General features: G+C 35.9%; 201 protein-coding genes and 2 tRNA genes (2 of these 203 running past the window's edge). 119 read left to right on the top strand and 84 right to left on the bottom strand.

The genetic code is table 11. From position 1 onward, the window contains the following. The 8 genes from msrB to IV494_RS02795 all read left to right on the top strand — a co-directional run. A protein-coding gene (gene msrB, locus IV494_RS02760; protein WP_196078634.1) for a peptide-methionine (R)-S-oxide reductase MsrB crosses the window boundary here: on the top strand, positions 1-183 show its 3' portion. The gene continues 348 nt to the left of window position 1, outside the view; 183 of the gene's 531 nt are visible here — the last part of the coding sequence; the start codon falls outside the window, past its left edge; it ends in the stop codon at positions 181-183. 76 nt (positions 184-259) lie between these two features. Beyond that, the gene (locus IV494_RS02765; RefSeq protein WP_196078635.1) at positions 260-835 is read left to right on the top strand and encodes a fasciclin domain-containing protein; all 576 of its coding nucleotides are present in this window, start codon (positions 260-262) and stop codon (positions 833-835) included. 118 nt (positions 836-953) lie between these two features. Beyond that, positions 954-1,553 carry a DUF2911 domain-containing protein gene (locus tag IV494_RS02770; RefSeq protein WP_196078636.1) on the top strand — a complete coding sequence of 200 codons (600 nt, stop codon included), beginning with the start codon at positions 954-956 and terminating at the stop codon, positions 1,551-1,553. A gap of 275 nt (positions 1,554-1,828) precedes the next feature. Then, entirely contained in the window at positions 1,829-2,872 is a 1,044-nt protein-coding gene (locus IV494_RS14835) for a bifunctional transcriptional activator/DNA repair enzyme AdaA (RefSeq protein ID WP_196078637.1), read from the top strand. Between the two features lie 38 nt (positions 2,873-2,910). Further along, positions 2,911-3,273: a nuclear transport factor 2 family protein gene (locus IV494_RS02780; RefSeq protein WP_196078638.1), complete on the top strand. Its 363-nt coding sequence runs from the start codon at positions 2,911-2,913 to the stop codon at positions 3,271-3,273. 61 nt (positions 3,274-3,334) lie between these two features. Next, complete coding sequence (locus IV494_RS02785) at positions 3,335-3,880, top strand: GNAT family N-acetyltransferase (RefSeq protein ID WP_196078639.1); 546 nt, start codon at positions 3,335-3,337, stop codon at positions 3,878-3,880. 25 nt (positions 3,881-3,905) lie between these two features. Beyond that, positions 3,906-4,115, top strand: a complete 210-nt coding sequence (locus IV494_RS02790) for a hypervirulence associated TUDOR domain-containing protein (RefSeq protein WP_196078640.1) — start codon at positions 3,906-3,908, stop codon at positions 4,113-4,115. A 3-nt stretch (positions 4,116-4,118) separates the two neighbouring features. After that, the gene (locus IV494_RS02795; protein ID WP_196078641.1) at positions 4,119-4,373 is read left to right on the top strand and encodes a DUF3253 domain-containing protein; all 255 of its coding nucleotides are present in this window, start codon (positions 4,119-4,121) and stop codon (positions 4,371-4,373) included. Between the two features lie 15 nt (positions 4,374-4,388). On the opposite strand, the gene IV494_RS02800 is transcribed toward IV494_RS02795, so the two are convergent. Continuing rightward, positions 4,389-5,777, bottom strand: a complete 1,389-nt coding sequence (locus IV494_RS02800) for a DASH family cryptochrome (RefSeq protein WP_196078642.1) — start codon at positions 5,775-5,777, stop codon at positions 4,389-4,391. A gap of 168 nt (positions 5,778-5,945) precedes the next feature. Between IV494_RS02800 and IV494_RS02805 the strand changes: the two genes are divergently transcribed. Together IV494_RS02805 and IV494_RS02810 are read left to right on the top strand one after the other, a co-directional pair. Further along, the gene (locus tag IV494_RS02805; protein ID WP_196078643.1) at positions 5,946-8,519 is read left to right on the top strand and encodes a DUF2339 domain-containing protein; all 2,574 of its coding nucleotides are present in this window, start codon (positions 5,946-5,948) and stop codon (positions 8,517-8,519) included. Further along, entirely contained in the window at positions 8,473-9,729 is a 1,257-nt protein-coding gene (locus tag IV494_RS02810) for a hypothetical protein (RefSeq protein ID WP_196078644.1), read from the top strand. Before IV494_RS02805 ends, IV494_RS02810 begins: the two co-directional genes overlap by 47 nt. Position 9,730: 1 nt before the next feature. On the opposite strand, the gene IV494_RS02815 is transcribed toward IV494_RS02810, so the two are convergent. Next, positions 9,731-9,889, bottom strand: coding sequence for a hypothetical protein (locus IV494_RS02815; protein ID WP_196078645.1), 159 nt, complete (start codon positions 9,887-9,889; stop codon positions 9,731-9,733). 217 nt (positions 9,890-10,106) lie between these two features. Between IV494_RS02815 and amaB the strand changes: the two genes are divergently transcribed. From amaB to IV494_RS02830, 3 genes are all read left to right on the top strand, one after another. Further along, on the top strand, positions 10,107-11,657 hold the full coding sequence (gene amaB, locus IV494_RS02820; RefSeq protein ID WP_196078646.1) for an L-piperidine-6-carboxylate dehydrogenase: 1,551 nt from the start codon (positions 10,107-10,109) through the stop codon (positions 11,655-11,657). A 182-nt stretch (positions 11,658-11,839) separates the two neighbouring features. Further along, positions 11,840-13,174: an L-lysine 6-transaminase gene (gene lat / locus IV494_RS02825; protein ID WP_196078647.1), complete on the top strand. Its 1,335-nt coding sequence runs from the start codon at positions 11,840-11,842 to the stop codon at positions 13,172-13,174. 121 nt (positions 13,175-13,295) lie between these two features. Beyond that, positions 13,296-13,547: a DUF2007 domain-containing protein gene (locus IV494_RS02830; RefSeq protein ID WP_196078648.1), complete on the top strand. Its 252-nt coding sequence runs from the start codon at positions 13,296-13,298 to the stop codon at positions 13,545-13,547. 134 nt (positions 13,548-13,681) lie between these two features. Here IV494_RS02830 and IV494_RS02835 read toward each other — a convergent pair whose 3' ends face one another. After that, entirely contained in the window at positions 13,682-15,325 is a 1,644-nt protein-coding gene (locus IV494_RS02835; RefSeq protein ID WP_196078649.1) for a helix-turn-helix domain-containing protein, read from the bottom strand. Positions 15,326-15,588: 263 nt separating this feature from the next. Here IV494_RS02835 and IV494_RS02840 point away from each other — a divergent pair, with 263 nt between their 5' ends. The 12 genes from IV494_RS02840 to IV494_RS02895 all read left to right on the top strand — a co-directional run bounded on the left by IV494_RS02840 (position 15,589) and on the right by IV494_RS02895 (position 27,160). Further along, positions 15,589-15,819: a hypothetical protein gene (locus IV494_RS02840; RefSeq protein WP_196078650.1), complete on the top strand. Its 231-nt coding sequence runs from the start codon at positions 15,589-15,591 to the stop codon at positions 15,817-15,819. A gap of 162 nt (positions 15,820-15,981) precedes the next feature. Continuing rightward, positions 15,982-18,411 carry a thiamine pyrophosphate-dependent enzyme gene (locus IV494_RS02845; protein ID WP_196078651.1) on the top strand — a complete coding sequence of 810 codons (2,430 nt, stop codon included), beginning with the start codon at positions 15,982-15,984 and terminating at the stop codon, positions 18,409-18,411. 311 nt (positions 18,412-18,722) lie between these two features. Then, a complete protein-coding gene (locus IV494_RS02850; RefSeq protein ID WP_196078652.1) occupies positions 18,723-19,229 on the top strand; it encodes a GbsR/MarR family transcriptional regulator in 507 nt (168 codons plus the stop codon). A 167-nt stretch (positions 19,230-19,396) separates the two neighbouring features. Continuing rightward, positions 19,397-20,209, top strand: coding sequence for a DCC1-like thiol-disulfide oxidoreductase family protein (locus tag IV494_RS02855; protein WP_196078653.1), 813 nt, complete (start codon positions 19,397-19,399; stop codon positions 20,207-20,209). A 46-nt stretch (positions 20,210-20,255) separates the two neighbouring features. Further along, positions 20,256-21,149, top strand: a complete 894-nt coding sequence (locus IV494_RS02860) for a TIGR01777 family oxidoreductase (RefSeq protein WP_196078654.1) — start codon at positions 20,256-20,258, stop codon at positions 21,147-21,149. A gap of 42 nt (positions 21,150-21,191) precedes the next feature. Next, complete coding sequence (gene lpdA / locus IV494_RS02865) at positions 21,192-22,583, top strand: dihydrolipoyl dehydrogenase (protein ID WP_196078655.1); 1,392 nt, start codon at positions 21,192-21,194, stop codon at positions 22,581-22,583. A 271-nt stretch (positions 22,584-22,854) separates the two neighbouring features. Further along, a complete protein-coding gene (locus tag IV494_RS02870) occupies positions 22,855-23,445 on the top strand; it encodes a DUF6624 domain-containing protein (RefSeq protein ID WP_196078656.1) in 591 nt (196 codons plus the stop codon). 183 nt (positions 23,446-23,628) lie between these two features. Beyond that, positions 23,629-24,189, top strand: a complete 561-nt coding sequence (locus IV494_RS02875; RefSeq protein WP_196078657.1) for a hypothetical protein — start codon at positions 23,629-23,631, stop codon at positions 24,187-24,189. A 174-nt stretch (positions 24,190-24,363) separates the two neighbouring features. Continuing rightward, positions 24,364-24,843, top strand: a complete 480-nt coding sequence (locus IV494_RS02880) for an SgcJ/EcaC family oxidoreductase (RefSeq protein WP_196078658.1) — start codon at positions 24,364-24,366, stop codon at positions 24,841-24,843. A 237-nt stretch (positions 24,844-25,080) separates the two neighbouring features. Then, a complete protein-coding gene (locus IV494_RS02885) occupies positions 25,081-25,677 on the top strand; it encodes a fasciclin domain-containing protein (protein ID WP_196078659.1) in 597 nt (198 codons plus the stop codon). Positions 25,678-26,053: 376 nt separating this feature from the next. Beyond that, entirely contained in the window at positions 26,054-26,245 is a 192-nt protein-coding gene (locus IV494_RS02890) for a hypothetical protein (RefSeq protein ID WP_196078660.1), read from the top strand. 141 nt (positions 26,246-26,386) lie between these two features. After that, positions 26,387-27,160, top strand: coding sequence for a patatin-like phospholipase family protein (locus IV494_RS02895; protein ID WP_196078661.1), 774 nt, complete (start codon positions 26,387-26,389; stop codon positions 27,158-27,160). Here the strand turns inward: IV494_RS02895 and IV494_RS02900 are convergent. The 6 genes from IV494_RS02900 to IV494_RS02925 all read right to left on the bottom strand — a co-directional run bounded on the left by IV494_RS02900 (position 27,157) and on the right by IV494_RS02925 (position 32,695). After that, a complete protein-coding gene (locus tag IV494_RS02900; RefSeq protein ID WP_196078662.1) occupies positions 27,157-27,510 on the bottom strand; it encodes a diacylglycerol kinase family protein in 354 nt (117 codons plus the stop codon). The genes IV494_RS02895 and IV494_RS02900 overlap by 4 nt on opposite strands. Beyond that, positions 27,510-28,874 carry a M20/M25/M40 family metallo-hydrolase gene (locus IV494_RS02905; protein WP_196078663.1) on the bottom strand — a complete coding sequence of 455 codons (1,365 nt, stop codon included), beginning with the start codon at positions 28,872-28,874 and terminating at the stop codon, positions 27,510-27,512. The genes IV494_RS02900 and IV494_RS02905 overlap by 1 nt, the downstream gene beginning before the upstream one ends. A 58-nt stretch (positions 28,875-28,932) precedes the next feature. After that, the gene (locus tag IV494_RS02910) at positions 28,933-30,174 is read right to left on the bottom strand and encodes a DUF1015 domain-containing protein (protein ID WP_196078664.1); all 1,242 of its coding nucleotides are present in this window, start codon (positions 30,172-30,174) and stop codon (positions 28,933-28,935) included. A gap of 8 nt (positions 30,175-30,182) precedes the next feature. Beyond that, positions 30,183-31,142, bottom strand: a complete 960-nt coding sequence (locus IV494_RS02915) for a D-2-hydroxyacid dehydrogenase (protein WP_196078665.1) — start codon at positions 31,140-31,142, stop codon at positions 30,183-30,185. 40 nt (positions 31,143-31,182) lie between these two features. Beyond that, positions 31,183-32,247, bottom strand: a complete 1,065-nt coding sequence (gene serC, locus IV494_RS02920; protein WP_196078666.1) for a 3-phosphoserine/phosphohydroxythreonine transaminase — start codon at positions 32,245-32,247, stop codon at positions 31,183-31,185. A gap of 97 nt (positions 32,248-32,344) precedes the next feature. Further along, positions 32,345-32,695, bottom strand: coding sequence for a 4Fe-4S dicluster domain-containing protein (locus tag IV494_RS02925; RefSeq protein ID WP_039347551.1), 351 nt, complete (start codon positions 32,693-32,695; stop codon positions 32,345-32,347). A 59-nt stretch (positions 32,696-32,754) separates the two neighbouring features. Here IV494_RS02925 and IV494_RS02930 point away from each other — a divergent pair, with 59 nt between their 5' ends. Both IV494_RS02930 and IV494_RS02935 read left to right on the top strand, forming a co-directional pair. Then, positions 32,755-33,789, top strand: coding sequence for an acyl-CoA reductase (locus tag IV494_RS02930; protein WP_196078667.1), 1,035 nt, complete (start codon positions 32,755-32,757; stop codon positions 33,787-33,789). Positions 33,790-33,824: 35 nt separating this feature from the next. Further along, positions 33,825-34,511 (top strand): Bax inhibitor-1/YccA family protein, encoded by a 687-nt coding sequence (locus IV494_RS02935; RefSeq protein ID WP_196078668.1) that lies wholly within the window; start codon positions 33,825-33,827, stop codon positions 34,509-34,511. Between the two features lie 125 nt (positions 34,512-34,636). Here IV494_RS02935 and IV494_RS02940 read toward each other — a convergent pair whose 3' ends face one another. Beyond that, on the bottom strand, positions 34,637-34,951 hold the full coding sequence (locus tag IV494_RS02940; protein ID WP_196078669.1) for a DUF4286 family protein: 315 nt from the start codon (positions 34,949-34,951) through the stop codon (positions 34,637-34,639). A gap of 150 nt (positions 34,952-35,101) precedes the next feature. Between IV494_RS02940 and gyrA the strand changes: the two genes are divergently transcribed. Beyond that, a complete protein-coding gene (gene gyrA, locus IV494_RS02945) occupies positions 35,102-37,750 on the top strand; it encodes a DNA gyrase subunit A (RefSeq protein ID WP_196078670.1) in 2,649 nt (882 codons plus the stop codon). Positions 37,751-37,780: 30 nt separating this feature from the next. After that, complete coding sequence (locus IV494_RS02950; RefSeq protein WP_196078671.1) at positions 37,781-39,169, top strand: tetratricopeptide repeat protein; 1,389 nt, start codon at positions 37,781-37,783, stop codon at positions 39,167-39,169. A 276-nt stretch (positions 39,170-39,445) separates the two neighbouring features. Here the strand turns inward: IV494_RS02950 and IV494_RS02955 are convergent, their stop codons facing one another. Further along, entirely contained in the window at positions 39,446-40,678 is a 1,233-nt protein-coding gene (locus IV494_RS02955; RefSeq protein ID WP_196078672.1) for a porin family protein, read from the bottom strand. Positions 40,679-40,928: 250 nt separating this feature from the next. Between IV494_RS02955 and IV494_RS02960 the strand changes: the two genes are divergently transcribed. Beyond that, complete coding sequence (locus IV494_RS02960; RefSeq protein WP_196078673.1) at positions 40,929-42,701, top strand: aminopeptidase P family protein; 1,773 nt, start codon at positions 40,929-40,931, stop codon at positions 42,699-42,701. Between the two features lie 57 nt (positions 42,702-42,758). Here IV494_RS02960 and IV494_RS02965 read toward each other — a convergent pair whose 3' ends face one another. The 7 genes from IV494_RS02965 to IV494_RS02995 all read right to left on the bottom strand — a co-directional run bounded on the left by IV494_RS02965 (position 42,759) and on the right by IV494_RS02995 (position 48,219). After that, positions 42,759-43,052 carry a hypothetical protein gene (locus IV494_RS02965; protein ID WP_039347526.1) on the bottom strand — a complete coding sequence of 98 codons (294 nt, stop codon included), beginning with the start codon at positions 43,050-43,052 and terminating at the stop codon, positions 42,759-42,761. Positions 43,053-43,515: 463 nt separating this feature from the next. After that, positions 43,516-43,953: a phage tail protein gene (locus IV494_RS02970; protein WP_196078674.1), complete on the bottom strand. Its 438-nt coding sequence runs from the start codon at positions 43,951-43,953 to the stop codon at positions 43,516-43,518. A gap of 119 nt (positions 43,954-44,072) precedes the next feature. Next, entirely contained in the window at positions 44,073-44,873 is an 801-nt protein-coding gene (locus IV494_RS02975; protein WP_196078675.1) for a hypothetical protein, read from the bottom strand. 73 nt (positions 44,874-44,946) lie between these two features. Next, positions 44,947-45,627 (bottom strand): hypothetical protein, encoded by a 681-nt coding sequence (locus IV494_RS02980; RefSeq protein WP_196078676.1) that lies wholly within the window; start codon positions 45,625-45,627, stop codon positions 44,947-44,949. A 126-nt stretch (positions 45,628-45,753) separates the two neighbouring features. Then, complete coding sequence (locus IV494_RS02985; RefSeq protein ID WP_196078677.1) at positions 45,754-46,245, bottom strand: nucleoside deaminase; 492 nt, start codon at positions 46,243-46,245, stop codon at positions 45,754-45,756. Positions 46,246-46,290: 45 nt separating this feature from the next. Beyond that, positions 46,291-47,193 carry a histone deacetylase family protein gene (locus IV494_RS02990; RefSeq protein ID WP_196078678.1) on the bottom strand — a complete coding sequence of 301 codons (903 nt, stop codon included), beginning with the start codon at positions 47,191-47,193 and terminating at the stop codon, positions 46,291-46,293. A gap of 45 nt (positions 47,194-47,238) precedes the next feature. Then, the gene (locus IV494_RS02995; RefSeq protein ID WP_196078679.1) at positions 47,239-48,219 is read right to left on the bottom strand and encodes a dipeptidase; all 981 of its coding nucleotides are present in this window, start codon (positions 48,217-48,219) and stop codon (positions 47,239-47,241) included. A gap of 625 nt (positions 48,220-48,844) precedes the next feature. On the opposite strand from IV494_RS02995, the gene IV494_RS03000 reads away from it, so the two are divergent. Both IV494_RS03000 and IV494_RS03005 read left to right on the top strand, forming a co-directional pair. Then, on the top strand, positions 48,845-49,786 hold the full coding sequence (locus tag IV494_RS03000) for an alpha/beta hydrolase (protein WP_196078680.1): 942 nt from the start codon (positions 48,845-48,847) through the stop codon (positions 49,784-49,786). Positions 49,787-50,032: 246 nt separating this feature from the next. Beyond that, positions 50,033-50,350 carry a hypothetical protein gene (locus IV494_RS03005; protein ID WP_196078681.1) on the top strand — a complete coding sequence of 106 codons (318 nt, stop codon included), beginning with the start codon at positions 50,033-50,035 and terminating at the stop codon, positions 50,348-50,350. A gap of 270 nt (positions 50,351-50,620) precedes the next feature. Here IV494_RS03005 and IV494_RS03010 read toward each other — a convergent pair whose 3' ends face one another. From IV494_RS03010 to IV494_RS03025, 4 genes are all read right to left on the bottom strand, one after another. Further along, the gene (locus tag IV494_RS03010) at positions 50,621-51,595 is read right to left on the bottom strand and encodes an NAD(P)H-quinone oxidoreductase (RefSeq protein WP_196078682.1); all 975 of its coding nucleotides are present in this window, start codon (positions 51,593-51,595) and stop codon (positions 50,621-50,623) included. Between the two features lie 261 nt (positions 51,596-51,856). Then, positions 51,857-52,303: a hypothetical protein gene (locus IV494_RS03015; protein ID WP_196078683.1), complete on the bottom strand. Its 447-nt coding sequence runs from the start codon at positions 52,301-52,303 to the stop codon at positions 51,857-51,859. 28 nt (positions 52,304-52,331) lie between these two features. After that, positions 52,332-52,880 carry a hypothetical protein gene (locus IV494_RS03020; protein ID WP_196078684.1) on the bottom strand — a complete coding sequence of 183 codons (549 nt, stop codon included), beginning with the start codon at positions 52,878-52,880 and terminating at the stop codon, positions 52,332-52,334. 105 nt (positions 52,881-52,985) lie between these two features. Then, positions 52,986-54,200 carry an SIR2 family protein gene (locus tag IV494_RS03025; protein WP_196078685.1) on the bottom strand — a complete coding sequence of 405 codons (1,215 nt, stop codon included), beginning with the start codon at positions 54,198-54,200 and terminating at the stop codon, positions 52,986-52,988. A 250-nt stretch (positions 54,201-54,450) separates the two neighbouring features. Here IV494_RS03025 and mnmE point away from each other — a divergent pair, with 250 nt between their 5' ends. Both mnmE and IV494_RS03035 read left to right on the top strand, forming a co-directional pair. Further along, a complete protein-coding gene (gene mnmE, locus IV494_RS03030; RefSeq protein ID WP_196078686.1) occupies positions 54,451-55,962 on the top strand; it encodes a tRNA uridine-5-carboxymethylaminomethyl(34) synthesis GTPase MnmE in 1,512 nt (503 codons plus the stop codon). 118 nt (positions 55,963-56,080) lie between these two features. Then, entirely contained in the window at positions 56,081-57,238 is a 1,158-nt protein-coding gene (locus IV494_RS03035; protein WP_196078687.1) for a lycopene cyclase family protein, read from the top strand. Positions 57,239-57,281: 43 nt separating this feature from the next. Here the strand turns inward: IV494_RS03035 and IV494_RS03040 are convergent, their stop codons facing one another. Both IV494_RS03040 and IV494_RS03045 read right to left on the bottom strand, forming a co-directional pair. Then, positions 57,282-58,403, bottom strand: coding sequence for a sensor histidine kinase (locus tag IV494_RS03040; RefSeq protein WP_196078688.1), 1,122 nt, complete (start codon positions 58,401-58,403; stop codon positions 57,282-57,284). Further along, positions 58,403-59,194: an alpha/beta fold hydrolase gene (locus IV494_RS03045; protein ID WP_196078689.1), complete on the bottom strand. Its 792-nt coding sequence runs from the start codon at positions 59,192-59,194 to the stop codon at positions 58,403-58,405. The genes IV494_RS03040 and IV494_RS03045 overlap by 1 nt, the downstream gene beginning before the upstream one ends. 253 nt (positions 59,195-59,447) lie before the next feature. Here IV494_RS03045 and IV494_RS03050 point away from each other — a divergent pair, with 253 nt between their 5' ends. The 4 genes from IV494_RS03050 (at position 59,448) to IV494_RS03065 (ending at position 63,143) form a co-directional block, all read left to right on the top strand. Beyond that, positions 59,448-60,473: a helix-turn-helix domain-containing protein gene (locus IV494_RS03050; protein WP_196078690.1), complete on the top strand. Its 1,026-nt coding sequence runs from the start codon at positions 59,448-59,450 to the stop codon at positions 60,471-60,473. A 176-nt stretch (positions 60,474-60,649) separates the two neighbouring features. Continuing rightward, positions 60,650-61,822: an acyl-CoA dehydrogenase family protein gene (locus tag IV494_RS03055; RefSeq protein ID WP_196078691.1), complete on the top strand. Its 1,173-nt coding sequence runs from the start codon at positions 60,650-60,652 to the stop codon at positions 61,820-61,822. Positions 61,823-61,824: 2 nt separating this feature from the next. Continuing rightward, on the top strand, positions 61,825-62,550 hold the full coding sequence (locus tag IV494_RS03060) for a PIG-L deacetylase family protein (RefSeq protein WP_196078692.1): 726 nt from the start codon (positions 61,825-61,827) through the stop codon (positions 62,548-62,550). Beyond that, positions 62,550-63,143, top strand: a complete 594-nt coding sequence (locus IV494_RS03065; protein WP_230379888.1) for a class I SAM-dependent DNA methyltransferase — start codon at positions 62,550-62,552, stop codon at positions 63,141-63,143. The genes IV494_RS03060 and IV494_RS03065 overlap by 1 nt, the downstream gene beginning before the upstream one ends. Here the strand turns inward: IV494_RS03065 and IV494_RS03070 are convergent. Further along, positions 63,104-64,288: a glycosyltransferase gene (locus IV494_RS03070; RefSeq protein WP_196078694.1), complete on the bottom strand. Its 1,185-nt coding sequence runs from the start codon at positions 64,286-64,288 to the stop codon at positions 63,104-63,106. The two genes, IV494_RS03065 and IV494_RS03070, sit on opposite strands and share 40 nt — an antisense overlap. Before the next feature lie 228 nt (positions 64,289-64,516). On the opposite strand from IV494_RS03070, the gene IV494_RS03075 reads away from it, so the two are divergent. The 5 genes from IV494_RS03075 to IV494_RS03095 all read left to right on the top strand — a co-directional run bounded on the left by IV494_RS03075 (position 64,517) and on the right by IV494_RS03095 (position 70,555). Beyond that, a complete protein-coding gene (locus IV494_RS03075) occupies positions 64,517-65,593 on the top strand; it encodes a glycosyltransferase (protein ID WP_196078695.1) in 1,077 nt (358 codons plus the stop codon). Then, positions 65,590-66,726, top strand: coding sequence for a UDP-galactopyranose mutase (gene glf, locus IV494_RS03080; RefSeq protein ID WP_196078696.1), 1,137 nt, complete (start codon positions 65,590-65,592; stop codon positions 66,724-66,726). Before IV494_RS03075 ends, glf begins: the two co-directional genes overlap by 4 nt. Then, positions 66,719-67,849, top strand: coding sequence for a glycoside hydrolase family 5 protein (locus IV494_RS03085; protein ID WP_196078697.1), 1,131 nt, complete (start codon positions 66,719-66,721; stop codon positions 67,847-67,849). Before glf ends, IV494_RS03085 begins: the two co-directional genes overlap by 8 nt. Before the next feature lie 18 nt (positions 67,850-67,867). After that, a complete protein-coding gene (locus IV494_RS03090) occupies positions 67,868-68,353 on the top strand; it encodes an adenylyltransferase/cytidyltransferase family protein (RefSeq protein ID WP_196078698.1) in 486 nt (161 codons plus the stop codon). A gap of 192 nt (positions 68,354-68,545) precedes the next feature. Beyond that, on the top strand, positions 68,546-70,555 hold the full coding sequence (locus IV494_RS03095) for a M13 family metallopeptidase (RefSeq protein WP_196078699.1): 2,010 nt from the start codon (positions 68,546-68,548) through the stop codon (positions 70,553-70,555). A 283-nt stretch (positions 70,556-70,838) separates the two neighbouring features. Here IV494_RS03095 and IV494_RS03100 read toward each other — a convergent pair whose 3' ends face one another. Beyond that, on the bottom strand, positions 70,839-72,683 hold the full coding sequence (locus tag IV494_RS03100) for a Xaa-Pro dipeptidyl-peptidase (protein WP_196078700.1): 1,845 nt from the start codon (positions 72,681-72,683) through the stop codon (positions 70,839-70,841). Between the two features lie 405 nt (positions 72,684-73,088). Here IV494_RS03100 and IV494_RS03105 point away from each other — a divergent pair, with 405 nt between their 5' ends. From IV494_RS03105 to IV494_RS03185, 18 genes are all read left to right on the top strand, one after another. Continuing rightward, entirely contained in the window at positions 73,089-74,072 is a 984-nt protein-coding gene (locus IV494_RS03105; RefSeq protein ID WP_196078701.1) for an aldo/keto reductase, read from the top strand. Positions 74,073-74,884: 812 nt separating this feature from the next. Then, positions 74,885-75,178 carry a GIY-YIG nuclease family protein gene (locus tag IV494_RS03110; protein WP_196078702.1) on the top strand — a complete coding sequence of 98 codons (294 nt, stop codon included), beginning with the start codon at positions 74,885-74,887 and terminating at the stop codon, positions 75,176-75,178. 523 nt (positions 75,179-75,701) lie between these two features. Continuing rightward, positions 75,702-75,992 (top strand): hypothetical protein, encoded by a 291-nt coding sequence (locus tag IV494_RS03115; RefSeq protein ID WP_196078703.1) that lies wholly within the window; start codon positions 75,702-75,704, stop codon positions 75,990-75,992. A 59-nt stretch (positions 75,993-76,051) separates the two neighbouring features. Continuing rightward, entirely contained in the window at positions 76,052-76,639 is a 588-nt protein-coding gene (locus IV494_RS03120; RefSeq protein ID WP_230379891.1) for an SOUL family heme-binding protein, read from the top strand. A gap of 1,321 nt (positions 76,640-77,960) precedes the next feature. Continuing rightward, positions 77,961-78,224, top strand: coding sequence for a helix-turn-helix domain-containing protein (locus tag IV494_RS03125; protein WP_196078704.1), 264 nt, complete (start codon positions 77,961-77,963; stop codon positions 78,222-78,224). 587 nt (positions 78,225-78,811) lie between these two features. Next, positions 78,812-79,453, top strand: a complete 642-nt coding sequence (locus IV494_RS03130; RefSeq protein ID WP_196078705.1) for a DUF6266 family protein — start codon at positions 78,812-78,814, stop codon at positions 79,451-79,453. 237 nt (positions 79,454-79,690) lie between these two features. Then, positions 79,691-80,086, top strand: a complete 396-nt coding sequence (locus IV494_RS03135; protein ID WP_196078706.1) for a septal ring lytic transglycosylase RlpA family protein — start codon at positions 79,691-79,693, stop codon at positions 80,084-80,086. Between the two features lie 212 nt (positions 80,087-80,298). Then, positions 80,299-85,236, top strand: a complete 4,938-nt coding sequence (locus tag IV494_RS03140) for a DEAD/DEAH box helicase (RefSeq protein WP_196078707.1) — start codon at positions 80,299-80,301, stop codon at positions 85,234-85,236. A 10-nt stretch (positions 85,237-85,246) separates the two neighbouring features. Next, entirely contained in the window at positions 85,247-86,404 is a 1,158-nt protein-coding gene (locus IV494_RS03145; RefSeq protein WP_196078708.1) for a putative phage abortive infection protein, read from the top strand. A gap of 308 nt (positions 86,405-86,712) precedes the next feature. After that, complete coding sequence (locus tag IV494_RS03150; protein ID WP_196078709.1) at positions 86,713-87,696, top strand: DUF3644 domain-containing protein; 984 nt, start codon at positions 86,713-86,715, stop codon at positions 87,694-87,696. 4 nt (positions 87,697-87,700) lie between these two features. Further along, positions 87,701-90,202, top strand: a complete 2,502-nt coding sequence (locus IV494_RS03155) for a DUF4268 domain-containing protein (RefSeq protein WP_196078710.1) — start codon at positions 87,701-87,703, stop codon at positions 90,200-90,202. A gap of 38 nt (positions 90,203-90,240) precedes the next feature. After that, positions 90,241-90,603, top strand: coding sequence for a hypothetical protein (locus IV494_RS03160; protein WP_196078711.1), 363 nt, complete (start codon positions 90,241-90,243; stop codon positions 90,601-90,603). A gap of 9 nt (positions 90,604-90,612) precedes the next feature. Next, positions 90,613-93,078, top strand: a complete 2,466-nt coding sequence (locus tag IV494_RS03165; RefSeq protein WP_196078712.1) for a DEAD/DEAH box helicase family protein — start codon at positions 90,613-90,615, stop codon at positions 93,076-93,078. Positions 93,079-93,112: 34 nt separating this feature from the next. Then, positions 93,113-93,874: a LytR/AlgR family response regulator transcription factor gene (locus IV494_RS03170; RefSeq protein WP_196078713.1), complete on the top strand. Its 762-nt coding sequence runs from the start codon at positions 93,113-93,115 to the stop codon at positions 93,872-93,874. A gap of 177 nt (positions 93,875-94,051) precedes the next feature. Then, entirely contained in the window at positions 94,052-94,177 is a 126-nt protein-coding gene (locus IV494_RS14840; RefSeq protein WP_262894664.1) for a hypothetical protein, read from the top strand. Between the two features lie 24 nt (positions 94,178-94,201). Then, on the top strand, positions 94,202-94,342 hold the full coding sequence (locus tag IV494_RS03175) for a hypothetical protein (protein ID WP_169743931.1): 141 nt from the start codon (positions 94,202-94,204) through the stop codon (positions 94,340-94,342). Between the two features lie 148 nt (positions 94,343-94,490). Continuing rightward, the gene (locus IV494_RS03180; RefSeq protein ID WP_196078714.1) at positions 94,491-94,766 is read left to right on the top strand and encodes a hypothetical protein; all 276 of its coding nucleotides are present in this window, start codon (positions 94,491-94,493) and stop codon (positions 94,764-94,766) included. 99 nt (positions 94,767-94,865) lie between these two features. After that, positions 94,866-95,513 carry an SOS response-associated peptidase gene (locus IV494_RS03185; protein ID WP_196078715.1) on the top strand — a complete coding sequence of 216 codons (648 nt, stop codon included), beginning with the start codon at positions 94,866-94,868 and terminating at the stop codon, positions 95,511-95,513. 112 nt (positions 95,514-95,625) lie between these two features. Here IV494_RS03185 and IV494_RS03190 read toward each other — a convergent pair whose 3' ends face one another. Together IV494_RS03190 and IV494_RS03195 are read right to left on the bottom strand one after the other, a co-directional pair. Beyond that, positions 95,626-96,060, bottom strand: a complete 435-nt coding sequence (locus tag IV494_RS03190; RefSeq protein WP_039347417.1) for a cold-shock protein — start codon at positions 96,058-96,060, stop codon at positions 95,626-95,628. A 192-nt stretch (positions 96,061-96,252) separates the two neighbouring features. Next, positions 96,253-97,236, bottom strand: coding sequence for an App1 family protein (locus IV494_RS03195; protein WP_196078716.1), 984 nt, complete (start codon positions 97,234-97,236; stop codon positions 96,253-96,255). Between the two features lie 113 nt (positions 97,237-97,349). Here IV494_RS03195 and IV494_RS03200 point away from each other — a divergent pair, with 113 nt between their 5' ends. The 19 genes from IV494_RS03200 (at position 97,350) to IV494_RS03290 (ending at position 122,668) form a co-directional block, all read left to right on the top strand. Then, the gene (locus IV494_RS03200; RefSeq protein WP_196078717.1) at positions 97,350-98,288 is read left to right on the top strand and encodes a diacylglycerol/lipid kinase family protein; all 939 of its coding nucleotides are present in this window, start codon (positions 97,350-97,352) and stop codon (positions 98,286-98,288) included. A gap of 178 nt (positions 98,289-98,466) precedes the next feature. Beyond that, positions 98,467-99,144 carry a response regulator transcription factor gene (locus IV494_RS03205; protein ID WP_196078718.1) on the top strand — a complete coding sequence of 226 codons (678 nt, stop codon included), beginning with the start codon at positions 98,467-98,469 and terminating at the stop codon, positions 99,142-99,144. After that, positions 99,141-100,394: a sensor histidine kinase gene (locus tag IV494_RS03210; protein WP_196078719.1), complete on the top strand. Its 1,254-nt coding sequence runs from the start codon at positions 99,141-99,143 to the stop codon at positions 100,392-100,394. The genes IV494_RS03205 and IV494_RS03210 overlap by 4 nt, the downstream gene beginning before the upstream one ends. 263 nt (positions 100,395-100,657) lie before the next feature. Then, positions 100,658-101,920, top strand: a complete 1,263-nt coding sequence (locus IV494_RS03215; protein ID WP_196078720.1) for a TolC family protein — start codon at positions 100,658-100,660, stop codon at positions 101,918-101,920. Next, a complete protein-coding gene (locus tag IV494_RS03220) occupies positions 101,920-102,837 on the top strand; it encodes an efflux RND transporter periplasmic adaptor subunit (protein ID WP_196078721.1) in 918 nt (305 codons plus the stop codon). Before IV494_RS03215 ends, IV494_RS03220 begins: the two co-directional genes overlap by 1 nt. A gap of 286 nt (positions 102,838-103,123) precedes the next feature. Then, complete coding sequence (locus IV494_RS03225) at positions 103,124-106,162, top strand: efflux RND transporter permease subunit (protein WP_196078722.1); 3,039 nt, start codon at positions 103,124-103,126, stop codon at positions 106,160-106,162. Between the two features lie 135 nt (positions 106,163-106,297). Then, on the top strand, positions 106,298-107,302 hold the full coding sequence (locus IV494_RS03230) for a YncE family protein (protein ID WP_196078723.1): 1,005 nt from the start codon (positions 106,298-106,300) through the stop codon (positions 107,300-107,302). A 304-nt stretch (positions 107,303-107,606) separates the two neighbouring features. Next, positions 107,607-110,798: a TonB-dependent receptor gene (locus IV494_RS03235; RefSeq protein WP_196078724.1), complete on the top strand. Its 3,192-nt coding sequence runs from the start codon at positions 107,607-107,609 to the stop codon at positions 110,796-110,798. A 259-nt stretch (positions 110,799-111,057) separates the two neighbouring features. Then, a complete protein-coding gene (locus IV494_RS03240; protein ID WP_196078725.1) occupies positions 111,058-111,501 on the top strand; it encodes a PepSY-like domain-containing protein in 444 nt (147 codons plus the stop codon). Between the two features lie 76 nt (positions 111,502-111,577). Then, entirely contained in the window at positions 111,578-112,339 is a 762-nt protein-coding gene (locus IV494_RS03245) for a COG4705 family protein (RefSeq protein ID WP_196078726.1), read from the top strand. Positions 112,340-112,441: 102 nt separating this feature from the next. Beyond that, entirely contained in the window at positions 112,442-112,897 is a 456-nt protein-coding gene (locus IV494_RS03250; protein ID WP_196078727.1) for a DUF1810 domain-containing protein, read from the top strand. Positions 112,898-113,118: 221 nt separating this feature from the next. Beyond that, the gene (locus IV494_RS03255) at positions 113,119-113,634 is read left to right on the top strand and encodes a pyridoxamine 5'-phosphate oxidase family protein (RefSeq protein WP_196078728.1); all 516 of its coding nucleotides are present in this window, start codon (positions 113,119-113,121) and stop codon (positions 113,632-113,634) included. A 105-nt stretch (positions 113,635-113,739) separates the two neighbouring features. Then, entirely contained in the window at positions 113,740-114,999 is a 1,260-nt protein-coding gene (locus tag IV494_RS03260; RefSeq protein ID WP_196078729.1) for a putative DNA modification/repair radical SAM protein, read from the top strand. Then, positions 114,999-115,763, top strand: coding sequence for a TIGR03915 family putative DNA repair protein (locus IV494_RS03265; protein WP_196078730.1), 765 nt, complete (start codon positions 114,999-115,001; stop codon positions 115,761-115,763). The genes IV494_RS03260 and IV494_RS03265 overlap by 1 nt, the downstream gene beginning before the upstream one ends. A 110-nt stretch (positions 115,764-115,873) precedes the next feature. Next, entirely contained in the window at positions 115,874-116,938 is a 1,065-nt protein-coding gene (locus IV494_RS03270; RefSeq protein ID WP_196078731.1) for a ligase-associated DNA damage response exonuclease, read from the top strand. Between the two features lie 121 nt (positions 116,939-117,059). Next, a complete protein-coding gene (locus tag IV494_RS03275; RefSeq protein WP_196078732.1) occupies positions 117,060-118,640 on the top strand; it encodes an ATP-dependent DNA ligase in 1,581 nt (526 codons plus the stop codon). An 89-nt stretch (positions 118,641-118,729) separates the two neighbouring features. Then, positions 118,730-121,207, top strand: a complete 2,478-nt coding sequence (locus IV494_RS03280) for a ligase-associated DNA damage response DEXH box helicase (protein WP_196078733.1) — start codon at positions 118,730-118,732, stop codon at positions 121,205-121,207. 261 nt (positions 121,208-121,468) lie between these two features. Continuing rightward, entirely contained in the window at positions 121,469-122,110 is a 642-nt protein-coding gene (gene pdeM / locus IV494_RS03285) for a ligase-associated DNA damage response endonuclease PdeM (protein ID WP_196078734.1), read from the top strand. An 18-nt stretch (positions 122,111-122,128) separates the two neighbouring features. Then, on the top strand, positions 122,129-122,668 hold the full coding sequence (locus IV494_RS03290) for a lipocalin family protein (protein WP_196078735.1): 540 nt from the start codon (positions 122,129-122,131) through the stop codon (positions 122,666-122,668). Between the two features lie 74 nt (positions 122,669-122,742). Here IV494_RS03290 and IV494_RS03295 read toward each other — a convergent pair whose 3' ends face one another. The 7 genes from IV494_RS03295 to ku all read right to left on the bottom strand — a co-directional run bounded on the left by IV494_RS03295 (position 122,743) and on the right by ku (position 131,857). Then, positions 122,743-125,130: a TonB-dependent receptor gene (locus IV494_RS03295; protein WP_196078736.1), complete on the bottom strand. Its 2,388-nt coding sequence runs from the start codon at positions 125,128-125,130 to the stop codon at positions 122,743-122,745. Positions 125,131-125,359: 229 nt separating this feature from the next. Further along, positions 125,360-126,316: a fasciclin domain-containing protein gene (locus tag IV494_RS03300; RefSeq protein WP_196078737.1), complete on the bottom strand. Its 957-nt coding sequence runs from the start codon at positions 126,314-126,316 to the stop codon at positions 125,360-125,362. A 172-nt stretch (positions 126,317-126,488) separates the two neighbouring features. Further along, entirely contained in the window at positions 126,489-127,598 is a 1,110-nt protein-coding gene (locus IV494_RS03305) for a DNA topoisomerase IB (RefSeq protein WP_196078738.1), read from the bottom strand. 185 nt (positions 127,599-127,783) lie between these two features. Beyond that, positions 127,784-127,948, bottom strand: coding sequence for a phosphatidate cytidylyltransferase (locus IV494_RS03310; RefSeq protein WP_196078739.1), 165 nt, complete (start codon positions 127,946-127,948; stop codon positions 127,784-127,786). A gap of 40 nt (positions 127,949-127,988) precedes the next feature. Then, positions 127,989-128,426 carry a DUF6526 family protein gene (locus IV494_RS03315; protein WP_196078740.1) on the bottom strand — a complete coding sequence of 146 codons (438 nt, stop codon included), beginning with the start codon at positions 128,424-128,426 and terminating at the stop codon, positions 127,989-127,991. Between the two features lie 57 nt (positions 128,427-128,483). Further along, a complete protein-coding gene (ligD, locus tag IV494_RS03320) occupies positions 128,484-131,021 on the bottom strand; it encodes a DNA ligase D (RefSeq protein ID WP_196078741.1) in 2,538 nt (845 codons plus the stop codon). A 56-nt stretch (positions 131,022-131,077) separates the two neighbouring features. Then, a complete protein-coding gene (ku, locus tag IV494_RS03325) occupies positions 131,078-131,857 on the bottom strand; it encodes a non-homologous end joining protein Ku (RefSeq protein WP_196078742.1) in 780 nt (259 codons plus the stop codon). Between the two features lie 95 nt (positions 131,858-131,952). Between ku and xth the strand changes: the two genes are divergently transcribed. From xth to IV494_RS03370, 9 genes are all read left to right on the top strand, one after another. Beyond that, the gene (gene xth / locus IV494_RS03330; RefSeq protein WP_196078743.1) at positions 131,953-132,732 is read left to right on the top strand and encodes an exodeoxyribonuclease III; all 780 of its coding nucleotides are present in this window, start codon (positions 131,953-131,955) and stop codon (positions 132,730-132,732) included. Positions 132,733-133,157: 425 nt separating this feature from the next. After that, positions 133,158-133,625, top strand: a complete 468-nt coding sequence (locus tag IV494_RS03335; RefSeq protein WP_196078744.1) for a DUF2147 domain-containing protein — start codon at positions 133,158-133,160, stop codon at positions 133,623-133,625. A gap of 3 nt (positions 133,626-133,628) precedes the next feature. Continuing rightward, positions 133,629-133,973 (top strand): phage holin family protein, encoded by a 345-nt coding sequence (locus IV494_RS03340; RefSeq protein WP_196078745.1) that lies wholly within the window; start codon positions 133,629-133,631, stop codon positions 133,971-133,973. A gap of 121 nt (positions 133,974-134,094) precedes the next feature. Then, on the top strand, positions 134,095-135,957 hold the full coding sequence (locus IV494_RS03345) for a M1 family metallopeptidase (RefSeq protein WP_196078746.1): 1,863 nt from the start codon (positions 134,095-134,097) through the stop codon (positions 135,955-135,957). A gap of 46 nt (positions 135,958-136,003) precedes the next feature. Further along, on the top strand, positions 136,004-136,450 hold the full coding sequence (locus IV494_RS03350; RefSeq protein ID WP_196078747.1) for a PH domain-containing protein: 447 nt from the start codon (positions 136,004-136,006) through the stop codon (positions 136,448-136,450). A gap of 67 nt (positions 136,451-136,517) precedes the next feature. Then, positions 136,518-138,515 (top strand): S9 family peptidase, encoded by a 1,998-nt coding sequence (locus tag IV494_RS03355; protein ID WP_196078748.1) that lies wholly within the window; start codon positions 136,518-136,520, stop codon positions 138,513-138,515. Between the two features lie 122 nt (positions 138,516-138,637). After that, on the top strand, positions 138,638-139,363 hold the full coding sequence (locus IV494_RS03360; protein WP_196078749.1) for a DUF6090 family protein: 726 nt from the start codon (positions 138,638-138,640) through the stop codon (positions 139,361-139,363). A gap of 34 nt (positions 139,364-139,397) precedes the next feature. Then, positions 139,398-139,886 carry a DNA-deoxyinosine glycosylase gene (locus IV494_RS03365; protein ID WP_196078750.1) on the top strand — a complete coding sequence of 163 codons (489 nt, stop codon included), beginning with the start codon at positions 139,398-139,400 and terminating at the stop codon, positions 139,884-139,886. Continuing rightward, on the top strand, positions 139,883-140,575 hold the full coding sequence (locus tag IV494_RS03370) for a hypothetical protein (protein WP_196078751.1): 693 nt from the start codon (positions 139,883-139,885) through the stop codon (positions 140,573-140,575). The genes IV494_RS03365 and IV494_RS03370 overlap by 4 nt, the downstream gene beginning before the upstream one ends. Before the next feature lie 8 nt (positions 140,576-140,583). On the opposite strand, the gene IV494_RS03375 is transcribed toward IV494_RS03370, so the two are convergent. Then, positions 140,584-141,132: a hypothetical protein gene (locus tag IV494_RS03375; RefSeq protein WP_196078752.1), complete on the bottom strand. Its 549-nt coding sequence runs from the start codon at positions 141,130-141,132 to the stop codon at positions 140,584-140,586. Positions 141,133-141,301: 169 nt separating this feature from the next. Between IV494_RS03375 and queA the strand changes: the two genes are divergently transcribed. The 5 genes from queA to IV494_RS03400 all read left to right on the top strand — a co-directional run bounded on the left by queA (position 141,302) and on the right by IV494_RS03400 (position 146,304). After that, positions 141,302-142,351, top strand: a complete 1,050-nt coding sequence (queA, locus tag IV494_RS03380) for a tRNA preQ1(34) S-adenosylmethionine ribosyltransferase-isomerase QueA (RefSeq protein ID WP_039347340.1) — start codon at positions 141,302-141,304, stop codon at positions 142,349-142,351. Positions 142,352-142,438: 87 nt separating this feature from the next. Next, complete coding sequence (rlmN, locus tag IV494_RS03385; protein WP_196078753.1) at positions 142,439-143,473, top strand: 23S rRNA (adenine(2503)-C(2))-methyltransferase RlmN; 1,035 nt, start codon at positions 142,439-142,441, stop codon at positions 143,471-143,473. After that, on the top strand, positions 143,473-144,198 hold the full coding sequence (locus IV494_RS03390; protein WP_196078754.1) for a YoaK family protein: 726 nt from the start codon (positions 143,473-143,475) through the stop codon (positions 144,196-144,198). The genes rlmN and IV494_RS03390 overlap by 1 nt, the downstream gene beginning before the upstream one ends. Positions 144,199-144,353: 155 nt before the next feature. Further along, entirely contained in the window at positions 144,354-145,238 is an 885-nt protein-coding gene (locus IV494_RS03395) for a hypothetical protein (protein ID WP_196078755.1), read from the top strand. Positions 145,239-145,326: 88 nt separating this feature from the next. After that, positions 145,327-146,304 (top strand): polyprenyl synthetase family protein, encoded by a 978-nt coding sequence (locus tag IV494_RS03400; protein ID WP_196079483.1) that lies wholly within the window; start codon positions 145,327-145,329, stop codon positions 146,302-146,304. 1 nt (position 146,305) lies between these two features. Here IV494_RS03400 and IV494_RS03405 read toward each other — a convergent pair whose 3' ends face one another. The 8 genes from IV494_RS03405 to IV494_RS03440 all read right to left on the bottom strand — a co-directional run bounded on the left by IV494_RS03405 (position 146,306) and on the right by IV494_RS03440 (position 153,484). Beyond that, the gene (locus IV494_RS03405; protein ID WP_196078756.1) at positions 146,306-147,037 is read right to left on the bottom strand and encodes a DUF72 domain-containing protein; all 732 of its coding nucleotides are present in this window, start codon (positions 147,035-147,037) and stop codon (positions 146,306-146,308) included. After that, complete coding sequence (locus tag IV494_RS03410) at positions 147,027-147,635, bottom strand: hypothetical protein (RefSeq protein ID WP_196078757.1); 609 nt, start codon at positions 147,633-147,635, stop codon at positions 147,027-147,029. Before IV494_RS03410 ends, IV494_RS03405 begins: the two co-directional genes overlap by 11 nt. 26 nt (positions 147,636-147,661) lie before the next feature. Continuing rightward, the gene (locus IV494_RS03415) at positions 147,662-148,198 is read right to left on the bottom strand and encodes a type 1 glutamine amidotransferase domain-containing protein (protein WP_196078758.1); all 537 of its coding nucleotides are present in this window, start codon (positions 148,196-148,198) and stop codon (positions 147,662-147,664) included. Positions 148,199-148,332: 134 nt separating this feature from the next. Continuing rightward, on the bottom strand, positions 148,333-148,866 hold the full coding sequence (locus tag IV494_RS03420; RefSeq protein WP_196078759.1) for a YciE/YciF ferroxidase family protein: 534 nt from the start codon (positions 148,864-148,866) through the stop codon (positions 148,333-148,335). Between the two features lie 95 nt (positions 148,867-148,961). Further along, positions 148,962-151,475: a copper-transporting P-type ATPase gene (locus IV494_RS03425; protein ID WP_196078760.1), complete on the bottom strand. Its 2,514-nt coding sequence runs from the start codon at positions 151,473-151,475 to the stop codon at positions 148,962-148,964. Between the two features lie 65 nt (positions 151,476-151,540). Further along, complete coding sequence (locus IV494_RS03430; protein WP_196078761.1) at positions 151,541-151,939, bottom strand: acyl-CoA thioesterase; 399 nt, start codon at positions 151,937-151,939, stop codon at positions 151,541-151,543. A 10-nt stretch (positions 151,940-151,949) separates the two neighbouring features. Then, positions 151,950-152,708, bottom strand: coding sequence for a peroxide stress protein YaaA (yaaA, locus tag IV494_RS03435; protein ID WP_196078762.1), 759 nt, complete (start codon positions 152,706-152,708; stop codon positions 151,950-151,952). A 164-nt stretch (positions 152,709-152,872) separates the two neighbouring features. Beyond that, positions 152,873-153,484 (bottom strand): L-threonylcarbamoyladenylate synthase, encoded by a 612-nt coding sequence (locus tag IV494_RS03440; RefSeq protein ID WP_196078763.1) that lies wholly within the window; start codon positions 153,482-153,484, stop codon positions 152,873-152,875. A gap of 89 nt (positions 153,485-153,573) precedes the next feature. Between IV494_RS03440 and IV494_RS03445 the strand changes: the two genes are divergently transcribed. Both IV494_RS03445 and IV494_RS03450 read left to right on the top strand, forming a co-directional pair. Further along, positions 153,574-153,646 (top strand) — tRNA-Met (locus IV494_RS03445). 214 nt (positions 153,647-153,860) lie between these two features. Then, positions 153,861-153,933: transfer RNA gene (locus tag IV494_RS03450), tRNA-Met, on the top strand. 156 nt (positions 153,934-154,089) lie between these two features. Here IV494_RS03450 and IV494_RS03455 read toward each other — a convergent pair. The 3 genes from IV494_RS03455 to IV494_RS03465 all read right to left on the bottom strand — a co-directional run bounded on the left by IV494_RS03455 (position 154,090) and on the right by IV494_RS03465 (position 158,113). Then, positions 154,090-155,739 carry a phospholipase D-like domain-containing protein gene (locus tag IV494_RS03455; RefSeq protein ID WP_196078764.1) on the bottom strand — a complete coding sequence of 550 codons (1,650 nt, stop codon included), beginning with the start codon at positions 155,737-155,739 and terminating at the stop codon, positions 154,090-154,092. 209 nt (positions 155,740-155,948) lie between these two features. Next, positions 155,949-157,694 carry an N-acyl-D-amino-acid deacylase family protein gene (locus tag IV494_RS03460; protein ID WP_196078765.1) on the bottom strand — a complete coding sequence of 582 codons (1,746 nt, stop codon included), beginning with the start codon at positions 157,692-157,694 and terminating at the stop codon, positions 155,949-155,951. 50 nt (positions 157,695-157,744) lie between these two features. Continuing rightward, on the bottom strand, positions 157,745-158,113 hold the full coding sequence (locus IV494_RS03465; protein WP_196078766.1) for a glyoxalase: 369 nt from the start codon (positions 158,111-158,113) through the stop codon (positions 157,745-157,747). Between the two features lie 152 nt (positions 158,114-158,265). Here IV494_RS03465 and IV494_RS03470 point away from each other — a divergent pair, with 152 nt between their 5' ends. Both IV494_RS03470 and IV494_RS03475 read left to right on the top strand, forming a co-directional pair. Beyond that, positions 158,266-159,468 carry a metallophosphoesterase family protein gene (locus tag IV494_RS03470; RefSeq protein ID WP_196078767.1) on the top strand — a complete coding sequence of 401 codons (1,203 nt, stop codon included), beginning with the start codon at positions 158,266-158,268 and terminating at the stop codon, positions 159,466-159,468. A gap of 6 nt (positions 159,469-159,474) precedes the next feature. Beyond that, a complete protein-coding gene (locus IV494_RS03475) occupies positions 159,475-162,510 on the top strand; it encodes an AAA family ATPase (RefSeq protein ID WP_196078768.1) in 3,036 nt (1,011 codons plus the stop codon). Positions 162,511-162,611: 101 nt separating this feature from the next. Here IV494_RS03475 and IV494_RS03480 read toward each other — a convergent pair whose 3' ends face one another. The 10 genes from IV494_RS03480 to ligA all read right to left on the bottom strand — a co-directional run bounded on the left by IV494_RS03480 (position 162,612) and on the right by ligA (position 178,434). After that, positions 162,612-164,771, bottom strand: coding sequence for a prolyl oligopeptidase family serine peptidase (locus tag IV494_RS03480; RefSeq protein ID WP_196078769.1), 2,160 nt, complete (start codon positions 164,769-164,771; stop codon positions 162,612-162,614). Between the two features lie 379 nt (positions 164,772-165,150). Beyond that, a complete protein-coding gene (locus IV494_RS03485; protein WP_196078770.1) occupies positions 165,151-166,332 on the bottom strand; it encodes a hypothetical protein in 1,182 nt (393 codons plus the stop codon). 242 nt (positions 166,333-166,574) lie between these two features. Beyond that, positions 166,575-167,402 (bottom strand): type 1 glutamine amidotransferase, encoded by an 828-nt coding sequence (locus IV494_RS03490; protein WP_196078771.1) that lies wholly within the window; start codon positions 167,400-167,402, stop codon positions 166,575-166,577. 39 nt (positions 167,403-167,441) lie between these two features. After that, complete coding sequence (locus IV494_RS03495) at positions 167,442-168,548, bottom strand: carboxylate-amine ligase (RefSeq protein WP_196078772.1); 1,107 nt, start codon at positions 168,546-168,548, stop codon at positions 167,442-167,444. Positions 168,549-168,658: 110 nt separating this feature from the next. Then, the gene (locus IV494_RS03500; protein ID WP_039347292.1) at positions 168,659-169,618 is read right to left on the bottom strand and encodes an ATP-grasp domain-containing protein; all 960 of its coding nucleotides are present in this window, start codon (positions 169,616-169,618) and stop codon (positions 168,659-168,661) included. Between the two features lie 70 nt (positions 169,619-169,688). Next, a complete protein-coding gene (locus IV494_RS03505) occupies positions 169,689-170,402 on the bottom strand; it encodes an alpha/beta hydrolase-fold protein (protein ID WP_196078773.1) in 714 nt (237 codons plus the stop codon). A 55-nt stretch (positions 170,403-170,457) separates the two neighbouring features. After that, positions 170,458-171,669, bottom strand: a complete 1,212-nt coding sequence (locus tag IV494_RS03510) for an ATP-grasp domain-containing protein (protein WP_196078774.1) — start codon at positions 171,667-171,669, stop codon at positions 170,458-170,460. A gap of 144 nt (positions 171,670-171,813) precedes the next feature. Further along, the gene (locus IV494_RS03515) at positions 171,814-173,229 is read right to left on the bottom strand and encodes a leucyl aminopeptidase family protein (RefSeq protein WP_196078775.1); all 1,416 of its coding nucleotides are present in this window, start codon (positions 173,227-173,229) and stop codon (positions 171,814-171,816) included. Positions 173,230-173,421: 192 nt separating this feature from the next. Further along, positions 173,422-176,163, bottom strand: a complete 2,742-nt coding sequence (locus IV494_RS03520) for a M4 family metallopeptidase (protein ID WP_196078776.1) — start codon at positions 176,161-176,163, stop codon at positions 173,422-173,424. A 264-nt stretch (positions 176,164-176,427) separates the two neighbouring features. Further along, positions 176,428-178,434, bottom strand: a complete 2,007-nt coding sequence (ligA, locus tag IV494_RS03525) for an NAD-dependent DNA ligase LigA (RefSeq protein ID WP_196079484.1) — start codon at positions 178,432-178,434, stop codon at positions 176,428-176,430. Between the two features lie 328 nt (positions 178,435-178,762). Between ligA and cax the strand changes: the two genes are divergently transcribed. After that, positions 178,763-179,821, top strand: coding sequence for a calcium/proton exchanger (gene cax / locus IV494_RS03530; RefSeq protein WP_196078777.1), 1,059 nt, complete (start codon positions 178,763-178,765; stop codon positions 179,819-179,821). Positions 179,822-179,847: 26 nt separating this feature from the next. Here cax and IV494_RS03535 read toward each other — a convergent pair whose 3' ends face one another. From IV494_RS03535 to IV494_RS03550, 4 genes are all read right to left on the bottom strand, one after another. Continuing rightward, positions 179,848-180,423, bottom strand: a complete 576-nt coding sequence (locus IV494_RS03535; protein ID WP_196078778.1) for a hypothetical protein — start codon at positions 180,421-180,423, stop codon at positions 179,848-179,850. 10 nt (positions 180,424-180,433) lie between these two features. Then, the gene (locus IV494_RS03540; RefSeq protein WP_196078779.1) at positions 180,434-182,506 is read right to left on the bottom strand and encodes an alpha-ketoacid dehydrogenase subunit alpha/beta; all 2,073 of its coding nucleotides are present in this window, start codon (positions 182,504-182,506) and stop codon (positions 180,434-180,436) included. Between the two features lie 132 nt (positions 182,507-182,638). Then, positions 182,639-183,331 (bottom strand): T9SS type A sorting domain-containing protein, encoded by a 693-nt coding sequence (locus IV494_RS03545; RefSeq protein WP_196078780.1) that lies wholly within the window; start codon positions 183,329-183,331, stop codon positions 182,639-182,641. Between the two features lie 3 nt (positions 183,332-183,334). Then, the gene (locus IV494_RS03550) at positions 183,335-183,880 is read right to left on the bottom strand and encodes a phage tail protein (protein WP_230379892.1); all 546 of its coding nucleotides are present in this window, start codon (positions 183,878-183,880) and stop codon (positions 183,335-183,337) included. Positions 183,881-184,278: 398 nt separating this feature from the next. On the opposite strand from IV494_RS03550, the gene dnaE reads away from it, so the two are divergent. Further along, positions 184,279-188,937 carry a DNA polymerase III subunit alpha gene (dnaE, locus tag IV494_RS03555; RefSeq protein WP_196078782.1) on the top strand — a complete coding sequence of 1,553 codons (4,659 nt, stop codon included), beginning with the start codon at positions 184,279-184,281 and terminating at the stop codon, positions 188,935-188,937. Positions 188,938-189,052: 115 nt separating this feature from the next. Here dnaE and IV494_RS03560 read toward each other — a convergent pair whose 3' ends face one another. The 6 genes from IV494_RS03560 to IV494_RS03585 all read right to left on the bottom strand — a co-directional run bounded on the left by IV494_RS03560 (position 189,053) and on the right by IV494_RS03585 (position 192,872). After that, a complete protein-coding gene (locus IV494_RS03560) occupies positions 189,053-189,712 on the bottom strand; it encodes a T9SS type A sorting domain-containing protein (protein ID WP_196078783.1) in 660 nt (219 codons plus the stop codon). Next, positions 189,658-190,533 (bottom strand): fibronectin type III domain-containing protein, encoded by an 876-nt coding sequence (locus IV494_RS03565; protein ID WP_317192987.1) that lies wholly within the window; start codon positions 190,531-190,533, stop codon positions 189,658-189,660. Before IV494_RS03565 ends, IV494_RS03560 begins: the two co-directional genes overlap by 55 nt. A gap of 156 nt (positions 190,534-190,689) precedes the next feature. Then, positions 190,690-191,025: a fibronectin type III domain-containing protein gene (locus IV494_RS03570; RefSeq protein WP_196078784.1), complete on the bottom strand. Its 336-nt coding sequence runs from the start codon at positions 191,023-191,025 to the stop codon at positions 190,690-190,692. A 312-nt stretch (positions 191,026-191,337) separates the two neighbouring features. Then, positions 191,338-191,607 carry a hypothetical protein gene (locus tag IV494_RS03575; protein WP_196078785.1) on the bottom strand — a complete coding sequence of 90 codons (270 nt, stop codon included), beginning with the start codon at positions 191,605-191,607 and terminating at the stop codon, positions 191,338-191,340. 72 nt (positions 191,608-191,679) lie between these two features. Further along, positions 191,680-192,519: an arsenite methyltransferase gene (locus tag IV494_RS03580; protein ID WP_196078786.1), complete on the bottom strand. Its 840-nt coding sequence runs from the start codon at positions 192,517-192,519 to the stop codon at positions 191,680-191,682. A 23-nt stretch (positions 192,520-192,542) separates the two neighbouring features. Next, complete coding sequence (locus tag IV494_RS03585) at positions 192,543-192,872, bottom strand: ArsR/SmtB family transcription factor (protein ID WP_196078787.1); 330 nt, start codon at positions 192,870-192,872, stop codon at positions 192,543-192,545. A gap of 166 nt (positions 192,873-193,038) precedes the next feature. Between IV494_RS03585 and IV494_RS14895 the strand changes: the two genes are divergently transcribed. From IV494_RS14895 to IV494_RS03605, 4 genes are all read left to right on the top strand, one after another. Then, on the top strand, positions 193,039-193,656 hold the full coding sequence (locus IV494_RS14895; protein WP_196078788.1) for a TetR/AcrR family transcriptional regulator: 618 nt from the start codon (positions 193,039-193,041) through the stop codon (positions 193,654-193,656). Further along, a complete protein-coding gene (locus IV494_RS03595; protein WP_196078789.1) occupies positions 193,640-194,956 on the top strand; it encodes a TolC family protein in 1,317 nt (438 codons plus the stop codon). Before IV494_RS14895 ends, IV494_RS03595 begins: the two co-directional genes overlap by 17 nt. 49 nt (positions 194,957-195,005) lie before the next feature. Further along, entirely contained in the window at positions 195,006-196,124 is a 1,119-nt protein-coding gene (locus tag IV494_RS03600; RefSeq protein ID WP_196078790.1) for an HlyD family secretion protein, read from the top strand. An 86-nt stretch (positions 196,125-196,210) separates the two neighbouring features. After that, positions 196,211-197,791 (top strand): DHA2 family efflux MFS transporter permease subunit, encoded by a 1,581-nt coding sequence (locus IV494_RS03605; RefSeq protein ID WP_039347256.1) that lies wholly within the window; start codon positions 196,211-196,213, stop codon positions 197,789-197,791. A gap of 67 nt (positions 197,792-197,858) precedes the next feature. On the opposite strand, the gene IV494_RS03610 is transcribed toward IV494_RS03605, so the two are convergent. Genes IV494_RS03610 through IV494_RS03630 form a run of 5 tightly spaced genes read right to left on the bottom strand, consistent with a single transcriptional unit; the run spans position 197,859 to position 203,881 of the window. After that, positions 197,859-198,665 carry a response regulator gene (locus IV494_RS03610; protein WP_196078791.1) on the bottom strand — a complete coding sequence of 269 codons (807 nt, stop codon included), beginning with the start codon at positions 198,663-198,665 and terminating at the stop codon, positions 197,859-197,861. 42 nt (positions 198,666-198,707) lie between these two features. Further along, entirely contained in the window at positions 198,708-200,288 is a 1,581-nt protein-coding gene (locus IV494_RS03615; protein ID WP_196078792.1) for a patatin-like phospholipase family protein, read from the bottom strand. After that, complete coding sequence (locus IV494_RS03620) at positions 200,288-201,385, bottom strand: hypothetical protein (RefSeq protein ID WP_196078793.1); 1,098 nt, start codon at positions 201,383-201,385, stop codon at positions 200,288-200,290. Before IV494_RS03620 ends, IV494_RS03615 begins: the two co-directional genes overlap by 1 nt. A gap of 12 nt (positions 201,386-201,397) precedes the next feature. After that, positions 201,398-202,993 carry a S8 family peptidase gene (locus IV494_RS03625; RefSeq protein ID WP_196078794.1) on the bottom strand — a complete coding sequence of 532 codons (1,596 nt, stop codon included), beginning with the start codon at positions 202,991-202,993 and terminating at the stop codon, positions 201,398-201,400. Positions 202,994-203,005: 12 nt separating this feature from the next. Next, positions 203,006-203,881, bottom strand: a complete 876-nt coding sequence (locus IV494_RS03630; RefSeq protein ID WP_196078795.1) for a caspase family protein — start codon at positions 203,879-203,881, stop codon at positions 203,006-203,008. A gap of 511 nt (positions 203,882-204,392) precedes the next feature. Between IV494_RS03630 and IV494_RS03635 the strand changes: the two genes are divergently transcribed. From IV494_RS03635 to IV494_RS03650, 4 genes are all read left to right on the top strand, one after another. Then, positions 204,393-205,745, top strand: coding sequence for a sensor histidine kinase (locus IV494_RS03635; RefSeq protein ID WP_196078796.1), 1,353 nt, complete (start codon positions 204,393-204,395; stop codon positions 205,743-205,745). Further along, positions 205,745-206,122: a response regulator gene (locus IV494_RS03640; protein ID WP_196078797.1), complete on the top strand. Its 378-nt coding sequence runs from the start codon at positions 205,745-205,747 to the stop codon at positions 206,120-206,122. The genes IV494_RS03635 and IV494_RS03640 overlap by 1 nt, the downstream gene beginning before the upstream one ends. Continuing rightward, positions 206,119-207,150 carry a response regulator gene (locus IV494_RS03645; protein ID WP_196078798.1) on the top strand — a complete coding sequence of 344 codons (1,032 nt, stop codon included), beginning with the start codon at positions 206,119-206,121 and terminating at the stop codon, positions 207,148-207,150. Before IV494_RS03640 ends, IV494_RS03645 begins: the two co-directional genes overlap by 4 nt. A 131-nt stretch (positions 207,151-207,281) precedes the next feature. Next, positions 207,282-208,733: a YitT family protein gene (locus IV494_RS03650; protein WP_230379893.1), complete on the top strand. Its 1,452-nt coding sequence runs from the start codon at positions 207,282-207,284 to the stop codon at positions 208,731-208,733. 163 nt (positions 208,734-208,896) lie between these two features. Here the strand turns inward: IV494_RS03650 and IV494_RS03655 are convergent, their stop codons facing one another. From IV494_RS03655 to IV494_RS03675, 5 genes are all read right to left on the bottom strand, one after another. Then, a complete protein-coding gene (locus IV494_RS03655; RefSeq protein ID WP_196078799.1) occupies positions 208,897-209,073 on the bottom strand; it encodes a hypothetical protein in 177 nt (58 codons plus the stop codon). Between the two features lie 44 nt (positions 209,074-209,117). Beyond that, positions 209,118-209,555, bottom strand: coding sequence for a carboxymuconolactone decarboxylase family protein (locus tag IV494_RS03660; RefSeq protein ID WP_196078800.1), 438 nt, complete (start codon positions 209,553-209,555; stop codon positions 209,118-209,120). Between the two features lie 11 nt (positions 209,556-209,566). After that, positions 209,567-210,109, bottom strand: coding sequence for an alpha/beta hydrolase (locus IV494_RS03665; protein WP_196078801.1), 543 nt, complete (start codon positions 210,107-210,109; stop codon positions 209,567-209,569). Between the two features lie 58 nt (positions 210,110-210,167). Next, entirely contained in the window at positions 210,168-211,151 is a 984-nt protein-coding gene (gene rlmF, locus IV494_RS03670; protein ID WP_196078802.1) for a 23S rRNA (adenine(1618)-N(6))-methyltransferase RlmF, read from the bottom strand. Between the two features lie 171 nt (positions 211,152-211,322). Next, on the bottom strand, positions 211,323-212,225 hold the full coding sequence (locus tag IV494_RS03675) for a CorA family divalent cation transporter (protein WP_196078803.1): 903 nt from the start codon (positions 212,223-212,225) through the stop codon (positions 211,323-211,325). A 92-nt stretch (positions 212,226-212,317) separates the two neighbouring features. Between IV494_RS03675 and IV494_RS03680 the strand changes: the two genes are divergently transcribed. Continuing rightward, on the top strand, positions 212,318-213,340 hold the full coding sequence (locus IV494_RS03680; RefSeq protein WP_196078804.1) for a 3-oxoacyl-ACP synthase III family protein: 1,023 nt from the start codon (positions 212,318-212,320) through the stop codon (positions 213,338-213,340). Positions 213,341-213,369: 29 nt separating this feature from the next. On the opposite strand, the gene IV494_RS03685 is transcribed toward IV494_RS03680, so the two are convergent. Next, positions 213,370-213,558 (bottom strand): hypothetical protein, encoded by a 189-nt coding sequence (locus IV494_RS03685; RefSeq protein WP_196078805.1) that lies wholly within the window; start codon positions 213,556-213,558, stop codon positions 213,370-213,372. A 224-nt stretch (positions 213,559-213,782) separates the two neighbouring features. Between IV494_RS03685 and ppdK the strand changes: the two genes are divergently transcribed. Continuing rightward, the gene (gene ppdK, locus IV494_RS03690) at positions 213,783-216,533 is read left to right on the top strand and encodes a pyruvate, phosphate dikinase (protein ID WP_196078806.1); all 2,751 of its coding nucleotides are present in this window, start codon (positions 213,783-213,785) and stop codon (positions 216,531-216,533) included. A 58-nt stretch (positions 216,534-216,591) separates the two neighbouring features. Here the strand turns inward: ppdK and IV494_RS03695 are convergent, their stop codons facing one another. Next, positions 216,592-217,434, bottom strand: a complete 843-nt coding sequence (locus IV494_RS03695) for an isoaspartyl peptidase/L-asparaginase (protein WP_196078807.1) — start codon at positions 217,432-217,434, stop codon at positions 216,592-216,594. Between the two features lie 93 nt (positions 217,435-217,527). Next, a complete protein-coding gene (locus tag IV494_RS03700) occupies positions 217,528-218,415 on the bottom strand; it encodes a cyanophycinase (protein ID WP_196078808.1) in 888 nt (295 codons plus the stop codon). A gap of 197 nt (positions 218,416-218,612) precedes the next feature. Between IV494_RS03700 and cphA the strand changes: the two genes are divergently transcribed. The 7 genes from cphA (at position 218,613) to IV494_RS14850 (ending at position 226,282) form a co-directional block, all read left to right on the top strand. Further along, positions 218,613-221,243: a cyanophycin synthetase gene (gene cphA / locus IV494_RS03705; protein WP_196078809.1), complete on the top strand. Its 2,631-nt coding sequence runs from the start codon at positions 218,613-218,615 to the stop codon at positions 221,241-221,243. A gap of 263 nt (positions 221,244-221,506) precedes the next feature. After that, positions 221,507-222,592, top strand: a complete 1,086-nt coding sequence (gene dnaX / locus IV494_RS03710) for a DNA polymerase III subunit gamma/tau (protein WP_196078810.1) — start codon at positions 221,507-221,509, stop codon at positions 222,590-222,592. Between the two features lie 101 nt (positions 222,593-222,693). Continuing rightward, the gene (locus IV494_RS03715) at positions 222,694-223,185 is read left to right on the top strand and encodes a hypothetical protein (RefSeq protein WP_230379894.1); all 492 of its coding nucleotides are present in this window, start codon (positions 222,694-222,696) and stop codon (positions 223,183-223,185) included. Positions 223,186-223,227: 42 nt separating this feature from the next. Continuing rightward, positions 223,228-224,295, top strand: coding sequence for a chorismate mutase (locus tag IV494_RS03720; protein ID WP_196078811.1), 1,068 nt, complete (start codon positions 223,228-223,230; stop codon positions 224,293-224,295). A gap of 73 nt (positions 224,296-224,368) precedes the next feature. Next, positions 224,369-225,295 carry a ribosome small subunit-dependent GTPase A gene (gene rsgA / locus IV494_RS03725; protein ID WP_196078812.1) on the top strand — a complete coding sequence of 309 codons (927 nt, stop codon included), beginning with the start codon at positions 224,369-224,371 and terminating at the stop codon, positions 225,293-225,295. Between the two features lie 179 nt (positions 225,296-225,474). Then, positions 225,475-225,894, top strand: coding sequence for a nucleoside-diphosphate kinase (locus IV494_RS03730; RefSeq protein ID WP_196078813.1), 420 nt, complete (start codon positions 225,475-225,477; stop codon positions 225,892-225,894). A 253-nt stretch (positions 225,895-226,147) separates the two neighbouring features. Continuing rightward, a complete protein-coding gene (locus IV494_RS14850) occupies positions 226,148-226,282 on the top strand; it encodes a hypothetical protein (protein WP_262894665.1) in 135 nt (44 codons plus the stop codon). 72 nt (positions 226,283-226,354) lie between these two features. Here IV494_RS14850 and rpe read toward each other — a convergent pair whose 3' ends face one another. Together rpe and IV494_RS03740 are read right to left on the bottom strand one after the other, a co-directional pair. Then, the gene (gene rpe / locus IV494_RS03735) at positions 226,355-227,005 is read right to left on the bottom strand and encodes a ribulose-phosphate 3-epimerase (protein WP_196078814.1); all 651 of its coding nucleotides are present in this window, start codon (positions 227,003-227,005) and stop codon (positions 226,355-226,357) included. A gap of 49 nt (positions 227,006-227,054) precedes the next feature. Continuing rightward, positions 227,055-228,131: a M42 family metallopeptidase gene (locus IV494_RS03740; RefSeq protein ID WP_196078815.1), complete on the bottom strand. Its 1,077-nt coding sequence runs from the start codon at positions 228,129-228,131 to the stop codon at positions 227,055-227,057. A 56-nt stretch (positions 228,132-228,187) separates the two neighbouring features. On the opposite strand from IV494_RS03740, the gene IV494_RS03745 reads away from it, so the two are divergent. Continuing rightward, a complete protein-coding gene (locus tag IV494_RS03745; RefSeq protein WP_196078816.1) occupies positions 228,188-228,895 on the top strand; it encodes a DUF4294 domain-containing protein in 708 nt (235 codons plus the stop codon). A gap of 3 nt (positions 228,896-228,898) precedes the next feature. Continuing rightward, entirely contained in the window at positions 228,899-229,690 is a 792-nt protein-coding gene (locus IV494_RS03750; protein WP_196078817.1) for a S1/P1 nuclease, read from the top strand. On the opposite strand, the gene IV494_RS03755 is transcribed toward IV494_RS03750, so the two are convergent. Further along, positions 229,685-230,101 carry an NUDIX hydrolase gene (locus tag IV494_RS03755; RefSeq protein WP_196078818.1) on the bottom strand — a complete coding sequence of 139 codons (417 nt, stop codon included), beginning with the start codon at positions 230,099-230,101 and terminating at the stop codon, positions 229,685-229,687. The genes IV494_RS03750 and IV494_RS03755 overlap by 6 nt on opposite strands. Before the next feature lie 57 nt (positions 230,102-230,158). After that, positions 230,159-230,686: the 3' portion of a tRNA (5-methylaminomethyl-2-thiouridine)(34)-methyltransferase MnmD gene (mnmD, locus tag IV494_RS03760; protein ID WP_196078819.1), read on the bottom strand. Its footprint extends 159 nt past the window's final position; the window shows 528 of its 687 coding nt (coding positions 160-687); its start codon lies beyond the right edge, outside the window — the gene reads right to left on this strand; its stop codon occupies positions 230,159-230,161.

Genomic DNA, 230,686 nt, shown 5'->3' on the forward strand with positions numbered 1-230,686 from the left:
ATCCGTCCGAAATCGGTTATCTATAAAAGAGATGAATCTTTCAGTATGGTAAGAACAGAAGTACGCTGCGGAAGATGTGATGCTCACTTAGGTCACGTTTTCGATGATGGCCCAAAACCTACCAGAAAAAGATTCTGTATGAATTCAATCGCTTTGGAATACGAAAAGTTAAAAAAATCATAAAAGTAAATCCAAAGGAAATTTGGTCTCGTAAATTATAGCAACAACAAATTATACATAAACATTAAAATTTTTTATTATGAACTTCTTAAAAATCACAACAGCTGCTTTAGCACTAACCATGACTTTAGCAATCGGAAACACTGCCAACGCACAAATGATGGCAAAAAAACAAAAGACAGTAATGGTAGGTGGAGCACAAATGTACCCTTCTAAAAATATTGTTGAAAATGCAATGAATTCTAAAGACCACACTACTTTGGTTGCCGCAGTAAAAGCAGCAGGTTTAGTAGAAACTTTAGAAAGTAAAGGACCGTTTACAGTATTTGCTCCAACCAATGCAGCATTCGCTAAATTGCCTGCAGGAACTGTAGAAACATTAGTAAAGCCGGAAAATAAAGAAATGCTTACTAAAATTCTTACTTATCACGTCGTACCAGGAAAAATTTCTTCAAAAGAATTGATGACCTGGATCAAGAAAAACGGCGGAAAATACATGGCAAAAACAGTTCAGGGCGAAGAATTAACTTTCTGGATGAAAGGAGCAAACATGTATGTAAAAGATGCAAAAGGAAACTCTGCGAAAATTACAATTGCAGATGTTAATCAGTCAAATGGTGTTATTCACGTAATCGATACGGTTTTAATGCCATAGTTTCATAGTTTTATTTTTAATGGGGCCACTTCAATTTCGGTTGAAGTGGCTTTATTATTTTATTAAAACGCATATCATATCTGCACTTTTTCTTATCTTTAACTAAATTAAATTTGATATGAAAAAATTACTTTTTACTGCATTTCTGGCGGTTTCTGTGACTGCTTATTCACAATGGTCAACTCCGGCACCAAGTCCTAAACAAATGATAGAGCAACAATTTTCTCTTTCCAAAATTACAGTGGAGTATGGAAGACCGGGCGTTAAAGGCCGAAAAATATTCGGAGATCTTGTTCCTTTGAATAAAGTTTGGAGAGCTGGAGCAAATGCAGCGACAAAAATCACATTTGGTCAAAATGTAAATTTTGGTGGAAAAATGGTAATGGCTGGATCTTACAGTATGTTTGCCGTACCGATGGAAAAAGAATGGAAGATCATCTTAAATTCTGTAGCAGATCAGTGGGGCGCTTATGAATACAACGAAAAAATGAACATTGCCGAAGTTACTGTTCCCGTTCAAAAATTAGGTGATAAGCAGGAATATTTCGAGATTTCTCTGCAGCCTGTTGATGATCACACGACCAATTTAGCTATGAAATGGGACATGACTCAAGTGATGGTTCCAATAAAAGAAGCAAAACCTGAAACAGTTTTGAAAATTATCGAAAAACTAAACGATATCAAGCAGATTGAAAAAGAAGCTGCAGCTAAAAAATAATCTAAAGTGAACTTCGGTTCACTTTTTTTTTGGAAAATAATGAAGCTTTGTTTGGGTCTCGTCTTTTAAGCACCAGATCTTACAATCCTGCAGGTTTTACATCGCGATTCGTTCAAACCGGGATGCAAGAATTGTGCGTCTAATAAAATTAGTTCTCAACATCCAACTTCCAACTTCCAGCATCCAGCATCAAGCGTCCAGCAAATAAAAATACTTGTCTATTTTTCGGTTGCGCTCTTATTTCACCTCAAGTAAATTTGCTTTAAATTTACAACATGCAACTTTCAAACGACATCATGTATCAAGCTTCCTTCAATAAAAACCCGGATTTTGAAGGTGTTTTTTGGATGGGCGTGAAAACCACCGGAATTTTTTGCAGACCAACCTGTACTGCCCGGAAGCCAAAACCAGAAAATGTAGAATTTTTTCAGAATGCAAAAGAGGCGATATTAAAAGGATATCGACCGTGCAAAGTTTGTAAACCCTTAGAGAATCCAAATGAAACACCGGAATATATTCAGAAAATCTTAGAAGAGCTTCGGGAAGATCCTTCCTTAAGATTTAAAGATATAGATCTGGTAGAACGTGGATTAGAACCTGCAACGATCAGAAGATGGTTTCAGAAGAATCACGGAATGACCTTTCAAGCTTTTCAGAGAATGTTTCGACTAAACACAGCTTTCAAAAAAATACAGCAAGGTGACAATATTATCGACACTGCTTACGACAGCGGTTTCGATAGTTTAAGTGGTTTTAATGAAAGTTTCAAATCGATATTCGGAGTTTCGCCGAAAAATTCAAAAACCCAGAAAATTATCGATCTAAAAAGAATAGAAACTCCCATCGGAACAATGTATGCTGCTGCAACAGAAGACGGAATTTGCATGCTCGAATTCACCGACCGAAAAATGCTGGAAATGGAATGCAAAGATCTGGCAAAATCCTTAAATGCAATCATCGTTCAAGGCGAAAATCCTCATTTTAAAACTTTAGAAAAAGAACTTGCTGAATATTTCGAGGGAAACAGAACAGAATTTACCGTTCAACTTTCTCCAGTAGGAACTGAATTTCAGAAATCTGTCTGGAAAACTTTAATGAAAATTCCTTACGGCGAAACCTGGACGTACCGAAAACAATCGGAAGTTTTAGGAGATGCAAAAAAAGTTCGTGCCGTCGCAAACGCGAACGGAATGAATAAAATTTCGATCCTTATTCCTTGCCATCGCGTTATCGGAAGCAATGGAACTTTAACCGGTTATGGCGGCGGAATTTGGCGCAAACAAAAATTACTGGAGTTGGAAAAAGCGATTCTTTTCTAAATAGATAAGATTTTCAAGACAATTAAAAATTTAAACTTATGAATCCGGAAGATTTAAAAAATATAGCAAAACTTTGGTTCAAAGCATTCAAAGATCATAATTTAGAAGATCTGCTCGAATTATATGATGACAATGCCGAACATTTTAGTCCGAAATTAAAAATCCGCGAACCGGAAACAAATGGTTTAATTCGGGGGAAAGAATCTTTGAGAAAATGGTGGAAAGACTGTTTTGAGCGATTGCCCACTTTACAATATTCAGTCAATAAATTAACTGCCGATTCCGATCAGGTTTTTATGGAATATACCCGAAAAGTGCAGGGAGAAGAAGATATGCAGATCGGCGAGGTCCTTGAAATAAAGAATGGTAAGATCGTTTTCTCCAGAGTTTATCACGGCTAACTTTCAGAAAATATTATTACGTAAACTAAAACTAATTTTTATCTTTGAAAAAATTAACGCTATGAATTTCTCAATACAACCGACTCTGGAAAACGAATATGTCGATTTGGTACCTTTAGAAAAACATGATTTCGAAGAGCTTTTTGATGTCGCTTCAGATCCTGAAGTTTGGGCAATGCATCCGAACAAGGAAAGATACAGGAGAGAAGTTTTTGAAAACTTTTTTGCAGGAGCACTTGAAAGTAAAGGTGCTTTCTTGATCATCGATAAGCATACGGAAGAAGTTTTAGGCTGTACCAGATTTTATGATTTTAATGAAGATGACAACAGTATTTTTATAGGATATACTTTTTACGGAACTAAATCCTGGGGTAAAAATATTAATGCGGGAGTAAAAAAAATGATGCTGGATTATATTTTTCAGTTCGTCGATAAAGTTATTTTTCACGTTGGGAAAGATAATATTCGTTCTATAAAGGCGATGAATAAATTGGGTGCAGAAAATTTAGGTGAAGAAGAAGTTGCTTATTTTGGAGAAGATTCAAAAACCAATACCGTTTTTCAAATTAAAAAGGAAGACTGGAAATTGAAACAGAATTTGCATTAAATTCTCTTTAATTAAATATTTAAAGATGATCAAAAAAGGAACAATTGTGCAGTGGAAATGGGGAAGTGGAAGTGCCAAAGGAAAAGTGATTGAAACCTTTACTGAGGAAGTTCATAAGACCATCAAAGGTTCGAAAATTACGCGAAAAGGAGAGAAAGACAATAAGGCTCTCCTCATCGAGCAGGAAGATGGCGACAAAGTTTTAAAACTGGAAAGTGAAGTTACAAAAGCCTGATCGATGGTAACGGATTCTGATCGAATAAAAAAGCTTCATCTCAAATTTGCGGAAGATCGCGGTCTGGATAAAACCTATTGTCCGTCGGAAGTCGCACGGGAATTATTCCCCGATGACTGGCGAGAAAAAATGGATGTGGTTAGAAAAGTTGCGGATGAATTAGTGATCGAAGGGAAATTAATTGTCCTGCAAAAAGGCTTTGAAAAAAAAGAATTACCCTCAAAATTGACAGGACCAATTCGTTTGCGAAAAAAATAAATCCCATTAACTCAATCAATCCTTCAATTCTTGAATGAGATTGATCGCTCTGGTCCATTTCTTATAAACTTCAATGGGATTTGGGTAAGCAGGAATATCAAATTCCCACGGAATTAAGGTTTCAATATCGTTTTTATCTGTTAATTCCGGGATCCATTTTCTGATGTAATCCTGCGCTCTATATTTATTGGATTGATGGACAGGATTTGTGTAATAAATCTCAAAAGCCTGCATATGCCAGTTCATCCAGTTTGAAGTCACGTCGTAATCGATCAACTTACTTTCAAAATACGCTGCTCCCCAAGTCCAGTCGATGTTTAAGTCAACTACAAAATAACTTGCACAATTTACACGACCTCGATTGCTCATGTAACCTGTTTCATTCAATTGTCTCATGTGTGCGTCTATGAAAGGAATTCCCGTCATTCCGTCACACCATTTTTTAAATTTTTCCGGATCATTTTCAAAAGGAATTTCTTTGTCTTTATAACCTTTTGTTTTAAAGATCTCATCCCCAAATTTCATTCCTTTAAAAGTAAAATAATCCCGCCAAACCAGTTCGAAGATGAGCCACCACGTACTTTGATTTTTTGTCACCATTTGTTCATATTCTTTCACGGTCTCATAAATTTCCCGCGGAGAAATACAGCCTAAAGCCAGATAGGGTGAAAATTTTGAGCTGTAATCCAAACCTTCCGAGCGGTTTCTTGTCCAGCGATAACCAGTTAAAAGTTCTGATTTAAAAGTATAATATTGAAGTCTTTCCAAAGCCAAAGTTTCGCCACCTTCTAAAAATGGATCTGCATCATCATATTCTTTTTTTGTAAAACCATACTTCTTGTAGGACGGGAATTTTGAGCTTTTTGCATTTTCACAACTCTTTAATTGTTGTGAAGTTTTAAAGGTTTTCCGTGGTTCAGATTCTTTACCCGCCGGAATTCGATAAGCTTTGCTCGTCAAAGGAATATCTGGAATTCCAAAAGGGATATCATTTTTGTGATAAAGCGTTTTTCCCCAGTAAAAATGGTAGTTGAGTGCGGGTAATATTTTCTGAACTTCCGAAATGAGATGTAGTTCTTCACTGCAATATTCTTCTTCTGCGTAAAGATCGGTGATCTCAAATTCTTCAATTAATTGAGGTAAAGTTTTCAGGGCTGATTCTTCCCCGATCAAAAGATGGCCACCAATTTTTTCTAAATTTTCCTGCAAATTCAGGACAGATTGTTCCAGAAATTTAAAACGGTTAATGTCTGCTTTTCGAAAACCTAAATCCAATTTTGCAAATAATTGTTGTTCTAGACAAAAGCAAAAAACCAATTCCTCACACTCAATTATTGCATGATGAAGCGCTTCGTTATCATGAAGGCGCAAATCATTTTTAAACCAAACCAAACCTCTTTTCATTGAAAATAAAATTAATAACTAAACAAGAATTCTTTTACACATTTTTTAAAATTACGGGAGAGTCAATCAATTTTTATGCTATTTCCATACAAAAAAACTTTAATTTAGAAATTCAGCTGAAGCGTCAAAAAATAAATGCTTTTATGTATGTTTGTAAAAACATACTTTATGGATTTTCTCAACCCTCTGGCTTTAGTTTCGGTTATTTTACTCATCATCATCTTGCGGAAGATCAATTCTTCGCGATCTATCTCTGAAATTAATTTAAAAAAATTAGAAGATAAGCTGGATCGCCTTCAAAAAAAGATGGAGGAATTGACAGTTTCGGGTGTAAATGTAACAAACGTTTCGACAGAATCTCCAAAAGAAGAAATTATCAAAGCACCAGAAATTATTGTGCGAACAGTTCCTTTGCATGAGGAAGAAATAATTGAAGAGGAAATCGAAGAACCGGAAACTGAATTTGATTCAGAAATGCCTTTAACAGAAGAGGAATTCGAGTTCGAACATCCGCAAGACACGAGAATCGTTGCGTTTTCAAATGATCCGGTTGCCAGTCCAGTTTCCAATATAATTCAGGAACCTAAAATTCCTAAAAAATCCTTGTTAGAGAAATTCAAAGAAGAAAATCCAGATATTGAAAAATTTATCGGGGAAAATTTGATCAACAAGATCGGTATATTAATTCTGGTTTTAGGAATTAGTTTCTTCGTTAAATATGCCATCGACAAAAATTGGATCAACGAACCTGCGCGAGTTGGAATCGGTGTTTTAGCCGGAGCTTTGGTGATGGGAATTGCCCATCGATTGAAGGCGAATTACAAAGCCTTTAGTTCTGTTTTTGTCGCGGGAGCTTTTGCCATTTTCTATTTTACGATCGCCATTGCTTTCCAGGAATATCATTTGTTCAGTCAATCTGTTGCGTTTGCGATAATGATCGTAATTACAATTTTAAGTTCCTTTATTTCTGTGTCCTACAATCGACAGGAATTGGGCGTGCTTTCCCTCATAGCAGGATTTGCCGTACCGTGGATGGTAAGTACCGGCGAAGGAAATTATATGGTTTTGCTCACTTATATCGCAATTTTAAATATCGGGATGCTGATCATTTCCTACTATAAAAAGTGGAATATCGTAACCATTTTAGCATTTGTATTTACCTGTCTGCTTTTCTCAATCTGGTGGAATCAAGCGATTAATTTGCCAAATGTGCCGCATCGTGGCGCTCTGTTTTTCGCCACTTTATTCTACTTAATATTCAGTGTTGCGACGGTTCTCAATAATTTACGAAGTTCCGGCACATTTTCTAAAATTCAGTATTTCCTCATCGTTGCCAATACTTTCTTTTTCTTCGGAATGGGATTAGCCATTATCACGGACTGGAATATTCCGTTCAAAGGTTTATTCACCGTTGTTCTGGGAGTTTACAACTTAGTTTTTGCGAGCATTCTTTACAAGAGATTTGGTCTCAACAGAAATGCAGTTTATTTGCTTTTAGGTTTAACATTGACTTTCGCTACACTTACGATTCCGATTCAGTTTAAAGGAAATTATATCACTTTATTCTGGGCATGTGAAGCGGCACTCTTATTTTGGTTGGCTCAGAAATCTAAAATCGAAGTTTTCAAATGGAGCGCTGTTATTGTTCAGGCTCTAATGTTAGTGAGCTTGATGATGGATTGGGAACATTCTTATTCGGTCTTTAAAGATTCCGGAGAGATCATTCGACCAGTCTTTATTACAGGAATTGTAGCCGTAATTTCTCTTATTTATACTTCTTATTTAATGAGAAATGAAACAGAGAAAAAGACCTTTTACGGGATCACCTTCGATCCTAAATTTTACGGGATGATCGCTTTCAGTTTATCGATAATCGTCGGCTATTTTACCGGAATTTTTGAAACAGTTTACCAGGCGAAATTATATAATGAAAGTTCCGCAACCGTGATTTCCTACGGCGCCGCTTTCCACTTCACCTTTTCCGCAGTACTGATCTATTTTATTTTTAAAGGGAAATCGCACTTCTTAAAACAGGGTGCAACAGTTCTTGGTATAGCAAATCTGTTAATCCTCATGTTTGCTTTCATGAATTTGCCGACTGCCGATCTGCACGATGGACCTTTAAAAATGTCAAAAAATATCTCCGCTTATTTACTGCATTTCGTTTTGCTGGCAAGCGTAATTTTCAGTTTATATGTCATTATTAAAAATAGTTTAATTACTCCGGTTTTAGGCCTTTTGAAATTGAAATGGGCGCTCTGGATTTTTGTAATTGTGGGAGTTACAATTTTGAGTCAGGAAATGATCGTTCAGGTCATGTTTTATAACAGCGCCAATATCATTCCAGATACGATTGCTTCAATCACTAAAATGAATGTGAATTCAGAAGCCTATAATTCAATGACTGAGAAATACTTCACCGGAATATATAATTTAGAAACTCAAATTGTAAAAGTTGGATTCCCTGTTTTATGGGGAATAATTTCCTTTGGTCTACTCATTGTCGGGATAAAACGGGGTTGGAAACAATTGCGGATCATCGCTTTGGTTTTACTGGGAGTTACTGTTGTTAAACTATTCACTTATGACATCAATGATGCCTCTGAAACCGGTAAAATTATCGCATTTATTCTCTTGGGAGTTTTAATTTTAATTATTTCTTTCGTGTATCAAAAATTGAAAAAATTAGTATCGGATGAACCGAAAATTGTTGAAGAAGAAAAAGAAGATGAAAGTATTTAAAGTTTTATTTTTAATGATTGCAGCATGGAGTAGTGCGCAGAATTTTACGGGGACTTTACAACCCGTAGAGAAAGATGGTCTGACTCAAATTATTGTTCAACCCGAATTACTTTCAGCTTTGCAAAACAACTGGGATTATTTTCGGATTTTAGATTCAAAAAAAAATGAAGTTCCCTATGTTTTAAATCCAAACCTGAGTTCGAATAAGAAAAGTGTTGTTGAAAATCTGAAAATTGTTGCTGTAAATACGCTTCCAAATATTTCAACTTCTGTCATTATTTCTAATGAAAATGCCGTCAAAATTGATCAGCTGAATTTGACCATAGCAAATACGAATGTTGAAAAAATATATTCTATTTCCGGAAGCAACGATCAAAATCAATGGTATGGTCTGGTTTACAATGAAAGTCTGAATGACCTGGAAAGTGCTACCAATACTGAGGTTTTAAAGAATTTTCGTTTTCCTTTAAATAATTATAAGTTTCTAAAATTTGAATTCGTGGATAAAAAATCCCTTCCCATTCAGGTTTTAGCAGCTTCTTTAAAAAGTGATCAGGCGACGCAGGAAGTTCCTTTAATTCAATTAAAAAATTTCAAGCAAACAGTGTCGCAAAATAAAACAGATAAAACCACAAGAATTGATATTACTTTCGATTCGAAGCAAGTCATAAACGGTTTGAAATTTACGATCTCAGCGCCTCAGTTTTATTTAAGAGATGCCGCAATTTTGGTGAACCGAACCCATGTTGTAAAGCGTGAAACAAAGAATTATCTGGAATCGCTCGTGGATTTTCAATTAAATTCGAAAGCGCAAAATCAGTTTAAGTTTGGAGAGATCTTTGAAAAAAACTTAAGTATTATTATTCAAAATGAAGATAATTTACCTTTACAAATATCTGATATTCAGTTTTTCCAAGAACCGGTTCTTCTCATTTCAGAATTGAAAGCGGGTGAAAAATACAATATTGTCATCGACTCCACACTCTTGCGACCGAAATATGATTTATCCAATTTTGAGGAAAATGTGCAGTCTCAGCTTCAGCAAACAGAAATTAGTAATTTAAGTAAAGTGACAGCCATAAATCAGAATAAAAATGAAAATGAATTCTGGAGAACGCCTTTGTTCATGTGGCTTTGCATCGGATTAGCTTTACTGGTGATCGGTTATTTTTCTATGGGACTTTTAAAAGATTTAGGGAAGAATGACTAATTTATTTTCCGCTGCAATCCTGAAATAATTCCGCACCATAATAGAAAACAAAAAGCCAGGCAATTCCTTTCACCGTAAAAAAGATTACGCCGCCAATTCCGACGCGCTTAAACCACTTTTTAAATTTCTGGTTTTTATCTTCAGGCTGTAAATTTTCCATGGAGAACTTTTCCCAAAATTAATACTATTATTTAGACCTTTAAAATTTAGATGTCAAAATAATTGATACTGATCTCATTAAAGAAAATCATGCTATTCATTGTATTTGCGATATCGTTTTCTAAATTCCAAAATCCTTTAAAATTCAATAAAACCCTGTTAAAATTTTTCTGATTTCAGCAATTGTAGTATCTTTAAGGACAATTCAAAATAAAATTATGTCCCAAACAAATCAGGATTTTGGAATCGAAAAATCCCTTTCTAATTTAGGTATTCAACAAGAAAATTTAGGAGTTTCAACCGGTGGAAAATACTTTGCCAACGGTGATTTACTTGAAAGTTATTCTCCAACAGATGGCAAGTTAATAGCAAAAGTTACTACAGCGAGTTCTGCTGATTACGATCAGGTCATTGAAACTGCAAAAAAAGCTTATTTGGAATTTCGTCAAATTCCCGCACCGAAAAGGGGAGAATTGGTACGTCAGTTTGGTTTAAAATTACGGGAATATAAAGATGACTTAGGAAAACTCGTTTCTTATGAGATGGGAAAATCTTTGCAGGAAGGTTTGGGTGAAGTTCAGGAAATGATCGATATCTGCGATTTCGCAGTGGGATTATCCCGTCAACTTCACGGTTACACGATGCATTCGGAAAGACCTGGACACAGAATGTACGAACAATATCATCCTTTAGGAATTATTGGAATTATTTCCGCCTTTAATTTCCCGGTTGCAGTTTGGTCCTGGAATACCGCACTTGCCTGGATCTGTGGAAATGTTACTATCTGGAAACCATCTGAGAAAGCTCCGCTTTGTGGGATCGCCTGTCAAAATATTATCACCGAAGTTTTAAAAGAAAATAATCTTCCTGAAGGAATTTCAACCATGATCGTAGGTGATCACAAAATTGGGGAGAAAATGGTAAATGATAAAAATGTGGCTCTAATTTCTTTCACCGGTTCTACGAGAGTCGGAAGAATTGTGGGAACTAACGTTGCTCAAAGATTCGGCAAATCAATTCTGGAATTAGGTGGAAATAACGCCATTATTTTTACAGAAAACGCAGATTTGAATATGTCAATCATCGGAGCTGTTTTCGGCGCAGTAGGAACTGCAGGACAGAGATGTACATCAACCAGAAGGTTAATTATTCATGAATCTATTTTTGAAGATGTGAAAAACCGTTTGGTAAAAGCGTACGGACAAATAAAAATCGGAAATCCTTTAGACGAAAATAATCACGTTGGACCTTTGATCGATAAACAAGCAGTTCAGCAATATATGGATTCCATTGAAAAATGTAAAAAAGAAGGCGGAAAATTCGTGGTTGAAGGCGGCGTTTTAGAAGGTGAAAATTACGAATCCGGATGTTACGTGAAGCCATGTATCGCTGAAGTACAAAATTCGTTCGAAATTGTACAACACGAAACATTCGCACCGATTCTTTACATCATGAAATACAAAACTCTGGAGGAAGCTATCGCAATGCAGAACGATGTTCCGCAAGGTTTAAGTTCCGCGATCATGACGACTGATATGCGTCAAGCTGAATTATTTTTGTCTCAAAATGGTTCCGATTGTGGAATCGCCAATGTGAACATAGGAACTTCAGGTGCAGAGATCGGTGGCGCTTTTGGTGGTGAAAAAGAAACTGGCGGTGGAAGAGAATCCGGTTCCGATGTTTGGAAATATTACATGAGAAGACAAACGAATACCATCAATTATACCGACAGTTTGCCTTTAGCACAGGGAATTAAATTTGATTTGTAAAATAATAAAAGTAATTTGGGCAGACAATTCCGCCCTCCGTTCCCGCTTTTTTTATTGGTGGCTTCGGCTTCGCTCAGCCACCAATAAAAAAGAGCTCCACTCAGGTCGGGCTGTGTTTGGGATTTAAAAATCTAAATTCACAGGTAATTTATTATCAAAAATATTTAAAAATAATACAAGATATGAACGACGCAATTGCATCTCATCCACAACCAACAAATGAAGTAAAGAAAACACTTGGCAGACACATGCTTGCTGATGGTTTCGACTTCGTAATGGATTTCGATAAATCTCATGGGTCCTGGATCCACGACCGAGTTACAGGGAAAGATTTCCTGGATATGTTTTCTATGTTTGGTTCTGCTTCCATCGGCTACAACCATCCTTATTTAATGGAAAGATCTGCCTGGCTCGGAAGAATGGCAGTAAATAAACCAACTTTGGCAGATGTTTATTCTCAGGAATTTGCAGACTTTATGACTGTGTTTGAAAGAGTAGCGATTCCACAACATTTGCAGTACGCATTCTTCATTGAAGGTGGAACGATGGGTGTAGAAAACGCCATGAAAGCTTGCTTCGACTGGAAAACACGCAAGAATTTTGAAAAAGGACTCGATTTGGAAGCTGGAATTTGCATCCATTTCAAGCAGGCCTTTCACGGAAGAAGTGGTTATACGTTGAGTTTAACAAATACTTCTGATCCACGAAAATATCAATACTTTCCAAAATTTAACTGGCCAAGAATTATCAATCCACACTTAAACTTTCCTATTACCGAGGAAAATTTAGCAGAAACCATTAAACACGAAAATCTAGCACTTTTAAATATTGAAGAAGCTATTCTTTCTAATCCTGATAAAGTTGCCTGTATTATTATAGAGCCTATTCAGGCAGAAGGTGGTGACAATCATTTCCGCGACGAGTTTTTTGTTGGCTTGAGAAAAATTTGCGACGACAATGAGATTTTATTAATTTTTGATGAAGTACAAACCGGTATGGGTTTGACGGGAAAAATGTGGGCATTTGAACATTTCAGTGTACAGCCAGACATTATTTCTTTTGGTAAAAAAGCACAGGTTTGCGGTGTTTTGGCCAACAAAGAAAAATTTGATGAAATCCCAAATAATGTTTTCAGAGAAAGCTCCAGGATCAATTCAACTTTCGGTGGTAACTTCATAGACATTCTTCGTTTCCAATTGATAATGGAAGTTATCGAAAAAGACAATTTAGTAGAAAATGCCCGAATTGTCGGTGAATATCTAGTGGAAGGTTTACAGAAATTAGCAAACAAATATCCAAACCTAGTTTCTAATCCCAGAGGTCGTGGATTAATGGCGGCAATTGATTTACCAAGTGGTGAACAACGTGACAGAATGAGGGAACTGGTTTATGATGAAGGCGTAATTATTTTGTCTTGTGGTGATCAGTCAATCCGATTCCGTCCGCATTTAAATGTTTCGAAAGAGGAGATTCAAATCGCACTGGATAAGATCGAAATTTGTTTAGGGAAATTATAATATTAATTGAGATTCAAAGATTTTCGATCAGATTAATTTTGAATCTCTAATTATTTTTCATATTTAAATCTAAAAAATAAATTATATTTATGTATATTTAAAATTCAAAATTGAAAAGAATATGGAAAGAGAAACGAGAGTATCAGTGTTTGAAAGTGAAAAACCATCAGAAATACAGTTAATAAAGTCAAAATTAGATGCCCAAAGTATATCTAGTTTTTTAAATGATAAGTATATGTCTTTTACGACAACTCCTACTGCGAGCACTATCAAGTTAATGGTTAATCTACAGGATGAAGAAAAAGCCTTCAAAGTAATAGATGCTTTTTTAAAAGAAACTGACTTAGACCTAAAAGGTAATCTTCAAAATTAATTCTATTAATTTAAATTTTACGTTTTACACCAATCGAAATCTTTAAAAAAGGTTTCGATTTTTTTTTATTATGAAGTAATAAGAATCAGTCTAAATCCTGATATATTGGAAAGTTTTATTTAGAGAATTTAATTCTACAATTTATCTTTCATGAGCTTAATAAAGACAGACGGTTTTAAATCAAATTTCCTGCGGAAATTATCTGAAAAATTCTCGGCACTCGAAAATCCCGCAATGCAGGCAAGTTCTTTAACATCTTTATTAATATATTTCATATCATTTTTAAGATGATCAATAATAAAGTCCAGTCGAAGATCACTGATGTAAAGGGCGAAATTTTTTCCTTTATACGTATTAATAATTTTTGAAAAATAGGTAGAATTGGTACCCAGCTCTTCGCTTAATGATTTTTGGGAGATTTGAGAATCCAGAAATTTATTTTCATTTTCAAAAATTTCCAGTTGTTTCAAAATGTTTTCTACAAACACAGGATTGAGTCCGGGGATTTTATTATAAAATTCGTAGTCGAATTTTTGCTGATGTTCGTAATCGAGAGATTCTGTGACTAGTTTTTCTTGTTCTTCTAACTTATTTTGCTGTGCGATAATTTCTTCAAACCTTTTCTTGTAATTTTGTTTCTCTTTCGATATGCGATACCCAAAAAATAAAAAACCAATTACCAAAAGGATTACTAAGCTGATAAAAATTATTCGTTGATTTTCCAGCGAACTTTCAATTCTATTTTTCTCCGATACCAATTTTTTAGTATCGTATTCTTTTACAATTCTTCCGTAAAGATATTTGTAATTTTTCTCGTAAGATCTGTCAAGGAACATTAGTTTATTAATATATTCCAGTTGTTTATCTGTATTACCTATAGAATTATAATATTTAATTAAGATCTCATACGCTGATCGAAATTGAGGATCGAGTTTTTTCGTTTTATTGTAATGTTTATCGATCTCTTCCAAGTATTTTACAGCTAATTTTTTCTTGCCGATATTCCAGTAAGAAAGTCCTAGGTAGAAAATTTCAGTATTATGTTGCCATTGATCATTATAAAGTCTTATCGCTTGCGAAAGTTTAGTAATTGCAGCCTCATAATCTTTGGCATAATAAGCGTCAGTACCTTCAGAAGAAATAAAATACGGAACATATTGTGATAATTTATTTCTCTCAAGATAATCGAAGGCTTCTTTCAAAAGTTTTTTGTTTTCTTGGAAATGACCTAATTTTGTATTGGAGTCAATCATACTCATTAAAGAATAGATATAATAAACTTCATAATTTTTTCCTAAAGATGTTTTGTTTTCCAAATTATCTTTAAAAAACTTTAAGCATGTAACAAGCTCTTTATTAGCGTCCTCATACTGTCCAAGATAAATCTTATTTTGAGCGATGTAATAGATGGTTTTATTAAAAATATAGGCATCACCAGATTCTTGTGATAATTTATTGGCAACTAATACGTCATCGAGAGCCTTTTGATAAAATTCCTCAGACATATTTATATTACCTCGATTCAGGTATGCATCTAATAATATCTTTTTAACCTTCGATTTTTTTCCTGTAATCAATGCACTGTCAGCAAATTTTATATTTAAAGGATAAGTACTGGTAATACTGGCATAGCGATATGCATAAAATAAAGCCTCGGTATTTTGTTCTTTTTTTGATTTTTTGATGTAGAAATTGATAAGTTCCCACATTTTTGTAGGATCATTGCTATAATCATCTATCTTCTTTTCAATCTCTTCATTAGTTAGGTTTGAATTCAAAACACTTTGAGCATGAAAATTTGTAGAAAAATTTAGGGTAAATAAAAATAAAAAAGCTAAAATATATTTCAACTGCATAAAACCTTAATATGATGAGCGTTAACGAGATAACTAATTTTTCTTCACTTATTTTACAATATTACTGCAATTTTATTTAAAAAACAGCATATAATTTACAATATGCTTGTGATTTTTTATAAACTAACGGTTGTTTTTTTTGTCCGATATTGCCTTACTACCATACATTTGTAAAAATTAAACGTATGAAAAGATTAGCACTTATCGCAGCAGTAGTTTTAACTACAATTACATTACAATCTTGCAGACAATCAGACGATGTATTATCTCCTGAAGAAACAGCAACTTTACAAAGAGTTCAAGATTCCTCCAACAATTTATCACATAAAGATAATGCTAATAACTTAAATACTGAGCAAAACAATAACCCAGCTTCATTAGTTGATGGCGAAATTGTACCTCCACCAAAAAAATAACAATTCAAGTTAAATAAATTTTTTTTTTCATCATTTGTGTTGGTTCTTCCGTGAATTTATTCGCGGAAGAACTGTGTTTTTACAGAAGTTCGTAAAATTTCTATAATTCCTTATTTTATTAAGTTTCCTTATTTTTGTATATTTGTAAAATATCCCTTTGTTATGCAAGAAACCTATATTCAAACTCGAGAAATCTCCTTTGAGGATTTTAAAAAAAACATATTAGAAGATTATAAACTGGGTAGAATTTCGCGCGAAATGTCCTATTTAGGAAGACGCGAAGTCTTAACTGGAAAAGCAAAATTCGGAATTTTTGGCGACGGAAAAGAATTACCGCAACTGGCGATGGCGAAAGTTTTCAAAAATGGTGATTTCCGATCCGGTTATTATCGCGATCAAACATTCGCTTTAGCGATTAATGCAGTCTCCGTTGAAAGTTTCTTCGCTCAGTTATACGCTGATACAAGTATTGAACGCGAACCGGCTTCTGCGGGACGACAAATGAACGGTCATTACGCAACCCGTAGTTTAAATGAAGATGGTAGCTGGAAAGATTTAATGAATCAAAAAAACATTTCTTCTGATATTTCTCCAACAGCAGGACAAATGCCTAGATTACTTGGACTTGCCTTGGCTTCGAAAGTTTATAAATCGGTAAAATTTGAAGGTTCAGAAAAATTTTCCAGTAATGGAAACGAAGTTGCTTTTGGAACAATCGGCGATGCATCAACGGCAGAAGGACATTTCTGGGAAACATTAAACGCAGCTTGCGCTTTGCAGGTTCCTATGATCACTTCAATTTGGGATGATGGTTACGGAATTTCAGTTCCTACACAAAACCAAAGAGCAAAAGCTGATATTGCAGAAATGCTGTCAGGTTTTCAAAGAAACGAAGGAGAAAATCAAGGTTGTGAAATTATTCAGGTGAAAGCCTGGGATTATCCTGCACTATTAGATGCTTATGCTAAAGCTGAACATTTTGCCCGAACTGAAAGCGTACCTGTAGTTGTTCACGTGATTGAAGTGACCCAACCTCAAGGACATTCAACTTCGGGTTCACACGAAAGATATAAAAATGAAGAGCGTTTAAAATGGGAAGGTGAATTCGACGGATTATTGAAATTCAGAGAATGGGTTCTTAATTATTCTATAGAGATTGAAGGTCAGGAACAACAATTAGCAACAGTTGAAGAACTGGAAAAAATTGAATCTGAAGCAAAAAAATACGTTAAAGAAGATCAGAAAAAAGCCTGGGAAAATTATCAGAAAACGATTCAAGATCTAAAAGCTGCAATTCTTCCGTTGGTTCAAAATTTGAAAGGTCAAAATACAGAAATTGCTTCTGAATTAGAAAAATTCAATACAATAATAACTGTAGCTAAAAAAGATATTTTTCATTTGGTGCGAAAGTCTTTAATGGCAACGAGAACCAATCGGACTTCAGAAAGACAAGATCTTCAAAATAAATACGAAGAACTTTTCGCAGTTGAAAAAGACAATTACTCCTCTCACTTATATTCGCAATCTGAATGGAAAGCCACCAATATTAAAGAAATTGCGCCAATTTATTCCGATGCTTCAGAAACCGTTGATGGTAGAGTAGTCGTTCGAAATAATTTTGATAAAATTTTTGAAAATAATCCTGAATGTTTAATTTTTGGTGAAGACGCCGGAAATATAGGTGACGTGAATCAAGGACTGGAAGGTCTTCAGGAAAAATATGGTGAATTAAGAATTGCAGATACTGGAATTCGGGAAGCTACGATTCTTGGACAGGGAATTGGAATGGCGATGCGTGGATTAAGACCCATTGCAGAAATTCAGTACCTGGATTATATTTTATATTGTCTGCAAGGAATGAGCGATGATTTGGCGACTGTTCAATACAGAACGAAAGGGGGACAAAAAGCACCATTAATTATCAGAACTCGTGGTCACCGATTAGAGGGAATCTGGCATTCTGGTTCACCAATGGCGGGAATTCTTAATTTATCGAAAGGGATTTTAGTTCTTGTTCCAAGGAATTTAACAAAAGCTGCAGGATTTTATAATACCATGTTAAAATCCGATGATCCAGCTTTAATTATTGAATGTTTGAACGGATATCGTTTAAAAGAAAAGCAACCTGATAATTTAGGAGAATTTACAGTTCCTGTCGGAAAAATTGAAGTTACTAAAGAAGGTTCAGATGTTACTCTTGTCACTTACGGTTCAACGTGGAGATTGGTCATGGAAGCAGCTCAGGAATTAGAAAAAATCGGCATCTCCGCAGAAGTGATCGATATTCAATCTTTAATTCCATTTGATTTAAGTCATGAGATCGCGGAAAGTATTAAGATAACAAACAGATTAGTCGTGATCGATGAAGATGTTGAAGGAGGTGCAACTGCATTTATTTTACAGCAGATCTTAGAAAAACAAAAAGCATTCAGATATTTAGATTCCGATCCATTAACTATTTCTGCAGAAAATCACCGTCCACCGTATGGAAGTGATGGCGATTATTTCAGTAAACCTAGTGTTGATGATATGGTAGAAAAAATTTACGCATTATTTACAGAAACAAACCCGGAGAAATTTCCGAAGATCTAATAGTTTAAACTCACTTTGTCAAAGTTTAAATCTTTGACAAAGTTTTTTAAGGATCAACCCTTTCAGCCTTTAATAGGCTGAAAGGGTTTTTTAATCAGCACAAGATTAAAATTAATATTTACGTAGATTCAATAGGAGCGGGCTTTAGCCCTCTTTATTTCGTTAACCAAATAAATGGCTTTAGCCAAAACCTATCTTCCAAATTTAATTTCCGAAGTAAATAAATCCAATTATTTAAAATAAACTTTCATTAATTACTGAAAGTTCAATAATATTTATTATCTTTGTATTAGAAATTTAAACCAATCGAAATGAAACTCGCAGAAGCCAAAGAACAATATATCCAAACCTGGGGAACTTTCGCCACCAATTGGGGAATTAACAGAACAATGGCTCAAGTCCACGCATTACTGTTAGCAAGCGGAAAAGCACTGTCCACAGACGAAGTAATGGAGGAACTTCAGATTTCCCGAGGAAATGCGAATACCAATCTCCGGGCCTTAATGGATTGGGGAATTGTAAAAAAAGAATTGGTTAAAGGAGAACGTAAAGAATATTTCTCCGCAGATAAAGATGTTTGGTTTCTTTTTAAACAAATTACCAAAGAGCGCAGAAAAAGAGAAATTGAACCGATCATTACTTTTTTAGCAGAGTTAAAGGAAATCGAAGACAACGATTCCGAAGAAGCACAAGAATTTATAAAACTCATGAATGATTTCGGAAACGTTACCAGCAAAATAAATAATATAATGGATTTGGCGATCAAGAGCGACGAACACTGGCTCGTTGGAAAGATCACTAATCTTTTAAAAAAATAAGAAGGGAAGAAATTCCTTTTTTATTTCCCTGATAGTTTCATTAATTACTGAAAGTATAAAAAATTAAATAAAATGAAAAATATAATTTTTAACTGGTTCTTCCATTTTTTCTTTAAAAATTCCAAAAGAACAAAATCTGATTTTCTTCCATTTTAAAATTCTTAATCATGAAAAATCTCGCCAACCACAGTTTACTTTACGACAAAGATTGTCCAATGTGCAATGCTTATTCCAGTGCATTTATCAAGTGTGGAATGTTAGGAAAAGAAGGTAGGGAAAATTTTTCTGACATGTCAGAAAATAATAAACTGATCATTGATTACGATCGTGCTAAAAATGAAATTGCACTCATCAATCATCAAAATAATGAGGTTGCGTATGGTTTAGACAGTTTGTTGTTGATTATAGGAAATTCATTTCCTTTCCTGGAAAAAGTCGGACGTCTTCAACCCGTTTATTGGTTTTTTAAAAAATTATATTCTCTAATTTCATACAACCGTAAAGTGATCGTTCCGTCTTCAAAAATAATTGATGAAAAATCCTGTGTACCAAGCTTTAATTTAAGATACAGAGTTTTATATCTTATTTTCGCAACGCTATTTTCTTCCTTTATCTTTGGGAAATTTTTAAGTCAAACTTTCTCTGGAAATTTACTTACCGAAAAAGTATTTTTATTAATGATGGCTTTAATCTTTTGGCAAACGCTTTTTAAAAAAGGGTTTTCAAAAGAAAAGTACTTTGAATATATCGGAAATTTCATGACTGTCATTTTAATTTCAGCTTTGATCACAATTCCTGTTTTATATTTAAATTTTACAATCGAATCAACTTATTATTTTGCTGCTTTTCTATTACTTTTTATAATTTTTGAAAATTTTAGACGGTCCAGAATATTGCAACTCGGCTCTAAATCAACAATATCATTAGTCTTATTTTACTTATTCGTTATCGTTTTTAGTGCTGTGGAAAGTTTCTATTAATTGCTAAAAAGTTTTAAAATATATAATCAATCAAAAATATATCAAGATGAAAATTATAATCGCAGGTGGAGCCGGATTTTTAGGCAAGGAATTAAAGCGTTTTTTCCTTTCAAAAAACAGCGAAGTAAAAATCCTCACAAGAAATTCAAAAAATAAAAACGACATTTACTGGGACGGACGAACAGTTGGAGATTGGAAAACTGATTTAGATAACGCCGATGTCCTCATTAATCTTGCGGGAAAATCTGTCGATTGCCGCTACACCGAAAAAAATAAAAAAGAGATTTTATCTTCCAGAATTGAAAGTACGAAAGTTTTGCAGGAGGCGATCGATCAATGCGAAAATCCACCAAAAATTTGGTTGAATGCGAGTTCCGCGACAATCTACATTCATTCAGAATCCAATTTGCATACCGAAGAAGACGGAATTATTGGAGATGATTTTTCGATGAATATCTGCAAACAATGGGAAGCAGAATTCTTCAAAAAAGAGAATAAGAATGTTCGCAAAGTTGCGCTGAGAACTTCCATTGTTTTGGGTAAAAACGGTGGTGCTTTTCCAAAATTTGTCCAGATCTCTAATTTAGGTTTAGGCGGAGCACAAGGAAAAGGAAATCAATTGATGAGCTGGATTCACATCGAAGATTTCTGTAAAGCAATAGCATTTATTATTGATAATGAAAACATTAAGGGTTCGATAAATGTAACCGCTCCAAATACTTTGCCGAACAAAGAAATGATGACTTTACTCCGCAAAAAAGTAAAAGCTCCATTCGGAATTCCGGCTCCGGTTTGGCTTCTGGAAATCGCTGCAATTTTTATCAAAACAGAAACGGAATTGATGTTAAAAAGTAGAAATGTATTTCCTCAAAAATTAATAGATGCCGGTTTTGAATTTAGCAATCCGAACTTTAACAAAGCCTTGGAAACTCTCATTTAAACCTCAAAAAATTTCCGTAAATTCGCATCAAATTTTTAAATAATGAACTACGATATTATTGTCATCGGAAGTGGTCCCGGTGGATACGTTACGGCAATCAGAGCCGCACAATTAGGTTTTAAAACTGCAATTATTGAAAAAGAAAGTCTGGGCGGAATTTGCCTGAACTGGGGTTGTATCCCAACCAAAGCATTGTTGAAATCTGCGCACGTTTTTAAATATTTACAGCAAGCCGAACAATACGGTTTAAATAAAGTAGAAAATCCAGGTTTTGATTTCACAAAAGTGATCCAGAGAAGTAGAGGCGTTGCAAGCAAAATGAGTGGTGGAATCGCTTTCCTGATGAAGAAAAATAAGATCGATGTCATCATGGGAACTGCAACCATCCAAAAAGGAAAGAAAGTTTCTGTAGTTGATAAAGACGGAAAATCAACCGAATATTCCGCAGAAAATATCATTATCGCAACCGGAGCACGTTCTCGTGAATTGCCAAATATTCCTCAAGATGGAAAAAAAATAATTGGTTACCGTCAAGCGATGGTTCTTCCAGAGCAGCCGAAATCGATGATCGTTGTTGGTTCAGGTGCGATCGGAATTGAGTTTGCTGATTTTTATAATACGATGGGAACCAAAGTGACCGTTGTTGAATTCATGCCAAACATTCTTCCTGTGGAAGACGAAGACTCTTCAAAACACGTTGAGAAATCTTTGAAAAAAGCAGGGATCGAGATTATGACCAACGCTTCCGTAGAATCAGTTGATACTTCCGGGAACGGTGTAAAAGCTACCGTGAAAACTGCCACTGGAAACATTATTTTAGAAGCAGACATTTTACTTTCAGCAGTTGGGATCGCTTCCAATATTGAAGGTCAAGGTTTCGAAGAAGTAGGAATTCAGACTGATAAAGGAAAAGTTTTGGTGAACGAATGGTACGAAACTTCTGTTCCGGGCTATTACGCGATCGGTGATATTTTGCCAACGCAAGCTTTAGCGCACGTCGCGTCTGCGGAAGGAATTACCTGTGTTGAAAAGATCAAAGGACTTCACGTAGAAAAAATCGATTACGGCAATGTTCCGGGATGCACGTATTGTCATCCGGAAGTCGCGTCTGTTGGTTTGACCGAGAAGCAAGCGAAGGAAAAAGGTTACGAACTGAAAGTAGGAAAGTTCCCGTTCTCAGCTTCCGGAAAAGCAACAGCAAACGGCGATACCGATGGTTTCATCAAAGTAATTTTCGATGCGAAATACGGCGAATGGCTCGGTTGTCATATGGTCGGCGACGGCGTTACCGATATGATCGCAGAAGCAGTTGTAGCGCGTAAATTAGAAACAACAGGTCACGAAGTATTGAAATCAATTCACCCGCATCCAACCATCTCAGAAGCAGTGATGGAAGCAGTTGCCGCCGCTTATGGCGAAGTGATTCACATTTAAAATATTCGAAATATTGATATAGAAAACTCCAGTGATTAGCTGGAGTTTTTTTATCGGGGCAATCTCGTCCTTAAAGACGAGACCTTCCGTTCCCGCTTTTTTGTAATTGCGAGCATAGCGAAGCAGTCCGTTGAAAGATATCGAAGTCGCAATTACAAAAAGAGCTCCACTCAAGTCGGGTTGCAAGTGGGAACTTCTAAATAAATCTCAATATAATTTATGGAACTTGCGTATATTTGAGAGTTATGTGTAATACTAACCAAAAATAGATATGAAAATAAAAAAAATATTATTCAGCATATTAACCGCTCTTGTTTTAATTATATCAATATTCCTTTATATGAATAGGGATAAATTTGTCTATGTAGGTTCAGTAGATATTATTGAAGTCGATTGCAGCAAAAAAGTTCAAATCTTGAGCGAAGTTTTAGAAAGTGACCAGCGTATAAGAAGATCAAATGACTTTATCAAATTCGCTAAAGAAGATCATAGGAATCAAGAATTAGTGATTAGCATTGTTGAAAAGTGTGGTATGCCAACATTAAAGGAGGTAGGTCAAAAACAAATGGATGCAATCTGGTTGGGACTTCAACATAGTACTAAAGAAATCAGAAAAAAGTATTTTCCGCAAATAGAGAAAGCGGTTGAAAGTGGAGACTTATCTAAACAACAATACGCATTGATGAAAGATAGGATTTTAATGGACGAAGGAAAACCCCAAACATATGGTTCACAAATAGAAAAAGGTAAATTGTATAAATTAGATAATCCTGAAACTGTGAACGAAAGAAGAAAAGAAATGGGAATGGGACCAATAGAGGATTATTTAAAGAATTTCAATATTCAGTTTAATCCGAATTAAAATACTACATATAACACGACATTCCTATTAGCGGGTCCGAAGTTTCTATCATAAAGGTTTTCGCTAATTGTTCAATTTTTTATATTTACAAATAGTTGTTATAAAAAGTCCTCGCCAAAACAAATACCCAAACGTTACGACATTCTAAATCAACGTTCGTGAAAAATTAACCTGCACAAAAAAATGCTGAAAAAACTGCTGCTTCTTTTAATTCTTTCTTCCGCATTGAAATCCTGTAAAAACCTTTCAGAAAACCAAAAAAGAACAGAAATTCAAAAATCAGAACAGAAAAAAATCACAGAAATTAATAGAAATATAGACAGCCTTCAAAATGTTGGTCAATATGCTGATAGCGACGATATGCTATTTGATATTGCAGGAAATTACACTCTTACAAAAGATGAAGTCACCGATTGTAAATTTTTCCTCTCCCTGTTTTTCAAAAACGGCATTTTAAAATACGAGATGCAAATCAATACGCAAAAACATTCCGGTAATGTGGAAATTGTGTTAAACGAAAAGGCAGACGGTTATTATATTACTTTCAAAGATATCGAATGGAGTGAATATTTAGGCGCAATTGACACTGAAGGAACAAATTCCGAAGAAGATTTAGAATTGCCAAAAGATATACAAGGCGTTTTATACAAAGATGAAATAACCATCCAAAACTCTGGAAATGCAATGAATTATTATGTAAAATTTGCTGAATGCGATCTGAAGTATATTCATTTAATTAAATAAATTTGGTTGCAAACAGAATAACGGTTTCTAAATTATTAAGTACAATAGCACAAGTTGATGGCGCGGATTTTCAATCCGTGTTTCTCAACAAAGCTTTGTCTCCCAATAATTTAACATCAAAAATAAATTTATAATATCAACATGTGGTACATTTGTATAAACAAAAACCATAAGATGAAAACTACACTTTTATTATTGTTAGCTTTAATAAGCTACAGCGGAATGACAGCGCAGACTTCCGATGCAGATTTGAAACAGATTATCCAAAAACAGGAAGATGACTGGAATAAAAATGATATGAAAGCATTTTCAAATGCTTTCAGTGAAGATGCGACTTTGATAAATTTCCTGGGAATGTATTGGAAAGGCAGAGAAACCATTATTAATCAATTTTCTCAAATTAACGAATGTTGCATTAAGCCAACCTCAGTTAAATTTGAATTGATTGACAGTAAGATTATTAATGAAAATGCTGCAGTGGCTCATATAAAAGAATCATTAACAGCAAAAAATGACTACAATGTTCCGGGAGGCATTGTAAAGAAAGGAAATGTTGATCATAAATATATTACGACCGTACTCGAAAAGAAAGATAAAATCTGGAAAATTATTTCAATGCAGGTAACTCTAATAAGTCCACCACCGAAACAATAGAAATTCAGCTACTTCTTGTCCGTGATTTCCCCAACCCTTTTTCGATAGCGCCGATTTCCAGTCCAACCCGATAGCGCGGATTTCAATCCGTGCTTTTCTCCGCGAGCGACGAGCCAAATTTGCAAACTGAATTATTTTAACATTTACCATCATTGTTAAAACATATCAGCAACACGATCAAACAAATACGATTTATTTCTATCTTCGAATCATTAATTAAACCCTTAAATATTCATTATGAAATTAGTAAAAACAATTTGTGCATTTTTAGTAGTAGGAGTGATCGCTACTTCATGTCAGAAAAAAGCAGAACAGTCTACAAGCATGACAGATTCAACAGCAGTAGCAATGGATTCTACAAAAACGGATTCCGCAGCGGTAGTTGAAACTCCAAACATCGTAGGCGTGGCTTCTGCAAATGCAGATTTCTCAACGCTTGTATCTGCAGTAAAAGCAGCAGGATTAGTAGAAACGCTAAGTGGAGCAGGACCTTTCACGGTATTCGCACCAACCAACGCTGCATTTAATAAACTTCCTGCAGGAACGGTTGATGGTTTATTGAAACCGGAAAATCTTGCTAAACTGAAATCAGTTTTGACGTACCACGTAGTTGCGGGTAAATTTGATGCTGCAGCAGTAACTGATGCGATCAACAAAAACAAAGGAAAATTCACCGTTACCACTGTTGAAGGCGGTAAGATCGATTTAAGTTTGAAAGATGGCAAAGTGATGCTAACAGATGCAAACGGCGGAACAGCAATGGTTGTAATGGCTGATGTACCTGCTTCTAACGGAGTAATTCATGCAGTTGATACGGTAGTAATGCCTAAATAAGATTTCTAAAATCTCAATTATAAACCGTCGTATTTCTACGACGGTTTTTTTTTGCAAAATAATTTGTTTTGCAAAGTATTTGTAATATGATCACTGTCAAAACGAAAACTTTACCTGCATTTCTATCCTTTAAAAAATTTTTAGATCGTCTAACTCAATTGTGACCAGATATCGCTTATTTATAAACATGATATCGCGAAAATTTAATTCTTGCCGCTGCCTGCAAATAAGCAATCATCAAAATCATACCTACAAATTTTGATTTTTTACTTCTTAAAAATTGCTATCTTAACATCAAGAAAATAAACCAAAAGCTATTAAAAAAATCGCGGCACTTTGTTACGTACATTTTAATAAAGAAAACTAATTTTTTACAATGAAAAATAAAAAGAATCTATCCTTCACTTTTATAATTATTGCGGTCATTTTAGGGGTGACTTTATACAAACAATTCGATTTTGAAAATATGAAATTCGAGAAAACAGGATTAGCGATTGTTTACCTGATTGGATTTGCGATCTCTATATTCGTTTTAATAAAAAATTACAGGAACAGAGCTGCAAAATAAAATTACGTGATCAGATTTTTACAAAATTTTTACTCCCAAAGAATATTCACTGCAAAATTATAGTAGGATAAGCATCTTAAAAAGTTCTAAGAAATCTGCGATTTTCAGCGCACGTTTCTTACTTTTGAGGAACTATTAAAAATGGAAAAATATAATTTAGGTTTGGTTCTTTCCGGAGGCGGTACAAAAGGTCTTGCTCACGCCGGAGTTCTAAAGTTTCTAGCTGAAAAAAACATTAATGCAGATGTTTTGGCGTGTTGCAGTGCCGGTGCAATTGTGGGTGCGCTGTATGCGGCTGGAAAATCAGGCGAAGAAATTTTAGACTTTTTCAAATCGGTTTATTTCTTTAACTGGCGCCATTTTGCCTTCAATAAACCGGGTTTGGTTTCCTCCAATATTTTTTCAAATTATCTGTATCCTGTTTTTAAGGACATGACAATTGGCGATCTTGATATTAATTTGAAAATAATCGCCACAGAACTGGTTTCCGGCGAACAGAAAATATTTGAGGGCAAAGACAGAATTGTAGATGCGGTGATCGCTTCCTGTTCAATTCCAGGGATCACAGTTCCTTACATTGTTGGAAATGAAATGTTCAGCGATGGTGGAGTTTTGAATAATTTTCCTGCAGATATTATTCATCAGGATTGTAAAAAGCTGATCGGTGTTTATGTTTCGCCACCACAAGATGTTGAAATTGGCGATCTTAACACGATCAAAGCCGTAACAACAAGAGCTTATGAATTAATGTCGCATCGCACAGAGATCTATAAATTTTCTTATTGCGACTGGATCATTACGTCTAAAAAACTGGCGAATTATGGCACTTTCGAAAGAAAAGCCAACCGACTCGAAGAAATTTTTGAAATTGGTTATCAGGCTGCAAAAGATTCTTACGAAAGTTTTAGCCTTTAAAAAATATATTTCCAGTAAACTAAGATTCCCACGCATATTGCCGCAAATGACATCAAAACAACTGCTGCTGCGGAAATATCTTTGATGATCTTGACGCGTTCATCAAATTCAGGTTGTACAATATCACATATTTTTTCGGCTGCGGTATTTAAGATTTCCAGACTTAAAACTGCAAAACTGACGATTAAAATTAAAGCGGTATCAGTTGCATTTAATTTCAAGAAAACGATCAAAAATAAATTCAGGATGAGTCCGATAATTTCGAGCTGAAAATTTCTCTCAGATTTCAACATCCAGAAAACACCATGAATTGAATTCAAAAAACTCTTGTAAAAAGGAGGTTTTCTCATTACCAGCTTTTATCGATCATATAAATTAATTGTCCCATTGTAGTGGCTCCTAACAATAATTCTCTGCGATTCACTTTATCAAAAGTATCTTCGTCAGAATGGTGAATATCGAAATATCTCTGAGAATCGGGAACTAATTCTGCCAAAGGAACGCCGAGAGGTTCCATCGGTTCAATATCGGTTCCGGCGTACTGCATATCGAAATTATAAACGCCATAAGGTAAAAATAAATTTTTCCAGGACTGAACTTGCTGTCTTTTTTCGGGGCTCATTACCAAAGCAATTCCACGCGGTGTAAAACCACCACCATCGGTTTCGATCGCGAAAATATGATTTTCATTATTTTTCTTAATATTTTCCGCGTATTTGTTTCCACCTTTCACGCCATTCTCTTCATTGGCAAAACATACAACCCGAATCGTGTGGTTATTTTTTAAACCCATTTTTTTGAAAGCTCGCAGAATTTCGATACTCTGCACAATTCCTGCTCCGTCGTCTTGCGCACCTTCTCCAACATCCCAGGAATCAAGGTGTCCACCAACGACGATCACGCTTTTGTCTTTATTTCCTGTAATTTCTCCGATAACAGAGTGGGAGAGTTTCTCGCCTTTCATCGCACAATTCGAATTGAGTTTTGCAATTACTTTTTGAGTTTTTAAAGTTTTTTCCAGTTCATCGGCACTTTTTGGTCCGATTGCAACAGCGGCGATCTTGAAAGTATCATCTGCATCATATCTCATCATTCCAGTGTGTGGAACATCATCAAACGCAGAAGAAAGTGAGCGAATAATTACGGCTTTTGCACCTCTCTTTCCAGCCCAGGAAGCTGCACTTCTTCTGTATTTTCCGGCATCGCCATAAGCTTGACCTGTAGAAATGAACTTTTGATTAAAGGCATAATTAAAGAATACGATCTTGCCTTTTATAGCAGCATCGGGTAGTTTATCAAAATCTTCTTTGTTTTTTACAAAGACGATCTCAGCTTCCACATTTTTGCCTTTTGTTCCTTCAGAATTACCGAGAGAAAGCATTCTTAAAGGTTTCCACTTTCCATTTTGATCCTTAATTTGAAGAGATTCTTTGCCTCGTTCCCAAACTGGAACCATTACTTCTTCTTTCCAGACTTTATCTGCACCGGCTTCTTTTAATTTTAAAACTGCCCAGTCTGTCGCCTTTTCGTAAGCATCAGAACCGCTTAATCGATGACCGATATTTTTCGTGAGTTGATGCAGATTTTCATACGCAGTTCCGTTGACCAGTATTTCATCGGCAATATTTCTAAACTGTAAAGAATCCTGCTTACTTTGAGAAAATAAAATTCCGCCCAAAAAGAGCGGAAGTATTTTTATAGTTGAATATTTCATAGGTTTTCAAAATTGATAGACCCAAATTTAAAGAAAATAATAAGAATAATTCAAATTATTATTTCATGTCATACATCACCAAAGCTGTTACCAGTTTCGGTTCAATATAAGTGCATTTTGGAGGCATTACTATTTTGTTGTCCGAAACTTTTAGCAAGTCATTAAAACTGATGGGGTAAATTCCAAATCCAACTTTATATTCGCCGGAATCTACATTTTCTTTTAGATCGATAATCCCTTCAACTGCAGAATTTCCTTTGCAATACGTAATTTTATCTGTCGTTTTCGGATCTGTAATTCCCAGAATATTTTTAAAAACAAATTCTTCTAAAAGGAAATGGTCAAGATCATTAAAATCTCCCTGTTTTTTTCTGACATCATGTTTTACATGAAGAGAATAAAATCTTCCACCCAAATACATCGAAATATGGAATTTCTGAGAAGGATAATACGGAGTTTCTCCCTTGTCATGAACTAAAAAAGTTTCTTCTATCTTCTTTAAAAACTCATCTTCAGAAAGTCCGTTGAGATCTTTTAAAAGTCTGTTATAATCATGAATCTTGATGGATTGATTGGATACGATATAACTGAAGACAAAATTATAATGCTCAGTTCCGTTGTGCTTCTTGTTTTTGTCCTGAAGGTTTTTCGCATTCAAAGCAGTAGAGCCGATCCGGTGATGACCATCTGCAATATAAAACGAATCGATCTGTTCGATAACATCTTTAAACTCCTTCATTTTTAAACGATTATCGATGCGCCAAACTTTGTGTCTGGTTCCATGATCATCTAAATAATTGAGTATTGGAACATTTTTTTCTTCGTGATTCATCAACAATTCCACCTTCGGATTAGCGATATAAGTAAGCAGAACAGGTTCTGCCTGAATATTAACTTTTTCTAAATAATAAGCAAGCTTTTCCTTCTTCTGAGTAAGGGTTGATTCATGCTTTTTTATTTTTCCATTCCTGAAATCATCAACGCTTACCAAACCCAAAAGTCCACGAAATACAGATTTATTAGGTAAAAACTGCTCATAAAGATAATAAGAAGAGGGATCCTGAACGACAACTTTATCGTCGAGAAGTTCTTCAAAATTAGTTCGGATCTTTCGAAGGTTGCGATCAACATCTTTAGATTTACTTACCACATAAGGTTTTATCATCTGAATATAAGATGATTCCGTTTGTGCTTTTTTGTTGATCTCTTCCTGAGAAAAATTATCCAGAGGATGAGTGGGAAAAATTTCAACGAAGTCTTCACTTGGTCGAACGCCCCGAAAAGGTTTGAAGATAGGCATTGTGTATTCTATAGTTTCGTTTTAATTGCAATAATTTGATTGGCCAGTTCAGTTCCGATCTTTTCCTGAGCATCTAAAGTATTTCCCCCTAAATGTGGAGAAAGTGATAGATTTGGATTCATCAAAAGTGGAAGTTCGGGAGCGGGTTCATTTTCAAAAACATCTAAAGCAGCACCTGCAACTTTTCCTGATTCAATTGCTTTTAATAGCTCAACCTCATTCAGAACGCCACCTCTAGCAGTATTTACAATAAATACGCCATCTTTCATTTTTTCAAACTGAGGCGCATCTAAAATATATTCTGTCGTTTTTGGCGTGTTGATGCTGATAAATTCGGTGTCTTTCAAAAACTCATCCCAATCCTGAGTAGAGGTAATTTCGAAATCTACATTTTGACCATCGAAAAAGCTTAAAGAAATTTTTTCAGTTTTTGGTTTTCTGGTCAGAACTTTTACATTCATGCCTAAAGAAATTCCCATCTTGATGACTTCTTTCCCGATGCCACCAAAACCAATTACACCAAGATTTTTACCTTCTAATTCTACTGCTTTTGAAAAAGATTTTTTCATGGCAGAAAAATGAGTATCGCCTTCTAATGGCATTAATCGATTGGATTCGTGAAGAAATCGTGCTAAGGAGAAAAAGTGTGCGAAAACCATTTCAGCCACTGATCTTGAAGATGCATTTGGCGTATTGATCACATCAAGGCCTTTTTCTATGGCGTATTCGACATCGATATTATCCATTCCGACACCGCCCCGTCCGATAATTTTCAGACTTGAACAAGCATCAATAATATCTTTTCTAACTTTCGTGGCACTTCTTACTAAAAGAACATCAATTTTATTTTCATTAATAAAATCAACAAGTTGTTCCTGAGAAACTTTGGCATCTATAAATTCGATTCCTGCTTGCAATAAAGCATTTTTTCCTGATTCTGAAATTCCGTCGTTTGCTAAAACCTTCATATTTTATAATTTAACAAGTTCAAAATAGTTTTTGAATTTGTTAGTTAATATTTTTCATTACGTCTACCAAAACCTGAACACTTTCGATCGGTAAAGCATTGTACATACTTGCTCTGTACCCTCCAATACTTCTGTGACCATTTAATCCATTGATCCCGGCAGCTTTCCAGGCAGCATCAAATTCGTCTTTTTTACTGTCATCTAATAATTTGAAACAGGCATTCATTAAAGATCGATCCTCTTTCACACAAAAAGTTTCAAATAAAGGATTGCGATCGATCTCATCATATAATAATTTCGCTTTGGCCTCATTTCTATTTTCGGCAGCTTCAATTCCGCCATTATTTTCTAAATGCTGCAAGGTAAGAAGCGTTGCATAAACCGGGAAAACCGGCGGTGTATTGAACATAGAATCTTTTGCGATATGCAAAGAATAATCAAGGTAAGAAGGAATATCTCTTCCTGTTTTTCCTAAAACACTTTTCTTAACTACAACCATTGTAACTCCGGCTGGTCCCATATTTTTCTGAGCTCCAGCGTAAATAATATCAAATTTTGAGAAATCGATCACGCGGGAAAAAATATCCGAACTCATATCGCAAACCATCAAAGTATCGACTTCCGGGAAAGATCTCATCTGCGTTCCGTAAATGGTGTTGTTGGAAGTACAGTGAAAATAATCATATTCATTTCCAATTTTATAACCTTTTGGAATAAAGGAATAGTTTTCCTCTTTCGAAGAACCTACAACATCAACTGTTCCTAACTTTTTGGCTTCTTTAATTGCTCCTGCTGCCCAAGTTCCGGTATTCACATAAGCGGCTTTTCCATTTTCGCTTTTCATTAAATTAAAAGGCACCATTAAAAACTGTAAACTCGCACCACCACCAACATAGATCACCTCGTAATCATCGCCCAATTTCATCAATCTTTTTACTATCGCTCTGGCTTCATCCATCACGGGAACGAAATCTTTGCTTCGGTGAGAAATCTCGAGAAGAGAAAGACCAATCCCGTTGAAATCTAAGATTGCTGCGGCAGATTTTTCGAAAACCTCCTGCGGCAGAATACAGGGACCGGCGCTAAAGTTGTGTTTCTTGCTCATTTTTTAAGTTTTATAAATTCTTTTAATTAGATTTTCACTTGACATTAAATAGTAGAAGGTCTATAAAAAAAATGCCCACAATAAGTGAGCAGAATTTTTATTCTCCGTGTAAAAATGCTTTTTTCTGGAGCAAGCTCTCCTCAGATTCTACATGATCTTCGTCCGGGATACAGCAGTCTACCGGGCAAACTGCAGCACATTGCGGTTCTTCATGGAAACCCATACATTCCGTACATTTATCGGTTACGATGAAATAAACATCGTCGCTTACTGGTTCCTGGGGTGCATCTGCATCGATCATCAAACCCGATTTCATAACGACTTTTCCTTTCAGCGCAGTACCATCGGAAGCTTTCCAATCTACTGCACCTTCATAAATCGCATTATTCGGACATTCTGGTTCACAAGCACCACAATTTATACATTCGTCTGTTATTCTGATAGCCATTGCTACTTTATTTTTTAGATTTGTACAAAATTACTAAAATTCCGCCAAATTCCTATATAATGAACAGAGAAAAACAGATTTCAGGACTTAGTCAACTGAGTTTTTATATTAAGAGTTTCTTAGAAACGAAACCTGAAAATTTTAATGAAAATGATGGACAATTTGCTGCATTGTTACGAAAATCGGAAATTGAAAATTCCTGGTTTACGCAGGAGAGCCAAAGATTTGCCTTAAATCAATGGGCTGATTTGCTGACAGAGGAAAATTTAAAGGACTGGCTTTCAAATTATAAACCTTCAAATAGTCCGAAAAAAGTAGGATTGATTTTGGCTGGAAACATTCCGATGGTCGGCTTTCATGATATAATTTCTGTGATCTTAAGTCAAAATATTGCATTAATTAAATTATCTTCTAAAGATCGGACAATTTTGCCTTTTTTACTGAATAAATGGAAGGAGTTTTCTGAAGGAAATATTCAATATGAATTTGTAGAAAGATTGACCGATTTTGATGCAGTAATTGCAACAGGTAGCAATAATACCGCGAGATATCTGGAATATTATTTTAAAGATCATTTAAGTATCATCCGCAAAAATAGGACGTCGATCGCAGTTTTAAAAGGAGACGAAACAGAAGCTGAATTACAACTTTTAGCAGAAGATATTTTCCGCTATTATGGTTTAGGCTGCAGAAACGTAACGCGCCTTTTTATTCCGGAAGATTTTGTAATTGATGCTTTATTTGAGAATTTCTTAAATTTTAAAGAAGTGATTAATCATAATAAATACGCGAATAATTACGAATACAATCGCGCGATTTATCTACTGAATCAAGAGCGTTTTTGGGATAATAATTTTGTGATGTTGAAGGAAGATGAAGCATTATTTTCCCCACTTTCTGTTTTGAATTTTACGCGCTATAAAAACTTGGATGAAGTCAAAAATTTCATTCAGGAAAATGAAAAGGACATTCAGGCGATTGTGGCAAAACCGGAACTTGGCTTAGATTCTATTGGCTTAGGAGAAGCTCAAAATCCCGACCTTAATTGTTTTGCTGATAATGTAAATACTTTAGAATTTTTGAGTGTAATTTAAATTTTTTTCTATATTCGCTTATTAAATTTATAAAAATGAATTCATCTGTAATTATTTCCCACGCCGCCGAATCTGAAAGAGCAGAATTTTACAAAAAAACATACACCCATGTTGCAATGGCAATTTTGGCATTTATCGTTGTCGAAAGTCTTCTACTCAAAGTTGTACCGGAAGAATTAATTCTTAAAATGTTAGGAGGTCGATTTATTTGGCTCGGAATTTTAGGCTTATTCTGGCTCGGCTCTTATGTCTCCGAAAAATGGACGTTGTCACAGAGCAGATCGGTACAATATGCAGGTTTAGGATTTTATGTCTTGTTGGAAGCGGTTATCTTTTTACCGCTTATTTACATCGCAGCGAGTTATTCCGGTATTGAAATTATTCAACAGGCCGGAATGATCACGTTAGCGCTTTTTGCAGGATTAACTGCAGTTGTTTTCATGACGAATAAAGATTTTTCTTTTCTGCGAACAGCGATCGTAGTAGGTGGATTTATCGCTTTAGGATTGATTGTTGCGGGTGCTATTTTTGGTTTCAATTTAGGACTTTGGTTTTCGGTAGGAATGGTCATTTTAGCAAGTGCAAGTATTTTATATCAAACAAGTAAATTAAAAGATACGTATTCAACGGATCAATATGTTGGCGCATCGCTGCTTTTATTTTCTTCTGTAATGTTGCTGTTCTGGTATATTTTAAGAATTTTAATGTCGAGAAGAGGTTAGTCTTAAATTTTAATAGTTTCGAAATTTTTAGATATAAATATAAAACCCAAATGTTGAATTTGGGTTTTTGTGTCATAAAACATCTTTTTTGTGAAATATGATTACTCTCATATATCAATCACTTTCTAAAACCTCGAATTCTTGGGATTCAACATCGTTTGAAAAATCATTACATTTTCTCCAAATGCACCTTCAATTCTGTCTGTGATATTGATCAATTCAATTTCAATAAAATCCTGACGCTTTTCTTCATTATCGAAAACTAAAAGCAAATTGGTATTATTTCCTTCGCTGATCATTTCGCTTTCCACTTCAGAGAGAATGTATTTTTCGACATCAATTAAATTCTCTACCATTTGATGAAGATCTTTTTCAATGTAGTTTTCCCAATCTTTGGATATGTTTTCGGTCGTATGGAAAGTAAGGCTTAAAACGCTCATTATTTTTAACTTTTTTTATGATTTTGATACTGAATTGAGAGGCAAAAATCGGTAAATTTTTCGTAAATTAGCACGTTATTAAAATCAGAAATTCATGAACTTTCAAGACTATTTATAACTGCTTGATTTTCATTTTATTAAAAAAGATATATGCATACAGAAGGAGAAAGGTTAATTCCTATCAACATTGTTGATGAAATGAAATCCTCTTATATCGATTATTCGATGTCGGTAATTGTTTCCAGAGCGTTACCCGATGTAAGAGATGGCTTGAAGCCGGTCCACAGAAGAGTTCTTTACGGTATGTACGGACTCAACGTTTTTTCAAACAGAAAACATTTAAAGTCAGCCAGAATTGTTGGGGATGTTCTTGGTAAATATCACCCACACGGGGATTCCTCCGTTTATGATGCGATGGTGAGAATGGCGCAACCCTGGAGTTTGCGTTATCCATTAGTTGACGGGCAGGGTAACTTTGGTTCAATGGATGGTGATCCACCTGCAGCAATGCGTTACACCGAAGCAAGATTAAAAAAGATTTCAGATGAGATTTTAGCAGATCTAGATAAAGATACCGTTGAATTTCAGAACAACTTTGATGATTCTATGACAGAACCTAGCGTGATGCCAACGAAAATTCCAAACCTTTTGGTTAATGGAACTTCTGGGATTGCAGTAGGTATGGCGACAAATATGGCTCCTCATAATTTAACGGAAGTTATTGATGGAATTTGTGCCTATATCGATGATCGCGAAATAACGATCGATGAATTAATGAAACACATTATCGCGCCCGATTTCCCAACTGGTGGAATTATTTATGGATATGATGGTGTTCGCGATGCTTTACATACTGGACGTGGTCGAATCGTTTTGCGTGCAAAAGTAGGTTTTGAAGAAGTACACAACAGAAATGCAATTATCGTTACCGAGATTCCATATCAGGTAAATAAAGCGGAAATGATCGCGCGTACTGCAGAATTGGTTAAGGATGAAAAAATAACGGGGATTTATGAGATCCGCGATGAATCTGACAGACAGGGAATGCGGATTGTTTACGAACTAAAAAATGATGCGATACCAAATGTGGTTTTAAACATGCTTTATAAATATACAGCATTACAAACTTCATTCAGTGTTAATAATATTGCCTTGGTTAAAGGTCGTCCTGTTCAGTTAAATGTTAAGGATCTCATTCTTCATTTTGTTGAACACAGACATGAAGTAGTTGTTCGCAGAACAAAATATGACTTAAGAAAAGCAAGAGAAAGAGCGCATATCCTGGAAGGTTTCATGAAAGTGATCGGAACGCAGGATGCTTTGGATAAAGCGATCGCGATTATCCGTCACAGTTCAAATCCTGCGGAAGCTAAGGATGGTTTGATGAGTGAGTTTGAACTTTCAGACATTCAGGCACAAGCAGTTCTGGATCTTCGTTTGGCGAGATTGACGGGAATGGAACTCGACAAAATTCGTGCAGAATATGACGAGATCATGGCTTTGATCAATGATTTGGAAGACATTTTGGCAAATGAGCCTAGAAGATATCAGATCATCAAAGACGAACTTTTAGATATGAGAGAAAAGTACGGCGACGAAAGAAGAACGGAAATCGATTATTCCGGTGGCGAAATGTCCATCGAAGATCTAATTCCGGATGAAAAAGTTGTTTTGACGATTTCTCATGCAGGTTATATTAAAAGGACTTCTCTTTCAGAATATAAAGTTCAAAGTAGAGGTGGAGTTGGTAACCGCGCTGCAACAACAAGAGATGAAGATTTCTTAGAATATATTGTAGCAGCAACCAATCACCAATATATGCTCTTCTTTACCGAAAAAGGAAAATGTTTCTGGTTAAGAGTATTTGAAATTCCGGAAGGATCGAAAATATCCAAAGGTAGAGCCGTTCAAAATCTGATAAACATTGAACCTGATGATAAAATTAAAGCTTACATCAGAACCAATGATTTAAAGGATCAGGAATATATCAATCAGATGAATGTAGTGATGATCACGAAAAACGGAACCATCAAGAAAACATCTTTAGAAGCGTATTCAAGACCAAGAGTTAATGGAGTAAATGCCATTGAAATTAGAGATAATGACCAACTTTTGGGCGCAAGATTAACAGACGGAAATTCTGAGATCATGATCGCGACCAAAGACGGTAAATGTATCCGTTTCCCTGAAGAGAAAGCCAGAGCAGTGGGACGTGGTTCCATCGGAGTTCGTGGTATTACCTTGGCGGAAGGCGACGAAGTTATTGGTATGATAGTTGTGAACGATGTGCAGAATGAAACCGTTTTGGTAGTTTCTGAGCGTGGTTACGGTAAAAGAACAGCTGTTGAAGATTACAGAATTACCAACCGTGGTGGAAAAGGAGTTATCACTTTAAACATTACAGAAAAAACAGGAAATCTGATCGCAATTCAAATGGTAACCGATGATGATGGTTTAATGATCATTAATAAATCAGGTGTCGCCATCAGAATGGGAATGGATGAAATGCGCGTAATGGGTAGAAATACTCAAGGTGTGAAAGTAATTAATTTGAAGAAGAATGATGAGATCGCTGCCATCGCAAAAGTTGAAATGGATAAAGATGTAGAAGAGATCATCGAAGAAGATTCTGAAGCATTACCGGGAGAAGTAGACAGTAATCTTGTTGAATTTAGTGATTCTGAACAAACGGGCGATAATGCGATCAGCAACATTGGCGATGAAAAGGAATTGAAAAAGATAGAAGAGGAAGAGGAAAAAGAAAAAGGGGAAGAAGGTAAATCTGATTCCGAAGATTAAATAGCAATCAATTTTTTAATATTAAATATAATGAAAAAAATATTTTTAAGCATCGCTTTAGTTTCTATGACTTTTGCATTTGCACAAAAAAAAGAAATCGCAGCAGCGGTCAAGGCCATTGATGCAGGAGATACTGCGACGGCAACTGCACAAATATCAGCTGCAGAAGCTTCAATGGGAGGAAAAACAACTTCGTTGGAACCTTCTGTTTTAGAGCAATATTATTATGCAAAAGGACTTTCTCTTTTGAAAGGTGGTAAAAATGCAGAAGGTGCATCTTACCTGGCGAAATTGAGCGAACTGGGGAAATCTAAAATTTACTCCGGAAAAGACAGCTCTAAAAACAAAGTTTATTTCGTAGGAAAAGAAGAAGCTGACAAATCTGGAATTCAAGGTTTAAAAGAAGAATCTTACACCGTAACTTTAGCAGGTAAATTAGCTGGGACAATTAATCCTTTGATCGAAACTGCCAACAAATCTGCAATGGAGTCCTACAACGCGAAAAATTATTCGGTTGCAGCTCCTAAATTTAAAGAAGTATATGATCTGTTAAGAGCAGGAGGTGAAGATAACAAACAGTTTCTTTATTACTCTGGTTTAAATTACGCACTTGCTGGTAACAAAGAAGATGCGATCAAAGTTTACAACGATTTGATCAATTCAGGTTATACAGGAGTTCGTACCACTTATAACGCAACAAGTAAAAAAACTGGAGAAGTAGAACCATTAGACAAAACTTCTTGGGATCTTTATAAAAAAATGGGTGCAACTTCTGAGTTCACTGATTTTAAAGTAGAAACTTCCAAAAGTATAGAAAACGAGATCTACGAAACCAACGCAGCGTTATTGATCGAAGCTGGAAAAAACGACGAAGCTTTAGCTTTAATCAAAAAAGGTCTTGAAAAATTTCCTACCAGTGCAAAATTGACAGAATTGCAGGGAACGGCTTATTTTAAATCCGGCAAAATGGATGAGTTTATTGGAAACCTTAAAACTCAAACTAAAAAAAATCCAAACGATGCCAATGCCTGGTATAATTTAGGTGTTTTGGAAAGTAAAAATCCGGCAACCGAGGCAGACGCCATCGCTTCTTACAAAAAAGCGGTAGAGATCAAACCTGACATGGTTCAAGCTTGGCAAAATCTTACCTACATTACAATGGGTGATGATGCAAAAACAATCGATGATTATAATGCAGCCAAAAAAGCAGGAAAAGCTGATGTAGCAAATAAAATTATCGAAGGAAGAAGAGCTAGATTAGCTGCAACTTTACCTTACGCCGAAAAATGGTATCAAAACGATGCGAATAATATCGACGTTGTGAAATTGCTCAAAGGTCTATACCTGTCTGCTAAAAACGACGCAAAGTTTCAGGAATTCAAAAAGAAAGAAGCAGAAATGGCTGCATCTCAGAAATAAGATCTACCATAAATAGATTAAAACAAAGTATATCGAATTCATTTTCGATATACTTTTTTTTGAATTAAAGTGTTGTCAAATTGTTTATATTCAGCTGACTTTACTCATTATTAGATACAATTTTTCTGAAATTTAACTTGCTGCCAAATTAAAAATTTGAAAAGGAGCGGCCTCTTTTCGTCAGGGACAAAAAAAATACACCAACGACGATTGGTGTATTTCTTATTAGTTTTAGTTTGATTAATCTGAAAATCTAGATTTCAAAACGATCTGATTTTAAAATAAATTGTAACTCAATATTAAAGAAAATGTGGTGTAATCTGATGCCCAAAAATCAGTTTCACTGGTAATATTCCTTTTAAAATTATACCGGGCTTCTACAGCGTATTTTCTATTATAATTATAACCCGCACCCACAGCTACGTTCGGGCTCGATTTTAGTTTTAAACTGCTAAACGGCGAATCGTCATTTCGAGAAAAATCAATGGTTGAATTAAGGTTCAAATCGAAAACAGCCTGTACATTAACGAACAGTATAGAGTGATCATCAAGGAACATATAATGTCTCACTCCAATTGGGAGTTCTACCGATTTATAGTCAACTTTCGTCTTAAGTCTTCCGCCAATCAAAAAGCCCGCATCCGTTTCCTGCTCTGATTTGTACGATTGATAAGTTGGTTCAAAAATAATCGACCATTTATTTTTATTAAAAGGAAATACGAACTCAGCTTCGAGTCCAATCCCGGCGGTCACTGCGCTTTTTACTTCGAAACTTGTCTGCAGAAATGGATTGGCTAATTTTAATGAAGAAAAGTTAACCCTCGGACGAATGTTTATATTGATGTTTCCTTTTTTCGTTTTCGTAACTACCTGTGAATTCTCTGGATTGCTGCACTGATTAAATTTATAGAAAAGTGCAGATAAACTTTTTGCATTATAATCAGTCCTTTCAATCTCGCTTTTGGTGATCGAAGAGCAAACCAAATCATCTTTCAGTTGTTCTTTATAGTTCGTATTATAAGAAATGGCTTCAACTTCCTTTTCACCTTGTCGGCTTATATAAAGTTTGTATTCTAACTGTTTGATCGGTTGATTATTCTTTGTATAAAAAAAACGGATTAAATTGATATCGTTATACTGATAAAGTATTGCGTCTCCGGCTACGATCTCTTTTAAGAAAAGTTGTTCCTCTTTGAATGAAAAGTTAGGATCGGTAGTAAGTTGCCTGATCTCTTTTCCGGACCGGTCGATTTTTACGTCTTCTCGCACGTATTTCACATGATCGGGAATTTCAAAAAGCTTAACCTCTTTGATAGTAGCTATTTTAATGTCAGCATTTTCAGCAGTTTTATATTCGAAGGTGGTTGGATTATTTTTCCAGTCCACATTTTTAATAAAACATTCTACACGATTATCAGCATTATTAATAAAATAAGCTTTCTCAAAATTGATCTGGGCAAAAGTCAGATAAGATGAAAAAATTGCAAAAATTAGGAGAGTTTTTTTCATAAAGATTTATTTATTTATATTTTCTAAATATACATTTAATTTTGAATTTCCCAAACAAAAAGTGCTAATGCTAGAGGAAAAATTGATAAAAGAGGTTCCTTTAAATTTTATAATAATGATTGTTAATCTTCTCCGCTTTAATTGGAAAATTTTTCATTCCCGACCGGTATTTTATTTTTAGTAAAACTTTAAGACCCATCTTTTTCTAAACCCTTAAATTCTTCGTAAATTGACGTCAAATTTAGAACTTATGACCTCATCAGAAAAAATAGTGGCGCTGCGCCAGAAAATGTCAGAAAATAATATCGATGCTTTTATTATTTATTCTGCAGATCCTCACATGAGCGAATATTTACCCGCAGAATGGCAGGAAAGAACCTGGCTTTCGGGTTTTTCAGGCTCAGCTGGATTCGTGGTGATCACCAAAAATAAGGGCGGACTATGGACCGACGGAAGATATTTTGTTCAGGCGCCAATAGAATTAAATGGTTCCGGAATCGATCTTTTCAAAGACGGAATGGACGGAACGCCGAATTATGTGGACTGGATCAATTCTGAAATCCCACAAAATGGTACTGTTGCCGTGAACGGCATCGCAACTTCCCATGCAAACTGGGAAATGTTAAATGAAAAACTTTCTGCAAAAGGAAACAAACTGGTCGATCTGCCTTTATTAAAAGAGATCTGGACCGACAGAAATTCAAACGCGCAAAAAAATCCTGTTTTCGTTCATCCTGTAGAAAGAGCCGGGAAATCCGTCACCGATAAATTGGTCGACATCCGTAATAAAATGGAAGAGATCGGCGCATCCGTTCATATCATTTCCAGTTTAGACGATGTTGCCTGGACTTTGAATTTAAGAGGAAGCGACGTTCAGTCAAATCCCGTATTTTTAGGATATATTATTTTAACCAAAAATGAAGCAAAACTCTACGTTGACTTAGATAAATTAGAAGTTGATGCCAGAAAACAAATGGACGAGGCTTGTGTGAAAATGCTTCCTTACGACAAATTCTATAACGATTTATTAGAAATCAAGGGCGAAAAAATCCTGATTTCACCGAATAGCAACCAGTCAATTTTTGAAGCTTTAAAAGACAATAATACTTTCATTAAAGCCGCTGTTCCCGGAAATTTAATGAAAGCCATTAAAAATAAAACAGAGATCGAAGGTTTCAGAACCGTGATGCAGCGAGATGGAGTAGCCATGGTTAAATTCCTTTACTGGCTCACTCATCAAGCCGGAAAAGAACCAATGACTGAGTTTTCTATCGGTGAAAAATTAAGAGGTTTTCGGGCAGAAGGTAAAAACTTTGTTGGTGAAAGCTTTGGCAGCATCGTTGGGTACAAAGAAAACGGCGCCATCATGCATTATTCTGCAAAAGAAGACGACTGCAAAGACGTCACCAATGCGGAAACCATTCTCGTAGATTCCGGCGGTCAATATTTAGAAGGGACAACGGATATTACACGAACTTTTGCGCTTGGTACTGCCTCTGAAGAATTCAAACACAACTGTACATTGGCTTTCAAAGGGATGATTCAACTTTCGATGGTGAAATTTCCAAAGGGAACTCGTGGCGTTCAACTCGATGCTTTTGCAAGAATGGCACTCTGGATGGAAGGAAAAGATTATAACCACGGAACTGGTCACGGTGTCGGAAGTTTTATGAACGTGCATGAAGGTCCGCAAAACATTAGAAAAGACATGAACATGCAGGAACTTATTCCCGGAATGGTTCTGTCAAACGAGCCTGGTTTTTATTACGAAAACCATTACGGAATTCGTCACGAAAACTTGTTCGCAGTGCGCGAATTAGAAACAACAGATTTCGGAACCTTTTATGATTTTGAAACTTTAACAGTTTGTCCGTTCGACCGAAACGTTCTCGCAACCGAATTACTTACAGAGCCCGAAAAAAACTGGCTCAATAAATACCATAACTGGTGCAAAGAAAAATTAGAAAATGATTTGGAAGGCGACGTGAAAGTTTGGTTTTTAGACCTGGTAAAACCGATTTAAAACAATAAAAAGTGCAACCGATTACAGTTGCACTTTTTTTATGTGAAGATCCGAGGCTTATTTTGTCGGAACCGTTTTTACATTTTTATCCATTTCACCAGAATTTTTGGTTTTAATGGTCGTAGTGTGATTTTCCGTATTTACTTTCTTTACGTACTTTTTACCCCTTCTCGTTTTTTTCTTGATCTTGTACCCGTTGTGTTTCTTGTGTTTCGGATTCACCACATTGTTGATCGTTTGCGGCACCGTAGCTGTTTTTTGTACTTCATCTTTCTGTTTCGGTTTAGCTTCCTGCGCTTGCGTGAAAACCAGACCTACTAAAAATGCTGATAAAACAATTAATTTTTTCATAAGGCTTTTTTTGTTTAGTTTCATGATTTGTTCAATTATAATGCCACTTCATTATTAAAATTTTGTTAATTCCATTATTTAGTTTAAAAATCAATAAAGATCAGCATCAAACATTTAAGAAATGTCAATATAGAAACGAAAAGTTTAAAAAAATGTAAAGTTTTGAGGAGCAACAAATTTTTAGATTTCAAGAAGATCTCACCCGCTTTCCACTATATCTTTTCCTTTCCGGCGCTTGCCGAAAATAAAAAGGATGCCGTTTCAATCGCGGCTAAAAGTCAGGGAAATTTCTCTTCCGAAGATTTTAACTAAAAGAATATACCGAAAAAACTGCTCATTTAAAAAAGTACAACTTCGGTATTTTGGCGCCTCTAATTCGCGTTCGTACAAACAAAAAGAATTTCCATTGCTGTCCCGCACGCAAAGAGATCACCTCAATATTTTAGGAATAGGATCATTGTTATTACCTTTTTAAATGTTCCACTGAAAAACCTTCATGTGTTAACACGAGCGTTTCCGTGGCAAGCTCAGAATCATTACTGATCAGCACTGGACCAATATATTGCGAAGGAAAACAGTTTTTAACTCTCCACGAAATGACAGGTTCATGTTGTTCATTGAGTAGAGAAATAGTGATATCTCTTCTCTCAATGTTTCCAAAACTTCGGGTTTTGATCCAATCATAAAATTCATTATCCCCAACTTGTACTGCTCTTTTCAAAATAATATCGTTATATCTCGTTAATCCGGGAATTTTCGTTTCAATCTCTTCTGGAGAACTTCCGCCTCGCATGGGTACGACATCCACGAAAATGTCTAAACCTGAAATTTCGAGAAAATCGATTCTGGATCCGCCCCATTCTGCTAAGAAATGATACTGACTGATAACTGGTTGTGTCATGGTATTTTGTTTTTATTAAAGCTAAAGGTACTCGTTTTCTGTGAGTTAACCTTTGAATTAAAAACGCATGAATAGATAGAGGCAGGAATTTCTTTAAATTTAAATATATTTGAAATTACTCAGTCCGCAAAGGCCTGTCCGTAGAATAGTAGAAAAGTATCAGAAGCGCTTTGGTAGGTTAAACATTCCCAGTTACTGTAGACTTGACTGGTCGGGATTGCGATAAGGTTCACTTTTTTTGCGATGTTCATTCCTTTTGAAAAACAGCCATGATCAGGTGCGAAATTTTCATCTGCTTTCAAACCGTTTAAAATAATCGGTCCTGCTAAAAGAAACTGACCCACATTTTTTTCTAAAAATTCTTTCTGCTCAATGATTTCTTCACCCATTTGATAATCCAGCGTTCCAAAAGTACTGTAGTTACAGCCTGCATCTTCCAAACCATTTTCAACTTTCACCGTTCGGTAGAGTTCGCGATAAAGATCTTTACTCGTTTGATAGATCAGAAATTTAATGATGGATTGCTTCTTATCGAAGACGATAAAAACATGATCATTTTCTGCTGCCGAAGTCAGAGCGCCTTTCGCAAAAGATAAAAGTTCATATTGTGGATTTTTTGAAAAAAAACGGTGATGTTGGGTAGAAAGTTCCTTCATCAAAGGACCGCTGATCGCTTTAAAAATTCCACGGTCTGAAAGAGAAGCGAGTGCTGTTTTATGATTTTCGAGCCTTTCTTTTAAATCAGTTCGATCATAAGTGGATTTCTCAAATTTGTGAAATATTTCGGCTTCTTTAACAGCAGTTTTTTCACGAATCGCAGGTTTTGAAATATTTTCCTTAATGGCACTTTTTTCTGTAACCTGATCTGTACAACCAACAATAGAAAGCAAGATCAAATTAATTAGCACTATTTTTTTCATAAATCGTTTGCTTTTTTAAAGTAAATTTTCTTTACAGCGAAATGTCTCAGAAGATTTAAACTGAATTTAATTTTTAGCACAATAACCACCATAAAGTGTAGTATTCTAACTTTCCATCTTTAAAATAAAATAAAAATGCCTCATCTAATTTTTCAGCAACATTTAATCTAAAACGCACCTTATTTTTTTCATCGGTTTCTTCCATTTCTATTTTAGGAAATAATTTTTTGAATTCAGAAATGGTGGTGTTTTCATCCAGTTTGATCTGATTAGAAATAATTTGAAACGTATTTCCTTTCGCTTTTCCAGAGTCGAAAATCACCAGATGATTATTGCTGTCGAAATCTATACCTCTACTGCTGAATCTGGTGATTTTCCCATCGAATCTGGCGAAAGTTCCGACATTTTCGTCCTTTTCACCGTAGGTTTTAATCATCCATTTTTCATCTAACCATTCTAAAGGATGACCACATTCACGTAATGTAGTTCGCACAGAATCAAATTTTGGATAAAGATTCGTGAATTCCTGTTGAGCTAATATGATTTTGTGATCATTCACCAACACATTCTCAATTGCTAAAAATTTCGATTGATAAACTATTATTTTTTCTGGGACGACTATTTCTTTAACTTTAGAAGCACGTTCGGTTGTTTTTTCAGAAGACATCGTATTTTTCGTTTCCAAAATCGGGTTGTCTTTTTGACAACTCATCATTGATAGAAAGACGCTGAAATAGAATAATTTTTTAAGCATAACCTTTTTAATATTTAAAGCTAAAATTAAAATGATTTATAAATGATCAACAACTAAAAATTCTGGTGAGCAATTCCTGACTTTATAGAGATCTGGTTTTTGTAAAGTTTAAATCGGATCATCATTTTAATTTTTCTTCCAGTTCAGTTCATGCAGTTTTTTGATTTCTTCCAATAAATCATCCTCCGCCGGACCGCGGACTTCTACGTTTTTAATGATATCTTCCACCGGTAAAAAGTTAATTGGAGCGGCTGCAAGATTAAATTTCTTTTGCCATTCCCCCAGTTGTTTCGCAGAACTCAAATAAACCAAAGTTCCAATTCCAACCCAACCATGTGCTGCCGAACACATCGGACAGTGTTCACCCGTCGTGTACATTGTTGTTTTTGCTCTTTCTTCTTCAGACAAATTTTCTGCTGCCCAATACGCAAGATCAATTTCGGGATGCGCCAGAATCGTTTTTTCATTCACACGGTTTCGAGCTTCCGCGATAATTTTCTCATCTTCATTGACCAAAACAGAACCGAAAGCTTCATCTCCTGCTTCCACTGCTTCTCTTGCCAGTTCCAAACATCTTCTCAGATATTTTTCGTCGGTTGATTTAATAGTATTTTTCATTTTTATGATTTAAGAGTTTATCGACATCCTTTGAAATTGATCTGACTAAGAATAAAGATCAGCAGCAACGCGATAAGTGTTCGTATGTGCATTAATAATTGTTTTGATTTCCGGAGAATAACCACCGCCCATGCTGCACTGCACTGGGATTTCAAATTTTTTGCAGTTCGAAAAAACAATTTCATCGCGTCTTTTACAACCTTCCAAAGAGACATTTAGATTTCCCAGTTTATCAGTCTGCAAAATATCGACACCACTCAGGTAAAAGATAAAATCAGGTTTTTCCTGGTTGATTAATTTCGGCACAATTTCACTAATGATGCGTAAATATTCCTCATCTCCAGTTCCCGTAAGCAATGGAATATCCAGATCAGAAGTTTCCTTTTTAAATGGATAATTCGTTTTTCCATGAACAGAAAAAGTAAAAACCCGGGGATTATTTTGGAAGATCTCTGCGGTTCCATTTCCCTGATGAACATCGAGATCAATGATCAAAATTTTAGAAGCCAGTTTATTTTCCAATAAATAATTTGCGCCAATTGCCTGATCGTTCAACATGCAAAAACCTTCGCCACGATCCGTAAAAGCATGATGAGTTCCACCAGCAATATTAAATGCGACGCCGTTTTGCAAAGCTTTTTCACAACCTTTAATCGTGCCTTGTGCGATCCTCAATTCCCTTTCAATAAGTTCTGCCGATAATGGAAACCCGATCTTACGTACAGCTTTTGGATTCAGGGACAAATTTAATAATTGGTTGACATATTCTTTTTCGTGAACTGCGTAAATGTATTTCAGATCAGCAGGTTCTGGAGAGAAAAAATCACTTTCCTCTGCAATTCCTTCCAGCAGTAATTGTTGTGGAAGTAATTCATATTTCAACATCGGAAATTTATGACCTTCCGGCAAAGGATGTTTGTAAATGGGATGAAAAGCGATCGGCAGCATTAATTTGAACGTGTTAGTTTATTTAAATTTGGTACGTGCTATCAATTATTTCCAAAGTCTTTCCAGAAAACTTAATGCATTTTCACTGCTGATCTTACTGGCTTGTTCAGCGCCAAATTGTTTTTCGAAGACCTTATTAATTTCCGGATAGCAACCTGCATTTCCATGTTCCTTAAAATAAAAGGGAATTCTTGATTTGTCTGGATTGTCTTTTGTGAAGAAATAATCAGCGCCATAACATATTGCGTCTTCTGCAACCAAACTAAGTCCGTGCGCAACGTGTTCTTCTAAAGCTTCCACTTTTTCCGGATTCACGAAAGCACGCACAAAATTTAGTCCGATCAATCCTTTTCTGTGAATGATCTCTTTCGCAATATCGTCGGGTAAGTTTCTCGGATGATCAAAAACAGGACGGTAATTGGAATGACTCGCAATAATGGGAACGTTGATATTTTCTTTGGTAATATACTCCAGAATATCGTAAGCCAAAGCGTCGCTCGTGTGGGAAAAATCGATTGCGATCTTTCTGTTGTGTAAATAATCGATCAAAGCTTTTCCGTCATTTTTAAGGCCTGCAGTGGAGTAGTTACCGCCCCCAAATCTGTTTTCAGCATGATGCGTAAAACTGATGTACATGATTGAACCAACATTGTCAATAATTCTTTCCAGATTTGCAAAACCTTCTTTTAGCGGCATGGTTTCATCACAAAAAGCCGAACCACTTTCTACAGAAGCCAGCATTCCAATGTTTTCATTTGTCTGGAAAGTTTCTAAATGCTGTTGTTCAAAACGGTACAGTTCATTTTCTTCTTCATTTAGATTTTTGAAAATTTCACTTTGCTTCAAACCAAATTCATGGCTGTTAGTTTCTACAGGCGCAAAAATCGCCATGATCTGCAGTTTCACATTTCCCTCTTTCAAAAAAGGCACCGCACAACCCATATCTTCCGTGTTATAAATGGAAGAATTTGGACGGGTTAAATAACTAAGTAGATCACAATGAAGATCGATAACTGGTTTTTTCATGATATTTTTATATTGATGACTTAGGAAACTTAGCCGTTAAGAAAATTTTAAATTAATTCGTTAAAAAACCGACAACGGAGGTTCGCCAAAACAAATAAAACGATAATAAATGGTGAGGCAAAATTCCATTGTTCGAAGAGCGGCAAAAATCTTTAATCGTAGAAATAACGTTCTATCCGCTCAAATCTCGTCTCGATGACGAGATAAATAATGGGAGTTTTAGAATTTAATTTCAATTTTTAGGTGAGTTTCGAGTCTTTAAATTTTTGTTTTTTAGTTTCAAGACAAAAGAACAAAAAATAATTTTTATATCATGTTACTCACGCTTAAAAAATTTTTTAATGCAGATAATTCCCGTTAAATAAGGAAAATTGAATCTGCATTTTCACATTTATCGTATCTTCCTAAAAATAAAACATTGGTACGATTTATCCTCATCCTCATTTTGTTCATCCTTTCCCTTGTTAATTTCTTTCCGGTTCCGAGCCATTACGTTTGGTATGTCGGCATCGCGGTCCCCGAATTTCCCTGGATATTCATGCTTTTTTCTTTGGTATTATTGATATGGACTTGGTATTCAAAAAAGTTTCGTACCGTTTCTTTAATAATCGGTGTAATAACATTTATGATTTTAACCTCTCCAATCATTCGCGCTTATAATGTTGGAAATCATTTACCGGAAGATCTGGAAAAATCATTTGGAGTGAAAGATTCTGACATGACTGGGTTTCATCAGAAAAAACCTTTTAGTTTTATTCAAATGTTTACTGGAAATGGCGCAAAAGATATTCCCTTCAAAACCTATCATTATTCAAAAAATGGCGGCGTGGATTTGACTTTAAACTTTACGCCTTCTGCAATTCCGGGTGTTCGTCCCTGTTTAATTGTGGTTCATGGCGGTTCCTGGAAGCAGGGAAATAACAGCGAAATCGCCGCGGCCAATAATTATTTTGCGAATGCCGGTTATCAGGTTGCGACCATCGAGTACCGTTTAGCACCAAAATTTCCCAGTCCGGCGCAACAGGAAGATCTGCATTCTGCTTTTAAATGGCTTCGAAAACATTCGACCGAATTAAAAATTGATACCACCAATTTTGTGATGATGGGTAGATCAGCCGGAGCTTCGATTATTTTGACGATGGGTTACACCGGACATGAAAATGGCGTAAAAGGAATTGCTGCTTTTTATGGCGCCATCAATATGCCGTGGAGCTATAAAAATCCTGACAATCCCTGGATCATGGATTCCAGAAAAGTGGAACGCGACTTTTTAGGTGGCACTCCTGAAGAAGTTCCCGAAAGATATCATGCAGAGTCGCCCCTGTTTCATGTTACTACAAATTCGCCGCCGACGCTTCTTGCACACGGAGTTAATGATGCTCATGTTTGGCATGTACAAAGTGTTGCCATGAGAAATGAACTGAAAAAACATAAAGTAAAAAATTATTTGCTGACCATTCCTTGGGGAACCCATGGTTTTGAGTACAATTTAAATGGTCCCGGCGGACAATTGGCGATGTATGCTGTGGAAAGGTTTTTTAAGTCGGTGACGGAAGTAAAAAAGTAGTTGATCTGTATTGATTATGTTTGAAGGAAAGCGAAAGGTAGAATCTCAAAAATAAATTTTCAACGTAAAAATTTTCTGAATTGCTTGAGATGGCCACTCTGAGTAGAACGCAGTGGAAATTTTAATCTCGATATTGTTTTTAAAAAAATTTTCTTTTCTAAATTTTCTTTCTTGATAAAAAAGAAACAAAAAATCAAGACTGGAAACTCACCTAAAAATTAAAATCTGATCCTAAAACTTCCGAACTTGAGCGGAAAGAAAATTATTTCTTTGATAAAAAATTATTGCCGCTCTTCGAACACCGGAAGTTTCTTAACGGCTCAAATTCCAATTTTCTTAACGGCTCCGTTTCCTGGGTCACCTGCAAATACGAGTTTACTTTTTATAAAAGGATTTTGTCATTCAGAACGAAATGCAGCAAAGCGAAATGCAGTGAAGAATCTCACCTTCAAATTAGCAAATTTTCAAATTACCACATTAGCTCATTCTCAAATTGATATTTATTCTTCATTCTTTTTTCTTGATAAAAAAGAACCAAAAAATCAAGACTGGAAACTCACCTAAAAATTGAAATCTGATCCTAAAACTTCCGAACTTGAGCGGAAAGAAAATTATTTCTTTGATAAAAAATTATTGCCGCTCTTCGAACACCGGAAGTTTCTTAACGGCTCAAATTCCAATTTTCTTAACTGCTCCGTTTCCTGGGTCGCTTCCAAAAACAATTTTATTTTTTAGAAAACGATTTTTTCATTCAGAACGAAATGTAGCAAAACGAAATGCAGTGAAGAATCTCATCTTCAAATCAGCACATTAACTCATCATCACATCAACCCATCAATCTATTGTCAATAAAATCTTCCCAATATGTTCGCTGCTTTCCATAAGGCGATGTGCTTCGGCGGCTTCTGCGAGGGGGAAAGTTTTGTAGATTATTGGATGAATCTGCTTTGAATGGAACATCGGCCAGATATTTTTTTCGACGTCTTTACCGATCTGGGTTTTTACGTCGGCGGTTTGGGGTTTTAGAAAGCTTCCCGTCACCGTGAGATTCTTCGCCATAATGGTGCGTAAATTAATATTCACGTCCATGCTTTTCATACCGTTGATGTAACAAAGTCGGCCTTTTTTATTCAGGATCTCGAGATTCTTTTGGGTGTAATCTCCACCGACCATGTCTAAAATAACGTCAATTTTCTCGTCTTTCCAAACTTCTTCGAAAGCATCTTTTTTGTAGTTGATGACTTTGTCAACGCCCATTTTTTGGAGGAAATCGATCTTGTCTTCACTTCCGGCGGTGGTGTAGGTTTTGCAGCCCCACGCTTTTGCCATTTGCAAACCCATCGTTCCGATGCCGCTGGTTCCGCCGTGGATGAGTAATTTTTCACAAGGTTGAAGTTTGCCCAAATGAAAGACGTTGAACCAAACCGTAAAAACCGTTTCTGGAATTGCCGCAGCGTCGGTTAAACTAATTCCTTCCGGGATAGGAAGACAGTGAGAACTGTCGACCGCCACGTATTCGGCATAACCGCCGTCTGCAATAAGCGCGCAGACTTTATCACCGACTTTTTTATCGGTTACGGCGGAACCGATTTCTGTTATTTCGCCAGAAACTTCTAAGCCGGGAATTAATGTGGTCGGCGAACTTTTGCCGTAAGTGTCGGTATTTTTTCGCGTGATAATATCGCTGCGATTGACTCCGGCAGCTTTTACTTTAATAAGAACCTGGTTTTCTGCCGGTATTGGTTTTGGAGTTTCCAATAATTGTAAAACTTCCGGTCCACCGGATTTTGTGATATGGATTGCTTTCATATTTTTGTTTTAGATGGAGTAGGTGTGATTTTTTTTAACCACAAAAGTCACAAAAGTTTTATTGTGCACTACACTGTTTAAAGTTAATAAAAAACTATTTTAAGCGACATTGGTTTAAGAAAAATAATACTTTTAAAAGTGCACATAAGTTCTGAAAATCAAAGATTTTTAATTTCGTGATTTAATAGAATGCAAGTTTGAAAGAACCGTAATTGTTTTCTTAACATTGATTCTGCATTTTAGTTGCTGCCTTAGTTTTAATTAAGGAACAATGTTATATATTGTACTATCAGTATTTCCAAATATTTCTTGTTGAATACGTTTTGCTAACTCAACCGTTTGTGGGATACTTGTGTTTGTTTTTAGACTTAAATAGGGGATTCTGTCCAATGTTTTTGTTTCAAATTTGATATTGTTTTTTGAAGCAAATCTTTCTAATATTTCTAGGTAAGGAATCTGAATTCTTTTAAGTGCCCTGAATTCTAAATCAAAATTGTGATCATTCTTTACAAAGAAGAGAATGTCGTATCCATTTGCATTGATGCCAATAAAATTAAAATCAGTTTTCCCCTCCAGAACCCTTTGTAGTTCTTCAGCTAACTCTTCCAATTGAATTTTTTTTGCAGTAAACCGATCTCTGCGTTTTTCAGTGCCGGCATTTTTACCAAAGGTTTTGATGCTGTTGATAATGGATTTAAATATATTCATATTTCTTTAGCTTTTTAATTGAACGCTGTTACTTGCTTTTTGCTTTCTGTAATGCAAGACGGAAATCCTTACTTTCTTTTAAAAGTTCTGCCTCTTTACTTTTCTTATCCATTTTAGTGAAAATCTCTCTTCCAGTTTGCTTTATGGAAAATAATTTGGAGTTTTCAAAATAAAATCGACCTGTGTAAACGGATTCGAGTTTTGTGTGATCCGAGCCAGTTACTTGATTTGATTGGTCTTTTAAATCTGCAAATTGATCCTGCTTTTCAAAAACGAAAATTAATTCATCGTCGGAAAAGAAATATTCGCAGGTTTTCATTCCGTAAGAAAGTCCGACACTGTAAATGATTTTTTTTAGTTTTCCATTTTTATAATAACCGGAAAGTTCTTGTCCACCATCAGTGGGTTCGTTTTTTACGTTCACAAAATAGTCGTTATCTAATTTTTTGATCTGATAACTTTTTTCTGTATTGATGGCTTCAACCTTTTTGCGAACAGCAGCAATTCTCTCTGCGGTTTGTCCGAAAAGCAAATTTGTTAAAGTGAGAAATGTTAGAACGAAGAGTTTAGTTTTCATTTTTGTTCGATAAAATGAACAATATTATGGATAATGCTGATCAGTTCAACAAAATAATAAATATTATAAGTATAAATTTTAATTTATAAATTTTTAACTCAGATTTTATCTTGTTCTTATTTTTTTTAAAATTTTGGGGATTTCATCATATGAATTTATCCAAATAGTCTTTATACCAAACGAATTAAAATCGTTTTCTTCAAATGATTCAACAGTTTGAATAAGAGTTTTTACAGTTTCATCAATTTTTAAATTTGCTTGAGATTTTTCTGATAAGAGTTCTTCATTTTGGTCTAATAACATTGATAATGCTTTTTTCAAATCTTCATCCTTATATCTAAGTCTGAAAATATAATGTGATCCTTTTTTCGAAGTTCGCTGCTGATTTGCTATATCTAATAATCGTCTGGTATTAGGATCTGTTAATGAAGTTCCTATAAAAACACAATTATTTTCTCTAAATTTATTAATCTGAACAATATTATTCCAACTATAGATATCATTGTATTGCTGATGGTATATAGTTTCTCCAAAAGTTATCTGATTCGATTTAGTAAGATCACCTGATTCAGGTAGAAAACCATGGACGTGATATATACTTAATTCATCATGATCAACTTCTGTTCCTTTGCCGTATACTGACTTAAATGCAAGATCAAATCCGCTTTTCTTTAGGTTTTCTTCTAAAATATTATCAAAATTATAAGTAATAATACAGTCAAGGTTTGGACTAGTTCCTGCTGCTATACAATAGCGGACTATCTCATCCATTAAAGGTGAGGATATATCTTTTTTTATTTCTTCATATAATACTGTCCGAACTGCATCTTCAAAGGAATTGTCATTTTTAACTTCGAAATACTTTTGAAGATATCTTCCTGCAATTAGAGGACTTGGACTAAATAATTTTGAAAATAGTTTTGAAATTATGTTTGAGGCATCTTTATCCTTTTCAAGAGTGGTAACCATCAATTTTTGCAACATTGTTTCCCATGTTGGCAAACCATATCCCATGGAAACTCCGGCGCCCAATACAAATACTAATTTCCCTTTATTGTAGACTTCTTTGACCTCTTTGATATTTTCAGTAGAATCATAAAGTTTTAAAGATCCTAATGAATTTCTAATATTCTTTAATGTTTCAGAATAATTAAACTTATCACTATTTAACTTTAGAGTAATGCTTTTGATTAAATCCTTCGGAAGAATTGGAACATTTATTCTAGAGTATTGATCAATAAAATCATCAAAATTTATATTAGAGTCTATCTGATTTTTTTTAACTCCAGGTTCTTCAGTTGGAATGTTTTTCTTAGCCATAAGTTTGATTAAAGTATTATTATCAAATGTACAAAATGCCACGATGAAAATTTAAATTATTATAATTTATAGTAAATAATATTTAAAATCTAAAAAACCTCCCCTCATTCTAGCCCCGATGGAAGCGGCATCCTTTTTTGTTTCGCCGACAGGCGGAACAAAAAAGATATAGTGGACAGCGGGACGGGTCTTCGAAAGAGGCGAAATCTTGGTGCTCCTAAAAACAGGAATAATTCCGTAATTTTGTGGCATGAACGTGAATTTAAATCAAGATACTATCTGTGCAATCGCCACGGCAAACGGAGTTGGAGCTATTGGAATTATAAGAATTTCGGGTCCCGAAGCTTTTAAAATTGCAGCTAAAATTTTTGAAGGTAAAAATCTGGAGGAGGTGAAATCGCACACGGTTCATTACGGTTATATCGTGGATAAGAGCCCAAATTTAAGTTTCGAGGTGCGGGATGCGAGTTCCGACATGCAAAATGATGTACTTGAAAATGATGGTTTAAAACCCGAAACTCGAAACCCGAAACCCGAGAACTCCGAAGTGATTGATGAAGTGATGGTTTCGGTTTTTAAAGCGCCAAAAACCTTTACGGCGGAAGATTCTGTGGAAATTTCTTTTCACGGATCGCCACATATTGCGAAGAAAATTCTGGAAGTTTTGGTGAAGAATGGGGCGCGACTGGCGAAAGCCGGGGAATTTACGATGCGTGCTTTTATGAACGGCAGAATTGATCTGGCGCAGGCGGAATCGATTGCTGATTTGATTGCGTCGGAAAATGAGGCGTCGCGGAAAGTGGCTTTGAATCAGTTGAAAGGGGGAATTACGAATGAGATTTCGATTCTGAGAAATGACTTGCTGAATTTTACGTCGCTGATTGAACTGGAACTGGATTTCGGGGAAGAGGATGTGGAATTTGCGGACCGTACCGCCATGAATAAATTGCTGCTCAACCTGCGCCATAAACTGAGCGCTTTGATTGAGAGTTTCCAATACGGAAATGCGCTGAAAAATGGAGTAGAAGTCGCCATTATCGGGAAACCGAACGCCGGGAAATCGACGCTTTTGAATGCTTTGTTGAAAGAGGAAAGAGCCATCGTTTCTGAAATTGCGGGTACGACGCGCGATACGATTGAGGAAGTGATTCATTTGAAGGGAACGGCTTTTCGGTTTGTGGATACGGCCGGACTTCGGGAAACAACGGATGTCATTGAGAAAATTGGTGTAACGAAAGCGAAGGAGAAAATTGCTTCGGCAAAAGTGCTGTTGTATCTCTACGATGAACAGGATTCTACAACGGAAGAAGTGATTGCTTTTGTGAAGGAATTTCACCGCGAGGATTTGAAAATTGTGCTGGTTCATAATAAAGTGGATTTGACCAACGACGAAACTCCAAACGAATTTGACGCTACTCTAAACCTGGAATTGTTTCCGGATTATTGTGATGAATTGTTGAGGATTTCCGCAAAAGATCAGACAGGAATTGAAGCCGTAAAAACGGTTTTGATTGATTACGTGGAGAATTTGAAAGATCAGGAAAGCAATGTGATTATTACGAATCAAAGGCATTTTGATGCGTTACAGAAATCGCTGCAATCTGTTCTTCAGGTGGAGGAAGCGGTGAGTTCCGGGATTCACACCGAATTGTTGGCGTATGAATTGAGAAATGCGCTGGAGCAGTTGGGTGAGATTTCCGGGGAGTTTACGAATGATGAAGTGTTGGGGAATATTTTTTCTAAGTTTTGTATTGGCAAATAAATGGCGCAACCTAAAAAAGTTATGCACAGTTTTCAAATCCGCAAAAGTCTATCTTTAACCGAAGAACATTATTTTCAAAAATTCTATTAATGAATAGAAGATCACCTCAAAATTTTACATGAAGAATAACGACCTCAAATACGATTATATTATTGCTGGTTCTGGTTGCGCTGGATTAAGTTTGCTTTACCGATTGCTTATCGATCCGGTTTTACAAGCAAAAAAAATCCTGGTGATCGATCGGGTTCAGAAAAATGAAAACGATAGAACATGGTGTTTTTGGGAGGAAAGGAAAGGTCTTTTTGAATCGGTGGTTATGCACGAATGGAAATCTTTAATTTTTAAAAATGAAGATTTTACGCGGCAATTTGATCTGGAAAAGTACCGCTACAAAATGATACAGGGAAAAGATTTTTATCAGTTCGTCCTATCTTATGCTGCAGGTTTTGATAATGTGATCTTTAAAAATGAAAATATAAAAGGTATTACTTCAGACGCTCTTGAAGCGACCGTAGAAACGGAGGAGAATATTTACCAGTCTGAATATTTATTCAATTCAACTTCTTTATTTAATCCGAAGATCACGGAAGAAAATTCATTGCTTCAACATTTTACGGGTTGGGTGATTAAAACGAAAGAAGACACGTTTGATTCAAAGGTGGGGACTTTAATGGACTTTACCTTAGATCAGAAACATGGCGCCACCTTCATGTATGTTTTACCAACAAGCTCCACGGAAGCTTTGGTAGAGTACACCTTATTCAGTAAAAGTGTTTTGCCCAAAGAAGAATATCAAGCAGCTTTGACGCATTACATTAAAAATGATCTTCAAATCTCGGATTACGAAATTACGCATACCGAATTTGGAATTATCCCAATGTCTCTGGCGAAGTTTGAGCGGAACAGCGATGTCTTTAATCGCATCATCAACATAGGAACAGCGGGAGGTTATACGAAGGCAAGTAGTGGATATACTTTTCAGTTTGTGCAGAAAAATACTGCGAAAATTATCGAAAATTTACTGCAACAAAAAAATCCCAATCCTGAGAAATCTTTTGATGATAAGCGGTATGAATGGTATGACCGCACTCTGCTGGAAGTTATTCTGTCCGGGAAAATGGAGGGAAAAGATATTTTCTCACTGATGTTTTCAAAACGCTCACCAGAAGATATTTTAAAATTCCTGGGGAATGAAAGTACGATTTGGGATGATCTTAAAATTGTGACCGCGCTGCCAATCGGACCTTTTATGATTTCAGGCTTGAAACAGCTTTAAAAATCTGAACTTAAAAAATAGAGGATGACTTGTTCGGTATCGATTAAATATTACAATCCATTACAAAAGTAAAGCGCGTCTCCTTTTCATCGGAAACAAAAGATAAAGTCCCTCCGTGCGCCTGAGCGATTTGGTCCGCAATGTAAAGTCCTAAACCCAGACCATTATTACTTGGACGATCGGCTTCTCTTTTAAAAGGCGTAAATAGAATAGCCTGCAACGATTCCGGGATCGGCTCTCCTTCATTGGCTACAGAAATTTCCAGTTTATTGGAGGGGTTTCGTGCAGTAAAATATACCGGAGATTGTGGATTACCGTGCGTCAAAGCGTTTGCAAGTAGATTGGAGACGAGTTGCGCAATTCGGTCGGCATCGCAAAAGATCGGGTCTATTAGAGAAAGGTCTGCCTCAATTTGCCGGTCTGGAAATAAGAATTTTAGTTCTGCCATCACGTGCTCCAATACAGGTTTCAGATCAACCTCCCGCGGAGAGATCACAATTCCTTCACCCAGTCGGGTACGCGCAAAATCCATGACATTTCCGATCAATTCATTCATCCGGTAGCTGCTTCGTTTTAAAATTCCGAGCAGATTTTTTTGACGATCATCTTTGACAGACCTTTCCAAAAGACCGACGGTCATGCTGATCGCACCGAGCGGATTCCGCAAGTCATGTCCTAAAACTGCGATGAGTTGTTCTCTTAAAATTACATTTTTTCGTTCGCCTTCCAGTTCTTCTTCCGTGAGGCGTTTTGCATTTTGCAGGTTCTGTTCATATTGAACCCGGTCTGAAGCTTTTAAAAGCGTATAGTAAATGAGTTTTGAACCCTCTTCCTTTGAAGCGGATTCTTTCGCATTGATCAGAATTTTAAGTCTTTTACCTGCTGCACCGCTCAATTCAACCAGGATCTCTTCAAAGTAGCCCTGCATTTTTAAAAGCGGTGAAAGATGGGTTTCAAAATAGATCTTACTTCCAATAGAAAGGAGATCTGAAAACTTTTTTCCTTCTATATTGGCCGGTGAAATTCCCAGCCAGTCAGATACACGTTTATTGCTGCGAATAATTCTGTTCTTCTCATCGGCGATAAGAAATCCGGAGATTGATTCTTCAAAAAACAGATTGGCTTCCTGCTCTTGAAAAGCATTATTTTTATTTTGATCAGACATTATTTTAGGAATGCTTTCATGGCTGCGATGGTTTCTTCCGGCGCACTCAAATTGGGGCAATGTCCGGTTGCTTTCATCATTACCAGTTGACTGTCTTTAATTTTTTTATGCATAAATATACCCACTTCTTCCGGCGCAATTACGTCTTCCGAACATTGTAAGATCAGCGAAGGAATGCTAACTTCGGGAAGAAGATGTCTTTTATCTGAAAAAAATGTTGTTCGCGCAAACTCTTTTGCAATGTCAGGATTGCTACGGCAAAAACTGTTCGACAATTCTTCCGATAATTCTGCGCGCTCTGGATTTGCCATGATCACCGGTGCCATAGTCATTGACCAACCTAAGTGATTATTATCCAGGGATTCCATCAATTCAGTGATCTGTTCCCGCGTAAATCCGCCCACATAATCACCATCGTTGATATACGAAGGTGATGGACTTACCATAATTAAAGATTTAAAAAGATCGGGTGATTGCAAGGAGGCGATCATTCCCATCAGGGAACTCACCGAATGACCTACAAAAATAACTTCATTTAGTTCCATTTCTTCGCAGATATTCACAATATCAGCAGCATATCCTTCCAATTGTGAATATTTATCTGATGAATAAGCCGAAAGATCAGAATTTCCCGCACCTACATGATCGAACAAAATAACCCTGTAATCTTCTTCAAAAGCAGGGGTTACAAAGCGCCACATGTTTTGATCACAACCAAATCCATGCGCAAAAAGCATCACTTGAGTTCCCTTTCCTTTGATCGTAACATTATTTCGTTGAATCGCATTCATAACGGCTAATTTCTGCAGAAAATTAAATTTTAAAGAGTGCAAGATAATTAATTAATATAAATTATATGTACTTTATTTTTAAGGGATAAAATGATCAACTAAAACAATTTAAATCGAAATTGAAAAAGGTTCTGATCTTTTATTTTTACAATGGATAACTACTTATTAGAACTAATTAATTCTTAAAATTTATACCAATCATTTGTATGAAAATCATAAAGGTTTTGTCTAAATTTACAAAAACAAATTGACCATGCTTACATTTGCGGTAAACTCCATTCCTTTAAAAGACGTAATTATCAGTCTGGCGAAATCATTTGATGTGAAATATTATAATGATTGTAACGAATATTATGTAAACGTTCCCAAACACATTGGTGAAGGGCAGATCAGAGGAATTAATTTCGAAAATGGACTGGCTTTAATTACTTATAAAGTTATTTTCAATGAGGATATTCGCTTAGAATTTACACTGGATGAAGTTCATCCTGCCAAATTTATTTACTCGTTACTTGGTCCTTTGTCGCACGAATTTGCAAACGAAAATAAGAAGAATTCGATCGGTGAATTTAGATGCGCAATTGTTGCAAGTGAGCGCAATAACGGTCATATTATTGAATTTGAAAAAGGTATTTTACACGAGGTCATCAGTATAGAGATCGACAGAAAAACATTTAATATTAAAGAAGAATGCGAGATCGAAAAGTGGGATTCTCTACTTCAAAACGTTTTAACAGATATTGAAGGTGAAAAACAATTCTATCATGTTGATAACTGCGGCGTTTATTTTAAAGATATTTTAAGTAAAGTCGATGAATATCCCGATTTTATTCTTGGTCGAAAATTGAATTTGAAATCAATCACTTTACAAATGTTCCTCAATCAGCTCGTACAATTTGATGATGACCGACTGAACGTGAACGACAGAACGATTTTGAGAGTTCAGGAATTAAAAAGGGTTGAAAAAGCAGCATATTTCATCAAAGATAATGTTGCCGCAGAGCTTTCGGTTAAAAATTTATCCAGCCAGACCGGACTGAATCCGAATAAACTGCAAAATGGTTTTAAATATTTATACAATACGACCATCAATGAATTTGTAACAAATGTGCGTTTGGAACAGGCCAATATTCTGCTTCGGAATAAAGAATATAATGTTCGCGATGTCGTAGCAGCAGTAGGTTTGGAAAGTAACAGCTATTTCTCTAAAATTTATAAAAAGAAGTACGGAATTACGCCAAAAAACTACAAGAAAATCTTTACGCAAAACCATTTATAGTAAATTCTCTAAAGGATCTCAGTTAGATTTTGAGAGGATTTTCTCAAGAAGAGCAGTACTTTAAATTAAGAATATCTTCCTTTTATTTGAATTGATTAAGGCAGTTTAAAATTTGATAAACCTATTTTCTGGTTTATGTTTTTGTAAATTTACGCTTACAATAAAATTATAAAGCTTTGACTCACTTTACTCAAAATCAACTGGCAAAATTTATAAGATCAGCTCAAAAAATTGGTGATCGCTCTTTATCTGAAGCCACTAAAGCCGATAAGGTTGATTCTTTTCCAAAAAAAACTTTGAAGAAAATAATTAAATCAAAACTGTTAGAAGCAGCAATCCCTGTAAAGTACGGTGGCCAAAATCTTGGACTTTCCGCAGGGACAAATTTGGCGCTTCTCACTATTTTAAAAAATATTGGCAGTGGTAATTTGGTTATGGGAAGAGTTTTGGAAGGTCACATTAATGCACAAATTTTAATCGATCAGTTTGGTACGAAAAAACAGAAAAAGAGATTTGCAAAAGACGCTTTAAACGGTCATTTATTTGGAGTTTGGAATACTCAAGCAAAAGACGGAACTTTTTTAAAGTTCAAAAAAAATGGAAATTACCACTTGAACGGCGCAAAAACTTTTGCCACAGGTTGCGGTTTTGTTTCCAGACCTCTTATTACCGCTGCACTTCCAGATGGTTCCTGGCAAATGGCCATCGTTAAATTCGATCAAGTGAAATCAGAAATTGATGCAAGTTGGTGGAATCCGATGGGAATGCGGTCGAGCAGAAGTTATAAAATCAATTTTTTCAAAGCAAAAATTCCACAAAATAATTTACTCGGGAAAGCTGGAGATTACTACAGGCAGCCTTGTTTTAGCGGCGGAGCAATTCGTTTTGCAGCAATTCAGTTGGGCGCTGCAGAAAGACTTTTATCGGAAACCATTAAATATTTACAGCAGTTGCAGAGAACAGAAGATCCTTTCCAAAAAACCCGCATCGGTGAAATGACGATCGCTGTTGCAACCGGAAATCTGTGGCTTAAAAATGCCGCAGCCGAACTTGATCTCTATCATGATCATCCCACGGAAAAAAATAGCCAGAAACTTTTATGTATGGCAAACATGATGCGAACTGCCATCGAAAAAATCTGCCTGGAAGTGATGGAACTCTGTGCAAAATCTGTGGGTGCAAGAGGTTTGAACAGTCCTTATCATTTTGAAAGAATTATTCGCGATCTTACCACTTATCTTCGTCAACCTGCTCCGGATGCTGCTTTGGCCGAGGTTGGAAGATACAGTTTGCAAACTAAAAATTTGAATACTGTCTTCTCAAAAAAAATTAAAAAAAATATACTTTAAAAATGGATCATCTTGATTTTGAAAATATTCCGCTTGCGCCGGAACAGTGTGTGACAGGCTTTGGAAATACTTTGATCGTTGCGCCACACGCGGACGACGAAAGTTTGGGTTGCGGTGGTGTCATTGCTCTGCTCCGCAAATATGGACAAAATGTTTATATTTTATTGCTGAGCGACGGAACATTATCGCATCCCAACAGCAAAGAATATCCTGCAGAACGATTGCGTGATATTCGGGAAAATGAATTGGTAAATGCAGCGGCTTTTCTTGGTGTTGAGGCGCAGAATATTATTTTTTGTCGTTTTAAAGATCGAAGTGTCCCTGATCAATCGAGTGAAGGTTTTGATGATGCGCTGAAAAACATCAATAAAATTCTGAGTATTATAAGACCGCAAAGCATTTTTGTTCCCTGGCGACGCGATCCACATCCCGATCATCAGGCGGCTTTTCAATTAATTCAGGCTGCAATAACAGAAAACGCAAAGATCTATGAATACCCAATTTGGTTGGATCAACTGGGAACTGTGGACGATTCGCCCACCAATGAGGAAGCAATGCCTTTTCGATTAAATATAACAAGTGTTCTTGACCAGAAACAGAAAGCAATTGCAGCTCATCTTTCTCAAACAACTTCTTTAATAAGTGACGATCCACATGGTTTTCGAATCTCTGAAGAAATGCTCCATCAATTTAATGTTCCTTACGAAACCTTCTTTATCTCAAAATGATGGCAGAAAAAAAATCTTTAGATTCAGAATATTTTAAGAAAGTATATGAAGCAAACGACGATCCCTGGGATTTTGAAACCAGTGAATACGAATCAAAAAAATATGAGGCAACGCTAGCATCACTTCCAAAAAAAGAATACGAAAATGCACTGGAGATCGGATGTTCAATTGGTGTTCTCACGGAGCTTCTTGCCAAAAGATGTAAACAATTACTGGCGACCGATGTTTCTGACAAAGCTTTAGAACAAGCAAAAAAACGCTGCGCTGATGAGGAAAATGTAACCTTTCAAAAATTAAGTTTTGCAGATGAACTGCCCTCAAATGATTATGATCTGATCATGATCTCAGAAGTTGCCTACTATTTATCACCCTCAGATTGGGAAAGTTCGATAAAAAAACTATACAAAAATTTAGCGGTTCAGGGAAATATTGCACTGATCCACTGGCTGCCAATAGTTCATGATTATCCTCAAACCGGTGACGAAGTTCACCACTCTTTTGCGAGGGTAATGGAAGGAAAGATGAAAAATGTTTTCAGCAGCAGAGCAGAAAATTACCGAATTGATGTCTGGGAAAAATTGGTGATCTCATAATTTTGAAGCAGCGTTTCCAAATCGTTGACTGCCTTATCTATAAAAATCAATGTATCTTTTTTTGTCCATTCGTCTTTTACTATTTTTAAAATTTCAGCATACCAAGCTCCAAAATAAGAATAATTAAAAATGGAAAGGTGAGCGTCGTTTTTAAGGCTCATTTCCGGGAACATTCTATTAAATTCGGATTGAATAGTAAGCTTAGAAATTTCTCTTCTTTCCCAGAGATCCAGTAATTTTTTCTTCAGAAGAAGTCTTTCTAACACAGCTTCAGAAGATTCAACATATACTTTAGCGCCATTCTTGCCGATCATTTTCCATTCGTTGAGTTGGTAAGAAAGTCCAACCTCCGTTCGACCAATGCATCTTGCGGAAGTATGAACGACCACCTTGAAACTGTGCCGAACTTTTGCATCAATGAACTGCAGCTGTTCAAAAAACGCACAGTCTTCTAAATGAGTCACATTCGGTATTCCGCCAGATTTTTCATAACATTCCGTAGTTACCGCAAAACTTCCGTTAAAATGCTGATGATGTTTTGGCGCAGGATCGTGAGGTTCATTTAAAATTTTTGCTTCAAAATCCGCAACCAAAAGCTGGTATTTTTCATCTTTAAAATGGAGCGTTTTTGCAGCGTGATCCAGTTCATTTAATTCTTTCGGCTTGAGTAAGATTCTTCCGCCAACAGCATCTGCACCGCTTTCGATCTCAAAAATATTTTGAGCGATCCAGTCTTTTGCTACAGAAGTATCACCATCTGTCGTCAAGATGATGCCACCACCATTTTTTTGCAGCCGATGAAATGCAGCATCCATCAATATTTTCCGCACGAAGCCGATATTTGCCTGATCTGGTAATAAAGTAACTTCCTCTATATAAATAGTCAGCTCCGGATTTTTCCTTTTGAAATCATTAATAATGGAAACTGAATGGTCAGCACAGTTATTGGCCAAAATTAAGATCTCAAACGTTTTACAATCAAAAAATTCCCCATTTAAAGTTTCCTGGAGTAGAAAAGCATTTAAAGTTTCTAAAATATTGAGTTCTTCATTTTTTACAGGAATCACCACACTATATTTTAGCTCACTCAAAAGAGGAAAATTGAGAAATAGTTGAGTACTTGTACGTTCAGATAAAAATTTCATAAGATTACCGTAATTTTTTTGAAGGATTGTTTTGAAAACCAGTTTTTTATAATGTTTTTGGAATAAAATTTGTTCCAATTTTTTCACTAACCGAAGGTATTGACTTTTCCAAAGATAATTCCCTTAGCGACTGATATAAAACCATATGCATCTATAATAAACTTCATAGGGTTAATTTTTAAGGGACTAATATCTAATTTTACTTAACCATAAATCTTAGATAAAATTATGTATAAATTTAACAACGACCTAAAACTGACGGAATATGATCTGATCGTTTTTTGTCATCTTCGTTGGGATTTTGTTTACCAAAGACCACAACATTTAATTTCCCGACTTTCAAAAAAATATAAGGTTTTAGTCATAGAAGAACCTGTCGGTAAAAGAGAAAACAGAAATTTAAATATTAAAGAAATTTCTCCCTCGCTTCACATTCTGCAACCCGAAATTGATCACTTGAGCGAATTGAGTGCCTACATAAAACCTCTTTTAAAAAATAAAATTTATCCGGTAGGCTGGTTTTATTCTGCTGCTTTTGTCGATGTTCTGGAAACTTTTGACTTTGAAACCATTGTTTATGATTGCATGGATGAATTATCGCTTTTTAAAGGTGCTTCTCAGGAGTTGATCCAACAGGAAAATAAATTACTTTCTGCGGCAGATGTCGTTTACACGGGTGGCAAATCGCTTTACGAATCGAAAAAACTGAAACATCATAACGTTCACTGCTTCCCGAGTTCCGTAGAAGTAAATCACTTTTCGGAAACGAATGCTACAGAAATTCCGGAGGATATGAAAAATATTCCTTCTCCAATTATTGGGTATTACGGCGTAATTGATGAACGAATTGATCTGGATTTGTTGCAAAAATCTGCCGCCAAGTTACCGAACCATTCCTTCGTGATGATCGGTCCCATCTGTAAAATTGAAGAACACGAACTGCCGCAAGCAGAAAATATTTTCTATCTGGGCATGAAATCCTATGATGAGTTGCCCAATTATTTAAATCATTTCGATTTTGCCATGATGCCTTTTGCTTTAAATGATGCTACCAAATTTATCAGCCCGACGAAAACACTGGAATATATGTGTGCTTACAAACCCATTATTTCTACAAAAATTACAGATGTTGTGCAGGACTACAGTCATTGCGTATCATTGGTAGATGATGCAGATGATTTTGCAGAAGCCGTAAAAAATCCTGTGAGAAACCTTAAAGAAAAATATGACGAGATCCTGCGGAAAACTTCCTGGGATTTGACCGCAAACAAAATGACTTCAATAATAAGTGAGATTTTAGCATGAAAGACTTTGATATATTAATAATAGGCGCAGGAATTTCCGGTGCTGTTCTGGCGGAAAGATATGCCTCCATTGGAAAAAGCGTGTTGATGATCGAAAAAAGAGATCACATCGCCGGAAACTGTTTTGATTACTACGACGAGAACGGAATTCTAACTTCAAAATACGGTGCCCATCTTTTTCATACCAATGATGAAGGCGTTTGGAAGTACGTTAATCAATTTTCCGACTGGTATTCCTGGCAGCATAAAGTGATCGCGAGAGTGGATGATAAAACCGTTCCGATTCCGGTAAATATCACGACGGTGAATACCTTGTTTAACGAAAACATTAAGAATGAAAACGAAATGCAGCGTTGGCTTCAAAAAAACAGGATTGCATTTGATCAGCCTAAAAACGGAGAAGAAGCCGTTCTCAATAGAGTAGGAGAAGTGCTGTATGACAAAATGTTTAAACATTACACCAAAAAACAGTGGGACAAATATCCTGTTGAACTGCACGCTTCTGTGCTGGAAAGAATTCCGGTGCGAGACAATTACGATGACCGTTATTTTTCAGATGTTCATCAAGCCTTACCGAAAGGTGGTTACACCAAACTATTTAAAAATATTTTGAATAATCCGAATATTCAGATCTTGTTAAATACAGATTATTTTGAAGTTCAGGATCAATTATCAGGGTATGATAAACTTTTTTACACGGGACCGATCGATCGTTTTTTTGCATTTAGTGAAAAATTAAAAGAGAAATTAGAATACCGATCCATCAATTTTGTGCGCGAAGATCTGGATCAGGAGTATTTCCAGGAGAATTCTGTGGTTAATTACCCGGGACAGGATGTTGAGTTCACCCGAATTGTAGAATACAAACATTTCGGAAATCAGAAGTCTGCTAAAACCAGCATTGTCAAAGAATTTACGGTAGATGAAGGCGAACCTTATTATCCGGTTCCCAATCAAAAAAACCAGGAAATCTATGCGAAGTACAAAGCAGAAGCTGATCAGCTGATCGATGTTTATTTTGTTGGAAGACTGGCAAACTACAAATATTTCAATATGGATCAGGCTTTTCGTAACGCTCTGGATTTATTTGAACAGTTAGAATTCAAAAAAACGGAAAAACTTCAAAATGCATAATCCGTTTAAAACCTATTTTATGGGTGGTTTCGAATGTGCTGATCACCTCAACCGATCAGGTGAACGCGTAAATATGCTGCGAATCACCGAGCATGACATTCGAACCGAGGAAGATTATCGGTTGCTTCTCGATATGGGGATTTCAACCGTACGCGAAGGAATTTCATGGAATTCGGTCGAAAAGAAACCTTATGAATTTGATTTTTCTGAAGTTTTAAATCGAATTCAGATCGCCGAGAAACTGGGAATTCAACAGATTTGGGATTTGATCCATTTTGGATATCCTGATGATCTTTTTCCGACGCATCCAAAATTTTGTGACCGTTTTGTAGCGCTCTGTACTGCCTTTGTCAAATTTTATAAAAATAATTCTTCACAACCCTTATTGATCGTTCCGGCAAATGAGATCAGTTTTCTGGCCTGGTTTTCCGGGGATGCGCGCGGAACGGTTCCTTATTTAGAACACAGTGGTTGGGATATGAAATACCATCTGTGTAAGGCCGCTATTCTTGGAATAAAGGCAATCAAACGAGAAGATCCTGCGGCGACCGTAATTTTGGTAGAACCTCTGGTAAAAGTTCATCAGAACGAATCTCAAACGTACGCGGATTTTTTGAAGGTTAATGATTATCAGTTTGAAGCGGTGGACATGATCAGCGGAAGGATTTGTCCCGAACTGGGTGGAGATGAGACTTTACTGGATGTTTTTGGCTTAAATTATTACTGGAATTGTCAATGGGTTGAAGGTGGTGAAACGGTTTATTGGCCCGATCCTTTGCAGAAAAGAGTTCCTTTAAAGAATTTAATCACCGACGTTTATCAGCGATATGGAAAACCGATCTTCTTATCGGAAACCGGGCATTTTGGCGAGGGCAGGATCGACTGGCTGGAAGAGATTTCCGGGCAGTGTCTGTCGGCCAAGAAAGACGGTGTAGAATTTTTTGGCATATGCATTTATCCGGTGACAGACCGTCCTGATTGGGATGATCTTTCTCGCTACAGCCAGTGTGGGATTTTTGATCTGGATTTATCGAACAACAGAATTCCGCATCTTGAATATATCAATTCGATCAAAGAGCAACAATTAAAAGTGTTGAATGCTTTCGCAAAAGAGAAAGCCTAAAAAACAAAACAAATAAAAATGGAAAATTCAAAACAGATTATTGGCATCACTTTTAGCGCTTTTGATCTCTTACATGCGGGTCATATTCGAATGCTCGCAGAAGCAAAAAACCAGTGCGATTATTTGATCGTTGGTTTGCAAACCGATCCTACGATCGACCGACCCGAAAAAAACAAACCTGCCCAAACCGTTGTAGAACGATATATTCAGTTGAAGGGCTGTAAATATGTAGACGAAATAATTCCTTACACTACCGAAAAAGATCTTGAAGATATTTTGAAACTCTATCAGATCGATGTGAGGATCGTGGGTGACGAATATAAAGATAAAAATTTTACGGGCCGGGAATATTGTGAGAACAGCAATATCACTTTATATTTCAACGAACGACGCCATCGGTTTTCAAGTACTTTTCTAAGAAAAGAATTGTTTGAAACGGAAAGCTTAAAAATAAATAAAGGTCAGCTCACCATTAATGAGGATAAAAAAGCAGCAAGAAACTAAAACAAAACAAGTGCTTTTGCACTCGGCAGGGATTAGATAATAATTGAGATCGCTTTCAGAATGTAATATTTTGAAGGCTTTTTTGTTTAAATTGTTCTATCCAAATATTTTTGCCGGTAACATAAACATTTGAAACTTAAATTGCATAATTTTGAACAGCTGAATAAATTTCTTACCGATATCATTTACATTATGAAAAACATCCTTATTTTTTTTCTTGCACTATTTACGTTTTCCACGAGCATTGCTCAGGAAAAGAAAGCCACGGAGATCAGTGGTTTAGACACGACCATCAAACCTGGCGATAACTTTTTTATGTACGTCAATAAGAAGTGGTACGACGCGACGCCTATTCCTGCAACGCAAGCCGGAGTTGGCGCCTATATGTTTATGAATTATCCGCAGAGGATGCGCTTACAGGGAATTTTGGAAAGTGTTTCAAAAGGTCAGTTTCCTGCAGGAAGCATTGAACAGAAAGTAGGCGATTTCTATGCCTCCGGAATGGATACGATTACTATTGAAAAACGGGGTTACGAACCGATCAAGCCAACGCTTGCGAAAATTGATGCCATTCGGGATATTCCGTCTTTAATGACTTTTGTCGCAAATGAAATTAAAGTGGGAAATGGTTCCATCATGTCGTTCGGAGTTGGACCCGATGATAAAAACAGCAGTATGAACATTGCGCACAGTTACCAAACTGGAATTGGATTGCCGGATCGGGATTACTACTTTAAATCAGATGCACCAACTGTTGCCATACAGAATGCCTATAAAACCTACCTTTCTACCTTGTTTCAATTGACGGGCACCGACGCAGCAACTTCTAAAAAGAATGCAGAGATCATTTATGACATTGACAGGCAAATTGCCACTTCCCATAAAACCAGAGTTGAACGCCGGGATGTTCATGCAAACTACAACATGATGGCGATCGCAGATCTGGAGAAAAAACAGCCCAATATTGGCTGGAAAGTTTTTCTAAAAAACATCGGTGCTCAAACTGATTCCATTGATATTGCTCAACCTGCCTATTACGAAAAACTAAATGGTCTTTTAAAGTCTGTTCCAATTCAAAACTGGAAACTGTATCTCAAAGCAAGTACGATTTCAAGCTATTCCGGTGATTTAAGCAAAGCTTTTGTGAATGCTGACTTTAATTTTAATAAAGTGCTTTCGGGTCAGGCCGTACAAAAAACGCGCGGCGAGATCATGGCAAGTGCGGTTGATAATCATTTGGGTGAGGCTTTGGGACAATTGTATGTGAAGAAATATTTTCCGGAAGCTGCGAAGAAACGGATGGCGGTTTTGGTCGATAATGTGCAAAAAGCTTATGCTGCACGGATCGATAAACTGGACTGGATGAGTTTAATTACCAAACAAAAAGCGAAAGAAAAGCTGGCTGCCATCACAAAGAAAATTGGATATCCTGACCAATGGAAAGATTACAGCAAAGTCAATATCTTAATAGATACTTACTTTGAGAATTTAATGTCTGCCTCGGCTGCTGATTATCAAATTGAAATTGCAAAACTGGGCAAACCAGTAGATAAATCGGAATGGTTTACCACACCATCCACGGTTACGGCATATAATAATCCCTCCGCAAATGAGATCGTTTTTCCCGCCGGTATTTTACAGTCCCCTTATTTTGATAATGACGCCGACGATGCCTTGAACTATGGCGGTATTGGAATGGTCATCGGTCACGAACTCACGCACACTTTTGATGATCAAGGTGCACAATACGACAAAGAAGGCAATGTGAAAAACTGGTGGACCAAAGAAGATTATGCACAGTTTAAATCAAGAATTCAACAGGTTATTGATCTGTACAGCACCTTTACGGTTTTAGACAATATACCCATCAATGGCGCCATGACTGTTGGAGAAAATACGGCCGATATTGCCGGAATCGCGGTGGCTTACGACGCTTTTAAAATGACTAAAGAAGGGCAGGGTTCCACCAAAATTGATGGTTTGACGCCGGATCAAAGATTCTTCATGTCGGTCGCTAAGATCTGGAAGGTGAAGATGAAGGATGAATTCCTCCGTTTATGGATCAACAATAACCCGCATTCGCCACCACTTTGGCGTGTTAATGGTCCGTTGATGAACACGACTCCTTTTTATGAGGCATTTGATGTCAAAGAAAGCAATAAAATGTTCTTGCCGAAAAAAGACCGCATCACAATTTGGTAAATACGCTATTGATAACTTGTTCTCAACACGACATCCGTAAGTTTATATAATGTCCGTGAAATACACTAAAGATGATTTACTGGAACCGATAATAGAGTAAATCGTCTGGAAACAAAAAGGAAGCTTCGTTAGGAGCTTCCTTTTTTAATAAATAATTTCGCTAGTTTAATTTATCGGTGATTAGTCTTTATTATCACAATTTCAGTAATTGATTTCCAGTTTTGGAACAAAGAATTTCCAGACTTTCTCTTTGGTTTTAAATCTCAGAAATTAAAATAATGAATTAATTTTCTTTTACTGCATTTGCAAAAGCTTCCGCACCGCCCACTATAGGCAAAGTCAACATTGTTCCTTCCAGCTCAACTGTTAATGCTGTACCCGGTTCCGGATTCAAGGTGAATTCCTTATCGCTGGAAAATATCATTAATCCTATTTGTTGTCCTTTTTTAATGATTTGATCATCGGGCATTAAATCAAAAGATACCTCATAGAATTTTCCTGGCAGTAGAGGTTCGCCCTTTCTTATGGAAGCATGGTTTTGCGGATCTGCCCAACCGCGGGTGATCAGATTGTCTGTTATTTTCGTGGCTCGTCCTTCATTCCAGGGCAATGAAACCAACCAGACCGATAAGTTTGCCGCAGGTTTGCTGCTTGCTAATTTAATGGTGATTCTGGGAACTCCCGAAAGATGAACGTCCTGCATAAGTTTTGGACTCACATATAATAAGCGGTGATCCGTATTTTCTGCTTTGGCTAAACTTGCACCATCAAATGAATAATTATCGACTAACGTTTCTTTCCCTTGGCTGGAAGATTTAGTGGTCATTAAACCTCCAGTTTTTGGTGCGCCTTTTGTTAAATAAAAGGTGACGGGTTTAGCTTCTGGATTTGGAAAATCCTTGTAAGGAGTTGGTTTGCTCACGTCATCATTTTCCCGAACAATAAAGGCTTTATTCTCTTCTTTTTGAATGCCGTTATCGATCCCAAATAGATAATGAGTGAACCATTTGTTCATCATTTCCAGGGGTGGTTGTCCGCCGTGGCCATTCTGGTGGTAGTAAATTGCGGTTTCTAAACCCATTTCTTCGGCTTTCTTATAGATGCGGTAACTGTGTTCGGGCATCACATTCCAGTCATTAAAACCGTGAGACATGAGCATTGCGGCTTTCATCTTTCCCATTTGATTCAGATAATCACGTCCAGCCCAGAAATCATTGTAATCCCCCGTAATTCTATCCATGCCGTTTTTCATTTCGGTGTCCCGAATTTTTAAATTGCTGTACGCACGTTTCGATTCGTCACCACTGTGAATAAAATCGTACAGCACATCAATATCTTCTCCCAAATAACCTCCCGGTGAACGCACTAATCCGTTGGAACGGTAGTAATGATAGTAAGAAGTGTTTGGCGCAACAGGAATGATAACTTCCAAACCTTTTACACCCGTTGTTGCTGCGGCGAGCGGAATTGTTCCGTTGTAGGAAGTTCCAGTCATTCCCACTTTTCCGGTCGTCCAGTAGGCTTTTACTTTTTCATTTCCGTCTGCAGAAGTATAGCCGTTTGCTCTTCCGTTCAGCCAGTCGATAACGGCTTTCGGCGCCAAAGACTCATTTTCGCCACCCACAGTAGGGGAACCTTGGGACAAACCGGTACCCGGAGAACAGGAATGAACCACAATAAAACCACGCGGAACCCAGGTTGCAGTCTGTGAGTTTGAAATAATTGGACGGGTTCCTGTTCGAACAACTTCTGCGTGAACACGAGCTTTTCCAGCCACTCCCAATTCATGATTGACATCCCAGTAACCTCCTTCTATATCAGGTGCAACCCCGGAATAGTACGGACTAGATTCATAAATTACAGGCAGTTTTAGTCCTTCCGTTTCGGTTTGGTAAGGTCGGGTCACATCCACATACATGCGGTCTTTTTTACCATCACCGTCTGTATCAAAAGAAGTTTCTACCCAAAGATCAGTTCTGATCCATTTGTCGGCATCTTTAAATTCCGGAACAATTTGAGCTTGCCCATTTTCAAAAACAGGAACGGCTTTTACAGCGGTTTGCGCATTTACAGTAGATAATGCAGTGAGCAGGACTAAAAGAAAACTTGACTGGAGGAGTTTTTTCATACTATTTTTTGTCATTATAATTTTTAGAATTTGGGAGTTCTCGCCTTAATGATGCCATTTCCATAGTTTTTAATTGACGTTAAAGATATCATTTCTTGGGAAAAGACCGAAGTATAGCATACAAAATATGAGGTACAAAATGATCTTTACTTTCAGACTTTAATTTAAAGAAGGAGTTTAAACTTTTTTAATGAAGAAAACATAAAAAGTGATTGGCTTTTACTTGAAATCTTTTGTTTCAGACAAAAACTACTTATTTTTTATTAAAAGCAAATTAATAGTAGGAATACATGGTTGCTATTTTGCTCATTGAAATTTAAGATTCAATGATCACCTTCGTGGTCAAATTATTGTTGCTAATAATACTGGTATCAATTCGATGCTCAATTAAGCAAAAATTAAAAAATGGAATATAGAAAATTAGGAAACAGCGAACTCCAATTATCAGCAATCACTTTTGGAGCCTGGGCTGCAGGCGGCTGGATGTGGGGAAGTACCGATCGAAACGATGCCATTGAAGCCATCAGATCTTCTTACGATTTAGGCGTGACTTCCATCGATACAGCGCCGGTTTACGGACAGGGAGTCAGTGAAGAAATCGTCGGAGAGGCGATCAAAGGAATTTCCCGGGATCAAGTACAGATCCTAACCAAATTTGGAATGCGTTGGGATCTAACGAAAGGAACTTTGGGCATGCATTCTAAAGACAACGACGGGAATAAAATTGATATTTATAAATACGCCGGAAAAGAAAGCGTCATCTATGAATGTGAGCAAAGTTTAAAAAGACTTGGTACCGATTATATTGATCTATACCAGATCCATTGGCCGGATGTAACCACACCGATTGATGAAACTTTTGAAGTGGTTGCAAGGTTGATCGAACAGGGAAAAGTGAGATTTGCGGGCGTTTGTAATTACACTGCAGACCAAATGGCAAAAGCTGGCGAAGCCGTGAATATCGTTTCCAATCAAATTCCGTTCAGCATGGTGACCAGAGGAATTGAAGAGGAGACGGTTCCTTACTGTATCAAGAATGGCAAATCTATTTTAGCCTACAGTCCCATGGAAAGAGGTTTGTTAACTGGAAAAATTCAGCCCGGACATCAATTTGCGGAAGGCGATCACCGAGCTGATCTGGTGCACTTTAAACCTGATTTCGTTAAAAAGACCAACGACCTTTTGGCGAAAATAAAACCAATCGCCGACTCGCATGAAGCAAGTTTAAGCCAGTTGGTTCTACGATGGACCATTGAAAGACGCGGAATTACCATCGCTTTGGCAGGAGCGAGAAATGCCAAACAGGCAAAGCAAAATGCAAAATCCATTGACATTCATTTAAGCAGAGAGGAATTGAAAACGATCGACGATTACGTGAATCAGTTTTAATTCTATGTTTTAAATTATTTCCTGTTAAGTTTAAAAAGCCTTCTAACAAAATAATAGATAGCATTTTAAAGAAAAGCTTCGAAAGTAGCTTTTTCTTTTTCTATTTGAAAGTAATTAAATTTTTCAAAAACCATATAATATTCAAATCATTAAGTTAGAAATTTTTCACGGAATGATGTAAAATAGACTGGAAAATATTCTTTAAATTTAATCTTAAAATAAGAGGTCTTTTTTGGATGTATCTGCGCTTTAACGAATTTTTCTTTTAAATAATGGGTTGCCATCCTCGCGGTGGTTGAGCTTGTCGAAACCAAGTATCTGTGCCTTCGACAAGCTCAGGCACCCGGAGATATTTGTTTTTTAGCGATATTTACTTTTTATGAGATGGGTTGTCGTCTTCGTATTAGCTGAACTTATCATGGTGGTTGAGCCTGTCGAAACCACTTTTGCTGTTCCTTCGACAGGCTCAGGCACCAGAACAAGCTCAGGCACCCGGAGATATTTGTTTTTTAACGATATTGACTTTTTATAAGATGGGTTGTCCTCCTCGTATTAGCTGAATTTATCATAGTGTTTGAGCCTGTCGAAACCACTTATGTGTGCCTTCGACAGGCTCAGGTACCGGGAGATATTTGTTTTTTAACGATATGTACTTTTTATAAGATGGGTTGTCTTCCTCGTATTAGCTGAACTTGTCATGGTGGTTGAGCCTGTCGAAACCACTTTTGCTGTGCCTTCGACAGGCTCAGGCACCAGAACAGAACTAGCTCAGACAACGCGAATTAATTGTTTCAATAAAAACAAACCAGATAATGGCTAAAGGATTTATGTATATTTTAAAATGTGCGGATGACAGTTACTATACTGGTAGTACTGTAAATCTTGAATTACGATTAGCGCAACATCAAAGCGGAGAAGGATCTAACCACACCAGAAAAAGTCTCCCGGTAGTCCTGGTTTATTATGAAGAATATCAGAACATTGCAGATGCATTTTACAGGGAAAAACAAGTTCAAGGTTGGAGCCGTTCGAAAAAAGAAGCTCTGATTGAAAATAGACATGAAGATTTGCCGCTTTTGTCTAAAAATCTTCAAAGTGGTGGTTGAATCTTTCGTGGTGCCTTCGACAAGCTCAAGCACCGAGCAGGTATCGCAACGAATTCGGTATCAAGATCATTTACATATCATTACGGTGGTTGAGCTTTTATTTGTTGATTAGATTTTTTTTGGTGGTTGAGCTTGTCGAAACCACTTTTGCGGTGCCTTCGACAGGCTCAGGCACCGAGGAACATTTGCTTTTTAACGATATTTCCTTTTTGTTTGATGGTTTGCCGTCCTCGTGGTGGTTGAGCTTGTCATGGTGGTTGAGCCTGTCGAAACCACTTTTGCTGTGCCTTCGACAGGCTCAGGCACCAGAACTAGCTCAAGCACCGCAATAGGTTCAGCGACCGCAATATTATACAGAATGATATAAAATAAATTATAAAATATTGTTTAAATTTAGTGTAGAAAGGAGCGGTCGTCCACGAGTTTTTATTCACGGCATTTTGAAATTCGTGATCGATGACTGACTGCTATTTATCGCAATTTTTGAAGCAGGAGACATTTGCATTAATTTGAATGAAATAAAATGGAAAACAATAAAGCATTAATCAACGTTATCACTAATCTTCAAATAGAAGAAAAATCTAATACCAAACAATTCGAAGCTTTGGTTGCATTTATAGATGACCTCATCCGGAATGATTTCAACAGATTGTTGAGCATTCTTTATCGTGTGGATATTTCTGAACAGAAACTAAAAATAAAGCTGGCTGAAAATAAGGAAACTGCGGTGCGGTCTGCAGAAATAATTGCGCAACTTCTGCTGGACAGAGAAGAGGAAAAAATCAAATCGCGGGCAAAATATAAGCAAGACTAAAAGGGGAGGACTTGTCCGCTGCTCATTTTGAAATATTAACCATCTAAATGTTCTGGATCATGAAAAATTTTATCATTCTACTCATCGCAATAACCGTCCTCTTCTTCGGGACTCAAATTTATTTTATCATGGCAAAAACGGAAACCCAACCCTACGAAATCCTCAAAAAAGAAACAGATTTTGAGATCCGAAAATATCCACCCGCTACGATGGCGACTGTTTCAATGAATGCGAAATCCTATAAAGAATTATCATCATCAGGTTTTAGAACCTTGGCTTCTTTTATTTTTGGTGGAAACCAGTCTAAAAAAAGCATCGCCATGACCTCACCGGTTCGAATGGATATTAATGATTCGCAATCCTCCATGAGTTTTGTAATGCCGGCTGAATATACGAAAGACAATCTGCCAAAACCTGATAATTCAGCCATTAAAATTGAGACCACGCCCGAAGAATATGTGGCAGCCATTCAGTTTGGCGGCTATGCCAATGATGAAGACCTCAAAAAATACGCGGCAAAATTAAAAAAATCTCTAGAAGCAAAAAACATCGAATACTTCGGCAACTTCCGCTTTTTAGGTTACAACGCACCCTACCAGGTTCTGGACAGAAAAAATGAGATCATCGTAAGCGTGCGCTGGAAATAACAATTTTAGATCAATCTCTCATTAACTTAAGGTCAACTTCTCTAAACAAACCCTTCTCAACAAACCCTCACAAAAGCATTTGAAGATTTTTCAATGTGCTAATTTGATAATGTGCTAATTCGAAAATCAATCTTTGCGACCTCGGAAACGGAGCCGTTAAAAAAATTAGAATTTGAGCCGTAATAAAACTTCCGGTGTTTGAGTGGCGGCAAAAATGATGATAAGGATCAGAATTGACATTTCCGCCCGAGTCTCGTCTTGAGGACGAGATAAATTTCGGAAGTTTTAGGCTCAAGTTTAATTTTTAGGTGGAGTTTCCAGTCTTGAACTTTTGGTTCATTTTGCTTCAAGGCAAAAGAACAAAAAAACATTTGAAAATTCGATAATGTGTTAATGTGTTAATTTTAAATGTACTTCCCTGACCCAGGAAACGAAGCCGTTAAGAAAATTAGAATTTGATGAGTTGCTAACGTGATAATCTAAAAATCACTTTCCCCGACCTCGGAAACGAAGCCGTTAAGAAAATTAGAAGTTGAGCCGAAAAAAAATTTCCGGTGTTCGAAGAGCGGCAATAATCAGTGCTTGAAGAAACATTTTATAATCCGCTCAAGTCTCGTCTTGAGAACGAGATAAATTTCGGAAGTTTTAGGCTCAGGTTCTAATTTTTAGGCGAAGTTTCCAGTCTTGAAATCGAAGATTCGCCGATTCCTTAAATTAATAAAATGATGAGGCAATTTTGGTTCATTTTGCTTCAAGGCAAAAGAACAAGAAAAATTTGAAAATTCGATGATGTGTTAATGTGCTAATTTTAAATTTACTTCCCCCGACCTCGGAAACGAAGCCGTTAAGAAAATTAGAAGTTGAGCCGTAAAAAAACTTCCGGTGTTTGAGTGGCGGCAAAAATAATGATAAGAATCAGAATTGACATTTCCGCCCGAGTCTCGTCTTGAGGACGAGATAAATTTCGGAAGTTTTAGGCTCAAGTTTTAATTTTTAGGTGGAGTTTCCAGTCTTGAACTTTTGGTTCATTTTGCTTCAAGGCAAAAGAACAAAAAAAACGTCTAATGCTAAGCTAATGTGGTGATCTGGTAATTATAAAAAATTGATATTTATTACTTTATATTTATAAAATAAAATCCAAAACATTACTTTAAAACCAAATCTCCAAAATCAAATCTCCGTTCTTTCACCCCAACAAATACCGTGAAAACCCATAGGAATTCTTCCTGATTTTAACCAACTTGCTTCTCCATCGTTCACCAGCTCTATTCACTGACTTTTAAAAACAAAAACCATAATCTCAATTTAAACAAAAAAAACTATGAAAACTAATAACGAACCCAATGAGCCGGAAGAAGTGACCTTAGAAACCGTAGTGGTGATCCTTACCGAAATCTTAGGCGCTTTAAAAACATTGCCGCTGGAAAACGTACAGTATTACGACAATGCAGATTTGAAAAAAATGCTCAACGCGAGCGACAGTACGCTGCACAGGATCAGGAAATCAAATTTGATCCCACACAAGAAAATTCGGGGTAAGATCTATTACCCAAAATCATTTTTCAACAAAGCCTTCAATCAATGAGGGCTTTTTTTTTAGGTTTATGAGCAATAGGTAATGAGCGATAGGTAATGGGCGATCGTTAATATTCAATGGTCAATGGTCAATAGTCAATGGTGAATGGTGAATAGTTAATTTACAGTAGAAGTAAAACATCACCCTTTTTTGGAAAATATAAAACTTTTGAAAAACTCTTTTTTCTACCAAGAACTTTTAAATTTTGCTACCATTTTTCAACTCGAACCTCGCAACCCGCATCCCGCACCCAGCATCCAACACCTCGCTCCTCGCAACCCGCACCCAGCATCCAACACCTCGCACCCCGAACCTCGCACCCCGAACCCCAAACCTCGCACCTCGCACCTCGCACCCCGCACCCCGCAACCCGCACCTCGCACCCCCTTTCTTCGACCCTCCTTCGGCCGTTCTTCGACAAAAACATCTTTTTATCGAAGCGTTGTCGAAGAAAGCAGGTAGCATTGTCGAAGGATTGCAAAAGCAATCGGTCAAATGCAGTCAAAAACGGTCAAAGGCGGTCAGGTTTTTCAAAGGTGATATATGGTAGGGTTTTCTGATCTATCTTCGCTCTAATAACCATAAAAACCAATAAGATGGCAACAATTACAAAAGGGATCCTTGGAGGATTCAGTGGAAAAGTAGGTACCGTTGTAGGTGCGAATTTCAGAGGGAAAGACATCATCCGGAGCCGGCCTAAAAAAAGCGGCCGAAAGCCGACGGAAAACCAATTGCTTCAGCAAGCCAAGTTCAAACTGGTGATCCAGTTTTTGCAACCGCTCAAAACCATCCAAAACCAATATTTTGGCATGGGCAGTGGCGCAAAATCCAGAGTAAATCTGGCGGCATCTTACATGCTCGACAATGCTTTGCTTGTGGTAGCGAATGTGCCGGAACTCGTGTACAACAAAATTCTGATCACCAAGGGAGAATTGGCAGGATTTCAAAATGTGGTGGGAACACCGGCAGCGGGAAACACTGTAAATTTCATCTGGGAAGACAACAGTTTGCAGGGCAACGCCAGTGCAACCGATGTTGCCAATGTGGTCTGCTATAATGAAGAGCTTGGAAATTTCGAGATCTACCAGGCGATCGCCACGAGAGCAGATCTGGCAGCACAGGTGATACTGCCCGCATTTTACACAGGTTTAGACGTGCATGTCTGGATGTACCTTAACAACGCCGCTGAAAAGTCGGGCTGCAACAGTCCCTATCTCGGTCTCCTCACCATTCTTTAAAACGAAACTCCACTTGCGAAAGTGGAGTTTTTTTATGGGTTAAAAGCGGTTTCAAAGGTGTAAAAATAAATTTCGGAAAATTAAAAGACTGTTGTCAAACAAAGTTTATTATTAAATAACAAAATAACAATAAACTTTGTCCAGGAGCTTTCTTCCTGAATTTTAAAAAAGTATTTTTGAAAACTTTAAAATGAAGAAAAGAAACTTAATCTTTACACCAGCCTGAAATAGAGACAAATGATAAAAACCACTGCACGCACCAAAACTACCCATCTGTTATTTTTAGTCCTTTTGAGCCTTGTCTTGTATTCCTGTGGTGCCAACAAAGGCAACACTTCCTCCGCTTATCAATCAACCACGGTTACTTATTATGCTGATAAATTCGAAGGGCAAAAAACATCAAGCGGCGAGATTTACCAACATTCTAAAATGACTGCCGCCCACAAAAGCCTGGCTTTTGGTACCAAAGTGGAAATCATCAATACTGAAAATTCAAAAAAAGTGATTGTCACCGTCAATGACAGAGGTCCACTCAAAGCGGGGAGAGCCTTCGATTTGAGTCAGGGTGCTTTCAAAAAAATTGGAAATTTGAATGATGGGATTTTAAAGGTGAAATATAGGGTATTAAGATGAACATTGTAATTGAATAAAATTTAAAACATCTCCTACTTAAGATTGCTTACTTTACTTTAAAATATAGCTCTACTTACGAAAGTAGAGTTTTTTTGTGATAATTAGATGAGGATAACCAAAAACAGATTTATTTTTTAAAAAGTTAACTGCTTTACGGTTTTCCGCATTTTTAATTCAGTTTCAGTTTGTATATTTAACGTCAATTTATATTTATGCCAACAAGCTTTACGAAGATTCTAGAAAAATACCGCAAAATATCATTTTCAGAAAGAGATAAAGGAGAACGATTTGAACGTTTAATGAAAGCTTATCTTTTGACTGATCCTAAATATGCTCATCAGTTTGCGAAAGTTTGGATGTGGAATGAATTTCCTTCAAAAGCAGATCTTGGGGGGAAAGATACCGGGATTGATCTTGTTGCCTTGACCAATGATGGAGATTTCTGGGCAGTACAGTGCAAATGCTATGCAGAAGATACCGTAATCGATAAGAAATCGGTTGATACTTTCCTATCCACTTCCAGCAGATCTTTTAAGAATTTGAATTTGCAAACTACTCATTTTTCTCAATGTCTGTGGATATCAACTTCCAATAAATGGACTGTGAATGCTACGGAAGCTTTAAAAAATCAAAGACCGCCTGTCAGCAGAATTAATATTTATGATCTTAACCAAGCTTCAGTAGATTGGGAAAAGCTAGAAAATAATATTACAGGGGAATTGGCAAGACCCAAACCCTACGGACTCAAAGACCACCAAAAAAAAGCAATGGAAAATACCAATGCTTATTTTAAAGAACATGACAGAGGTAAATTGATCATGGCATGTGGTACGGGAAAAACTTTTACTTCTTTAAGAATTGCCGAGAATGAAACCAATGGAAAAGGATTGATTTTGTTTTTGGTGCCTTCTATTGCTTTGTTGGGACAAACACTGAATGAGTGGAGTGCGCAGGCTTTGGAAAAAATAAATCCTATCTGTATCTGTTCTGATGCAGAAATTACAAAGAAAAAAACCAAAGTAGAGGATATTGATACGACTTCGGTAATTGATCTGGCTTTGCCTGCATCTACCAATGTTCCCAATATTATAGACCAATTTAAAAAACTAAAAACTCATGCCAATGATGGTATGACCGTCGTTTTTTCAACGTACCAGTCTATAGAAGTCATTGCAAAAGCCCAAAAAGCATTAAGTGAAGTTTATCCAGAATATTCTCAATTTGATTTAATAATCTGCGATGAAGCACACCGAACAACAGGGGCGCAATTGGCAGGAGAAGATGAGTCTGCTTTTACCAAAGTACATGACAATACTTTTATAAAAGCTAAAAAACGTTTGTACATGACGGCAACACCAAGGTTGTATGACCAAGATACCAAAAGTAAAGCTGCACAAGCAGAAGCCACGCTCTGGTCAATGGATGAACCAACTCAATTTGGGGAAGAAATGTACCGTATTGGTTTTGGCGAAGCAGTAGAAAAGAAATTATTGACGGATTACAAAGTGCTTATTTTAACATTAAGTGAAAATGATGTACCTCCTGCAATACAGGAAATGATCTCTAATGAAGAAAGTGAAATAAAAGTTGATGATCTACCTAAATTGATTGGTTGTATCAATGCGCTTTCTAAACAGATTTTAGGGGATGAGGGACTTTTGAAATCTACCGATCCCAATCCAATGAAAAGAGCAGTTGCTTTCTGTTCTACGATTAAAAATTCAAAAAGTATTACTGATACTTTCAATTCTGTATCTGATACTTATATCGATACTTTGCCGGAAGTCAACAGCGTGAATACAGTTTCCGTAAGTTCCGATCATATTGATGGGACGATGAGTGCCACGGAAAGAAATCAACTACTGGATTGGTTAAAAGATGACACCGAAGAAAATGAATGTCGGGTTTTGACGAATGTACGTTGTTTAAGTGAAGGGGTTGATGTACCTTCTTTGGATGCGGTCATGTTTCTATCCGCAAGAAATAGTCAGGTAGATGTGGTGCAATCCGTTGGTCGAGTGATGAGGTTATCCGAAGGCAAACAATATGGCTACATCATTATTCCGGTGGTTGTGCCTTCTAATATTAGTGCGGAAGATGCATTAAATGATAACGAACGTTTCAAAGTAGTTTGGACGGTTTTGAATGCGCTTCGTGCACACGATGACCGTTTTAATGCGACTGTCAATAAATTAGAACTCAATAAAAAGAAACCTACAAATATTATTGTGGGTGGAGCACCAGTTGGGTTTGATGATAAAGGAAATCCAACATCTAAAGGTGGTGGTGATGGGGTTACAACAAAAGAAGTAGAACAGCAATTGCAGATACAATTTGAAGAATTGCAATCTGCGGTATTTGCCAGAATGGTGAATAAAGTAGGAAACAGACGCTATTGGGAACAATGGGCAAAGTCTGTAGGAGAAATTGCTAATCGGCAAAAAGAACGTATTATTGAGTTGATCGTTAATTCCCCAAAGCACGCAGAAGAGTTTGAAAAATTCTTAAAAGGGCTTCGAAAAAGTATTAATCCCTCCATTGAGCAAGAACAGGCGGTTGATATGCTTTCTCAGCATATTATTACAAAACCAGTTTTCGAGGCTTTGTTTGAAGGTTATTCTTTTGTGCAAAATAACCCGATGAGTCAATCGATGCAGAAAATGCTCGATCTGCTTAATGAGCAAACCATTGATGAAGATGTGGAAACTTTAGAAAGTTTCTATGCGTCGGTAAAGATGCGTGCATCTGGGATTGATAATGCAGAAGGCAAGCAAAAGATCATTTTAGAACTCTATGACAAGTTTTTTAAAACAGCTTTCCCAAAAATGGTAGAGCAGCTGGGTATTGTCTACACACCTGTTGAGGTGGTCGATTTTATTGTTCATTCTGTGGCAGATGTTTTGGAAAAAGAATTTGGACGCAGTATTTCTGATGAAAATGTGCATATTCTTGATCCTTTTACAGGAACAGGAACTTTCATTACACGGCTTTTGCAAAGTGGTAGAATAAAACCAGAAGATTTAGAGAGAAAATATAAAAAAGAAATACACGCGAATGAAATTGTGCTTTTAGCCTATTATATTGCGTCGATCAATATAGAAAATGTATTTCACGATCTGACACCCGACCCGAATGATGGCATTGGGAAAGAAACCTACCATCCTTTTGATGGCATTTGCTTAACCGATACTTTCCAGTTGGGAGAAACAAAAGAAGGCGAACAGTTATTTGATGAAATGTTTCCGCAGAACAGCAAAAGAGTACAAGACCAGCAAAAAGCACCTGTAAGAATTATCATAGGTAACCCACCGTATTCAGTTGGCCAAAAGTCCGCAAATGATAATGCCGAAAATCAAGAGTATAAAAAATTAGATAAAAAGATTGCAGAAACATATGTTAAATTAGGAACTGCGACTAATAAAAATGCATTATATGATTCTTATATTAAAGCATTTAGATGGAGTACGGATAGGTTAGATCCAAAAAATGGTGGCATTATTTCTTTCGTATCTAATGGAGCATGGTTGGACGGAAATTCTACCGATGGTTTTCGAAAATCTCTAGAAAAAGAATTTGATGCTATTTATGTTTTCAATCTCAGAGGTAACCAACGGACGAGTGGCGAGTTGAGTAGAAAAGAGGGCGGTAAAATATTTGGGAGTGGCAGCAGAACACCAATTGCAATTACATTATTGGTAAAAACATTTGAAACCAAAAAAGAAAAATCAAGCATATATTATAAAGACATTGGAGATTATTTGAATACAGATGATAAATTAAAAATTATTTCTAATGGTAAAACTTTTCTTAATGAAAGATTAAATTTAAAAACCTTACAACCCAATGAACATGGTGATTGGATAAGTATGCGAAATGATGGTTTCGACCAATTTATTGATCTAGTTCCTGATAAAAAATATAATGTAAAATCACAATCTTTCTTCGTTATCAATTCTAATGGTTTACAATCTAACAGAGATGCTTGGGTTTATAATTTTTCAAAAGTAAAGTTACTGTCAAATATGCAATCTCATGTGGATTTCTATAATTACCAAGTTAAAGATTATAAGACTTATAAAGAAACCAACAAAGAAAAATCCTCTGAACATTTTAAAAATAACGATCCATCTAAAATAAGTTGGTCGAGTAGTTTAGTTTCTCATTTAGAAAAATTTCGAGAAGCAACTTTTCAATCAGAAAAAATTAGATATTCAATGTATAGACCTTATACAAAAATGAACATCTATTATGGAGATAAAATGATACATCGTAGTGGTCAGTTTATTGATTTTTTGCCTGAGAATAATAAAAAGGCAAATGACGAGAATAGAATAATTTGTTTTGGAAATTCTAGTACAGAATCAGCTCTAATAACCAATAACTATGCTGATTCTAATTTTTCAGGTTACATGCAGTCATTTCCTTTATATTACTATGAAGAACCAAAAACTAAGCAAATAAGTTTATTTGATAATTCAGATAATAATGAAGTTAGACGGGACGCGGTTTCAGATTTTATATTAGAAAGAGCCAAAAAACAATATGGTAAAAATGTAAGCAAAGAAGATATTTTCTATTATGTATATGGTTTTCTGCATTCCCCGGAATACAGAGAAACCTTTGCAGCAGACCTTAAAAAGATGTTGCCAAAATTGCCTTTGGTAGAAGAAGTAAAAGATTTTTGGGCATTCAGCAAAGCAGGTCGGCAATTGGCAGAATTGCATCTCAACTATGAAACGGTAGCACCATACAAAGGCGTTATAACCATGTACAACAGAATACCGCAGACTGAAATAGAAAAAGGACTGGGTGGAAAAGAGGTAAGCGATCTTAACTATGAAGTAGTGAAGATGAGGTTTCCGAAAAAAGGAGAAAAAGACAGCATCATCTACAACCACCAAATCACCATTACCAATATTCCAGAAAAAGCCTACGACTACATCGTCAACGGAAAACCCGCCATAGAATGGATCATGGAGCGCTACCAAATCACCACCCACAAAGACAGCGGCATCACGAACAACCCAAATGACTGGAGTACCGAGGTAGGAAATCCTAAGTATATATTGGATTTGCTGTTGAGCATTATTAATGTGAGTGTGCAGACGGTGGAGATTGTAGATGGGTTACCGAAGGTGAGTTTTAAGTAAATATTATATTATGAGAAAAAATGTAAGTAGATGGTTAAAATCATATAATATCACTAAAACTGAGATTTATATCTCACTTGGTTTTCTTTTTATTGTTATTATCTTATTACCAATTTTGCTTACAAACATTTATACAGGAATTGATTATACAGTAACGGGTAGCATTGGCGATACTCTAGGAGGGATAACGGCGCCTTTTTTAAGTGTTCTTGGTAGTATCTTAGTTTATTTGGCATTTAAAGAACAGATTAAATCAAACAATTTAATTCAAGATCAATTTAATGAGCAACAATTTGAAAATAAGTTATTTAAAATGTTTGACATTTATAACGACAACGTTAAGCGATTGTCTTTCATAAGTAGAAGATCAGGCAAAAAGTATAATGATAAGTATGTTTTCACAGTTTTATATTACGATTTTTTAAAAATTTATAAAGAAATTGAAAATTATAATGAGAAAAAGAAAATAGTTTTAACTGAAAAAATCAATTCCAATTACAGGGAAGAAATACTTGAAAAATTCCCTAATGTCGACATTGATAATTTTATATTACTTGATCTTTCTTATATGATTATTTTTTACGGAGTTGGTAACATTGGTAGAGAAAATATTACAGCAATTATTGGAAATAAACTTGATGTGAGTTATCTAAAAGAAGTTTTAAATTATGTTTCTTGCAAACCCGCATATCAAGATGAGGACAGTATTTATTATCAAAGATGGAAAAACATTTTTATAGAGTTCGAAGATTTTCTTTCACCATGTAATGATAAATTTGATAAATACTATAGTGGTAACCAAAATAATTTTGGTCATTACTACAGACAATTATTTATGACATTCAATTATATCAACGATTTAAAAAATAAAAATATTAAATATTTGGACAAATGGAATTACGCCAAACTTTTACGTTCTCAATTTTCAAACCACGAACAAATATTTCTTTTTCTCAACAGTATTAGTAGTTTAGGAAGGGATTGGGAATTAAATGTAGTAGATGATGAGAATAAAAAATTGATAACGAAATATGATCTGATAAAAAATATTCCAAAAGGATATAGAGAATTATTCAATATCGAAAAATTCTATCCAAATGTTGAATTTGAGGATAATTCTGAAAGAAATGAATTTAGAGAGAATCTAGAAGAAAATATATATAAATAGTGGCTAAATCATATGTAATTTACAATATCTTTTAATTAGAAAATATAATTTATGTTTATCTCTAAGACCATAAATGCTCGTCGAATCACATTTATAACGCAAAATGATTTTGAAGAATTTTTAATAGTATAAAAAATAAACAACTTTAATTTCTTTCTACAATATACAAGTTAACAAACTACAGGTCATCAATTTTTTTCAAGAATCAAAATTACTGTTTGCAATTCTGATGTATGGTATTAATTGAGAATGGAAAAGCTTTATCTAAAAATGAGTTATAGAAAAAATTATGAAAACATATATTTTGAATGAAAGTAAATAAAACATATCGAAGTTTATTAGACAAATCAATAAATTCAATGCTTTCCGCCATCGAAATTTACAATAAACCAAATTTCACCTACAGAGAGGAAACTTTCGCCATTTTAGCTGTCAATTCTTGGGAATTGATTTTAAAAGCACATTTGCTTAAAATGTGTAAATATAAAATGAACAATCTTTATATATTAGAACCTACTATAAAAGGCAACGGTCAAAAATCTATTAGGACAAAGCCAAAACTAAATAGAGCAAATAATCCAATGACCATTGGAATATTTGATGCTATAAAAAAAATTGAAGAGAGAGGAACGGCTATCAGCGTGAATTTAAAAAATAGTATAGAATCTTTAGTTGAATTAAGAGATAATGCTATCCATTTTCACAATGAAAAAGAAATTTCAACAGAATTGCAAGAACTTGGTTTTGGATGTATTAAAAATTATATGAACTTAATTAAGAATTGGAATTTAGAAATTGACTTAAGTAACTATAACTTTTATTTAATGCCCCTTGCTTATGTAGATTCCAAAATTGAAGCAAGTTCAATAACAACTGAAGAAGTAAAAAAGTACATAAACTTTGTTAAAAATAAAGTAAATAATAGTTTGGACGATGAATATACTGTTGCAATATCAATTGATATCCATTTTAAAAAATCAAATAGTTTTGAATCTATTGCTATGCGTTATGCTGAAGATGGAATTCAAATTAAATTGTCAGAAGAAGATATAAAAAATCGTTTTCCTATGACGACTAAAAATCTGACGGATTCAGCTAAGAGCAGGTATGATAATTTTAAACAAGGTGTGGATTTTAATAAAGCTATGAAATTAATAAAGACCAATAAAAAATTGTGCTACATAAGACAACTTGATCCAGATAATATTAAGACAATTACAAAACCTTTTTACAGCACAAATATTTGGAAGGAATTAGATAAAATATATAATAAAAAGGCGAAAGCAATATAATTAAATGAAAGCCAACGAACTACCCATCATCAATTTTTTACAAGCACCAAACGTGCAATTTGTAATTCCAGTTTATCAGCGGAACTACGACTGGTCAAACAATGAATGCAAAGAATTAATCAACGACATTATTGCTGTAGAACAACATAACCGCGGTACGCATTTTATTGGCAGTATTGTTTTTATACACGAAGGTGCTTACAGCACAAGTGAGGTTAAAGAATTGGTGATCATTGATGGTCAACAGCGATTGACTACAATCAACATTATTTATGTTGCACTGTATTGTTTTGCTAAAGACAATGGATTGAAAAATGAGGCAGATATGTTATTCAATATGTACTTGACCAATCAATATGTGCAACAGGAATCGAGCAAATTAAAACTAAAACAGACTGATACTAATTCATTGGCTTTTAAAGCCATCATGAATGGTACTGAAAATGAATATGGCCATTATTCCAATGTTATTGAAAATTTTAATTATTTTAAAACCGTCATTACAGAAGAGAGTTTCCCATTAATTATGAATGGTTTGAAACGTTTAATTTTTGTAGAGATTTCCTTAGAAAGAGGAAAAGATGATCCACAAAGAATATTTGAAAGTCTTAATTCTACAGGTTTAGATTTATCGCAATCTGATCTGATCAGAAATTATATTTTAATGGATTTAGACCCTAAAAATCAGAATAAAATATTTGAACAAATCTGGAGTCCAATTGAGGAAAATGCAAAGGATATCGTTAAGCAAAAATCGGTGGTATCAGATTATATAAGGGATTATTTGACCTTAAAGAATAAAAAAATTCCAAATAAAACCAATGTATATCTGGAGTTTAAAAAGCTATACGAGCAAAAAGATGAAGCCTATTTACAAGAACTTGAAAACATCAAGTCTTTGTCTATTCATTACAAAAAGTTTATAAATCCTTCTACCGTTGCAGATTTAAATGTTAGAAAAGAGTTGGAATACATCTCCCGATTAGAAATTAATGTTGCATATCCATTTCTATTACAAGTGTTTGAGGATAAAGAAAATGGATTGGTAACAGATCAAGAACTAGTTAACATTTTAAAACTAATTCAAACTTATATCTGGCGGAGATTTGTGGTGGGATCACCAACAAGTTCACTGAATAAAATATTTATGACACTTTATTCGGAAGTTGATCCCGAAAATTATTTCGAATCTATTGCAATAGCACTTGTTAAGAAAAAGGGAACGGGTAAGTTTCCAACTGATGAGGATTTAAAAACGTCGCTTAAAGATAAAGATCTGTATAACATCCAATCTAAAAACAGGAACTACATGTTTGAGTTATTGGAAAACTTCAACAATAAAGAGTATGTAGATACCTCTAATGAAAAGATAACAATAGAGCATATATTTCCACAAACGCCCAATGAGGATTGGGAAAAAAGCATCACACCCGATGATTATTTTATGTTTAAAGAAAAGTATTTAAACACCATTGCAAATTTGACATTGTCGGGAAATAATGGTGCATTAAGTAATAAGTCTTTTCAAGATAAAAAAGTAATGAATAGAAATGACGGCGAACAGGGTTATAAATTCAGTCGTCTTTGGCTCAATACTTATCTTAAAGATATTGAAAAGTGGGATGTAGAAAATTATGATAATCGTTTTACACAAATCTATAATCGGTTTTTAAAAATATGGGAATACCCAAATGTAATTATTCCAATTGCTGAAAATACAGATGAACAAAATATTTTCGATGCTGGATCTCCGACGCACAAAAAATTAGAATATTTTATTTTTGAGAATAATCGGGTAGAAGAAGAGGCTATCGCACAGATGTATTTTTATGTGATCGACAAGTTGTATGATAAAAATGCACAACTCCTTCTGGAAGCAACAGATATTTTAAAAATTACCCGTGAAGAATCAGATTTCAGAGCACCACAACCTCTAAAGAATAGTTATTTTATAGAATCAAATATCGACAGCAGTTCAAAATTCAGTACGCTGAAAAAATTACTTACACTGTTTGAATTAGAGGACGACTTATTAATAAAATACTCAGATTCAGAAAGTGAAAATCTGCAAAACGGTCCTTATTTACGAAGAGAATTTTGGAAGCAATTATTGCCCTTAGTACAAGAGACCTCTTTGTTTGCGAATGTAAGTCCGGGAAAAGACCACTGGATAAACTGTGGGTCAGGTGTTAGCGGATTAGTATATTCATTAGTTGTTACCCAAAAATACGCGAGAATGGAATTTGCCATTTCAACTTCTAATAAGGAAGTCAATAAGAAATATTTCAGCAAATTAATGGCTAATAAAGAAGAAATTGAGGAGATTTTTGGAGATCAGTTAGAATGGGATGAATTAGCGGATTATAAAATGAGCCGCATCAGATATCAATTAAATAACGTGAGTTTATTTGATAAAAATGACTGGGAAAAAATGAGCACGTTTTTGATTAAACATCTGCCTCAATTTGAAAAAGCACTTAAGCCTTTTGTAATGAAGTTGAATTAGACCTAATAATTTTGCTAACACCAAAATAAACAAAACTTATGAAAAACGATTACACTTTTACAAATGAGTACATCCATAAAAATCTTGAAGAACTTTGGGCAATTATTTCAATTGGACTTCGTGAAAAGAATATCTTAGAAATTAGTTCGATAAGAGGCGTAAACTATAAGATTGAGGAAGTTAACAATATTGTAGTTAGCTATTCAACACCTTCCAGAAGTAGCGGTAAAAAAGAAGATCTTACAAAAACAGATTTTTTGAACTTTTTTAAAGTTTTAAAATCACATTCTACATTTAACACTGCCAGTATAAAATTAGACCTGCCTACAGAAATATACGCAAAGCGATCTCCGCTTTTTGCTGTTCTTCTGGCAATGGCCATTATTAAACAAACAAATTAATATATCATTATGGATCAACATTTAGCCGACAAATTAGTTCAAGAAATAGCCGACAAATTAGAAACAGTCACTACAGGTAAAACAACTTTAAAAGCCAGTTCATTATATAAAAAGCTTGGTTTTACGTCACGAAGAAACAGTGCACTAATTGATTATCTTGAAGAAAACTTATATGAAGCAGAAATTGCGATTAATGATATTGCCCAACTAAAAAGCATTACCAAAAACGGGGATCAAATTATTACTTTTTATAATCAAGTTGATAATGTTTTTGCTGGAGAAATAAAAATATCCCAAGAGCAAAATACAGGCTTTGGTCCGGAAGCACATCAGCTTGCTGCCATTAAGGAACTAAATCAATTTAAAGACTCTGATAATTTTGCAACAATCCTTGTTTTGCCGACGGGAGGAGGAAAAACATATACCGCAACCTACTGGTTAGGTAAAAATGTCCTTGATAAAGGCGGTAAAGTTTTGTGGATCGCCCATCGCCATTCTCTGATTGATCAAGCGATGGAAGGCTTTAAAAAAGTGGCCAATAAATCTGTTTATTCACATATTGATAGGGTGAAATTTAGATTAATTTCGGGACTACATGATCAATCTGTTAAAATTCAGGAAGATGACCAATTGGTTATTGCAGGTATTCAATCCCTTAATTATGCATTACCAACTATTGAAAAATGGATTGAAAAAAACGATGTAATACTTGTTATTGATGAAGCACATCATTCTATTGCAACAAGTTATTTAAAAATTATTAATACGATTAAAAAATACAATAGTGGAAAAATAAAATTAATTGGTTTAACGGCAACACCGACGCGTATTAATGAGGAAGAAGAAGCAAAACTGTGGAAGTTATATGAAAATAAAAAAGCATACGAAATTGGTCTTGATGAATTAATTAATAAAGGGTTTTTAGCAAAACCTAATTTTATTCCTGTCAATACCAATATTGACTTTATTTCGGAACTGGAGCTTTCAGACGAACAAGTGCAATCTATCATTGAGAAAGATGACATTGCAAAAGGTTTAGGAAAAGATATTGTTAAAAAGATTTCTGAAAATTCGAAAAGAAATGATTTCATTGTTAATCATTATATGCAACATAAAAAAGAGTACGGAAAGACTTTGGTATTTGCAATTGATGTTTTGAATGCGATTGCACTTGCGAAGCTATTTAACGACCATGACGTCTCTTCTGACTATGTTATTTCATCAACCGCAGATTTCCAAGGTAATAATCAATCTAAATCTGAGAATAAAGCGAAGATAGAAAAATTTGAAAAAGGAGAGATTGAAGTTTTAGTAAATGTGCAAATCATGACAGAAGGAACGGATATTCCTTCTATACAAACCATCTTCTTAACCAGACCAACCAATTCAAAAACAATGATGACGCAGATGATTGGTCGCGGTCTACGTGGCACAAAAGCTGGCGGAACAAAAGAAGCACATATTGTAAGTTTCATCGATGATTGGCAAAGCAAGATCTATTGGGGAAATGCAGAAGAAATAATGATTTCTGCCAACTTAGATTTGGATGTGAAAAGTCCGGTGTACAAAAAAATGGTAAAACAATTAGTTTCCGTGGATTTGTTGGAACAGTTTATTTTAAGTCAGTCGCAAGAGTTTGAGGACTTTTTTGATCATACCGATTTTAGTTATTTTTTACCTTTAGGCTTTTATCATTTTGATGTAATGTATGAAGGAGAACAAGAGGCTAATATAACAAAGAACGTCTCTATTCTTGTATATGATAGCATGCAGTTGAGTTATGAAAGATTGATGAATGATCTGGAAAACGTGGGTAAGCATACGAAAGGTAAATCAGTACAGGAAGTGTTTGATTATGTCATTAGCAATTATTTTAATAATATACCTCAATTACCGACTGTTAAAAAAGAGAATATTATTGATTTGCTTCATTATTTCAAAGAAACAAAGAAAAAACCAAGCTTTATTACCTTTGAGGATCGAGAGAAGTATGATTTAGACGTAGTTGCGGAACCATTAGCAAATATCGATAGCGATAAAGAACGCAGGGCAGCGATTAATAAGCTTTTTGATGATAATGAAACTATTCAAGAATTTTACAAAGATCGTGGATTATTCAAAAAATTAATTGATAAAGTTGTTTTAAAATTAAATGATCCTGATACCTATTCTTACACGCCAGAAGTTAATGTTGATTATGAAAAAGTAGATTTAGGTGATAAAAGTCTTCACGAGATCAAAGAAGAAAATTATCAATACTATACCTATCTGCGTGAAGAAACATTTCTAAAGAGTTTGAGAGATTTTGATGGTGAAAAACTTTTTACATGTCAGGCTAAAAATTGTAAAGTTCATAGTAGGAGAAAAGGAATTTTTCAGATCGACCATATTATTTCCAGAAATAAAAATGGCAAAACAATGCTAAAAAATTTACAGGTGTTATGTGTTAATTGCAATAGAAAAAAATCTGCATAAATAAGTTTTATTGACTAATTTATAATATAATTTCATGCATCACCACTACCGCATCGCCCTCCTCGAAGACAACATCAAACAACTGGAAAAATTAGAATCTTACCTCAGTAAAATTCCCAATCTAGAAATTGTTTTAAAAAGCAAAACTTCGGATCATTTTTTTGAGGAAGTTCAACTGACGCATCCCGACATCCTAATTGCAGATTTAGATTTAGGAAGTGACAGCATGACGGGAATGGAAGTAGCACAGGAAATTAAAATTCCTGCATTTTTTGCCAGCATCAATACTGCAGATTATGTAGAAAATATGGAGGCGTTAAAACGGGATGCAGAAATTTGCGTAGATCATCTAACCAAACCTTTTACTGAAGAACAGTTTGTAAAAAGTTTCAAGAGGTTTCTGCAGGAAGTTGCTTTTTTCAATTCATTGCAATATGTCTATCTGGACTTTAACAAAACCAAAAAAAACGCAATTCCTCTTCAAGATATTGTTTACCTGTGTGCAGATAAAAAAGCAGGATCAGAATCTAACAATAAACAAATTCACTTTATCAACCGACAGTCGGAGAACTTAATTGATTTCTCTTTTTCAAAAATGGAGGATAAAGGCTTTTTGAAAAATCAGTTTTTAACCGTTCATAAATCGTTTCGGGTAAACAGAAAATACATCAAATGTTACAACAAAAAAACGGAAACCATCGAAATTAGCATTTACGATGGCAGCGGCAAGACAAAAAGTCACCATTTGCCGGTGTCCGAAAATTACCAAATTGGTCTAAAAAAAGAATTGGGTTAACCGCTCTTATTCCTCAAAAAAAACCTCTTATTCCTGCGCCTCCGATGTTATTCTCGGAAGCGCATTTTTTTTGTTTTATGGATGTTGTTTTGATCTATGATTAGAGTCGACAACTTATAAATGCGGTATCCGAAAAGCATATAGAGTAGGAATTTAAAAACAAACAATTAAAACATTATGAGTAATTCTAAACCATCATCACCGGCTCCAAAGCCAGCTTCTGGTAAAAACTGGCCAAGTAAAGTGTTGGGTAAACCTTCAGGAGGAGGAAGAAATTTCAATCCGCCCAGAACTAAAAAATAGTAGTAACAATTAAATAACAAAAAAATGTCAAAGCAAACAATTAAACCGGCGGATAACGAATCAAATCAGTCTAATCCTAACAAAGGAACTCCGGGAACAAATACCCAATATGATCAAAATCAAGGGAATCGTGGAACACAATTAAATCCTAATAAAAAGAAATAATGATTTAGCCTGAGAATATTTCTTAGGCTTTTTTATTTTTAATGAATACAATTTGACCAATAATAAAGAATATTATTTTTTTGAGTAAAAAAGCTTAAATGATTTTCATTTGAATTGTTTCCGAGAAATATTGATTACATTTAACATTATGCAAATCTACTCCGACAACCACGGCCGCGTCATCTGGCTCACTGTCAGTTCCACAGAAATTAGAGTGGATCTTCAGGATTTAAGTCCAGCCTTTGAATATGAAAGATGTGCAGTCGTGAAAGACGTGGTGGCAGTTTGTAAAGCCTTAAATAGCAATTTTGAAAACGTAGAATCTAAACTTTTGGAGAAGCTGCAAAATCAAATGACCGCTTTCGATCTCTTCACCGCGTTGCTCGATGATCATGAAATTTACTTTGAGTATTTTTCCGGCTGAGGAAAAAAATACTGTCGAAAACGATGCTTATCCTCAATTATCGAGTTCTATAAATCGTATTAATTCCCCTAATTTGTAATTCATTTAAAATATAGAAATATGTGCTACTACGTCGATTCCAGTTTAACGAAAAAAGAAATAAAAGAAGTCTATGGTGTTGGATACGAGGGTGAAGACTTTGAAGAGCAACCCTTTTTAAATGGCTTCAGTCATCCATTGGTCGCCGTTATTTTAGATGAAAATCCCACCGTTGCGACTTCCGCAAACTGGGGTTTGATCCCTTCCTGGGCAACAGACCGGAAAATACAGAAACAAACTCTAAATGCGAGAGTAGAAACTGTGGCAGAAAAATCTTCTTTCAGAAACAATTACAACAAACGGTGTCTGGTTCTGGTGAAGGGTTTTTATGAGTGGAAGTGGATCGATGCAAAAGGCAAAGAAAAGCAGAAACATTTCTTGACTTTACCGAACACGAAGCTCATTGCGTTGGGTGGCATTTATGGGAACTGGACCGATAAAGAAACGGGAGAAACGCTCACGACCTTTTCTATCGTGACCACGGAAGCCAATGAATTGATGACCGAAATTCACAATACCAAACACAGAATGCCTATCGTGTTGACAAAAGCGAAAGAGCAGGAGTGGTTAAGCAGCCGCGATATTCAGGATTTTGCTTTTCCGAATCATGAAGCTGATCTGGTTGCCGTGAATATGGATGAACCACCCATCGCATTAACGTTATTTTAAAAGAAGGGAACCGCAGTTACAAAAGTGGCGTCTTTCATAAATAGACCGATTTTCTGAATGAATATTTTGGACATAAAAAAAGCTTCTTTCGAAGCTTTTTATTTTTAAGTTCTTATCTGATTACTTTAATATCTACCGCAACCAAACCTTTGGGAGACCTTTCGATCTCGAAGGAGACTTTGTGGCCTTTCTTTACGGGTTCTACGCAGTTATTGCTGTGAAAGAAAATGTTTTCACTTGATTTTTCCTGAGTGATAAAACCGTAGCCTTTTTCACTTAAGAAAGTGACCGTACCTGATTTTACAACTTCTTCAGCTTCAATCGGAGTTGCGCCCAGTTGAATACTATTGATGTCAACATCGATTCTGTCATTCTTGTCCGGAGGAGTGCTGGTCAACTGACCGTTATGATCAACATACATGATCATGTCATCCAGAGTTTTTCCTTTGTCATTGCTGTCTTTACGTTCTTCACGTCGAGCTGTCTTCTCTTTTTGCTTTTGAAGTTTTTTCTTAAAGTTTTCTTTTTTGGAGAAAGAATCCGCCATATAAATTGTTGGTTTTTAAATTGTGTGATAAGGTACAACATAATTTAATCGGATGCAAAATATTTGTTAATTTTAACCAAATTATCTCTTAAATTCATCAAGAGAAGAGCTTTCATCATTCCAGGCCGATTTCAGAGGTAAAGATCATAACGGTTTGTTTATTTTCTATGTTGAAGTTGAAAAAGAATTTGATCATGAAATTAATCCGATCGATCTGGAATGTGCTATCGCTTCACTCGTATGTTTGTAAAGCAAAGTTTCAATAGAGGGATTATTCAGTGATGCCAGTATTTCTTTTGTAAGAGGCTCTTTTTTTGAACTGATATTTCTAATGTAGATCGCCAGTATTTGATGGGAATATTGATCCGCAATCAATTTGTAAATATCCGGATCACTTTGTGAGTTGTCGCCCAGCAAAATAAACTGCTGTTTCGGAAAAGCGAGAAGAACGCGTTCGATCCTGTTCCGTTTGCCAAAATGTTTCGTCGTACCTGTTTTCAGCAATTGCGTCCATTTTTTGATGTTGTTCAAAAGGAAGACGCCTTTCGGAAGCTGATTGTATTTAAAGAATTCATTCAGATAATCGTACAGATTCCATTCACTGCTCGACACATAAAAAAAAGGATTCGGCACACCGGTATGCGCAAAACTTAAGAGCTGATAATAGTTCACCACATCTGCAAACGTTTTCCGGCTGCGTGGATTTTTGGTGAGCATGGACCACAATTTCTTTCCCGTGGTTCCCGAGTGGGAAATAAGCACGGTATCATCAATGTCTGATATGAAACCATATTGCGTGCTTTCGGGAATAAATATTTTTCCAACGCCGGTCGTCAGGATTTCCTCTTGGTCATTAAGCAAATGCACTTTTACTTCATGCCATCCTGCAGCGACTTCATGGTCAGATCTCCATTCAAATTTAAAAAAACCATCGCTTTCGGTCGTTGCAGCAAAAGATTGATCCTGCCAGTCGAGTTTCACATTGGCATTCGGGATCGGAGTGATAAAAAACAAACGGAGCAGATTGAGGATATTTTTGAGCGCGTTATCGGTATATTTCTTTTGCGTAAAAGTTTCATCCTTTAAAACATGACCATAAACAACAAGATTTGCAGTATGCCCGTAACCGTGATAGACTTTCACAGCAGCATTCGGATATTTAGATTCTTTTACCATTCTCTATTAAAATTTTGTAATTTACCGTGCAATTAAAAGGGAAAGGCGCGTTTAGAATTTAAACATTCATACCTTCGTTCACTAATAAATCAGAAGACAAAGATACAATACCTATGGAATCGGCAATCAGACCCAAAATACTGTTTATCTTCAATCCACGCTCCGGAAACCATTCCATCGACTGGGAAAAAGAAATAGGAGAGTATTTCAAACCTTTGCACTATTCTATTGAGATCCATGTTCTGAAAGATGATTGCTGTGCAGCGGAAATTAATGAAAAGATCGCTTCTTACGATCCTGATCAAGTGGTTGCAGTTGGTGGCGACGGAACGGTGACACTCGTCGGAGGTTGTCTTTTAGAAAAAAATATTCAGCTTGGGATCTTACCGGCTGGTTCTGCAAACGGACTGGCAAAAGAACTCGGCATCAGTTTAATTCCCGCCGAAGCTTTGCACACCGTAATTTCCGGGGTTGGAAAAAAGATCCATGTCATCATGATCAATGGCAGGTTGAGCATTCATTTGAGTGATATTGGTTTTAATGCAAGAATGATCGAGAAATTTCAGACTGAAAATACGCGCGGAATCTGGGGCTATTTTAAGGCGACATTACCCATTCTACGCAATATATTATTCATCAATCCTTTAATGAAAGTTTCTATCACCATTGATGAGAGAACGATCAGAACAAAAACCGCCATGATCGTCATTGCCAATGCTACAAGATACGGCAGTGGTGCAGTCATTAATCCAAACGGCAATTTAGAAGACGAGCTGTTTGAAGTCATCGTCATTAAACAGATCTCTATTATAGAAATCTTTAAAATGCTGGTTACGCATACTTCGTTTAATCCCCGAAAAACAGAAATTTTAAGAACCAGAACCTTACACATCAAGCTCTCTAAGAAAATGCACTTTCAGGTCGATGGCGAATATCTGGGGAAAGTAGATGAAGTTAAAGCGTATCTCATTCCCGCGGCTCTGGAAATCAGGGTGCCGTCACCAGTTCAATACCATTCGCTTTTCAGCGATCAAATGTTTCCGAAGCTCTAATATTTCGGCATCTTTTTTAATGGAAATCATTTAAAATAAAGCGTTAAATTTGGTTGGATGGAGTGGATGTGTATATGTTCTTCTAAGGATGATTAAGAATTAAAAAAATATTAAAAACACCAGTGCTGATAATTCAGATTGTATTCAGTATTTCAAATTAATTTGCCAAAAAATTGCGATGAAGATTTTATTGATCGAAGACGAAAAACAACTGAGCAAAAGCATATTGACTTATTTAAAAAGTGAAAAGTACATTTGTGATCTGGCGGAAGACTTTAAAACCGCAGCAGAAAAACTGGAATTATACGACTATGACTGTATTTTATTAGATCTTACTTTACCGGATGGGAACGGTCTTCATCTTTTAAAATTATTAAAGGAGGAAAGAAAATCGGATGGCGTCATCATTATTTCCGCAAAGAATTCTCTCGATGATAAGATCAGTGGTCTGCAGTTGGGCGCCGATGATTATCTGGCAAAACCTTTTCATCTTTCAGAACTTGGAGCGCGCATTTCCTCAGTCATCAGACGAAAACATTTTAAAGGAAACAACACCATTTTGATCAATGATCTGGAAATTAACGTCGACAATAAATCGATCTCCTTTGAAAAAAAAACCCTCGATCTTACCCGCAAAGAATATGATATTTTGTTGTACTTATCGGTGAATAAAAACAAGATCGTCTCCAAAAACGCCATCGCAGAGCATATTGCAGAAGACAATATCGATTTCTTTGATAATTTTGATTTCCTCTATGCACATATAAAAAACATTAAGAAAAAACTAACGCTTGCCGGTGCACAGGACTGCATCAAATCAGTCTATGGAATGGGCTATAAAATAGAAGCGAAATGAAGCTGACCCACTATATTTCTCTGCGCTACATTGGAGCCACCATATTGGCTATGGTGATCGCGATCCCGCTTTTTTATATCGTCATTCAGAAAGTTTTGATCAACAATATCGATGAGCATTTGGAGGACCAGAAAACTTCGATCGCCCAAAAACTTCAGAATATTCCCACCCAAAACTTTATAAACTTTGATGACAGAGTTACCATCGCGACCAATCCTAAAGAACGCTTTTCCGAAAAGATATTTACCCATACTTTTTATAATGCAAAAGACAATGAAACAGAGTCTTTCCGCATTTTAGAATTTCCCGTTCAAAGTGCTGGTGCTGCTTATAATGTGCAGATCAAACAATCTTTGGTAGAAAGTGAAGACCTGCTAAAAAGTATTCTGTATCTCTTGATCTCCCTGGTTTTTCTCTTGACGGCAACTTTGCTTCTAATTAATTATCAAATTAAAAAAAAGGTTTGGGAACCGTTTTATAAAACCCTGGATCAGCTAAAAAACTTCAGGATCGATGACCAGAAAGAGCTTCATCTGAAAGCCAGCAAAATAAGTGAGTTGAATGATCTGAATAATTCGTTGAACGAACTTTCTACGAAAAACCAAAAGGTCTATCAGTCGCAAAAAGAATTTACAGAAAATGCCTCGCATGAGTTGCAAACGCCGCTCGCGATCGTACAAAATAACATTGAACTCTTCTGGCAAACCGAACCGATATCGGAGCAACAGGCAGAGATTTTAAATGATATTTCTACGGCGACTTCGCGAATGGGAAAATTGAATAAAGCGCTTTTGTTGCTTTCAAAAATTGAAAACAGACAGTTCAATGATATTCAGTCCGTGAATCTTAACGGTATCGCCGAACATTTTTTCAGGAATTATCAGGAACAGATCAGATCTAAAAATATCGACTTAAATATTGATCTTAAGGAACCTTTGATCGTTGAAATGGATTTTAGTTTAGCTGAGATTTTGGTGGGCAACCTTTTGCTCAATGCTTTAAAGTACGCACCAAAAGACAGTATGGTTGAAGTTATTTTTACGAAGAATGAGATGAGCATTTCTAATCAGGCAGAACGGTTAGCATTATTTCAGGAGAAATTATTCAAAAGATTTCAGCGGCAAAATACGCAGGAGAACAGTACGGGTTTAGGTCTGGAGATCGCCAAACAGATCGCTGTCTCCTTTGATCTGAATTTAAATTATGCGTTTAAGAACGGAAGACATTTTTTTATAGTCAAGAAAAAATAGATCGCCTTGAATTTAGAAATATTTTTAAAGGGAGGAGAAATTATCATCCAACAATCAAAAAATGAATGTTCAGGAGAATTAAAGGTATTCACGTTTAAGCATTTCCTTCTTTTTTAAAAGGTAGCAAAGTTCATTTAAAAGAATTCTTTTATTTCTTTAGCAATAAAAAAAATTCAGGATTAAATTTAAGATAAAGCAGAATTCAGTATTTCAACAGAATTGAGATTTATTTTCGTCTTATTGTTAAGGAATTTTACAAGAATATGACCGATCTGAAAAATTTAAAAAAACTCCTCACTCTGCTTATCGTACTGGTAAGCATCGGGTTTTACCACGCCCAAAATACCGGAACACTCGCTTATTATTTAGAAGTTTCTCAGCAAAACAATCCTAATTTAAAAGACTTCAGCAATCAAATGAAGATCACCGCTTTGGACAGTATAAAAATGCGCAGGGATTTTGGTTTTAAAGTAAATGGGATTGCAGATGCGTCTTATTCGCCGCAAGTTCAGGATTGGGGCTATAATGGAAATTCGACCATCAACGGAAAAAATCTGGCGCTTTTAGGCAGAGTTTCCCGCGATATCATCAGCAAAAAGAACTACGAGTCCAAGCTGAATTCTTTTTCCCTTGGAATTCAACAGCTTCTGAATCAGAAGAACTTGTCTGCTTTAAATTTAAAAAAAGCAATTACGGAACAATATCTTTTAACCTACGAAAATCAGGAACAGAAAAAAATAGATGCAGAGATCATTTATATTTTTGAACAGGAAGATCTGATCTTAAAAAAACTGACCCAAAACTCCGTCTTTCGCCAAACAGATTATTTGTCCTTCAAAGTAAATTCGCAACAGATCGTATTGACCCAAAAACAGCATCTTGCAGACTGGCAGCATAATTTTGCACTGCTGCAATATCTTTCCGGGAATGATGAAACAAAACCCTCAAATCTGGAAGCGCCCACGTTTGGACTGCAGGACACTCAGGATTTTCAGCAGAGTGTTTATGCCCAGACTTTACGCACCGACAGTTTAAAATTAAACAATGATATTCAACTCATCAATTACAGTTATCAACCAAAAATAGCAATTTTCGCGGATGGCGGTTATTCCTCCGCGTTATTACAAAGTCCTTATAAAAATTTTGGCATCAGCGCCGGTTTGTCTTTGAATATTCCCATTTACGATGGCCACCAAAAAGAACTGATGATCTCTCAAAAGAAAATAGAGCTGGACACCAAAAAGAATTATGCTGCATTTTATGAGAAACAATATCAGCAGCAAAAGGCACAGATCAATCAGCAGATCCTGCAGTATAGAGAAATGGTCAACCTGGCAACGACTCAAATGAAATTTTCTAAAACATTGATCGAAGCCAATCTCAAACAATTGCCAACAGGAGATGTAAAAATGGTGGATTTTATTTTGGCGATCACCAATTACACCAGTTTAAAAAGTGGTCTTTTGCAGTATAAAATGCAGGTCCTGCGTTTAGAAAATCAACTCGATAATATGATATTACCCTAATGAAAATAGTTACCGTCTTCTTGCTTTCAGTTTTACTTATTTCGTGTAAAAAAAATGCGGATACCGTTTCTGCTGCACCGGTAATAAACTCCGAAACTCCGGTTTCAGTGGCTTTTCCGACTGATACATTAAGCATTAACAATGATATTTCTATCAACGCAACAGCGACTTATTTATTGAAATCTGAAGTGAAATCAAATGCTACAGGTTACCTTACGAACGTGAGAATTAATCTTGCTCAAGCCGTAAGAAAAGGACAGCTTCTATTTTCAATTCAGACAAAAGAAGCGCGCGCTTTGGGAAATACCATTAATAAACTGGATCCTTCCTTTCGATTTTCGGGTGTTACTTCTGTTACCAGTCCGGCAACCGGTTTCGTGAATGCTTTAAACCATCAAGTTGGAGATTATGTGCAGGAAGGGGAGATCCTGGCAGGAATTACCGACAGTTCAACTTTCGGCTTCGTGATGAATGTTCCCTACGAATACCACGAAATGCTCCTCAATAACAACAATTTACAAATAAAATTACCGGATGGAAAAACGATAGAGGGACATATTGCCAAACTTCTTCCCGCAGTAGATCCTGTTTCGCAGACTGAAAAAGTATTGGTAAAACCGAATGAGGCTGTTTCTATTCCGGAAAATTTAATTGTAAGCATCAGTTTAAAGCAGAAAAATAGTGAAGTCGGGATTTATGTGCCTAAAAGTGCAGTTTTAACGGATGAAACGCAGACGAAATTCTGGGTAATGAAAATAAAAAACAAAAAAACGGCAGTGAAAGTTGATATCACAAAAGGAACTGAAAATGATAACTGGGTGCAGGTCATTTCGGGCAATATCACGCTGAAAGACCAAATTATCACTTCCGGAAATTATGGTTTAGAAAATAATGCAAAAGTAAAAGTTGAAAAGTAACCATCGGAAACGGCAACCACAAAAGTCACAAAAGATAAATGCAATACAGTTAAAATAAGTGAAAAAAAATAAAAACGTCAGTCACATCATAAAGAATTCAAAAAAGATCAAAATGGGCATATATCAATCTAAAAAATCTTTGATTTTTTAACTCGTGTGTACTTTAGAGCCTATTAAAATCAATTTAAACTAATGGGATTGATGTGTTTAAAAAATTTGAATATTGATTCTGTGGCTTTTATGGTCAAAATAAACTTACTGCAATAAAAATGCAGTGTAAAATAGAATGAAAAAATCCTTTTTTGTAAGATATAAAAGTCCGCTTGTGGTCATGATCCTGCTCCTGTTAATGGGCGGCATCTTTTCCTATTCTCATATCAAATCTTCACTTTTCCCACAGATCACTTTTCCGAAAATAAAAATCATAGCAGAAGCCGGCGAACAGCCCGTCGATCAAATGACCATCGCGGTGACTCGACCTTTGGAAAATGCTGTGAAACAAATTCCCGATCTTGAAATGCTGAAAAGTACGACGAGTAGGGGAAGTTGCGAGATTTCAGCTTTTATGAGCTGGAACTCCAATATTGATTTGAGTCAGCAACAGATCGAAGCTAAGATCAATGCGATCAAAAATCAGTTGCCACCCAACATTAATATCACCGTAGAAAAAATGAATCCTTCCATTTTACCGGTGTTGGGATATTCTTTGAATGCTACGTCGATGTCCCCAATTGCGCTGAAACAACTTGCGCTTTATACCATCAAACCATATCTTTCTCAAGTTCCCGGTGTGAGTGATATCCGGATCATTGGCGGTGAAGACAAAGAGTTCTGGGCCGTTTTGGATCAAGGAAAGATGACACAACTGGGTCTGAATCCAAAAGACATAGAAACGGCGCTGAATGAAACGAATTTCATCAGATCAAACGGTTATTCAGCAGACTATAATTTCCTTTATTTAACCTTGACCGATGCGCAATTAAGAAACCTTGATGCCTTAAAAAATGTAGTCATTAAAAATGATGGCAACAGAATTATTTACTTTAATGACATCGCCAAAATCGAAGTCCATAAAGCAAAACAATACATCAAAGTAAACGCTAATGGAACGGAAAGTATTCTGATCGCAGTCGTACAGCAACCCAGCGCGAATGTGGTCGATCTCTCAACCGCTATGGAACTGAAGATCGCAGACCTGCAAAAAACCTTACCCAAAGATGTCGTCCTAAAACCTTATTACGTACAGGCCGATTTTGTGAACAGTTCTATAAAAAGCGTGACTGATGCGCTTTGGATCGGACTTTTACTGGCGATAGTCGTTGCCATCATATTTTTGAAATCCTGGAAAGCGAGTGCGACTATTTTAATTACCATTCCGGTTACGATCTGTTTAACGATGGTTGTTTTGTACGCAACAGGCGCTACTTTTAACATCATGACTTTGGGCGCCATTGCTGCCGCGATCGGTTTGATCATCGATGATGCCATTGTGATTGTAGAACAGATCCACAGAACGCATGAGGAATTCCCGGAAGAGAACAGTAAAAGTCTGGTTCAGAAAGCCGTTAATTATTTGCTGAAAGCAATGGTCGGTTCTTCGCTCAGTACGATCGTTATCTTTCTGCCTTTTATGCTGATGAGTGGTGTTGCGGGTGCTTATTTTAAAGTCATGACGAACACAATGATCATCACTTTGGTCAGTTCATTTTTCGTGACCTGGCTATTATTGCCCGTGATCTATTTGTTTTTATCTAAAGATACAGCTCCAAAAAAAGAAGAAGTTCATCATGAAGTAAAGGAAAGAAAATGGGTAGGATTTTTTATCAGAAAACCTATTTTCACCTACATCTTCATGGCGATTTTGGTCGCAGCTACCGCTCTGATCATTCCCAACATTTCCACAGGATTTTTACCCGATATGGATGAAGGGAGTATTGTTCTCGATTACAATTCACCGCCCGGAACGTCTTTACAGGAAACCGATCGTGAACTTCGGGAAGTCGAAAAGATCATTAAGGCAAATCCGCAAGTTGAAGCCTACAGCAGAAGGACGGGAACGCAAATGGGATTTTTTATTACCGAACCCAATCGTGGCGATTATCTGATCAACCTTAAGAAAGACCGAACCCAAACAACGGCAGAAGTCACCGATGAACTTCGGGCCAAAATTGCCGCAACAGGTTTGCCTTTAACAGTAGATTTTGGGCAGGTTATTACCGATATGCTCGGTGATTTGATGAGCAGTGTACAACCGATTGAAATTAAAATTTTCGGGACTGATGTTCAGACAATTCATCAATATTCGCAGCAAATTTCAAAAATTGTAGAAAAAGTTCCGGGAACAGCAGATGTTTTTGACGGGATCGTTATTGCGGGACCTTCCATTCAGATCTCGCCCAACTTTTCAGTTTTAGCGCAGTATCAGATCTCGCCCCAGAATTTTCAGTACCAAACCCAAACGATTTTAAGTGGCAATACCGTCGGAGATCTGTTTGATAAAAATCAATTTACGCCCATTCGTATTTTATACAATAACAAATCGAATGCTTCTCTCTACGAGATTCAAAACAGCATGATCTCTTTGCCCAACGGACAGTTAAAACCGTTGAAAGAATTTGCAAATGTGTCTGTTTTAAAAGGTTCAGCGGAAGTTCAACGGGAAGATCTACAAAATATTGGCATCGTGACCGCTCGTTTAGACAATGGCGATCTGGGTGGAACAATTAAAAACATTCAAAAAGAGATCGAGAAAAGTGTCAAACTTCCGTCTGGATATAGTGTTTCTTACGGCGGTGCTTATGCAGAACAGCAAAAATCTTTCAGCGAATTGCTCTTAATTTTATTCGTTTCCTGCTTATTGGTTTTCACGACTATTTTATTCCTTTTCAGAAATATCAAAGTGGCATTTCTCATTTTACTGGTTTCAGTTTTAGGGATTTCGGGCAGTTTTATTTTGCTCTTTCTTACAGGAACGCCTTTGAACGTGGGAAGTTACACGGGAATTATTATGATGGTCGGGATCATTGGTGAAAACGCCATTTTTACCTATCTGCAGTTTGAAGAAACTTTAGCCCAAAAATCGAAGGAAGAATCTTTGATTTATGCCATCAGCACGAGATTAAGACCGAAGTTAATGACGGCTTTAGGTGCAATTATCGCCTTAATGCCTTTAGCTTTGGGAATAGGAACCGGCGCACAAATGCATCAACCTTTGGCGATTGCAGTTATTGGCGGGTTTATCATTGCTTTGCCTTTGCTTCTTGTTGTTTTCCCGACCTTGTTGAATTTGTTAAAATTTAAAGAAGAAACACATAAAAATGGATAGTGTAAATTATTTTTAAGGCAACTTTTCCGCCTTCGATTTCCTCCCGACTTTACATCGGGATCCGTTCAAGTCGGGTTGCAAACTTTAGCGTTTACGTAATAATCAGAAAAAATTAAAATTTTAAATCAAAAAAAAATGAAAACAAAACTGCTTTTAGTAGCCTTCCTGTCTGTTTTAAATTTGGCAAACAGTCAGACGAAATCGGAAACGTTTAAAGTTCTAAAATCAATTCCTGTGGAGGGAAATGGTGGTTGGGATTATCTGGCGGTTTGTCCGGCGAATCATTTTATCTACGCAAGTCATTCCAATCAGGTCAATATTATTAACCCTGAAACTTCGGCATCTGAAGGAATTATTGAAAACCAAAGTGGCGTTCATGGAATTGCTTTTGACCAGGATAATCGCGGTTACATTACAAATGGAAAATCAAATTCGGTCTATATATTTGATGTTAAAACAAACCAGAAAATCGCAATTATCGAAGTTGGTCAAAAACCTGATGCTGTCATCTTTGATGACTATTCAAAAAAAATAATTGTGGCCAATGCTGGAAGTAACAGTTTAAGCATCATCAATCCAAAAGATCTAAAAGTTGAAAAAACCATCGAACTTATCGGCAATCCAGAATTTTTGGTAAGCGATTTACACGGAAAGATCTTCGTTAATATTGAAGACAAATCGAAGATTGCAGAAATCAATTTAGCAGAAGGAAAAGTTTTAAACTATTTTTCTTTGGGCAAAGATGAAAGTCCGAGTGGTTTGGCGATCGATCATAAAACACACCGCTTATTTTCTGCATGCGAAGAACATCTGGTTGTCGTAAATGCAGAAGATGGAAAAGTTGTAAATGCTTTACCGATCGCGAAAGGTTGTGATGGTGTAGTTTTCGATGAGAAGTCGAACATGATTTTTGCTTCAACCTATTCCGGGGTTTTATCGACTTATTTAGAAAAATCAAAAGATGAAATCGTAGCATTACCTGATGTCATCACAGAAAAAGGAGCTCGGACAATTGCCATCGATGCTTCTTCTCAAAAGATTTATGTAGCGACTACAAAATTTGGGTCGGAAGAAAACAAGACGACGCATCGATTTCCATTGATCGACGGGTCTTTTCATTTATTGCAGATCGGGAAGTAGATTTGCTTCATTTTCGATAATCAAAAGGTATTTTATGGAATAAGTGCCGCTCTGAAATGCACTTTATGAAAAATAACTTTTCCAGTAAAAATCCTGTATTTAACAGGATTTTTTTCGTTTGTAAAACTTTCAAATTAAAATGTGGTAAAGTAGTGACTTATTTTCGACCGAATGTTAGAGTGTACAAAAACTTAATATAATCGGACTGAATTTAAAATAATAGTAATATAAAATTAAAGTTGGCGAAACATACAGTGTTCTTTTTTGAGGTTGCTTTGCATTAAATAAAACAACAATTTAAAAAATGAAAACAAAACTGGGCATCTTAGTTTCATTGCTATTCTTCGCATTTTCATTTGCACAAATTACTACCTCTAAATTAGCGGGAAAACTTGCAGGAAAAGAAATATCTTCAACAACTAAAGTGAAAATAACTTACATTCCTACGAACAGTATTTTTGAAACAATTCCCAACAAAAACGGACAGTTTAGTTTGGTAAATTTAAATGTGGGTGGTCCATACAAAATTGAAATTTTTGATCATGATCAGCTAATTTATACAAATAGTGACGTACAATTAAACCTAGGTGATAATGATCTGCCGGCAATCACCATTTCAGATGTAAAAGAAAAAACAATAGAAGGAGTACTCTTAAGTGGAAAAAAACTGGTAAAAAACGGAACCAACATTGGCGATAAACAAATTAACAGTTTGCCCAATGTTAACCGCGGCATTCAGGATGTAACCAAGCTTGTTCCGCAAAGTGCCAATAATTCATTTGCAGGTACTAATTTTAGATATAACAACGTGACCATTGACGGTTCTATAAATAATGATGCGATTGGTTTTAGTCCTTCATTAGGTGGTCAATCGGGAACATCGGGAATGCCGGGAAGTTCTACCAGATCGAACTCAATCAGTCTGGATGCAATTCAGGATATTCAGGTTTTTATAGCGCCTTATGATGTAAAGTTAGGAAATTTTCTAGGCGGGAGCGTTAATGCAGTTACAAGAAGCGGTTCGAATAAAGTGATCGGTTCCATATACGGAGTTGGGAGAAATGCAGCTTTTACAGGACCAAACAATGCAGGCGACGGTTCTAAAATACCAAAATCTTTTGAAGATTATACTTTGGGCGGAAGAGTTGGGTTTCCTGTGGTAAAAGATAAAGTATTCTTTTTTACAAATTTTGAATATTCTAAGAGAACCGATCCCATTTTTTATAATGCCGGACAGGTAGGTTCATTGGTAGATGAAGCCACTGCAACGGCAATTACCAACTTTGTTCGGGATCGATACGGTTTTGATATTGGGACGCACAATGAATATAACAACCAGGCACAAAGCTCAAAATTTTTTAATAAACTTGATTGGAAGTTATCCGATAAGCACACTTTATCCATTAGAAATAACACGGTGATTTCCGAGGCTACAAATCTCGAAAGAGATGGTGCAAATTTCCGTTTTTCAGGCATTGATTTTAAACAAAAAAACACGAGCTCCAGTACTGTTTTAGAATTAAAAAGTCGTTTTAATGATAATCTTTCTAATTCATTTTTGGCAAGTTATTCCGATATTCATGATTTTAGAAATCCATTATCAACCAATGTTTTATTCCCGCAGGTTGAAATTGGCTATAACGGGGGAACCATTCTTTTAGGAAACGACCGGGAAGCGACGGTTTTTAACATGAAACAAAAGACTTTAGAATTTACAGATAATTTAACGTACAAAATAGGAAATCACACCTTACTATTTGGAACACATAATGAACTCTATACCATCAATTACGGTTTTGTAAATGCTTTGAATGGAAGAGTTTCTTATAAAAGTTTAGCAGATTTTTATAATTCTCAACCTTCCAGAGTGAGGGGAACTTATCCTGCAGACGGTTCTTCCAGAGAAAACCTGTTTAATAATCCATACGCTAAATTCAATATTGATCTGTATTCCGCTTATGTACAGGATGAAATAATTATCGGGAACCGGTTGAAAATTACGCCAGGAATCCGGGTAGATTACACCAATTTGGGGAATGTGCCAGATTTAAGTCCAAAAGTGAACAGTTCACCCGCAGATCCAAACTACGGAACCACTTACACCTACACGCCATTAAGCCAGATAACCAATAAAATTTTTGGCAAAGCTTCCGTTTCACCCAGACTGGGTTTTAATTTGGATCTTACAGAAAATAAATCGGTAGTGATGAGAGGTGGCTCTGGTATTTTTACGGGTAGAATTCCTTTCGCCTGGCTTGGTTACGCTTTTTATAATGACGGTGTAGGTTTTTACAGTTATGATAAAAATAATCTTACCAATACAAACACTTTGGGCGACCCGCTGAATCCCAATGGGATCAATGGTTATCATGATGCAAGTCCAAAAATTCAGGTTGATTTAGTGGATAATAAATTTAAAATGCCGCAAATGTGGAGAAGTTCTCTGGCTTTTGATTTTAATGTGAAGGGTTACAAAATGACTTTAGAAGGTATTTACACAAAGGTTTTATATGATCTGCAATTTCAGCAGGTCAATAAAACGGATAAGCCAACTTATTTTTCTTACGACACCAGTAATCAAATGCCGATTTATAATTCAAATATTAATCCTGCCTTTTCTAATGCTTATTTGTTATCAAATACGAACAAAGGGTATCGCTATAATATTACGGCACAAATTTCTAAGAATTACGATTTTGGTTTAAATATTTTTGCGGCTTACACGTATGGCGATGCAAAAGATATTACCAATGGAATCAGAAATTCCATGGAAAGTAACTGGCAAATGAATCAATCTCTCACACCAAATGATCCGAAACTGGCGACTTCAAATTTTGCTACAAAACATAGAATCGTTTCTACAGTTGGTTATCGATTTAAAGTTAGTGATATGAATACCCTTTCTGCTAATATCTTCTTTAATGCCCAATCTGGAAGTCCCTTTTCCTGGGGATTTCTAAATGGTACAATTGCAAATTCCGGACAGGCGGCAGGTTTAGCATATATCTTTAAAAATACAGCAGAAAGTGCAAAATATATTACAGATATAAAAAACTCCAGCGGTACTGTACTTGTTTCCGGTGCTGCACAAGTTGCAAGTTACGAGGCATTTATTAGCTCAAACTCTTATCTTAATTCTCGCAGGGGAACATTTACGGAAAGAAATGGAGATTTTACCCCCTGGAATATTCAGGCTGATTTTAGATTGATTGACGAAATTAAATTAAGTAAAAACAGCGCACAAAGCATTGAAATCTCTTTTAGTATTGTTAATTTAACTAATTTACTTAATAAAGAGTGGGGGAAATCTTACTTTGTTCCCAACACATTTAATTCCACGGCAAGTGTTGGTTTGACTAAAGTTGGAACCGTTGGAGGAACTGGTGCAGATAAAGCAGATCCTACCTATAATTTTACAACGCCAAATACTCCTTACTCCGTAGACCAATTTGCATCAAGATTTCAAGGTCAACTGGGCTTGAGATATAATTTCTAATTTCATTCAATTAAATTTTTCAAAAAAAGCCATCCGAATATTCTGGTGGCTTTTTTCGCAGAAAAATACTATTCGGGTCGTTTTTGAGGCTCTTTCCAATTGTATTGTAACTGCAAAAGAACTTTAATCTAAAAATCATGTACACGCTAAATAAAAAAATGCAAAAAGCATTTAAATTCAGAATCTCTACAGAATGATGCCGCAGATTTGTAGTAGAGATTGGAAGAAGTTCAATCCTAAAAATTTAAAATCTATCAAAATGAAAAAGTCAGTAATTGTAATGTTATCTATGTTTGTAATGGGAGTAGGATCTTTTGCAGCACAACACGGAATGAATAAAGGCGGCGAAGTTCCTGTAAGTGTAAAAAATGCGTTCAAAAAAGAGTACCCACAAGTTAAAAAAGTAAAATGGGACGAAGAGCACGGGAAGTTTGAAGCAGAATTTAAATTGAACAATGAAAAGATTTCTGCCACTTATAGCTCAACAGGAATTAAAGAAGAAACGGAAACTTCTTTAAATGCAAAAAATTTACCTAAAAATGCAATTTCTTATGTTGCTCAAAATAAATACGGCAAAATAAAAGAAGCAGCTAAAATCGTAAAAGCAGATGGATCTGTGGTTTATGAAGCAGAAGTAGCAAAAGGAGATTTACTGTTTGATCATAATGGAGCTTTCCAAAAATTGGTTGTAGAAAAAGACTAAATTATTAAATAAGGCAATCATTTTTGATTGCCTTATTTTTTTAGTCATTATTAATAACAATTTAAATCTTTATTTTATGGGAAATACAACAATCAATCGAGTAGCCAGTTTAGGTCTTCTATTTTGGCTTATAAAAATTCTGTCAACAACAGTTGGCGAGACTGCTGCTGATTATGTTTCAGTGAATTTAAATTTTGGCCTCACAGTTACAGCCATCGTTATGGGTGCAATTACAATTGGTGCTACTATTTGGAATTTTAAGCAGAAAGATTATTACCCACCTACTTATTGGTTATTAATTGTGATGATGAGCATTGAAGGAACACTCATAACAGACCTTTTAGTTGAGAAACTAGGTGTTTCTTTATTAACCTTAGATGTGATTTTTGCTATAGCGATGGCTCAACTATTTTTTGTATGGCATAAAAAAGAACATACTTTATCCATTCATGACATAAATAATGATACCAGAGAAAAATTTTATTGGATCATTGTTTTGACAACTTTTGCTTTAGGAACAGGCGTTGGCGACACCGTTTCAGAATATTGGAGTTTTGGCTACTTGCATTCTCTAATTCTTTTTGGAACGATATTTATCTTAGCAGGTATTTTTTATTATTTTAAAATAATCAGTGGAGTTTTAGCGTTTTGGATTGCGTTCATTGTTACTCGACCAATAGGTGCTTCATTGGGTGATTTGTTTATTCAAGAGCCAAAAGACGGCGGTTTAGGACTTTCAATTGGTTTAATTAATATTGTATTTTTTATTATAATTATAGGTGCAGTAGCGTATTTAACGATAGAATCAAAGAAAAGAAATAAAGAAAATATCTCCTAAAAAAAATTTAAATAGATTAGATCATGAATTTGAAATAAGAGATAAATGATCTTCTTAAAATTTCTACCGGTAGATTAATTAAATTTGATCTAAAAGTCAAACATGAAATATAATTTAAATCGTTTCCTTATTGCTCAACAGAATTCTTTTCACAGCGCTCTCGCAGAAATTAAAAACGGTAAAAAAACTTCGCACTGGATGTGGTATGTTTTTCCGCAGATCAAAGGTTTGGGAAAATCAGATATTGCCAGAAAATTTGAAATTGAAAATAGCGATGAAGCTATTGAATATTTAAAGGATCCTGTTTTATCAGAAAGAATTATTGAACTCACCAGAATATTGGTAGAAGAAATTAAAGGGAAATCGGCAGAAGAAATTTTCGGATTTCCAGATTATTTAAAGTTTCAATCTTCAATGACTTTATTTAAATCAGTTGTGGAGAACAACTCTGTGAACTTTCCTGCTGAAAAATATAAAATTTTTGATAAAGCTTTAGATGAATTTTATAAGGGTGAATTAGATTTAATGACAATCAAACTCCTGTCGAAAACGCCATAAATCAAGCCTTTCTCTTTCTCATTTTACACCATTCAATTCTCTGTATTTTTATAATACTTCTATTTTATTAAAGTATTAAAATCTCTTAAAATTAAAATGATAGTATGTTTTTGGACTAAAATTTGATTAATCAGAAATCAGATTTGATAAAAGATAATTGTTTTAAAAAAAACATTTCTTATCTCAATCATTCAAATTAACATTAATCAAAAATTACTATTATGGGACAAGCACAATCTCCACAACAAGATAGAAGTGGAAAAGAAGCAATTGAAACAATCAAAAAATTAGCGGAAAAAGCTGGAACATGTTTTTTCGTTACGAACATTGGTAAAAGTGCGCACAGCATTCCGATGGCTTTGCAAGAAGTTGATGACAACGGAACACTTTGGTTCATCAGTTCAGAAGAAAGTACGCACAATAAAAATCTTGAAAACGACAAAATGGTTCAGTTGTATTTCTTAAACAACGGATCTTACGAATACGTATTTATCCAGGGAAATGCGACCGTTTCTAAAGATAAAGCATTGATCGAGAAATATTACAGTCATTTCGCCGATGCGTGGTTTGATGGAAAAGACGATCCAAGAATTACCGTAATTGGCGTTAAACCAGATGATGGTTATTATTACGAAACCAAAGACAACAAAGTTTTCGCTATTGCAAAAATGGTTTTCGCAGCCGTAACTGGTGCTAAAACGGAAGATGGCGGAGTAGAAGGTGGATTAAACGTTTAATCAAATCCAATATTTTTTCAGTAAAATTTGCTACAAAAAAGAGCAACGATCAAGGTAGTTTGATATAAATTAGAACTATTTTTGATCGTTGCTTTTTAACATAATATGAATATCGATCGAATCCAGGAAAAGTTAGAGATCCTTGCAGATGCAGCGAAATATGATGTTTCGTGCTCGTCGAGTGGTGGAAACCGAAAGAATAAAAACGGTGGTTTAGGAGACAGTCATGCTTCCGGAATTTGCCATTCTTATACGGAGGATGGACGCTGTGTTTCTTTGCTAAAAATCCTTTTGACGAATCATTGCATTTACGATTGCGCCTATTGTGTCTCGAGGAAATCAAATGATATTAAACGGGCAGCTTTTACCGTCGAAGAAGTTGTCGATCTCACCATTAATTTTTACCGCCGAAACTTTATTGAAGGATTATTTTTAAGTTCAGGAATTTTTACCGATTCAGATACGACCATGGAACGTTTAGTTCGTGTTGCTAAAAAATTACGGACGGAACATAAATTTAATGGCTACATTCATTTAAAATCGATTCCGGGAGCGAGTGATGAAATTATGCGCGAAGCGGGTTTGTACGCAGACCGACTTTCCGTTAATTTAGAAATTCCCACGGAAAAAGGTTTAAAATTGTTGGCGCCGGAAAAGTCCCACTCGGAAATGATCAAGCCCATGACTTATGTAAAAAATGAGTTAATTTTATATAAGGATGAACGGAAGATCTTTAAAAAAGTTCCAAAGTTCGCACCGGCTGGACAATCCACTCAAATGATCGTAGGAGCAACCGATGAAACCGATTTTAAGATCATAAAAGTTGCTGATCATTTCTACAAAAACTTTAATTTAAAACGTGTTTATTATTCGGGTTATGTTCCCATGCTGGAAGATGCACGATTGCCTTCAATTCATTCGCAAGTTCCGATGGTTCGGGAAAATCGTTTGTATCAAGCGGATTGGCTCATGCGTTTTTATGGATTTAAAGCCGATGAAATTTTGGACAGAAGCAACCCTTTCCTCGATTTAGAAGTCGATCCGAAGTTGGCGTGGTCTCTACGACATTTAGAACAGTTCCCTGTTAATGTAAATACTGCTCCAAAAGAAATGTTGCTTCGAATTCCAGGAGTTGGAACAAAGTCCGTTCGGAAGATTTTAATGGCGCGGAAATTTCAGAAATTAAATTTAGACCATTTAAAGAAGATCGGCGTGGCCATCAATCGCGCGAAATATTTCGTCGAATTTGAATCTCACAATGTATTTACCAATCTCATCGATCATCAAAACTTCCGGAAAATTATTTTGGATACAACGACGTCTAAATTTACCTCTCCGTTTTCTGAGCAATTGACTTTATTTTAATGACGACCTTAATTTATGATGGAAGTTTTGAAGGTTTAATGACCGCGATATTTGAAGTTTTCGAGTACAAATTTTTAGATCCTGAAATCTTTAGCGCACAAAATTACAAAGTTGAAAATATTTTCGCCACCGTTCATGAAGTTCAAACGCAAGCGGAAAAATCAGAAAGAGTTTTAAAAAAGTTAGAAGATAACATCGGGAAAAGCGCCGTTTCCCAATTGTTGATGGTTTATCTTTCTGAAGATCCACAACTGGAAAATTTAATTTTGAGTGCCGTGGAATATTCTCTTTCCCGTCCGAATCAAAATGTATTAAATGATTTCGCAAATGCTGATATGATGCAGATCGCGAAAATTTGCAAATCGGTTGGACGGGAAATACACCGGATGAATGCTTTTGTTCGGTTTGAAAAATTACAGGACGATTTTTATTTCGCCAAGGTAGAACCTGATTTCAATGTTTTGCCTCTTATTTTCAACCATTTTAAAGCACGTTATCAGGACCAGAAATGGATGATCTTTGATTTAAAACGACATTACGGTATATTTTCTGACACCGAAAATGCAGACTTTTTTTATCCAAATGAAATTGTTAAAAGCAAGTTCGTTAATACCCAAAACCTTTTGCATGAGGAAGAATTGAAATACCAGAAATTGTGGCAACGTTATTTCGTTAAGACCAATATTCCGGAAAGGAAAAATCTCAAACTTCACGTACAGTCCTTACCAAAACGATATTGGAAGTACCTTACAGAGAAATATTAGTTAATAGACTATTTTTTAAATATTGGTATGGAAATAGCTTTTGCAATCATCAAAAATAATCCTTTTGAATTCCTTTAAATTTTAAAGACAAAAGATAAAATCACTCTATTTTGAAACTCGTAAAATTCACCAACAAAGGCATTTACTGCATTCCCGGAAAGTTTTATCTGGATCCATGGCGACCCGTCGATTTAGCGGTAATTTCCCACGGACATGGAGATCACGCGAAGTGGGGCATGAAAAAATATCTTTGTCATCATTTTACAAAACCTATTTTACAGATCAGAATTGGACCGGATATCGAAGTTCAAAGTCTCGGCTATAACGAGCCGATCGTTATCAACGGCGTGAAAGTGAGTTTTCATCCGGCCGGTCACATTGTAGGTTCCTGCCAGATCCGAATGGAATATAAAGGCTATGTCACCGTTTTTTCCGGTGATTACAAAGTTCAGGATGATGGTATTTCTACACCTTTTGAATTGGTGAAATGCAATGAATTTATTACAGAAAGCACTTTCGGCTTGCCGATTTATAATTGGTTAACGCCACAACAATATTCCGAGCAATTGGGAGCTTGGGTCGAAAGCAATAAAAGTCTGGGAAAAACTTCCGTTTTTATCGGATATTCTTTAGGAAAAGCCCAACGAATTATGAAGTCGGTGGAAGGGTATGGAAAAATATTTGTTCACGGTTCCATCGGAAGATTAAATGAAGCCATCGAAAGTGTCGGCGTTCAGCTTCCAGATTATGAAACGGTCAATTTTACAGAAGATATTAAAAAACTAAACCAGGAGATCGTCATAGTTCCACCCGCTTTACTGGACAGCAATATGATTCGAAAAATCCCAAATCGCGCGACAGGAATTTGTTCAGGTTGGATGCAGGTTCGCGGTTCACGAAGATGGCGCTCTGCAGATGCTGGTTTTGCCATATCCGATCACGCCGACTGGACGGGACTTTTAGAAACCGTAAAAGCAACAGGAGCAGAACAGGTTCACGTGACCCACGGACAAATCGCCGTATTTTCTAAATATCTCAATGAAATTGGCATCAAAGCCGACGAAGTAACCACTAAGTTTGGTGATGAAGAAGAATCTTCCGATACTGATTCTACGAAAGAAAAATCGACAGAAAATAATTCTGAACCAGAATCTGAAAATAACGATAAAAAATAAACTTTAATTTAATATTGAAATTACAAAAACTCAATCACTCAAATATTCAATCACTCAAAAACTTGCAACTCACACCTCGTAACTCCTAACTCGCCCCTCGAAAACCCGCAACTCGCACCGCATGAAACACTTCGCAGAACTCATATCATCCCTGGAAACCAGCAACAAAACGACTGCGAAAGTTGATGCGATGGTTCATTATCTCCAAACTGCGGATGATAAAGATAAGTTGTGGTTTCTGGCTTTGTTTACTGGAAAACGTCCGAAACGTCCCATCAACACTAATTTTTTAAGATCTTGGGCTTTAGAAATTACAGGTTTGCCGGAATGGCTTTTTTTGGAAAGCTACAGCTCCGTCGGTGATATTGGAGAAACGCTTTCTTTGATTTTACCCAGACCCGACAATACTATAGAAAAATCGTTGAGTCAGTGGATGAGTGAATTAATTGCTTTAAAAGATAAATCTGACGAAGAAAAAAAAGAATATGTTCTCGAAAGCTGGAACGGCTTGGATTATACCGAGCGTTTTATTTTCAATAAACTAATTGGTGGAAGTTTTAGAATTGGAGTGTCAAAAAAATTATTGATCAATGCACTATCTAAATATTCGGGGATTGAAACGAGTCAGCTCATGCATTCCATAATGGGAAAATGGAGTATTGAAGAGGCTGATTTTCAGGACTTAATTCAGGGAACTAATATCAATCCCGATAATTCAAAACCTTATCCATTCTGTCTCGCTTATCCTTTAGAAAAAATACCGGAAGAACTTGGTGATTTGGAAGAATGGCAAGCCGAATACAAATGGGATGGAATTCGTGGTCAATTTATCCGAAGAAATGATGAAGTTTTCATCTGGTCGCGCGGTGAGGAATTGGTGAATGCGCAGTTTCCGGAATTGGTTTCCGCTTTAGAAAAAATGGAAGGAAATTTTGTTTTAGATGGAGAGATTTTGGCGGTGAAAGATAACGAAGTTTTGAATTTTAATGAACTGCAGAAACGTTTGAACCGAAAAACCATCTCCGCAAAAATGATGAAAGATATTCCCATTCAAGCCTTTGTCTATGATATCTTAGAATTTGAAGGTGAAGATTATCGAGCAAAACCTTTAGTGGAAAGACGTTTAAAACTGGAAGAATTGTTAGAAAATTCTGAAGTCAATAATTTTAAATTACCCGAAATCGTCGTTGCAAAATCCTGGGAAGAGTTAGCGGTGCTTCGTTTAGAATCCCGCCACAACAACAGCGAAGGTTTAATGTTGAAACAGAAAAATTCTCTCTACCATTCCGGACGAAAAAAAGGAGATTGGTGGAAATGGAAAGTCGATGCTTTAACCATTGATGCCGTTTTAATTTACGCCCAAAAAGGAAGTGGAAGGAGAAGCGGATTTTATACCGATTATACGTTCGCCGTAAAAAAAGAAGATCAGTTGGTGACGATTGCAAAAGCTTATTCCGGTTTGACGGACAAAGAAATTATGGAAGTCAGTCGGTTTGTGACGAAGAATTCTTTAGAGAAATTTGGACCAGTAAGAACCGTAAAAGCAGAACTTGTTTTTGAGATCGCATTTGAAGGAATTGGTTTCAGCAACCGCCATAAAAGTGGAGTAGCACTGCGTTTTCCACGGATCGTACGATGGCGTCGTGATAAAACAGTAAAAGACATCGACGATATTGAAGAGGTTAAAAAGCTGATCACTTAATATTATATTATTTCAAAAAATATCAGTAGGAGCGGGCTTTAGCCCGCTTATTAAAACAAAAAATCAAAATCGGCTTTAGCCTAAATTGAATGAGTGTAGATTTCCAAGATACAGAAGGACTAAAAATCATCAAAAATTGGATGGCCGAAAAAGATTTCGCGCCCTTCACTTTTCAGCTGGAAACCTGGGAAAAATATCACAAAAACTACAGCGGAATGGTCGTTGCTCCAACTGGTTTTGGAAAAACCTATTCTGTATTTTTAGCCGTCATTGTTGACTTTCTTAATTTTCCTGAAAAATATGGCGATGGCTTAAAACTTCTTTGGATCACGCCGCTTCGAGCGTTGGCAAAGGATATCGCAAAAGCCATGAAAGAAGCCATCGATGAGATAGGTCTCGACTGGACGGTTGGCGTTAGAAACGGCGATACGCCGATTAAAGAGAGAACTGCTCAAACCAAAAAAATGCCCGACATTCTTCTGGTCACTCCCGAAAGTTTGCATTTGCTTTTAGCACAGAAAAACAATCAGCGCTTTTTCAAAAATTTAAAATGTATTGCCATTGATGAATGGCACGAATTGCTTGGTGGAAAACGCGGCGTTCTTACGGAACTGGCTTTGTCACGCTTAGTTTCTTACCAAAAGAAAGTTCGAATCTGGGGAATTACTGCAACCATCGGGAATTTAGATGAAGCTCTGGAAGTTTTAATTCCATATAAAAGCAAGAAAACGAAAGTTGTTGCAAAGGAAAAGAAGAAGATCGATATCATTGCAGTTCTTCCTGATGAAGTGGAGATTTTACCTTGGGCAGGACATTTAGGAAATAAACTGGCGAATAAAGTCATTCCTATTATTTTGGAAAGCAAGACGACTTTGGTTTTTACGAATACCAGAAGTCAGGCGGAAATGTGGTACCAGATTCTCTTGCAACAACATCCGGATTTTGCGGGACAAATTGCAATTCACCACAGCTCGATCGATAAAGATCTGCGGATCTGGATTGAAGAAAACCTAAGTTCCGGTTATTTAAAAGCTGTGGTTTCTACTTCTTCTTTAGATTTAGGTGTGGATTTTAAACCTGTTGATACGGTTATTCAAATTGGTTCTGCGAAAGGAGTTGCGCGGTTTTTACAACGAGCCGGAAGAAGTGGACATTCACCTTTCGAAACTTCCAAGATCTATTTTGTTCCGACGCATTCTTTGGAATTAATTGAAGTTGCGGCTTTAAAAGAAGCCGTCAAACAAAAAGTGATCGAACCGCGGGTTCCGATGGTGATGACGTTTGATGTTTTGGTTCAATATCTCATAACTTTGGCGGTTGGCGAAGGATTTAAAGCAGAAGAAACTTTTGGACAGATTAAAAATACCTTTGCTTTTCAGGAAATAACTGAAGAGGAATGGAAATCTATTTTACAGTTTATTACGATTGGAGGCGGCGCATTTAAAAATTATGAAGAGTTTCATAAAGTGGTCATTGAAGACGGAATTTATAAAGTGACAAGTCGCAGAATCGCCATGCTTCACCGCATGAATATTGGTGTGATCGTAAGTGACGCCATGTTAAAAGTAAAAATTTTGGGCGGAAGTTATGTGGGAATGATCGAAGAATATTTTATCACCCGCATGAAAAAAGAGGATAAGTTTATTCTCGCAGGAAGAGTTTTGGAAGTTGCCCATATCAAAGAAATGACGGTTTATTGCCGAAATGCAAAAGGGAAAGCAATGGTTCCCAGCTATTTGGGCGGAAGGTTGCCATTGAGTTCTTATCTGGGACAGTTTCTTAGGATGAAACTTTCACAATCCTTGGATGCTAAATCTTCGGAGAAAGAATTGAAATTTCTGCATCCGCTTTTGGTGAGTCAGGAAGGGATTTCTCACATTCCAAAAGAAGATGAATTTTTGGTGGAAATCATTAAAACGCGAGATGGTTATCATCTTTTCTTGTACCCGTTTGAAGGTCGTTTGATTCATGAAGTCATGTCCGCATTGATCGCTTTCAGGATTTCTAAGATCACGCCAATCTCTTTTTCGATGGCAATGAATGATTATGGTTTTGAACTCTTGAGTTCTCAGGAAATTCCGTTAACGGAAGAAAATTTAAAACAGATCTTAACGAAAGAAAATTTGATTCAGGATGTTTTAAGCAGCATTAATGCAACAGAAATGGCGCGTCGAAAATTTCGGGATATCGCGGTGATTTCGGGATTAGTCATTCAAACGTATCCCGGACAACAGAAAAACAATAAAAGTTTACAGTCTTCCGCAGGTTTAATTTTCAATGTTCTGGAAGATTATGATTCTCAAAATATACTCTTGAAGCAAGCTTACACGGAAGTTTTTAACCAACAGATCGATGAAGCCAGATTGGTGGAAGCTTTTAATCGGATTGAAAAGTCCAAAATAATCCTCAAATTTGCGAACTCGTTTACGCCTTTAAGTTTTCCTATTAAAGTAGATAGTTTGAGACAATCATTAAGCAGTGAAGATCTGGGCGAAAGGATCAAAAGAATGCAGGCTGAAGCCATGAAGAAAGGTAAAACCGTTATGCAGATTGCGAGAGGAAAATAATTTTCGTCTGATTAAAATTAGAAATAGTAAATCTTAATAAATTCTTAATGTTTCAATTTTTAACCATTAAGTTTATTTAAGAAGGTAAGATTAATTAAGAAAAATCTAAAGATTTTTTAAGTATGCTGCTTCAATTTGCCGGCAAATTCTTAATCGCTCTTATTCTCTAAACTATCTTAATGGTTTATCATTTAAACTAAAATTTAAATATTTACTCATCGCATTTTGGTTACCAGTACATTTCAAAAAATAAGAATATAAATGCTCGAAGTTTTACAGAAGAAAATTCAAAATACGACCTTAACGTTCACGAATCAGCGCGCTCTCTTTTGGGAAGCTGAGAAGATTTTAATTTTAAGTGATTTACACGTCGGGAAATCGGCGCATTTCAGAAAGCATGGAATTGCAATTTCTTCCGAAGTTTTGGTGACTGATTTAAATAAGTTGGAAGATTTAATTAATCATTTTCAACCTGAGAAAGTAATCATTGTTGGAGATCTTTTTCACGCCGGATATAATTCTGATCTGGATCTGTTTAAAGAATGGCGGCTTCAATTTTCCCAACAATTCATTCTGATCAGAGGAAATCACGATAAAATGAAATGTGAAGTTTATGATGATCTGGGAATTGAATGTGAAGATGAATTTCTGGAGATCGAACCTTTCACGTTCATTCATCATCCTAAAAAAATAGAGGAGAATAAATTTTATATCTCTGGACATATTCATCCTGGCTTTGTTTTAAAAACGAAGAATGAAAGACTTCGGTTGCCTTGTTTTGCAGTTTCTGAGCAGCAAATAGTTTTGCCGGCTTTTAGTCAGTTTACAGGTTTGGATACGAAATCTTTGAAAGGAACTTTTAAAAATATTGTTTTTACTGAAGGCACTATTTTTGAAGTATAAATTGCAGAAAAATTAATAATGAAAAATTTCAAAAAAATAGCAATTCCTTTAACAATCGGAATTTTAGGCGCTTTATTTCTAAGTTCATGTTCCGCGGGAATTCCAAAAGGTGCAGCTGCCGTTCAAAATTTTAAAGCAGAAAAATTTTTAGGAAAATGGTATGAAATTGCACGATTTGATTCCCGTTTCGAAAAAGATTTAAGCCAGGTAACTGCAGAATACTCCAAAAAAGATGCAAATTCTATTCAAGTAAAAAATAGAGGTTACAAATACACTAAAAATAAATGGAGTGAAGTTATTGGTGAGGCAAAATTTGTTAATGAACCGACTGAAGGACGATTAAAAGTTTCTTTTTTTAAGCCATTTTGGGGAGGTTACAATGTAATTGACATTGACGAGGATTATCAATATGCATTGATCGCGGGAAATGATTTAAGCAGCATGTGGATTCTTTCTCGACATAAAACAATTCCTGAAAGTTACAAACAGCGTTTTTTAGAAAAAGCGAAAGCTTTAGGTTATAAAACAGCAAATTTAGTCTGGGTAAAACAAGATTAACTCGGTGAAACGAAAATAGAAACACCCGTTGCAAAAAGCTTCGGGTGTTTTTTATGAAATAATTACTATGTGATTTAAAATTCGAAAATAAATCCGAAGTACGGAATAGGCATATTTTTGTCCTGACTTCCAACTTCCAGCAAATAATTTTGATCTGCAGGTGAAGCATTTGGATTTTGAATAACGCCATTGTCATTATTATCGCGCTGTAAATTCACAACCGGTAAATTACTCGCTGTTTTTGAGCCGTAAACATTGATGATATCAAGATAAGCGGTAAACTGCCACTTCTTGAAAACCCATTTTTTCTCCGTACGCAAATCGAGTTGATGTGCTACATTTCCACGCAGCGAATTTAATTTTGCAAAATCCTGAAGCGGACCATTATTAATATTCCAAATCGGAACGGAAGCACTTCTGATCAAGTCATACGGCGTTTCCGGCAAGCCTGACTGCAATCTAAATCGCGCACTGAAATTCCAGTTTCTAGGTAAAACTTTTCCAGCACTTACTGATAAAATATGTCTGGAATCCCAACTTGAAGGCAGAAGATTTCCTGCACCATCACTGAATTTTGAATATCCAAAAGTATAAGCTAAAATTCCGTAGAAATTATTTAACGTTCTTTTTTGGGCTAAAAATTCGATTCCATACGTTTCGCCAAATCCACGGGAATCTAAAGGTTCGCTTCCGACAACGCCGAAATCTGCACCGATATTTGCGAGAGAAATTTGGTTACGAAGAGAGAATGGATAGTTTTTGTATTTCTTGTAATAACCTTCCATCGTCAAACGCAGATTATCTTTTCCATTGTATTCTAAACCTGCAACGTAATGAATATTTTGAATGTATTTTAAAGTTTTTCGATTGACCAAAACATCATTTAGTTTCAAACCTAAAGCGGTATAAGCTGGAAGAGCATGGTAAATTCCGGTATTAAAATTAAATGCCCATCGGTCAGCAAATTTGTAATTCAAAGAAAATCTTGGGGAAAACTGGTCGAAAGGATTATCGGTTTGTTGTGAATAAGTACTCGCATCGAAACGGGTTCCTAAAGAAAGCTGCACTTTATTATCAAAAAATTTATGAGCACTTTGAACATAAAATCCATACTGGAAAACCTTGAGATCAGCATTGATCTGATCGAAACTTAATCCTGATTGGTTCACCGATTTGATGGTAGAATTATTGGTATATTTTGCATAATTAACATTTGTTCCGGCGCTGAAAACAAAATCACCGAGCATGAAATTCCGATCGATCCTGATTTTATTTTCACCTTCCTGAGAATTGTAATCAAAAAGTAAATTGTCAGGTGTTTCAATATTTCGGTAATACTTTGTCGCTTGATTATCGAGCATATTTCGACTGATGGTAAAAAGCCAGTTTCCATTATCAACCAAATGACGGTAACCTGCACCAAAAGTATAATTCCATTGTGGCGCAACCGGTAAACGATCGATCAAGGTTAAATTGGAAAGCGTTTTTTTCGCGTTGGTATTGAACTCAAATTTATCGATGGCACCCAAACCTATGAAATAAAGTTCGTCACCACTTTTATATTTCTTCGAAACTTTGAAAGTGGCGTCATAATAACTTGGTAAGAAAGGCAGACCGATCGCTTTGAACAACAACTGTAAATTTGATTTCCGGACAGAAAATAAACCGCTCCAGGATTGATCTTTTGAAAGAGGACCATCCATCATCAACTGCAAATCATCTAAACCTACGATCGCTTTATAACCCAATTTATCTTTTCGGGCTTCTTTTAAATTAAATTCAAATAAGGAGGAGAGTGCGCCGTTTCTTTTGGCTGGAAAAGCACCGCTGTAAAAATCGACATCTTTAATAAAATCTACGGTAATAATTCCACGAGGTCCGCCTGAAGCGCCCTGCGTTTGAAAGTGATTAATGATAGGAACTTCAATGCCGTCGATATAAAATTTGTTTTCAGCAGAACTTCCACCTCGAATAAAGAGATCATTTCGGAAAGTTGCCGTACTACCGACTCCTGGAAAACTTAAAATTGCCCGCGAAATATCTCGGTTCGAACCTGCATTTTTCTGAATTTCTTCACTTGTAATATTTCGTAAAGAAACCGGACTTTCTGCGGTGGTTTTGTAGGTTTTTTTCGTGATTAAAACTTCCTGAATTGATTTAATTTCACTTTTATTTAAGCCAACGGAATAGGAAAGATTCTGATTAGGAATAATATTGATATCATACAGATAAGAAGTGTTGTAATTTTCCGCAGAGATCTCAAAAGTATAGGAACCGGAGGGAATATTATCGAGCTGAATTCTGCCGTTCCCGGAAATACTGTCGCTTCTCTTCTGAATTTTGATCGTAGCTTCCAGTGGTTTTTTGCTGAACTCATCAAATACTGAAATATTAATGGATCCCACTTGCGACTTTAAAACAAAGGAAAATAAAAGTAAAAAGAAAGTAAATAAATATCTCATAGTTATTTTTTAATGTAGGTAAGAGCAGTTTAAATTTATTAGTCAAATCCTCATCACTTTACTTTCTGTAAAGATGAAAATTGAGCGGTGCAAAAATATAGTTTTAAAAGGAATAGGTCAGACACGGAAAAATAATTTAAGAAAAAACTAAATTTTTAGTGAAGAGCTTTAAAAAAGAATACACCTTTTATAAAAAAAGATGTATTCTCAACTATTAAAAACTTAAAAACTATGGTAACAAAACTTTATCTATTACGTGAATGATTCCGTTCGTGCACTGTACATCAGTTGCAATAACGTTCGAAATTCTATTATTATGGTCGGTGATTTTTACACCACCTGTCGTTGTGATTTTGAATGTTTCTCCCTGGAAAGTTGTAACAACCATATTATTGGTGATATCTGTTGAAGCTACGTTTGCACCTGCAACAACGTGATATTTAAGAACTTCTGTCAATGTTGCTCCTGGAATTGCTCCTAAATTTGCCAATCCTAATTCTGCTAATAATCCGGTGAAAGCCATATTTGTTGGAGCGAAAACTGTGAACGGAGAACTTGTTGTTCCACCTAAAATTGATACAAAGTTTGGCTGATCCGGTCTTGTTAATGCAGTAACCAAAGAGCTAAAGTTCGGGTTTGCAACTGCATGCGTTACAATTGTTGGCAAGCCGATCACCGCATCAACTTTGTGAATAACGCCGTTCGTCGCCATGATATCTGTCTTAGTAACGTTTGAAACGCCATTGATTTTTACACCTGAAGCAGTGTTGATAAACATGCTTAAATTTCTTGTAGATGAAGCTGCTCCTTTTGCAAGAGTAGAAACATATCCTGTGGTTACTTGCGCTGCCATTACTTTGGTCGCAAGAACGTGGTTTAATAAAACTTGTTTCAAAAGATCGTTAGGAACGTCGTTAAGACTTGCGAAACCGTTTGCAGTTAAGAATGCAGAGAATGCAGCATTAGATGGTGCAAAAACGGTAAAAGTTCCAGCTCCGTTCAACGTTGCAGAAAGTCCTGCTTTGTCGATTGCTGCTCTTAGACTTGATAAATCAGAGTCTGAAGATGCCAGTTCGTAAATGGATTTTGGAGTGTCCATTGTTGTTTGATCTTCCTTACTTGCACAAGAGTAAGTTAGGATACTTGCGCAGAAAAGTACTGCGAAGGTTTTGAATAAATGTTTCATAATTTTATATTTTTAATTATTACTCAAATGTAGAACTAAATTGTTCTATTGTCAAAATATTGGTATAGATTTTTACTATTAACAATATTGATGTTTTACTAAATTCAGTGAAAAGGTACTAAAACAGACAAAAAATGAAAGAGAAATTTTTTTTAATGGTTGAATTTAAGATCTAAGATTGTAATTTTTCATTTTCTAAAATTTTCATTACGATGATCTCTTCTTTTGTTAAACCAGTTTTTCCATCATTTATTTCAATTTGATCCAATTCATCCATATATTTTTTCATAGAGTTGTTTTCGTACAGATTGATAACTAGTGGGTGAACATAATATTTTCGACAAACATTTCCTGTATTTCCCAGGTGCGATGCGACCACTTCTAAAGCTTCTTTGACTTTCGACTTATAATCTTTATCATTCTCAGCTTCACCAATTTCCTTAAAAGCAATTAATGCATTTACGGTTCCAGACCAAGTTCTGAAATCTTTCGCAGTAAAATCATCGCCACTGATTTCCTTAATATATTCATTGACCATTCCAGATTCTACGGCGTGTCTTTTCCCGTCTTCATCATAATATTGAAAGAGTTCTTTACCGGGAATATCTTTACAGTTCTGAACAGCTTTCGCCAGTTTATTATTTTTCAGATCGATGTCATGGTAAATTCCCTTTTTACCTTTAAAAGAGAAATGCATTTTTTGTCCTTTAATGTTGACATGCCGATCTTTTAAAGTTGTTAAGCCAAAAGATCCATATAGTTTTTCATATACGTTGTTACCGATTCTAATATTCGTTCTTTCCATCAAACTCACAACAACTGCAAGAACTTTGGTCTTTTCTAAATTTCGAAGAGCAAGGTCCTTTTCTAATTGCAATCGCATTTGTGGTAAAGCGTAACCAAACTGAAGCATGCGGTAAAATTTGGTATGATTTCGCAAAGCATTCCAAAGCGAATGATATCGATATTGTTTGCGTTTTTTTGCATCAATACCGGTTGCCTGAAGATGACCATTTTGTAGCGAACAGATCCACACGTTTTCCCAAGCGGGCGGAATTGCCAGTTTGTTGATACGTTGAATTTCTTCCTGATCTTTTATTTTTTCGTCGCCTATAAAGTAGGCATATTTTTTACCCGATTTCCTTCTCACAATTCCATCATATTCATGATCAGACGTATAAGTAAGGTGAACTGCTTTTGCAGATTTTACGGGATCCTTCATGATTTTTAAAATTTTTGAAGGAGTCAAAGAGGCGATAAGATCGGTTTCAGGATTTTTCATTGGAAAACGTATAATTGGTAGACTTTAAAATCATTAAAAATTAAGGTCGAATTCGTAGATTGGATAAAGAGTATTTAAAAACAAAAAGAAAGAACAAGACTCTGATTGATCAACGCCGGTTCTTTCTTTTTTATCGTTCAAAATTTATTAGGTCTCGGTTTAAAGGAGATTTTCAAAGGAAATAATTAATTTTTTCCTCTTGTAAATAACCATATAATTAAACCTACAACTGCCGCGATAAGGATGAAAGCCCACCACATTCCGGCTTTAAATATGGTTCCGATAGCTTCACAACTTGTTAAAGAAAAAAATGCAAAAACGGCTAAACTGAGTAAGGTAAACTTTTTCATGATCGTAAATTTTTAAGGTTTATTATTTAATGTTATTTATTTAAACGCGGTTAAAATCAGGCTTCCAATTCGTGATCGATTTTTTAATTTCGTCACCAGATATATTTTGAGAAAGCGCCTTTGCTAATAAAATTTTGAATTCGTCGTCGTATGCAAATCTTAATGCAGCAATCTGACCAAAATTTAATTTTTCTACGATCTCGTCAGAACCTTTACCAAACAGTTCAAAATATCGTTGTTTGAATTCTAAGCGGATCATTCTGTTTTGATTTCCCAAAGCGTAATGTTGACGCAACATAAACGCAAGATAAAAAAGAAGGAAAATCACAACTGAAAATAAGATCCACGTCAATTGATTGCTTCCATCTGTAAAAATTTTTCTTATTCCTAATACTTCTAAAATAAGCAGAAGCGGTAAATAAATAAAATGATGTGGAGCGTAAAATTTTCGGTGATTGGCGTAGTTCTGAGTTTTCATGCAAATTTTCTATCAAATATGTTACCAAATTAATCTATTGATTATCAAAATGTAATTTTATTCCTTTCCTAAAAGATCAATCGCTTTCAAAAGATCAATTCCCTTACCTAAAACGGGTTTGAAGAGATCTCCATTTTTTTTAGTTCTTTCTAAAGCATTTTCAATATTAAAATCGGTTGGTTTTAATTCTGGTTTTAATTCACTCCATTCAAGAGGCATAGAAACTGGTGCGCCGTTTTTTGGTCTTAAACTGTAAACGCTTGCTAAGGTTTGTCCACGCCGGTTTTGAAGGTAATCAAGATAAATTTTATTCTTATCCCGTTTTTGCAAAGCCCTTTCCAAAGTGGTGATTTCAGGAAGTTCTTGCTGAACGAGCTGCATCAAAATATGCCCGAAATTTTTAACCTGTTCAAAGGAATATTTTGCACCCATCGGAATATAAATATGAATTCCGGAACTTCCGGAGGTTTTGCAATAACCTTCGATTTTTCCTTTATCCATAATTTTTTTCGCCATTTTTGCGGTTTGAATGACGTCATCAAAAGTATTATTGTCGGAAGGATCCAGATCCAAAACCAAGTAGTCCGGATTATCAATCGTTTTAATTTGGCTCGTCCAAACGTTGAATTCGATGCAGCCTAAATTATTCATATAAGCCATCGTGGCTTTGTCGTTACACAAAATATAATTGATGTATTTGTTGCTGGATTCTGAAAAAACTTTCTCAATATCGATCCAGTCCGGCGTTTCTTCCGAAGCATCTTTCTGGTAAAAACTCATTCCATCAATTCCATTCGGAAAACGGTTCATCGATTGCGGACGGTTTTTCAAATGCGGCAGAATATATTTGGAAACACTTTGGTAATAATCGATCAGATCACCTTTCGTCACATTATCTTTTGGAAAATAGATCTTATTTTGATTCGTGAGTTTAATCGGTTGCTTATCGATTTTCTGAAGTTTTTCTGCATCCCGTTTTGCTACCGAATTTTTCACAGGAACAACTTTTTCTTCTTCCTTCATTTCTGTATTTTCAAAATTTAGATCTTCCGGATTCAGATCTTCGCGGAACCTCAAAAAAACCGGATGACGAAAAATATGTTCTTCAGTCAGTTCTGTAAATTTAACTTCCGCGATGAGTTCAGGTTTGATCCAGGTTGCCTTATCATTGGTTTTTGGTATTTTTTCAAAAGGACATTTAGGAATAATGAGCGGTTCCATTTTTTCATGAAGTTCCTTTAAAATTTTATCGCTGAAACCAGTTCCTGTATGACCACAAAAAATGAGTTCTTTCCCTTCAAATCTTCCTAAAATTAACGATCCAAATTTTTTCCTGCTTCCTTTCGGCGCGGTAAATCCACAAATCAAAACTTCTTCCGTTTGCTGACTTTTTACTTTCAGCCAATCGCCGTTTCTTATTCCTTCCTGATAACTGCTGTCAATTTTTTTTGCCATCATTCCTTCCAGGTCCATTTTTTCGATGAGTTTGAAAAAATCTTCGCCTTTTTCTAAAATATGATCGTGGTATTTTACAAATTCGGTTTCCTTTAAAGCTTCTTTCAACAATTCTTTTCGCTGTAAAAAACTTAGTTTTTCCGTGGAATGTCCGTTTAACCAAAGCAAATCAAAAACCTGATAAACAACGGTCAAATTGGGATGATCGTTCATTCTTTGCAACCACTGGAAATTCGGTTTTCCTTTGTTATCGTACGCAACCAGTTCACCATCCAAAACCATTTCGTGATCCTGTAATTTGAGAGAATTGACTACTTTTTTAAATTTCTCCAGGTAGGAGAGTCCGTTTCGAGAGTAGAGTTGAACGCCATTCCGAAGATCTGCAACGGCGCGATAACCGTCCCATTTTATTTCGAAAGCCCATTCTTTTCCACTGAAAGGTTTCGGCGAACTTTCAGCCAACATTGGCGTGATAAATTTCGTGAGTTTTTTTTCTTTAGAAAGGGAAGGTGAATAATTTTTAAAAGTTTTTACTGAATCCTCAGATTTATTTTTAGAGTTGCCTTTTTTGGCTTCCAAAACTTCAGTTACTTTCGAATCAGAATCTGTATTTTGTTCAGCGTCATAAAAATCGGTGGCGTACTGATCCTTGTGTTTAATGAGCAACCAGGGATTTCCGTCAGTGGCATTTTTAATTTTGACCAGGGCAAATTCGCCCTTTAATTTTTTGCCGTGAAGCACAATTTTTAAAGATTCTTTGTGAAGTTCATTTCGCATAATGAGATCATCGGTTTTGCCTTTCACTTTTTCCAAAGGTTCATACGTTCCTTCATCCCAGATCTCCACTTCTCCGGCACCATAATTTCCTTTTGGAATACTTCCTTCAAACGTTCGGTAGGAAAAAGGATGATCTTCTACCATCATCGCCAAACGCTTGTCTTCCGGATTTAAGGACGGACCTTTTGGAATTGCCCAGCTTTTTAAAACACCCTCCATTTCCAAACGGAAATCGTAATGCAAACGACTTGCAGCGTGGCGATGAATGACAAATTTCAGTTTTCCTTTGCCACTTTCGCTTTTTCCTTTCGGTTCAGAAGTTTGATCGAAATCCCGCTTTTTATTGTATTCCTCGAGTGCCATTTAGAAATTTATTTGAAGATTAAAAAGTTTCATTTAAATGAGAATTATCGTAGAATTTAACTGGCTTTAACTTTTCCTGCTTCTAAACTGGCTTTTAATTGTGCCATCAAATCGGTTGCTTTTGCGGAAACTTCTTCTTTCGTTTCAATCTTCTTCGTTTTACCTTTTGCTTTGGCTTCAATGATTTTCATGAGATCATCATTGTAGGTATTTTTATATTTTTCAGGATCAAATTTCGTCGCCAATTGTTTGATAAGCGATTCTGCCATTGCCATTTCTTCGTCTTTTGGTTTTTTCGCAGTGGGAAGTTTTAAGTCTTCAAATGATCTTATTTCTTCCGGATAACGCATTCTGTTGACCATTAATACTTTATCTTCATACGGACGAACCAAACACAGAATTTCTTTTTCTCTTAAAATAAATGTGCCGATTCCTGCCATTTTGGTTTTCAAAAGTGCTTTTAATAAAAGTCTGTACGCTTCTTCACCGTTTTTCTGAGGTTCCAGAAAGTAAGAACTTTCAAAATAAGCGCTGTCAATTTCATTTATGTCTACAAACTGTTTGATGTTAAGAATCTTCGATTTTTCGGGACTTACAGCTTCGAAATCTTCTTTATCGAGGACAATGTAGCGATCTTCCATCTTAAAGCCTTTTACAATATTTGCCCACTGTACTTCCTTTCCGGTTTTGGAATTGACTCTTTTAAAATTAATATTCTGCAGATCATCTTTATCCAGCATATCCAGATCGATATTGCTTTCTTCAGTTGCCGAATATAATTTAATAGGAATATTTACCAAACCAAAACCGATTGCGCCGTTCCAAATTGCTCTCATAATCTTCAATTTATTTCCAATTTCAATATCAAAAATGCTTCCAAAAAAAATAAGGTTTTAATAATCTGATTAACTTTGAATAAAATTCTGAAGAAATGAAAATCGCAACGTATAATGTAAATGGCGTGAACGGAAGATTACCTGTCCTTCTAAAATGGCTCAAAGAATCACAACCCGATATTGTTTGTTTGCAGGAATTAAAAGCGCCTCAGGATAAATTTCCGGAAGCTGAAATCTTAGAAGCAGGTTATCATTCGGTTTGGCTCGGCCAAAAAAGTTGGAATGGAGTAGCGGTTTTATCAAAGTTGGAAAAACCTGTAGTTTCCAGAACCGATCTTCCTGGCGAAGATGAAATTGAAGCGAGCCGTTATCTGGAAGTGAAAATTAAAGATTTAATTATTGCATGTATTTATTTGCCTAATGGAAATCCAGTTCCGGGACCAAAATTTGATTATAAAATGAGATGGTTTGAAAGGTTGGATGCTCATGCTGAAATGTTGATCACTTCAGGGAAAAAGGTTCTGATCATTGGAGATTTCAATGTGATCCCAACTGAAAAAGATGTTTACAAACCTGAAAAATATAAAAACGATGGTCTTTTCTTACCAGAAGTTCGAAAAGCACTTGAAAACTTGATCAGTCAGGGTTGGACGGATGCGTTGCGACATTTATATCCGACGGAAACGATCTATACTTTTTTTGACTATTTCCGGAAAGCCTACGAACGAAACGCAGGGATGAGAATTGATCATTTTTTACTTTCTCCCGAAGTGGTGCCGCTCCTTAAAAAAGGCGAAGTTGATAAAGAAGTGCGAGGTTGGGAAAAATCAAGTGATCATTGTCCGGTTTGGATCGAAATCGAGGAGTCTAAATAATAGTGATAAAATAAGAAAAACACCTTTCTGGTTTCTTCGCTATTCTTAATCTTCTGATTTTTAACGGTTGGGCTTTTTATCTTTACAATATTTCTATTTCTGAAGAGTTTTCTTCATTATAAAATTTTTCCCGATCGAATGCCGTGACACGTAAATATTTGTCTGAATGAAAAACAACGCTGAAAATCGCTACAAGTTTTGGTCCTTTTTTCCTATTTTTGGGCGTTATTTTTCTTGGCGTAAATTTTCTGTACAAAATCCTTCTTCTGAGAAATCATTTTGTCATCCAGATCGAAGACCGGATTTTCGATGATGTGAAAGAAATAAAAAAAGCCGAGAATTCAAGAGAAAAATTCATCAATCATAATAAATTGCAAATATTGAAAATACCTAACAATTGGCAACAGTCTTGCATTGTCAGTTTCATGCTTAAAAAAACCTTCATTTTTATTTTTTATTTTTCTATTTTTACGCTTCAGGCACAAGTGAAAGCGGATGATATTTTAGGAAACTGGACGACTGTTGAGAACAGCGTTTCTGTAAAGGTGTACAAATTAAATAATGAGTACAGAGCAAAAGTAACATGGTTTGATGAACGGCTTGGAAGTGGAAAACCAATGAATCTGCGTCATGACACTCAAAATGTAGATCCTGAACTTCGTAAACGAAAAGTGATCGGCATGGAAATTTTGGAAGGTTTAACTTTTAATCCTGAAACTTCTTCCTGGGAAAATGGAACTATTTATGATGGTTCTTCAGGGAAATACTGGGATTCATCGGTCACTTTAAATAAAGACGGAACATTGAAAGTTCGTGGTTACTGGAAAGTAAAATGGATCGGAAAGAGCCTTATTTTTAGAAGAGTAAATCCTGGAACATTTAAAAAATTATAAACTATGAGAATTTTATTAAACCTGTTAATCACGGCAATCGTCGCTTATGCCTTAACGTACATTTTAAGCGGAATTCATTTTGATGGTTTCAGTGGCGCCATTATTTTCGCCATTGTTTTGGGCGTTTTAAACCTGATCGTCACACCAGTTTTAAAAATATTAGGATTGCCATTAACGATTATTACGTTGGGACTTTTTTCTTTGGTGATCAACGCTTTGGTTATTTTACTCGCCGCAAAATTTGTTCCCGGAATGTCGATTGATGGTTTTTTAACCGCCTTTATTTTCAGTATTTTACTGTCTCTTATCACTTCTTTACTCAGCGGGATTTTCACTTCGAAAGATTAACAAAAACTACTTAGTTTTAAATTAAAAACAAATACCCAATTTTAGAATTTCTAAGATTGGGTTTTTTATTTTTAAACCTCTTATTATATTTCTTAATTTTGATTGACAAAAAATTAACACAATGACTCGTTTATTCAGCATTCTTTTGATCACCATATTTTCCTTCAGCACATTTGCGCAGGAATTATATATTCCAAGAAATATTAAAAAAGCTTACGAAAATCAAACACGCTCCAAAGAGGGTAAAACGGGAAAAAACTACTGGCAGAATGGCGGCAACTATGCAATTGATTTCACCGTAAATCCTGCTACAAAAATTGTTTCAGGAACAGAGCTCATCGATTATTCCAATAATTCTCCAGATTCTCTAAAGACTTTGGTTATCCGTTTTGTAACGAATCTGCACAAAGCGACTTCGCCACGAAGCAGTAAAGTTTCTAAAGATTTTTTAAGTGAAGGTTTAAAAATTAAATCGCTTTCCATTAATGGTCAGAATTATAAAATCAACAGTGACGATTGGGAAACATTTTATGAATTAAAGTTGAATACCGCTTTGCTCCCAAAATCAAAAAATCAAATAAAAATCGAGTGGGAATATCAACTATCAAAAGAAAGTGGGAGAGAAGGACAAATCGATGAAAACACGCTTTTCTGTGCTTACGCTTATCCTAGAATATCGGTTTATGACGATTACAACGGTTGGGATAAATTACCGCACAACGGAAGAAATGAATTTTACAATGATTTTAATAACTACGAAGTTTCCATTTCTGTTCCAAAGAATTTTATCGTTTACGCAACAGGAGTTTTAAAGAATCCTGAAGAAGTTTTGCAACCCTCTATTTTAAATAAATTTAGAAAGTCTTTAACAAGCGACGAAATTATTCACGTTGCGACAAAAGAAGAAATTCAATCTCAAAAAGTAACCTTGCAAAATGCTCAAAATGTTTGGAAATTTACGGCACAAAACGTTACTGATTTTACATTTGGAACAAGTTCATCTTATATTTGGGATGCTTCGAGCGTTCAACTGAAATCGAAAAAAGTGTCTGTTCAGGCAACTTATAATGATGGAACTGTAGATTTTGAAAAATATGTGGAATGGGAAAAATATTCCATAAAATGGTTTTCAGAAAACTGGCCGGGAATCGAATATCCATTTCCAACCATGACTGCTTTTCAGGGATTTGCAGATATGGAATTTCCGATGATGGTGAATGATTCTTCGATTCCCGATGATTTGGCAGATTCGCGACAAACTGCGGATCACGAAATTGCTCATACTTACTTTCCGTTTTTCATGGGAATTAATGAAACGCGCTATGCATTTATGGATGAAGGTTGGGCGACAACTTTCGAATATCTGATTGGTGAAAGCGAAAATGGAAAAAGTTTTACTGATAAAGCCTTCATCAATTTTCGGGTAAAACGATATATTAATGATCCTTCAACCGAAGAAGATCAACCTGTAATTTCCCTCAGTACGCAGGTTTCCGGATCAGGTTATGGAAATAATTCTTACGTCAAACCCGCATTTTCTTATCTCGCTCTAAAAGATATGCTCGGCGACGATTTATTCAAGAAATCACTGCATTATTATATGGATATCTGGAACGGGAAACATCCGATGCCGTGGGATTTCTTTTACAGCATGAATTTAGGAAGCGGTCAAAATCTAAACTGGTTTTGGAACAACTGGTTTTTCAGCAATAATTATGTTGATTTAAAAGTGAATTCAGCAAAAATTTCCGGTAAAAATTTAATGGTAACTATTCAAAATGTAGGCGGATTTGCCATTCCTTTTGATGTTGAAATTACTGCCGTTGATGGATCAGTTTCTAAAAAACATTTCACGCCAGAAGTTTGGAAAAAAGGTTCTTCCTACCAAACTCCAATTCCAGTCACTAAAAAAGTGAAATCAGTAAAACTTGATGGTGGAATTTATCTGGATTATACGCCGAATGATAATGTAATTGCGCTTTAGAATGATAAAATTTCAAACCGCAAAAATGGATAGTAGAACGAGGACAATGACTATAATTCTTGTGCTTTTTTTACTTATTTTTCCGTTTATATCTTTCTTTTTTGAACCGCGACGAACTGTCATTTCTATTTTCAGTTTGGTTATTATGTACGGCGTCGTATTGATTTCTTATGCTTTTGTTCCGAAGAAAATTTTAATAACAGATTCACAAATTTTAATTAAAAATCTTTACGGAACAATTACAATCGATTTAAATGAGATTTATTCAATATCGAAAGTTGAAAAAACGGGATTCAATCTCCGAACTTTCGGAGTCGGCGGTTTGTTTGGTTATTTTGGATATTTTAATGGAAAAGATGTTTGGTATGTAACCAATATTCATAAAAAAATAAAGATCACTTTAAAATCAGGCAAAGTATATATGCTCAGTCCCGAAAATCCTGATGACTTCAGCAATGAAATTCAAAAATGGAAATCATCAGAAATATCGTGATCTGCTTCTTATGCTATGAATTTTCTATATTTGTACTGTTTCTTAATCTTCAAAATTTAAATTTCAAATGAAAATAAAAAACACCCTTATCGCTCTCGCAGCGCCTTTATTAATGAATGCACAAAACGTAATGACGCCAGAAACGTTGTGGACGCTGAATAAAATCGGGGTTTCTGCAGTTTCTCCGGATCAGAGTTCGCTGATTTACAGTATTGGCAAAACCGATCTGAAAACCGAAAAAAACAACAAGAAGAATTATTTCTTCAATATTAAAAATGGTGATGCAACCAATTTAGATCTCGGCAAGAAATCTATTGTTCAATGGGATAAAAACGGAGTTTATGCGCAAGAAGGCGATAAAATTTATTTATCAAAAGATGCCGGAAAAACCTGGACTGATTTTTATACTTTAGGCGAAGTTGATAATGTCATCATTTCTCCGGATGGTAAGAAAATCGCTTTCAGTAAAGAAGTTTTGGTGGAAAAAGTAATGGGAAAAGATAAATATTCCGACGTTCCTAAATCGACTGCACATATCTACGACGATTTGAATCACCGTCATTGGGATCGTTTTAATGAAGGAAAATACAATCACGTTTTTGTAGTAAATATTTCTGAAACAGCAGATAAAGCCAAAGATTTGCTTCAGGGAAAACCTTGGGATTCGCCGCAAAGACCTTCTGGTGGAAGTGAAGATTTTCTTTGGAGTCCAGATTCTTCGCAACTTTTATATGTGACAAAACCTTTGAGTGGCGCAGCATATGCACAATCGACGAATACCGATATTTTTGCTTACGATTTGAGTTCCGGAACGGTAAAAAATCTGACAGAAAGCAATAAAGGTTACGACGTCAATCCGAAATTTTCCCCGGATGGAAAGTATTTGTCTTGGCAATCGATGGAAAGAGAAGGTTTTGAAGCCGATAAAAATGATGTAAAAATCATGGATTGGAAATCCGGTAAAACTACTAATTTAACTAAAGCTTGGGACGAAAGCGTTGTTGGTTCAGTATTTTGGTCACAGGATTCGAAAGATATTTATTTTACCACTGCCTGGAAAGGAACAATACAACTGTTCTCATTAAATCCTAAAAATTCAAAAATTCAGCAGGTCACAAAAGGTGATTTTGATGTTACTGACATTTACGCGCAAAACAAAAATTCGCTTTTAGTTTCCAGAACCGATATGAATCACAATGCAGATTTATTCTCTGTAGATTTGAAAAACGGCGCAATGAAGCAAGTGACAGAAATTAACAAAGATACGTACGCCAAAATAACTCCTTCAAAAACGGAACTGAAAATGGTGAAAACCACAGACGGAAAAGAAATGGGAGTCTGGTTTATTTATCCGCCAAATTTCGATCCTGCAAAAAAATATCCAACTTTATTGTATTGTCAAGGTGGTCCTCAGTCGGCATTAACACAGTTTTTTAGCGTAAGATGGAATTTTGCTTTGATGGCTGCAAATGATTATATCGTTGTTGCGCCAAACCGTCGCGGAATGCCTGGATGGGGAACAAAATGGAACGAAGACATCTCAAAAGATTGGGGCGGTCAACCAATGCGTGATTACTTAGCAGCGGCAGATTTTGCGAAAACTTTGCCTTATGTTGATGGCGACAGAATGGGAGCAGTTGGTGCTAGTTACGGTGGTTACAGCGTTTATATGTTGGCAGGAATTCACGAAAACCGTTTTAAAACATTTATCGCGCACGACGGACTTTTTGATATGAAATCCTGGTTTTTAACGACTGAAGAATTATGGTTTGCGAAATGGGATTTGGGCGGTTCTCCTTATGACACGCCAACTCCGAAATCGTATACTGAATTTAATCCTTCCAACTACGTCAACAAATGGAATAAACCGATGATGGTAATTCAGGGTGGAATTGATTACAGAGTACCTTACGAACAAGGTCAGGAAGCTTTTCAAGCGGCAAAATTAAAAGGTTTGAAAACGAAATTCCTTTATTTTCCGAACGAAAATCACTGGGTTTTACACGCTCAAAACGGTTTGGTTTGGCAGAGAGAATTCTTTGAATGGTTGAAGGAAACTTTATAGAAAGCACATTCAACTAAAAATATTAAAAATGATTTGCGATTAATTTTGGAAATCATTTTTTTTTGGTCTTTGAATTCCTACTAAAAAGTTTAAATTTGTTTCAAAATAATAACCAATTCACCATGGCCGAGTTAGAAGTAGCAAAATCAACCAAAAAAATTATTGAAACTGCAAAAGACAAAGAAAAAAGTCTGTGGCATAAAATAAAAGAAATGGCGCTGGAAATAGGCATTATTATTTTCGCTGTTTCGCTCTCGATCGCTTTCCACAGCTGGAGTGAAGCGCGTCATGAGCAACATCAGGTACATGTTTTCCTAAAAGGTGTTCGAATCGATCTGATGAAAGATATGGGAGAAATGAATGAAGACATTAAAGCCTATAAAAATCAAAAAAAAGCATTTCATTATTTAGGAAATATTCCGAAAGGTCAGACTGCCAACAGTGACAGCTTAAAACTGTTCGCTCCTTATTTTTATAATTTCACGGGTTATGGTGGAAATACCGGTCGATACGAAGGTTTTAAATCGTCGGGGAAAATAGGTTTTATTGAAAATGATGATCTTCAGAACAGTATTTTAGATCTCTATGAAGAGAAAATTCCGCGGCTCACCATTTCTACTGATTTTTATAAAACTCAAAAACTAAAATTTGCAGATTATATCACCGACAATACTTTGGATTATCCTTCCGGGAATATCACCAAAGTGATGGCTTCAGATCCTGTAAAAAACAGAAGTCAAATTTATCTCTCCTCGGTGAATCAAATTATTTCTAATTATGAGAGCTGTACGGAGCAAATGAAGGAGATCGTGAAAGTAATTGACGCAGAATTCCCTCCGAAGAAATAGTTTTTTTATCAGAAAACAAGAGAAATCTGCATAAATGGCTGACCGAATATCCTCGTTTCCACCGATCATTTCAGGTACTTCAAAAATTTTGATCCTGGGTTCAGTTCCGGGAATAAAATCTTTGGAATTGCAGGAATATTATGCTCATCCTCAAAATAAATTCTGGCGAATATTATTTGAACTGTTTCAGGAAGATTTTACAACAGATTATTCTCAAAAACTAACGTTCTTAGCAAAAAATCATATCGCAGTTTGGGATGTTATCGATTCTTGTGAACGCGACGGAAGTTTAGACACTAAAATTAAAAATGAAGTTCATAATGATGTTGAGCAGATTTTAATGGATTATCCGAATATCGAAGCCATCTTTTGTAATGGCCAGAAATCCTTTAAAAATGTGCTGAAGAAATTGAGTGGTAATAGCGACATTCCTATTTTCGCACTTCCTTCAACTAGTCCAGCGTACACGATCCCATTTAAAAGAAAAGTAGAGGAGTGGAAAATTATTAAAAATTTTATATGAAGAAATATTATTTTTTGATGTTCTTATCAGTTTCTGTATTTAATTTCGGTCAAACCTATGACTTCGATTTTCTGACGAAATACAAAACCCACAATTCAAAAAACAACTATAATTTTGAATCTGTTAATTACTTTAATACTGATGATATTTCCTATTACTTAAAATTAAGTAAAAATGAAAAGTTTTTAAGTGCTTTTCTTTTTGATGAGGAAAGGAAATTAGTTCACTATTTTAAAGTCACAGAATCAAATATAAAAAACGAAATTCAGTTTGAATTTTTATACGAATATTCTTATCCTTATGTTGCTGAACACCGTTTTGAAAATTATCATTTCGAATTCTCAGCAGTTTCCGAATCATCGCCGAAAGTAACTACTTTGAAGGTTTTCAAATCAAAAAAAGGGAGAAAACCAGTGTTTGAGCAGACTTTAACGTTACAACCTGCCAATACAAACCTTTTTGAAATTTACAGAAAAAGCATTCTCAGCTATTTACATACTGCGGACAAAATTAATTTCCCCGGCAACTATATCGTAAAAAAAGTGGTAGAAAAACACAGAGATTATACTTGCGAGATCGAATTAGTAGAGTACAAAAATGTAGAGCTACAAATTGTTCTTCCAGAAAAATTAAATTTAAAAAACTCGTATCAATCGACGAATAGTACTTTCTCAAAGTTTAATCATTAAACTTTATTTTATAACTGAACTTTAATTTTAAAACCTGAATTAATTTTCATTTTAATTTGATCCGCAGTTACTTTACTTGCCTGAATTTCGATTATCAAAGAGTTTTGCGTCGTTCTGAAATATTCCAAAATTTCGTCGTCGGTCGCAGTAAATGTGATCGTGTTTGGATTCGTGTTATCGTAAGCCGTTGCAATTAATCGATCGGCTTGATTGGGCGCTTTCACATAAATTCTTGCATTCTTGATGACATCTAATTTATTTCCCAATTGAGAACTTACGTAATCTAAACTCAAAGTACTCAATTTCACTGATTTCAAATTGTTGATCGAAAAGTTTGCATTTTGCTCTTTGATCTTCGCATCTAAATTAATGTTCATGGGAAGTTCAGGCGTTTGTGTATAACCGGTTGTACTTATTGCGGCGAAAGGAACATCAACCGTCGTCGTAAACGGAACCTCGAACGGCGGCAGAACATCTAAGACCGAATTAACAATATCCCGACAACTCGTAACAAAAAATAAGACGATAATTCCGGTGATCAACCATAACTTTTTCATACTGTAAATTTTAATGATTTTGCTTCTTGCATGAATCATTCCAATCTAAATATATCGACAAAATCAGCCTAAAATTAAAAGGACTTGACTTTGCCTTTTCAATGTCGTATATTTGCACTCCGAAAATTTTTCGTTTTCGGTCTTAATTTTTAAACCGTAATTTAAAAAAATGAAAACATCCGATTTTAATTTCCATTTACCGGAAGAACTTTTAGCTGAACATCCAAGCGAACACAGAGACGAAGCAAAACTCATGGTTTTAAACCGTGCAACTCAAACGATAGAGCATAAAAAATTTAAAGACGTTGTTGACTATTTCGACGAGCACGATTTGTTCATTTTTAATAATACCAAAGTTTTCCCCGCAAGATTATTCGGAAACAAAGAAAAAACCGGTGCCAAAATCGAAGTTTTTCTTTTGAGAGAATTAGACAAAGAAACCCGCGTTTGGGATGTATTGGTAGATCCGGCAAGAAAAATAAGAATTGGTAATAAATTATTCTTTACCGAAGATGAAGGTTTGGTTGCTGAAGTCATTGACAACACCACTTCCAGAGGAAGAACACTACGATTTTTGTATGACGGTTCTTACGAAGAATTTCGTACAAAACTGAAAGAATTGGGACAAACTCCACTTCCTAAATATATTAAAAGAGACGTTGAGCCGGAAGATGCAGAACGTTATCAGACGATTTATGCAAAATACGAAGGTGCCGTTGCAGCTCCTACAGCAGGCTTACATTTCTCTAAACATTTAATGAAGAAATTAGAGATTAAAGGAATTGATTTTGCTGAAATTACGCTTCACGTTGGTTTGGGAACTTTCAATCCGATCGAAGTAGAAGATTTGTCGAAACACAAAATGGAATCAGAAGAAGCCATTATTACTCAAAAAAATGCAGATATCATCAACAAAGCTGTTGCTGAACAAAGAAGAGTTTGTGCAGTTGGAACGACGACGATGAGAGCAATAGAGACCTCAGTTTCCTCCAACAGAAAAATTGGACCATATCATGGCTGGACGAATAAATTTATTTTCCCTCCACATGATTTTGGGGTTGCAAACTGTATGATCACGAACTTCCACACGCCAAAATCTACATTAATGATGATGGTTGCGGCATTTGCAGGAAAAGATTTCTTAATGCAGGCATACGAAGAAGCCATCAAGAATGAATATAAATTCTATTCTTATGGTGATGCGATGTTGATCATTTAATCAGTTATAAATAAAAAAATTTTAAATTTTAGATTAAATTTATTTCGTTTTTAATCTAAAATTTATCATTTAAAATCTAAAATTATTTTGAAGGATATCCGAACTTTATCACTCGAACAACTCACTGATTATTTTTTGTCTTTGGGTGAAAAACCTTTTCGTGCAAAGCAGGTTTATGATTGGTTGTGGAGTAAAAATCTTCATTCCATTGAGGAAATGACGAATCTTTCGAAAGATTTAAGAGAAAAAATTTCCGAGGAATACATTATCAATCCTATTTCGGTTGATGAACTTCAGAAATCCAAAGACGGAACGATTAAAAACGGCGTAAAATTACACGACGGACTTTTAGTAGAATCGGTATTAATTCCGACCGAAACCAGAACTACAGCTTGCGTTTCTTCTCAGGTTGGATGTTCCTTAAACTGCGAATTCTGTGCAACTGCGCGGTTGAAAAGAATGCGAAATCTTGAAGTTGCAGAAATTGTAGATCAAGTCGCATTGATCGACCGACAAAGCAAACTATATTTTGACAGACCACTTTCCAATATTGTCTTCATGGGAATGGGCGAACCCATGATGAACTACAAAAATGTAGTAGAATCAATTCGCAAAATTACCGAACCTGAAGGTTTAGGAATGTCGCCACGAAGAATTACGGTCTCAACCTCCGGAATTCCGAAGATGATCAAAATGTTGGCAGATGAAGGTTTAAAAGTAAAACTGGCGCTTTCTTTACATTCCGCGATTGAAAAAAAGCGAAACGAAATTATGCCTTTTTCCGATAAATTTCCATTAACCGATATTATGGATTCTCTGAAATATTGGTACGAAAAAACAGGAAATATCATCACTTTTGAATATTGCGTCTGGAAAGGAATCAACGATAAAGATGAAGACATCAAAGCGCTTATTCAATATTGCAAGCAGATCCCAAGCAAAGTGAATTTGATTCAGTACAATCCAATTGGTGACGGAAAGTACGATCAATGCAATAAAGATGCTGAAGAAAATTACGTACGACAACTGGAAAGAGCTGGAATTACAGTTCTGATCCGAAGAAGTCGCGGTGGAGATATCGACGCCGCTTGCGGACAACTCGCTAACAAAAGCAGTGAGTAATGTTCTCACACGTCGGAAAAACCAGAACCCCCAAACATAATCTCGGAATTGCGTCCTTACTTTCTTTTGTTGCAGGATTGGTCAATGTTGTAGGCTTTTTTGCCGTTCAAAAGTTAACTACAAATGTAACAGGACATTTCGCTTTTTTCGTGGACGAAGTTTTTAAACTCAATTTTACAAATGCTTTTCACGTTGCACTGTTCGTTATTTTCTTTCTCTCAGGTGCTTTCTTCGCTAATTTCGTGGTAGAAATTTATTCCAGAATTCGCGAAAATCAAACCTACATTCTTCCCATTTTAACCGAAGCTTTAATACTTGTAGTCATTGCATTTGCGGGAAATTATTTAATTAAAACAGATCCCGATGTTATCGCTTACAGTTTGCTTTTTGCGATGGGAATGCAAAACTCTTTGGTGACGAGTATTTCAAAATCAATCGTTCGAACCACCCATTTAACGGGACTTTTTACTGATATGGGTATCGAACTCTCTCAACTGTTTTTTTATAAAGATGAGATGCATAAATTCAAGTTGATCAGATCGATAAAGTTGCGTTTGACAATTATTTTCATGTTTTTTCTGGGCGGAATTACGGGTGGAATTTTATTCTCCTATTTCGGCATCAAATCCCTCATTTTAGGTTCTATAATTTTATTGAGTGGCCTGTTTTATGATTTCGTCAAAATCAGATTTTTACTTTTGAAACGTAAAAGGGGACTTTCGTGAAGATTTTTTATTTGGGCAGCTTTTTCCGCCTTCCATTCCCGCTTTTTTTATTGCTGCCTTCGACTTCGCTCAGTCATCAATAAAAAAGAGCTCCACTCAAGTCGGGCTGCAAGATTATTTTCTAATAAAAGTTTGATCTCAATAATCAAAAAGAAATGAAAAATTATTTTCTATTCGTTGCAATATTTATTTCGTTGAGTTTCTCTGCTCAAAATCAGGATCAATGGCTAAAAATGAATCGTTTTGAAATCGCCGTTTTAAGCGATTCTCTCAAAGAAAATTCCGGTTTAGATTTTTATAAGAAACGTCTTTTTACATTTAATGACAGCGGAAACAGTTCCGAGATTTTCGAAATTGACAAGACATCCGGGAAGATTAAAAATGTCTATAGAACAGATCTCAAAAATACAGATTGGGAATCGATTACGAGTGATTCTACCCAAATTTATATCGGCGATTTCGGGAATAATGCAGGAATGAGAAAAGATTTAATGATTTACAAGATTCCTCTTGACAGCTTAGAAAAAGGGTCGGCTTTGCAGAATGCTCAGGAAATTCCTTTCTATTATCCGGAACAAAAAGACTTTACGTCAAAAAATTTAAACAACGATTTTGATGGCGAAGCAATGATTTTTTTGAATGGAAAAATACATATTTTCACTAAAGAATGGCGATCAAAATCAACAACGCATTATATTGTAGATCCAAATATTTCTGAAAATCAATCCGCTGAAAATGCAGAAACTTTTCACACCGGATATGTCGTTACAGATGCTGCTTATTTTGATAAAAAACTATATTTAATTGGTTATACCAAAAAAACAGAAGTATTCCTTTCTGTTTTTGCTGAAACAAATCCTGGAGTTTTCTTTGACCAAAAACCCCGAAGATATTATCTTGGAAGCGCTTTTTCGATTGGTCAAATTGAAGGAATTGCGGTCGATGACCAAGGCGTTTATATTTCGGGAGAAGAATTTATGTCGCCCTTTCGAAAATCAAAACAACGCCTTTATTTTATTCCGTCTAAAAAATTGAAATAAATCCCACAGATTGAGCAGTTTTTCCCAACTATTCTGTTTTTAATAATTATCTTTGCCTTTACTTACAATTTTAATAATTCCTTCAGTTTTGGCGAATATCGTAGAAGAAATCAAGAAGCCCATCAAAGAAGAAATGAAACTTTTCGAGCAAAAGTTTTATGAATCGATGCAGAGCAATGTTCCGCTTTTGGATAAGGTGACGCGTTTTATCGTGACTACAAAAGGGAAACAGATGCGCCCGATGTTTGTTTTTCTCTGCGCAAAACTTTTAGGAGAAGTTAACGAAAAAACATTTCGTGGCGCTTCAATGATCGAATTGATCCATACCGCAACTTTAGTTCATGATGACGTTGTAGATGAAAGTTTTAAAAGACGAAATTTCTTCTCTATCAACGCGTTATGGAAAAATAAAATTGCGGTTTTGGTAGGAGATTACCTTTTATCAAAAGCCGTTTTACTTTCTACCGATAACAAAGATTACGACCTGCTTTCTGTAATTTCTACCACGATCCGCGAAATGTCTGAAGGCGAACTTCTTCAGTTAGAAAAAGCCCGAAAGCTGGATATTACCGAAGATGTTTACTTTGAAATTATCCGTCAGAAAACCGCAACACTCATCGCAGCCTGCTGTGAAATTGGCGTTCTCTCTAATAATGCGGATGAAAATTTGGCGGGTAAAATGCGGGAATTTGGAACTTTAACAGGAATGGCTTTTCAGATTAAAGATGATCTGTTTGATTTTCTGACCTCAAATATTATTGGGAAACCAGTTGGAATTGATATTAAAGAGAAGAAAATGACTTTGCCTTTAATTCATAGCTTAAAAATGGCCAGCGAAAAAGACAGAAAATATTATTTCAATACCATTAAACGCTATAATAATGATACAAAAAGGGTTAAAGAACTTATCGAATTCGTAAAAAATTCCGGCGGATTAGAGTATGCGATTGGAGTGATGAAAGACTATCAGCAGAAAGCAAAAAACATTCTTAATGAATTCCCGGATCACGAAGCAAAATATTCGCTGAATCTGATGCTGGATTACGTGATTGAAAGAAAATATTGATCTATTTCAACTTTAAAATCTGCTGTAATTCCAGAGCATTTTTGATTCCTGCAATTCCCCAGGTATTATTAAAAAAGACAAAAGAAGTTCCCTTAAATCTTTTTATTTTTTCAGAAATCATCTTTAGTTCTTCTTTTGAATATTCAGATTTAAAAAGTACCGGAACACCATGGAGGCGGTAATATAGAAAGTGATCATTATTGATCACCACTTCATCCGGAATATCTTTTGGAAAACTGACTCCCGCAAAAACGATCTTATTTTCCTGAAGCTTTTTTAAAACTTCATCATTCCACCAACTTTGATGTCGAAATTCGACCACATTCAAATAATTATCATTTACGGTTTGAATTAATAGCTCAAGATTTTCATCAGTAAAATGATAAGAAGGCGGCAGCTGAAAAAGAAACCCCGCGAGTTTATCCTTTAAACCTGAAGAAATATGTTCGAAAAACGCATCAACTTCTTCTTTGGTATCCTGTAATTTCTTTACATGTGAAATCGTTTTTGGAATTTTTATGAAGAACTTAAAATCTTTTTCTGTTGATTCATGCCATTTTTCGAGCGTTTTTGAAGTCGGTCTGCGATAAAAGGTCGAATTAATTTCGACCGCATTAACTTTGTTAGAGTAGTAGCAAAGATATTCTTTAGACGGCAATTCTTCCGGATAAAAATAACCTTTCCAGGATCTTTCTGTAAATCCAGAACATCCAACGTAATGTTTATTTTTCATCTTGTTTGATCAACGCTTCTGTTAAAGTTTTCCATTCAAATTTACTTCCAAGTGCGATTGCGCTGATAGAAACGCCCAGATTTCTGCCTTTTTCGAGGACCGTCAGATTCTCTGTGTTTGGAATTTCATTTCTGCCATGAACTTCAGCGGTGGTTTTATTTCCATCTCTTGTGATAAGGACATTTGACGTGGCTTTATCACTAAAGAAATGAGCGATTTTTCCATCTTTTTTGCCAGGATCTTCGCTTGGCCTCAATCTCATGTAAACCAATTCTCCATTATCAAATTGCTCTTCTTCGATCAGTTCGATTGAGACCCAATCGAAAGTTTTCCCGGTGGGATTATAAAGCAAAGGAAGTTTAATTTTAATATAATTGCCCACAACAGGTTTTGTGAAAATTACTTTTCCATCTCTTTCACAAAGGGAAAATTCCGCACCCGTTTTCTCAGCAAAAAAATACCAGGAATTAATGTCAAACAATCGCTTTCTGACGGTGTCAAAATGAAAAGCAGCTTCAGCAACAGTTTCAAATTCAATTTCTGAAACATTGTCGCTGAAGCCACCTTCAATTTGTGTAGGGATTTTGCTGTTCATCATCAACCAGTTTTATCCTTTATTTTTTTCTATTTGCTAAACTCTTCAATAATTCTTTTATTAAACGCCGGCAAATCATCTGGATTTCTGCTCGTCGTCAAATTGCCATCGGTAACTACTTCTTCATCTTTCCAGATTGCACCCGCATTTTTTAGATCGGTTGAAATTGAGTTGTAAGAGGTCATTGTTTTTCCTTTTACAACATCAGCTTCAATCAAGGTTTGCGGTCCGTGACAAATCGCTGCGACCGGTTTGTCAGCATCAAAGAATGACTTTACAAATTTAACTGCATTTTTATCACTTCTCAAAGCATCGGGATTAATAACTCCACCAGGTAAAAGCAATCCATCATAATCGCTCACATTAGCTTCTGATAGGGTTTTATCAACATTCACGGGATCGCTCCATTGATGATCTTTCATGCTTTTAATTTTTCCGGCTTTGAGCGAAACAACTTCCACCGTCGCGCCAGCTTCTTTTAAGGCTTTCACCGGGCTTTCTAATTCCGATTGTTCGTAACCATCTGTTGCAAGAACTGCAATCTTTTTATTTTCTAAGGTATTCATAAATTTTATTTGGAATATTAAAAACAGAAATTGTGCCTTAACGATCGAATTAAGATTTATTTAGGAAAATTTCTAAAATTTTTAACTGTTATAAAAATGCTCATAAAAAAAGCGGTTATAAAACCGCTTTGTAATTATTTTGCCTTGATGTTGATCTCTGATTTTGCTAATTTGGTCAAATCCTTATCACAGGTTTTTTCCTCTCTTAAAGTTTCGAGAAGAAGCTGTAAAACCTCCTTATGTCCAAGTAATTTGGCGTAAGTCGCCAGTGTACCATATGAAGCGATCTCGTAATGTTCCACTTTTTGTGCGGCTGCGATAATACCCGCATCTCGTACTGCACCAGGTTCAGTTTCTTTCAGGATTTCTTCAGCCTCTTTTAAAATACCGTTCATTGCTTCACATTTAACGGCTTCAGGTTTTAATTTCAAAGCTTTAAATGCTTTTTCTAAACGCGTAACCTGTACTTTAGTTTCAGCTAAATGTCCGTTAACAGCAGCTGTTAATTTTCTAGACGTTGCATTTTTTGCCATCTTCGGAAGATTTTTTACGAGCGCTTCTTCAGCCCAGTATAGATCTTTCAAACCATCGATCATAAAATCTTTCAGTTGATCTGCTGCATCTTTTTTTGGAGCAACTTTTCCTGTCTTTGCTTGTTTCTTTGCCATAATTTAATTTTTTAATAGTTTCTTCAAAACCAAAAATATGCCAAAGGAAGACCACGAAAATATCGTATTGACCATTTTTCCTACTAGAAAGAAATTTAATCCTCAATATTTAAATTGACACTATTTAATCGGAGAGAGTTTAAAATAACGGAAACAGAACTGAAACTCATCGCTGCAGCTGCAATCATTGGACTCAACAGAATTCCGAAAAAAGGGTAGAGCAAACCTGCTGCAATCGGGATTCCAAGGGTGTTGTAAATGAAAGCAAAAAAGAGATTTTCTTTAATATTCTTCAGTAATTTCTCGCTTAAAATTTTCGCTTTTGCAACACCCAGAATATCGCCTTTCAATAAAGTTATTTGCGCGCTTTCGATAGCAACATCGGTTCCGGTTCCCATTGCAATCCCTACGTTGGATTGTGCTAAAGCCGGAGCATCATTAATTCCGTCGCCGGTCATTGCTACGATTTTACCCTCTTTTTGAAGTTCTTTAATTTTATTTAATTTATCCTGAGGAAGACAATTGGCAAAATATTTTTCGATGCCTAATTCTTTGGCAACTGCTTTTGCGGTATGTTCGTTATCACCCGTCATCATGATGACTTCAACATCATTTTGCTGAAGAAACTGAATGGCTTTTTTTGAACTTTGTTTGATATTATCTGAAAAACTCAGTATCCCTAAAAACTGATTGCCTTTTGCGAGGAAAGAAATGGTTTTTGCCTGGTCTTCGTTTTCTGTGATTTTCTGTTTTAAAGGACCAGGAATTTCAATATTAAATTGTTTTAAAAGGGAAGTATTTCCGAGTATAACGATTTCGCCATTGATGGTTCCTTTGACCCCTTTTCCGGAAATATTTTCAAAGTTTTCAACTTTTTCAAAAGCGCGATTTTCTTTTTTAAATTCATTCAGAACTGCATTCGAAAGTGGATGTTCAGAGTTTTGATTTAAGGATGCCGCTAATTTTAAAACCAAAGATTTATCGATATTCTCATTTGGAATCACTTCATCTAATTTTGGCTTTCCTTCAGTTAATGTCCCTGTTTTATCCGTAATTAGAACATTTACTTTATGCATTTGTTCAAGTGCTTCAGCATTCTTAATCAGAATTCCATTTTTAGCACCTTTCGCAATTCCGACGGTTAAAGCCATCGGTGTTGCCAATCCAACAGCACATGGACAAGCGACAATTAGAACTGCAACAGCATTGACCAAAGCGTAAATTAAAGCATTTTCTCCACCGAAAATTCGCCATAAAATAAAGGTCAAGATTGAAATTCCAATGACTGTAGGAACAAATATTTTAGAAATTTTATCTGCTAATTTTTGAATCGGTGCTTTGCTTCGGCTCGCTTCATTAACCATTTTAATGATTTGGGAAAGCAAGGTTTCATCACCAACTTTTTCGGCGGTCATCAAAAATGAACCGTTGCCATTAATTGTTCCGGAAGTCACTTTCATTCCCGAACTTTTCTCCGTCGGCATCGGTTCGCCTGTGATCATGCTTTCATCAACGGTAGAATTTCCTTCTGTAATTTTTCCATCGACCGGAATTTTTTCACCTGGTTTTACTCTTAGTAAATTGCCGATCTTTACTTCTGAAAGCGGAACCTTCTTTTCAATATTATCGATGATCAAATTGGCTTCATCGGGAGAAAGATTCATCAATTCCTCAATTGCTTTTCCTGTTTTTTGATGTGCTCTGGCTTCAAGCATTTGACCCATAATCACTAAAGTTAAAATCACACACACCGATTCAAAATACAGCGGTGTTTTTCCGCCATGCGAAATTTCGTGCGGTAATATTTCCGGAAAAAATAAAGCGAGTAAACTGAAGAAGAAAGCTGCAGCTGAACCTAAAGCAATTAAGGAAAACATATTTAGATTCCAGGTTTTAAAGGAAATAAAACCACGTTTTAATAAAAACCAACCCGCATAAAAAATTACCGGAATTGAAAGTGCTAATTCCAGAAATCCCTGCGTTTGATGAGAAAATGGAAATTCAAACCACATTCCGCCCATTGATAAAATGAACACAGGAATGGTGAAAATTAAGGAAATTAAAAATTTATTTCTTAAAAGTTTATAAGTGTCGTCATCCGATGTTTTCTCGCCCTTCTCCGGAATTTTTACGAGATCCATGCCACAAACGGGACAACCAACATTAGAATCATAAACTTTGTCGCCTTCACAAAACATTGGGCAATAATACTTTCCAGCATTATTTTCTTGATCAATAATGGGTGTTTTTTCATCTTCCTTATGATGATGAGTTGAAGCGTCGACTAAATCCTGTGTAATTGCTTCGAGATGCATGTGGCAAACAGGACAGCCAATATCTGAAGGATAAGTTTTATCGCTTTCACAAAACATCGGACAAAAATATTCACTGAGTTTATCTTTGAAACTTTCGGGTAAATTGGTTTTTGAAAAAGTTTGGGTTTTGTTTTTGTAATCGGCTCTTTCCTCGATCGGAACTAAGAACATATTGCACGTTGGACAACGTTTTCCTTGGGTGAAATAGACTTTTTCGCCTTCACATTCCATCGGACAATAGTAAACGGAACTGGGGGAAATTCTCTCGGAGGGAGGAATATTATTTTGAGACATTTTTATTTTTTTTACCAGACATAGGATTTTACCCCATTCATTAGTTAAAACGTCACCGGGTGACTTTATTCTTCCTGATCGTTCAAACGGTCGGAGATAAATTCAATTTGCGTTTTGCCGTGTTCGGTCGGTTTACCATCGTGATCTACGCCAACAAATACAATTTTATCAATGGTAATAATAGTCTGCCGCGTCATCATGTTTCGAACATCACACGCTAAAGTAATCGAAGTTCTGCCAAAAGCAATCGCTTCAATTCCAATTTCGATGATATCGCCCTGTTTTGCAGAACTTACAAAATTAATTTCAGAAATATATTTAGTCACACATCGCGGAGTTTCTAACTGTACAATAGCATAAAGCGCAGATTCTTCGTCGATCCACTGCAACAATTTTCCTCCAAATAAAGTTTGGTTTGGATTTAAATCTTCGGGCTTGATCCATTTTCGGGTATGATAGTTCATTTTTTTTAATTTATCTTGTAAAGACAAGTTTTGTTTGGGTCGACAAATCTTCGTCGATGCGGTAATTTTCGAGGTTGAATGCCTTGACTTCTTCTAAAGTTTTCACATCATTCAACGCACAAAATCTGGTGACTAAACCTCTCGCATGCTTCGTATAAACAACGATGGTTTTTAGTTTTCCTTCTTTGTAATCGTAAAATTCGAAATCGATGATCGGTGCTTTTACTTTTGACTGATCAATGACTTTAAAATATTCCTTACTGGCTAAATTGAGAACGATATCTTTTGAATTTAATTCGCTGTTAAGTTGTTCGGTAACTTTCTCTTTCCAAAATTCGTAGAGATTTTTATGTCCGTCAAACTTAAATTTCCGTCCCATTTCTAAGCGATACAGCATAATTCGGTCGGAAGGTTTCAGCAAACCATATAATCCGGAAATAATACGGTAATTTTTCTGCAGATACTTAATCGATTTTTCATCTAAAGATTTGGCATCTAATCCGCGATAAACTTCGCCACTGAATGCCATTAAAGCAGGTGCTGATTCCTTAGCAGAAGGTTTAGATTTCCATTTTTGATTGCGATCCCAGTTTTCATCTGCTAATTTTGACGAAATCTCCATGAGTTCGGAGAGGTATTTTGGTGATTTGTGTTTTAAGGTTTTCTGAATTTGCTCAGCTTCATGAATGAAATGCGGTTGTGTTGTTTTTAAAAAGGCACTCGTGTTTTCGATATTCATGAGTTTTGCTGGCGATGATATAATTTTCATTTCTGAATTAATTGAATGTTGTTATTAAACTAAAAAATGGAGTAGAAGCGAGATCTTGCGTCCCGTGCTGAGTAGAGCTCTTTTTTTGGAACAAAGTGGAAGAAAAAAAGCGGGAATCTCATTTTCAAGACAAGAGAAAAAACGCCCAAATAAAAAATAATAAATTAAATTTCGCCTTTCCCCTGACGCAAAATTTCAGGTTCACCACTTGTTAGATCTACGATGGTCGAGGCTATATTATCCCCATAACCGCAATCGATGACGATATCTACCAAGTTGTCATATTTTTCGGCAATCAACTCAGGATCGGTGGAGTATTCAATGACTTCATCATCATCTTTAATGGAAGTCGAGGCAATTGGATGACCTAATTTCTCAACGATCATCTGCGGAATAATGTGATCGGGAACTCGAATTCCGACTGTTTTCTTGCCTTTGTAGGCGAGTGGTAAACTTTTATTGGCTTCCAAAATAAAGGTAAAAGGACCGGGAATATGAGTTTTCAAAAAACGAAAAACAGAAGTGTCGATGGGTTTTGTAAAGTTTGAAAGATGGCTTAAGTCGTTGCAAATGATAGAAAAGTGAGCTTTTTCTAACTTCACTTTTTTAATCTGCGCTAATTTTTCCATCGCACGAATATCGAATATATTGCATCCTAACGCATAAATAGTATCTGATGGATAAATAATGATACCACCATTATTTAAGGATTTTACTACCTCTGCGATGAGATTTTCCTGAGGATTATCGGGATATATTTTAAGAATTTTTGCCATATACAAATTTAAGAAAAAATAGGTAAACAAACATTTTTTAAAAAAAATTTGGAAGTTATCATAATAGTTGTACATTTGCACCACAATAACGCGGGGTAGAGCAGTAGGTAGCTCGTCGGGCTCATAACCCGGAGGTCGCACGTTCGAGTCGTGTCTCCGCTACTAAGTAAAGAGAATCAAGAAATTGGTTCTCTTTTTTTGTGGAGTTAGGTGTGGGTTTCGGGGATTATAGATTAATATAAAATTGGGGAGATAAGAAATTCAAACGAGATATCTTTGCAAGCATTTGATATAAAAGCTTCTATAAATTATTTACCATTTACTATGATTTATACAGCAAATGATCAGGAAATGTTGTATATTTGCACCATAATAACGCGGGGTAGAGCAGTAGGTAGCTCGTCGGGCTCATAACCCGGAGGTCGCACGTTCGAGTCGTGTCTCCGCTACTAATTTAAGAGAATCAAGAAATTGGGTCTCTTTTTTTGTGCGCAAAAATGATAGTTTGTTAAAATACAAAAACTTGTAGAGTCAAAAATTGAGACCGAAAAAAATAAAAAAAGCCAAACGAATCGTCTGGCTTTTTTCTCGCTATCTTTAGAAAGCTATTGTTTAATGATCTTGATATTACTTTGTCCCAAAGAATTAGTAATGCTAATGAAATAAACTCCAGCAGGTTGTGAAGTTAAATCAATGCTTGAACTGTTAAAGTTAGAAATATTTTGCTGACTAATTTTTCTTCCTGTGGTATCGTAAATTCTCAGATCTGTATTTCCAGCGATAACTTTATCGCTCTTAATGTAAAATATCCCATTACCTGGATTAGGGTAAAGTTGATATGGATTAGAATCTATCGCAGTATTTGCGACTCCCAGCGGCGTAGTAATTGTTCCTCCAGATAATTTATACAGGTAAGCAAATGCCTGATAATATTGATTGGCAATATTTAAGTCATGCACGATTAAAGTGTTTTCATCATTTTTAGTTTCAGCAGAAGAGCTCCAGTTGTGAGATCCTACAAGAACTAGGGGATCAGAGATGCTGTTATAATTATCGACTACCATGAATTTGTGATGCATCACACCGCTTGTTGTATCAGTTCTAACCTGACCCGTGCTGATTCCCGCCTGTAGAGCAGCCTTCTGATTCCCTTGTGGATTTTGAGTATCCATGATCAATTGGGTAGAAACCAGATCATTAGAATACTTGGAAATGAGAGCAGAACTAATATCTGATCTCGTAATCAACATCGCTGCAACATCGATATCCGTATTCGCACTATTGATCGCATTAATTATTTTAGCGGTAGTTCCATCGCTCGGACTAAAATAGCTATTGACGATCTTCCCGCCGATGTTGTAAGTGTGTGGTGTATTGTCTAATTTATAGGGACCAAATCTTGAATTTGAATAATCCGGTATTGCAGTGGATGAGCCCCACATTTCTTCAAACTCCATTTGGTAACCCAATGCTAAGGATTGATCCTGGATAACTATTGCACTATTTTTGTCTGGTCCGTCGATTTGCGCCACTGTCCAGTTCGTCGAACCGGTCCAAACTACAGCTTTATTAGCGTCCGAAACATTCGCATCAAAGATGACAAATTTATTGTGCATAATTCCGTAATTTGAATTGTTTGGACTCGCTAATCTTGGGATTGAACTGTTTAATAATGGGATCATTGAACTGCCCGTACTTCCGTCGTAAATAATTCTTACCTGTACACCTCTTGCAAAAGCACTGTTGATCGAGCCTGCAATTCCGTTAACAGAACTTGGTGAATAGGAGTTGTAAATAGCAATATCAAGTGAAGTATTACAGGCGTTGATATATGAAATCAGCTTTTCGTCTAACTGGTTTCCAAGATTTACCGCATTTTGTCCCTGGCTGTAACTCGTATCGACCGGATGATTAAAATAAACGTTGATCGCTCCTGTTGATTTTGATGGAGTAGCGATATAACTGGTTTGAAAACCTAAATATTCGCCTTCGAGTATTTGATAATCTAATTTGATAATTGAACTTGGTTCAGTATTATTTAAAGTATACACGAAATGTTTATCATCAATATTATTTAATGAAACTTCCCTTTTATCGAGGCCAGAAAATGCTTTCGCGATGACCGCATGATCAAACTGTAATTCGATGGTATTGTTGTGATAGGTAATTTTGAAATCTCTTTCCTTGGAGGAAATCTGCCCAAAAATTATAATGCTTTGCAGAAATAAAAGTGAAAATAGTAAATTCTTCTTCATAATTAAATATTATTAATAATTTTGTAAAATTACAATAATTATTAACCGTAACGAAGAACTATTCTATGTGTTGTATAATGTAAAGTATTTCAATTCATGATACAAAATTTCGACAAAATATTTCTGATCAATATTTTTAAAGGGATAGGATTTGAAATATAATGTGATTTTATTAAGAATAAATCTTAGTTCTTCTATCTCGCAGTCTGTTAAACCTTCTCTAAAAATCGACCGTATTTTTCTGATTTCGCATAATTTTCTACAAAATTTTCATTTTCAAAATTTTTTTTTCCACCTACCATTACCATTGTAACAACGCCTTCATTTCTGTTAACTAATCTTTCGTAGTTTCCAAATTCTTCAATAGCATTGAGTTCGACGTTTTCTGTAATATTTTTAAAATTTGCCGGATCGATGATGACCAGATCGGCGACTTTTCCTTTTGCTAAATATCCACAATCGAGATTAAACCAATCTCCCTGTTCTTTTGTGAGGCGCCAAATACACTTTTCCATCGTCATGATCGGAGCTCCTTTATCGATGGAGTCCTGCACTATTTTAATCATCTTTAAAGGAAAATTGTAGAACGCCATATTGTTAAGATGAGCTCCTGCATCAGAAAAACTGATTAAATTATAAGGGAAATTATACAATGATTTATACTTTTTCTTCCTGTCATTCGCAATCGTGGTTGTCCATCTTATTTTTTTATCATACTGAATAATAGTGTCCAGAAATACATCGACAGGATGTTGATTTTTTTCTTCCGCGATTTGGTAGAAATTCTTTCCTATTAATGTTTGATCCGGACAATCAATAATCACGGCTTTGCTTAAATCTTTATGCCAGACTTTGGGAGCAAATTTTTTCTTAATTTCTCTTTTAAAATTCTCTCTGAATTTCGGATCGTTAATGAGCGCATCCCTTTTATCCAGTTCTTTTGCAAGATCCCGAAGTGCTTCTCCACTCGGAAATTCTTCAAACATCACCGAATCGACCCCATCATAATAAACGGTAAAAGGAATCGGCGGTGATTGCATGCGAAAATTTGCATTTCCCAAAACATTTGCACTTCTGGACGCAAAAGCAATAAGCGGATAAATATATCGATCTCCAATCAAATCCATCATCGCAATCATGGTTGTTTTTAGTGGTTTTCGAAATATTCCGGTACTTGCAAATAGGTAATTGAAAGCATTTATTCTGGTTACCAAATTAGGTGCACCCTGAAGGATCGCATCTCTTTTTCTCAGCAATTCGATTAAACTTTTTCTTTCTTTCCAGGAGGAGTAAAAAGACGGCGTTTTATGAGACCAATATTTATTTCCATCCATTTTATCCCACGGATTATCCATGGTGGACAAACCTATAAATCCAGCATCTAAAGCATCAGTCAGCATTTTTAACATCTGATCTTCTTCTGCTTTTGTCGCGGATTCTCCATCTTTTAAGGAGCGCTCAATTCCCATCGCCTTCATTCGAATATCAGAATGGCCAATAAATGATGCAACGTTGATTCCTAATGGTAATTTATTGATGTATTCTTTCCATTCCCTCGGTGAAGTCCAGGTTTTTTCTTTTTCTAAAAGCGGCAACATCACTTCTCGAGGAATAGCTTCAACTCTGGTAAATGAATCCGCGGTATCTTCAGGATTATTAAAAACAGCAGAGACGGAACAACTTCCTAAAATAATTGTAGTAACGCCGTGTCTTGCAGATTCCTTCAAACCTGGAGACGCCAAAACTTCTGCGTCGTAATGCGTGTGTGAATCCACAAAACCGGGAACGATCCATTTTCCGTCTGCTTCAATAATTTTTAAACCTGATTCGTCGAAAGAATTGCAGGGACCGATTTCAGATATTCTACCGAATTCATCAATTAGTACATCTTTTTTCATTGCTTTCTCTTCTGGCAATCCAGAAAAAAAAAGTCCATTTTTAATAAGTGTTTTCATTATTTATTGTTCAGTTTAAAAGATAACTTCCAGTAGTTTTTTACAAAAAATCACTTCAGGTGACTCTTAATTCTCTCCATTAACATCGTAATTATTCTTCTGTTGAATTCTTTACTTTCTAAACTATAACTTTCCAATTCCTCGGGGGTAAACATGCCGATTGTGATTCCGATGAAGGTATTTTTGAGAGCAACATCTTTTTGAAGACTTTGTTCGATGAAAATTCGTTTTTTATCTTTTCCAAGCGCACTAAGATCTGTCTTTTGTCGAACTGCGTATGCATGAAATAAAGTCATATAAATATCATTCTGCAATTTCAAAATCGGGCGCAAAGTTTGGTTTTGAAAGTTTTCTATTGCTGTACTTGCTTCTATAATTGGCAGGTCTAAAGTTTCTCTTAAATCTAATTTACTTATCATTTTGAAGGAAATTTTTGAATATTGTTTAAACAAAAATAACCATTATTTACTCAAATGTGGAGTAAAAGTAAAGTATAAACTAATCGATACATTACAACATCAAATCGGCGAATCACCAAATGATCACATCAAATTTTCCATATATTTGAAATATGAAAATTTTGCATACCGCCGATTGGCATTTAGGTAAAAAATTAGACCGTTTTTCTCGTTTAGAAGAGCAAATTCTAGTGCTGGAAGAAATCATTGAAATTGCTGATGAAAAAGATGTTGATCTCGTTTTAATTGTAGGCGACCTATTTGATAATTTCAATCCAGGTGTGGAAGCCATTGAATTATTTTATAAAACTTTAAAACGTTTAACTTCCAACGGAAGACGGCCTGTAATCGCCATTTCCGGTAATCATGATTCTCCTTATCTTATTGATTCCCCCGATCCTTTGGCGCGTGAATGCGGAATTATTTTAATCGGTCATCCCAATGCGAAAGTTCAACCCATGGAACTGGAACATTTTAAAATTACCAATTCTACAGAAGGTTTTTTCGAAATCCAATTAAAAAATCAAAATTTTCCCGTTCGAATTTTACATACACCTTATGCAAGTGAAGTCCGTTTAAAAGAATATTTCGGAGAAAATAAAGAAGCCGAATTGAACCGAGTTTTAGCAGAAAACTGGGCAGAAAATGCCGAGAATTTCTGTGATGAAAAGGGCGTGAATTTACTGATGGCGCATTTGTACATGAACAAAAAAGGAGCTGCAATCTTGGAAGAACCGGAAGGCGAGAAACCCATTAAAATCGGGAATGCAGATCTTATTTTTTCTGAAAGTATTCCACCCCAAATTCAATACACGGCTTTAGGACATCTCCACGCTTTCAATAATATTGGAACTCCGGAAAAACCAGTTGTTTATTCTTCCTCGCCGTTGTGTTACAGTTTCAGTGAAGCCGGACAAACGAAGTCTGTTTCAATCATTGATGCAGAACCGAATCAGAACGTTACTTTTGAAAAGGTTCTTTTGAAAACCGGAAAATCTCTGCATCGAAAATCTTTTGATTCAGTAGAAAAAACAGTAGAGTGGTTGAGCGAAAATCCCAACTGTTTGGTCGAGATCACTTTGGAAAGCGAAACTTTTTTGAAAGCCGAAGAACGCAAGCAAATTTATAATGCTCATGGCGGAATCGTCCATTTAATTCCGAAAGTTAAAAACCAGGAGTTCAATGAAAATAACTTATCTGAAATCAATTTGGGACAGGAACTTTTGCCTTTGTTTAAAGACTATTTTAAATCGAAGAATGCGGGTCAGGACGCAAATGAAGACCTTATTAAACTTTTTCAGGAAATTTCAAATTAGTAATTTATGATTCCAATTCAACTCACGATCGAAGGTTTATATTCTTACCAAAAACGACAAACCATCGATTTTACAACTTTAACAGAAGCCGGACTTTTCGGTATTTTCGGACAGGTTGGTTCCGGAAAATCTTCTATTTTGGAAGCGATCTCTTATGCGCTTTATGGCGAAACTGAACGTTTACACAGCCGTGATAATCGCGCTTACAATATGATGAATCTGAAATCAAACCGTTCTTATATTGAGTTTGATTTTGTCAATTTTGAAAATAAAAAATTTCGGGCAACACGGGAATTTAAAAGAAATTCTAAAAACTTTGAAGATGTAAAAACTTCTGCGGTTTTTTACGAATGGAAAAACGAAAATTGGGTGACGCTGGAAACGACAAAAGCTGATGAAATTATTGGATTGAGTTATGCCAATTTCAAACGCACGATCATTATTCCTCAAGGTCAGTTCAAGGAATTTTTAGAACTCGGTGCTAAAGACAGAACCGTAATGATGAAAGAGATTTTCGGGCTGGAAAGGTTTGATCTTCAAAATAAAGTCATGTCTTTAAATTCCGATAACAAAACGAAACTTGATAATTTGGAAGGTCAGTTGAAAGGTTTTGAAGAAGTCAATGAAGAACAGATTCTGGGTCAAAAAGAAATTTTAACGCAACAAATCGAAATTTTTAATACGATTAATCTCGAATTTAAAAATCTGGAGAAAAAATATCAACTTCAAAAAAATCTAAAAATAGATTTTGAAAATTTAAATCAAAAAAAAGAACAGTTCAAAAAGCTGGAAATTCAGAAAACTGATATTGATCTTTTAGAAAAAAAGACAGAAAAATTTGATCAGGTTTATCGGATTTTCAGTCCATTACTTTCAGAAAAATCGAAGCTGGATAAATCGAAAACTTCGCTTATTAAAGAAAAGTCGGAGCAAAGTGCATTGTTATCAAAGACAGAAACAGATTTTCAATCCCTTAAAAAAGATCTGGAAGCGATTTTGCCAAAATATAAAGCTTTGGAGGAAAATAAAACTCAGGAACATGATTTGAATTTAATCGTCCAAATGTTGGGTTCTGCGCAGGAAATTGTAAAATTAAAAGAGCGCACAAAAAATGGAGCAGAAAAGGTTAAAGAAGTATCGAATATCCAGGAACTCATTAAAGAAAAAATTACAGATCTCAATAAGAATTTGGAAACTTTAAAAGCTAAAAGAATCGATGCTAATTTATTGCTGAATGTGGGAAATTGGTTTTCTGCGAATAAAAATTTGACTCAATCTTTTTCGAATCAATCGCAAAAAGTAACAGATTGTAAAGCAAATATTCAACAGATTTTTTCTGAGTTAAAAGCTTTAAAAATCAATGAAGAAAGCTTTTTGGATGATTTCAATTCTAAAAATGACGCCATTGAAAAAGAGAAAAAAAATCTAGCCGAAAAAAGAAATCATCTGGAAGTTCAGCAAAAACTCGCACATTTTTCTACCGAATTACACGATGGAGAATCTTGTCCATTGTGTGGCGCTTTTGAACATCCGAATATTGTGGAATTCGCAGACGTGAAAATTGAAATTGATAGTGTTGAAAAGCAACTGCAGAATTTAGATGAACAGCAAAATGAACTTCGCAAAGAATATTCAAATATTGAAAAAATTGTGGAAAGAAAAAAGATTTTCGAAAACCAGTTAAAAGCGGAAGAGGAAATTTGCAGTCAACTCAAAATGCAACAGGATAATCATGTAAAAACTTTTGAATGGAAAGAATTTTCGGCGGAAAAAGAAGCGGAATTTGAGCTCAAGAGAAAAGAATCTTTTGACGTGGAAAAACAGATTGAAGAGTTGAATTTGAAGATTGCATCTGAACAAAAAAATCTCACAGATTCGCAGGTTAATCTTGATAAATTCAACAAAGCTTTGCAGGATTTTCAACTTCAGGAAAAAGAAGTAGAAACTCAGATTTCCAGTAATCAATCGAATTTGAAAGTATTAAAATGGAATGATTTCAAAGAAAAAGAAAAATTCGAAGTAGAAGAAAATCTCGCAAAACTGAAAATCTCTAATTGCGAAACAGAGGAAACATATCAAATTTTAATTAAAAAAGAAGCAGAACTTTCTCCCAAAGTTGCCGAACAAAAAACCATTGTTAAGCAGCTGGAGAAAAGAATTTTAGAAATTGAAAAGGAAATTTCAGAAAACTTATCAAATTTAAATGAGGCCTTAATTACCAATAAATTTAATGAAATTTCAGAAGTTCAGGAAATTCTGGCGGAAGAAATTAATGTGGTCGAAATTCGGAAAAAAGTTCAGGAATTTAATATTGATTTCGGAACACTCAAAAATAGTATTGGAGAATTAGCCGAGAAATTAAAAGATTTTACTTTTGATGAAACAGAATTTATCACTCTGGAAAACGACTTTAAAATTAAAGAAACAGAAACCAAATCTGCGAGTGAAAATTTGATCAAACTCAAAACAGAAATAGATAGGCTGGAAATTGAATTTAAGAAAAAAGAAGGTCTTTTAAAGGATTTATCCCAACTTCAAAAACGAGCAGAAAATTTGAATATCATGACGAATCTCTTTAAAGGAGCAGGTTTTGTGCAATATGCTTCTTCCATTTATTTAAGGCAGTTGTGTGATCATGCCAATATTCGTTTTCACAGGATGACACGAAATCAACTGAGTTTGCAACTCAATGAAAACAATGATTTTGAAATTATCGATTACTTAAATGAAGGCAAAAAACGCAGCGTCAAGACTTTATCCGGCGGACAATCTTTTCAGGTTTCCTTGAGTTTAGCTTTGGCTTTGGCTGAAAGTGTACAGTCAAATGCGAAAGCAGAACGTAATTTTTTCTTTATCGATGAAGGTTTCGGAACACAGGATCCGGAATCTGTGCAAGTCGTCTTTGAAACTTTATTAAGTCTTCAAAAAGAAAACAGGATCGTGGGAATTATTTCTCACGTGGAAGAATTGAAAGAGAAAATGCCGATTTCACTCAATATTCGGAAAGATGATGAAGGAGGAAGTTTGATTGAAGTAGTGTAATATTTTTAAAGGAATATTTTCAAACTTTTTAAAATAAAGAAGCCAGGAAATCTCTCTATTCCTGGCTTTATCATTTGATTATAATTTTCTATTATTTTCTATTATTTACTTTTTTTCACCTGAAAATCCGGATGACCACATTGCCACATCATAAATGCGTACTGGTCTGCAAAATTGGCATACGTAACTTCCTTATCTTCTGTGAAATGTCCGTTATCATAATTCACTTTGAGTAAAACAGGTTTTCCGGAAGTAGTAGCATTTTGTAAAGCTGCTATAAATTTTCCGGGTTGCCATGCAATTACGCGCGGATCATTCCAACCTGCAACACCCATTACTGCGGGATATTTTACGCCATCTTTTACATGCATCATTCCATCCATTTCAAAAAGTGCTTTAGATTCGATTTCGTTTTTTACCGTTCCGAATTCAGGAATATTTACAGGACCATTTGAACTGAATTCTGCACGCATTGCATTTCCGAGACCAACATTTATCACTGCTGAAGCAAAAAGATCAGGCCTTTCTGTAATTGATCTGCTGATCAAAATTCCTCCCGCACTTGTTCCTGTTCCCGCTAATCGATCTGCTTTGGTAAAACCTTGAGCAATTAAATATTCAGCACACGAAATAAAATCTTTCCAGGTGTTGGGTTTTGTAGTTTTATATCCTGCTTTGTACCATTCTTCGCCTTTTTCACTTCCACCGCGAACATGGGGAATAGCGATTACAACCCCTTTAACAGCTAAAGAATAGAGTCTTGTTGCAAAACCTGGAGTCATGCTAATTCCATAAGCGCCATAACCTTCCATAAAACCGACATTGGAACCATCTTTTTTGAGTCCTTTTTTATAAATGATTGATAAAGGGATCATTGCGCCATCATGACCTTTTACATTAACTTCTTCTACCACTAAATTTTTATATTCTTCCGGGTAATTTGCGGGTTGATTAAATGGACTTTCTATAAACTGATCGGTTTCTGCATTGTAAAGCATTTCGGTAAACGGCTTGTTCCAGGAAGTCATTCCGATGATGAAGTCGTTCGATTTTGTAGCTAAACGCTGAACATTCACAGTTCCTTCATAAGGCAATTTAATAGGCGACATTTTATTGGTTTTCGGATCGTATTTGAATAGAAAATTATGAAGTCCGTCGCTATAACTTAAGATCATATAATCCTTGGAACGTGTAACACTTTCTAATGTCATCGCTTGATTTGGGGCGACAATTTCTGCATTATTCCAGTCCGGATTTTGAAGGCTGGTTGAAACGAGTTGATAATTCTTTGCATTTCTATAAGTGATCGCGTAGACTTTATCACCAAAAATTTCAATCGCACGAACAATTTTGTCGTCTGTGGTTGTTAATTTTTTCCATTTAATATTTTTGGAATTAAATTGATCAATGGGAGCATAGTATGAAACCAATTCGTTCTGAACTGAACCTTCTGCAGCGAAAACAAAGTTGGGACTATCTTTATATAAAAAATTAAAAGGATATACTTTTGCATCAATTTTTAGAGATGGATAACTTTCACTACTAAAAAAATCGACGTCTTTACTACTATCTGTTCCTAATCGATGCAATTTTGATTTCGGATTTAAACGTGCACTGGGATCTTCATTATCAGCAGATTTTATCCAGGTATAAAAAAAGGCAGTATCATCATAGGTCCAGTCTCCAGCTCCGGCGGTATTCTTGATAATGTCGCTCAGAAACTTTTTCGTTTTCAAATCTAAAACCCTCAATGTAGAAACTTCTGCGCCAGCTTCAGAGTAGGCGATCAAAAGTTTCGTACCGTCGTTACTGGGATTAATGGATTGCACCGACAAAGTTTTTCCAGCGATAAAAGTTTGAGGATCAAAAAGTAGTTGATCAGGTCCATTCAGATTATCGCGAAAATAAACTTTACTCACTTTCTCCCCTGGATTTCTCTTCTGAAAAAAATATTTTCCTTTCGCTTCAACTTCAGAAAATACAACAGCAGGTTGCAGGAGTGCAAGTTTCCGCCATTCCTGAATCAGTTCATCACGACCGGAAATTGTGTTCATTACAGAATTTGTGAGATCAGCTTGTTGCTTGAACCAGGAAATAACTTTGGGGTCTTTCATATTTTCAAGCCAGCGGTAATTGTCTTTGTAATCTGTTCCCCACAGATTTTCGGTAACTACAACTTTGGGAGTTTCGGGATACTTCAGTTGAGCGTTGAGATGGGCACCGTAAAAAGCCAGTGAAGCCAATAAGATTAATTTTTTCATGAGTAAAAATGTATTATGGTTATCTATTTCTTATTATAAAATTCCTGCATCAATTTTTTCGCAATCACAATGACTGTACTTTAATTTAAGGTTTAGCGATAAGATTTGATTCGAATTTCATTAATATTAATGACAAATTTACCAAAGAACTAAGTTTTAATTTCGGGTGATAACACCGTATTTTAATAAAATTATATAAACAAATATTAAAAAATTAAGGTTGATGTAAATATTTAAATCTCTGATCATCAATTGATTCTATTATATAATAATATTGGCTAATCCAATTTATTCACGTTGAAAAAAATAAAGTTTTAAAGATGATCAACAAAAAAACCATCTCAAAAAAGATGGTTTTAAAATAAATTTGATGTAAAGATCATCGCTCTGTAAAAGCAGTTGTTCCGCCGATCCAGATCGCATCTTTTTTATTAAAATCGACGTTGACCATTGCAGCTTTCGTCATTCTAATTAAATGTTCCATGAGTTTAGGACGGTCTGAATTCTCATCCCAAATGTAGAGAAGTCGGATCTCGGCTTTCGAAAATTCTCCATTGATGTCTTCAAACAATGGCGCATATTCTACTTTTCGCTGCAGAATATAATTCTCGCGATCTTCAATTTTCTCCACATCTGCCGGTGTTGGAGTCAGATTAACACCGCTTCCCGCAAATGAAAATAAAGGTTTTAAAACAAAATTTTCTAATTTTTCAGTTTCCGGAAAATCATTCAGAAAATAGCTTTTAGGTACAAATTCGTGCGTTAATTTTGGCAAAATGAATTTTGAAATTTTGAAGAACCAATTCGGATGGGTGATCCATTTTACATCAACTTCTTCGCGGAAATCAAATTCAGTTTTTAAATCGGGAATCTTATTGATCTCATCGAAAATGACGCGGTTGTAAATTCTTTTGATCTGAATTTTTCGACCATCTTTTTCGTAGTATAATTTTCGACCTTCCTTTTTAACTTTGGTAAGACAGACGATTTCTATTCCTAATCTTTTTTTGGTCAGATAAAAATCGATATTTGTTTTTTGCTCATCAGGATAAATTTCCATTAAAATTACGTTCTCCGGATCTTCGTCTCCCACAATCAGATCTTTCAATTCCTGGTAATATTCTTCGTCGCTTTTCGGCGTTTTCAAAGGTTTTAAAAAATCGTATTCTTCTACAAAAGCGTTTTGCAACTCTTTTTGAAAACAATATAAAGTAGGGAAGGATTGCAGTTCGATGAGCTGCGGAACGATTTCACCTTTTTCATTTCGACAGATCCCAAAATCAATGGTGAAAAAATGAGGCTGCAGCGTATCATTTGGAACCCTGCAATCATCCGGAATTGCCATATCTAGTTCGGCAGGCGACATTTCTTTTATTTGAGAAATAATACTATCACAAGCAGCATGAAGTTTATCAATAAATTCATTCGTCAAAAAAATTGGACTTTCAGAAACACGAAATTGCGGATAAATTCCGCTTTTTTCCTTTAAACGATCCAGAATACTCTGGTATTTCTCCTGCGTAAATTCTGCATTAAACTGTTTTCTGTATTTCGGAATCATAATGTCTTTAATTTAATAAAAATTTAATGTAAAAGAATGAATATTTAAACTGCATCGAATTGGCTTATCCACAAAAGGCACAAAAAAGTTACTGCTAAATACTCAAATTTAAAGAGTACAAAAAACAAAGAAAAATGCTACAAAATTTTCAGATCTTAAAAAAGATGGAAATTCGCTTTAGAAGAATTGTCTAGGATTTTATATTTTAAATTGGCATTGTTCATCACCAATTACTTATAAATTTAAGCCATTTCACATTTTAAAATCTGTTGCGCCGCATGTTGTAAAAATCGGGGTAAAATTTGTGACTGTGTTAAAACGATTTTATCGGGATCGTCCATTCTGTCGATGGTTTCTAGATATTTTTCCATACCGTAATTTTCGATCATGGCATCGCGGTTTTTATCATCCTTCAAATTTTCGATCATCCCTTTTGGATCTGCTTCCGGATGAAATTGTGTACCAAAAATCTCGTCGGAAAAACGAATCGCCATCACTGCTCTTTCGAGATGAATGTGCGGACGAACTTTTTCAAGCGCCATAATTTTCATACCCATTTTCTCCATTTTTTCCTCATCAGCTTCTATGAATTGATAACCTCTGGAATCTACCGCGTAGAAAGGATTTGGCAAATTCTTGAGAAGAAAATCATTTTCACCTTCTTCCGTTTTATGAATCGGCATTACGCCAAACGAGTAAGATTTTCGACTGCAAATGTTACCAATATTCCAGTGAATACTTGCAACCTGAAAAGAATGACAGACTAAAAATAAGAATTTTTTATCGTCATGTTTTTTATTATGTTCCCATATATTATTCAGAAAAACAGCGTATTTCTCTTCCCATTCATAGCCCTCTTTATGCGGATTTCCAGGACCTCCGGACGAAATAAAAATATCAAAATCGTCCACATTGGGAACTTCATTCTTATAGCGTACGTCAAAAATTTCAATAGAAACATCCTCGTCTGCATTTTCTTTGAACGCCTGAGAGATCTCTTTAATATTCCGCATTCCCTGATTTACATGGTGATTATTCATGTCGAGTAGGGCAACTTTAATTCCTTTCATTTAATAATATTTACGGTACAAAATTAAGAAATAATTATTTTACTCATTTATATATCCATTTTCAGTCTCGGAGATCATGTAATCAACGACCGCTTTCAAATCTCCGGTTTTCTCATAAACTGCCAACTGACGGTCTGCTCCGGTGCCATTTTTCATGATTTCCCACGCATATTCCACCTCTTCCCGGCAACCTAATTCATCAACAACATCATCAATAAACTCCAAAAGTTCTTTCAGCAAATCGGAGTAAGGAACGCTTGTTTCTTTTCCAAAATCAATCAGATGAGCGTGAATTCCATCTTTCGAGGCGCGCCATTTATTTTCGTTTAGCAAAAGTCTTCTATAGCTTCTAAAACTTAAATTTTGTTCGTGAAGTTTATAAATTTTCGCTACCAGACATTGCATAATCGCCGCGATACAAACTGTTTCTTCCACACGTAAAGGCATATCACAGATACGAAATTCAATCGTTGGATAAAAAGGATGAACCCGTAAATCCCACCATATTTTCTTGGCATTATCAATTGTTCCGGTTTTGATCATCAAATTAATGTAAGCATCAAATTCTGCCACAGAGCTGAAATAACTTGGAATTCCCGTTCTTGGGAATTTCACAAAAACTTCCTGGCGATAAGATTTAAAACCAGTTTTACTACCAACCCAAAAAGGAGAGTTCGTTGAAAGTGCGTAAACGTGCGGCAAAAAATATCGCATCACATTTTGAATTCTAATGCCTTCTTCGCGGTTTGGAATGCCAATATGAACGTGTAGTCCAAAAATCAAATTGGATCGCGCAACATCTCCCAGATCACTCACGATCTTGTCGTAACGATCTGCTTTTGTTATCGGATTGTCCTGCCATCTTGAAAAAGGATGCGTTCCACCACCAGAAACACGTAAATTATTTTCGTGCGCAACTTTGATGAGTCGTTTCCGAAGATCGGTGAGTTCAGCTTTAACTTCCTGAATATTATTACAAATACCCGTCTCCATTTCAATAACAGATTCGTGCATTTCATGTTTAAGATTCTCCAGCAAAGTTGCTTTTCCACCTTCAATTATTTTGGAAACATGAGAAACCAAATCACGCGTTTCTACATCAATAATTTGATATTCTTCTTCAACGCCTATAGTAAATTGATGCATGATCTTGTGTTTTATGAAATATTAATAAAAAATTTAAGAAGATAATTTTTGCAGTGAAATAAAATTTAAATTGATTTTATCTCCTTAAATCTAATTTTTTCGACTACCTTTTATTTTTTCTTAATGTTATCTGTAACAAAAGTTCCCCACGAAATATTTGGTTTTCCGGGAACAAATTCTTTTGCTTTTTCGATAGCGAATTTTGCAGCATTCTCTACGATCCAGGCAAAATTTTCTTCCCCAACGGAGTTTCGGTCTGCATCTGGAGCTGGATTACAGAAGTCGATGGCATAAGGAATTCCGTCTTTCACTGCAAATTCTACGGTATTGAAATCGTATCCTAAAGCTTCATTCATTTTGATCGTGTAATCGTGAATAACTTTTAGCAGTTTCTCCAGTTCTTTTCCTTCTGTTTGATGCGTGGTCGCATATCTTAAGTGATGCGCATTTCGTGGTTCATAAGGCATAATGTGAACGTATTTCTTTCCTAAGCAATACACTCTGTAATAATCCTGGAAAACAATTTCTTCCTGAAGCATCATGACCAATTGTCCCGTTTCACCCAATTTATCCCACATGTCTTCCGCATTTTCTACGCGATAAACACTTTTCCAACCACCGCCATCATGCGGTTTCATATACGCGGGAAAACCTACATAATTGAAAATATAATCCCAGTCATGCGGGAATTTTAAATTTCTAAAAGAAGTTTCGGTCGTGTCGGTCGGGCGATCGTTACTTGGTAGTAAAACTGTTTTTGGCAAGGGAATTCCTAATTTTGACATCAAGGCATTGTTGAAAAACTTTTCATCTGCACTCCACCAAAAAGGATTGTTCATTACATAAGTTCCGTTCAGTGCTGCATTTTTTAAATATGCTCTGTAGAAAGGAACATCCTGGGAGATCCGGTCGATAATTACAGCGTAACCATAATCGGCTCCTTGCTCCAGTTTATCGATCATTACTGCTTCGGCAACAACTTCACCTTTACCAAGTTCATTAACTTTATCAATGAAAGCCCACGGAAAAGTGTCTTCCATTCCGAATAAAATTCCTACTTTTTTAGCCATAATATTTTTTTATTTTTAATGAATGTTATTTGAATCTTTAAAATTCTTTAAGATTGTATTATTAATGATTTTAACTGAAAAATTTGCCGATGAACATTGGAAAAACCATTCTCCAAAGCGGCCAGTCGTGACTGATCCATTTTCTTTCATCATACCAGTGATTGATTCCTTTCGAAGCTAAAATTCCCGCCATTTCCTGCGTTTGAGCCAAACAGATATCTTCATCAGAAGTACTCAAAACGATATGCATATGGCTGTATTTCCAGGCCACATCATTTTTCATAAATTCCCGCGGACAATTGTAATAAACCTGATCATTGCTGAAACCATCCATAAAATTACGGATCGTAAATGCGCCCGACAAACAGAAGAGATGAGAGACAACATCTGGAAATCTGAAGGCGAAATTTGAGGCATGATAACCTCCAAAACTCGCGCCTGCAACCGCAATACGATGCTCTGAATGTAAAGCTTGAAGATAGGGAACATATTCCTGGATTAAAAACTGCATATACAATTCGTAATTTCTAATTCTTTCGGAAGGATGGATGTTTTTATCGTAAAAACTATACTTGTCAATCGTTTCTATATTGTACAATTTTACTTTCCCGTGCTCCACAAACCAATTGATACTCTCATTCAATTTGAAATCGTGGTTCTGCGTATAATCTCCGTTCGAAGTAGGGAACATTAAAATGGGATGACCAAAATGTCCTGTAACTTCTACCTTTAGGCTCATTCCTAAAATGTGGGAGTAAAAATCGGTATGTTCAATTCTCGGCATAAATATTTTTTTAATTGAAATAAATTGTAATTTTTTTAAAGATAAAACTTTATACTTAAGAACTCGGTTTTGATTTCGGTGGCAGAATATTCAAATGACCTTTGTTGATCTTTTCGCAAGCATCATCTAAAAGCTCCTCTATTCTTTCTTTCCGATCCGATTTATAAACAATTCCTACATGATAATCGAGTGGAAGAAAACGAACCACTTCATCGCACTGAAATTCTTTGCGATCCGGCGATTTTTCTTTTGCTAAAGCGATGATTAATCCAGCGGAAAATCCGGTCGGTTTTGCCAGCTGATAATCTAAACCTTTCAAAACTGCATTTTCAATTTTAGCCCATTCACGCCAAAGATTAATGCCACTTGAAGCTTCTACCATATCCGGAATATGAGCGCCTCCAACTCGGGAAGAAGTTTCCAGAAAATACCATTTGCCATCTTCTTTGCCCCGAATGAATTCAGTGTGAGTAGCGCCATGATGTAATCCAAAACTTTTTAAAACTTTAGAATTGGCTGCGTCTAAAGCTTTAAACTCCTCAGAATATCGCCCTAAAGTTTTGGTCCGAAAAACTCCGCCTTCATGGGAAACTTTCATCGGTGGCGAAAGATATTGGGAAGTTGAAGTAAAAATAATTTCTTTCTTATAGACCAAACTGTCCACATGGAAAACATCGCCCGGTTTAAAACTTTCTAAAAGATAATAATGACGTTTGTCTCCCAAATTCTCAATGGCCGGCCAAATCTCTTCTTTTGATCTTATTTTGATAATTCCTGTTGCAGAAGCTTCAGACCGAGGTTTTAAAACCCAGGGAGCCGGATATTTATCTGTAAATTCATTTACGGTTTCATCATTGAAAATAGAGGAAAATTCTGGTGCATCAATGCCGGAATCTTTTGCCATTTGCCGCATAGCCAACTTATCGCGAAAATAACGGTGCGTAGTTTGTCCCATTCCTGGAATTCTAAAAACCTCGCGTACGAGTGCGGCCTTTTCGACATCATAATCATCTAAGGCGATTACTGCATCGATTTTATTTTTTTTGGCTAAATAGGAAAATCCCTGAACAAGATCATCTAAATTCCAGACAGAAGATTCGATCTCCGACATGTAATAAACCTCGTCGATCGCGTGCCACGGCCAGTTTTTTTCTTTGATATTCTCGGAGGTAATAAGGATAATTTTATTGCCCAAATTTTTCATTTCCTCCATGAAATCATAACCCTTGTAATAACAGGAAATGCAGACAATCGTATTCTCCTTCATATAACGAATTTTAATAATTAGTAAATTTTCAGAAAAATAAACAATTTTTTATTAAATAATCAACACTGATTTTTAATAATCGTTCAAGATTTGAAAATCTACTATCAATTATACAGAGAAATTCTCGAATACGCTAATTTTTCCTTAAAAATTTTCCAAAAAATCAAGCAGCAGCTGAACACCATAACCAGTTGCGCCTTTTTCCTTCATATACTGCACGTTCCCAAACGCAACTCCTGCGATATCAAGATGCGCCCAGTTTGAATGTCCCTCGATAAATTGTTCTAAAAATTTTCCTGCAACGATACAGTCGCCAAAAGGTTTTGAGGAAATATTTTTGAAATCAGCAACATCCGATTTGAAATCATCTTTCCAAATATCCCAAAGTGGCAAATTCCACAATCTTTGATTGGTTTTGTCACCAGAATTTTCTAATGACTTTTTTAAATTTTCGTTGTTAGAAAAATAAGCTCCACAAGTATAACCAAACATTCTTACGGAACTTCCGGTCAAGGTTGCCAAATCAATTAAAGCATCTGTCTTATAATTTTTTGACAGGTACGAAAGTCCGTCAGCAAGGGTCATTCTTCCTTCTGCATCGGTGTTTAGAACTTCGATTGTTTTTCCGTTGTAAGCTTTGATAACATCACTCGGAATATAAGCCGTATTTGAAATGGCATTGTCAGTGATCGGTAAAATCGCAATAATATTGACGGGAAGTTTCATTTCTGCCGCAGCAATTAAAGTTCCGATGACGGCAGTTGCACCGCCCATATCGGATTTCATATAATGCAGATTTTCTGAACCTTTGATGGAAATTCCGCCAGTGTCAAAAAGCACACATTTTCCGACCAAGCCAACAGTTTTTGCATCTTCATTTTCTGATCGGTATTCTAAAATGGTAAAGGCTGCTTCCTGGGAACTTCCCTGATTCACGGAAAGAAAAGCACCTAATCCAACTTCTTCTGATTTTTTTCGGTCAAAAACCGTTTGTTTAAAATCATATTTCTCGGAAATCTCGTTTAAAAATCCTGAAATATGGGGAACTCTTTTAAAATTTTGAGGCTTATTCAACCATTCCATACAGGCAAACTGGCCTTCGCAAACAGCCTGCGTTCTTACTTTCAGATCACTTAATTTTTCTTCTGAAATTGAATTAATTACTAAATTAAATTCAGAATTAAATAGTGGATGTTCTGCTTTAAAAGGATAAGCATAAGTTCCTAAATACAAGCCTTTTACCAAATTTTCAATCTGAATATCATTGAGATCTTTAACTTCCAGTAAAGTATTTTCTGCCTGAATTTTTTTTCTAAAATCATAAGAGAATTTTGAAGCGATCGCCTGTATATCGAAACTTTCCGGATTTGTTCCCAAACCAATTAAATACTGAATTGAATTTTCTTCTGCGATCACAAAAGTTTCGTTCTTTTTCGCCGAAAAAAGAGGTTTCAGATTTTTGCTAAAATTTTCCTTTTCAGTTTGCCAAAGCTCTTCCGTAAAAAAAGATAATTTCTGATTGAGTTCCTTTGTTGAATTATTGGTGAGATTTATTTTCATTATATATTGAAATTTATTGATACGTCTTAATTAATTTTAAAAGTAATGTTTTTTTTAAATAAAATCAAATGGTTCGATGTTTTGAAATGAATAAAACTTTTAATTTTAAGATGGAATCTTTACATAGAACAAAAAAAGTCGGGAGAACGATCTCCCGACTTTAAAACAAAGTCTTTTAAAACTCAGTTACCTTTATTTTTTGACTAATTTATGACTTGTTGTTTTTCCGTTTTGGGAAATTTTAATAAGGTATAAACCGGTAGTTAATTTCTGAAGGTTCAGCATTTTTTCATTAGCTTCTCCACTCATCACCATTTGTCCGCTTTCAGAATATATCTGGTAAGAATAATTTCCTTCAGCAGTGATGTTTAATACATCTTTCACTGGGTTAGGATAAATATTGATCTCACTGTTTACTTTTACATTCGTTAACGAGTTTACAGTTCCCGCCGCTTTAATGTTCAAGGTATAATCTTCAACCTGTCCGTAAGAGAAAGTTTCACAAGAAGTTGGGATTCCGTTGTATTTCATAGAAACTCTCATTCGCGTGTTACCGGTAATTGCAGATGCAGGAATTGTAATAGAACCTGTTACGGGACTTGTTTTAGAAGCAGCTTTTGTGAAAACAGTTTCTCCGGCGTCTGCGAAATCTCCGTCACCATTGTAATCAATGAAGACAGCATAACCTTCATTATAAGAAGTAGATGTCCATTTTGGAGTGATCGTAATCGTGTAAGCACTTCCTTTATTTACGTTAGCAATTTGAGTTGTGAAATTTTCGTAACCTGCAGTTCCTGTAGAAGTATTGCTGATCGTTCCAAAAACAACTTTACTGATTTTTTCATCTGAAGTAGAATTTCCTTGTGATGCACAATAAGATACCGGTGGAGTTGTGCCAGAACGTGTAGTTACAGATAATACATTGCTTGAAGCTGAAGCATTTCCGGCAGCATCTTTCGCCTTCACAGAGAAACTATAAGTGGTAGAAGCAGTTAATCCAGTAATTGAAGTCGTGGTAGAAGCCGTATTTCCTAATAATGTAGAACCGCTGTAAACATCATAGCCAGTTACGCCCACATTATCTGTAGAAGCAGTCCAGCTTAAAGTAGTCGCCACAGAAGTTGTTCCACTCGCTGCAAGATTGGTCGGGGTAGAAGGAGCAATGGTATCTGCAGTTGATCCACCTGAATAAGCAGTTCCTAAACCTACCGCGTATAAAGCATTTTGCGTGGCGATTGCTTCCGGTGAACCAACGCCGTATAAATCTTTAGCAGATTGTATCGCATAAGTCAGAACATTGGCATAAGTCGAATTAGAGGTCAGGTAAGAAGTTTCCATGCGGTAAATAATTTTCGCAGACTTTTCAAAACCTATTCCAGTAACTGAGTAAACACTTCCTTTATCATTCGTACCAGATTTTCCCTGTGTTAAAATATAGAAGAAATGGTTGAGAACGCCACTGTTTGAGTGAACGCCACACTGATCATTTGCCTGCGTTGGTGAACAACTGCTTGTTGCAGCTTTCCAGTAAGTTCCCAGGTAAGTATCTGGTTGTACGCTTAATCCCGATTTAGGATTGCTCATTGATCTTAAATAATAAGGAGAAGTTTTGGTAATATCTTCACCGATCAAAAAGTTCTGTTTTGTGGGTGCATAAGCATTTTCTACAACTGCGCCCCAAATATCAGAAAGTCCCTCATTAATTGCTCCGGATTCTCTTGCGTAAACCAGATTTGCAGAATACTCGCAAACTGCGTGACCCAATTCATGCGCAGTAACATCAAGCGCAGTTAAAGGAGAAAAAGTAGAAGCACCGTCGCCGTAAACCATTTCTGAGCCAGACCAGTAGGCATTTTCATATGCCGAACTGTAATGAACGTAGCTTTTCAAGACTGCTCCTGCATTATTATAACTATTTCTGTTAAAGGTATTCTTGAAATAATCGTAAGTGTTTGAAACGCCCCAATGTGCATCTAAAGCAGCATTATCAAAAGTTGAATTGTTGAATTCGGCGGCAGTCCAGTTGTTGTCGTTATCTGTAAAATCTGTGCTTTTTAGAGCGGTTCCTTTTTTAAGGTTATAAGTAAAAACGCCACTTCCGCGCGATGAATCACGTAAGGTATAACTGCTTCCAACTAGCGTGGTAGAAATTGTTTGTGAGCCGCTATATCTTGTTGCAGCAGTTCCTGAAACTAAAGCCAATTTCGCATTAAGTGCTTTTGAATTTTCACCGGAACTTTCATTGTGGGAAGAGGTTGCATTATCACCGTAGAAATTTTTAGCATGTTTGATAATGGCATCGGTCATCAAAATTTTTCCGTCAAGAGCATCTACATAAACATATTCTCTGCTCAAAGGTTGCGCTGCATAAATATCAAATTTGTAAGCCAGCAATAACTTAAATGAACCGTCATTTTGTTCGATCGGAATTAAAACCAATTCTCCATCTGGTTTTTTATAAGAATTTTCTTTTACGTATTCTGCATCCTCCCACATGTATTTTTGCGCACTGGTGTGTTTGATCGCAGAATTTAAAGCAGATGCTGCACTTAAAGAAGGTTTCGTAGTTACATCAGTAATCGGAAAAACATTCCCTGATAAACTTTCCATTTTTCCGTTTTGCGAATGCAAAGTGTAAACAACATATTGCACTTTAATTCCGTCGTAATACAACTGAAATTTTTCATCAATAAATGAACTTGATGGATCTAAGTCCGTTTTAATACTTTGGAGTGATGACCTTGAATCCAGGTTTAAACTCTGTTTTAAAATGTCATTTACGTTTGTTGATTTAGCGCTTAAACCACTGTTAAAAGTGATCAAATCAACTCTACCATTGTTGTCGATATTTCTTTTACTCACAAATTCTTGTGCCGAAACCTGACCAGCAATAAGCAGCATTATTAATCCTGCAGAAAATACATGTTTTTTCATATGACGATAGTTATTTAATAATTTTATCAAATGTAGATAAAATTGGAATACAAAAATTAAAACATGTAAATATTTTTGAAAATTAATTAATAACTCTTAAATAGTAAAGAAAACATTAATTAACTACAAGTATAGTGGCGATTCAATAACATATGACATTTCAGATTAAACTATTGAATGCATAAGTAACTTAGTTTTTCCCTATCATAAAATATAAATGGTTGTAAATATGATAATTAAGATTTTTTAATGATATTAAAAATGTTATTTTGGAGCAATCAGTGTTAAAAATTCCTGCTCGTCAAGGATGATGATCGTGCCGATATCCTGCGCTTTTTTAAGTTTGCTACCGGCTTTTTCTCCCACAACTAAATAATTCAGATTTTTAGAAACTGCAGAAATATTTTTTCCGCCATGTTTTTCAACCATTTCTTCCGCAGCTTCCCGTGTGAAAAGGGAAAGTTTTCCGGTGAAGAGGAAGGTTTTATCCTGCAGAATATCACTTAAAGTTTTATTCGTATTTTCTCCTCTTTCCAGTTGAACGCCGTAAGATTTCAATCTTTCGATCATCAGTAAATTTTCGGGATTCTGAAAGAATTCAACAATGCTTTCGGCGATCTTTCCGCCAATATCTTCCACCTGAATGAGTTCTTCTGCAGTTGCATTTTTCAAACTTTCAATCGAGTCGAAATTTTTCGCCAGTTTCTTCGCAACCGTTTCTCCGACATGTTTAATACCAATTCCGAATAAAACTTTTTCAAAAGGAATCTGTTTTGATTTCTCAACACCATCCAAAATATTCTGGGCTGATTTTTCTGCCATTCTTTCTAAAGGAAGCAACTGTTCCTTGGTCAAAACATAAAAATCAGCCGGATTTTCAACAAGTTTTTCCCGATACAACTGCTCAATTGTTTCTGCGCCCAAACCTTCAATATCTAAGGCTTTTCGGGAAACATAATGAATCATTCTACCGACAACTTGCGGCGGACAATGCAAATCATTCGGACAAAAATGAATGGCCTGATCCTCGATTCGCACCAGTTCTGTTCCGCATTCCGGACAGTGTGTAATGTATTCGACTTCTTTACTGTCGTCTTGTCTTTTCTCTTCGTTAATACCTACAATTTTCGGAATAATTTCGCCGCCTTTTTCTACATAAACAAAATCATGTTCGTGCAAACCAAGTTTTTTAATGATATCTTCATTGTGCAAACTTGCCCTTTTAACGATCGTTCCGGCTAATAAAACAGGTTTAAGATTCGCAACCGGAGTAATTGCGCCAGTTCTTCCAACTTGATAAGCCACGCTAATCAATTCCGTTTCTACTTTTTCTGCCTTGAATTTATACGCCATTGCCCAACGCGGAGATTTCGCAGTGTAACCCAATTGCGATTGCTGTTTGATGGAATTGACTTTCAAAACAATTCCATCAATTTCAAAAGGAAGTTCGTGTCGATGCTCATCCCAATAAGTAATAAAGGCTTTTATTTCATCTAAATTTTTGCACAATTTCGCCTGATCAGAAACTTTGAAACCCCATTTTCTGGAATTTTGTAATAATTCCCAGTGCGTTTCTGCGGGAATCTCAGAAGAGATAAATTGGTAGAGAACCGCAGAAAGTCCACGTTTTCGAACTTCAGCCGAATCCTGCATTTTCAAACTTCCGGAAGCTGTATTTCTGGCATTCATAAAGAGGTCTAAACCTTCTTCTTCACGTCGGACATTAATTTTATCAAAGTTTTTTCGTGTCAGATAAATTTCACCACGCATAAAAAACTGAGCCGGAAAGTTACCATGCAACGTTAAAGGAATGTCTGAAATTGTTTTCACATTTGCAGTAATTTCGTCGCCCTGAAAACCGTCGCCACGCGTAACTCCCTGTTTCAGTTTTCCGTTTTCATACAGAATTGAAATTGATGCGCCGTCATATTTGAGTTCAGCAACAAATTCTACAGGCTCATCTATGGTTTTGATGATTCGTTTTTCCCAGTCTTCCAGATCATCAAAATCGTAAGAATTATCCAGAGAATACATTCTGAACTGATGTTGAATCGTCGGAAAATTTTTCGTTATTTCGCCACCAACCCGCAAAGTAGGAGAGTTAGGATCGTATAATTCGGGATGATTTTTTTCGAGCTCCTGAAGTTCTTTTAATTTAAGATCGAATTCAAAATCAGAAATCGTGGCTTCGTCTAAAGTGTAATAATCGTAATTATGCTGATGAAGTTCTGTGCGCAGATCTTCTACTTTTTGCTGGATGTTTTCGGGCATCTTTTTCTGGGTTTTGTACAAAAATACTAAATCCATTCAGATTCCATAATAGAGATTTCTACTTTCTTTGAATAAATATTGATGAAAATTAATTTTAAATGTAAGATTTAAATGATGATTTTATGTGCGGGAAGTAGATCATTTGGATTGAAGGAGAAGTCTTTTAAATAAAAAATAATCGCGCCCCGGATCGCAATGGAAATCCTTTTTTTTTGAAGGGAATGAGCAAGGCAAAAAAAAGATTGTAGTGTAGAGCCGGAAATGTGCGCCCAAAAAATTAGATAATCCCAAAAAAATTGTATTACTTTTATTTCTGAAAAATTTTACGATGCAGAAAAAAGATTATTTACTTCTCGGAGCCGCAGTTATTGTCGCAGGATTCACTGGATTTGCTACCCATGCAGGATTAAATTCTGTCCTGTTATTCGGACTTGCAGCAGTTTCGTTGGTCCTGGTCGCGATGATCGTCGGGAAAGCCACAGAACAGTTGGGAAGCAGAATGGGACCGGCTGCGACAGGAGTTTTGCAATCTGCGTTGGGAAATTTACCCGAACTTTTTGTATGTATTTTCGCCTTGAGAGCGGGATTAGATATGGTGGTAAAAGCGGCTTTGGTGGGTTCGATATTGGGAAACTCGGTTTTGGTTTTTGGAATGGCGATCTTATTTGGAGGATTAAAAAATGGCCGACAATATTTTCATTCTGAACCGCCGAAAATGAATGCGGTTTTGATGATCTTAGCGGTTGCAGCGATGGCTATTCCGACCCTGACTTTTTACTTGCATACTCCTGCTGAAAGTCATTTGAACACTTTGGATATTATAGTAGCGGCAGTTTTATTGATCACTTTTGGAGCTTATCTGACATTTTCAATTAAAGGTGATAAATCGATCACGCCTGATAAAAATGGCGATGCGGAAGAGGCGACATGGAGTCTGCCTGTAACTTTGATTATTTTAGCTGCCTCCGGAGTTGGAGCCGCATTTGTGTCCGATTGGTTTGTAGGCGCTTTGAAACCTGCGATGGATTCGCTTGGAATTAATGATGTTTTTGCTGGTTTGATCGTAGTTGCTATTGCGGGAAATGCGATTGAAAATTTAGTCGGAATTCAGTTGGCTTTGAAAAATAAAGCAGATTATGCGGTGAGTGTGATCATGAATTCCTCTTTGCAGATCGCTTTGGTGATCTATCCTTTGCTAATTATTCTGTCTTTCTTTTTGGGTGGTGCGGTTTTGTCCTTTGTTCTGAGTCCACTTTTATTGGCGGCTTTGGCGCTTTCGGTTTTGGTAAGTGCTTTTATCGTTTTTGATGGCGAAAGTATTTGGTTGGAAGGTGTTGCGTTGATTGGATTGTATATTATTATTGCGACGGCTTTTTGGTGGGGATAGGATTTAATTCAAATAGTACTCAAATTTTACATAGATGGAGGTGCATAGTAAGGTTCTGAGGGATTATAGATTCTTTTCGTTTTAATATCCTGCAACATTTTTATATTTTTTTTACTTTTATCTAAGAAAATTTTTAATTTGATTATTTTATTTTTTTCATTAACGAGCGTTAAAATATCTTTATCAATTTTAAAAGTAAAACTATCTTGTTGTTGAAAAATTGAATGAGCCGTTATTTCATCTCCTTTCTTGATCTTACTTTTCTTTTTGAAGGTAGAATCTTCACCAGTTGAACTAGTAATAAAATTTACATTTGAACAGGAATACTGATCGCAACTAAAGTCTAATAATTCTTTAAAAACTGAGTTTTTCACTAAAGTAGTATCAGCGTCAATTTCCCAGGAAAACGCATGCCTATTATCATCATTCATTAAAATTTTCAAAAAAGAATTTGTTTTAAATTCAGGTTTTTTTACCATTGGCTTAACAATAGGCGGTGGAAAGGAACGTTCTACAGTCTTTTTGTTGTTTTTTTTCTGTGCAAATGCGAAAGTTTGTAATGCAATAAAAAGTAATGAGAATAAAATTTTTAGATTTTTCATAAAGTGAAATTTAATAATTAAGTATTTCAGAAATTTTCTGCGATACTTTTTCAGCATTCGGAAGCATTTCTTTTTCTAAAATTAAATTAATTGGAACTGCAGGTAAATTCAGAGAACCCATCGCTTCAACCGGAGCATCTAAATATCGGAAACAATTTTTCGAAATTCTTTGTGCAAAAGCTTCCGCAAAAGAATTATTGATTTGCTCTTCTGTTAATACCAAGCATTTTCCGTGAATTTCTGTACGTTCGAAAACCAGATTTTCATCCAGAGGAATTAGGGTTCGCAAATCGATAATTTCAACTCTTCCTTTGAAATTTTTTGCCGCTTCTTTTGCCCAATAAACTCCCATTCCGTAAGTAACGATGAGCATTGTTCGGCCTTTTTCGGTTTCAGATTGATCGGCTTCTAAAACTAAATTTCCTTTTCCAAAAGGTAAAATATAATCTTCTGCAGGTTCGATGGTTTTTGCATCTTCTGTTCCGGGAACTTTGCTCCAGTATAAACCCTTATGTTCCAGCATGATCACCGGATTTGGATCATAATAGGCTGCTTTTAATAATCCTTTAAAATCTGCCGCATTACTTGGATAAGCGATTTTTATTCCTTTGATATTACACAGAATACTTTCAACACTTCCGCTATGATAAGGTCCGCCGCCGCCATAAGCTCCAATCGGAACGCGAATAATATTGCTCACGGGAAATTTTCCGTTGCTCAGATAATTTGATTTTGAAACTTCCGTGATCAACTGATTAATTCCGGGATAAATATAATCGGCGAACTGAACTTCAACAATTGGTTTTAAGCCAACTGCGCTCATTCCCACTGTAGAACCAATGATATAAGCTTCCTGAATCGGTGTATTAAAAACTCTTTTATTCCCGAATTTTTTTCCTAAAGTCACCGTTTCTCTGAAAACACCACCAATCCTTTCTCCAACATCTTGGCCATAAAGCAAAGCTTCCGGATGTTTCCACATGATTTCCTGAATGGCGTGAATTGCTGCATCGACCATTACAATTTTTTCCGGATTTTCGCCTTCTCTTTGCCCAACTTCTTCTGTAATTGAAGTAGGAGCGAAAACGTGATCTTCAACAGACTCAGGTTTTGGATCTTCTGCGTTGATCGCTTTTTCAAAAGCCTGTTCGACTTCTAATCGTGCCTTTTTTTCTATTTGTTTTAAAAGTTCTTCGTCGACGCCTTCTTCAAGCAATCGCTTTCTTAGAATAACTCCGGGATCTTTTGCTCTGTGTTTTTCCAGATCTTCCTCATCCCGATAAAATTCACGACGAACTCCCGAAGTATGATGACCGATCAAAACGGTACTTGCGCAAACCAACATGGGCTTTCTTTCCGTTCGTACAAAATCAACAGCTTTTTTCATGGCTTCGAAACTGGCTTCGAAATCGGTTCCGTCAACCTTTATTCTATTAAGTCCGACAAAACCTGCAGCGAAATCATAAGCGTCGGAAGTTCTGGCTTCTTCTTTCGTTACAGAAATTCCCCATTCGTTATCCTGAACTAAAAATATGATGGGCAACTGATGAAGGGCGGCAAACTGAAAAGCCTCCGAGACTTCGCCTTCTGTCACAGAATTATCTCCAAAACTGCACACTACAACGGGATTATTTTCAAATTCCTGTAAATTAAATTCCTGAATATATTTTATTCCCTGCGCAACTCCGGTTGTCGGGATTGCCTGCATTCCGGTAGCAGAACTCTGGTGAATAATTTTTGGTAAATTTTCGGCGCGACTCGATGGATGCGAATAATAGGATCGTCCGCCAGAAAAAGGATCTTCTGCTTTCGCCAATAATTGAAGCATCAACTGATAAGGTTCGAAACCCATTCCGAGCAACATGCTTTCGTCGCGGTAGTACGGAGAAACCCAGTCTTCTTTGGTTAATTGATAAGCGGTTGCGAGCTGAATCGCTTCGTGACCGCGAGAAGTAGAGTGGACGTATTTGCAAATATTTCGGTTTTCTTCGTAAACATCTGCAGTTGCTTTTGCGGTCATCATGTGACCAAATGCTTTTAGCAATATCTCTTGAGAAACAATTTCTTTTTTGATAATTTCCATATTGAACAAAGATAAAAATTTTAGTGGAAGTCTAAAAATGAGATCAGAACTTTGTTCTTACATTTTTAAGATCTTATTAATAAATAAAAAACTCCTGCTTTTTGACAGGAGTTTATAAAATTTTTAATTGATTTATTTCTTAATAAATTTAATCCGACTAATTGAATACCTGTCAGTGTTAATTTCTACAAAATAAACTCCCGGCGGAAGTTTTGAAATATTAATTTCTCCCTTGGTATTAATATTACTTGAAATTAATTTTCCATCAGCAGAGAATATTTTTAAATTTTTGATGTTATCAAGTCCAGTGATATTGATAACCTCCGTTGCAGGATTTGGATAAATTGTAATGGCTGATTTGTCGAACTCATTCACTGCCAAAACTGTGGTACGAACGTCGCCGGTCATTGTTCCATTCGCATTCGTTAAATTACCACCGCACGCTCCGGTAGTAACGGAAGTATTTTCAAGCCAGGTTCCAATCGTAATATTCGGTGGATTAATTCCAACTCCATTTGCAGTGGTGCTGTAATAAATCAGGAAAGGATTTACAAAATCGCCGTCTCCCTGATCTGCTAAAAATTCCCATCTCGATGAAGTGTTATTCCACTGTAATTTAAATTCACACACGCCAACACCGCCACAAGGTTGATCACCATTAACGGGCGTTGTAATATAAATGTTCTTACCGAATGAATCGGTTCCAGTCTTATTAAGGGTGTAGTTTTGATTTTCAAACAAAGGAATACAACCTTTAAAATCTATTGTTTGTGAGAATAAAAAATTCATCAAACAAATTACTGAAAGAATAAATAATTTTTTCATGAATTATGGTCTTGTAGGAAAAAGTCCTTGAACAGCAATAATACACTTGAGGATTATGAAAGGAGGTCTGTTCTCATGAGGCTGATTACCTCCAGTCATATTTACCATGTTCGGATTCATCGCAGTGTTTCCTGTTAAATTAGAATATTCTTTGTCCAAAATTTTAGTATTCGCGGGCAAATTACCAGTCGGAGAAGCATCGTTCCCTTCTGCAATTACTGCGCTGATAGAGTGGCTGTGTGCCTGAATTTGCGCGGTAGTCAAGGTTACACTTTCCTGACCACCCGTTTGTCCTTGTGTATAAGTGGATAATCCTGCTCCTTGTCCGTCAGAAACCACTGTTCTTCCTCTCATATCAGGCAAAGCAAAGGTGGTCATTCCATCGCCTCCATAGGTTGTTCCCAATAAGGAAAACAATGCTATATTAGATGAAATAGTTAAAGTCTGGCCATTACATTCTAACCATCCTACCGGTGCAAAATTAAATGCTACGAATGCAATTTGTCCTATAAAAGGAGTCTGTTGAGCTGAAAGGGTATTGCTAAACATTGAGATACCAATGGCAGCAACTAAAATAATTTTTTTCATTGCTTTAAATTTTAATTAAAGTTATAATTAACAAATGAATAAAATTCAAACTTTAACGAGAATTAACGTATTTAAAACAATTAAGTCGGCTTTAAGTTTAAAACTATGAATCGAATCGTAATTCTTGTTTAATAAAATTTATTATTGATCAACATTGTCGCATTTATTTTTTTAAATGATTTGATTGTCTACTTTAAACTGATAATCGTATAATCTCTATTTAAATATATTTATTCCAAAACTTCCACTTCAGCACATAAAAACATTTTTTTAAGCGATTCACTCAATTATATTTTTCTAAATTTCCAACTTTTTTTTATAGAAATTTTAGCCTAATTTTACAAAAATTCTTCTCCTAAATGTACTTGATTTTCGATACTGAAACCACAGGTTTACCCAAAAATTATAACGCACCGCTCTCTGATTCAGACAATTGGCCAAGAATGGTTCAAATTGCATGGCAACTTCATGCTCAAGATGGAACATTGCTTGAAAATCAGGATTACATCATTAAACCTGAAGGGTATGACATCCCTTTTAACGCAAGCAGAATTCACGGTATATCTACGAAAATGGCCAATGAGGAAGGTAGAGATCTTCGGGAAGTTTTAGAAGAATTTCAAGAAGTTTTAAAAAAAGCACAAGTCGTTGCCGGTCACAATATCGATTTTGATTATAAAATTGTGGGCGCAGAATTTTTCAGAAAAGAAGTCGAAAATACTTTAGAGAAAATTCCTTCCGCCGATACCATGGAATTGGGAACGAATTATTGCCAATTAAATGGTGGAAGAAATGGTAGATTTAAATCTCCAAAACTGACAGAACTTTACGAAAAACTTTACGATCAGAAATTTGATGAAGCACACAACGCAGCAGCTGATGTAAATGCAACTGCACAGGTTTTTTTCGAAATGATGCGGATTGGAATTATTCCCGCAGAAAAACTTAAAATTTCTGAGACTGAACTTCAGCAATTTATTAATGATCATTCTACTCCAATTCAACCTTTCGGAATTATTATCAGAAGGCAGGTTGCGGGTTCAAAAAAGAAAAAGAAAGTTGATTTTGGCGATACGGATGAAATTGAAATTGGCGATTATTTTAATTTCCATAATCACAGTATTTACTCTTCACTTCAAGCTTCGTCCAATATTCAGGAACTCATTAATAAAGCCCTTGAAAATAATTTTTCGGCAGTCGGAATCGTCGATCTGGGAAATATGATGGGCGCTTTTAAATTTGTTTCTGAAGTGGAAAAAACAAATGGAAACATTAAAAAGAAACATCAGGAATATTTAGATAAAAAGCAAAAAGCCCAGGAAGAAGGCATTGAATTTAATGAAACTGAACCTCGAAGCAAACCTTTAATTCCAATTATTGGGTGTGAATTTTATATTTCTGACCGACCTGAGAAGAAACAGTTTACAAAAGATGATCCAGACCGCCGAACTCATGTCGTTTTGCTGGCGAAAAACATGAGAGGCTATAAAAATCTGACGAAATTGTCGAGTATTGGTTATGTCAATGGATTTTATTTTGGAGTTCCACGGATCTCAAAACAAATGATCACCGATTACAAGGAAGATCTTATTGCTTTAACAGCAGGAACTTTAGGCGATATCCCAAGTACGATTTTAGAATTTGGGGAACAGAAAGGAGAAGAGTTTTTCAAATGGTGGAAAGAAACTTTCAAAGACGATTTTTATGTTCAGATCCAGAATCATGAAGTGGAAGAGGAAGAACATTTAAATGACGTTTTACTGGAATTTGCAGAGAAATATGAAACCAAAATTTTAGCCCAAAACGAAACGTTTTATACTGAAAAAGCCGACGCGCACATTCAGGATATTTTGTATTGTATCAAAGATGGGGAGAAACTTTCCTCACCTGTCGGAAAAGGTTTCGGGAAGAGAAGAGGTTTGCCAACGCATGATTTCTACATTAAAAATGCAGAGGAACTCAAACAAAGTTTCCGTCAGTTTCCCGATGCTTTCGAAGCTTATACCGAATTTTTAGGAAAGTTTGAACCCTATACTTTGAAGCGCGATGTTCTACTTCCCGAGTTTGGAATTCCGGCAGAATTCCTGAGCGAAGAAGATAAACTGGATGGTGGAAAAAGAGGAGAAAATGCTTATCTGAGATATCTAACGTATAAAGGTGCCGAAAAAAAATATCCCGAAATCACTGATGAAATTAAAGAACGTCTTGATTTTGAACTGGGAGTTATTGCAAATACGGGCTATCCGGGATACTTTTTAATTGTTCAGGATTTTTGTGAGGAAGCCCGCAAAATGGGAGTTTGGGTTGGTCCGGGTCGTGGTTCAGCCGCAGGTTCTGCCGTTGCTTATTGTACGGGAATTACCAATATTGATCCTATCGAATATAACTTACTTTTTGAGCGTTTTCTAAATCCGGAAAGGGTTTCAATGCCCGATATTGATATTGATTTCGACGATGAAGGTCGCGATAAGATCATTAAATGGGTGGTTGAAAAATACGGTAAAAGTAATGTCGCCCAAATTATTACATACTCAGTTTTAGGTGGGAAATCTGCCATTAAAGATGCCGGAAGGGTTTTGGATGTTCCGATTTTTGAAACCAATAATATTGCGAAATTAATTCCATCAACACCAGGAATGAATATTGCGAAAGCCTTTGCAAAATTTGATAAACTGGCGCCTGAAGATAAAGTTCTCGCGCAGGAAATGAAAGATATTTTAGCAAATCCACAAGATGAACGCTACGAAGTTCTTTCCGCTGCGCAAAAAATGGAAGGTTGCATTCGAAATACCGGGATTCATGCTTGTGGAGTGATTATCACGCCGGAAGATATTTCAAACCTTGTTCCGATTACCATTGCAGCGAAAGATGCAGATATTCTGGTCTCCCAATTTGATAATTCCGTGGCCGAAAGTGCAGGTTTGCTCAAGATGGATTTCCTGGGTTTACGGACTTTAACCATCATCAAACACGCCATTAAACTCATAAAGGAAAAACACGGGATCGACATTAATCCCGATGAAATTCCTTTAGATGATCTGAAAACATATCAGTTATTTAAAGAGGGTAGAACGGTGGGGATTTTTCAATATGAAAGTCCCGGAATGCAGAAATACATGCGCGAATTGAAGCCCACCAAATTTGGGGATCTGATCGCGATGAATGCCCTTTATCGACCGGGTCCAATTAAATATATTCCAAATTTCATTAACAGAAAAAATGGTTTGGAAGAAACGGTTTATGATTTAGAAGAGACGAAAGAATATTTAGAAGAAACGTACGGAATTACCGTTTATCAGGAGCAGGTAATGCTTTTGTCTCAGAAACTCGCTAATTTCACGAAAGGTGAAGCCGATACTTTACGGAAAGCGATGGGTAAAAAAGATCGTCCAACCCTGGATAAAATGTATCCCAAATTTCTGGAAGGCGGAAAACTCAATGAGCTGGATGAAACCAAACTCAACAAGATCTGGAAAGACTGGGAAGCTTTTGCAGAGTACGCTTTCAACAAATCTCACTCCACATGTTATGCTTTGATCGCGTATCAAACTGCCTACTTAAAGGCCAATTATGCGGCAGAATATATGGCAAGTGTGATGTCGAATAATATTAATAATACGAAGCAGATCACTTTATTCATGGAGGATTGCAAAAGTATCGGTGTTGATGTCTTAGGTCCGGATATTAATGAATCGCAATATGCTTTTGCGGTGAACGAAAAAGGTCAGATCCGTTTTGGTTTAGGTGCCATCAAAGGAATTGGGGAAGGTCCGAGTGAAGCAATTGTCGCTGCCAGAAAAGAGGAACGGTATAAAAATATTTATGATTTTTTTGAAAAAATTCCGTCTTCGCAAATGAATAAAAGAGTTGCAGAAAGTTTAGTGGTTGCAGGCGCTTTTGATGAAGTTGACCGTTTTCACCGCGCACAGTATTTTGATATCGACAATTCCGGGAAAACCAATATAGAACGACTTTTACGTTATGGACAAAGCTTTCAGGACAACATTAATGAAATAGAAAATTCTCTGTTTGCAGATTTTGCAGATGAAGTTAAAATTGAGCAACCCAAAATAAATCCCGCTCCGGAGTGGCAGAACATGCACAAACTCAATAAGGAAAAGGAAATAATTGGTTTCTATCTTTCGGCACATCCTTTAGATGAATATAAATTCCAGTTTCAGTTTTTACAGGGAGCTTTGACCAAAAAAGAAATTTTGGAAGGGAAGAAAGAGGAAGAAATAGAACTTGAAAAAATTATTGTTCCGATTGATGTTATTGATGACCTTTCTGATGTGGACGAAGATCTGGTCGATATTCCAATCGAAAATTTAGATGGTGACGAAGATGCTTTAATTGAGGAACCGACTAAACTCGTCGAGCCAAGAGGAAATTTTAATTTCTTGAATTTAGATGAAATTGAAAGCTTCAAAAATACCGTTTTTGCCAATCAACAACCCGATTTGTTCAACAACGATAAATTGAGCTGGAAAGAAAAGCAAGCCTTAAAAAATAATGCTCCGGAATATATGGTTTCCGGTCTGGTTACTGAATATACGGTGAAAGACGGCAAAAACAGTGGAGAAAAAATAGCGTTTTTAACTTTGGAAGATTACAGCGGAAGTTACGGTTTTCGTCTGGGCGACCGCGATTACATGAGATTACGTGATAAAATTGATGTACAGCGATTTGTTATTTTTAAAATTAAATTTTCGCAGTCATCTGATGGAAGGGTCTTCGTAAACGTTTCTGAAGTGATCGATCTGAAAGATGCTTTTGAAAAATTTGCCAAGAAAATGACGGTTGTCATCGACATCAATGATTTGAGAAGAGAAGATATTGAGTTTTTCAAAACACATTTTATCGATACGAACGGTGAACATAAACTTAATTTCTATGTTAAAAATCCGGAAGATCAGTCAACCATGGAATTAATTTCGATGAAAGCACAGGTTGACATTAATGGTCACTTATTAGAGATTATTCACGAAATGCAGAAGTATGAAGTTTTTTTAAATTAGAATTATACCACTGCGCACTAAAATTTCCTGAATACTTTACAACAAAAAAAGAGCGGCATTACTGTCGCTCTTCTATTTTAAATTAATGATATTATTTTTTAATAGCCTTAATGATCTAAACAGAACCATCTTTCATTTGCAGATTGATCAGATATAAACCTTTACTTAAGTTTTTTAAATTCAAACTTTTTGAAGGTCTCACCGTTTTAATAAATCTTCCGGAAGCATCTGTTATTAATATCTTTTCAATATTTTCAAATTCTGATATATTCACAAATTCGCTGAACGGATTTGGATAGATCTTCAATAAATTTTCACCATGTGAGGTCTCATCAGTTGCTAAAGCGATAGTGATCACTTTTATATCATCAAGATACAGGTGATCCTGTTTCGGGTCGGAATAAGCTTGAAAGCCTAAATAGTAAACGCCGGAAACGGTAGGTTTAAAAGTTTTATTAGTTTCAGTAATTGGTGTCAAAGTACTTATTGAAGGATAATTTCCGATAGTGGTTGTCATCGCAGCTGCGGTTGGTGAAGTTCCAATGGCAACTTTCAATTTTTCTGTATAAGTAGTTGAATTATTACCATATTTATAACCTATGGAGTATGTATTTCCTTTAACTAAATTAATTCCCTGCGTGTAAAACCAGGTATTGGCGGGAAATAACGTATTATAACTGTATTCAAGAAGTTTTCCTGTAAATCCCGGAGCTGCAGGTCTTACATCCCAAATGCTACCTGAACCTTCATTGCTTGCAGAAGTGCATATAGGCAAATCGGGAAAACTGCTGTCGAAAAATCCATGGTATAAGGAGGATTTGCATTATTACAGAGCGTCACAAAATTAATACTGTTTGTCCAGATACTTTTTTCAGCAGGTGAACAGTTTGATCTCACCCAAAGATAATATTTTGTGGCAGAATTTAAACTGCTTAAAACAATACTTAAAGCATTAACTCCTGTAATAGTTGGAGGTGTTGCGGCTGTGGGAGCTGTATTGACCGTACTGTAATAAATTTCGTATCCGTTTGCCGGTACATTTACTGGCGCAGTCCAGGATATTGTTGCTCCGTTTGTCTGTAAAGCATTTGCTTTGACAGTAGTTGGTTCTGTGCAGGATGAAGCTAAACTGTAAACCACATCATCAATTAAAATAGCGGTCGCAGGAGTAGGAGAAGCTCTAAAAGCTAACGTCTCTATTCCGGGAGGAGCAACAATCGGTGGAGTCTCATAATTATCTACAACGCTAATACTGTTTGCAGTATAGGTATATAATAAAACAAAAGTTGCAAGATTCTGCTGATCAATAAGATATCCTACTTCCAGTTTTCTACCTGGTGCAGAATTCCCCCGTAATTTAAAACGCAGTTTGTAATTTCCTGACTGCAGCGTATTTACCGGTGGCAATGAAATCATAGCCACTTTGGGAACAGTAGCAGAATACATTCGCAAGGCATTTGGTGGAGATCCTATCGGTGCAGGTTGAACATTTACATCTCCAAGTCCGTTTATTCTACGCCAACAATTGGGCAAATTGGGGTCATTAACAGAATCAAAATTTTGAGTAAATTCTGCTACGACAGGACAATTGGTCACAAAACAGTGCTCTCAGTCCAAACACTTTTTTCAGTGGGGCTACAATTGCTGCGTACATAAACGTAATATCCCTTGGAAGGCGTAAGACCTGTTAAATTTGTATTTACTCCGAAGATTCCTGTTAAAGTGGGTGCTGTAGCTGCAGTGGGAGGAACATTATTGTTGCTTGTAATAAATCTCGTAGCCATTCGCCGGCGAAACAGCAGGTGGTGTCCAGGATATTTTTGCAGTGGTAGAAGTTACATAACTATCTTGAGGCGAAGTTGGTGGATTACAAGTCGCTAAAGAAGTATTGGTGTTAAATACAGAATAATCTGCATCAGATTTGAATGAGCATTTCGTACTCAAATCAATGGCGCTGTGATGTGAGATGGTTAAACTCTCGCTTTCTTTTGTGTCAGAGAAATTATCGGAAAAAGAAACTGTAGAATACTTTGCATTCATTTGCCAAAAGGTGGCAAAACACATCATCAAGGTGTAAATAGTTTTCATCTTATTGTGTTTTTAGTTATTGTAAATTACAAATAAATATTTCTTTGTACCTAATTTTTAAGGACTTATCACTTTATCACCTTATGGTCTTTAAAAACATTGATGAATACAATAATAAAAAAGTTTGAATTTTTTTATTTATTTAAAATGTTGAATAATTGATTACTTAATTTATACGCTGGTTTAAATTTTATTGACACCCAAACCTGTTTTATTTAAAAGTTTAGTAAAATTCATCGAGTATTGAAGTACGAAAATTTAAGTAAGTCAAATATTTTACAAAAAAAAACCGCTTTTCAGCGGTTGTAATTATTAAGCGACTTTTTTAGCGTCCCTTTTATCTTTTTCTTTGCAATCCATTTTGCAATCCTTGTGGTTTTTCATATCACAGGCTTTTGCTGTTTTATTACCATCCATTTTGCAGTCTTTGTGATTTTTCATGTCACAACCTGTTGCAGTTTTCTTACCTTCCATACTGCATTCTTTTTTATCTTTTCCTGCACAACAATCTTTTTTCGGAGTTTCCTGGGAATAAGCAAAAGTGAAAGCGGTAATTGCCAAAACCGAAATAATTTTTTTCATATTGATTTGATTTTAATAGTTTTAAAGTAATTCAAAGGTAAAATAAAATGCGAGTTTACAGAATTATTTTTTCTAACAGTACTGTTCATTTGGTGAGCAACACTTCTCACCTTTTTCTGCAAAAACGGTAATGCTGAAAATCTTCGTATCAGAATTTTTATAAGTCTCAATTTCGTCTTTGTTCAGATAATTTCTTAAAATATCATCAGGAATGATAATCGCTTTTTCTTTTTGAAGCATGATATTTTTGAAACCCGATTCCTTAATTATATTTAAATACTCTTCCTTCTGGATCGCACTTGCCACGCACCCTGCGTACATTTCGGCGGCATTTTTTATTTTTTCAGGCAATTCTCCCACCAAAACAATATCGGAAATCGAAAAATGACCGGTTGGTTTTAAAATGCGATAAACTTCTGCAAAAGCTTTTGGTTTATCGGGAACCAGATTCATCACACAATTACTCACTACGACATCTGCCACATTTGCAGTCATCGGAATATTTTCAATATCTCCCTGTCGAAATTCCACATTTTCATACCCTGATTGAGTTGCATTTTTCTTCGCTTTTTCAATCATCGCTTCCGTAAAATCGATTCCGATCACCCGACCATCTTCACCGGTTTCTGCACGGGCGACAAAGCAGTCATTTCCGGCGCCACTTCCTAAATCTACGACCGTATCACCTTTTTTAATTCTTGCAAAATTCGTCGGTAAACCGCAACCTAAACCAAGATCAGCCTCTTTCGCATAGCCATCGAGTTCGTTATATTCTTCCGACATGATGTTGTAAACTTCCGAGCTGCAACCTCCCGCACCGCAACAGGATGATTCGTTCGTTTCTTTATCCTGCAAAGCAATTTCAGAATATTTTTGCTTTACCATTTCTTTGATCTGTTCGTTTGTTTCCATCTTCTGAATTTTTCTTTTTGTAGTTAGCAGCAATTATTTTGCTGATCGATTTTATAAAATATTTGACCGATAAAATGCTCCATTTTTTTAAAGGTTTTGGGATTGATACAATAGCAGATCGCTTTTCCCTCGATCGTTCCCTGAATGATCTCAGCATTTTTCAATTCTTTTAAATGTTGAGAAACTGTTGCCTGTGCCAAACCAATTTCTGCAACAATATCATTACAAATGCAAGTATCAACGGATAAAAGATATTCTACAATCGCAATTCTGGCGGGGTGAGCCAACGCTTTTAATAAGGAGGAAATTTCATTTTGTTCCTCCGTAAAGTGTTCAGTTTTTGTAATACCCATTTTTAAAAATTGAATAAATTTTCTGAATTACAGATTTGATATTGCAATATTACGATATTAGCTTTGTCTATGAAAACTTTTTTTAAAAACTATCAATTAAAATCAAACGTTTGATTGATTCAGGAAAATAATAGTTTAATTTTGCAACCGCAAAATCATTAAAATCATGATTTCAAAGGAAGAAAATATTTTATTTAACGCTGAAAAGCTCTTTGCTGAAAAGGGTTTCGAAGGAACTTCAATTAGAGAAATTTCTAAGGAAGCCAACGTAAATGTTTCTATGATCTCTTATTATTTTGGTTCGAAAGAAAAACTGTTTGAAAAAATTTTTGAGTTTCGGATGAATGAAAGTCTGTCTTTTGCCAAAGATGTTATCGCTGATAACAAGATGAATGAATGGGAGAAGTTAATTGTGGTGATCAATCGCTACACCGACCGGGTAAAAAATCTCAAAACTTTTTACCTCATCATGCAAAGGGAACAGTTGACAAATAAAAATGAACACATCGTAAAGGTTTTGAATGAATCGAAAATGGGATTTCTGGAGATTTACAAGCAGCTGATCGAATCTGGACTTAAAAATAAGGTTTTTACCAAAAGACCGCGCTTAGAATTTATTCATTCTACAATTTCAGGAACAATTTTCAGCGCCTTAAATTCTTTGCCGATTTATAAAAAGTTTTATAAAGGTGACGAAAAATATGAGAATCTTTATTTTGAAGACCTCAACAACCACATCAAAAACGTTTTAAAATACCTTTTAGGTTATGAAGAAAATAAATAATTCACTTTTTGTAACTGCTTTTCTGATTCTGGGAATGAGCTTAAATGCGCAGGAAAAAAAATCGATTACTTTGGATGAAGCCGTAATGCTCGGAATTCAGAATTCAAAAAATTTGAAAATCGATGAAGCGAAAATCCAGGAAGCGACTGCCAATTATCTTGAAGCTAAAAACAACAGACTTCCAAGTTTAAAAGTTTCGGGAACTGCTTTAGCGCTCGCAAATGCAAATGTAGATCTGAAAATTTTGCCACCTTCACCAAACGGTGGAAGTACGCCAACAGCAAATTCTGCATTTTACGGAAACGTTGCAGCCTCGCTCCCAATCTATGCGGGTGGCAGAATAAAATACGGAATTCAATCAGCACAATATTTAATTGAAGCCTCAAAATTGAGCAGTGAAAATAATAAAGTTGCAATTGCATATAATGTTTCACAAGCTTATAACAACCTTTTCAAAGCGAATCAGGCGATTAAAGTTTTAGAAGAAAATCTTTCGGCATCTCAAAAGAGAGATCAGTCTTTTCAGAAATTAGAAGATAACGGGATCATTGCCAGAAATGATAAATTAAAAGCCAATCTGCAAACCTCAAATATCGAATTGCAATTGCTGGATGCAGAGAATAATTACAGCATTGCGAACATCAATATGGATCTGCTATTGGGACTTCCGGAAAATACAGAAATTCAAATCGATGAAAATTATATCGCAGAACTTTCTGAAAACCGTCCTGTTTCCTATTATTTAGATCAAGCGACTTCAAACCGAAAAGATCTGCAGGCGATCGATTATCAAAAAAAAGCCATTGAACTGGGAATTAAATCTGCGAAAGCCGAGAATTTACCGACGATCGCTTTAACAGGAGGTTACATTGCAGCCGACGTTCCCAAGATCCTTACCATTTTTAACGCTGCCAATATCGGTATCGGATTACAATACAACATCGATAATCTCTGGAAGAAAAATTCAGCCTTATTAAAAGCAGAGGCTAAAGAAAAAGAACTTTCGGCGACCACCGATCTACTGGGTGACCAAATCAAGCTGGAAGTAAACAGAGATTTTCAGAATTCCCAGTTTGCGAAGAAGAAAATTGTGGTTTACGAAAAAGCTGCAGATCAAGCGAATGAAAATTATCGGGTGACTAAAAATAAATTCGATAATGGTTTAGCGACCATCACTGAGCTTTTAGATGCGGATGCGGCACAAATTACAGCCAACGTAAATGTTGTCAATGCGAAAGCTGATGCTGCACTTGCCAATCGAAAATTACTGCAAACCTCAGGAATTTTAATTTTAAAATAAACAGCGATTCACGTTGCAAGAAATACAAATAAAAACAGAAAATAATACAATGGACGATAATACTACCCCAGAACAGCCGGAACTTTTCCCAGAATCTAAGAAAAAGAAAAGCCCCATTTTTCCTATCATTTTAGCAGCAGTTTTAATTGTTGGTGGAATTTTTGGATACCGAACTTATTCTTTTGGCCAAACTCATGAGTCTACAGATGACGCTCAGATCGCTTCGAATATGAGTCCTGTAATTTCGAAAGTTTCAGGTTATATCACTGAAGTTCATGTGAAAGATAATCAATTTGTTAAAAAAGGAGACACTTTGGTCATCCTAGATAACAGAGATCAAAAAATGGCTTTGGAATCTGCAAAAGCTGCATTGGGAACAGCAAGAAGTAATATTTCTACCGCAAAAGCCAGTACGAATGCTGCATCTCAAAACATTAATTCTACAAATGCTGCCATCGCGACTGCAAATGCACAGATTGAAGCGGCCAAAGTAAATGTTTGGAAAACTTCGCAAGATCTAAAAAGATACAGCAATTTGGTAAAAGATCATACCATCACGCAACAGCAATATGAAACTGCTTTGGCAGCCAAACAATCTGCTGACCGACAGTTACAGGTTTTAGTTGATCAAAGAAATCAGGTTTCTCAACAAACAGGAATTGTGAATTCACAAACTGCAGCAAGTTCCGAGCAGATCGGTGTTGCAAGTTCCGTGTCTAAACAAAGAGAAGTAGATGTTGAAAATGCAAAATTAATGTTGTCTTACACCATTATTTTGGCGCCGGAAGATGGGTTCGTCTCAAAAGTTTCTACTCAAAAAGGTCAGTTTGTTCAGGCTGGAGCGCAATTATTTAGTTTGGTAAGAGATAACAGCAACTGGATCATTGCTAATTTCAAAGAAACACAACTTTCTAAAATGGTAGAAGGTCAAAAAGTCGATGTTGAAATTGATGCTTTTCCGGATCATAAATTCGAAGGTGTTGTAAGTTCTTTTTCTCCGGCGACAGGTTCTACTTTTTCAATTCTTCCTCCAGATAATGCAAGTGGAAATTTTGTGAAAGTCGTTCAAAGACTTCCCGTAAGAATCGATTTTGTAAAACTCGATCCAAAAATCGCAAAAAAACTTCGTGCAGGAATGAATGTAAAAACAACCGTTAATTTAAAATAATGAAGTTCGAGAAAGGATGAAAAATCGATTTTTTCTGACTTTAAAAATTTCTCTTTTAAAAAAAACTTCAAACTTCCAGCAAAAAAATGCAACAGGATTCATTAGTCGAATACGGCACCAGACGGTTCATCATCACCATTACTGCGATAATGTGTGCGCTTTTAGAAATTGTAGATTCTACCATCGTCAATGTGGCTTTGAATGAAATGAAGGGGAATCTGGGTGCGACACTTTCCGAAGTCGGTTGGGTAATTACCGCTTATGCGATCGGGAACGTAATTATTGTTCCGATGACAAGCTGGCTTTCTGCACAGTTTGGACGTAGAAATTACTTCGCCGCTTCTATTATTATCTTTACCATTTTCTCTTTTCTCTGTGGAAATGCGACCAATATTTGGGAACTCGTATTTTTCCGTTTATGTCAGGGAATTGGTGGTGGAGCACTTTTAGTAACTTCACAAACTATTATTACTGAATCTTATCCGATTGAAAAACGGAGTATGGCTCAAGCAATTTATGGATTAGGAGTCATTATCGGCCCAACTTTAGGTCCGCCTTTGGGAGGTTATATTGTCGATAATTTTAGCTGGCCTTATATTTTTTACATCAACATTCCGCTTGGAATTGCTGCAGCAATTATGACTTTACAATTTGTACGAAGTCCGAAATTTGCCGAAAAACGAAAAGCGAGAGATGTCGACTGGTTCGGAATTCTTTTACTCGCAATTACGGTAGGTTCCCTGCAGTATATTTTGGAACGGGGCCACGAAGAAGACTGGTTTGACAGTAAACTTATTATTTTCTTAACTGCGTCAGCAGTCATCGGATTAATTCTTTTCCTTTGGCGTGAACTCACTTATAAATATCCGATTGTGGAACTGCGGGTTTTGAAAAATGGAAACTTACGACTGGGAACCGCGATGTCTTTTATTCTAGGTTTCGGTCTTTATGGATCCACATTTATTGTTCCGCTTTATACACAAAGTATTTTAGGTTGGACAGCTTTGCAATCAGGTGCTTTAATGATTCCGGCAGCTTTGACAACCGCGGTCATGATGCCAATTATCGGAAGACTATTAACGAGAGGAGTTAAGCAGCAGTTATTGGTTGCGTTGGGTTTACTCACCTTCTTCATCTACAGTTTCTGGGGGTATAAAATTATTGGTCCGGACACAGGAAAGAATGATTTCTTCTGGATGTTGATCGTGCGCGGAATGGGATTAGGATTATTATTTATTCCAATAACTTCTTTGGCTTTAAGTACATTAAAAGGACAGGAAATTGGTCAGGGTGCGGCTTTTACAGGAATGATGAGACAATTAGGTGGTTCATTTGGGATTGCCGCGATCACTACTTTTATCGCAAATCAAACTTCTATTCACCGGGCAAATCTTTCGCAGTATTTAGATGGAAATAGTTTTGATGTACAACAAAGACTCGCCGGATTAAAAGCCAGTTTTATTTCAAAAGGTTTTTCTCCTGATGTAGCTTTGCAGTCGGCATATAAATTGTTAGATTTCAGCGTTTTGAAACAGGCCTCTGTTTTAGCGTACATGGATGTTTTTCTTTATCTCGGAATCCTATTCTTGATCTGTATCCCATTTGTTTTATTCGTGAAAGAACGAAAGGGTAGAGAGCCGATCGATGTGAGCGATGCAATGCATTAAGCATTATTTCAAAAAGAATTTCTCCAAAAAATCAAAGGTCTCAATATTAAATTGAGACCTTTTTCTATTATCGAAGTTCTTCGGTGACCATTTTAAAAAGATCGTTCGGCTTATTTGTTGAACCTTGCGCTCCTTTATTAAAAGCTTCTACTTTGTGTTTTGCATCGTTGGATCCGGCATAAATAAATAGAGGCGTTCCATTTCCACTTTTTCTAAGCGTTTCAAGTAAAACATATCCTTCATCGCTTCCTTCTTTTCTTCCCATATCAGAAATTATTGCACCAAATTTTTGATCCTTCAGTATTTGCAAAGCTTCAGAATTTGAGAGCGCGGAACGAACTGAGAAGCCTTGCGATTCAAAAGCTTTCTGCTCGTTAATATTGTTCGAAGGATTATCATCAACCCACAAAATTTTATTTTTCCAGTTTTCTAAATTATTCCTTTGAAAAATTGGTGTTTGCGAAACCAGGTCTACTATAGATTCAAGTTGTAACTGATCAGTATTCGCAGTCATATCGCTTTCGAGTTGAAGATTCTCTGTATTCCTGAAATTACTTTTAGAAGCAGCGGCAGCGAGAGCAGCTACAGTATTCATTTTCATTCTGAAAAAATTATCTTCATTTTTAAAATCTGACGGACCGTAAATTTTATCCGAGTGTTTTGAAACAAGCCATAAAAATCCAATAAAAACCACGACCGGAAATAGAACTAAAAAGTAAATTAGTGGATCGATATGATTCTCAATATTTTTACCGAATGTCGTTGCAATGGTTGCAAATCCATAGACCAATACGATAAATAATGCAATAATTCCCAAAGGACTTTTGGTGAAATCTTTCGCTGAATCGGCGAAGTTTTTATTTTCAACATTCATGATACTGTTTTTTACAGAATTCGACCTAAATCGATTAAAAATTTAGCCAACATTTGGTTTTGCTTCCTGCTTCAAAATTCCTTTTCCCTTCAGCGCTACCAACATTCTTTCATACTTATAGTTTTCCCAGTCAAATTTTTCCATGAAATCTAATCCTGCGCGAAATCCTTTGTTGAAGAGGACAATCTTCTCCTCATCCTGCATAAAAAAATTCAGCCAGTCGCTCGGACTGCAATCTACGTACTGAATGCTGTGAGTGCTGTAAAAGGTATATTTCGTTAAAAAAGATTTGTCGTTATAACCTTTCAACGTATCGAAAATTGCACCCAGAAAGCTAAACGGACTTTTCAAAATATTTTTACTTCCCGGACCTCTCGCTTCACCCAATTCTGCCTGATCGACGAGTCTTACGCCAAACACCGGAATTCTCGGATAAAAAATATCACTTTCATGAAAAATGTCGATCGGAAAATTAGAGATACTTCCGCCATCAACAAAAACGCCTTCCTTAAAAACATTGGCAGGTTCCGCATTCAGCCAGAATTTCCAGGCTTGCACGATCGAATCTTTCGCAATATCTATTTTCGTGATCATCGGTTCAAAAAAATAGGGAACAGACATGGAAGCACGGACAAATTTCGCAGGACTTATGATGGATAGTTCTGTATTCGTCCAGTAAAGATTCGCCATTTTGGGAAGTTCTACTTTTATCTTTGCATTGATGTCGGTCGCAATGATCGTATAATCTGCCCGAAGAAGGGTGAAGGGATTTTCTTTATAAATGTCGCTGCTTTGCGCAGATTCCAGAAAAAAATTAAACTTCAGCATATCAATATTTGCCAACTCTTTCTGATGAATATTGTTGATGTTTTCAATGGCAGTATTGTAATATTCTTCTCCGTTCCCAAAACGGTAGTTCAGATTAAGCTTTCTTCCATTTTGATTGTATTCTTCATTAAGATTGCTCACACTTTTAATATTAAAACTGTCAAGCGCACTTTTCAATTTATTTTCGAAAGCATTCCCGGGATTCAGTCCAATATGATTTACCTGAAAAAGATGGTAGTAATGAAGGATGACATAAATGAGAAAACTTAAACCGAGGAAAGGAATAAGATAATACCACGGATTTATTTTTAAAAATAAAATCAAAAACGGAAAAATAATAATGACAAGAAATAGAAATAAAATCGACAATCCAATTTTTTTCATGTAGTTTTTACTCTTCAGAATTCGGCTTGCCATTTGTTTCACGATCGATTTACCATCCATAAATTCTTCAAACTTCCATTGAAAAAGGATGTCTTTAATCCGCATGCTTTTATTTTTGGTGCGGTCACCCATTGCTGCGATTAACATTGTATTGATCGCACCTGCGCTTGTTCCTGCGATTCTTAGAAAACGAATGCCGAAACTTTCGAGCGCATACAGATAGCCGACTAATGCAACGCCCCAAACTCCGCCACCTTCCTGCACAAAATTGACGTATTGATTTCCTTCCTGATCCAGAATATCTGAAAACTCTTTCGGCACAATAATTTCGTGAAGCGCTTTCAGTTTTTCTTTAGATGCTGAATCAAGTTGCTGATCTGCAAGTAATTGTTCTAATGGTTGTTGATTCATTATAATTTAGTTTCAGGTGTTTTTTGTATCGGCTCTTCGTCCTTTTTAGCCAAATATTTTTTCCTTATTAAATTAAAGAGATAAACCGCTAATGGAATAATTATCAATGATAAGATTTCTTTAAAATGAGCATCCAGAAAATTATATATTTTCTCCCAAAATGTTGGGACTGGCTGATCGATACCAATTTTTATTTTGATCTGTCGTTCCGCAAGCTGAACGGTTTGTCCTGCAGGTGTTTCCGCTTTGATGATTAAAGTAACGGTTCCTACATGTCCGGATTTTGCGATTGCTTTTACTTTCCAGTGCCAGTAATTTCCGTTGGTAAAATCTAAAATCTGTTCATTCACGTCACCTGCATTTGTGCTTGCTATTCCATCATCAACTTTTGTAATTCTGAAGTCATCGTAATCATAGAATGGTTTAATAGACAATTTTTTGAAAGCTTCAATATTTTTGACGATACAAACAATACTGCTGTCATCTGTCTTTGTGAACTCAAGATCTTCTTTTTCAATCGCTTTTAATTTTTTTGCAACTTGTTTTCCTTCGCCCTCGATTTTCACAAAAACACGCAGATCACGTTCTTCATTCAGCGGAATTTGCGGGAAATAGGAAAAGCCAAGCACTGCATTTTTAGGTTTTTCTTCAACGACAGGAGTTTCAACTTTTGGTTCGGGTGAAGTTTCAGTCGGCGGTTCAACAGGTGAAATTGTTTCGTCATTCTTCTTAATTAATCCGGAAAGGTTCGGATTGATAATTTCTGTATGCTTATTAAGAAGTTCCGGTTTTATTTTATTAAAGGCAACCTGTACCGAATCATGTGCGGCATTTAATTTGTGCAACATAACTTGTGGAGCAGCTGGATTTACCACGACAGGATTATCAATATTTTCCTGCTTCTTTTCAGTTTGCTTTTCAGGTTGGATCTGGTCAACATTTACAGTTTGATCCTGTGGAGTCATGTTCATGGTATCCTCTGAGACTGACGTAGTAACATTATCATTAGCGCTTGTCGTTGACGTTTTACTGTTGCTTTCGGAACAAGAGTTTAGTAAGAATAGAAAAATTAATATATAAATTGGTTTAGTTGTCATGGCTTTAAATATTTATTCAGATCTCAAATATTCCTTCAATTTATCAGAAACGGTGTCAGATTTCAAAAGTTCCTGTCGCATTAATTCCCTGTCAGCATCGGTCCAGATATCCGTTTCTTCATAATCTAAAAATTTTTGAAGGTTAGGATTATTGTGCATTTGCTGCAGAATCTCAGCTTGAAACATCTCAGATCTTACGTCATCTGCTTCATTGTCACCTTTGAGTCTGAGAAGCAGTCCCAATAGATCAAGTATTCCCCAAAGATTGACGTTGGCTTCTTTTGCTTTCGTCAAATTTTCCCCTGAAGGTGGAATTAAAAGGGCTTTGTCAGCTTTTAAAATTCCTCTTCCTAAATATATTTTATACAAAGGATAAGAATATCTTTCGGCAGAATTAAAGAGTGCATTTTTCACCATCTCAACCTTTCGCCATTTTTCGCCTGGATATTTTTTTAAAATTTCATTGATCTCGTCTCGATAATTAGTCAGCCAAATCGCAGCCGCCGCCGCAACTTGTGGAGTAGCAGAAGATGTTCCGCCCCCATCCAAACGAAAATATTTTCCTTTATCATTCATGGTTGCCCAGATCACGTTCGGCGTATAAGCTGCTAAAGCATGCGTCATCACATCTTCCGGACCAAAATTACCCTGCATCGTTTCGCCACCTTCTGATTTCGTCCGAAGTCGTGCTTCTAAAACATAAGGCAAATTATCGCATGCAACACCGGTTGCTGCAATCACACGATCCCATCTTGCGGGATAAAGAACTCTTTTTGGCAGCGCTTGTTTTGGACCTTCAAACCAGGAATTTCCGGCAGCTGTTACAATGGTGATTCCCGCTTCATAGGCTTTGTTGACCATATTTGCCCAGGCTTTTGAAGGCGCTCCTGCCATTGACATGCTGATCACTTCGCAACCTTCCGAAATAGCATATTCTAAAGCATCGACAAATGCCGAAGTTTGGATCAAAGCAACCGTTTCAGAAATTCTCATCGAAATAATTTCGGCGAAAGGTGCTGCTCCCACAAAACCTTCATAGTTATTGTTGGTGTCGCCGTTTTTTACAGAATTTCCGGCCAGCAAAATCATGGTGGCGGTTCCGTGACCATCTTGTTCCAGACTTTTTCCGGACGCAATATCAATTGCCTGTTTTCCTTCTTCTCCTTTGATGAAACTTTTGCTTTTTTCCTTATTCAAATTTTTTGGCAGGGCAGGATGATCTGGTTGAAATCCCGTATCGATGTGTCCAATTTTGATCTTCGGATCTGGTATTTTTTCCAGAAGTTTTTTATTTGCTTTTTTAAATTCGGAGAATTGATCATTAAGATGCCAGACAAAACGGTCGGTTTGCATCTCAGGTTTTGGCCAGTTTTTTAGATATTCATCTTCATTAAAAATTTCCAGCGCGGAAACGGCTTTATTCTGAAAGCTTTCGGGATCTTCTGCCGAGAAAATTTTATTCTCTAAATTGGGTTCCACATATTCAGCATTTCCAGTAGATTTTATTTCCTCATCTAGATAATCGTGAGCGCTGTCCCAAGGTTTTTTGTCATCACCTTTTGTGATCAGTTGTGGAATTACTTTCCCGTTTTTGTTTAGAATTTCCATTGTTTGTAGTTTTTAAATTTTGTTGCTGTAATTTTTGATAAAATCAAGTCTTTCTGCAGAATCATCGATCATAAAATCTTCCAGATCATTTCTTATAGGTTTATAATTACCATTGCGGCAGACGAAATAATCGGGTGAGAGATGCTGAACTTCTGTGATGATCGGTCGTTGAATGTGGTGAAACGGCAACACTCTTTTGGGAACTTCTTTGATGACGTAATACATCAGATCGACCACACTCACAAATTCATCGGCTGGAGATAATTTTCCATCAAAAACTTCGAGGCAAACCTCTGTGAAAAGGCTATTTTTCGAACCGGGTAAAATGACAGATTCTTCATTATCATCGCAGGCGGAAATAAAAACCTTTCCTTCACCGGAATTCAATTTTTCTAATAACGCGCGATTGGATGATTTGTCTTCAATCACCAGATCTTCCAGCTCTGAAATATTTTTTCGTTTCATTCCGTCTGCATGACAGCAGTCGAGGAGGATGAGTAATTTATCAGCTTTAATCTTTTCTATTTTTTCCGAAAAAAGATCTCCATTGAGCATGGTCTCTTCTTTGTTGGCTTTGTCGGCACCGGAAGTTTTCAGGTAGTAATCTAATTTATCGGGATCGGTATCATTTGGAATCTGCAAACCATGTCCGGAATAATAGACCATAACCGTGGCTTTCTCAAGCTTTGAAGTTTTGGAAATAATATTTTCCAGCGAATCGAGAACCTTTAATTTGGTGGAATCTTCATTCACCAAAAATTCGATATTTTCCGGCGGATAACCTCCTTTTTCGGGATCACAAAGTAAGCTTTTAATTGCGGTGGCATCTTCTGCAGTAGCGGCTAAATCTCCGCCAACACCAATAATGAGGGCAAAGAAATTTTCCATCGTATTTTATTTAATCAATTTAAAGTCATTGAAAAACAGCGGTTTGTAAAAATCTCTTTGTGGGAAGTGGAATTTGTTTTCATGGCAATTTTTCATCAGTTTAATATCAAAATTAATAATAATATTCTGAACATAACAGTTTCAAACTAAAAAAGGGTGTTTTCCCCGTATCAGAAAATATGGAGAAAACCATCTGATGAACTCCTTTATTTATGACAATGATCTTTAGGTCTCTTCTTAACCTATGAATTGAATTGTAGCTAAATGTTTTAATGATTCAATAATATTCTAAATTTTTATTTATTTATTTATTTACTAAATTTGATTTGGGTATGAGATGAAATATTTAAACAAACAGCTTCTCTATTGTATTTAATTCAAATTCGAAATAGTCAACTCATCAGATAGTACAAAATCGAGAGTTTAGTTAATCGCAGGAAAATTTTTCATCAGATATAATTCTTAAAGTAATTTTTTAACCGGAACATTTTTAATATTTAAAAGGATCGCCATGAATTTAGAATTTACAATTTTAATAATTATCCTGGTTTTCTTGCGGAAAATCCTTCAAAGCAAAATTCTGTTGCCCAAAACAGATAAGTTCTTGTTGGTGGGGATCTGGTCGGCTATTATTTTACTTATTGCAAATATTATTTTCCAGCAGATCAATACTGTTTTTATTTGGATCGCTAATCTGATGTTGATCACCCTAATTTACTTCTGCCTTACCAATAATGATTTCAAACCGGTAAAATCTTTTATTTATTCAATTTTGCCTTTTGCAATTGTTAATGTAATATCTGATCTTACAAAATTGATCTGGCCCAAATTTCACACACAATGGGAAAGCTATTTTGACACCGCAATATTATTTTCTATCATTTGGTTTTTAGCAATGTATTTTATCAATAAAAAACAGCGCAAAGCAATAGAGCAGGCACAACGCAAAGCAATAGAAAGGGAAAAAGAATTCCAGGAATCAGAAATTTTGAAAGCTAAATTAGAGATCCAGGTTGCAGAGCGAACCGCCGAATTGCTAGGACAAAAAAACGAATTACAGAAAGCGCTTGACGAACTCAAAATAACTCAAAATCAGCTGATTCAGTCAGAAAAAATGGCTTCTCTGGGAGAACTAACTGCAGGAATTGCGCACGAGATCCAAAACCCATTAAACTTTGTCAATAACTTTTCTGAAGTAAACAAAGAACTCATCGATGAATTACAAGCCGAATTAAAATCGGGCAACGTGTCAGAAGCAATAACAATATCTAATGACATCAAACAAAATGAAGAAAAAATAAATCACCACGGGAAACGTGCAGATGGTATTGTGAAAGGAATGCTTCAACATTCCAGAAGTTCAACTGGCGTGAAAGAACCCACAGATCTCAATGCTTTGTGCGATGAATATTTGCGCCTTTCGTATCACGGTTTACGCGCGAAAGACAAAACTTTTAATGCCACAATTCGTTCTGATTTTGATGATTCTATTGGGCAGATCAATTTAATTCCGCAAGATTTTGGAAGGGTCATTTTGAATTTACTGACCAACGCTTTTTATGCAGTTAATGAAAAAAAGAAATTAGGCAGTGAAGGTTATCAGCCAACTGTTTCTATTTCAACTCAAAAAGTACAAGATGAAATCATTATCACAATAACTGATAACGGAAGTGGAATGTCGAACGAAGTCAAAGAAAAGATCTTCCAGCCCTTTTTTACTACGAAACCTACCGGCGAGGGAACCGGTTTGGGATTATCCATGAGTTACGATATCATTACGAAAGGTCATAACGCCGAATTAAAAGTAGAATCTGAGGTAAACGAAGGAACAAAATTCCAGATAATTTTAAAAAACACCCATTGATGAAAATTCTAGTAGTAGACGACGAAACAGATGTAAAAACCCTGTTTGAGCAACGTTTCAGAAAAGAAATAAAAAATAATGAGATCAAATTTGAATTTGCTTTCTCCGGCGAAGATGCTATTGATTTCATGGCTCAACACGAACATGAAGCCGTGTTGATCCTCTCCGACATCAATATGCCTGGAATGAGCGGTCTGGTTTTACTCAAACACATCAAAGAAAATTACGAAAAACCACCACCAGTTGTAATGATGATCACTGCTTACGGCGATGATGAAAACTACAACGAAGCCATGAAACTGGGTGCAGATGATTTCCTGACCAAACCTCTTGATTTTGTAAATTTAAAAGAAAAGCTCAAAAACTTTATACCATGACAAAGATTCTAGTAGTCGATGATGAGGCAGATTTAGAAACGCTCATCCGTCAAAAATTTAGACAAAAAATACGAGAACAGGTTTATGATTTTGTTTTTGCAGAAAATGGACGCGAAGCTTTAGAAAAAATCGATATTCAAAAAGAGATCGATATTATTTTATGTGATATCAATATGCCTGAAATGGATGGTTTGACACTGCTTTCGAAAGTTGGCGAACAGCATCCTCTTATGAAAACCGTCATGGTTTCTGCCTATGGTGACATGGAAAATATTCGAACTGCAATGAATGGTGGAGCCTTTGATTTTATTACAAAACCGGTTAATTTTCATGATTTAGAACTGACGATTGAAAAAACCATCAAACAGGTTTTACAGATAAAAAATACATTAAAAGCCATCAAAGAAAATAATATCCTAAAAATGTACGTCGATCAAAATGTACTGAGTTTTATGGAAACCCGCGAATTTGAATCTTCATTTACCGATAATGAAATGATTGAAGCAACCGTGGTTTTCATCGATATTTGTGGGTTTACTTCGATCAGCGAAAAAGAATCTCCAGACAAAGTTGTAAAACTTTTAAATAATTATTTCGATGTGATGGTTAAAGAAATTATCGCGCAAAATGGAATTGTTGATAAATTTATTGGCGATTGCGTGATGGCAGTTTTTAAAGGAGATTTTCATCTCGATCGAGCTATCGATGCAAGTATTGCGATTAGAAACAGCATCAATAAACTGCCGATAGAAAATGGTTTTTCTCCGAAGGTTTCAATTGGAATAAACAGCGGGGAAATGATTTCCGGGAATATTGGCTCAGTGACTTTGAAAAGGTTAGATTTTACCGTCATTGGTGATGCCGTAAATACTTCGCAACGGTTACAATGTTCAGCCGCAGTGGGGCAAATTGTAATTCCGGAAAAATGTTACGAGAAGGTAAAAAAATCATTTACCTGTGAAAAAATTGGTTCCATCAGTGTGAAAAACAAAACCGAAGAAATCATCATTTATGAAGTCATCAGTTGATAATTTCCTCATCAGGAAAACCTTTAAGGTAGGATCGAACCTTTGTATTTTGATAAAACATTTACTTTAGATTTTCTTCAAATTAAATTTCAGATTTTCAAATTTCGAATTAATTTTAATTTTCATACCCTATGAAATACGACGAACTCTATCATTTTGTAATTGCTGAACTTGAAAATAAATTAGGACAGAATATTACCTATCACAATGTTCTTCACACGCGGAAAGTCATTGAAAACGCAATTTATATCGCAGAAAAAGAGAATGTTTCAGAATATGAAATAATTCTTTTAAAAACAGCCGCTTTGCTTCATGATGTTGGTTTTTTAGAAAGTCATCTTAATCATGAACTTCTGGGCTGTGAATTTGCAAAGAAATATCTCCCGGATTTTGATTATTCCTCAAAAGAAATTGAATCAATTTGTGACATGATCATGGCGACAAAGCTTCCTCAAAATCCACAAAATCATTTGAGTAAAATTTTGTGCGACGCCGATCTGTTCTATCTGGGCGGCGATGAATACGAATTTTTTTCAGAAAATTTGTTTTCAGAATTAAAAGGAAATGCAATTGTAGAAACAAAGGAAATCTGGCATAAAAGACAGGTCGATTTCCTTAATTCTCACCAATTTTATACGAAAACTGCCAAAGATGAACTCGAAAATAAAAAGGGGGAAAATAAAGATAAGGTTGAAAAAAATACTGGCCATTTAAAGAAAAAATCAAATCTTCTGGATCATCTGCAAGATACCGTTTCCGTGCTGTTCGGCGTAATCGTCGCGGCTTTTGCTCTAAAATCTTTTCTGGTTCCGAATCATTTTTTCGATGGCGGCGTCACGGGAATGTCGCTTTTGATCCACGAACTGTACCATATAAATTTGGCTCTAGTAATTGTTCTGTTCAATTTACCTTTGATAATAATCAGTTATTTTACCGTTGGAAAAAACTTCGCAAAAAAAACTTTCTTCAGCGTACTCTTTTTAGGGCTGTGTTTGTGGTTACTGCCGCCTGTTGATATTACACATGATAAATTAATAGTGGCCGTTTTTGGTGGTGCTTTTCTCGGAATTGGAGTTGGTTTGGTGATGAGAGCCGGAGCAGCTTTAGATGGAATTGAAGTTCTGGCTTTATATACTTTGAAAAAAACCTCATTCACGATCACCGAAATTATTTTGGGAATCAACATTATCATTTTCAGTATTGCTGCTTTAAAATTTGGGATTGAAACCTCACTGTATTCCGTTCTCACGTATTTTGCCGCGACGAAAACCATCGATTATGTCGTAGAAGGAATTCAGGCGTTTACTGGCGTTACGATCATTTCTGCGAAAAGTGAGGAAATTAAACATCAGTTAGTAAACAAATTAGGAAGAGGAATTACCGTTTATAAAGGCGAACGCGGCTTTCTTCCCGGAAAATTTGATGTAAGTACAGATTGTGATATAATTTATACCGTTGTCACGAGATTAGAAATGCGCAAACTCAAAAACTTAATTTACGAAATTGATTCAGAAGCATTTGTTTTCGCCAATACCATTAAAGAAGCTTCGGGCGGAATTATTAAGAGCCGGGTGAAACATTAATTGGTAACGATATTTTTAACTTCGCTTCTATATTTATAGCAAACCAGTCACAGAATTACTTAATCAGATATCTTTTCCTCTATTTTCCTGTTTCCAATTTTCAAAAACATCGCGATCGGAACTGCGACAGGTTCTTTGAACGGGCTTTTTTTCGCCGTAATTTTCAAAGACGTGGGGCTTTTTTCTCCTGAAAGGCTTTCACAGAATCCAATCCTGTGAATTGATTAGCAAAATTGCCTACAATTTCTACCGTTTCAAATCTTTCAGATTCCGGTGAATCCAATTGCTGACTGGTTTTGTTTACTTCACTTAATTTTAAGAGTAGGTTTTCGGTATTCACAATGCGAATTATTTGTTTTAAACCTTAATGTAAAATCAAATTTTTTAGTCTAAAGGCATTCTTGTAGTAATCGCAATTCTGTTCCAACCATTGATGGCGACAACGGCCATGATTACTGCTGCTAATTCATTCGGTGTTAGATGAGCTTCAGCATTTTTATAAACATCATCCGGAACATGACCATTTGTAATTAAAGTCATCGCTTCTGTTAATGCTAAAACGGCCCTTTCTTTTTCGGTGAAAAGATCTGTTTCCCGCCATGCATTTAACAAAAATAATCGCTGTGAAGTTTCACCCAATTTTACTGCATCACGAGTATGCATATTAATGCAATACGCACAACCGTTGATTTGCGAAGCTCTGATTTTTATAAGCTCGTAAAGCATTTTATCTAAACCACTTTGCGCAAGATATTTTTCTAAGCCGATCATGGCTTCATATGCTTTTGGATCGATTTTCGAAACATTTATTCTATTTTCCATAACTGGACTATTTAATTGAATACCTTTTGAATAATCACTTTACAGATAACTTCGGCGATTTCTTTCTTTTTGTAGAGTTCATGATCTTCGCGGGCAAGAATATTCATGTTGATCTCTAACTTTTCAAACCATTCCGTTTTAGGTTTGTATGCATCATCTTCACCATAAATCAATTCAATTTTTGTCGGTGGTTTGAGAGTTTCGTATCTTAATCTTGTGGAAGAAATCGCAAATAAATTTTGCATTTTAAGACCAGAATTACCAGCTTTCCAGGCGATCAAGCCACCGATGCTGAAACCTAAAATTATTATATTTTCCTTTTCTTTTTTTAGAAGATTCTCGACGGCTTTTTCAATTCCACCATTAACAAATTGATGATGCAATTTTTCTTCTGAATATTCCCGTTTTGAAACTTCACCTAAAACGCAACTGTCATAAAAATTCACCTCAAAATTATTTTCTAGAACAGAAGTATAATATTCAATCCAATCTGCTTTTTCTGCGCCCCATAAATCAGAAAGAATGATTAATCTCTCTTTATTGTTTTCATTCATTGACGCAAGAATTTCAGTTTATTATTGGCAATTATAATTCTAAATTTCTTTAAAAAATCTATTCTACATCGATTTTCTCTGAAGTTTTCCATTTCGTTTCGCGCCAGTCACTCTGTTCCTTTTTAGAAAGAAAAGACCACGCAACGATTCGGCTCGATTTGTTTCCCGTTCCAATTGGAATCGTTTTGATCTGCGTTGCTTCAACAACTCCTAAAGCTTTGTAAACTCCCTTCAAATTAGATTCTTTGGAAACTAAAGTGGAGAACCAATAACAGTTTTCTGCGAAATCTTTACTTTCATTGATCATATTGTGAATGAATGCATGTTCGCCACCTTCACAAATTAATTCCGCACTTATTCCTGCAAAATTAAGTTCGGGCGTTTTTACTTTTTTTCCGGTAAGATTTTTTACTTTTCTACGGCTTGTTTTCTGAGCTTCTTCCGTTGAGGAATGAAAAGGCGGATTACAAATCGTTAAATCAATTTTTTCGTCTTCATTAATGATTCCTGTGAAAATAGATTTCGTACTTTCCTGCAATCTGAATTTAATTTTATCTTTCAACGATTCATTAGAATCTACAATTTTTTGCGCAGATTCGATTGAATCAGGATTGATATCGGATCCGATAAAATTCCAGCCATATTCGGTAACACCAATAATAGGGTAGATGCAATTCGCGCCAACTCCAATATCGAGAACCGTTATTTGAGAACCGTTTGGAAGCGTTCCAAAATTACTTTGCGTTAATAAATCTGCGATATAATGCAGATAATCTGCTCTTCCCGGAATTGGTGGACAAAGATTTTTATCTGGAAAATCCCAGTTTTCGATGCCATAATAATGTTTAAGCAACGCTTTGTTAAGCAATTTTACCGCAACTGGATTTGCAAAATCTACAGAATTTTCACCATATTTATTAGGTTTAATATGTTCAGAAAGTTCAGGGATCGCAACCACCAAAGCTTCTAGATCATATTTTTCTCTATTTTTATTTCGGATATGAAGTCTCGTTTTTTCTTGAATATTTTTTTCTGCTGACATCTTTTTAAAGTAATTTCTGTTAAGACTGCGAATTTACGGATTTTTTAAACGGAGAAAACAATTGTTGAATTTGTTTAAGCCAAGATTTCTCTCAGAATCATATGATCATTAATGAAGTTTTAATAAAGAATTCTTTAAGAGTAGAATCAAATTGAAATCACCACGGAAAAACTACCACCGTTTTTTTCTGACAAACAAAAAGGTCAGCAACACAATAAAACCCATTACTCCTAAAGTCAGAAAATATCCCATTGGCTGGTGAAGTTCGGGCATATTATCAAAATTCATCCCATAAATTCCAGCGATAAAAGTGACCGGGAAAAAGTACATGGAGTAGATCGCCAAAAATTTCATGACCTGATTGGCTTTTTGATCGCTCATGGCCAAAAACATCGAAATAAGACTGGTTACCTGCGCATTCAAATGTTCGAAATCGGTGATTACATCTTTATGTTTATCATTTAAATCGGTAATTTGTGCGTCATCTAATTTTAAAAGTTTGAATTTATAAATCCAGTCTGCGGAGATATTTAAAATCCGTGCATTGAGACCAGATTTCCTTTTCAACTGATACAATCTTCGAATTTGGTTGGAATTGTTGGTATTTTTAAGAAAAATTTCATTCTCAATATTATCCATCGTTTCCATGAGATTCTTTGATTCATCATCAAATGATTTCATGACTTTTAAAGCTAATTGCAAGGCGATCGTGTCTGCAGAAACATCAGCATTTTCAAGCTTTAAAATTTCTTTTTTATATTCATAAACGCTGCGGTTTTTCATGCGGTGAACCGTAATAATGATATTGTCGAGCAGAAAAATGCCCAGCTTGGTAGAAATATCGCTTATCGTGTTCAGATTCGAACGTTCTAACTCCGTATTTTCCCGCATCAGAAAAAATTTAACGTTGTGGTCCTGTTCAAATTTCGGGAGGTGATTTGGATCTATGGTATCTTCTAAAAGAAGCATGTTGATGTCGTATCGTTCGTGTAAGAAATTTAGATCTTCCTCTGTCGGAGCTTCAACATCGATCCATTCACAGTGGTCGTTTCGATAAATAATTTCTATAGCCATTTCACAAATTTAATACTATTTTTAAGTAAAGATTAAACTTTTTTATTATGTTTTAAATATAATTTATCTTTGTCTTTAGTAAAAAAAAATTCATGATAAAAAGTACAATAAAAGGGATTGGTCATTATGTTCCCGAAAACGTGGTCACCAATGATGATCTTTCAAAACTAATGACTACCAATGATGAGTGGATCACCGAAAGAACCGGCATTAAAGAGCGTCATCACCGAAAAAACAGAAATGATTCGGAAGAAACGACTTCGTATTTAGGTTTCAAAGCTTCAGAAAAAGCTTTGGAAATGGCAGGTTTAACTGCAAAAGATATCGACTTTATTGTTTTCGCGACGCTTTCACCAGATTATTATTTTCCGGGTTGTGGCGTTTTGCTGCAGGAAAAATTAGGTTGTGACACGATTGGTGCGCTAGATGTTAGAAATCAATGTTCTGGATTTGTTTATGCGATGAGTGTTGCCAATGCTTTTATTAAAGCTGGTCAGTACAAAAATATCTTGGTGGTCGGAGCAGAAGTTCATTCTTTTGGTTTAGATTTTTCAGATGAAGGTCGTGGCGTTTCTGTGATCTTTGGAGATGGAGCAGGAGCCGTGATTTTATCTGCTTCAGAAGACGAAAACGCTGGAGATATTTTAGCCTTCAATATGCATTCGGAAGGAAAATATGCTGATGAATTGTGTACCAAATTTCCGGGTTCAAAATATGGTTGGAGCGATAGAATACGTTTGGAGCCTGAAAATGTAACCAATGCCGAGGTTTATCCAGTGATGAATGGAAATTTTGTTTTCAAACATGCAGTGACAAGATTTCCGGAAACCATGAATGAAGCTTTGAAATCAGCTGGAAAAACGGTTGAAGATTTAGACATGTTCATTCCACATCAGGCGAATCTAAGAATTGCACAATTCGTACAGAAGAAATTTAATTTGCCTGACGAAAAAGTGTTTAATAACATTCAGAAATACGGAAATACAACCGCAGCTTCAATTCCGCTCGCATTGAGTGAAGCCATTGAAAAAGGAAAAATAAAAAGAGGAGATCTTGTTCTTCTTTCCGCCTTTGGAAGCGGATTTACCTGGGGTTCGATCTTATTTGAATACTAATAAAAAATGCGTCGACCGACGCATTTTTTTTATTTTGTTTCTACTTTCATAGAATCTTTTACCTGTGCCGAATCGCTCATCGCGGCGTCTGGAACACCCGCATTTCGTTTTTCATCAACACTGTGACTCTCTTTATAATCCTCACGTTTTTCTTCTTTTTGAGCGCAACTCGCAAAACTTAAAGTTCCCAGGATTGCAAAAGCCAATACTTTTTTCATAATAAAATTTTTTAATTGTTCCGTGGTCAAACAAAAATGATGCAACTCTTTTTTTTTGGTAAATATGTGAAAATTTAATCACGGAATCTTTTTATTGATCCATCCTTTGTAATGACTTTTATCAAAATTGATTTTTGTCATTGTCCACTATATTTTTTATGGCGCAAAATGGAGTTAACTTTACTAGTGCCATAGCAATAAAGAAATTAAAAAACCTAGATATAATGGAACTTAAAACTAAAAAAGATGCGAAATACATCTATTCTTTCGGCGGCGGAAAAGCCGACGGAAATGAATCAATGAAAAACCTGTTGGGAGGTAAAGGAGCGAACCTTGCTGAAATGGCAGGTCACAAAGATCTTCAGCTTCCTGTTCCGCCCGGATTTACCGTCACTACAGAAGTTTGTACTTATTATTACGGTCACAAAAAAACCTATCCAAAAAAATTAGAAAAAGAAATTAAACAAGCCCTTTCTGAAGTTGAAAAACTGATGGGCAAAAAGTTTGGAGATTTAAAAGATCCACTTTTAATGTCGGTTCGTTCCGGTGCGAGAAAATCAATGCCCGGAATGATGGACACGGTTTTAAATATCGGTTTAAATGACGAAACGGTAAAAGGTCTCATCGAAAAATCCGGAGATGCGAGATTTGCTTACGATGCTTACCGACGACTGGTCATGATGTATTCTGACGTTGTCATTGAAAAAGCCGGTGGAATGGAACCTGCAAAAGGAAAAGGAATCCGAAAATTAATGGATGAACGATTAGAAGAAGTCAAAAAAGAAAGAGGCGTAGAATTAGATACCGAACTTTCTGCCGACGATTTGCAAAAATTAGTCAAAGAATTTAAAGCCTTAACCAAAAAATATTTAAAAGTAGAATTCCCGGAAAATCCCTGGGATCAATTAATGGGCGGAATTGGAGCAGTCTTCGCTTCCTGGAACGGAAAACGTGCCATTGAATATCGGAAAATTGAAAGAATTCCTGATGATTGGGGAACTGCGGTAAATGTTCAGGCGATGGTTTATGGAAATATGGGCGAAGATTCTTGCACCGGAGTTGCCTTTACGAGAAATCCCGGAAATGGCGATCATTATTTTTATGGAGAATATTTGGTCAATGCTCAAGGAGAAGATGTTGTAGCCGGAATCAGAACGCCGTCTCCGATTAATAATGCCTCTAAAAATGATCATTCAAAAGACTTGATGACTTTAGAAAAATTCATGCCTTCTCAGTTTAAAGAACTGGATGAAATTCAGCAGCGTCTGGAAAAACATTACAAAGACATGCAGGATATTGAGTTCACCATTGAAAAAGGAAAACTTTTTATGTTGCAATGCAGAGTCGGAAAAAGAAATGGAGTTGCTGCCGTAAAAATGGCTGCAGATATGTTCAAAGAAAAATTAATTGATGCCGATACGGCTGTAATGCGTGTTAATCCAAATCAGTTGATCGAATTGTTACTTCCGATGATCGATCCTGCCGAAGAAAAGAAAAATAAACCTATTGCAAAAGGTCTTCCTGCAGGTCCGGGTGGTGCCGTAGGAAAAGTGGTTTTCTCTTCAGAGGAAGCCGTAGAATTAGGATTAAAAGGAGAAAAAGTGATTCTCGTTCGGGAAGAAACTTCGCCCGAAGATGTTGATGGAATGCATAAAGCGCAAGCAATTTTAACCACAAAAGGTGGAATGACTTCGCACGCAGCTTTGGTCGCAAGAGGTTGGGGAAAATGCTGTATCGTAGGTTGTAACGACATTGAAATTTTTGAAAAAGAAAAATACTTCTTAACCAAAGGCGGCAAAAAAATCCACGATGGAGAATGGGTAACCATGAACGGAACAACCGGAATTGCTTATGAAGGCGTTTTGGAATTAACCAGTACCGATCTCAATAAAAATGCCTCTTACAAAACCTTGATGACTTTGGTCGATAAAGCTAAAAGATTAGGAGTAAGAACCAATGCAGATACGCCGAAAGATGCGCAACAAGCCGCTTATTTCGGGGCAGAAGGAATTGGATTATTCAGAACGGAGCACATGTTTTACGGAGAAGGAAGCGAGAAACCTTTATTCCTGCTGCGAAAAATGATCATGAGCACGACAGAAAAAGAACGTAAATCTGCCTTGAATGAACTTTTTAAATTTGTAAAAAAAGACATTAAAGCAACTTTAGAAGTAATGGACGGAAAACCGGTTACGATTCGTTTGCTCGATCCACCATTGCACGAATTTGTTCCGCACGATAAAGAAAAATTACAGGAGTTAAGCAAAGAACTCGGCGTAAGAATGAGTGTTTTGAATCGCAGAATCCTTGCCCTTCACGAAAACAATCCTATGTTGGGACATCGTGGCGTTCGTTTGGGAGTTTCTTATCCGGAGATTACAGAAATGCAGGTTCGGGCAATATTAGAAGCTGCTTCTGAATTAATACGAGATGGTAAAAAAGCCTTACCGGAAATTATGATTCCTGTCGTTATGGGACGTCACGAACTTCGTCATCAAAAAGAAATCGTAGATAGAGTTTACGCAGAAGTTTGCGAAAAAATGAAAATGAAATCGATCCCTTATCTCTATGGAACCATGATCGAAACTCCTAGAGCCGCTTTGAAAGGCGATTCAATGGCAACGGTTGCAGATTTCTTTAGCTTCGGAACTAATGATCTAACGCAAATGTGTTTCGGATTTTCTCGAGATGATATCGGTGGATTTTTACCGAAATATTTAGACTTAAAATTGTTGCCGGAAGATCCTTTCGTATCCATCGATCAAAGTGGAGTGGGAGAATTAATTAGAATTGGCGTAGAAAAAGGCCGTTCTGTAAAACCTCATTTAAAAGTTGGCATTTGCGGCGAACACGGCGGTGATCCGGAATCCGTAAAATTCTGTCATAGACTCGGTTTAAATTATGTAAGTTGTTCTCCGTTTAGAGTTCCAATTGCAAGATTGGCTGCAGCTCAAGCTGCGATTGAAGAAAAATAATTTTCAGATCTTATAATTAAATGAAACTGCCTCAATTTTTCGAGGCAGTTTTTATTTTTTAATTAAAAGTTTCAAAATCAGTTCCGTCATAGCTGGCAAAAACCATTGTTGGATAAGAATCCTGATGGAAAATATTTCCGTCTTTATCAATCGCAATTGCACCCGCAAATCCGTCGATTTCTTGGAGCTCTTTAAAGGTTTTTTCAAAAGCTTTTTCAATCGTCATTCCATCGGTCACACGAATTACAATCTTCGTCGCAGTTGCGTTGCTGACAATATCTTCACCGACTCCGGTACAACTTACTCCGCAAAATTGATTCGCGAAATTTCCTGCAACAGTGGCAGAATCTGAGATTCTTCCCACGATCTCAAAACCTTTTCCACCTGTAGAAGTTCCAGCTGCTAATTTTCCGCTGGCATCTAATGCGACACAACCAACCGTTCCTTTTCCGCCATTTTTAACTTTCTCTTCATATTCTTTTCTACGCTGTGGAATTTCAGTAGAGAAATCTTCAAAACCATTTTCAGATGCATATATCTTTGCACCATTTCCACCCAAAACACGGTCGTCCTCTTTCATTAAAACCTGCGAAACCTGAATGGGATTTTGTACATTTTCAATATTGATAACTCCAGCAAATTTCTGCGTGTCGCCATTCATCAAAGAAGCACTCATCCGGATTTTCCCGTCGCTTTGAATTTGAGAACCGATTCCTGCATTATATAAGGAATCGTTTTCCAACATCGAAATAGCGTAAACGACCGTATCTTCTGCTGAATTCGTTTTTAAAAACTCAAAAGCTTTTCCTGCGATTTCTTTTAAAGAATTTTGTTTCGCCGTTTTCACTTCGTGGCTTTGATCGCTTTCGGAGAAAAATCCGCCGTGGATGATGATTTTCATTAAATTTTATTTTTAAGGATGAGGTTTACTACGCGTTAATTTCAAAATATATTTTGAAACGAATTATTAATTGCAGATAATCTTTTTTTGAATCTAATGATCCTGCGGAATCGGATTGTACTGAGAATTAACAATGGTCAAATCTTTCGTTTTTAAATCATAAAAATCATTCTGCGATAAAACGTGAACGATCAAATTATCAATGGAAATAGGTTGACCAAGTTCGATATTGGTAAGGTTTGTATCTTTAATGAATCGACCGTCAACTAAAATAACAAGTCCGGAACCGATCGCAGTCATGATATCACCATCGATATAAAGTCCGGTATCTTCACCCAAACCAATTCCCAATGTCCGCGGATTATTGACAACTGCCTGAAACAATCTTCCAATTCTTCCGCGCTGTACAAAATGCGTATCAACGATCACATTTTCTATGAAACCCAATCCTTGCGTTGTTTTTATTTCGCCTTTTAACAGAGCTTCGCTACTGGAACCTTGATAGATCATATTTTCAGAAGCAGCAGCAGCTCCGGCAGAAGTTCCGGCATAAATAAAATCCTGTTCCTGATATTTCAATAAGATCGCATCGTGAAATCTGGTCCCGCCCAAAATTGAAGTCAGGCGCAGTTGATCTCCACCCGTAAACATCACTATATCTGCGGCATTTGCACGCGCAACCATCGCATCACTATTGGCTTGCTCTCTATTTTGAATATCTAAAATATTGACGTTTTTTGAGCCGAGAAATTCGAAAGCCTTCTTATATTCGGGACCAACAATTTGCGGAATTTGCGAGGCTGTGGTAATAATCTCGATGACAGAATCTTCCTTCAATCGGGATTCGTTGATGATCTTCCGTAGAATTCCTCTTTCAAAAAAGTTGAGGTTCCGTTCTACATTCTGGTCGTATTCGGTTTCTGCAAAGCTGCCCTTGTTTACGGCACCACCGATAATCATTAATTTTCCAATTGGTCTCATAGCTTGCAAATTTAGAAAAAATATTACTTTCTGCTTAAATACTTTATACAAATATGAAATCTTTTATTTGTATCAATTCACTTCAAATTAATGCTATTAGTTATCATTTTGAAAAAAATATTTCAAATTATTAAGCATTTCTTTTATCTTTGATTTTCAATAAAAAAAATTAACCATCATAATTACAGGATAACAATATGAAAATTGTAAAAATACAGGTTTTAAGAGGTCCAAATATCTGGAGTATTCGTCGAAAAAAATTAATTCAAATGCGCCTAGATTTAGAGGAAGTAGAGCATTTACCCACCAACAAAATTGAAGGTTTCAGAGAAAATTTAGAAAGACTGCTTCCGTCTCTTATTTCACACCGATGTTCGGAAGGAGTAGAGGGTGGATTTTTTCAGAGGGTAGAAATGGGAACCTGGATGGGACATGTGATTGAACATATTGCCTTAGAAATACAAACGCTGGCGGGAATGGATGCCGGATTTGGAAGAACGCGCGAAACGAAAACTCCCGGTATTTATAATGTGGTTTTTAGCTATATCGAAGAGAATTCTGGTATTTACGCAGCTGAACAATCGGTAGAAATTGCTCACGCTTTAATGGAAGGTCGTGATTATCCTATTCAGGAATGTATTCAAACTTTAAAGGAAAAACGCGAACGTGAAAGACTCGGTCCTTCAACAGGAAGTATCGTGCAGGAAGCCGTTGCCAGAAATATTCCCTGGATTCGTTTGGGTAGAAATTCTTTGGTTCAATTGGGTTATGGCGTTAATCAGCAGCGTTTTCAAGCGACCATTACAGGAAAAACAAGTTCTATCGCAGTAGATATTGCATGTAATAAAGAACTTACAAAAAAAATGTTGGAAGAAGCTGCAATTCCGGTTCCATCTGGAGATTTGGTTTCTGACGAAGAAGGTCTAGAAAGAGTGATCCAAAAAATCGGTTATCCAATTGTTTTGAAACCGCTTGACGGAAATCATGGAAAAGGTGCATCAATAAATGTTAAGGACTGGGAAACTGCAAAAGATGGATTGGTTCACGCTCAAAATTATGGAAATCGGGTTATTGTTGAAAGATATATTACGGGATACGATTTCCGTGTTTTAGTTATTAATCATAAAATGGTTGCGGCTGCGAGAAGGGTTCCGGCGCATATTGTAGGTGATGGTGAAAAAAATATTCAGGAACTGATCGACAAGGAAAATCTTGATCCAAGAAGAGGTTACGGTCATGAAAATGTATTGACGGAAATATCTGTCGATAAAGATACCAACGAACTTTTAGAAAAATTACATTACACGCTGCACAGCATTCCTAAAAAAGGAGAAATTGTGTATTTGAAATCTACAGCAAACCTATCTACCGGTGGAACTTCAATTGATGTTACCGACATGATTCACCCGGAAAATATTACGATGTGCGAAAGGATCTCAAAAATAATCGGTCTCGATGTTTGTGGAGTTGATATTATGGCAGAAAATCTTACCCAACCTTTGAAAGAGAGTGGTGGAGCGATTCTGGAAGTAAATGCCGCCCCGGGATTTAGAATGCATCTTGCTCCAAGCGAAGGTTTACCAAGAAATGTTGCAGCTCCGGTTGTTGACATGTTATATCCACAGGGAAAAGCGTTTAGGATCCCGATCATTGCAGTAACCGGTACAAATGGTAAAACGACTACGACGAGATTGATCGCGCACATCGTAAAAAATAACGGCTATAGAGTAGGATTCACAACCTCCGATGGAATTTACATCCAGAATACAATGCTGACGAAAGGCGATACAACAGGTCCACTTTCAGCAGAATTCGTTTTGAAAGATCCTACAGTAGAATTTGCCGTTTTGGAAACTGCGAGAGGTGGAATTCTTCGCTCAGGTTTAGGTTTCAGCTACTGTGATATTGGTGTTTTGACCAACATTAAAGAGGATCATCTTGGAATAAGTGACATTCATAATTTAAAAGATCTGACGAAAGTAAAAAGAGTCGTTTTAGATTCTGTGAAAAAAGACGGTTGGAGCGTTTTAAATGCAGATGATGCTTATTCGATGAGATTAATGCCCGATTTAGACTCCAAAATTGCAATTTTCAGTTTGGATGAAAACAATCCTCACATCAAGAAATTTGCAAAAGAAGGAAAGATTACCTGCGTTTATGAAGAAGGTTTCGTGACCATCAAAAAAGGCGACTGGAAAATTAGAATCGCGAAAGCCAATAATATTCCCATCACCATGGAAGGAAAGGCGAAATTTATGATCTCAAATGTTCTGGCCGCAAGTTTAGCAACTTATCTGTATGGTTTTGAAATTGAAGATATCGCTAATTCACTGAGAACTTTTATTCCGAGTGCAGCATTAACGCCAGGAAGATTGAATATTTTTAAATTTAAAAAATTCAACGTTTTAATTGATTTTGCGCATAATCCTGCAGGTTACGAAGCCATCGAAGATTATTTGAAAAATGTAGAAGCCACCAAAAAAATCGGAATAATCTCCGGAGTTGGCGATCGCCGCGATGAAGACATTACAGAATGTGGAAAGATCGCTGGAAGAATGTTTGATTATATCATTATCCGCAACGAAAAACATCTTCGCGGAAGAGCTGAGGAAGAAATTAATGGCCTTATTATTTCAGGGATTCAGGAATCTGGAAGAGATGTAAGCTATGAGATCATTCCAAAAGAAATTGAAGCACTAAAACATGCGATGAGCATGGCTGAAGAAGGAACATTCATTACTGCTTTGAGCGATGTAGTTTCTAATGCAATCGATTTGGTACAGGAATATCAAAACAAAGAAATACTAGAAGAAGGTAAAATAATGTAATCTTTTTCACTTTTATAGAAACTCTCAAAGCAAATTGTTTTGAGAGTTTTCTTTTTTAAAGGACAGGCAAAAAATCCACAACTTTATATTTTAAGATCATAAATTAATCTTTTCGCGGGAAAAATTTAGAAAATGTGCAGTGAATTTATCGCCCGCCAATTCTAAAAATTTAAAAATTAATTCGTGAATTTTTGACCAAAAAATTTATTGTGTTTAATCTAATTCGTGTTTTATTTTCTAATAAATTTCCCTATTTTTGACCAATGGAAAATTTCGTGGTTTCTGCAAGAAAGTACCGTCCGCAAGAGTTTGAAACTGTTGTCGGTCAATCTCACATTACAGATACTTTGGAACATGCGATTGAAGAAAATCAATTGGCTCAGGCGCTTTTGTTTTGCGGTCCGAGAGGAGTTGGAAAAACAACTTGCGCTAGAATTCTCGCCCGTAAGATCAATGAAAGAGACGGTTCGACTTCAGAAGATGGTTTTGCTTATAATATTTTTGAACTCGATGCCGCTTCCAATAATTCAGTGGAAGATATTCGTGAACTGACCGATCAGGTTCGTTTTGCGCCACAGGTTGGGAAGTACAAAATTTATATTATTGATGAGGTTCACATGTTGTCTTCTGCGGCTTTCAATGCTTTTTTGAAAACTTTGGAAGAACCTCCTGCTCATGCGATTTTCATTTTGGCGACGACAGAAAAGCACAAAATTATTCCGACGATTTTGTCGAGATGTCAGATCTATGATTTCAAAAGAATCACCATTGAAGACATTCAGATTCATCTAAAAAAAATTGCGGAGAAAGAGTCGATAAAATATGAAGATGATGCGCTTTATTTAATTGCGCAGAAAGCTGATGGTGCGCTTCGTGATGCACTTTCGATTTTCGATCGTTTGGCGACTTTTACCCAGAAAAACATTACGCTTTCAAAAGCTGCTGAAGTTCTCAATATTCTCGATTACGATCAATATTTGAATATTGTTGATTTGGCGCATCAAAATAAAATTCCGGAAACTTTATTTGCCTTTAATGAAATTGTGAAAAAAGGTTTTGATTCGCATTTATTTATCGCTGGTTTAGGAAATCATTTCCGAGATTTAATGATGGCGCAGAATCCGCAGACCTTAAGTTTAATTGAAGTTGGTGATCAAACAAAAATTAAGTTTTCTGACCAAAGTAAAAGCTGGAATGTTCAGCAATTAATCGATGCGATCGAAATCTGTAATCACGCGGACATTAATTATAAAAACTCCAAAAACCCTCGGTTAACCGTAGAAATTGCCTTGATGCAACTTTCGTCTTTAACAGCAGTTGTGGGAGATTCTAAAAAAAAAAATTCCTGATTTTAGCGCCACTTCTTAAAGTTGTTGCACCAAAACCCCTCATTGCAAGAGAGGAAATCAAGTTAGAAGTCGCTGAAAATTTTTCAAAGGAAATTCCGAAAGTGATCTTAAAAACAGCGGAACCTATTGGTCAGCAAAAAACTCCTTCAAAATTTAGCATCTCTGCAGCGCTGCATAAATCTGAAACAAAAGAGGATGTAAAAACCCCCGCTGAAAAAGAAGAATTACCCAGCAATCATTTTACAGATACCGATCTGCAGGTAGAGTGGAAAAAATTTTTAGAAGAATTGCAGGGAAAAGATGTTCTTGTTTACAATGCGATCAACTCTTTCAAATTGTACAAAAGAGACGAAGACATTGTAGAAATTACTTATCCATCGGACTCTGCGAAGAGCGAGTTTGAAAAGGTCCGCTCCGATTTCTTTAATCATTTCATGCACAAAGTGAATCACTTTAATATTGTCATCAAATATAAAAATGATGTATCGCTGAAAAAAGAAATAATGACCAAACGAAAGATTTTCGATAAATTTGCGGAGATTAATCCTGTTTTGCGGGATTTAGATGATTTATTCAAATTTGATTTTAATTAAAATAAAAAAATAGTCAGTTAATAATTGACAAGTTCTACCGAAATGGATTTACAAAATTTAGAAAACAACTGGGTAAAAGAATTCCCAAAACCAATTATAATTGCAGGACCTTGTAGCGCAGAGAGCGAATCGCAAATGCTCGAAACTGCGAAAAGAATTAAAGAAAGCGGCGCTGAAGTTCCAATTTTCCGCGCAGGAATCTGGAAACCAAGAACCAAACCCAATGGATTTGAAGGCGTTGGAACAATCGGTTTAGGGTGGTTAAAAAAAGTAAAACAGGAATATGGTTTTAAAACCGCAACAGAAGTGGCAAATGCGCATCACGTTGCTGCAGCTTTAGAAGCAGATGTTGATATTTTATGGATTGGTGCGCGTTCTACCGTAAATCCTTTTACTGTTCAGGAAATTGCTGAAGCTTTGAAAGGAACAGAAAAACCGGTATTTGTAAAAAATCCTGTAAATCCAGATCTTGCTTTATGGATCGGAGCTTTGGAAAGACTTCTGGGACAAGATGTAAATAATTTGGGTGTTATTCACCGTGGTTTTTCAACCTACCAAAAAACAAAATACAGAAATATTCCAAACTGGCAGATCGCTTTGGATTTCAAAAATCAATATCCAAATATTCCGATGTTAGTCGATCCATCGCACATTTGCGGGAACAGAATTGGTTTGGCGGGAATTGCGCAGGAAGCGATGAATGTTGGATACGAAGGAATGATCATTGAAAGTCACTGCAATCCGGACGAAGCTTGGAGTGATGCTTCTCAGCAAATTACGCCGGAAGTTTTGGCAGAATTAATTGGAAATTTACAGATCAGAAATTCTGACATTTCTGTTTTCGACGATGAAATGGGACGTCACAGAACTTTGATTTCAGATCTTGATTTCAATTTGATCGAACTTTTGTCTCAGAGAATGAAAATTTCCGAAAAAATTGGAACTCTAAAAAAGGAAAATAGCATTGCGATTTTTCAACCTGAACGTTGGAAAGTGATCACAGAGTACGCGAATCAAAAAGCCGATGAAACTGGAATGTCGCCGGAATTTATTGAAAAAGTTTTCAAAGCCATTCACGAAGAATCGATTGAGGTTCAGAATAATATTTAATGAAAATATTCAATCATATCATCCCTTTTTTTTTAAGCTTGAATTTTGAGTTAAAATTTAATTGTAATAATTAATGAAAGGACTCATCACAAAATCCACCGGAAGTTGGTACCAGGTTTTAGAAAAGGAAACGGGAAGATTTCTCGAGGCCAGAATTCGGGGGAAATTTAAACTCATCAAGACTAGACTCACAAATCCACTTGCAGTAGGAGATTTGGTGGAATTTTCTTTGGAAATCGACGACGTTGCCTGGATCACGAAGATCGAACCGAAGAAAAATTATCTTATACGTAAATCAACCAACCTTTCGAAGGAAGCGCATATCATTGCATCCAATATTGATGTCGCCTGTTTCATTTATACCTTAAAACATCCGGAAACTTCCTTAGGTTTTCTTGACCGATTTTTGGCGTGTTGTGAAGCTTACAATATTAAACCATTAATTTTATTCAATAAAATTGATGTTTTAAGCGATGATGAAATTGAAGTTGTGAAAATAATTGAGAATATTTATCGGCGTATCGGCTACGAAACTTTAGAGATATCTTCTTATTCTAAAATGAATTTAGAAGTTTTGCAGGAAACCATCAAAGACAAAGTTTCTGTTTTCTTTGGACATTCGGGAAGTGGAAAATCTACTTTGGTAAATGCATTGCAACCTGCTTTGAATATAAGAACTTCAGAAATTTCTGAAAAGCTCTTAAAAGGGAAACATACGACTACTTTTGCACAGATGCATTTCTGGGATTTCGGTGGTAGTGTAATTGACACACCCGGAGTTCGGGAATTCGCCATGATCGATGTTCAAAAAGAAGAAATTCAACATTATTTTCCTGAAATTTTCCGGATCGGAAGAGGCTGCAAATATCATAACTGCATGCACATCAATGAACCAAAATGTGCCGTGCTGGAAAATATCGAAAGTGGAGAAATTGAGGAAACACGGTATATGACCTACCTAAAGCTCATGGAAGAAGCCGAAGAAAATATGGCCCAATAAAAAACCCAGCCGAAGCTGGGTAAAAACTAATAACCATGAAAACTCAAATTAAACATGAGAATCGGAAAAATAATTACAATTTCCGTGCCAACTAAAAATTGGCGACTCATATATTGTGAACTTTCGGTGCAAAGATAAGAAAGTTTTTTGTAATTTCGCGGCACAATAAAACAAGATATATGTCAGGTAAAATTACATTCACCATGATCAAACCAGATGCAGTTGCAGATGGTCACATTGGTGCTATTTTAGGAAAAATTTCAGAAGCAGGTTTTAAAATCAAAGCTTTAAAATTAACTCAACTTACGGTTGCAGATGCGAAAAAATTCTATGAAGTCCATGCTGAAAGACCCTTTTATGGAGAATTAGTAGATTTCATGTCTTCTGGACCAATAGTAGCTGCAGTTCTGGAAAACGAAAACGCTGTTGAAAGTTTCAGAACTTTGATCGGTGCTACGAATCCTGCAGACGCTGCAGAAGGAACCATTAGAAAAATGTTCGCAAGATCTATTGGAGAAAATGCAGTTCACGGATCTGATTCCGATGAGAATGCTTTGTTAGAAGCGAGTTTTCATTTTGCTGGGAAAGAAATTTTCTAGAATATTGAATATGTTAAATGAATGCTCAGTTTTACTGAGCATTTTTTGTTGAAATAAACGTCTAATATTTAAAACTAGTTGAAAATATAATCGCGAGCGCAAAAATTTGATTTCATCTTAGATATTAAAAAGTATTACATGAAAAAATCCAGAACAGCTCTGGATTTATATCTGACTTTGAAAAACAGGTGTTTTCACGGTAAATTTTAAAGGAATAAATTTTTATATTTAAACTTTATAAAGAGCAATTATTATGAAACTATTACATAAAATTTTTGATCTGGGAATCCTTTATACTTTAATGCTTTTAACCTATTTATTTCGAGAAGCAGAAAAGAAAACCTTGAAAATGAAATTCCCACATCTCATGAGAGAAAAAGTTCAATAAATCTTTATTTTATAAATAATATCTTTATTTTTTTTCAATTTACTTCATTACCACCTTGCAGTAAAAATAAAATTATAATTTTAAAAGCTCAATAGTTTTTTGTGGACTATCGGTAGAAAATACCGCATTTCCCGCAACCAAAACATCAGCACCTGCGTCAAAAAGTTTACCACAGTTTTCTAAATTTACGCCACCATCTACTTCAATTAATGCGGTGGAATTATTCGATAGAATTAAATCTTTGGTTTCTGCGATTTTTTTGTAGGTATTCTCAATGAATTTTTGTCCGCCAAAACCAGGATTTACACTCATCAACAAAACCAGATCTACATCTGCAATAATATCTTCCAACATTAAAACTGGCGTTGAAGGATTAAGTACAACTCCCGCTTTCGCCCCTTTTTCCTGAATTAAACTAATGACTCTGTGAAGATGAATACACGCCTCATAATGAACTGAAACTAGATCTGCACCTTGAGCGATGAATTCTTCCACATATTTTTCAGGTTCTACGATCATTAAGTGAACATCTACAAATTTCTTCGAAAATTTCTGTACCGTTTTCATTACTGGGAAACCGAAAGAAATATTAGGAACGAATCTCCCATCCATTACATCTACATGAATCCAGTCTGCCTGCGATTGATTCAACATTTCGATATCTCTTTCAAGATTCCCGAAATCTGCAGAAAGTAGGGAAGGAGCAATCATTTTTGTTTTCATTTTTACTTTTTTAAAAATTGTTGGTTGCGTTAACTTTAGATTTATTTTTTTAATGATATTTCAAATTCATTTCCGGCGTGATCTGTAATAAAGTTTCGTAGATCAACTCAATTACGTTTGCCACATCTTTTTTTGCAACCATTTCTACGGTCGTATGCATATATCTTAAAGGAAGCGAAATTAAAGCCGACGGAACTCCACCGTTTGAATGCGCAAATGCGTCGGTATCAGTTCCTGTTGCTCTGCTTGAAGCGGCTCTTTGATAAGGGATTTTTTTGTCTTTTGCAGTTTCTACAATCAACTCCCGGATTTTGTGATGCACACTTGGCGCAAAATAAATGACAGGACCATCTCCACATTTCAGGTCGCCTTCTTTTTTCTTTTCAATCATTGGCGTGGTAGTATCGTGAGTAACATCTGTAATGATGGCGATATTTGGTTTGATCGTATCTGCAATCATGTCTGCACCGTACAAGCCAACTTCTTCCTGAACGGAATTAGTTATATATAAACCAAAAGGAAGTTTCTTTTTGTTTTCTTTTAAAAGTCGCGCTACTTCGGCAATCATAAATCCACCAATTCTGTTATCCAGGGCCCGACAAACAAAATACCGATCGTTCAGCTCAAAAAATTCATCGGGATAGGTGATCATGGTTCCTACAAAGATCCCTAATTCTTCAACTTCTTTTTTCGTCACTGCACCACAGTCAATAAAAATATTTTCGAGCTTTGGCGTAGTTTCTTTCTCTTCTCCAATTCTTGTATGAATTGCTGGCCAGCCAAAAACTCCCTTCACAATTCCTTTTTCGCCATGAATGTTGACGATTTTTGAAGGAGCGATCATTTGATCAGAGCCACCGTTTCTGATGACGTAGATCAATCCATCATCAGTGATGTAATTCACATACCAGGAAATTTCATCTGCGTGGGCTTCGATAACAACTTTAAATTCTGCTTCCGGATTAATTATGCCATAACATGTTCCGTAATGGTCAAATTCAACTTTGTCAACATACGGTTTTATGTAATCCATCCAGACTTTTTGGCCGTTGTGTTCGTAACCTGTTGGAGATGCAGTATTTAGATATTCTTCTAAAAATAGTAGCGATTTATTTTTAAATTTCATGAGAAAGGGAATGAATTTTGTTAGTGTAAAACTTGATTTTATAGGAAGTAAAAGTAATGAAATTTAACAAACTGATCTTAATATTTCTTCTCTTTACTGCACTTTTCGCTCATGCACAGCAAGATTCAATTCTTATCGCAAAGCCAATTAGTCAGTATCCGCCGGAAATGTTAAAAACCGATGATGTCGGAAACAAATACTACTACGACGAAGGCCAAAAAGCCAGGATCTACGAAATAAATGGCGAGAATGTGGTAGTAATGGATGAATTAATTTTATTCAAAAAACCTAAATTCAATAATCAACTCGACCAAAATTATTATTTTTTTCTCAACAAGAAATTGAATCGGGTTTATCCCCTTTTCATAACAGCTTTAGAGCAATATCAAGATATTGAAAATGAATCTAAAGGTTTAGATAAAAGTGCGCAACGAAAATATGTCAATGCCCGCCAGAACGCATTAGCAGATCAATACGAAAAACAATTGCGAGATCTTACCACGACCGAGGGACGCGTTTTTGCAAAATTAATGAATCGCGCCACCGGAAAAACCGTGTACGATATCATTAAAGAACTGCGTGGCGGCTGGAGTGCATTTTGGTGGAATGTAAAGGGAAATATTGCAGATGTAGATATCAAAGAACCATTTGATCCACATAAAAACCGGACCGATGAATTTGTGGAAGCTCTTCTTCAAAGCAATTGGAACGCCGGTTACTTTCAACCTTATCCAGGTTACCAGAATTTTAAAATCAAAAAATAATTAATGAAAACAATTTTAAAGAACTCAATTTTGGTTTTAGCCATTTTGAGTTTCAACTTCGCCTATTCTTGGGGAACAACTGGTCACAGAGTGATTGCAGAAATCGCTCAAAATCACCTTTCAGGCAAAGCAAAGAGACATTTGAAAAAAATAATTGGTGACGAAAAATTAGCATATTGGGCAAACTGGCCAGATTTCATTAAAGCAGATACTACCGGAGTTTGGAAGCAAACTGAACAATGGCATTATATTAATGCTGATCCGCAACCGAATATTCAATCATTTACTCAAAGTTTAGATGCACAGAAAGCTCCTAACATTTATACGCAAATAAAAATTCTTTCTGATCAGATTAAGGATAAAAATACTTCTGTTAAAGACAAAGAAATTGCCCTTCGATTTCTCATTCATTTAATGGGAGATGCCGCTCAACCGCTTCATATTGGCAGAGCAGAAGATTTGGGTGGAAATAAAATTAAACTTAAATTTTTTGGTGATAACACTAATTTACATTCTTTGTGGGACACCAAATTAGTGGATTCGCAGAAATACAGTTATACAGAATTTGCAAATGTTTTAGATGTAAAATCGAAAGAAGAAGTAAAACAGATCCAGGAAGGGACTCTCGCAGACTGGTTGTACGACAGTCAAAAACAAGCAAACAGGATTTATTCTAATTCTGTTGCCGATTCATCTTATTCTTACGACTACAATTATAAATTTGAATCTTTACTAGAACGCCAGTTGTTATATGGCGGTCTTCGTCTGGCTAAAGTGTTAAACGAGATCTTATAAAAATTTCTTTTTAAGCAGATCAAAAACAATTTTGTCAACAGGCAATGGGAATGGATTTTCTTCGGTATCGAGGGAGATCCATTCTATTTTTTCGATACAGGAGTCGCGAATGATCAAGTCTTCTTCATCAACGATTTCTGCCAGATAATAAATAGTCAGCAACTGCTCATTATCCCGAAATTTTGAAACTAAAAAATCTTCCTGCGTATAAAAATGCTGCAGATTTTTAATTTTTAAATTCAATTCTTCTTCAAATTCACGGTGAAGACATTCCACGATACTTTCCCCAAATTCTAATCCGCCACCCGGAAATTTTAGCAAATGATCACCTACATATTCCTCGTGAAGAGACAGAATTTTCTTGTCTTTTAGGACAGTTGCGTAAACTCTGACATTTATTTTATCAATCATATTTAATAATATTTTGAGAACGTATTTCCAAATTTAGTAATTTTTTGTATTCTTTACTTAGTTCTCAGAACCCATTTTCACAGCATTAATCATCTCTCTTTTTCCCGGAGGTCCAGCTTTTTTCTCTACTTTAAAATGAAGTTCCTTCAAAATCCTGCGCACACTTCCCTTAGAGGAGTACGTCGTAAGTAATCCGTCAATTTCCATTTTATTTGAAACCATCCGAAATATTTTTTCTTCCCACAAATCTGGCTGAACTCTTGCCCCGAAACAATCATAATAAACAAGATTAATTTTTGGAAGGGTTAAATTTTCGATGTCAAAAAAATCGCAATGAAATTTAGTAAAGAAAAAATTAGGTAAAATTTCTATTCGTTGATTCCATTCACAAGTATGCAAAACATCGTATATTTTTTTGATGTCCGGATCGTCAAAAAATGATCCGTAATCCAATTCTTTCACTTCGTTTGCGTTTACGGGATATTTTTCGATGGTGAAATAATTAATAACATGATTTTTATCATTTTTCAAAAAATCATTAATTGTAACCAAAACATTTAAACCTGTACCAAAACCGAGTTCTAA

This window comes from Kaistella gelatinilytica (assembly GCF_015679325.1).
Classification (GTDB): Bacteria; Bacteroidota; Bacteroidia; order Flavobacteriales; family Weeksellaceae; genus Kaistella; species Kaistella gelatinilytica.

Excerpts from the sequence above, each read along its gene's own strand:
- pdeM (WP_196078734.1), top strand. The coding sequence starts at position 121,469 with ATGCTCGAAGTTTTACAGAAGAAAATTCAAAATACGACCTTAACGTTC.
- cphA (WP_196078809.1), top strand. The coding sequence starts at position 218,613 with ATGAAAATTGTAAAAATACAGGTTTTAAGAGGTCCAAATATCTGGAGT.
- IV494_RS02870 (WP_196078656.1), top strand. The coding sequence starts at position 22,855 with ATGAAAATAAAAAAAATATTATTCAGCATATTAACCGCTCTTGTTTTA.
- IV494_RS03550 (WP_230379892.1), bottom strand. The coding sequence starts at position 183,880 with ATGTTTAGCAATACCCTTTCAGCTCAACAGACTCCTTTTATAGGACAA.
- lpdA (WP_196078655.1), top strand. The coding sequence starts at position 21,192 with ATGAACTACGATATTATTGTCATCGGAAGTGGTCCCGGTGGATACGTT.
- IV494_RS02925 (WP_039347551.1), bottom strand. The coding sequence starts at position 32,695 with ATGGCTATCAGAATAACAGACGAATGTATAAATTGTGGTGCTTGTGAA.
- IV494_RS02950 (WP_196078671.1), top strand. The coding sequence starts at position 37,781 with ATGAAAAAAATATTTTTAAGCATCGCTTTAGTTTCTATGACTTTTGCA.
- IV494_RS02790 (WP_196078640.1), top strand. The coding sequence starts at position 3,906 with ATGATCAAAAAAGGAACAATTGTGCAGTGGAAATGGGGAAGTGGAAGT.
- IV494_RS14835 (WP_196078637.1), top strand. The coding sequence starts at position 1,829 with ATGCAACTTTCAAACGACATCATGTATCAAGCTTCCTTCAATAAAAAC.
- IV494_RS03645 (WP_196078798.1), top strand. The coding sequence starts at position 206,119 with ATGACAAAGATTCTAGTAGTCGATGATGAGGCAGATTTAGAAACGCTC.
- IV494_RS03480 (WP_196078769.1), bottom strand. The coding sequence starts at position 164,771 with ATGAAAAAATTAATCTTATTGGCTTCACTGGCTTTTTACGGTGCCCAT.
- IV494_RS03115 (WP_196078703.1), top strand. The coding sequence starts at position 75,702 with ATGGAAAACAATAAAGCATTAATCAACGTTATCACTAATCTTCAAATA.
- IV494_RS03575 (WP_196078785.1), bottom strand. The coding sequence starts at position 191,607 with ATGAAAAAAATTATTTCGGTTTTGGCAATTACCGCTTTCACTTTTGCT.
- IV494_RS02845 (WP_196078651.1), top strand. The coding sequence starts at position 15,982 with ATGCAAGAAACCTATATTCAAACTCGAGAAATCTCCTTTGAGGATTTT.
- IV494_RS02885 (WP_196078659.1), top strand. The coding sequence starts at position 25,081 with ATGAAATTAGTAAAAACAATTTGTGCATTTTTAGTAGTAGGAGTGATC.
- IV494_RS03545 (WP_196078780.1), bottom strand. The coding sequence starts at position 183,331 with ATGAAAAAATTATTTATTCTTTCAGTAATTTGTTTGATGAATTTTTTA.
- IV494_RS02860 (WP_196078654.1), top strand. The coding sequence starts at position 20,256 with ATGAAAATTATAATCGCAGGTGGAGCCGGATTTTTAGGCAAGGAATTA.
- IV494_RS03465 (WP_196078766.1), bottom strand. The coding sequence starts at position 158,113 with ATGATAAGTAAATTAGATTTAAGAGAAACTTTAGACCTGCCAATTATA.
- IV494_RS02975 (WP_196078675.1), bottom strand. The coding sequence starts at position 44,873 with ATGAAAAAAATAGTGCTAATTAATTTGATCTTGCTTTCTATTGTTGGT.
- ligA (WP_196079484.1), bottom strand. The coding sequence starts at position 178,434 with ATGCCCGAAAACATCCAGCAAAAAGTAGAAGATCTGCGCACAGAACTT.
- IV494_RS03460 (WP_196078765.1), bottom strand. The coding sequence starts at position 157,694 with ATGAAAACACTTATTAAAAATGGACTTTTTTTTTCTGGATTGCCAGAA.
- IV494_RS03505 (WP_196078773.1), bottom strand. The coding sequence starts at position 170,402 with ATGCCGAGAATTGAACATACCGATTTTTACTCCCACATTTTAGGAATG.
- IV494_RS03040 (WP_196078688.1), bottom strand. The coding sequence starts at position 58,403 with ATGTCTGATCAAAATAAAAATAATGCTTTTCAAGAGCAGGAAGCCAAT.
- IV494_RS03620 (WP_196078793.1), bottom strand. The coding sequence starts at position 201,385 with ATGACAACTAAACCAATTTATATATTAATTTTTCTATTCTTACTAAAC.
- IV494_RS03305 (WP_196078738.1), bottom strand. The coding sequence starts at position 127,598 with ATGAAAAATCCTGAAACCGATCTTATCGCCTCTTTGACTCCTTCAAAA.
- IV494_RS03245 (WP_196078726.1), top strand. The coding sequence starts at position 111,578 with ATGGGAAATACAACAATCAATCGAGTAGCCAGTTTAGGTCTTCTATTT.
- IV494_RS03485 (WP_196078770.1), bottom strand. The coding sequence starts at position 166,332 with ATGATTCCGAAATACAGAAAACAGTTTAATGCAGAATTTACGCAGGAG.
- IV494_RS03510 (WP_196078774.1), bottom strand. The coding sequence starts at position 171,669 with ATGAAGGAGAATACGATTGTCTGCATTTCCTGTTATTACAAGGGTTAT.
- IV494_RS03235 (WP_196078724.1), top strand. The coding sequence starts at position 107,607 with ATGAAAACAAAACTGGGCATCTTAGTTTCATTGCTATTCTTCGCATTT.
- IV494_RS03585 (WP_196078787.1), bottom strand. The coding sequence starts at position 192,872 with ATGGGTATTACAAAAACTGAACACTTTACGGAGGAACAAAATGAAATT.
- IV494_RS02930 (WP_196078667.1), top strand. The coding sequence starts at position 32,755 with ATGAACAGAGAAAAACAGATTTCAGGACTTAGTCAACTGAGTTTTTAT.
- IV494_RS02970 (WP_196078674.1), bottom strand. The coding sequence starts at position 43,953 with ATGACACAACCAGTTATCAGTCAGTATCATTTCTTAGCAGAATGGGGC.
- dnaX (WP_196078810.1), top strand. The coding sequence starts at position 221,507 with ATGGAAAATTTCGTGGTTTCTGCAAGAAAGTACCGTCCGCAAGAGTTT.
- IV494_RS03365 (WP_196078750.1), top strand. The coding sequence starts at position 139,398 with ATGGCTGACCGAATATCCTCGTTTCCACCGATCATTTCAGGTACTTCA.
- IV494_RS03120 (WP_230379891.1), top strand. The coding sequence starts at position 76,052 with ATGAAAAATTTTATCATTCTACTCATCGCAATAACCGTCCTCTTCTTC.
- IV494_RS03430 (WP_196078761.1), bottom strand. The coding sequence starts at position 151,939 with ATGAACTATCATACCCGAAAATGGATCAAGCCCGAAGATTTAAATCCA.
- IV494_RS03075 (WP_196078695.1), top strand. The coding sequence starts at position 64,517 with ATGTATAAATTTAACAACGACCTAAAACTGACGGAATATGATCTGATC.
- IV494_RS02980 (WP_196078676.1), bottom strand. The coding sequence starts at position 45,627 with ATGCTTAAAAAATTATTCTATTTCAGCGTCTTTCTATCAATGATGAGT.
- IV494_RS03280 (WP_196078733.1), top strand. The coding sequence starts at position 118,730 with ATGAGTGTAGATTTCCAAGATACAGAAGGACTAAAAATCATCAAAAAT.
- IV494_RS03220 (WP_196078721.1), top strand. The coding sequence starts at position 101,920 with ATGAAAATAGTTACCGTCTTCTTGCTTTCAGTTTTACTTATTTCGTGT.
- IV494_RS02855 (WP_196078653.1), top strand. The coding sequence starts at position 19,397 with ATGAAAAATCTCGCCAACCACAGTTTACTTTACGACAAAGATTGTCCA.
- IV494_RS03615 (WP_196078792.1), bottom strand. The coding sequence starts at position 200,288 with ATGAATCAACAACCATTAGAACAATTACTTGCAGATCAGCAACTTGAT.
- IV494_RS03085 (WP_196078697.1), top strand. The coding sequence starts at position 66,719 with ATGCATAATCCGTTTAAAACCTATTTTATGGGTGGTTTCGAATGTGCT.
- rpe (WP_196078814.1), bottom strand. The coding sequence starts at position 227,005 with ATGAAAACAAAAATGATTGCTCCTTCCCTACTTTCTGCAGATTTCGGG.
- IV494_RS02960 (WP_196078673.1), top strand. The coding sequence starts at position 40,929 with ATGACCTCATCAGAAAAAATAGTGGCGCTGCGCCAGAAAATGTCAGAA.
- IV494_RS03470 (WP_196078767.1), top strand. The coding sequence starts at position 158,266 with ATGAAAATTTTGCATACCGCCGATTGGCATTTAGGTAAAAAATTAGAC.
- IV494_RS02805 (WP_196078643.1), top strand. The coding sequence starts at position 5,946 with ATGGATTTTCTCAACCCTCTGGCTTTAGTTTCGGTTATTTTACTCATC.
- IV494_RS03340 (WP_196078745.1), top strand. The coding sequence starts at position 133,629 with ATGAGAATTTTATTAAACCTGTTAATCACGGCAATCGTCGCTTATGCC.
- IV494_RS03140 (WP_196078707.1), top strand. The coding sequence starts at position 80,299 with ATGCCAACAAGCTTTACGAAGATTCTAGAAAAATACCGCAAAATATCA.
- IV494_RS03640 (WP_196078797.1), top strand. The coding sequence starts at position 205,745 with ATGAAAATTCTAGTAGTAGACGACGAAACAGATGTAAAAACCCTGTTT.
- IV494_RS03185 (WP_196078715.1), top strand. The coding sequence starts at position 94,866 with ATGTGCTACTACGTCGATTCCAGTTTAACGAAAAAAGAAATAAAAGAA.
- IV494_RS03060 (WP_196078692.1), top strand. The coding sequence starts at position 61,825 with ATGGATCATCTTGATTTTGAAAATATTCCGCTTGCGCCGGAACAGTGT.
- queA (WP_039347340.1), top strand. The coding sequence starts at position 141,302 with ATGAAAACATCCGATTTTAATTTCCATTTACCGGAAGAACTTTTAGCT.
- IV494_RS02955 (WP_196078672.1), bottom strand. The coding sequence starts at position 40,678 with ATGAAAAAAACTCTCCTAATTTTTGCAATTTTTTCATCTTATCTGACT.
- IV494_RS03175 (WP_169743931.1), top strand. The coding sequence starts at position 94,202 with ATGTCAAAGCAAACAATTAAACCGGCGGATAACGAATCAAATCAGTCT.
- gyrA (WP_196078670.1), top strand. The coding sequence starts at position 35,102 with ATGCATACAGAAGGAGAAAGGTTAATTCCTATCAACATTGTTGATGAA.
- IV494_RS03045 (WP_196078689.1), bottom strand. The coding sequence starts at position 59,194 with ATGAATGCGATTCAACGAAATAATGTTACGATCAAAGGAAAGGGAACT.
- rlmF (WP_196078802.1), bottom strand. The coding sequence starts at position 211,151 with ATGTCAGCAGAAAAAAATATTCAAGAAAAAACGAGACTTCATATCCGA.
- IV494_RS03675 (WP_196078803.1), bottom strand. The coding sequence starts at position 212,225 with ATGGCTATAGAAATTATTTATCGAAACGACCACTGTGAATGGATCGAT.
- ppdK (WP_196078806.1), top strand. The coding sequence starts at position 213,783 with ATGGAACTTAAAACTAAAAAAGATGCGAAATACATCTATTCTTTCGGC.
- IV494_RS03660 (WP_196078800.1), bottom strand. The coding sequence starts at position 209,555 with ATGGAAAATAGAATAAATGTTTCGAAAATCGATCCAAAAGCATATGAA.
- IV494_RS02770 (WP_196078636.1), top strand. The coding sequence starts at position 954 with ATGAAAAAATTACTTTTTACTGCATTTCTGGCGGTTTCTGTGACTGCT.
- IV494_RS02895 (WP_196078661.1), top strand. The coding sequence starts at position 26,387 with ATGGAAAAATATAATTTAGGTTTGGTTCTTTCCGGAGGCGGTACAAAA.
- IV494_RS03630 (WP_196078795.1), bottom strand. The coding sequence starts at position 203,881 with ATGGAAAATTTCTTTGCCCTCATTATTGGTGTTGGCGGAGATTTAGCC.
- IV494_RS03345 (WP_196078746.1), top strand. The coding sequence starts at position 134,095 with ATGACTCGTTTATTCAGCATTCTTTTGATCACCATATTTTCCTTCAGC.
- IV494_RS03315 (WP_196078740.1), bottom strand. The coding sequence starts at position 128,426 with ATGAAAACTCAGAACTACGCCAATCACCGAAAATTTTACGCTCCACAT.
- IV494_RS03165 (WP_196078712.1), top strand. The coding sequence starts at position 90,613 with ATGGATCAACATTTAGCCGACAAATTAGTTCAAGAAATAGCCGACAAA.
- IV494_RS03205 (WP_196078718.1), top strand. The coding sequence starts at position 98,467 with ATGAAGATTTTATTGATCGAAGACGAAAAACAACTGAGCAAAAGCATA.
- IV494_RS03455 (WP_196078764.1), bottom strand. The coding sequence starts at position 155,739 with ATGAAGAAGAATTTACTATTTTCACTTTTATTTCTGCAAAGCATTATA.
- lat (WP_196078647.1), top strand. The coding sequence starts at position 11,840 with ATGAACGACGCAATTGCATCTCATCCACAACCAACAAATGAAGTAAAG.
- IV494_RS03475 (WP_196078768.1), top strand. The coding sequence starts at position 159,475 with ATGATTCCAATTCAACTCACGATCGAAGGTTTATATTCTTACCAAAAA.
- cax (WP_196078777.1), top strand. The coding sequence starts at position 178,763 with ATGCAGAAAAAAGATTATTTACTTCTCGGAGCCGCAGTTATTGTCGCA.
- IV494_RS03310 (WP_196078739.1), bottom strand. The coding sequence starts at position 127,948 with ATGAAAAAGTTTACCTTACTCAGTTTAGCCGTTTTTGCATTTTTTTCT.
- IV494_RS03180 (WP_196078714.1), top strand. The coding sequence starts at position 94,491 with ATGCAAATCTACTCCGACAACCACGGCCGCGTCATCTGGCTCACTGTC.
- IV494_RS03275 (WP_196078732.1), top strand. The coding sequence starts at position 117,060 with ATGAAACACTTCGCAGAACTCATATCATCCCTGGAAACCAGCAACAAA.
- IV494_RS03260 (WP_196078729.1), top strand. The coding sequence starts at position 113,740 with ATGAATATCGATCGAATCCAGGAAAAGTTAGAGATCCTTGCAGATGCA.
- IV494_RS02905 (WP_196078663.1), bottom strand. The coding sequence starts at position 28,874 with ATGAAATATTCAACTATAAAAATACTTCCGCTCTTTTTGGGCGGAATT.
- IV494_RS03580 (WP_196078786.1), bottom strand. The coding sequence starts at position 192,519 with ATGGAAACAAACGAACAGATCAAAGAAATGGTAAAGCAAAAATATTCT.
- IV494_RS02985 (WP_196078677.1), bottom strand. The coding sequence starts at position 46,245 with ATGAAAAATACTATTAAATCAACCGACGAAAAATATCTGAGAAGATGT.
- IV494_RS03240 (WP_196078725.1), top strand. The coding sequence starts at position 111,058 with ATGAAAAAGTCAGTAATTGTAATGTTATCTATGTTTGTAATGGGAGTA.
- IV494_RS03355 (WP_196078748.1), top strand. The coding sequence starts at position 136,518 with ATGAAAATAAAAAACACCCTTATCGCTCTCGCAGCGCCTTTATTAATG.
- serC (WP_196078666.1), bottom strand. The coding sequence starts at position 32,247 with ATGAGCAAGAAACACAACTTTAGCGCCGGTCCCTGTATTCTGCCGCAG.
- IV494_RS03750 (WP_196078817.1), top strand. The coding sequence starts at position 228,899 with ATGAAAACAATTTTAAAGAACTCAATTTTGGTTTTAGCCATTTTGAGT.
- IV494_RS03745 (WP_196078816.1), top strand. The coding sequence starts at position 228,188 with ATGAAATTTAACAAACTGATCTTAATATTTCTTCTCTTTACTGCACTT.
- IV494_RS02815 (WP_196078645.1), bottom strand. The coding sequence starts at position 9,889 with ATGGAAAATTTACAGCCTGAAGATAAAAACCAGAAATTTAAAAAGTGG.
- IV494_RS03685 (WP_196078805.1), bottom strand. The coding sequence starts at position 213,558 with ATGAAAAAAGTATTGGCTTTTGCAATCCTGGGAACTTTAAGTTTTGCG.
- IV494_RS03600 (WP_196078790.1), top strand. The coding sequence starts at position 195,006 with ATGGACGATAATACTACCCCAGAACAGCCGGAACTTTTCCCAGAATCT.
- IV494_RS14895 (WP_196078788.1), top strand. The coding sequence starts at position 193,039 with ATGATTTCAAAGGAAGAAAATATTTTATTTAACGCTGAAAAGCTCTTT.
- ku (WP_196078742.1), bottom strand. The coding sequence starts at position 131,857 with ATGAGAGCAATTTGGAACGGCGCAATCGGTTTTGGTTTGGTAAATATT.
- IV494_RS03410 (WP_196078757.1), bottom strand. The coding sequence starts at position 147,635 with ATGATGAACAGCAAAATCCCTACACAAATTGAAGGTGGCTTCAGCGAC.
- dnaE (WP_196078782.1), top strand. The coding sequence starts at position 184,279 with ATGTACTTGATTTTCGATACTGAAACCACAGGTTTACCCAAAAATTAT.
- ligD (WP_196078741.1), bottom strand. The coding sequence starts at position 131,021 with ATGGCACTCGAGGAATACAATAAAAAGCGGGATTTCGATCAAACTTCT.
- IV494_RS03700 (WP_196078808.1), bottom strand. The coding sequence starts at position 218,415 with ATGAGACCAATTGGAAAATTAATGATTATCGGTGGTGCCGTAAACAAG.
- IV494_RS03295 (WP_196078736.1), bottom strand. The coding sequence starts at position 125,130 with ATGAGATATTTATTTACTTTCTTTTTACTTTTATTTTCCTTTGTTTTA.
- yaaA (WP_196078762.1), bottom strand. The coding sequence starts at position 152,708 with ATGAAAATTATATCATCGCCAGCAAAACTCATGAATATCGAAAACACG.
- IV494_RS03160 (WP_196078711.1), top strand. The coding sequence starts at position 90,241 with ATGAAAAACGATTACACTTTTACAAATGAGTACATCCATAAAAATCTT.
- IV494_RS14850 (WP_262894665.1), top strand. The coding sequence starts at position 226,148 with ATGAAACTATTACATAAAATTTTTGATCTGGGAATCCTTTATACTTTA.
- IV494_RS03520 (WP_196078776.1), bottom strand. The coding sequence starts at position 176,163 with ATGAAAAAACATGTATTTTCTGCAGGATTAATAATGCTGCTTATTGCT.
- IV494_RS03105 (WP_196078701.1), top strand. The coding sequence starts at position 73,089 with ATGGAATATAGAAAATTAGGAAACAGCGAACTCCAATTATCAGCAATC.
- IV494_RS03250 (WP_196078727.1), top strand. The coding sequence starts at position 112,442 with ATGAAATATAATTTAAATCGTTTCCTTATTGCTCAACAGAATTCTTTT.
- IV494_RS03625 (WP_196078794.1), bottom strand. The coding sequence starts at position 202,993 with ATGGAAATTCTAAACAAAAACGGGAAAGTAATTCCACAACTGATCACA.
- IV494_RS03200 (WP_196078717.1), top strand. The coding sequence starts at position 97,350 with ATGGAATCGGCAATCAGACCCAAAATACTGTTTATCTTCAATCCACGC.
- IV494_RS03375 (WP_196078752.1), bottom strand. The coding sequence starts at position 141,132 with ATGAAAAAGTTATGGTTGATCACCGGAATTATCGTCTTATTTTTTGTT.
- IV494_RS03190 (WP_039347417.1), bottom strand. The coding sequence starts at position 96,060 with ATGGCGGATTCTTTCTCCAAAAAAGAAAACTTTAAGAAAAAACTTCAA.
- IV494_RS03370 (WP_196078751.1), top strand. The coding sequence starts at position 139,883 with ATGAAGAAATATTATTTTTTGATGTTCTTATCAGTTTCTGTATTTAAT.
- IV494_RS03170 (WP_196078713.1), top strand. The coding sequence starts at position 93,113 with ATGCATCACCACTACCGCATCGCCCTCCTCGAAGACAACATCAAACAA.
- IV494_RS03255 (WP_196078728.1), top strand. The coding sequence starts at position 113,119 with ATGGGACAAGCACAATCTCCACAACAAGATAGAAGTGGAAAAGAAGCA.
- IV494_RS03095 (WP_196078699.1), top strand. The coding sequence starts at position 68,546 with ATGAAAAACATCCTTATTTTTTTTCTTGCACTATTTACGTTTTCCACG.
- IV494_RS03215 (WP_196078720.1), top strand. The coding sequence starts at position 100,658 with ATGACCGATCTGAAAAATTTAAAAAAACTCCTCACTCTGCTTATCGTA.
- IV494_RS03015 (WP_196078683.1), bottom strand. The coding sequence starts at position 52,303 with ATGAATATATTTAAATCCATTATCAACAGCATCAAAACCTTTGGTAAA.
- IV494_RS03635 (WP_196078796.1), top strand. The coding sequence starts at position 204,393 with ATGAATTTAGAATTTACAATTTTAATAATTATCCTGGTTTTCTTGCGG.
- IV494_RS02935 (WP_196078668.1), top strand. The coding sequence starts at position 33,825 with ATGAATTCATCTGTAATTATTTCCCACGCCGCCGAATCTGAAAGAGCA.
- rsgA (WP_196078812.1), top strand. The coding sequence starts at position 224,369 with ATGAAAGGACTCATCACAAAATCCACCGGAAGTTGGTACCAGGTTTTA.
- IV494_RS02875 (WP_196078657.1), top strand. The coding sequence starts at position 23,629 with ATGCTGAAAAAACTGCTGCTTCTTTTAATTCTTTCTTCCGCATTGAAA.
- IV494_RS03605 (WP_039347256.1), top strand. The coding sequence starts at position 196,211 with ATGCAACAGGATTCATTAGTCGAATACGGCACCAGACGGTTCATCATC.
- mnmE (WP_196078686.1), top strand. The coding sequence starts at position 54,451 with ATGAACGTGAATTTAAATCAAGATACTATCTGTGCAATCGCCACGGCA.
- IV494_RS03495 (WP_196078772.1), bottom strand. The coding sequence starts at position 168,548 with ATGCATCAATTTACTATAGGCGTTGAAGAAGAATATCAAATTATTGAT.
- IV494_RS03390 (WP_196078754.1), top strand. The coding sequence starts at position 143,473 with ATGTTCTCACACGTCGGAAAAACCAGAACCCCCAAACATAATCTCGGA.
- IV494_RS03500 (WP_039347292.1), bottom strand. The coding sequence starts at position 169,618 with ATGGCTAAAAAAGTAGGAATTTTATTCGGAATGGAAGACACTTTTCCG.
- IV494_RS03695 (WP_196078807.1), bottom strand. The coding sequence starts at position 217,434 with ATGAAAATCATCATCCACGGCGGATTTTTCTCCGAAAGCGATCAAAGC.
- IV494_RS03405 (WP_196078756.1), bottom strand. The coding sequence starts at position 147,037 with ATGAAAAATAAACATTACGTTGGATGTTCTGGATTTACAGAAAGATCC.
- IV494_RS03425 (WP_196078760.1), bottom strand. The coding sequence starts at position 151,475 with ATGTCTCAAAATAATATTCCTCCCTCCGAGAGAATTTCCCCCAGTTCC.
- IV494_RS03265 (WP_196078730.1), top strand. The coding sequence starts at position 114,999 with ATGACGACCTTAATTTATGATGGAAGTTTTGAAGGTTTAATGACCGCG.
- IV494_RS03720 (WP_196078811.1), top strand. The coding sequence starts at position 223,228 with ATGGATTTACAAAATTTAGAAAACAACTGGGTAAAAGAATTCCCAAAA.
- IV494_RS03570 (WP_196078784.1), bottom strand. The coding sequence starts at position 191,025 with ATGAAAACTATTTACACCTTGATGATGTGTTTTGCCACCTTTTGGCAA.
- xth (WP_196078743.1), top strand. The coding sequence starts at position 131,953 with ATGAAAATCGCAACGTATAATGTAAATGGCGTGAACGGAAGATTACCT.
- IV494_RS03395 (WP_196078755.1), top strand. The coding sequence starts at position 144,354 with ATGAAAAATTATTTTCTATTCGTTGCAATATTTATTTCGTTGAGTTTC.
- IV494_RS02915 (WP_196078665.1), bottom strand. The coding sequence starts at position 31,142 with ATGAAGGTTTTAGCAAACGACGGAATTTCAGAATCAGGAAAAAATGCT.
- IV494_RS03440 (WP_196078763.1), bottom strand. The coding sequence starts at position 153,484 with ATGGCAAAAATTCTTAAAATATATCCCGATAATCCTCAGGAAAATCTC.
- glf (WP_196078696.1), top strand. The coding sequence starts at position 65,590 with ATGAAAGACTTTGATATATTAATAATAGGCGCAGGAATTTCCGGTGCT.
- IV494_RS03010 (WP_196078682.1), bottom strand. The coding sequence starts at position 51,595 with ATGAAAGCAATCCATATCACAAAATCCGGTGGACCGGAAGTTTTACAA.
- IV494_RS03135 (WP_196078706.1), top strand. The coding sequence starts at position 79,691 with ATGATAAAAACCACTGCACGCACCAAAACTACCCATCTGTTATTTTTA.
- IV494_RS03035 (WP_196078687.1), top strand. The coding sequence starts at position 56,081 with ATGAAGAATAACGACCTCAAATACGATTATATTATTGCTGGTTCTGGT.
- IV494_RS03130 (WP_196078705.1), top strand. The coding sequence starts at position 78,812 with ATGGCAACAATTACAAAAGGGATCCTTGGAGGATTCAGTGGAAAAGTA.
- IV494_RS03680 (WP_196078804.1), top strand. The coding sequence starts at position 212,318 with ATGATAAAAAGTACAATAAAAGGGATTGGTCATTATGTTCCCGAAAAC.
- IV494_RS02880 (WP_196078658.1), top strand. The coding sequence starts at position 24,364 with ATGAAAACTACACTTTTATTATTGTTAGCTTTAATAAGCTACAGCGGA.
- IV494_RS03065 (WP_230379888.1), top strand. The coding sequence starts at position 62,550 with ATGGCAGAAAAAAAATCTTTAGATTCAGAATATTTTAAGAAAGTATAT.
- IV494_RS02840 (WP_196078650.1), top strand. The coding sequence starts at position 15,589 with ATGAAAAGATTAGCACTTATCGCAGCAGTAGTTTTAACTACAATTACA.
- IV494_RS03740 (WP_196078815.1), bottom strand. The coding sequence starts at position 228,131 with ATGAAATTTAAAAATAAATCGCTACTATTTTTAGAAGAATATCTAAAT.
- IV494_RS03415 (WP_196078758.1), bottom strand. The coding sequence starts at position 148,198 with ATGAATACCTTAGAAAATAAAAAGATTGCAGTTCTTGCAACAGATGGT.
- IV494_RS02780 (WP_196078638.1), top strand. The coding sequence starts at position 2,911 with ATGAATCCGGAAGATTTAAAAAATATAGCAAAACTTTGGTTCAAAGCA.
- IV494_RS02965 (WP_039347526.1), bottom strand. The coding sequence starts at position 43,052 with ATGAAAAAATTAATTGTTTTATCAGCATTTTTAGTAGGTCTGGTTTTC.
- IV494_RS02785 (WP_196078639.1), top strand. The coding sequence starts at position 3,335 with ATGAATTTCTCAATACAACCGACTCTGGAAAACGAATATGTCGATTTG.
- IV494_RS02795 (WP_196078641.1), top strand. The coding sequence starts at position 4,119 with ATGGTAACGGATTCTGATCGAATAAAAAAGCTTCATCTCAAATTTGCG.
- IV494_RS03195 (WP_196078716.1), bottom strand. The coding sequence starts at position 97,236 with ATGGTAAAAGAATCTAAATATCCGAATGCTGCTGTGAAAGTCTATCAC.
- IV494_RS03290 (WP_196078735.1), top strand. The coding sequence starts at position 122,129 with ATGAAAAATTTCAAAAAAATAGCAATTCCTTTAACAATCGGAATTTTA.
- IV494_RS03755 (WP_196078818.1), bottom strand. The coding sequence starts at position 230,101 with ATGATTGATAAAATAAATGTCAGAGTTTACGCAACTGTCCTAAAAGAC.
- IV494_RS14840 (WP_262894664.1), top strand. The coding sequence starts at position 94,052 with ATGAGTAATTCTAAACCATCATCACCGGCTCCAAAGCCAGCTTCTGGT.
- IV494_RS03225 (WP_196078722.1), top strand. The coding sequence starts at position 103,124 with ATGAAAAAATCCTTTTTTGTAAGATATAAAAGTCCGCTTGTGGTCATG.
- IV494_RS02990 (WP_196078678.1), bottom strand. The coding sequence starts at position 47,193 with ATGCTGCCGATCGCTTTTCATCCCATTTACAAACATCCTTTGCCGGAA.
- IV494_RS02800 (WP_196078642.1), bottom strand. The coding sequence starts at position 5,777 with ATGAAAAGAGGTTTGGTTTGGTTTAAAAATGATTTGCGCCTTCATGAT.
- IV494_RS03490 (WP_196078771.1), bottom strand. The coding sequence starts at position 167,402 with ATGAAAGGAATTAAAGTTGCCCTACTCGACATGAATAATCACCATGTA.
- IV494_RS02850 (WP_196078652.1), top strand. The coding sequence starts at position 18,723 with ATGAAACTCGCAGAAGCCAAAGAACAATATATCCAAACCTGGGGAACT.
- IV494_RS03650 (WP_230379893.1), top strand. The coding sequence starts at position 207,282 with ATGAAATACGACGAACTCTATCATTTTGTAATTGCTGAACTTGAAAAT.
- IV494_RS03050 (WP_196078690.1), top strand. The coding sequence starts at position 59,448 with ATGCTTACATTTGCGGTAAACTCCATTCCTTTAAAAGACGTAATTATC.
- IV494_RS03210 (WP_196078719.1), top strand. The coding sequence starts at position 99,141 with ATGAAGCTGACCCACTATATTTCTCTGCGCTACATTGGAGCCACCATA.
- IV494_RS03070 (WP_196078694.1), bottom strand. The coding sequence starts at position 64,288 with ATGAAATTTTTATCTGAACGTACAAGTACTCAACTATTTCTCAATTTT.
- IV494_RS02940 (WP_196078669.1), bottom strand. The coding sequence starts at position 34,951 with ATGAGCGTTTTAAGCCTTACTTTCCATACGACCGAAAACATATCCAAA.
- IV494_RS03110 (WP_196078702.1), top strand. The coding sequence starts at position 74,885 with ATGGCTAAAGGATTTATGTATATTTTAAAATGTGCGGATGACAGTTAC.
- IV494_RS03535 (WP_196078778.1), bottom strand. The coding sequence starts at position 180,423 with ATGAAAAATCTAAAAATTTTATTCTCATTACTTTTTATTGCATTACAA.
- IV494_RS03155 (WP_196078710.1), top strand. The coding sequence starts at position 87,701 with ATGAAAGCCAACGAACTACCCATCATCAATTTTTTACAAGCACCAAAC.
- IV494_RS03360 (WP_196078749.1), top strand. The coding sequence starts at position 138,638 with ATGGCCGAGTTAGAAGTAGCAAAATCAACCAAAAAAATTATTGAAACT.
- IV494_RS02910 (WP_196078664.1), bottom strand. The coding sequence starts at position 30,174 with ATGCCTATCTTCAAACCTTTTCGGGGCGTTCGACCAAGTGAAGACTTC.
- IV494_RS03300 (WP_196078737.1), bottom strand. The coding sequence starts at position 126,316 with ATGAAACATTTATTCAAAACCTTCGCAGTACTTTTCTGCGCAAGTATC.
- amaB (WP_196078646.1), top strand. The coding sequence starts at position 10,107 with ATGTCCCAAACAAATCAGGATTTTGGAATCGAAAAATCCCTTTCTAAT.
- IV494_RS03665 (WP_196078801.1), bottom strand. The coding sequence starts at position 210,109 with ATGAATGAAAACAATAAAGAGAGATTAATCATTCTTTCTGATTTATGG.
- IV494_RS03730 (WP_196078813.1), top strand. The coding sequence starts at position 225,475 with ATGTCAGGTAAAATTACATTCACCATGATCAAACCAGATGCAGTTGCA.
- IV494_RS03150 (WP_196078709.1), top strand. The coding sequence starts at position 86,713 with ATGAAAGTAAATAAAACATATCGAAGTTTATTAGACAAATCAATAAAT.
- IV494_RS03020 (WP_196078684.1), bottom strand. The coding sequence starts at position 52,880 with ATGAAAACTAAACTCTTCGTTCTAACATTTCTCACTTTAACAAATTTG.
- IV494_RS02765 (WP_196078635.1), top strand. The coding sequence starts at position 260 with ATGAACTTCTTAAAAATCACAACAGCTGCTTTAGCACTAACCATGACT.
- IV494_RS03125 (WP_196078704.1), top strand. The coding sequence starts at position 77,961 with ATGAAAACTAATAACGAACCCAATGAGCCGGAAGAAGTGACCTTAGAA.
- IV494_RS03025 (WP_196078685.1), bottom strand. The coding sequence starts at position 54,200 with ATGGCTAAGAAAAACATTCCAACTGAAGAACCTGGAGTTAAAAAAAAT.
- IV494_RS03145 (WP_196078708.1), top strand. The coding sequence starts at position 85,247 with ATGAGAAAAAATGTAAGTAGATGGTTAAAATCATATAATATCACTAAA.
- IV494_RS03350 (WP_196078747.1), top strand. The coding sequence starts at position 136,004 with ATGACTATAATTCTTGTGCTTTTTTTACTTATTTTTCCGTTTATATCT.
- IV494_RS03100 (WP_196078700.1), bottom strand. The coding sequence starts at position 72,683 with ATGAAAAAACTCCTCCAGTCAAGTTTTCTTTTAGTCCTGCTCACTGCA.
- IV494_RS03595 (WP_196078789.1), top strand. The coding sequence starts at position 193,640 with ATGAAGAAAATAAATAATTCACTTTTTGTAACTGCTTTTCTGATTCTG.
- IV494_RS02900 (WP_196078662.1), bottom strand. The coding sequence starts at position 27,510 with ATGAGAAAACCTCCTTTTTACAAGAGTTTTTTGAATTCAATTCATGGT.
- IV494_RS03335 (WP_196078744.1), top strand. The coding sequence starts at position 133,158 with ATGCTTAAAAAAACCTTCATTTTTATTTTTTATTTTTCTATTTTTACG.
- IV494_RS03515 (WP_196078775.1), bottom strand. The coding sequence starts at position 173,229 with ATGAAAATAAATCTCACCAATAATTCAACAAAGGAACTCAATCAGAAA.
- IV494_RS03090 (WP_196078698.1), top strand. The coding sequence starts at position 67,868 with ATGGAAAATTCAAAACAGATTATTGGCATCACTTTTAGCGCTTTTGAT.
- IV494_RS02810 (WP_196078644.1), top strand. The coding sequence starts at position 8,473 with ATGAACCGAAAATTGTTGAAGAAGAAAAAGAAGATGAAAGTATTTAAA.
- IV494_RS02995 (WP_196078679.1), bottom strand. The coding sequence starts at position 48,219 with ATGAAAAAACCAGTTATCGATCTTCATTGTGATCTACTTAGTTATTTA.
- IV494_RS03540 (WP_196078779.1), bottom strand. The coding sequence starts at position 182,506 with ATGGAAATTATCAAAAAAGAAATTGTTTCTCAAGAGATATTGCTAAAA.
- IV494_RS02890 (WP_196078660.1), top strand. The coding sequence starts at position 26,054 with ATGAAAAATAAAAAGAATCTATCCTTCACTTTTATAATTATTGCGGTC.
- IV494_RS03610 (WP_196078791.1), bottom strand. The coding sequence starts at position 198,665 with ATGAATGTTGAAAATAAAAACTTCGCCGATTCAGCGAAAGATTTCACC.
- IV494_RS03000 (WP_196078680.1), top strand. The coding sequence starts at position 48,845 with ATGATTTTAACCTCTCCAATCATTCGCGCTTATAATGTTGGAAATCAT.
- IV494_RS02830 (WP_196078648.1), top strand. The coding sequence starts at position 13,296 with ATGGAAAGAGAAACGAGAGTATCAGTGTTTGAAAGTGAAAAACCATCA.
- IV494_RS03230 (WP_196078723.1), top strand. The coding sequence starts at position 106,298 with ATGAAAACAAAACTGCTTTTAGTAGCCTTCCTGTCTGTTTTAAATTTG.
- IV494_RS03420 (WP_196078759.1), bottom strand. The coding sequence starts at position 148,866 with ATGGCAAAGAAACAAGCAAAGACAGGAAAAGTTGCTCCAAAAAAAGAT.